This window comes from Pseudorhodoferax sp. Leaf265, assembly GCF_001422365.1.
Taxonomy (GTDB): Bacteria; Pseudomonadota; Gammaproteobacteria; order Burkholderiales; family Burkholderiaceae_C; genus Pseudorhodoferax.
The window spans coordinates 165665-388674 of the sequence record NZ_LMMT01000040.1 but is presented as its reverse complement, the minus strand read 5'-3'; the positions used below and the strand labels follow the sequence as shown (position 1 = coordinate 388674).

General features: G+C 70.6%; 203 protein-coding genes, 3 tRNA genes, 2 pseudogenes and 4 riboswitches (1 of these 212 cut by a window edge). Of the genes and pseudogenes, 82 read left to right on the top strand and 126 right to left on the bottom strand.

All coding sequences use genetic code 11. From position 1 onward, the window contains the following. Positions 1–65 precede the first annotated feature (65 nt). Positions 66–292, top strand: a riboswitch (cobalamin riboswitch). A 126-nt stretch (positions 293–418) separates the two neighbouring features. The 9 genes from ASF45_RS33190 (at position 419) to ASF45_RS33150 (ending at position 14370) form a co-directional block, all read left to right on the top strand. Further along, entirely contained in the window at positions 419–2626 is a 2208-nt protein-coding gene (locus tag ASF45_RS33190) for a TonB-dependent receptor (RefSeq protein WP_056673870.1), read from the top strand. Positions 2627–3454: 828 nt separating this feature from the next. Further along, entirely contained in the window at positions 3455–4357 is a 903-nt protein-coding gene (locus tag ASF45_RS33185) for an ABC transporter substrate-binding protein (protein ID WP_056673867.1), read from the top strand. Continuing rightward, positions 4339–5346, top strand: a complete 1008-nt coding sequence (locus tag ASF45_RS33180) for an iron ABC transporter permease (protein ID WP_056673864.1) — start codon at positions 4339–4341, stop codon at positions 5344–5346. The genes ASF45_RS33185 and ASF45_RS33180 overlap by 19 nt, the downstream gene beginning before the upstream one ends. Further along, positions 5343–6116 (top strand): ABC transporter ATP-binding protein, encoded by a 774-nt coding sequence (locus tag ASF45_RS33175; protein ID WP_056673862.1) that lies wholly within the window; start codon positions 5343–5345, stop codon positions 6114–6116. The genes ASF45_RS33180 and ASF45_RS33175 overlap by 4 nt, the downstream gene beginning before the upstream one ends. Continuing rightward, positions 6106–7110: an LLM class flavin-dependent oxidoreductase gene (locus ASF45_RS33170; RefSeq protein ID WP_056673860.1), complete on the top strand. Its 1005-nt coding sequence runs from the start codon at positions 6106–6108 to the stop codon at positions 7108–7110. The genes ASF45_RS33175 and ASF45_RS33170 overlap by 11 nt, the downstream gene beginning before the upstream one ends. A gap of 25 nt (positions 7111–7135) precedes the next feature. Continuing rightward, a complete protein-coding gene (gene cobW, locus ASF45_RS33165; RefSeq protein WP_056673858.1) occupies positions 7136–8179 on the top strand; it encodes a cobalamin biosynthesis protein CobW in 1044 nt (347 codons plus the stop codon). A 691-nt stretch (positions 8180–8870) separates the two neighbouring features. Continuing rightward, positions 8871–12644, top strand: a complete 3774-nt coding sequence (cobN, locus tag ASF45_RS33160) for a cobaltochelatase subunit CobN (protein ID WP_056673856.1) — start codon at positions 8871–8873, stop codon at positions 12642–12644. Further along, positions 12641–13720: an ATP-binding protein gene (locus ASF45_RS33155; RefSeq protein ID WP_056673854.1), complete on the top strand. Its 1080-nt coding sequence runs from the start codon at positions 12641–12643 to the stop codon at positions 13718–13720. The genes cobN and ASF45_RS33155 overlap by 4 nt, the downstream gene beginning before the upstream one ends. A gap of 41 nt (positions 13721–13761) precedes the next feature. Continuing rightward, entirely contained in the window at positions 13762–14370 is a 609-nt protein-coding gene (locus ASF45_RS33150) for a VWA domain-containing protein (protein ID WP_082551433.1), read from the top strand. Between the two features lie 55 nt (positions 14371–14425). Here the strand turns inward: ASF45_RS33150 and ASF45_RS33145 are convergent, their stop codons facing one another. Further along, the gene (locus ASF45_RS33145; RefSeq protein ID WP_056673851.1) at positions 14426–15115 is read right to left on the bottom strand and encodes an energy-coupling factor ABC transporter permease; all 690 of its coding nucleotides are present in this window, start codon (positions 15113–15115) and stop codon (positions 14426–14428) included. A gap of 120 nt (positions 15116–15235) precedes the next feature. Beyond that, positions 15236–15514, bottom strand: a riboswitch (cobalamin riboswitch). A gap of 87 nt (positions 15515–15601) precedes the next feature. On the opposite strand from ASF45_RS33145, the gene ASF45_RS33140 reads away from it, so the two are divergent. From ASF45_RS33140 to ASF45_RS33110, 7 genes are all read left to right on the top strand, one after another. Continuing rightward, positions 15602–16129, top strand: a complete 528-nt coding sequence (locus ASF45_RS33140) for a GNAT family N-acetyltransferase (protein WP_056673848.1) — start codon at positions 15602–15604, stop codon at positions 16127–16129. 237 nt (positions 16130–16366) lie between these two features. Beyond that, a complete protein-coding gene (locus ASF45_RS33135) occupies positions 16367–16729 on the top strand; it encodes a DUF2946 family protein (protein WP_056673845.1) in 363 nt (120 codons plus the stop codon). 175 nt (positions 16730–16904) lie between these two features. Then, complete coding sequence (locus tag ASF45_RS33130) at positions 16905–17138, top strand: hypothetical protein (RefSeq protein ID WP_056673842.1); 234 nt, start codon at positions 16905–16907, stop codon at positions 17136–17138. 1 nt (position 17139) lies between these two features. Then, entirely contained in the window at positions 17140–18531 is a 1392-nt protein-coding gene (locus tag ASF45_RS33125) for a PepSY domain-containing protein (protein WP_056673839.1), read from the top strand. Further along, on the top strand, positions 18528–20648 hold the full coding sequence (locus tag ASF45_RS33120; RefSeq protein ID WP_056673836.1) for a TonB-dependent siderophore receptor: 2121 nt from the start codon (positions 18528–18530) through the stop codon (positions 20646–20648). The genes ASF45_RS33125 and ASF45_RS33120 overlap by 4 nt, the downstream gene beginning before the upstream one ends. 14 nt (positions 20649–20662) lie before the next feature. Then, complete coding sequence (locus tag ASF45_RS33115) at positions 20663–21250, top strand: SCO family protein (protein ID WP_056673832.1); 588 nt, start codon at positions 20663–20665, stop codon at positions 21248–21250. A gap of 30 nt (positions 21251–21280) precedes the next feature. Continuing rightward, complete coding sequence (locus ASF45_RS33110; protein WP_056673829.1) at positions 21281–21745, top strand: copper chaperone PCu(A)C; 465 nt, start codon at positions 21281–21283, stop codon at positions 21743–21745. Positions 21746–21755: 10 nt separating this feature from the next. Here ASF45_RS33110 and ASF45_RS33105 read toward each other — a convergent pair whose 3' ends face one another. The 3 genes from ASF45_RS33105 to ASF45_RS33095 all read right to left on the bottom strand — a co-directional run bounded on the left by ASF45_RS33105 (position 21756) and on the right by ASF45_RS33095 (position 25024). After that, on the bottom strand, positions 21756–23006 hold the full coding sequence (locus tag ASF45_RS33105) for an EAL domain-containing protein (RefSeq protein ID WP_082551432.1): 1251 nt from the start codon (positions 23004–23006) through the stop codon (positions 21756–21758). Positions 23007–23133: 127 nt separating this feature from the next. Continuing rightward, positions 23134–24057 (bottom strand): LysR family transcriptional regulator, encoded by a 924-nt coding sequence (locus tag ASF45_RS33100; RefSeq protein WP_056673826.1) that lies wholly within the window; start codon positions 24055–24057, stop codon positions 23134–23136. Between the two features lie 61 nt (positions 24058–24118). Next, positions 24119–25024, bottom strand: a complete 906-nt coding sequence (locus ASF45_RS33095) for a LysR family transcriptional regulator (RefSeq protein WP_056674415.1) — start codon at positions 25022–25024, stop codon at positions 24119–24121. A gap of 126 nt (positions 25025–25150) precedes the next feature. On the opposite strand from ASF45_RS33095, the gene ASF45_RS33090 reads away from it, so the two are divergent. Next, on the top strand, positions 25151–26383 hold the full coding sequence (locus ASF45_RS33090) for an MFS transporter (RefSeq protein ID WP_056674412.1): 1233 nt from the start codon (positions 25151–25153) through the stop codon (positions 26381–26383). Here ASF45_RS33090 and ASF45_RS33085 read toward each other — a convergent pair. The 7 genes from ASF45_RS33085 to ASF45_RS33055 form a co-directional block, all read right to left on the bottom strand. After that, positions 26352–27113 carry an amino acid ABC transporter ATP-binding protein gene (locus tag ASF45_RS33085; RefSeq protein WP_056673823.1) on the bottom strand — a complete coding sequence of 254 codons (762 nt, stop codon included), beginning with the start codon at positions 27111–27113 and terminating at the stop codon, positions 26352–26354. The two genes, ASF45_RS33090 and ASF45_RS33085, sit on opposite strands and share 32 nt — an antisense overlap. Beyond that, on the bottom strand, positions 27097–27750 hold the full coding sequence (locus tag ASF45_RS33080) for an amino acid ABC transporter permease (RefSeq protein ID WP_056673820.1): 654 nt from the start codon (positions 27748–27750) through the stop codon (positions 27097–27099). Before ASF45_RS33080 ends, ASF45_RS33085 begins: the two co-directional genes overlap by 17 nt. A 4-nt stretch (positions 27751–27754) precedes the next feature. Beyond that, entirely contained in the window at positions 27755–28417 is a 663-nt protein-coding gene (locus ASF45_RS33075; RefSeq protein WP_056673817.1) for an amino acid ABC transporter permease, read from the bottom strand. 21 nt (positions 28418–28438) lie between these two features. Next, on the bottom strand, positions 28439–29233 hold the full coding sequence (locus ASF45_RS33070) for a transporter substrate-binding domain-containing protein (protein WP_056673815.1): 795 nt from the start codon (positions 29231–29233) through the stop codon (positions 28439–28441). Next, on the bottom strand, positions 29230–30018 hold the full coding sequence (locus ASF45_RS33065) for a GntR family transcriptional regulator (RefSeq protein ID WP_056673812.1): 789 nt from the start codon (positions 30016–30018) through the stop codon (positions 29230–29232). Before ASF45_RS33065 ends, ASF45_RS33070 begins: the two co-directional genes overlap by 4 nt. Positions 30019–30089: 71 nt before the next feature. After that, entirely contained in the window at positions 30090–31133 is a 1044-nt protein-coding gene (locus ASF45_RS33060) for an amino acid ABC transporter substrate-binding protein (RefSeq protein WP_056673809.1), read from the bottom strand. A gap of 9 nt (positions 31134–31142) precedes the next feature. Further along, entirely contained in the window at positions 31143–32189 is a 1047-nt protein-coding gene (locus ASF45_RS33055) for an amino acid ABC transporter substrate-binding protein (protein ID WP_056674411.1), read from the bottom strand. Between the two features lie 198 nt (positions 32190–32387). Between ASF45_RS33055 and ASF45_RS33050 the strand changes: the two genes are divergently transcribed. The 3 genes from ASF45_RS33050 (at position 32388) to ASF45_RS33040 (ending at position 36129) form a co-directional block, all read left to right on the top strand. Then, the gene (locus tag ASF45_RS33050; RefSeq protein WP_156473274.1) at positions 32388–34259 is read left to right on the top strand and encodes a diguanylate cyclase domain-containing protein; all 1872 of its coding nucleotides are present in this window, start codon (positions 32388–32390) and stop codon (positions 34257–34259) included. A gap of 14 nt (positions 34260–34273) precedes the next feature. Then, a complete protein-coding gene (locus ASF45_RS33045) occupies positions 34274–34768 on the top strand; it encodes a cupin domain-containing protein (RefSeq protein ID WP_056673803.1) in 495 nt (164 codons plus the stop codon). A gap of 110 nt (positions 34769–34878) precedes the next feature. Then, on the top strand, positions 34879–36129 hold the full coding sequence (locus tag ASF45_RS33040) for a D-amino acid dehydrogenase (protein WP_056673800.1): 1251 nt from the start codon (positions 34879–34881) through the stop codon (positions 36127–36129). Position 36130: 1 nt separating this feature from the next. Here the strand turns inward: ASF45_RS33040 and ASF45_RS33035 are convergent, their stop codons facing one another. The 19 genes from ASF45_RS33035 to ASF45_RS32945 form a co-directional block, all read right to left on the bottom strand. After that, on the bottom strand, positions 36131–37051 hold the full coding sequence (locus ASF45_RS33035; RefSeq protein WP_056673797.1) for a hypothetical protein: 921 nt from the start codon (positions 37049–37051) through the stop codon (positions 36131–36133). Next, the gene (locus tag ASF45_RS33030; RefSeq protein WP_056673795.1) at positions 37048–38952 is read right to left on the bottom strand and encodes a beta-ketoacyl-ACP synthase III; all 1905 of its coding nucleotides are present in this window, start codon (positions 38950–38952) and stop codon (positions 37048–37050) included. The genes ASF45_RS33035 and ASF45_RS33030 overlap by 4 nt, the downstream gene beginning before the upstream one ends. Before the next feature lie 8 nt (positions 38953–38960). After that, entirely contained in the window at positions 38961–39911 is a 951-nt protein-coding gene (locus ASF45_RS33025; protein ID WP_082551409.1) for a fatty acid desaturase, read from the bottom strand. Beyond that, on the bottom strand, positions 39850–40626 hold the full coding sequence (locus tag ASF45_RS33020) for a sterol desaturase family protein (RefSeq protein WP_056673789.1): 777 nt from the start codon (positions 40624–40626) through the stop codon (positions 39850–39852). The genes ASF45_RS33025 and ASF45_RS33020 overlap by 62 nt, the downstream gene beginning before the upstream one ends. A gap of 43 nt (positions 40627–40669) precedes the next feature. After that, entirely contained in the window at positions 40670–41938 is a 1269-nt protein-coding gene (locus ASF45_RS33015; protein WP_056673786.1) for an aspartate aminotransferase family protein, read from the bottom strand. After that, entirely contained in the window at positions 41931–43022 is a 1092-nt protein-coding gene (locus tag ASF45_RS33010; protein ID WP_056673783.1) for a phosphotransferase, read from the bottom strand. The genes ASF45_RS33015 and ASF45_RS33010 overlap by 8 nt, the downstream gene beginning before the upstream one ends. A 2-nt stretch (positions 43023–43024) precedes the next feature. Continuing rightward, entirely contained in the window at positions 43025–44053 is a 1029-nt protein-coding gene (locus ASF45_RS33005; RefSeq protein WP_056673780.1) for a histone deacetylase family protein, read from the bottom strand. Positions 44054–44062: 9 nt separating this feature from the next. Beyond that, positions 44063–44767: an SDR family oxidoreductase gene (locus ASF45_RS33000; protein WP_056673777.1), complete on the bottom strand. Its 705-nt coding sequence runs from the start codon at positions 44765–44767 to the stop codon at positions 44063–44065. Between the two features lie 711 nt (positions 44768–45478). Next, on the bottom strand, positions 45479–46168 hold the full coding sequence (locus tag ASF45_RS32995; RefSeq protein ID WP_056673774.1) for a GntR family transcriptional regulator: 690 nt from the start codon (positions 46166–46168) through the stop codon (positions 45479–45481). Positions 46169–46198: 30 nt separating this feature from the next. Then, positions 46199–47086, bottom strand: coding sequence for a DMT family transporter (locus ASF45_RS32990; RefSeq protein WP_056673771.1), 888 nt, complete (start codon positions 47084–47086; stop codon positions 46199–46201). Further along, positions 47083–48327 carry a Zn-dependent hydrolase gene (locus tag ASF45_RS32985; protein ID WP_056673768.1) on the bottom strand — a complete coding sequence of 415 codons (1245 nt, stop codon included), beginning with the start codon at positions 48325–48327 and terminating at the stop codon, positions 47083–47085. Before ASF45_RS32985 ends, ASF45_RS32990 begins: the two co-directional genes overlap by 4 nt. Then, complete coding sequence (locus ASF45_RS32980; RefSeq protein ID WP_056673766.1) at positions 48324–49361, bottom strand: histone deacetylase family protein; 1038 nt, start codon at positions 49359–49361, stop codon at positions 48324–48326. Before ASF45_RS32980 ends, ASF45_RS32985 begins: the two co-directional genes overlap by 4 nt. Position 49362: 1 nt before the next feature. Next, on the bottom strand, positions 49363–50742 hold the full coding sequence (locus tag ASF45_RS32975; protein WP_056673763.1) for an aminotransferase: 1380 nt from the start codon (positions 50740–50742) through the stop codon (positions 49363–49365). A 16-nt stretch (positions 50743–50758) separates the two neighbouring features. Next, a complete protein-coding gene (locus ASF45_RS32970) occupies positions 50759–51667 on the bottom strand; it encodes a glyoxylate/hydroxypyruvate reductase A (protein ID WP_056673758.1) in 909 nt (302 codons plus the stop codon). Further along, positions 51664–53298 (bottom strand): ABC transporter ATP-binding protein, encoded by a 1635-nt coding sequence (locus ASF45_RS32965; RefSeq protein WP_082551408.1) that lies wholly within the window; start codon positions 53296–53298, stop codon positions 51664–51666. Before ASF45_RS32965 ends, ASF45_RS32970 begins: the two co-directional genes overlap by 4 nt. Before the next feature lie 2 nt (positions 53299–53300). After that, positions 53301–54143, bottom strand: coding sequence for an ABC transporter permease (locus ASF45_RS32960; RefSeq protein WP_056673755.1), 843 nt, complete (start codon positions 54141–54143; stop codon positions 53301–53303). A 13-nt stretch (positions 54144–54156) separates the two neighbouring features. Continuing rightward, positions 54157–55131: an ABC transporter permease gene (locus tag ASF45_RS32955; protein WP_056673752.1), complete on the bottom strand. Its 975-nt coding sequence runs from the start codon at positions 55129–55131 to the stop codon at positions 54157–54159. Between the two features lie 63 nt (positions 55132–55194). Continuing rightward, positions 55195–56757: an ABC transporter substrate-binding protein gene (locus ASF45_RS32950; protein ID WP_056673749.1), complete on the bottom strand. Its 1563-nt coding sequence runs from the start codon at positions 56755–56757 to the stop codon at positions 55195–55197. A 48-nt stretch (positions 56758–56805) separates the two neighbouring features. Beyond that, positions 56806–57600, bottom strand: coding sequence for a class II aldolase/adducin family protein (locus ASF45_RS32945; RefSeq protein ID WP_255357853.1), 795 nt, complete (start codon positions 57598–57600; stop codon positions 56806–56808). 244 nt (positions 57601–57844) lie between these two features. On the opposite strand from ASF45_RS32945, the gene ylqF reads away from it, so the two are divergent. Next, positions 57845–58786: a ribosome biogenesis GTPase YlqF gene (gene ylqF, locus ASF45_RS32940; protein WP_056673742.1), complete on the top strand. Its 942-nt coding sequence runs from the start codon at positions 57845–57847 to the stop codon at positions 58784–58786. On the opposite strand, the gene ASF45_RS32935 is transcribed toward ylqF, so the two are convergent. Next, positions 58783–59349 (bottom strand): restriction endonuclease, encoded by a 567-nt coding sequence (locus tag ASF45_RS32935; RefSeq protein ID WP_056673740.1) that lies wholly within the window; start codon positions 59347–59349, stop codon positions 58783–58785. The two genes, ylqF and ASF45_RS32935, sit on opposite strands and share 4 nt — an antisense overlap. 338 nt (positions 59350–59687) lie before the next feature. Between ASF45_RS32935 and ASF45_RS37000 the strand changes: the two genes are divergently transcribed. The 3 genes from ASF45_RS37000 to ASF45_RS32920 all read left to right on the top strand — a co-directional run bounded on the left by ASF45_RS37000 (position 59688) and on the right by ASF45_RS32920 (position 66645). Next, the gene (locus ASF45_RS37000; RefSeq protein WP_056673737.1) at positions 59688–61319 is read left to right on the top strand and encodes a methyl-accepting chemotaxis protein; all 1632 of its coding nucleotides are present in this window, start codon (positions 59688–59690) and stop codon (positions 61317–61319) included. A gap of 11 nt (positions 61320–61330) precedes the next feature. After that, positions 61331–62584: an HD-GYP domain-containing protein gene (locus tag ASF45_RS32925; RefSeq protein WP_056673734.1), complete on the top strand. Its 1254-nt coding sequence runs from the start codon at positions 61331–61333 to the stop codon at positions 62582–62584. 131 nt (positions 62585–62715) lie between these two features. Further along, the gene (locus tag ASF45_RS32920; RefSeq protein ID WP_056673731.1) at positions 62716–66645 is read left to right on the top strand and encodes a response regulator; all 3930 of its coding nucleotides are present in this window, start codon (positions 62716–62718) and stop codon (positions 66643–66645) included. Here the strand turns inward: ASF45_RS32920 and ASF45_RS32915 are convergent, their stop codons facing one another. Next, positions 66646–67329 (bottom strand): response regulator transcription factor, encoded by a 684-nt coding sequence (locus ASF45_RS32915; protein WP_056673728.1) that lies wholly within the window; start codon positions 67327–67329, stop codon positions 66646–66648. A gap of 103 nt (positions 67330–67432) precedes the next feature. On the opposite strand from ASF45_RS32915, the gene ASF45_RS32910 reads away from it, so the two are divergent. Then, a complete protein-coding gene (locus tag ASF45_RS32910) occupies positions 67433–67822 on the top strand; it encodes an MAPEG family protein (RefSeq protein WP_056673725.1) in 390 nt (129 codons plus the stop codon). A gap of 3 nt (positions 67823–67825) precedes the next feature. Here ASF45_RS32910 and ASF45_RS36750 read toward each other — a convergent pair whose 3' ends face one another. The 16 genes from ASF45_RS36750 to gcl all read right to left on the bottom strand — a co-directional run bounded on the left by ASF45_RS36750 (position 67826) and on the right by gcl (position 87763). Beyond that, positions 67826–68761 (bottom strand): spore coat protein U domain-containing protein, encoded by a 936-nt coding sequence (locus ASF45_RS36750; RefSeq protein WP_235581112.1) that lies wholly within the window; start codon positions 68759–68761, stop codon positions 67826–67828. Further along, positions 68647–71172 carry a fimbria/pilus outer membrane usher protein gene (locus tag ASF45_RS34895; protein ID WP_082551407.1) on the bottom strand — a complete coding sequence of 842 codons (2526 nt, stop codon included), beginning with the start codon at positions 71170–71172 and terminating at the stop codon, positions 68647–68649. The genes ASF45_RS36750 and ASF45_RS34895 overlap by 115 nt, the downstream gene beginning before the upstream one ends. Positions 71173–71182: 10 nt before the next feature. Further along, complete coding sequence (locus ASF45_RS32900; RefSeq protein WP_056673719.1) at positions 71183–71956, bottom strand: molecular chaperone; 774 nt, start codon at positions 71954–71956, stop codon at positions 71183–71185. 11 nt (positions 71957–71967) lie between these two features. Continuing rightward, positions 71968–72507, bottom strand: a complete 540-nt coding sequence (locus ASF45_RS32895) for a spore coat U domain-containing protein (RefSeq protein WP_056673714.1) — start codon at positions 72505–72507, stop codon at positions 71968–71970. A gap of 86 nt (positions 72508–72593) precedes the next feature. Continuing rightward, positions 72594–73178, bottom strand: a complete 585-nt coding sequence (locus tag ASF45_RS32890; protein WP_063887838.1) for a spore coat protein U domain-containing protein — start codon at positions 73176–73178, stop codon at positions 72594–72596. Positions 73179–73325: 147 nt separating this feature from the next. Then, positions 73326–77156 carry a response regulator gene (locus tag ASF45_RS32885; protein WP_056673711.1) on the bottom strand — a complete coding sequence of 1277 codons (3831 nt, stop codon included), beginning with the start codon at positions 77154–77156 and terminating at the stop codon, positions 73326–73328. A gap of 202 nt (positions 77157–77358) precedes the next feature. Beyond that, positions 77359–77865 (bottom strand): Fur family transcriptional regulator, encoded by a 507-nt coding sequence (locus ASF45_RS32880; protein ID WP_056673707.1) that lies wholly within the window; start codon positions 77863–77865, stop codon positions 77359–77361. 10 nt (positions 77866–77875) lie between these two features. Continuing rightward, positions 77876–78610: a metal ABC transporter permease gene (locus tag ASF45_RS32875; protein ID WP_056673704.1), complete on the bottom strand. Its 735-nt coding sequence runs from the start codon at positions 78608–78610 to the stop codon at positions 77876–77878. Then, positions 78607–79500: a metal ABC transporter solute-binding protein, Zn/Mn family gene (locus ASF45_RS32870; RefSeq protein WP_056674402.1), complete on the bottom strand. Its 894-nt coding sequence runs from the start codon at positions 79498–79500 to the stop codon at positions 78607–78609. The genes ASF45_RS32875 and ASF45_RS32870 overlap by 4 nt, the downstream gene beginning before the upstream one ends. After that, positions 79490–80617 carry a hypothetical protein gene (locus ASF45_RS32865; RefSeq protein WP_056673702.1) on the bottom strand — a complete coding sequence of 376 codons (1128 nt, stop codon included), beginning with the start codon at positions 80615–80617 and terminating at the stop codon, positions 79490–79492. The genes ASF45_RS32870 and ASF45_RS32865 overlap by 11 nt, the downstream gene beginning before the upstream one ends. Next, on the bottom strand, positions 80614–81894 hold the full coding sequence (locus tag ASF45_RS32860; RefSeq protein WP_063887837.1) for a hypothetical protein: 1281 nt from the start codon (positions 81892–81894) through the stop codon (positions 80614–80616). Before ASF45_RS32860 ends, ASF45_RS32865 begins: the two co-directional genes overlap by 4 nt. A gap of 146 nt (positions 81895–82040) precedes the next feature. Then, positions 82041–83519 carry a nucleobase:cation symporter-2 family protein gene (locus ASF45_RS32855; RefSeq protein ID WP_056673699.1) on the bottom strand — a complete coding sequence of 493 codons (1479 nt, stop codon included), beginning with the start codon at positions 83517–83519 and terminating at the stop codon, positions 82041–82043. A gap of 237 nt (positions 83520–83756) precedes the next feature. Beyond that, on the bottom strand, positions 83757–84116 hold the full coding sequence (gene uraH, locus ASF45_RS32850; protein WP_056673696.1) for a hydroxyisourate hydrolase: 360 nt from the start codon (positions 84114–84116) through the stop codon (positions 83757–83759). A gap of 129 nt (positions 84117–84245) precedes the next feature. After that, positions 84246–85163, bottom strand: coding sequence for a 2-hydroxy-3-oxopropionate reductase (locus ASF45_RS32845; protein ID WP_056673692.1), 918 nt, complete (start codon positions 85161–85163; stop codon positions 84246–84248). Positions 85164–85182: 19 nt separating this feature from the next. Further along, positions 85183–85956, bottom strand: coding sequence for a hydroxypyruvate isomerase (gene hyi, locus ASF45_RS32840; protein WP_056673690.1), 774 nt, complete (start codon positions 85954–85956; stop codon positions 85183–85185). 10 nt (positions 85957–85966) lie between these two features. Beyond that, positions 85967–87763: a glyoxylate carboligase gene (gene gcl / locus ASF45_RS32835; RefSeq protein WP_056673687.1), complete on the bottom strand. Its 1797-nt coding sequence runs from the start codon at positions 87761–87763 to the stop codon at positions 85967–85969. Positions 87764–87883: 120 nt separating this feature from the next. On the opposite strand from gcl, the gene ASF45_RS32830 reads away from it, so the two are divergent. The 8 genes from ASF45_RS32830 (at position 87884) to ASF45_RS32795 (ending at position 96562) form a co-directional block, all read left to right on the top strand. Further along, positions 87884–88804 carry a LysR family transcriptional regulator gene (locus ASF45_RS32830; protein WP_056673685.1) on the top strand — a complete coding sequence of 307 codons (921 nt, stop codon included), beginning with the start codon at positions 87884–87886 and terminating at the stop codon, positions 88802–88804. 167 nt (positions 88805–88971) lie between these two features. Next, positions 88972–89697 carry a GntR family transcriptional regulator gene (locus ASF45_RS32825; protein ID WP_056673682.1) on the top strand — a complete coding sequence of 242 codons (726 nt, stop codon included), beginning with the start codon at positions 88972–88974 and terminating at the stop codon, positions 89695–89697. 18 nt (positions 89698–89715) lie between these two features. Continuing rightward, a complete protein-coding gene (gene puuE, locus ASF45_RS32820) occupies positions 89716–90684 on the top strand; it encodes an allantoinase PuuE (protein ID WP_056673679.1) in 969 nt (322 codons plus the stop codon). A gap of 2 nt (positions 90685–90686) precedes the next feature. After that, positions 90687–92465: a 2-oxo-4-hydroxy-4-carboxy-5-ureidoimidazoline decarboxylase gene (gene uraD / locus ASF45_RS32815; RefSeq protein ID WP_056673675.1), complete on the top strand. Its 1779-nt coding sequence runs from the start codon at positions 90687–90689 to the stop codon at positions 92463–92465. Then, entirely contained in the window at positions 92462–93703 is a 1242-nt protein-coding gene (locus tag ASF45_RS32810) for a M20/M25/M40 family metallo-hydrolase (RefSeq protein ID WP_056673673.1), read from the top strand. The genes uraD and ASF45_RS32810 overlap by 4 nt, the downstream gene beginning before the upstream one ends. Before the next feature lie 78 nt (positions 93704–93781). Then, the gene (gene azu / locus ASF45_RS32805) at positions 93782–94240 is read left to right on the top strand and encodes an azurin (RefSeq protein WP_056673671.1); all 459 of its coding nucleotides are present in this window, start codon (positions 93782–93784) and stop codon (positions 94238–94240) included. A gap of 182 nt (positions 94241–94422) precedes the next feature. Continuing rightward, complete coding sequence (locus ASF45_RS32800; RefSeq protein WP_056673668.1) at positions 94423–95019, top strand: malonic semialdehyde reductase; 597 nt, start codon at positions 94423–94425, stop codon at positions 95017–95019. 190 nt (positions 95020–95209) lie between these two features. Continuing rightward, a complete protein-coding gene (locus ASF45_RS32795) occupies positions 95210–96562 on the top strand; it encodes an LLM class flavin-dependent oxidoreductase (RefSeq protein WP_056673665.1) in 1353 nt (450 codons plus the stop codon). Positions 96563–96568: 6 nt separating this feature from the next. Here ASF45_RS32795 and ASF45_RS32790 read toward each other — a convergent pair whose 3' ends face one another. Further along, positions 96569–97465 (bottom strand): LysR substrate-binding domain-containing protein, encoded by an 897-nt coding sequence (locus tag ASF45_RS32790; RefSeq protein WP_235581098.1) that lies wholly within the window; start codon positions 97463–97465, stop codon positions 96569–96571. A 245-nt stretch (positions 97466–97710) separates the two neighbouring features. On the opposite strand from ASF45_RS32790, the gene ASF45_RS32785 reads away from it, so the two are divergent. Genes ASF45_RS32785 through ASF45_RS32775 form a run of 3 tightly spaced genes read left to right on the top strand, consistent with a single transcriptional unit; the run spans position 97711 to position 101542 of the window. Beyond that, entirely contained in the window at positions 97711–98715 is a 1005-nt protein-coding gene (locus ASF45_RS32785; RefSeq protein WP_235581097.1) for a tripartite tricarboxylate transporter substrate binding protein, read from the top strand. Then, positions 98712–100130, top strand: coding sequence for an FAD-binding oxidoreductase (locus tag ASF45_RS32780; protein ID WP_056673661.1), 1419 nt, complete (start codon positions 98712–98714; stop codon positions 100128–100130). Before ASF45_RS32785 ends, ASF45_RS32780 begins: the two co-directional genes overlap by 4 nt. A 29-nt stretch (positions 100131–100159) precedes the next feature. Beyond that, a complete protein-coding gene (locus ASF45_RS32775) occupies positions 100160–101542 on the top strand; it encodes a VOC family protein (RefSeq protein WP_056673658.1) in 1383 nt (460 codons plus the stop codon). Here ASF45_RS32775 and ASF45_RS32770 read toward each other — a convergent pair. Next, a complete protein-coding gene (locus ASF45_RS32770; protein WP_082551406.1) occupies positions 101532–103133 on the bottom strand; it encodes a GGDEF domain-containing protein in 1602 nt (533 codons plus the stop codon). The genes ASF45_RS32775 and ASF45_RS32770 overlap by 11 nt on opposite strands. Before the next feature lie 286 nt (positions 103134–103419). Here ASF45_RS32770 and ASF45_RS32765 point away from each other — a divergent pair, with 286 nt between their 5' ends. Beyond that, positions 103420–103779, top strand: a complete 360-nt coding sequence (locus ASF45_RS32765) for a hypothetical protein (RefSeq protein WP_056673651.1) — start codon at positions 103420–103422, stop codon at positions 103777–103779. Between the two features lie 37 nt (positions 103780–103816). Here the strand turns inward: ASF45_RS32765 and ASF45_RS32760 are convergent, their stop codons facing one another. The 3 genes from ASF45_RS32760 to ASF45_RS32750 form a co-directional block, all read right to left on the bottom strand. Then, positions 103817–104134 carry a hypothetical protein gene (locus ASF45_RS32760; protein WP_056673649.1) on the bottom strand — a complete coding sequence of 106 codons (318 nt, stop codon included), beginning with the start codon at positions 104132–104134 and terminating at the stop codon, positions 103817–103819. Positions 104135–104241: 107 nt separating this feature from the next. Then, complete coding sequence (locus tag ASF45_RS32755; RefSeq protein WP_162244073.1) at positions 104242–105813, bottom strand: ABC transporter substrate-binding protein; 1572 nt, start codon at positions 105811–105813, stop codon at positions 104242–104244. A 148-nt stretch (positions 105814–105961) separates the two neighbouring features. Beyond that, positions 105962–106038: transfer RNA gene (locus ASF45_RS32750), tRNA-Arg, on the bottom strand. Between the two features lie 147 nt (positions 106039–106185). Next, positions 106186–106294, top strand: a riboswitch (TPP riboswitch). A gap of 92 nt (positions 106295–106386) precedes the next feature. Between ASF45_RS32750 and thiC the strand changes: the two genes are divergently transcribed. From thiC to ASF45_RS32720, 6 genes are all read left to right on the top strand, one after another. After that, a complete protein-coding gene (gene thiC / locus ASF45_RS32745; protein ID WP_056673641.1) occupies positions 106387–108237 on the top strand; it encodes a phosphomethylpyrimidine synthase ThiC in 1851 nt (616 codons plus the stop codon). After that, complete coding sequence (locus ASF45_RS32740; RefSeq protein WP_056673638.1) at positions 108237–109280, top strand: FAD-dependent oxidoreductase; 1044 nt, start codon at positions 108237–108239, stop codon at positions 109278–109280. The genes thiC and ASF45_RS32740 overlap by 1 nt, the downstream gene beginning before the upstream one ends. After that, positions 109277–109492, top strand: a complete 216-nt coding sequence (thiS, locus tag ASF45_RS32735; protein ID WP_056673634.1) for a sulfur carrier protein ThiS — start codon at positions 109277–109279, stop codon at positions 109490–109492. Before ASF45_RS32740 ends, thiS begins: the two co-directional genes overlap by 4 nt. A gap of 3 nt (positions 109493–109495) precedes the next feature. Beyond that, positions 109496–110320 carry a thiazole synthase gene (locus ASF45_RS32730; RefSeq protein ID WP_056673630.1) on the top strand — a complete coding sequence of 275 codons (825 nt, stop codon included), beginning with the start codon at positions 109496–109498 and terminating at the stop codon, positions 110318–110320. Then, positions 110317–111909, top strand: a complete 1593-nt coding sequence (locus tag ASF45_RS32725; RefSeq protein WP_056673628.1) for a bifunctional hydroxymethylpyrimidine kinase/phosphomethylpyrimidine kinase — start codon at positions 110317–110319, stop codon at positions 111907–111909. The genes ASF45_RS32730 and ASF45_RS32725 overlap by 4 nt, the downstream gene beginning before the upstream one ends. 302 nt (positions 111910–112211) lie before the next feature. Continuing rightward, positions 112212–113828 carry a methyl-accepting chemotaxis protein gene (locus ASF45_RS32720; RefSeq protein ID WP_063887836.1) on the top strand — a complete coding sequence of 539 codons (1617 nt, stop codon included), beginning with the start codon at positions 112212–112214 and terminating at the stop codon, positions 113826–113828. 27 nt (positions 113829–113855) lie between these two features. Here ASF45_RS32720 and ASF45_RS32715 read toward each other — a convergent pair whose 3' ends face one another. The 6 genes from ASF45_RS32715 to ASF45_RS32690 are packed head-to-tail and all read right to left on the bottom strand — an operon-like array spanning position 113856 to position 120055. Continuing rightward, positions 113856–114548 carry a glutathione S-transferase family protein gene (locus ASF45_RS32715; protein ID WP_056673623.1) on the bottom strand — a complete coding sequence of 231 codons (693 nt, stop codon included), beginning with the start codon at positions 114546–114548 and terminating at the stop codon, positions 113856–113858. A gap of 13 nt (positions 114549–114561) precedes the next feature. Beyond that, positions 114562–115833 carry an acyl-CoA dehydrogenase family protein gene (locus tag ASF45_RS32710; RefSeq protein ID WP_056673620.1) on the bottom strand — a complete coding sequence of 424 codons (1272 nt, stop codon included), beginning with the start codon at positions 115831–115833 and terminating at the stop codon, positions 114562–114564. 23 nt (positions 115834–115856) lie between these two features. Next, positions 115857–116942 carry a phosphotransferase gene (locus ASF45_RS32705; RefSeq protein ID WP_056673617.1) on the bottom strand — a complete coding sequence of 362 codons (1086 nt, stop codon included), beginning with the start codon at positions 116940–116942 and terminating at the stop codon, positions 115857–115859. A 31-nt stretch (positions 116943–116973) separates the two neighbouring features. Beyond that, positions 116974–117693 carry a Crp/Fnr family transcriptional regulator gene (locus ASF45_RS32700; protein WP_056673616.1) on the bottom strand — a complete coding sequence of 240 codons (720 nt, stop codon included), beginning with the start codon at positions 117691–117693 and terminating at the stop codon, positions 116974–116976. 45 nt (positions 117694–117738) lie between these two features. Then, positions 117739–118521, bottom strand: coding sequence for an oxepin-CoA hydrolase, alternative type (locus ASF45_RS32695; RefSeq protein WP_056673613.1), 783 nt, complete (start codon positions 118519–118521; stop codon positions 117739–117741). Positions 118522–118534: 13 nt separating this feature from the next. After that, complete coding sequence (locus ASF45_RS32690) at positions 118535–120055, bottom strand: 3-hydroxyacyl-CoA dehydrogenase (protein ID WP_056673610.1); 1521 nt, start codon at positions 120053–120055, stop codon at positions 118535–118537. A 62-nt stretch (positions 120056–120117) separates the two neighbouring features. On the opposite strand from ASF45_RS32690, the gene ASF45_RS36995 reads away from it, so the two are divergent. Continuing rightward, positions 120118–122316 carry a hypothetical protein gene (locus ASF45_RS36995; RefSeq protein WP_156473272.1) on the top strand — a complete coding sequence of 733 codons (2199 nt, stop codon included), beginning with the start codon at positions 120118–120120 and terminating at the stop codon, positions 122314–122316. A 31-nt stretch (positions 122317–122347) separates the two neighbouring features. Here the strand turns inward: ASF45_RS36995 and ASF45_RS32680 are convergent, their stop codons facing one another. From ASF45_RS32680 to lexA, 3 genes are all read right to left on the bottom strand, one after another. After that, positions 122348–123355, bottom strand: a complete 1008-nt coding sequence (locus tag ASF45_RS32680; RefSeq protein WP_056673603.1) for a D-2-hydroxyacid dehydrogenase family protein — start codon at positions 123353–123355, stop codon at positions 122348–122350. 85 nt (positions 123356–123440) lie between these two features. Further along, positions 123441–123728, bottom strand: a complete 288-nt coding sequence (locus ASF45_RS32675) for a hypothetical protein (protein ID WP_156473271.1) — start codon at positions 123726–123728, stop codon at positions 123441–123443. Between the two features lie 123 nt (positions 123729–123851). Then, positions 123852–124541 (bottom strand): transcriptional repressor LexA, encoded by a 690-nt coding sequence (gene lexA, locus ASF45_RS32670; protein WP_056673597.1) that lies wholly within the window; start codon positions 124539–124541, stop codon positions 123852–123854. A gap of 103 nt (positions 124542–124644) precedes the next feature. Here lexA and ASF45_RS32665 point away from each other — a divergent pair, with 103 nt between their 5' ends. Continuing rightward, positions 124645–125610: an asparaginase gene (locus ASF45_RS32665; RefSeq protein WP_056673593.1), complete on the top strand. Its 966-nt coding sequence runs from the start codon at positions 124645–124647 to the stop codon at positions 125608–125610. 1 nt (position 125611) lies between these two features. Here ASF45_RS32665 and adk read toward each other — a convergent pair whose 3' ends face one another. From adk to ASF45_RS32635, 6 genes are all read right to left on the bottom strand, one after another. Further along, a complete protein-coding gene (gene adk, locus ASF45_RS32660) occupies positions 125612–126268 on the bottom strand; it encodes an adenylate kinase (RefSeq protein ID WP_056673590.1) in 657 nt (218 codons plus the stop codon). A 123-nt stretch (positions 126269–126391) separates the two neighbouring features. Then, a complete protein-coding gene (gene kdsB, locus ASF45_RS32655) occupies positions 126392–127144 on the bottom strand; it encodes a 3-deoxy-manno-octulosonate cytidylyltransferase (protein WP_056673588.1) in 753 nt (250 codons plus the stop codon). Further along, on the bottom strand, positions 127141–127323 hold the full coding sequence (locus ASF45_RS32650; protein ID WP_056673586.1) for a Trm112 family protein: 183 nt from the start codon (positions 127321–127323) through the stop codon (positions 127141–127143). The genes kdsB and ASF45_RS32650 overlap by 4 nt, the downstream gene beginning before the upstream one ends. Before the next feature lie 30 nt (positions 127324–127353). Next, a complete protein-coding gene (lpxK, locus tag ASF45_RS32645) occupies positions 127354–128349 on the bottom strand; it encodes a tetraacyldisaccharide 4'-kinase (RefSeq protein WP_056673582.1) in 996 nt (331 codons plus the stop codon). 13 nt (positions 128350–128362) lie between these two features. Further along, positions 128363–128785: a biopolymer transporter ExbD gene (locus ASF45_RS32640; RefSeq protein ID WP_056673579.1), complete on the bottom strand. Its 423-nt coding sequence runs from the start codon at positions 128783–128785 to the stop codon at positions 128363–128365. Further along, positions 128782–129417, bottom strand: coding sequence for a MotA/TolQ/ExbB proton channel family protein (locus ASF45_RS32635; protein WP_056674396.1), 636 nt, complete (start codon positions 129415–129417; stop codon positions 128782–128784). Before ASF45_RS32635 ends, ASF45_RS32640 begins: the two co-directional genes overlap by 4 nt. Positions 129418–129765: 348 nt before the next feature. Here ASF45_RS32635 and xseA point away from each other — a divergent pair, with 348 nt between their 5' ends. The 5 genes and pseudogenes from xseA to ASF45_RS32620 all read left to right on the top strand — a co-directional run bounded on the left by xseA (position 129766) and on the right by ASF45_RS32620 (position 132642). Then, entirely contained in the window at positions 129766–131067 is a 1302-nt protein-coding gene (gene xseA, locus ASF45_RS32630; RefSeq protein ID WP_056674394.1) for an exodeoxyribonuclease VII large subunit, read from the top strand. Positions 131068–131130: 63 nt separating this feature from the next. Then, positions 131131–131433: pseudogene (locus ASF45_RS36740) on the top strand (superoxide dismutase [Fe]); the annotation flags it as partial. Between the two features lies 1 nt (position 131434). Then, positions 131435–131673: pseudogene (locus ASF45_RS36735) on the top strand (superoxide dismutase); the annotation flags it as partial. 1 nt (position 131674) lies between these two features. Continuing rightward, the coding region (locus ASF45_RS36730; protein ID WP_304440574.1) for a Fe-Mn family superoxide dismutase at positions 131675–131912 on the top strand (238 nt) is incomplete at its 5' end. Between the two features lie 91 nt (positions 131913–132003). Further along, positions 132004–132642 (top strand): FABP family protein, encoded by a 639-nt coding sequence (locus tag ASF45_RS32620; protein ID WP_056673573.1) that lies wholly within the window; start codon positions 132004–132006, stop codon positions 132640–132642. Between the two features lie 4 nt (positions 132643–132646). Here ASF45_RS32620 and ASF45_RS34885 read toward each other — a convergent pair whose 3' ends face one another. Beyond that, positions 132647–132805 (bottom strand): DUF3309 family protein, encoded by a 159-nt coding sequence (locus tag ASF45_RS34885; RefSeq protein WP_082551431.1) that lies wholly within the window; start codon positions 132803–132805, stop codon positions 132647–132649. Between the two features lie 160 nt (positions 132806–132965). On the opposite strand from ASF45_RS34885, the gene ASF45_RS32615 reads away from it, so the two are divergent. After that, positions 132966–133937 (top strand): tripartite tricarboxylate transporter substrate binding protein, encoded by a 972-nt coding sequence (locus ASF45_RS32615; RefSeq protein ID WP_056673569.1) that lies wholly within the window; start codon positions 132966–132968, stop codon positions 133935–133937. On the opposite strand, the gene ASF45_RS32610 is transcribed toward ASF45_RS32615, so the two are convergent. The 5 genes from ASF45_RS32610 to lptF are packed head-to-tail and all read right to left on the bottom strand — an operon-like array spanning position 133938 to position 138674. Next, complete coding sequence (locus tag ASF45_RS32610) at positions 133938–135104, bottom strand: pyridoxal phosphate-dependent aminotransferase (RefSeq protein WP_056673567.1); 1167 nt, start codon at positions 135102–135104, stop codon at positions 133938–133940. Positions 135105–135124: 20 nt separating this feature from the next. Continuing rightward, a complete protein-coding gene (locus tag ASF45_RS32605; RefSeq protein ID WP_056673566.1) occupies positions 135125–136066 on the bottom strand; it encodes a CysB family HTH-type transcriptional regulator in 942 nt (313 codons plus the stop codon). Positions 136067–136108: 42 nt separating this feature from the next. Then, entirely contained in the window at positions 136109–136465 is a 357-nt protein-coding gene (locus ASF45_RS32600; RefSeq protein WP_056673563.1) for a sirohydrochlorin chelatase, read from the bottom strand. Further along, on the bottom strand, positions 136462–137562 hold the full coding sequence (gene lptG / locus ASF45_RS32595) for an LPS export ABC transporter permease LptG (protein WP_056673560.1): 1101 nt from the start codon (positions 137560–137562) through the stop codon (positions 136462–136464). Before lptG ends, ASF45_RS32600 begins: the two co-directional genes overlap by 4 nt. Continuing rightward, positions 137559–138674, bottom strand: a complete 1116-nt coding sequence (gene lptF, locus ASF45_RS32590; protein WP_056673556.1) for an LPS export ABC transporter permease LptF — start codon at positions 138672–138674, stop codon at positions 137559–137561. Before lptF ends, lptG begins: the two co-directional genes overlap by 4 nt. A gap of 24 nt (positions 138675–138698) precedes the next feature. Between lptF and ASF45_RS32585 the strand changes: the two genes are divergently transcribed. The 4 genes from ASF45_RS32585 (at position 138699) to ASF45_RS32570 (ending at position 142289) form a co-directional block, all read left to right on the top strand. Then, positions 138699–140177 carry a leucyl aminopeptidase gene (locus ASF45_RS32585; RefSeq protein ID WP_056673551.1) on the top strand — a complete coding sequence of 493 codons (1479 nt, stop codon included), beginning with the start codon at positions 138699–138701 and terminating at the stop codon, positions 140175–140177. Between the two features lie 29 nt (positions 140178–140206). Continuing rightward, positions 140207–140638 carry a DNA polymerase III subunit chi gene (locus ASF45_RS32580; RefSeq protein ID WP_056673547.1) on the top strand — a complete coding sequence of 144 codons (432 nt, stop codon included), beginning with the start codon at positions 140207–140209 and terminating at the stop codon, positions 140636–140638. Between the two features lie 4 nt (positions 140639–140642). Continuing rightward, complete coding sequence (locus ASF45_RS32575; RefSeq protein ID WP_056673546.1) at positions 140643–140981, top strand: hypothetical protein; 339 nt, start codon at positions 140643–140645, stop codon at positions 140979–140981. 105 nt (positions 140982–141086) lie between these two features. Beyond that, positions 141087–142289 carry a branched-chain amino acid ABC transporter substrate-binding protein gene (locus ASF45_RS32570; RefSeq protein ID WP_056673543.1) on the top strand — a complete coding sequence of 401 codons (1203 nt, stop codon included), beginning with the start codon at positions 141087–141089 and terminating at the stop codon, positions 142287–142289. Positions 142290–142343: 54 nt separating this feature from the next. On the opposite strand, the gene mnmC is transcribed toward ASF45_RS32570, so the two are convergent. The 3 genes from mnmC to ASF45_RS32555 form a co-directional block, all read right to left on the bottom strand. Next, a complete protein-coding gene (mnmC, locus tag ASF45_RS32565) occupies positions 142344–144167 on the bottom strand; it encodes an FAD-dependent 5-carboxymethylaminomethyl-2-thiouridine(34) oxidoreductase MnmC (RefSeq protein ID WP_056673538.1) in 1824 nt (607 codons plus the stop codon). A 6-nt stretch (positions 144168–144173) separates the two neighbouring features. Next, positions 144174–144446, bottom strand: a complete 273-nt coding sequence (locus ASF45_RS32560; protein WP_056673535.1) for an oxidative damage protection protein — start codon at positions 144444–144446, stop codon at positions 144174–144176. A 63-nt stretch (positions 144447–144509) separates the two neighbouring features. Next, positions 144510–145001 carry an EVE domain-containing protein gene (locus ASF45_RS32555; RefSeq protein WP_056673532.1) on the bottom strand — a complete coding sequence of 164 codons (492 nt, stop codon included), beginning with the start codon at positions 144999–145001 and terminating at the stop codon, positions 144510–144512. Positions 145002–145132: 131 nt separating this feature from the next. Here ASF45_RS32555 and ASF45_RS32550 point away from each other — a divergent pair, with 131 nt between their 5' ends. From ASF45_RS32550 to ASF45_RS32530, 5 genes are all read left to right on the top strand, one after another. Then, positions 145133–147319, top strand: coding sequence for an ATP-binding protein (locus ASF45_RS32550; protein ID WP_056673529.1), 2187 nt, complete (start codon positions 145133–145135; stop codon positions 147317–147319). Positions 147320–147333: 14 nt separating this feature from the next. Further along, the gene (locus tag ASF45_RS32545; RefSeq protein WP_056673526.1) at positions 147334–147798 is read left to right on the top strand and encodes a response regulator; all 465 of its coding nucleotides are present in this window, start codon (positions 147334–147336) and stop codon (positions 147796–147798) included. Beyond that, complete coding sequence (locus ASF45_RS32540) at positions 147791–149740, top strand: response regulator (RefSeq protein ID WP_056673523.1); 1950 nt, start codon at positions 147791–147793, stop codon at positions 149738–149740. Before ASF45_RS32545 ends, ASF45_RS32540 begins: the two co-directional genes overlap by 8 nt. A gap of 110 nt (positions 149741–149850) precedes the next feature. Next, positions 149851–150720, top strand: a complete 870-nt coding sequence (locus tag ASF45_RS32535; RefSeq protein ID WP_056673521.1) for a VOC family protein — start codon at positions 149851–149853, stop codon at positions 150718–150720. Positions 150721–150788: 68 nt separating this feature from the next. Then, a complete protein-coding gene (locus ASF45_RS32530; protein WP_056673518.1) occupies positions 150789–152072 on the top strand; it encodes a flavin-dependent oxidoreductase in 1284 nt (427 codons plus the stop codon). Here ASF45_RS32530 and yghU read toward each other — a convergent pair. From yghU to ASF45_RS32460, 14 genes are all read right to left on the bottom strand, one after another. Next, positions 152069–152941 carry a glutathione-dependent disulfide-bond oxidoreductase gene (gene yghU / locus ASF45_RS32525; RefSeq protein WP_056673514.1) on the bottom strand — a complete coding sequence of 291 codons (873 nt, stop codon included), beginning with the start codon at positions 152939–152941 and terminating at the stop codon, positions 152069–152071. The genes ASF45_RS32530 and yghU overlap by 4 nt on opposite strands. Before the next feature lie 18 nt (positions 152942–152959). Then, on the bottom strand, positions 152960–154636 hold the full coding sequence (locus ASF45_RS32520) for an ankyrin repeat domain-containing protein (protein WP_056673511.1): 1677 nt from the start codon (positions 154634–154636) through the stop codon (positions 152960–152962). A 157-nt stretch (positions 154637–154793) separates the two neighbouring features. Beyond that, positions 154794–156854, bottom strand: coding sequence for a caspase family protein (locus tag ASF45_RS32515; protein ID WP_056673508.1), 2061 nt, complete (start codon positions 156852–156854; stop codon positions 154794–154796). Positions 156855–156862: 8 nt separating this feature from the next. Then, entirely contained in the window at positions 156863–157357 is a 495-nt protein-coding gene (locus tag ASF45_RS32510; protein ID WP_156473269.1) for a hypothetical protein, read from the bottom strand. Then, complete coding sequence (locus ASF45_RS32505; RefSeq protein ID WP_056673499.1) at positions 157326–158036, bottom strand: matrixin family metalloprotease; 711 nt, start codon at positions 158034–158036, stop codon at positions 157326–157328. Before ASF45_RS32505 ends, ASF45_RS32510 begins: the two co-directional genes overlap by 32 nt. A gap of 68 nt (positions 158037–158104) precedes the next feature. Continuing rightward, complete coding sequence (locus tag ASF45_RS32500; RefSeq protein ID WP_056673496.1) at positions 158105–159046, bottom strand: 3-hydroxyacyl-CoA dehydrogenase NAD-binding domain-containing protein; 942 nt, start codon at positions 159044–159046, stop codon at positions 158105–158107. Next, positions 159043–159720, bottom strand: coding sequence for a class II aldolase/adducin family protein (locus ASF45_RS32495; protein ID WP_056673493.1), 678 nt, complete (start codon positions 159718–159720; stop codon positions 159043–159045). Before ASF45_RS32495 ends, ASF45_RS32500 begins: the two co-directional genes overlap by 4 nt. 117 nt (positions 159721–159837) lie before the next feature. After that, on the bottom strand, positions 159838–160500 hold the full coding sequence (locus ASF45_RS32490) for a GntR family transcriptional regulator (protein WP_056673490.1): 663 nt from the start codon (positions 160498–160500) through the stop codon (positions 159838–159840). A 2-nt stretch (positions 160501–160502) separates the two neighbouring features. Further along, the gene (locus ASF45_RS32485) at positions 160503–161864 is read right to left on the bottom strand and encodes an aspartate aminotransferase family protein (protein ID WP_056673487.1); all 1362 of its coding nucleotides are present in this window, start codon (positions 161862–161864) and stop codon (positions 160503–160505) included. A gap of 93 nt (positions 161865–161957) precedes the next feature. Continuing rightward, positions 161958–162668, bottom strand: coding sequence for an ABC transporter ATP-binding protein (locus ASF45_RS32480; RefSeq protein ID WP_056673484.1), 711 nt, complete (start codon positions 162666–162668; stop codon positions 161958–161960). Continuing rightward, positions 162665–163411, bottom strand: a complete 747-nt coding sequence (locus tag ASF45_RS32475; RefSeq protein WP_056673481.1) for an ABC transporter ATP-binding protein — start codon at positions 163409–163411, stop codon at positions 162665–162667. The genes ASF45_RS32480 and ASF45_RS32475 overlap by 4 nt, the downstream gene beginning before the upstream one ends. Then, entirely contained in the window at positions 163408–164370 is a 963-nt protein-coding gene (locus ASF45_RS32470) for a branched-chain amino acid ABC transporter permease (RefSeq protein WP_056673478.1), read from the bottom strand. The genes ASF45_RS32475 and ASF45_RS32470 overlap by 4 nt, the downstream gene beginning before the upstream one ends. Positions 164371–164372: 2 nt before the next feature. After that, a complete protein-coding gene (locus ASF45_RS32465; RefSeq protein WP_156473266.1) occupies positions 164373–165290 on the bottom strand; it encodes a branched-chain amino acid ABC transporter permease in 918 nt (305 codons plus the stop codon). A 7-nt stretch (positions 165291–165297) separates the two neighbouring features. Next, positions 165298–166467 (bottom strand): ABC transporter substrate-binding protein, encoded by a 1170-nt coding sequence (locus ASF45_RS32460; protein ID WP_056673475.1) that lies wholly within the window; start codon positions 166465–166467, stop codon positions 165298–165300. Between the two features lie 254 nt (positions 166468–166721). On the opposite strand from ASF45_RS32460, the gene ASF45_RS32455 reads away from it, so the two are divergent. After that, a complete protein-coding gene (locus ASF45_RS32455) occupies positions 166722–167858 on the top strand; it encodes an MFS transporter (protein ID WP_056673472.1) in 1137 nt (378 codons plus the stop codon). Here the strand turns inward: ASF45_RS32455 and ASF45_RS32450 are convergent. Further along, the gene (locus ASF45_RS32450) at positions 167752–168705 is read right to left on the bottom strand and encodes a DMT family transporter (RefSeq protein ID WP_056673470.1); all 954 of its coding nucleotides are present in this window, start codon (positions 168703–168705) and stop codon (positions 167752–167754) included. The genes ASF45_RS32455 and ASF45_RS32450 overlap by 107 nt on opposite strands. Positions 168706–168811: 106 nt before the next feature. On the opposite strand from ASF45_RS32450, the gene ASF45_RS32445 reads away from it, so the two are divergent. Genes ASF45_RS32445 through ASF45_RS32430 form a run of 4 tightly spaced genes read left to right on the top strand, consistent with a single transcriptional unit; the run spans position 168812 to position 171940 of the window. Further along, entirely contained in the window at positions 168812–169864 is a 1053-nt protein-coding gene (locus tag ASF45_RS32445; RefSeq protein WP_056673465.1) for a methionine ABC transporter ATP-binding protein, read from the top strand. Beyond that, a complete protein-coding gene (locus ASF45_RS32440) occupies positions 169857–170528 on the top strand; it encodes a methionine ABC transporter permease (protein ID WP_056673463.1) in 672 nt (223 codons plus the stop codon). The genes ASF45_RS32445 and ASF45_RS32440 overlap by 8 nt, the downstream gene beginning before the upstream one ends. 22 nt (positions 170529–170550) lie before the next feature. Beyond that, positions 170551–171336 carry a MetQ/NlpA family ABC transporter substrate-binding protein gene (locus ASF45_RS32435; protein WP_056673461.1) on the top strand — a complete coding sequence of 262 codons (786 nt, stop codon included), beginning with the start codon at positions 170551–170553 and terminating at the stop codon, positions 171334–171336. Positions 171337–171385: 49 nt separating this feature from the next. Continuing rightward, a complete protein-coding gene (locus ASF45_RS32430; RefSeq protein WP_056673458.1) occupies positions 171386–171940 on the top strand; it encodes an NADPH-dependent FMN reductase in 555 nt (184 codons plus the stop codon). Positions 171941–171944: 4 nt separating this feature from the next. On the opposite strand, the gene ASF45_RS32425 is transcribed toward ASF45_RS32430, so the two are convergent. Further along, on the bottom strand, positions 171945–173345 hold the full coding sequence (locus tag ASF45_RS32425; RefSeq protein ID WP_056673455.1) for an MATE family efflux transporter: 1401 nt from the start codon (positions 173343–173345) through the stop codon (positions 171945–171947). Beyond that, positions 173342–173938 carry a TetR/AcrR family transcriptional regulator gene (locus tag ASF45_RS32420; RefSeq protein WP_056673451.1) on the bottom strand — a complete coding sequence of 199 codons (597 nt, stop codon included), beginning with the start codon at positions 173936–173938 and terminating at the stop codon, positions 173342–173344. Before ASF45_RS32420 ends, ASF45_RS32425 begins: the two co-directional genes overlap by 4 nt. A 183-nt stretch (positions 173939–174121) precedes the next feature. Here ASF45_RS32420 and ASF45_RS32415 point away from each other — a divergent pair, with 183 nt between their 5' ends. The 3 genes from ASF45_RS32415 (at position 174122) to ASF45_RS32405 (ending at position 175831) form a co-directional block, all read left to right on the top strand. Beyond that, complete coding sequence (locus ASF45_RS32415; RefSeq protein ID WP_056673449.1) at positions 174122–174352, top strand: hypothetical protein; 231 nt, start codon at positions 174122–174124, stop codon at positions 174350–174352. 111 nt (positions 174353–174463) lie between these two features. Next, a complete protein-coding gene (locus ASF45_RS32410; protein WP_056673446.1) occupies positions 174464–174970 on the top strand; it encodes a disulfide bond formation protein B in 507 nt (168 codons plus the stop codon). Positions 174971–175126: 156 nt separating this feature from the next. Further along, entirely contained in the window at positions 175127–175831 is a 705-nt protein-coding gene (locus tag ASF45_RS32405) for a hypothetical protein (protein ID WP_156473265.1), read from the top strand. Positions 175832–175903: 72 nt separating this feature from the next. Here ASF45_RS32405 and ASF45_RS32400 read toward each other — a convergent pair whose 3' ends face one another. Next, entirely contained in the window at positions 175904–176536 is a 633-nt protein-coding gene (locus ASF45_RS32400; RefSeq protein WP_056673440.1) for a response regulator transcription factor, read from the bottom strand. 277 nt (positions 176537–176813) lie between these two features. Continuing rightward, the gene (locus ASF45_RS32395) at positions 176814–177824 is read right to left on the bottom strand and encodes an aldo/keto reductase (RefSeq protein WP_056673437.1); all 1011 of its coding nucleotides are present in this window, start codon (positions 177822–177824) and stop codon (positions 176814–176816) included. Between the two features lie 98 nt (positions 177825–177922). On the opposite strand from ASF45_RS32395, the gene ASF45_RS32390 reads away from it, so the two are divergent. Continuing rightward, the gene (locus ASF45_RS32390) at positions 177923–178468 is read left to right on the top strand and encodes a glycine zipper 2TM domain-containing protein (RefSeq protein ID WP_056673434.1); all 546 of its coding nucleotides are present in this window, start codon (positions 177923–177925) and stop codon (positions 178466–178468) included. A 30-nt stretch (positions 178469–178498) separates the two neighbouring features. Here ASF45_RS32390 and ASF45_RS32385 read toward each other — a convergent pair whose 3' ends face one another. From ASF45_RS32385 to gabT, 9 genes are all read right to left on the bottom strand, one after another. Then, the gene (locus ASF45_RS32385) at positions 178499–178732 is read right to left on the bottom strand and encodes a hypothetical protein (protein WP_056673431.1); all 234 of its coding nucleotides are present in this window, start codon (positions 178730–178732) and stop codon (positions 178499–178501) included. Continuing rightward, on the bottom strand, positions 178719–179066 hold the full coding sequence (locus ASF45_RS32380) for a hypothetical protein (RefSeq protein ID WP_082551428.1): 348 nt from the start codon (positions 179064–179066) through the stop codon (positions 178719–178721). The genes ASF45_RS32385 and ASF45_RS32380 overlap by 14 nt, the downstream gene beginning before the upstream one ends. An 89-nt stretch (positions 179067–179155) precedes the next feature. Next, a tRNA-Asn gene (locus ASF45_RS32375) sits at positions 179156–179231 on the bottom strand. Positions 179232–179248: 17 nt separating this feature from the next. After that, a tRNA-Asn gene (locus ASF45_RS32370) sits at positions 179249–179324 on the bottom strand. A gap of 39 nt (positions 179325–179363) precedes the next feature. Further along, a complete protein-coding gene (locus ASF45_RS32365; RefSeq protein WP_056673425.1) occupies positions 179364–181493 on the bottom strand; it encodes a TonB-dependent siderophore receptor in 2130 nt (709 codons plus the stop codon). A gap of 86 nt (positions 181494–181579) precedes the next feature. After that, positions 181580–181686, bottom strand: a riboswitch (TPP riboswitch). Between the two features lie 31 nt (positions 181687–181717). Continuing rightward, complete coding sequence (locus ASF45_RS32360; RefSeq protein ID WP_056673422.1) at positions 181718–182626, bottom strand: amino acid ABC transporter substrate-binding protein; 909 nt, start codon at positions 182624–182626, stop codon at positions 181718–181720. Between the two features lie 10 nt (positions 182627–182636). After that, positions 182637–183944: a dicarboxylate/amino acid:cation symporter gene (locus ASF45_RS32355; RefSeq protein WP_056673419.1), complete on the bottom strand. Its 1308-nt coding sequence runs from the start codon at positions 183942–183944 to the stop codon at positions 182637–182639. A 334-nt stretch (positions 183945–184278) separates the two neighbouring features. Then, a complete protein-coding gene (locus ASF45_RS32350) occupies positions 184279–185739 on the bottom strand; it encodes an NAD-dependent succinate-semialdehyde dehydrogenase (RefSeq protein ID WP_056673415.1) in 1461 nt (486 codons plus the stop codon). Positions 185740–185755: 16 nt separating this feature from the next. Further along, entirely contained in the window at positions 185756–187039 is a 1284-nt protein-coding gene (gabT, locus tag ASF45_RS32345; RefSeq protein WP_056673411.1) for a 4-aminobutyrate--2-oxoglutarate transaminase, read from the bottom strand. Between the two features lie 96 nt (positions 187040–187135). On the opposite strand from gabT, the gene ASF45_RS32340 reads away from it, so the two are divergent. The 3 genes from ASF45_RS32340 to ASF45_RS32330 all read left to right on the top strand — a co-directional run bounded on the left by ASF45_RS32340 (position 187136) and on the right by ASF45_RS32330 (position 191091). Then, positions 187136–188626 carry a PLP-dependent aminotransferase family protein gene (locus tag ASF45_RS32340; RefSeq protein WP_056673408.1) on the top strand — a complete coding sequence of 497 codons (1491 nt, stop codon included), beginning with the start codon at positions 187136–187138 and terminating at the stop codon, positions 188624–188626. Between the two features lie 86 nt (positions 188627–188712). Then, complete coding sequence (aspA, locus tag ASF45_RS32335; protein WP_056673405.1) at positions 188713–190128, top strand: aspartate ammonia-lyase; 1416 nt, start codon at positions 188713–188715, stop codon at positions 190126–190128. Between the two features lie 141 nt (positions 190129–190269). Then, positions 190270–191091, top strand: coding sequence for a hypothetical protein (locus ASF45_RS32330; protein ID WP_056673402.1), 822 nt, complete (start codon positions 190270–190272; stop codon positions 191089–191091). On the opposite strand, the gene ASF45_RS32325 is transcribed toward ASF45_RS32330, so the two are convergent. From ASF45_RS32325 to ASF45_RS32310, 4 genes are read right to left on the bottom strand one after another with little or no spacing between them, the layout of a single operon-like run. Next, positions 191081–192904, bottom strand: coding sequence for a hybrid sensor histidine kinase/response regulator (locus ASF45_RS32325; RefSeq protein ID WP_056673399.1), 1824 nt, complete (start codon positions 192902–192904; stop codon positions 191081–191083). The two genes, ASF45_RS32330 and ASF45_RS32325, sit on opposite strands and share 11 nt — an antisense overlap. After that, a complete protein-coding gene (locus tag ASF45_RS32320) occupies positions 192901–193509 on the bottom strand; it encodes a response regulator transcription factor (protein WP_056673396.1) in 609 nt (202 codons plus the stop codon). Before ASF45_RS32320 ends, ASF45_RS32325 begins: the two co-directional genes overlap by 4 nt. A 13-nt stretch (positions 193510–193522) precedes the next feature. Next, positions 193523–194386, bottom strand: a complete 864-nt coding sequence (locus ASF45_RS32315; protein WP_082551401.1) for a M23 family metallopeptidase — start codon at positions 194384–194386, stop codon at positions 193523–193525. Positions 194387–194418: 32 nt separating this feature from the next. Further along, positions 194419–195105 (bottom strand): GntR family transcriptional regulator, encoded by a 687-nt coding sequence (locus tag ASF45_RS32310; protein ID WP_056673394.1) that lies wholly within the window; start codon positions 195103–195105, stop codon positions 194419–194421. 186 nt (positions 195106–195291) lie between these two features. Between ASF45_RS32310 and ASF45_RS32305 the strand changes: the two genes are divergently transcribed. The 5 genes from ASF45_RS32305 to ASF45_RS32285 are packed head-to-tail and all read left to right on the top strand — an operon-like array spanning position 195292 to position 201002. Further along, complete coding sequence (locus ASF45_RS32305) at positions 195292–196263, top strand: tripartite tricarboxylate transporter substrate binding protein (protein WP_056673392.1); 972 nt, start codon at positions 195292–195294, stop codon at positions 196261–196263. A gap of 23 nt (positions 196264–196286) precedes the next feature. Beyond that, on the top strand, positions 196287–196943 hold the full coding sequence (gene pcp / locus ASF45_RS32300) for a pyroglutamyl-peptidase I (RefSeq protein WP_156473264.1): 657 nt from the start codon (positions 196287–196289) through the stop codon (positions 196941–196943). Positions 196944–196954: 11 nt separating this feature from the next. Next, the gene (locus tag ASF45_RS32295; RefSeq protein ID WP_056673384.1) at positions 196955–197713 is read left to right on the top strand and encodes a LamB/YcsF family protein; all 759 of its coding nucleotides are present in this window, start codon (positions 196955–196957) and stop codon (positions 197711–197713) included. Then, positions 197713–199284 (top strand): 5-oxoprolinase/urea amidolyase family protein, encoded by a 1572-nt coding sequence (locus ASF45_RS32290; RefSeq protein WP_056674384.1) that lies wholly within the window; start codon positions 197713–197715, stop codon positions 199282–199284. The genes ASF45_RS32295 and ASF45_RS32290 overlap by 1 nt, the downstream gene beginning before the upstream one ends. Further along, positions 199281–201002 carry a biotin carboxylase N-terminal domain-containing protein gene (locus ASF45_RS32285; protein WP_056673380.1) on the top strand — a complete coding sequence of 574 codons (1722 nt, stop codon included), beginning with the start codon at positions 199281–199283 and terminating at the stop codon, positions 201000–201002. The genes ASF45_RS32290 and ASF45_RS32285 overlap by 4 nt, the downstream gene beginning before the upstream one ends. A 19-nt stretch (positions 201003–201021) precedes the next feature. On the opposite strand, the gene ASF45_RS32280 is transcribed toward ASF45_RS32285, so the two are convergent. From ASF45_RS32280 to ASF45_RS32265, 4 genes are all read right to left on the bottom strand, one after another. Then, on the bottom strand, positions 201022–202797 hold the full coding sequence (locus ASF45_RS32280; RefSeq protein WP_056673378.1) for a DUF4402 domain-containing protein: 1776 nt from the start codon (positions 202795–202797) through the stop codon (positions 201022–201024). A gap of 159 nt (positions 202798–202956) precedes the next feature. Beyond that, positions 202957–204228 (bottom strand): cyclopropane-fatty-acyl-phospholipid synthase family protein, encoded by a 1272-nt coding sequence (locus tag ASF45_RS32275; protein WP_056673375.1) that lies wholly within the window; start codon positions 204226–204228, stop codon positions 202957–202959. Beyond that, entirely contained in the window at positions 204225–205013 is a 789-nt protein-coding gene (locus ASF45_RS32270; protein ID WP_056673372.1) for a DUF1365 domain-containing protein, read from the bottom strand. The genes ASF45_RS32275 and ASF45_RS32270 overlap by 4 nt, the downstream gene beginning before the upstream one ends. Then, positions 205010–206374 carry an NAD(P)/FAD-dependent oxidoreductase gene (locus ASF45_RS32265; protein WP_056673370.1) on the bottom strand — a complete coding sequence of 455 codons (1365 nt, stop codon included), beginning with the start codon at positions 206372–206374 and terminating at the stop codon, positions 205010–205012. Before ASF45_RS32265 ends, ASF45_RS32270 begins: the two co-directional genes overlap by 4 nt. 119 nt (positions 206375–206493) lie before the next feature. Between ASF45_RS32265 and ASF45_RS32260 the strand changes: the two genes are divergently transcribed. The 3 genes from ASF45_RS32260 to ASF45_RS32250 are packed head-to-tail and all read left to right on the top strand — an operon-like array spanning position 206494 to position 208254. Next, the gene (locus ASF45_RS32260) at positions 206494–207171 is read left to right on the top strand and encodes a sigma-70 family RNA polymerase sigma factor (RefSeq protein WP_082551400.1); all 678 of its coding nucleotides are present in this window, start codon (positions 206494–206496) and stop codon (positions 207169–207171) included. Then, positions 207168–207830, top strand: coding sequence for a ChrR family anti-sigma-E factor (locus tag ASF45_RS32255; protein WP_056673367.1), 663 nt, complete (start codon positions 207168–207170; stop codon positions 207828–207830). Before ASF45_RS32260 ends, ASF45_RS32255 begins: the two co-directional genes overlap by 4 nt. A 28-nt stretch (positions 207831–207858) precedes the next feature. Further along, a complete protein-coding gene (locus ASF45_RS32250) occupies positions 207859–208254 on the top strand; it encodes a tautomerase family protein (RefSeq protein ID WP_063887843.1) in 396 nt (131 codons plus the stop codon). Between the two features lies 1 nt (position 208255). Here the strand turns inward: ASF45_RS32250 and ASF45_RS32245 are convergent, their stop codons facing one another. The 4 genes from ASF45_RS32245 to ASF45_RS32230 form a co-directional block, all read right to left on the bottom strand. After that, complete coding sequence (locus ASF45_RS32245; RefSeq protein WP_369802200.1) at positions 208256–208684, bottom strand: DUF2177 family protein; 429 nt, start codon at positions 208682–208684, stop codon at positions 208256–208258. A 53-nt stretch (positions 208685–208737) separates the two neighbouring features. After that, positions 208738–211455, bottom strand: coding sequence for an Hsp70 family protein (locus ASF45_RS32240; RefSeq protein WP_056673364.1), 2718 nt, complete (start codon positions 211453–211455; stop codon positions 208738–208740). Positions 211456–211459: 4 nt separating this feature from the next. After that, positions 211460–213277, bottom strand: coding sequence for an Hsp70 family protein (locus ASF45_RS32235; RefSeq protein ID WP_056673361.1), 1818 nt, complete (start codon positions 213275–213277; stop codon positions 211460–211462). Positions 213278–213341: 64 nt separating this feature from the next. Continuing rightward, positions 213342–213923: a DUF2760 domain-containing protein gene (locus tag ASF45_RS32230; RefSeq protein ID WP_056673359.1), complete on the bottom strand. Its 582-nt coding sequence runs from the start codon at positions 213921–213923 to the stop codon at positions 213342–213344. A gap of 218 nt (positions 213924–214141) precedes the next feature. Between ASF45_RS32230 and ASF45_RS32225 the strand changes: the two genes are divergently transcribed. Beyond that, positions 214142–214939 (top strand): flagellar brake protein, encoded by a 798-nt coding sequence (locus ASF45_RS32225; protein WP_056673355.1) that lies wholly within the window; start codon positions 214142–214144, stop codon positions 214937–214939. A gap of 188 nt (positions 214940–215127) precedes the next feature. Here the strand turns inward: ASF45_RS32225 and ASF45_RS32220 are convergent, their stop codons facing one another. Together ASF45_RS32220 and ASF45_RS32215 are read right to left on the bottom strand one after the other, a co-directional pair. Then, positions 215128–216369 (bottom strand): serine hydrolase, encoded by a 1242-nt coding sequence (locus tag ASF45_RS32220; RefSeq protein ID WP_056673352.1) that lies wholly within the window; start codon positions 216367–216369, stop codon positions 215128–215130. 120 nt (positions 216370–216489) lie between these two features. Continuing rightward, positions 216490–217254, bottom strand: a complete 765-nt coding sequence (locus ASF45_RS32215) for an SDR family oxidoreductase (RefSeq protein WP_056673349.1) — start codon at positions 217252–217254, stop codon at positions 216490–216492. Between the two features lie 107 nt (positions 217255–217361). Between ASF45_RS32215 and ASF45_RS32210 the strand changes: the two genes are divergently transcribed. After that, positions 217362–218285: a LysR family transcriptional regulator gene (locus ASF45_RS32210; RefSeq protein WP_056673346.1), complete on the top strand. Its 924-nt coding sequence runs from the start codon at positions 217362–217364 to the stop codon at positions 218283–218285. An 89-nt stretch (positions 218286–218374) separates the two neighbouring features. On the opposite strand, the gene ASF45_RS32205 is transcribed toward ASF45_RS32210, so the two are convergent. From ASF45_RS32205 to ASF45_RS32175, 7 genes are all read right to left on the bottom strand, one after another. After that, on the bottom strand, positions 218375–219007 hold the full coding sequence (locus ASF45_RS32205) for a DUF6134 family protein (protein WP_056673343.1): 633 nt from the start codon (positions 219005–219007) through the stop codon (positions 218375–218377). Beyond that, positions 218997–219797, bottom strand: coding sequence for a DUF1295 domain-containing protein (locus tag ASF45_RS32200; RefSeq protein WP_056673342.1), 801 nt, complete (start codon positions 219795–219797; stop codon positions 218997–218999). Before ASF45_RS32200 ends, ASF45_RS32205 begins: the two co-directional genes overlap by 11 nt. Further along, positions 219790–220362 carry a DUF2878 domain-containing protein gene (locus ASF45_RS32195; protein WP_056673339.1) on the bottom strand — a complete coding sequence of 191 codons (573 nt, stop codon included), beginning with the start codon at positions 220360–220362 and terminating at the stop codon, positions 219790–219792. Before ASF45_RS32195 ends, ASF45_RS32200 begins: the two co-directional genes overlap by 8 nt. 34 nt (positions 220363–220396) lie before the next feature. Then, a complete protein-coding gene (locus tag ASF45_RS32190; protein ID WP_056673336.1) occupies positions 220397–221458 on the bottom strand; it encodes a cyclopropane-fatty-acyl-phospholipid synthase family protein in 1062 nt (353 codons plus the stop codon). 45 nt (positions 221459–221503) lie between these two features. Continuing rightward, positions 221504–222514, bottom strand: coding sequence for an NAD(P)/FAD-dependent oxidoreductase (locus ASF45_RS32185; RefSeq protein ID WP_056673333.1), 1011 nt, complete (start codon positions 222512–222514; stop codon positions 221504–221506). A 13-nt stretch (positions 222515–222527) separates the two neighbouring features. Next, positions 222528–222857 (bottom strand): ferredoxin FdxA, encoded by a 330-nt coding sequence (gene fdxA, locus ASF45_RS32180; protein ID WP_056673330.1) that lies wholly within the window; start codon positions 222855–222857, stop codon positions 222528–222530. Positions 222858–222981: 124 nt separating this feature from the next. Continuing rightward, on the bottom strand, positions 222982–223010 hold the end of the coding sequence (locus tag ASF45_RS32175; protein WP_056673328.1) for a sulfate adenylyltransferase subunit 1. The gene runs 1303 nt beyond the window's last position; the window shows 29 of its 1332 coding nt (coding positions 1304–1332); its start codon lies off the right edge, out of view — the gene reads right to left on this strand; its stop codon occupies positions 222982–222984.

Here is a 223010-nt window from a genome sequence, read left to right as displayed (position 1 = left end):
GGCCGGGTGGTGCACGCGGCTGGACGATAATCCGCGCGGGCCGTGGCGCCCCTCCACAGGAGGGCGCCACGCCCCGGTTGCAAGGTGCCGCCGGCCGCAAGGCCGGTGGTCAAACGGGAAGCAGGTGAGATGCCTGCGCTGCCCCCGCAACGGTCAGCGGATCACGACCCCTCATGCCGGCGCTCGCGCCGGCAGCCACTGCGCCCCCAAGGCGTGGGAAGGCGAGGGGCCGGGTGCCTTTCGAGGCACCACTCCGCGAGCCCGGATACCGGCCTTGCAGTCGACTCGGACACCGCGGGCGTGCGCTGCTCCGACGCGGGTGCGCGCCCTGGCGGCGCGGCCCGGGTCGTGCTTGTGCGGCTGCGGTGTGTTCAGCAAATCGGCCTTGCGGGAGAGCGGGGCCTGAACGCAACGACGCATGCACGACCTTCAGCCACCCGGCCGCCCACGCGCGGCCGCGCTCCTCGGAGTCCTTCCCCGTTCCTCCTTCCTGGCCGCCGCACTGGCCCTGTGCGGCACCGCACAGGGCCAGACCCAGCCACCCGCGGCCGGGGCCCTGAACGAAGTCTTCGTCACGGCCACGGCCCGGCCCGAGGACCGCAGCCGCATCGCGGCCACCACGCAGACCATCGATCGCGAAACCATCGAACGCTCGAGCGCGCGCTCGGTCACCGACCTGCTGGCCGAGAACGCGGTGGGCTTCCTGAGCGAGTGGACCGCCGCGCAGACCTCGATGAACATCCGCGGCGCCGCCACCGATGGCCAGGGCCGCGACTTCCGCAGCCAGGTGCTGGTGCTCGTGAACGGCCGGCGCGCCGGCACGGCCAACCTGTCCAAGCTGAGCCCGTCCGACGTGGAGCGCATCGAGATCGTGCGCGGCCCGGGCTCGGTGGTCTACGGCAGCCAGAACATGGGCGGCGTGGTCAACATCCTCATGAAGACCGGCGCGACCCAGCCGGGCTCCAGCGTGGACCTCACGGCCGGCTCCTGGGGCCTGTGGCGCGCCCACGCGCAGACGGCCGGCGCCAGCGACAAGTTCGACTGGTACCTCGGCTTCAGTGGCGGCGAGCGCGACGACTACGACTCCGGCAAGGGCGGCACCACCATGGCCAACACCGGCTGGGAACGCCGCGGCGCCAGCGGCGCGCTGGGCTGGCAGTTGGCCGACCACCACCGCGTGCAGCTGCAGCTGCGCACCGACGGCATCTACAACGCGGGCTTCCGCGGATCCGGCGCCAACATCCACAGCCGCGACAACCGCGACAACCGCTCGCTGGACCTCACCTACGAAGGCGCCACGGCCGACCAGCGCGTGCGCTGGATGGCCCAGGCCTACGACCTCAGCGACGTGGACGAATTCAACTGGGCCTCGCCCGTGGTCCGCTCGGGCACGGCCGCGGTGCCCGGCACCTCGCGCGACTACAACAAGCGCACGCTAGACGTGAGCGGCCTGCGCCTGCAGCCGCGCTTCAAGCTCGGCCAGGGCAACGACCTGCTGCTGGGCCTGGACTGGGAGAAGAGCCGCCTGCGCTCCAACCGCGAGCGTGTGGCCATGCCCGGCGGCCCGAGTGGCCAGGTCGCGCCCTATGACAACAACCAGACCGAAGAGGTGCACGCGCTGTACTTCGAGGACGCGCAGACCCTGCTCGACGACCGGCTCACGCTGCGCGCCGGCTTGCGCAAGACCTGGGGCCAGACGCGCTTCGACGCCACGCCCAACCTGCCGCTGGCCGTGAGCACCACGCGCAAGTACGACACCCACACCTGGTCCACGGGCGCGACCTGGAAGGCCAGCGCGCTGCTGAACCTGCGCGCCGGTGCGTCCACGGGCTTCCGCGCGCCCACCGCCACGGAGCTGGCCTCGGACTTCACGGCCGTGGGCGGCGGCCGCATCTTCGGCAACGCCAACCTCCAGCCCGAGACCAGCCGGCAGGTCGAGGTGGGCGCCACGCTGCAGGCGCCGGGTTGGCGGCTGGACACGGCACTGTTCCAGAACACCATCTCCGACCGCATCGTCACGGTCTCGCGCGGGCCTTCGACCAACACCTCGGATTACGCCAACAACGCGGCCGACATCGTGGCGCGCGGCATCGAGTTCAATGGCAACCTGGACCTGGCGCGCGCGCTGCAGCTGCGCGGCCAGGTGCTCGACGCCTTCGCCAGCGGCTACTACCACTTCGACATGCGCGACAAGGGCGCGGCCGCCACGCTCAACACCGACAAGGTGCAGCGCATGTACCGCTTCGAGGGCTCGGCCGGCGTGCGCTACGGCCAGGGCGGACCGCGCGACGCGGGCGCCTGGACTGTGCAGGTCGCGGCGCTGCTGCGCGGACCGATGTGGTACGACACCGAGGAGAACCTGCTGGTGCCGCAGGGCGAGCCCAGCAGCACGTACATCCACCGCAAGGGCGCGTTCACGGTCTGGAACCTGCGCGCGGACGTCCGCGTGTCGCCGGGCGTCAAGCTCTATGCGGGCGTGAACAACCTGTTCGACCTGAACCGCCACCCGATCTTCATCGCGCTGGACCGCTCGCCCTGCACGGCGAACGCGGCCTTCCAGAACGGTGGCTGCGGCACCTCGATGCCAGGGCGCGAGCTGCTGGTCGGCCTGCACGTCGACTTCTGACATGGAGCGAACCCGGATGCCCGACGGCGGCCGAGCGCAGCGAAGGCCCGAATCCCAGGCCGAGCGCAGCGATGGCCCGAATGGCAACTTCCCCTGTGCCCCTGCCGAGGAGCGCAGTGCCATGGGCTGCGCGGGGAACCTCGCGCTTTGTGAACTGACTCATTGCGCTTGTCCGAGCGCAGTGAACGCAGTGAACGAAGCGAGTTGCGCAATGCAGCCCATGGCGCGAGCACCGCAGGTTGCCCGGAGCGCCAGCGCAGGGACAGGGGCACCGGGGTCGCCTTCTTTTGCTTACTTTTCTTGGCGAAGCAAGAAAAGTCAGTCGTCGTGCGGGGGCGAAAACCCCGCCTCCTCATCTCGATCAGACGTAGTGGTCGCACAAGCACCAGAGGCCGGGATATGCCCCCGGCAGTGCAGTCACTTTCTTTCGTTTCGCCGAAAGAAAGTAACCAAAGAAAGGGCGACCCCGGTCCCCACGTCNAGCACCAGAGGCCGGGATATGCCCCCGGCAGTGCAGTCACTTTCTTTCGTTTCGCCGAAAGAAAGTAACCAAAGAAAGGGCGACCCCGGTCCCCACGTCCCTGCGCTGGCGCTCCGGGCAACCTGCGGTGCTCGTGGCCCGGGCGCATTGCACAACTCGCACCGTTCACTGCGGGAACGAGGCTCGAACAAGTGCAATGGGTCAGATGTTGAAGCGCGAGGTTCCCCGCGCCGCCCAGGCCACTGCGCTCCTCGGCGTGGGCACAGGGGCCCCGGGCGCGGGGGCACATCCGGGCCATCGCTGCGCTCGGCCCCGTCGTTGGGCGCGCAGCGCCATGGGTGACTGAGATGGTCCAGCCCTTGATCGCGCGCCGAACCTTGCTGCGCCATGGCGCAGCAGCCGGCCTCGCGCTGGCCGGCCTGCCCGCGCAGGCCGCGCCCACGGTGCTGCACGACGCACTGGGCCGCCGCGTGGTGCTGCCCGCGCCGCCGCAGCGCATCGTGACCATCTTCTCGTCCAACACCGAGCTCGTGGTGTCGCTCGGCATGCTGGACCGCATCGTGGGCGTGGAGGACTTCACGCGCTTTCCGCCCGAGGTGCAGCGCATCGCCAAGGTGGGCGGGCGGCTCGGCTTCTCGGCCGACGCGGTGGTGGCGCAGCGGCCCGACCTCGTGGTCGTCACGCCCGCGCGCCAGGCCGCACACCAGCTGGTCGCGCCCATGGAGCGCATCGGCGTGCCCATCCTCGTGCTGCTGAGCCGCTCGCTGGACGAGGTGCTGGGCAATGTGCGCCTCATCGCGCAGGCCGGCGGCGTGCCCGAACGTGGCGAGGCGCTGGCCGGCCGGCTGGAGGCCCGGCTGAAGACCGTCGATGCGCGCGTGGCCGGCCGTGCGCTGCCGTCCATGCTCATGCTGACGGGGCGCCTGGGCAACGGCATGCTGCTCGTGGCGCGGGCCGATACCTACACGGGCGAGGCCATGCTGCGCGCCGGCGGCCGCTTCGCGCTGGCCGGGGCCGGCGCCGTGCCCCAGGTCTCGCCCGAGGCCGTGCTGGCGGCCGACCCCGACGTGCTGCTGTTCGCGGGCACGCAGGACGCGCTGCGCGACCTCGTGTCCCAGCCCGGCTGGCGCGACATGCGTGCCGTGCGGGGAGGGCGCGCCGTCACCGTCTCGCGCTCCGAATTCCTGATCCCCGGCCCGCGCACGGTCGACGGCGTGGAGAAGCTGGCCCAATGGCTGCATCCCGCGTGATCCCCTGGCGTGCCTGGGGCGCCGCCTGGGCCCTGCTGGCCGGCTGCCTGCTGCTGGGCGCCTGTGCCGGCCACCAGTGGGCGAGCCCGGCCGACGTCTGGCGCGCCGTGCTCGGCGACGAGGCGCTGCGCAGCCGGCTGCTGCTGGAATGGCGGCTGCCGCGCGTGCTGGCCTCGGCCCTGGTCGGCGCGCTGCTGGGCCTGTCGGGCACGGTGTTCCAGGGCGTGTTCCGCAACCCGCTGGCCGAGCCCTACCTGCTCGGTGCCTCGGGCGGCGCGGCGCTGGGCGCCACCATCGCGCTGCTCGTGCCCTTGGGGATGCCGCAGGCGCTCACGCTGTCGTCGCTGGCCTTCTTCGGCGCCTGGGGCGCGACCATGCTGGTGCTGGGTGTGGCGCGGGTGGCCGGTGCGCTGGATGCCGCGGGCCTGCTGCTGGCCGGCGTGGCGCTGGCGGCGGTGCTGGGCGCCGTGCGTTCCTTCCTGATGCTGGCGCTGTCCGACGAGAGCGTGAGCCTGCAGGTCGTCATGAGCTGGGTGCTGGGCGGCATCCAGACACCGAGCTGGACCGGCCTGGGCCTGCTTGCGCTGATCACCGTGGCCTGTCTCGCGGCCACGCGCGGTATCGCGCGCGGGCTGGACCTGCTGGGCCTCGGCAACCAGGCCGCCCAGGGCTTCGGGCTGGACGTGGCGCGCTTCGTGCCGCGCGCCGTGCTCGTGGGTTCGCTCGTCGTGGCGGCGGCCGTGGCCTACGGCGGCCTCGTGGCCTTCGTGGGCCTGGCGGCGCCGCACATCGCGCGCTGGATGGTCGGGCCGCTGCACAGAAGGCTGTTGCCGGCCTCGGCCCTGGTCGGCGCCATCGTCGTGACCGTGGCCGACGCCATCGCGCGCGCCGCGCTGCCGCCGGCCGAGGTGCCGCTGGGCCTCATCACGGCCGTGGCCGGCGGGCCCTTTTTCATCGTGCTGCTGGCGCGGAGGCTGCGGTCGGCATGACGGGCTCACCTCCACCGCGTCTGCAGGCGCAAGTGCTCACGCTGCGCCGGCGCGGCCGCGCCGTGGTCGATGGCGTGAGCCTCGCGCTGCCCGCGCGCGGCGCCGTGGCCCTGGTCGGCCCCAACGGCGCGGGCAAGTCCACGCTGCTGTCGCTGCTGGCCGGCCTGCTGGCGCCCGATGCGGGCCGCGTGCTGCTGGACGGCGCCGACCTGGCGGCCATGCCCGTGGCGCAGCGTGCCCGGGCCATGGGCTACATGCCCCAGCACTTCGCGCCGCACTGGGACCTGCGCGTGGACGAGCTCGTTGCCATGCGGCTCGAAGGCCAGCAGTCGGTGCAGGACGCCGGCACCGTGCTGGCGCAGGCCGGCCTGTCGGCTTTCGCCGCGCGGCTCTGGTCCACGCTCTCCGGCGGCGAGCAGGCGCGTGCCTTGCTGGCCACGGTGCTGGCGACCGACCCGCCCGTGCTGCTGGCCGACGAACCCGGCGCTGCCCTGGACGTGCGGCACCGGCTCGCGCTCGTGGAGGCGCTGGCCGCGCGCGGACGCGAGCGCCTGGTCGTGGTCGCCATGCACGACCTGGACCTCGCGTTCCAGCACTTCGGGCGCGTCGTCGTGCTGGACCAGGGGCGCGTGGCGCTGGACGGCGGTGCCGCGCTGCTGCAATCGCCTTCTCTCGATGCCGTGTTCGGCGTGCGCTTCGAGCGCGTGGCGGTGCCGCCGCACCACCTGCTGCGCGCACACCGCCTGCAGGAGGCTCCCCATGCGGATTGACTTGGCCGGCTGGACGCGCGAGGCCACCTGCGGCGACCACCGCGGCTTCATCGCGCTGTTCGAGCGCGCCGAGCAGCTCGGCTTCGACGGCGTCTGGTTCAACGAATTCCGCGTACCGGCGCAGCCCTGGCCTTACCCCTCGACGCTGCTGCTGGCCGCCGCGCTGTTCGCGCGCACCGAGCGGCTGCGCGTGGGCACCTCGGTGCTCGTGCTGCCCGTGCACCACCCGCTGATGCTGGCCGAGGAGATCGCGCAGCTGGACTTCCAGAGCGCCGGCCGGCTCGACGTGGGTGTCGGCCGCGGCACCGAACCGGCCGCACTGCAGGCGCTGCAGATCGCGCCCGAGGAAACGCGTGCGCGTTTCGAGCAATCCTGCCGGCTGCTGCGACGGGCCTTGTGCGGCGCGGCGCTGCCGGCCGAGCAGGGCGCCTGGACCATTGCGGCGCGTGGCGCCATGCCAGCGTCGGTGCAGCGTCCCCATCCGCCGCTGTACGTGGCGGGCTCCACGCCCGAGACGCTGGGCTTCGCGCTCGCGCAGGACCTGCCGCTGCTGCTGAGCCTGGAGCCGCCCGAGGCCGCGCAGCTGGCGCAGCTGCAGGCCGCGGCCGCCGCGCAGGGCCGCGACAGCGCGGCCTTGCAGCAGCGCTCCTCGCTGGCCCGCTACGTCTGCATCGGTGCGGATGAGGCCGCCGTCGCTCAGCAGCTCGCCGCGCTGTGGCCGCAGTTGTACCAGCGCCGTATTTACTTCGCCGGCAAACGCGGCGTGCCGCCCGACCAGGTGCCGCCCATCGATGCCGAACGCGTGCTGCGCGAGCAGTTCATCCACGGCACGCCGCAAGCCTGCCATGCGCAGATCGCGGCGCTGCGCGAGCGCACAGGCATCCGCCACCTGCGCTGTGTCTTCAATGCCAACGGCCTGTGGGACAACGCCCAGGCCCTGGACGCCATGGCCTTGTTCGCACGCGAGGTGCTGCCCGCACTGCGCGCCCTCTGACATCCACCTTCTGGAGAATCCACCCATGCAAAAGATCCCCGCCACCATCGTCACGGGCTTCCTGGGCAGCGGCAAGACCACGCTGCTGCGCCACATCCTGGACAACGCCCAGGGCCGGCGCATCGCCGTGATCGTCAACGAGTTCGGCGAACTCGGCATCGACGGCGAGATCCTCAAGGGCTGCGGCATCGGCTGCGACGAGGACGGCCAGGAGCAGCAGGGCGCGCTCTACGAACTGGCCAACGGCTGCATGTGCTGCACCGTGCAGGAGGAGTTCTTCCCCGTCATGCAGGCGCTGGCCGAGCGCCGCGACCGCATCGACGCGGTGCTGATCGAGACCAGCGGCCTGGCACTGCCCAAGCCGCTGGTGCAGGCCTTCCAGTGGCCGGAGATCGCCAACGTGTTCACGGTGGACGCCGTGGTCACCGTGGTCGACACGCCGGCCGCCGACGCGGGCCAGTTCGCGGCCAACCCCGTGGCCGTGGACGCGAAGCGCCGCGCGGACCCCAACCTGGACCACGAGTCGCCGCTGCACGAGCTGTTCGAGGACCAGCTGGCGGCCGCCGACCTCGTGGTGCTCAACAAGACCGACCTCGTCGATGCCGCGGCGGTCGAACGCGTGACGGCCCTGGTGCGCGAGGAATTGCCGCCCTCCGTGAAGATCCTGCAGTCCAGCCAGGGCAAGCTGCCGCTGGACGTGCTGCTGGGCCTGGCGAAGGCGTCAGAGACCACCATCGATGCGCGCGAGAGCCACCACGACCACGAGGAGGACCACGACCACGACGAGTTCGACGCCCATGTGATCGAGCTGCCGGCCGTGGACCGCGAGCGCCTGCTGGCGGCGCTGGCGCGGCTCGTGGAGCAGCAGACCATCCTGCGCGTGAAGGGCTTCGCCGAGATTCCGGGCAAGCCGATGCGCTGGCTGCTGCAGGGCGTGGGCAGGAGGTTCGACCACCATTTCGACCGCGCCTGGCGCGAAGGCGAGCGCCGCGGCACGCGCCTGGTGTTCATCGGCCAGGACCTGGACGAGGCAGCGCTGCGAACGGGCCTGGTGGGCGTAGAGGCCTGATGAAGCAACACACCCCCAGCACTCGCCGCGCGCAGCGCCGGCCGTTCGCGGCCGAGCGCAGCGATGGCCCGTGTGGGACTTCCCCCTGTGCCCCTGCCGAGGAGCGCAGCGCCATGGGCTGCGCAAGGGCACCTTGCGCTTCAACATCTGACCCATTGCGCTTGTTCGAGCTGAGTGAACGCAGTGAACGGTGCGAGTTGCGCAATGCAGCCCATGGCGCGAGCACCGCAGGTTGCCTGGAGCGAAGCGGAAGGACAGGGGCACCGGGGTCGCCTTCTTTTGCTTACTTTTCTTGGCGAGACAAGAAAAGTCAGTCGTCGTGCGGGGGCGAAAACCCCGCCTCCTCACCTCGATCAGACGTAGTGGTTCCTGCTGGCACCAGAGGCCGGGATTGCCCCCGGCAGTGCAGTCACTTTCTTTCGTTTCGCCGAAAGAAAGTAACCAAAGAAAGGGCGACCCCGGTGCCCACGTCCCTCCGCTGGCGCTCCGGGCAACCTGCGGTGCTCGCGGCCTGGGCGCATTGCACAACTCGCACCGTTCACTGCGTTCACTACGCTCGAACAAGTGCAATGGGTCAGATGTTGAAGCGCGAGGTTCCCCGCGCCGCCCAGGCCACTGCGCTCCTCGGCGTGGGCACAGGGGCCCCAACACCACACGGGCCATCGCTGCGCTCGGCCATGGGATCCCACTGATGCACCTTCTCTCCACCCGCCCTGGCGGCTTCGTCGAAGACCCCAGCGTCGTCACGCGGCTCGACCAGCAGCCCGCCGACATCGTCGTGCTGAGCTCGGCCGACACCACGCTGGCCCTGCTGTCCGCCGCTGCGCAGCAGCTCGAAGGCTTCCCCAGCCTGCGCCTGGCCAACCTGCTGTACCTGCGCCAGCCGGCCTCGCTGGACCTCTACGTGGACGAGGTGCTGCAGCACGCGCGCGTGGTGGTCGTGGACCACCTGGGTTCCGAGTCGGCCTGGCCCTATGGTGTGCAACAGATCGCAGCGCTCGCGCGTGCCAAGGGCCAGCGCCTGGCCATCTTTTCCGGTGATCTGCAGGAAGACCCGCACCTGCTCGCGCGCGGCACGCTGCCGCAGGCCGACAGCCGCCAGCTCTGGCAGTACCTGCGCGCAGGCGGACCCGCCAACGCGCGCGCCTTCCTGCAGGCCGTGGCGCACCTGGGTCTGGGGCAGGGCGAGGCCCCGCCGCCGCCGCGCACGCTGCCGCAGGCCGCGCTCTACGTGCCACCCGCGCTGTGCGCGCAGCGCCATGCCGTGCCCGGCATCGACGACCTGCGTGCGGCGTGGCTGCCCGGCGCGCCCGTGGTCGCGCTGGTGTTCTACCGCTCGCATCTGCTGGCCGGCAACACGGCCGCCTTCGACGCGCTGGCCATGGCGCTGCACGCGCGCGGCCTGAACCCGCTGCCGCTGGCGCTGGACTCGCTCAAGGACGGGCTGTGCCTGTCCACCCTGCGCACGCTGTGTGCCGAGCACGCCGTGCAGCTCGTGCTCAACACCACGGCCTTCTCGGCGCTGGAGCCGGGCCAGGCCCTGGCGGGCGACGCGCCCGTGCTGCAGGTCATCACGAGCGGCGGCAACCGCGAAGACTGGCTGGCCGATGCCCAGGGCCTGCGCCCGCGCGACATCGCCATGCAGGTCGTGCTGCCCGAGATGGACGGCCGCATCGTCACGCGCGCGGTCAGCTTCAAGGGGCTGGCGCACCGCTGCCCGGTCACCCAGGCCGACATCGTGGCCTACCAGGCCGAGCCCGACCGCGTGGACTTCGTGGCCGAACTCGCGCAGCGCTGGTGCCGGCTGCGCACGCGCCCCGCGGCCGAGAAGCGGCTCGCGCTCGTGCTGGCCAACTACCCGGGCAGCGAAGGCCGCATCGGCAGCGGCGTGGGGCTGGACACACCGGCCTCGGTGATCGCCATCCTGCAGGCGCTGGCGGCCGAGGGCTACGCATTGGGCGACGCAGCACTGCCGCAAGACGGTGACGCGCTGATGCGCCAGCTGCAGCAGGGCATCGCCAACGACCCCGCCCAATGGCCGCTGCGCCCGGCCTGGCAAAGCTACGCGCTGGCCGACCACAAGACGCGCCTGGCCGCGCTGCCCGATGGCATGGCCGCCGCCATCTCTGCGCGCTGGGGCCCGCCCGAGGCCGACCCGGCATTGCGCCAGGGCCGCTTCATGGTCGCCGGCCTGCGCCTGGGCCAGGTCTTCATCGGCATCCAGCCCGCCCGCGCGCTGAACCAGTCCGGCGCACAGGACTACGCGAGCTACCACGACGCCGAACTGGTGCCGCCGCACCACTACCTGGCCTTCTACTTCTGGCTGCGCGATGTGTTCGCCATCGACGCCATCGTCCACGTGGGCAAGCACGGCAACCTCGAATGGCTGCCCGGCAAGAGCCTGGCGCTGTCCGGCGCGTGCTGGCCCGACGCGATCCTCGGCCCGCTGCCGCACCTGTATCCCTTCATCGTCAACGACCCCGGCGAGGGCGCGCAGGCCAAGCGCCGCAGCCAGGCCGTGATCGTCGACCACCTGATGCCACCGCTCACGCGCGCCGAGAACCACGGCCCGCTGCAGGACCTGGAGCGCCTGGTCGACGAGTACTACGACGCGCTGCTGGTCGACGCGCGCCGCGCCGCGCTGCTGCGCCGCCAGATCGTCGAAGCCGTGCGGCGCCAGCACCTGGCCGGGGAGCTGGCGTTGCCGCCCGGCACCGAGAACGACGAGGACGCACTGCTCGAGCGCATCGACGCCTACCTCTGCGAGCTCAAGGAGACACAGATCCGCGACGGCCTGCACGTGTTCGGCCGCTCACCCGCCGGCCGGCAACGCCGCGATACGCTGCTGGCGCTGGCGCGTTTTCCCTCGGACGGCGATGCCGGGCTGCTGGGCGCGCTGGCGGCCGATCTGCTGCCGGACACCGGCTTCGATCCGCTGCGGCTGGAGCCGGCGCGGCCCTGGGCCGGCCCGCGTCCGGCAGTGCTGCAGGCCCTGAGCGCCGAACCCTGGCGCCACGAAGGTGACACGCGCGAGCGGCTTGAACGGTTGGCCCAGCAGCTGCTGGACGGCGAACAACACGCGGCCGGCTGGCCGCAGACCCAGGCCGTGCTGCAGCGCGTCCACGGTCAGCTGGCCCCGGACCTGGACGCCTGCGGCCCTGAAGAGCTGCGCCAGTTGTCGCGCGGCCTGCGCGGCCTGTTCGTGCCGGCCGGCCCCAGCGGTTCGCCTTCGCGCGGGCGGCCCGACGTGCTGCCCACGGGCCGCAACTTCTACACGCTGGACACGCGTGCCATCCCGACCCAGGCTGCCTGGGAACTCGGCCAGCAGGCCGCGCGCCAGCTGATCGAGCGCTACCTGCAGGAGCACGGCGAGTACCCGCGCGCGCTGGGCCTGTCGGTCTGGGGCACGGCCACCATGCGCACCGGCGGCGACGACCTGGCCCAGGCCTTCGCGCTGATCGGCGTGCGCCCGCGCTGGGCCCCTGGCAGCCAGCGCGTGCAGGACTTCGAGGTGGTGCCGCGCGCCGGCCTGCACCGCCCGCGCGTGGACGTGACGCTGCGCATCTCGGGCTTCTTCCGCGACGCGTTCCCGCTCGCGGTGCAGATGTTCGACGCCGCCGTGCAGGCGGTCGCGGAACTCGAGGAGGACGACGAGGACAACCCCATCCGCGCGCGCGTGCGGGCCGAAGCCCAGGCGTTGCAGGCCCAGGGCGCCAGTGCCGAGCAGGCGCGCCGCCAGGCCGGCTGGCGCGTGTTCGGCGCGCCGCCCGGCCACTACGGCACGGGACTGGACCCGCTGCTGCACAGCGGTGACTGGCAGGACGCCGGCGACCTGGCGCGGGCCTGGATCGGCTGGAGCGCCCACGCCTACGGCCAGGACAGCGAGGGCGAACCCGCTGGCGATGCGCTGCGCCGGCGCCTGGGCGAACTCGACATCGTGGCCCAGAACCAGGACAGCCGCGAGCACGACATCCTGGACTCGTCCGACTACCTGCAGTTCCAGGGCGGCATGGCCGCGGCCGTGCGCGAGGTGTCGGGCAAGACGCCCGCGCTCTACCACGGCGACCACGCCAATCCGCAGCAGCCGCGCGTGCGCACGCTGCACCAGGAGATCGGCCGCGTGGTGCGCGCGCGCGTGACCAACCCGAAATGGATCGCAGGCGCCATGCGCCATGGCTACAAGGGCGCGTTCGAGATGGCGGCCACGGTGGACTATCTGTTCGGCTTCGACGCCACCACGGGCCAGGTCGCCGACCACCACTACGCGCTGGTGGCCGACGCCTACCTGCGCGACGCCGCCGTGCGCGACTTCGTCGCCGAGCACAACCCCGAGGCCCTGCGCGGCATGCTGGAGCGCCTGCTCGAAGCCATGCAGCGCGGCCTGTGGGCGCAACCCGGCGACTACCGCCAGCAGCTCGAAGCCCTGCTGCTGGACCACGAACACCACCAGGAATCAACGCGATGAGCGTCACCGAAGCCCCCGAGCTGCCCCCGCTGTTTCCGTTCGCCGCCATCGCCGGCCAGCCCGCGCTGTGCCAGGCGCTGCTGCTGGCCGCCATCGATCCGCGCATCGGCGGCGTGCTGGTCGAGGGCCCGCGCGGCACGGCCAAGTCCACTGCCGCACGCGCGCTGGCCGAGCTGATCCCGGCGGCGCCCTTCGTCACGCTGCCACTGGGCGCATCGCTCGAGCACGTGGCCGGCACGCTGGACCTGCAGCAGGCCCTGGCCGGCCATGCCGTGCGCTTCGCGCCCGGCCTGCTTGCGCGCGCACACGGCGGCGTGCTCTACGTGGACGAGATCAACCTCCTGCCCGACGCCCTGGTCGACGTGCTGCTGGACGCCGCGGCCAGCGGCGTCAACGTGGTCGAGCGCGACGGCATCTCGCACCGCCATGCCGCTCGCTTCGTGCTCGTGGGCACCATGAACCCGGAGGAGGGCGCGCTGCGCCCGCAGCTGCTGGACCGCCTGGGCCTGTGCGTGCGGCTGGCCAATGTGGCCGACCCGGCGCAGCGCCAGGCCGTCGTGCGCGCGCGGCTGCAGTTCGAGGCCGATCCCGCGGCCTTCCGCGCACGGCATGCCGCCGAGCAGGCCGTACTGGCCGAGCGCCTGGGCGTGGCCCGCGCGCGCGCGTTGGCGCCCGAGGCGCTGCCCTGGTCCGACGCGGTTCTGCAGGCCGCGGGTGGCCTGTGCGTGCAGGCCCAGGTCGACGGCCTGCGCGCCGACCTCGTGCTGCTGCGCGCGGCGCGCGCGTTGGCGGCCTGGCAGGGCGACGCCGAGGTCACGCCCGCGCATGTGCAGGCCGTGGCCGAACTGGCGCTCGTGCACCGGCGCAAGCCCGGCGCGCCGCTATCCGCTGCGGCGCCGGCCACCGCGCCCAAGGCCGAGCAGCCGCAAGCCAAGGGCAGCGACAGTGGGACCCCAGGCCACAGCGATGCCGGCACGGACTGGGGCGCGCTGCCGCCCGAGCCCATGGGCACGGTGCGCCTGGCCGTGCCCGCGCTGCTGGCCTCCGACGCGGGGCCCGCCGCAAAAAAAGCCTGAGCCTTCGTGCCGATGCAGCGCCCGGCCTGGCGGCAGGGCGCATGCCCGGTGCGAAGGCCGACACCGCAAGCCACCTGCAGCGCGGCCCCGCCACGGGTGGCTGGAACTGGCCAGCCACGCTGGCCGCGCGCGGCGCCGCGCCACTCGCACCGCAGCACCTGCGGCGCCGGCCGCAGCCACCCTCCAGCCAGCGGCTGCACTGCTTCGTGCTCGACTGCTCGGGCTCGATGGCCGCCGGCGGCGCGCTTGCGCGCGCCAAGGGCGTGCTGCTCGCGCTCATGGAGCAGGCCTACCGCCGGCGCGAGCGGGTGGCGCTGCTCAGCTTCGCCGGCACGCGCGTGGAGCTGCGCCTGCCGCCACGCAAGGCCGCGGCCTGGAACGACGACTGGGTGAACGCCATCGGCGCGGGCGGCGGCACGCCGCTGGGCCCGGCCATCGCGCAGGCGGCACAGCTGCTGGCCCGGGGCGGCGGCGAGGGCTGGCTCTGGCTGCTGACCGACGGCCGTGCGCGCGACTGGCCCGCGCGTCCTGCCGAGGCTGCGCAGCTGCGCGTGGTCGATTTCGAGCAAGGCCGCCTGCGGCTGGGCCGCGCGCAGGCGCTGGCGCGGGCCTGGGGCGCAGACTGCCTGCGCGCCGAGGACTGGTCCTGAATTCCGGCCGCGCCGGCCGGCGGGAAGCCCTGGCTGCCCTGGGGCAGCAGCGGCTTCAAGCGGCCGCGTGCAGCCGCGCCGTGAACCATTGGCCACGCGTGCGGGCGGCCAGCGTCTTGGCCCCCCACAGCACCGCGAGGTCGACCAGTGGCTCCAGCAGCACCACGGCCAGGTAGGCGGTGCCGAAGCGGCCGATCTCGGCCAACTGGTCCGCGCCCACGCCATGGCCGTACAGCGCCCAGAACGCGACCCACAGCACGATGCCGCCCTGGTAAGTGAGCGACAGCGCCAGCGCCTGGCGGTAGCCGATGTCCACGTAGGCCGTGCGCGCCGGGATGACGCGCTGCGCGATTCGGGCGATGGCGTACAGCGGTACCAGCAACGTGGTCACGTTCATGCCGTACTGCGGCAGGTCGGCCGGCGCGAAGAGCAGGCCCTGGGCCAGCAGGCCCGCCGCCAGCCCGATGGCCGTGGCGCCCGCGCCGAACAGCAGCAGCAGCGTGGAGCCCAGGATCAGGTGCACCTCGGACACGCCCACGGGCGCGTGCGGGAAGACCTCGAAGAAGCAGAACACCGCCAGCGTGGTGAGCAGGCTGCGTGCCGCCAGCGCGGCCCACCCGCCCCGGTGGGCGTCGGCCCGCGCGTCCTGGCGCGCCATGAAGGCGGTGAGGCCGAAGGCGGCGGCGGCCGTGGCGTAGCTCAGGGTGATCTTGGCGGCGTCGACGACGCCGGGTTCGATGTGCATGCGGGTTTCCTTTCGGGGACAGAACCGCGCCGCCTGCTGTGACAGCAGCGCCCGCCGCGACACGCGCGTGCGCAGGCGCCGCTGTCTGCACCCCGCAGACGGCCGGCTTGTGCATGCTGGGCATGCACGAACGCGCCAGGCCGGTCTCCGGGCTCGCAAGGGGCAGAGAAGGCTCTGCCGGCGCCGCGTCTTCCCAGGACCGTCGCGCATCTGCGGTGGCAGACCACGTGCGAACCCAGTGACGGCCCGCCCGGCAGCTGGTGCCAGGGGGCGATCGGCGTTGTCGCTTGCTGACCGTTGCGGGGGCAGCCGGGGCCTGGGCTGCATCGCTGCGCCGTCACCCCGTTCCCGTTTACTCCACATGCAGGGCATGCGGACACCTGTCGCACGGATGCCCGCGGAACGCGGTTCCGAGGGCGGGCGCAGTATAGCCAGGGCCCGTGCGCCACAATCCCGGGGCGTGCAGCATCCGGTGCGCGCGCCCCCATGTCCGCTGTCCCGTTCACCCTGCGCCTTGCCGAGCCCGGCGACTGGCCCCTGTACCGGGCGGTGCGTCTGCGCGCGCTGCAGGACGCGCCGGATGCCTTCGGCAGCAGCTACGCGGCCGAAGCCGGCCGGGCCGATGCGCAGTGGGCAGAGCGTGTCGCCGCGGCCCGCAGCAGCGGCTTCGACCGGCTCGTGCTGGCCGTGCAGGACGGCACGGTCTGCGGCCTGGTCTGGTGCAAGCGCTCGGCGGCGGAGCCGGCCCGCGCCGACCTGTTCCAGATGTGGGTGGACCCTGCCGCGCGCGGGCTCGGCATCGGTGCTGCGCTGCTCGACGATGTGCTGGCCTGGGCGGCGCAAGCAGGCGCGGAACGGGTCTGCCTGGGCGTGACGACCACCAACAGCGCGGCGCTGCGCCTGTACGTGCGCCACGGCTTTCGCGCGGCCGGGCCGACCGCGCTGTTGCGCGAGGGCGCGGACCTGCGGGTGCAGCCCATGGCGCTCCAGTTGGACGTCGGCTGCGCGGGCTGAGCCTGGCGCCGCGCCACCCCCTGTCGGGCGCAACCATGCCGAAGGCTTGGCGCGGGTGGCCGTACGGTCGTGGATGCCGGTGAAGGTGGCCGGCTCGCTGCCGGAGTCCAGGGCGCCGAATGGCTCGCCGGTGGAAGCTGCGCGATGGGCGCGGCAGTGCGACGGTTCGCCCTGGGTCGATTTGCCCCACCGGTGGCCCAGGCCGGCAGCGCGCCGGCCGCCTTATGATCGCCGCCCATGCAATTGCTGCGCCGCTCCACGCTGCTGGCCCGCCTCGTCCTGGCGTGGTTCGTGCTGGCCATGGGCGTGGCGGTCGCCTCGCCCATCGTGCAGCCCCAGGCCATGGAACTGGTCTGCACGGCCAGCGGCGGCGTGAAGCTGGTGGCCTTGGGCGACGGTGGTGCGCAGGACGGTGCCGCCGTGCACCACACCCTGGACTGCCCCCTGTGCCTGGCGGCCACCTTGCCGCCGGCTCCGCAGCGGACCCCCAGCGCCGCGCCGCAGCCGCTGGCCCGTGCACTGCAGAGCCTCGTGGCCGCGCACATCGCGGCGCTGGTCGGCGCGCCGCTGCCGCCTCGCGGCCCTCCCTCCCTGGTCTGACTCTTCGCCGAGATGCGCGGCCGTGAGGCTGTGCGCTCGCGCTTTCGCGCAGGACTGCCGCACAGGCGGACGGCCTGCATGAACAGACCTGTTTGCTTGAGGGTGTGCCGTGTTCCACGCATTCCGACCGTCCCGTCGCCGCACGCCGCGGTTTCTCGCCGGCTGCGCCGCATTCGTGCTGTTGCCCCCGGCCAGCGCCCAGGACGCTGCCGACTCCGCGCTGACGCTGGGCACCGCCACCATCCACGCCAGTGCCGCCGGCCCGCTGCCGGCGCGCAGCGTGTTCAGCTCGCAGGTGGAGAACCTGACGGACCGCCAGTTCGACCACGCCTGGTACGACAGCGGCTCCTCGGGCGACTCGCCCGGCGACGGCCGCAGCGCGTATGCCAGCCTGAACCTGCGCTTCTGACATGGCCACGACCACGGACTCCACGGTGCCGGTGCAGAACGGCATCGGCGCGGGCAGCCTGTACCGCGCGGTCTGGCGCTGGCACTTCTATGCCGGGCTGTTGGTGCTGCCCTTCCTGGCCTGGCTCGCGCTCACGGGCGGCCTCTATGTGTTCAAGGACACCATCGACGACTGGTTCCACGCCGAGCTCAAGCATGTGGCGGCCGCCGCCACACCGGCGCATGCGCACGGCGAACTCGTGGCTGCGGCGCTGGCGGCAGTGCCCGGCACGCTGCGCAAGTACACCCCCGCAGCCACGGCCACCGACGCGGCCGAGGTCGGCATCACCGGCACGGGCGGCGAGCGCCTGTCGGTCTACGTCGACCCCTACCGCGCCCAGGTGCTGGGCCAGCTGCCCGAGGGCGGCAGCGTGGCCGGGACCATCCGCCGCCTGCACAGCCTCAAGTACTTCGGCACCATGGCGCGCGGCGCCATCGAGATCGCGGCCGGCTGGGCCATCCTGCTGGTGGCCACGGGCATTTACCTGTGGTGGCCGCGCGGGCGCCGCGGCGGCGTGGTCTCGGTGCGCGGCAAGCCGGGCCAGCGCCTGTTCTGGCGCGACCTGCATGCGGTGACGGGCGTGTTCGTCGCGGCCGCGCTGGTCTTCCTCGCGCTGACCGGCATGCCCTGGTCGGTGCTGTGGGGCCAGCAGGCCAACCGCTGGGCCAACGGCCACAACTTCGGCTACCCGGCCGGCGTGCGCGTGCAGGTGCCGATGTCGCAGCACAAGCTGCACGACGCCGGGCCCACGGCCTGGTCGCTGGAGCAGGCGCAGCTGCCGCAGTCGCACGATGACGGCCATGCCGCGCACCTGGGCCACGGCGCGGCGCCGGCCGCCATGGCGCACGGCGCGCTGGACCTGGACGCGGCCATGGCGATTGCCGCGCGGCTGGATCTCGCGCCCGGCTACACGCTGGCGCTGCCGCAGGGGCCGACCGGCGTCTACACGGCCTCGGTCTACCCGCACGACCTGGCGCGCCAGCGCGTGGTGCACCTGGACCAGTACAGCGGCGCCGTGCTGCTGGACATGCGCTATGCCGACTACGGCCCGCTGGGCCGCGCGCTGGAGTGGGGCATCAACGTGCACATGGGCCAGGAGTTCGGCCTGGCCAACCAGCTGCTGCTGGTGCTGGCCTGCGCGGCCACGGTGCTGCTGTGCGCCAGCGGCGCCGCCATGTGGTGGAAGCGCCGGCCGGCCGGCGGGCTCGGCGTGCCGCCGCTGCCCTCGGACCGGCGCGCGCTGCGCACGGTGGCCGGCCTGCTGGTGCTGGGCGGCATCGCGTTTCCGCTCGTGGGTGCATCGCTGCTGGTGATGCTGGGACTGGATCGGTTTCTGGTGGGAGCTTCGCAATGAACACGCGCCTCCAACCCCTGGCCTGGGCCATCGCAGCTGCCACCGCACCTGTGGCCTGGGCGCAGGCCGAGCCCGGCAGCGCCTTGCCTGCGGTGGTGGTGCGCGGGTCCGCCGTGCCCGAGATCCTGCGCGCCGGCAGCCTGGCGACGGGCAGCAGCGCCTCGACCATGGACACGCCGTTCTCGGCCTCCAGCCTGCCCGTGGACGTGCTGCGCGCCCAGGGCGGCAGCACACTGCAGGAGGCGCTGCGCAACATCCCCGGCGTGCAGGCCGATTCGGGTTTCAACGGCGCGCACACCCAGTTCTTCACGCTGCGCGGCGCCATCATGGACAGCGCCACCGGCTCCAGCCGCATCCTGCGCGACGGCGTGCGGCTGTCCAACTACCCGTTCGCCGCGGCCTTCGTCGAGTCCATCGAGGTGCTGCGCGGGCCGGGCGCGGCACTGGGCGTGCGCAGCGAACCCGGCGGCACGGTCAACCTCGTGACGAAGCAGCCGCGGCTGGCCAACTTCGGCTCGGTCAGCGCGGGCGTGGGCAGTTCCGGCGCGCTCGAACTGTCGGCGGACGTCAACCGTGTGCTGAACGCGGAGCAGGAGCTGGCCGCCCGCCTGGTGCTGACGCAATCCGATGCCAGCGCATGGCGGCATGTGCCCGACCAACTCGAAGGCCTGAAGCTGGGCATCGCCAAGAGCGACGGCAAGCGCTACCACCTGCGCCTTGGCGCCGAGCTGATCCGCCAGCGCTACCAGCCCGACTACGGCATCCCTTCGCTGGGCGACCGGCCGGTGGCCGTGCCGCGCGACCGCCAGTTCGGCGAGCCAGGGCGGGACTCAACCACGGACACGCGCATCCTCGACCTGCACGGCGATGTGGCGCTGGGCGACGACACGCGGCTGGCCGTGGACCTCACGCACCTGCGGGCGGACTCGACCTCGGTCAAGAGCTTTCTGTTCGGCAATCCGCTCGCGGCCGCGCCGGCCGGCACCTGGGCCCGCAGCGCATCGGTGGAGCCCGGCACCGACCGCCGCATCGATTCTGCGGCCGCCTCGCTGACCCACCGGCTGGCGACGGGTGCGGCCCGGCACCAGCTGTTCTTCGGCCTGGACCACTACCGCGAGACGCTGGACCAGCCGGCGCTGACGGTGCCCGCATCGGCCAGCGTGGCCATCAACGTGTTCGACCCGGTCTACGGCCAGGTCGCCATTCCGGCCTGGGGCCTGCTCGCGGCCGGCGCCTTGACCACGCAGGACCTCAAGACCCTCGCGGCCTCGGTGCAGGACCAGATCGACCTGGGCGCCTGGACCGTCGTGGCCGGCCTGCGCTATACGCAGCAGGACTTTCTCTACGGCACGGCCGGCACGCGCGGGGTGGATGAGGCCGTGTTCTCGCCCAAGCTCGGCCTGCTGCGCCGGCTCTCGGAGAGCGACAGCCTGTACGCCAACTGGGCCCGAGGCATGGCGCCGAACCAGGTGGCGTCGTCGTCGAACCAGTCGCTGCCCTCGCGCCGTTCGCGCCAGGTTGAAGTGGGCTGGAAGTCGCTCTGGCAGGGCGGCGCCCTGGCGTCCGATGTGGCGCTGTTCCAGCTGGACCAGCGCCACATGATCTCGGCCGACCAGAGCACGCCGGCCAACGCCTTCGACTTCACGGTGGACGGCACCGGGCGCTCGCGCGGCCTGGAGGCTTCGCTGACCGGGCAGATCGCCGAGCGGCTCAGCGTGCGGGCGGCCTATGCCTACACGCGTGCGGTGGTGCTGGCCAATTCCCTGCTGGCCGGAAAGACCGCGCCCAATGTGGCGCCGCATGCACTGAGCGTGTGGGGCGAATACCGGTGGGCCAGCAGCTCGGACGCGCAGTGGCGCACCGGCGCCGGCGTCTACGCCCAGAGCGCGCGCTACGCCGACCGCGCCAACACGGTCGTGCTGCCGGGCTATGCGCGCCTGGACCTCACGCAAACCTGGCGGAAGCCGCTGGGCGGTGGCCAGGCCGTGGAAGTGCAGCTGGCGCTGCGCAACCTCACCGACAAGGCCTACTACGTTTCCAGCCATCTGCACGTGGCGCGCTGGGTCGCGCCGGCGCAGGGGCGCAACGTACGGCTGTCGGCGCTTTACACCTTCTGATGCGGAGAAAAGACATGCACCCGATCGACCTCCCACGCCGCCGTCTGCTCGTGGCCGGCAGCGCCGCACTTCTGGCGGCCTGCCAGCCCGCGGCACCTGCCTTCCACGGCATCGACCTCACCGGCGCCGACTACGCCCAGGACTTCCGGCTGCGCGACCCCGCCGGCCGCACGCGCACGCTGGCCGATTTCAAGGGCCAGGCCGTGCTGCTGTTCTTCGGCTTCACGCAATGCCCCGATGTCTGCCCGACCGCGCTGGCCCGTGCGGCCCAGGCCAAGGCCCTGCTCGGCGAACTTGGCGCACGGCTGCAGGTCGTCTTCGTCACGGTGGACCCCGAGCGCGACACACCCCAGGTGCTGCAGGCCTATACCAAGGCCTTCGACGAGAGCTTCCTGGGCCTGTATGGTTCGCTGGACGAGACCGCAGAACTCGCGCGGAATTTCAAGGCCTACTACAAGAAGGTGCCGACCGGCGCCTCCTACACCATGGACCACACGGCGCTGAGCTATGTCTACGACCCCGCGGGCCAGCTGCGCGTGGTGCTGCGGCACGACCAGACGGCCGAGCAGTACGCGCAGGACCTGCGCCGGCTGCTGGCCTGACACTCCCCCCATTGCCAAAGGAAAGCTCCCATGAACAACACATTCCGCATCCTCCTCGCCGCCGCAGCCCTGGCCGCCGGCGCCGCGCAGGCCCAGGTCACCGTGCAGGACGCCTGGGTGCGCGCCACCGTGCCGCAGCAAAAGGGCACGGGTGCCTTCATGCAGCTGCGCTCGGCCAAGGACGTGCGCCTGGTGTCCGCCAGCTCGCTCACCGCGCCCATCGTCGAGGTGCACGAGATGGCGCTGCAGGACAACGTGATGCGCATGCGCCAGGTGCCCAGCCTGGAGCTGCCCGCCGGCAAGACCGTGGAACTCAAGCCCGGCGGCTACCACGTGATGCTGATGGACCTGCCCGCGCAGGTGAAGGCCGGCGACACCGTGCCGCTGACGCTGGTGTTCGAGGGCAAGGACGGCCAGCGCGAATCGGTGCAGGTGCAGGCGCCGGTGCGCGCGGTCAACGCCAGTGCGGCACCGGCCGCGCAGCACAAGCACTGATCCTGGAGGATCAGCCGCAGCGCCCGTGTTCGATGGGCCCGCGGCAGCGCTCCAGGGCCTGCTCGAAGTCCAGCGGCCGGTCCAGGTGGTAGCCCTGGGCGCAGTCCACGCCGAGCCGGGCCAGCGTCAGCAGTTCGGCCCGGGTCTCCACGCCCTCGGCCACGACCAGCGAGCCGATCTCGTGTGCGAAGCTGGTCAGGCCCTTGGCCAGGGCCTTGCGCTTGGGGTCGGCGTCGATGCCGTGCGTGAGGTCCATGTCCAGCTTGATGATGTCGGGCTCCAGGCTCAGGATGTGGCGCATGCTGGAGTAACCCGCGCCGGCGTCGTCCACGGCCAGCGTGACGCCATCGGCACGCAGCGGCTTGAGCGCCTGCGACAGTGCGGCGTAGTCGCGCACCACGGCATGTTCGGTGACCTCCAGCACCACGCGCGAGAGGTCGTGGCCACTGTCGCGCAGCGCCAGCAGCCGGTCCGACAGGATCATCTCGGGCGAGCTGTTGATGTTCATGCAGGGGCCGACCGGCATGCGGCCCAGGTAGGCCAGCGCGTTGCGGATGGCCTGGAACTCCAGCTCCAGGCCCACGCCCGCGTCGTGCGCCGCGGCGAACCAGCGGTCCGGCGTGCGGCGCGGCTCGGCATCGAAGCGCGACAGGCATTCGAAGCCGTGCAGGCGCAGGTCGGGCAGGTGGTAGACCGGCTGGAACACGATGCGTGGCGCGCCCTGCGCCATCACATCGTGCATGGCCGAGGCGATGGTGGCGCGGTTGCGCTCGTTCCGGGCCGAGGCCTCGAAATGCAGCGCGAGGAACTCGGCGCAGGCGCGCAACAGCAGCACGTCGCGCTCGTCCAGGGTCTGGTTGGGCGCGTAGCTGAAACAGCACAGCGTGCCGTAGACATGCTGGTCGGGCAGCACGATGGGCACGCTCAGGTGCGAACCGATCGGGATCTCCGCCGTGGCCGGCAGCTGGCGCGCCACGGCGTCGCGCGAGGTGTCGGGAATGAACTCGGGCAGCTCGCCGCGCACCACCTTGAGGCAATAGCCCTCGCTCAGCGGAATGCTCTGGCCCTGGTGCAGCGGGCCGGCGGATTCGTCGTCCACCAGTTCCAGCAGCCGGTCCTTGTCACGGAAGCGGGACACGAAGGCCACGTCCATGCCCAGGTAGCGCCGCACGATGCGCAGGATGGCTTCCAGGCTTTCGGCATCCTGGCGCGGTGTGGCGTCTGCTTCGGTTTCCTGGGCACGGGCTGACGCTGTCTGCATGCTGTCCATCTCCGGGTCTGGTCCCGCGGGCGGCGCCCGCGGCAAGGTGCCAGGTTCCAGTGATAGCCGATGCGGCGACGGCGCAGCATCGGCTTGGGCCGACCGGCGCTGTAGGCCAGCAGGAGGCTCAGCCGGGGGGCGGGGCAGCCTGCGCCTGCACCTGGGCGCGCAGCCAGCGGCTGGCCGCGCTGGCGTGGCTGCGCTCGTGCCAGAGCTGGTAGAAGCGCATGGGTGGCAGCTCGGCCGGTGCGGGCGCCAACACCAGGGGCAGCCGTGCCGCGTAGTGGTCGGCGAAGCGGCGGGCGGTGGTGTACACCAGGTCGCTGTCCAGCAGCGCGTAGGGCGCCAGGTTGAATTCGGGCACGGTGGCGACGATCTGGCGCTGGTAGCCGGTCTTGGCCAGTTCGCCGTCGATGGGCCCGGTGCGCGGCTGCGATCCGGTGTGCGGCGCCAGGTGGCGCATGCGCAGGTAGCGCGCCAGCGGGATGCGCCGCTCCTGCGCGAGCGGATGGCCGCGGCGCATCAGGCAGACCACCTCGTCGGAGAACAGCACGGCCATGCGCAGGTCCTCGCGCGGGCGCGGGTCGTTGTTGATGACCAGGTCCACGCTGCCGTCGTCCAGCGCCTGGGCCAGGTCGAAGGCCGCGTCGGCCGGCCGGATGTGGGCGGCGATGCGCGGGCCGGCGCCGGCCAGCCGCGCCACGATGCCCGGCAGGAAGTCGGGCGGCAGGCAGTCGGAGCAGACGATGTGGAAGGCGCGCTCGGCCTTGGCCGGATCGAAGCTGCCGCCGGCCTCCAGCCGCGCGGCCTGGGCCATGATCTCGCGCAGAGGTTCGCGCAACGCCTGGGCGCGCTCGGTCAGCACCATGCGCGCGCCGCTGCGCACCAGCAGCGGGTCGGCCAGCACCTCGCGCAGGCGCTGCAGCTTGCGGCTCACGGCCGGCTCGGCCTGGCCGCTGGCCTCGGCCACGCGCGTGATGCTGCGCTCGGCCAGCAGCAGCGCCAGCAGGCGCAGGTCGTGCAGGTTCAGGGAATGCAGGCTGTCGCTCATGGGCGTGGCGGGTGGATGGAGTTGCCGGCCGCGCGGCCGGCCATCGCAGTGTAGGGGCTGCTCAGTCGCCACCCACCACCCCCGCGCACACCTCGCGCACGCAGGCCCGCAGCCACCTGTGCGCCGGGTCGGCGTGCGCCTGAGGGTGCCACAGCAGCGCGATGGCCATGGGGGGCAGGGCCAGCGGCAGCGCAATGGTCTGCAGGCCGGCGCGCAGGCCGGCGGTGTGGCGCTCGGGCACGGTGGCCACGAGGCCGGCGGCGCGCGCCAGGGCCAACGCGGCGGAGAAGCTGTCGACCGTGGTGGCGATGTCGCGCGCAAGGCCGAGCGCACGCAGGGCTTCGTCCACCGGGCCGGCGGCTGCCGCTCGGCGCGCCACATGCACGTGGCGGCAGGCCGCGTAACGTTCGGGTGTGGCCGGCTGCGCTGCCAGCCCATGGCCGGGCGCGACCACGCCGACGAAGCGCTCACTGAACAGCGCTTGGGTGCGCACCTCGGGGCCGGCCGTGCCGTCGACCACGCCGGTGTCCAGGTCCACCGCACCGCTGCGCAGCAGGGCGCTGTCCTTGTCGTGCTTGGCGATGAAGCGCAGGCGCACGCCAGGGGCCTCGGCCGCGATGCGCGCCAGCAGGGCCGGGCCGAAGGTTTCGACAAAGCCTTCGCGGGTGCGCAGCGTGAACTGGCGCTGCAGTTGCCGCAGGTCGGGTGCGGTGCCGGGGCGCAGCAGCGCCTCGCCCTCCTGCACCAGCGGACCGACGCGGGCGCGCAGTTCCAGTGCGCGCGGCGTGGGCACCAGGGCGCGGCCGGCGCGCACCAGCAGCGCGTCGCCGGTGGCGGCGCGCAGCCGGGCCAGCGTGCGGCTCATGGCCGAGGGGCTGAGCCGCAGGCGGCGCGCGGCGCCGGCCACGCTGCCTTCGGTAAGCAGCACGTCCAGCGTGACGAGTAGGTTGAGGTCGGGCCGTGGCACGCGGGGCACCTTAGCACGCAAGACATGGCGTGGCGTGCACGGGTGGCGTGCAGGCGGCGCGCCTTCCGCCGCGGCGCTGCGGCGCCTAGGCTGCTGGCTCTTCTGGACTTCTTCGCCGACCACGCCATGCCCACCACCACGCTCGCTCCCGTCGCTTCGCATTCGCGCTTCGCCCTGGCCGGCCTGGCCACCGCGATGCTGTTGTCCGCGCTCGGCGCGGGAATCGCCAACGTCGGGTTGCCGGCGCTGGCGCATGCCTTCGGCGCGCCGTTCCAGCAGGTGCAGTGGGTGGTGCTGGCCTACCTGCTGGCGGTCACCGCGCTGGTGCTTCCGGCCGGCTGGCTGGGCGACCGGTGGGGACGGCGCAGCGTCCTGCTGGGGGGCATCGCGCTGTTCGGCGTGGCCAGCGGCTTCGGCGCGCTGGCGCCCTCGCTGGGTTGGCTGGTGGCGGCGCGTGCGACGCAGGGCGCGGGAGCGGCCGGTCTGATGGCGCTGACGCTGGCGCTCGTAGCGCAGGCCGTGCCCAGGACGCGCGTGGGCAGCGCCATGGGTCTGCTGGGCACGGTGTCTGCGCTGGGCACCGCGATGGGGCCGGCGCTGGGCGGGGTGCTGTTGGCAGTCTTCGGCTGGCGCGCACTGTTTTGGGCGCCATTGCCGCTGGCCGCCGTGGCGCTGGTGCTGGTGGGACGGCTGCCGGTGGAGTGCGGCGCTGCGGTGCCGGCGCGCTCGGCCAGCCTGGGCCTATTGCGTGGGGCGTCGGGGCTGGCGGGCGGGCTGGCCGTCAGCCTGCTGGTGTCCTGCGTGGTGATGGCCACGCTGGTGGTCGGGCCGTTCCACCTGGCCGGCGCGCTGGGGCTTGACGCCGCGCGCATCGGCGTGGCCATGGCCTGCGGTCCGCTGGTGGCGGCACTGGTCGGGCTGCCGGCGGGCCGCCTGGTCGACCAATGGGGCGCGGGCCGCGTGCTGCGCGCGGGCCTCGCGGCGATGGCCGCCGGTTGCGCCGTGCTGGCCTTGGCGCCGCTGGCCTGGGGTGTCCTGGGCTACGTGCTGCCGCTGGTGTTGATGACCGCCGGCTATGCGCTGGTGCAGGCGGCCAACAACACTGCTGTGCTGGCCGGTGCTGCAGCCGAGCGCCGGGGCCAGGTGTCCGGCCTGCTGGGTCTGTCGCGCAACCTGGGGCTGGTGGCGGGGGCATCGTTGATGGGCGCCGTGTTCCTGCTCGGCTCCGGGGTGGCCGATCCGGCCGTCGCCTCGCCGCAGGCGGTGGCGGCCGGCACGCGGGCGGCGTTCGCACTGGCCACGCTGCTGGCGCTGGCGGCGGGATTCGTCAACCGTGCAGCGAGGACAGGAACTGCTTGAGCTCGGGCGTCTGCGGGTTGGCGAACAGCTCGTTCGGCGGCCCCATCTCGTGCACGCGGCCCTGGTGCATGAAGATCAGCCTGTCGCTGACCTTGCGCGCGAAGTTCATCTCGTGCGTGACCATGAGCAGCGTCATGCCTTCCTCGGCCAGGCTCTCGACCACACGCAGCACCTCGCCCACGAGTTCGGGGTCCAGCGCGCTGGTGATCTCGTCGCACAGCAACACGGCCGGCTCCATGGCCAGCGCGCGCGCGATCGCCACGCGCTGCTGCTGGCCGCCCGAGAGCTGGTCGGGCCAGGCGTCGAACTTCTCGGCCAGGCCCACGCGGGCCAGCAGCTTCTTCGCCTGCTCGGCACCGGCTGCCGGGTCCTTCTTCTTGACCAGCGCAGGCGCCAGCATCACGTTCTTGCCGACGGTCAGGTGCGGGAACAGGTTGAAGCTCTGGAAGATCATGCCCACGCGCTGGCGCAGCGCGCGCATGGCGTTGGCATCGCCGTGCAGCAACGGTTTGCTGTCCACCGTGAGGCTGCCGCTCTGGAATTCTTCCAGCCCGTTGATGCAGCGCAGCAGCGTGCTCTTGCCCGAGCCGCTTTTGCCGATGATGGCGATGACCTCCCCGGGCTGCACCTTGAGGTCGATGCCCTTCAGGACCTCGTTGGCCCCGTAGGACTTGCGCAGGCCGTTGATCTCGACGATGGGCGCAGGCAGGGCCTCAGGCAGGGCGGACATGGAGTTTCCTTTCTAGCGTTTTGGCGTACAGGCTGATCGGGAAGCACAGCACGAAGTACAGCAGGGCCACGCAGCTGTAGACCACGAAGGGCTTGAAGGTGGCGTTGGTGATCATGGTGCCGGCCTTGGTCAGCTCGATGAAGCCGATCACCGAGGCCAGGGCCGTGCCCTTGACCACCTGCACCAGGAAGCCCACGGTGGGCGGCACGGCGATCTTGACGGCCTGCGGCAGCACCACGTGGCGCAGCTTCTCGCCGAAGCTCAGCGCCAGGCTGTCGGCGGCTTCCCACTGGCCCTTGGGGATGGCGGCCACGCAGCCGCGCCAGATCTCCGTGAGGAAGGCGCTGGTGTACAGCGTGAGCGCCACCGAGGCCGCCACCCAGGCCGAGGTCTGGATGCCGAACAGCGCGATGCCGAAATAGGCCAGGAACAGCTGCATGAGCAGCGGCGTGCCCTGGAACAGCTGCACGTAGCCGCCGACAAGGGCGTCCATGCCGCGCCTGCCCGACAGCCGCGCGACCAGCAGGCCGAGGCCCACGAGGCCGCCGCCGACGAAGGCGATCAGCGAGAGCACGACCGTCCAGCGCAGCGCGAGCAGCAGGTTGCGCAGGATGTCCCAAAGAGTGAAGTCGACCATGGGGCTACCTTCCGTAGATGAAGCGCGGGCCGGCCCAGTTCAGCAGCCGGCGCAACGCCATGGCCAGCAGCAGGTACAGCAGCGTGGCGACGATGAAGGCCTCGAACGCGCGGAAGTTGCGGCTCTGGATCAGGTTGGCGGCGTAGCTCAGCTCGGGCGTGGAGATCTGCCCGCACACGGCCGAACCCAGCATCACGATGATGGTCTGGCTGACCAGGGCCGGCCAGACCTTCTTGAGCGCGGGCGGCAGCACCACGCGCGTGAAGGTCTGCATGCGGCTGAGCGCCAGGCTGGCGGCCGCCTCGATCTGGCCCTTGGGCGTGGCGTCGATGCCGGCGCGGATGATCTCGGTGGCGTAGGCCGACAGGTTCACCACCATGGCGATGACCGAGGCGGTCTCGGCATTGAGCTTCACGCCCGCGGCCGGCAGGCCGAAGTAGATGAAGAACAGCTGCACGATGAAGGGGGTGTTGCGGATCAGCTCCACATAGGTGCCGACCACCCACTTGAGCCACGGGGCGCCGTGCGAGCGCACCCAGGCGAACACCACGCCCAGCGCCACGCCCAGCAGCGCGGAGATGGCCGTCAGCGCGATGGTCCAGAGCATCCCCGTGGCCAGCAGCGGCCACTGGGACAGCACGGCCCCGAAGTCGAATTCGATCCGCATGGCGGGTGGTTCTGCGCTGCGTTACTGGGGCAGGTCGCCGGCCGGGCGGCCGAGCCACTTCTGGGCCAGCTTGTCCAGGTCGCCCGAGGCCTTGGCCGCGACCAGGATCTCGTTGACCTTCAGGCGCAGCTTGTCCTCGCCCTTGGCCACGCCGATGAAGTTGGGCGAGTCCTTGAGCAGCAGCTTGTACTCGGTGCCCAGCTGCGGGTTCTTGGCCATCATGTTGCCGGCCACCGAGGCGCCCGTGGCGATCAGCTGCACCTGGCCCGCGACGAAGGAGGAGACCGTGGCGTTGTTGTCCTCGAAGCGCTTGATGTCGGTGCCGGCCGGGGCCAGCTTGGTCAGTTCCTGGTCTTCGATCGCGCCGCGCGTGACGCCAACGCTCTTGCCGGACAGGTCGGCGAAGCTCTTGATGGCCATGGTCTTGGGCGCGAACACGGCCTGGAAGAAGGGCGAGTACGCGGCCGTGAAGTCGATCACCTTCTCGCGCTCGGGGTTCTTGCCCAGCGTGGAGATCACCAGTTCGGCCTTGCCGCTCTGCAGGTAGGGGATGCGGTTGGCGCTGGTCACGGGCGTCAGCTCCACTTTGACGCCGAGCTTGTCGGCGATGTAACGCGCGGTGTCGATGTCCAGGCCCTGGGGCGCCATGTCGGTGCCGACGAAGCCGTAGGGCGGGAAGTCGGTCGGGATGGCGATGGTGATCTTCTTGCTGGCCATGACCTTGTCCAGTGCGTTCTGGGCATGGGCGCCGACGGCCACGCTGGCGAGGAGGGCGGCCGAAGTGGCAAGGGCGAGGCGGCGGGTCAGGTGCTTCATAGCAGGGCTCCGAGGTAGGTGGATGGTTCGTCCGGCGCCTCGCCCGAGGCTGGTGCATCGGAACGGGAGGGCCGGCGTGGCGAGGTTCTTGTACGCAAGACTTGTGCCGCAGGGGCGTCGACCGGCGCCAGTGCATCGCGCAACTGGGCCAGCGGGTCGTTCTCCACGGGCAGGCGCAGGGCGTCGTGCACGGCGCCGATGTGCTGGTGCATCAGCGCCTCGGCGGCGGCAAAGTCGCCGCGCTCCAGGGCCGCGACGATTTGCACGTGGTCCTCGCAGGAGGCCTCGGCGTTGTTCGGCGACTGGTACAGCATGGCGATCAGTGTGGTGCGCGCCGTGTAGTCGCGCAGCGTGTCGGCCAACAACGAATTGCCCAGGCATTCGGCCAGGCAGACATGGAAGTCGCCGAGCAGGAAGCTGCGCGCGCCCACATCGCTGCCCTGCAGTGCGGCCTTTTCGCGCGCCAGGTGGGCCTTGAGCTTTTTCAGTGCGGGCTTGTGCACCGCGGTGAGGCTGCGGATCAGCCCGGTCTCGATCACGCGGCGGGCCGCGAAGGCCTCGCGCGCCTCGTCCTCGGACGGCTCGATCACATACCAGCCGCGCCGCGCGCTGACCGTGACGATGCCGCGCGCCGCCAGCCGCGTGAGCGCTTCGCGCACCACGGTGCGGCTGCAGTCGAACAGCATGGCCAGCGGCTGCTCGCCCAGGCGGGCCCCGGGCGCGAGCTTTTGCGCCATGACGGCCTGGATGATGCGTTCGCTGATCTCGGATGCGGTGCTGGGCATGCACCTGCATCAGCAGGAAGCGTGCCTGCTGGTATGCAAGATGGATGCACCAGACTGGCGCGCGGTGCTGGTCAGCGCACGGGTAAAGCGTAGTGCAGGCCGCCCTTGTTCCACAGGCTGTTCAGCCCGCGGGGCAGGCCCAGGGGCGTGTTGCGGCCCAGGTGGCGCTCGAAGATCTCGCCGTAGTTGCCCGTGGTGCGGATCGCGCGCGCGAGCCAGTCGCGCTCCAGACCCAGCAGCTTGCCCAGGTCGTCGCCGGTGCCCACGATGCGCTGCACGGCCGGCTCCTGGCTGCTGGCACGCAGCTGCTCCAGGTTGGCCTGGGTCACACCGAATTCCTCGGCCTCGATGAGGCCGTAGATGACCCAGCGCACGATGGCGGTCCATTCGGCGTCGCCGCGCCGGACCATGGGCCCCAGCGGCTCCTTGGCGACGATCTCGGGCAGCAGCACATGCAGGTCGGCCGCGGTCGCCAGGCGCGCGCGCAGCGAGGCCAGCTGCGACATGTCGCCGCTGTAGGCATCGCAGCGGCCGGCGAAGTAAGCGGTGTTGACCTCGTCGAAGTCCTCGAAGGCCAGCGTCTTGAGCTCCAGCCGGTGGTTGCGCGAGTACTCGGCCAGGTTGCGCACCGTGGTGGTGGCCTGCTGCACGCAGACGGTCTTGTCCTTGAGCTGGCGCGTCGAGCGGATGCGGCTCCTGGCCGGCACCATGAAGCCCTGGGTGTCGTAGAAGGCCACGGCCGTCATGTGCAGGCCCATGGACGCTTCGCGCGCCAGCGTGATCGTGGTGTTGCGCGACAGCAGGTCGATCGCGCCACTCTGCAGCGCCACGAAGCGCTGCGGCGCCGACAGGCCCACGTACTGCACCTTCTCTGCGTTGCCCAGCACCGCGGCGGCCACGGCACGGCAGAGGTCCACGTCGAAACCCTGCCAGCGGCCCTGTGCATCGGGTGCGGCAAAACCCAGCAGCATGGTGTTGACGCCGCACACCAACTGGCCGCGGGCGCGCACGGCCTCCAGCGTGGGGCCTGCACTGCAGGGGCCGGCCAGGGCCAGCGCGAGCAGCAGCGCCCCGCGGCGCAGCAGGACGGTGGGCCGGTGCAGGCAGCGGGGCATGCCGGTGCTTCAGCGGATCGGCAGCGCGTATTGCAGGCCGCCGTGGTTCCACAGCGCGTTGAGGCCGCGCGGCAGGCCCAGCGGCGAATCGGCGCCGACGTTGCGGGCGAAGATCTCGCCGTAGTTGCCCGTGGCGCGCAGCGCGTTGAGCAGCCAGTCGCGCTCCAGGCCGATCATCTTGCCGGTGTCGCCGCTGCGCCCCAGCATGCGCTGCACCTCGGCGTTCGGGCTGCTGGCGGCCTGCTGGACCACGTTGGCACGCGTCACGCCGTGCTCCTCGGCCGCGATCAGACCCTGGATCACCCAGCTGACGACGCTGGCCCACTCGTCGTCGCCGCGGCGCACCAGCGGGCCCAGCGGCTCCTTGGAGATCAGCTCGGGCAGGATCAGGTGGTCGGCCGGCAGCGGCGTCTGTGTGCGCCGGACCACGGCGAGGCTGGTGGCGTCGGCCGAGATGGCGGCGCAACGGCCGGCCAGGTAGGCCTCGGTGGCCTCCTTGAAGCGCGCAAAGCGCAGCAGCCTGAAGTCCATCTTCTGGGCGTTGGAGTACTCCTGCAGCGTCTGCTCGGAGCTGCCCGTGGTCGTCACGCAGATCGGCTTGCCGCGCAGCTGGCGCGTGTTGCGCAGCTTGCTGGCCGTCCGCACCAGGAAGCCCTGGCCATCGTAGTAGGTGACCACCGTGGCCCGCACGCCCATGCTGGTGTCGCGCGACATGGTGTAGCTGGCGGCGAAGGCGAGGATGTCGAAGCGCCCCTCGCGCAGGGCCGGCAACCGCTCGTCGACCTGCAGGTGCACGAACGTCACCTTGTCGCTGCTGCCCAGCACGGCGGCCGCCACGGCGCGGCAGATGTCCACGTCCATGCCCTCCCAGCTGCCGGGCGCGGTGCCGGGGTGCGAGAAGCCCAGCATGCCGGGGCTGATGCCGCACAGCAGGGCATCGCGCGCGCGCACAGCCTCCAGCGTGGGGCCCGCCTGCGTGGCGCCAGGCGCCAGCGCCAGCATGCCGAGCGCGATGGCCACGCGACGCCACCAGGCCGTCGTCGACTTCGTGCGCATCGCGGTCATATGGCCTGTCGCCGCATTCGTGAAGTGCGCATATCTTGTGCCAATCCTTTCGGGAATTTGGTATTGGGCGCCGGCAAATAGTAGCGCAGCACGGTGCATGCGGTGCGAGAACCTGGGATGGCTTGCATGCCGGCGGTGGGCCGGGCGGCCTCCTAGAATGGCCGTCTCCAGCCGCACGTCACGACCCGCATGAACGCTCCCGAAGCTTCCCGCGCCCGCCTGCCCATGCTGCCGCCCTGGCTGGGCCAGGCCGCTGGCCCCTTGCTGGTCATCGTGCTGGTGCTGGCGCTGGCGGTGTTGGCGATCGCCACCGACCACGCGCGCAGCCGCGAGCGTGCCCTGGTGGGAACACAAAACCTCACGCGGCTGATCGAGGCACAGCTCTCCGACAACTTCGACAAGATCGACGTCTACCTGCAACTGGTGGCATCGCGCCATGGGGCGCTGCTGCAGGGCAGCGCCACGGGCGGGGGTGGGGCGCTGCAGGTGCAGCCGCGCCTGGCGCGGGTCGACCTGCAAGACGTCGCCATCGCCGATGCCGACGGTGCCGTGCGGCTGCACACCGCGGCCTTGCCCGCGTCCATGGCGCAGGTCGGCGCGCAGGCGTTCTTCCGGCGCGCGGTGGCCGAACCGCGCGGCGCGCTGGTGGTGGTGGTCGGGCCGGTTCAGGGCGGGCCGGCCGGCGCGCAGGACGGTGCATCCCGCGTCGTGTTCGCCAGGGCGGTGCGCGATGCTGGCGGCGCACTGCGCGGCGTGGTGTTCGCCGGCATGTCCGGCACCCAGTTCGACCAGTTGTTCGACGGGGTCGATTTCGGCGCGCATGGTGCCGCCTCGCTGCGCACCGAGGATCTGCAGGCCGTGCACTACCACCCGGCGGTGCAGGGCGCGCCCGTCGGCGTATCGGACGGCTTGCGCCAGGCCGTGCGCCTGGCACCGGCGGAAGGCTCGTACGAGGCCGCGGGAACCGTGGACGGCCACCAGCGCCTGAACGCCTACCGGCGCCTGCGCGACCACCCGTTCTATGTGGTGGTGGGGCAGTCCATGCAGGACGCCATGGCCGGCTGGCGTGCCAACACGCTGATGGTGGCGGCGCTGGCGGGCCTGACGATCGTGCTCACGCTGTGGGCCTGGATGGTGCAGGTGCGCTCGTCGCGCCGCCAGCTGCGCGCGCTGCACAACCGCTTCGAGGCCATCGTGGAAACCTCGTCGGACAGCATCGTCAGCAAGACCCTGCAGGGACGCATCACCACCTGGAACCGCGGTGCAGAGCAGATGTTCGGCTACACCGAGGCCGAGATGCTGGGCCAGTCGGCCGCGCGGCTGGCGCCGGCGGGCCGGCGCGCCGAAGACGCCATGCTGATCGCGCGCGTGCAGCGCGGCGAGAGCCTGCAGGCCTACGAGACCCAGCGCATGTGCAAGGACGGCACGGTGATCGATGTGTCGATGGCGGTCTCGCCCGTGCTCGACGCGCGTGGGCGCATCGCCGGCATCTCGGTCATTGCGCGGGACATCAGCCGGCGCAAGGCCATGGAGGCGGAGATCCGCGCCATGGCCTTCAACGACCCGCTCACGCGGCTGCCGAACCGGCGCCTGCTGATGGACCGGCTGCGCCAGGCCCAGCTGTCCAGCAGCCGCCAGCGCAGCTACTTCGGCGTGCTGTTCATCGACCTGGACGGCTTCAAGCGCGTCAACGACAGCTTCGGCCATGAGGTCGGCGACCAGCTGCTGATCGAGATCGGCCGCCGGCTGCAGGCCGCGGTGCGCCAGCACGACACCGTGTCGCGGCTGGGCGGCGACGAGTTCGTGGTGCTGCTCGAAGAGCTCGGCGTGGACGAGAAGACCGCGGCCGACCATGTCAACACCGTGGCCGACAAGATCCTCGACGCGATCGAGCGCAACGACCAGCTGCGCGGCGAGACGCACCGCTGCTCGGCCAGCATCGGCATCCGCCTGCTGGTGGGCAGCCAGGAGAGCCCGGAGCAGGTGCTGATGGACGCCGACGCCGCGATGTACAGCGTCAAGCGCCAGCGCCGCGCGCTCAAGACCTTTGCCTTCGAATAGAACAGGGAGATTGCATGGCACACGAACACCACCACCATGACGACGACGCCACGCGCTGGAAGCACGACGGCGTGCGCGTGGTGCCCGGCAACCAGCTGGACGGCAACACCGCGCAGACGCCCGGCATGGACCGCAAGGCCGCGATCAACTTCGCGCGCGTGGGCGCCAGCAAGCTGTGGGCCGGCACCGTGACCATCCACGCCAACGCCAAGACCGGCGCCCACCACCACGGCCACCTGGAAAGCGTGATCTACGTGGTGCGCGGGCGCGCGCGCATGCGTTGGGGCGAGCAGCTTGAATTCACCGCCGAAGCCGGGCCCGGCGACTTCATCTACGTACCGCCCTATGTGCCGCACCAGGAGATCAACGCCAGCGCCACCGAGGCGCTGGAGTGCGTGCTGTGCCGCAGCGACGGGGAGGCCGTGGCCGTGAACCTGGACATCGCGCCCGTGGAGAAGCCCGACACCGTGCTCTGGGTCGATCCCACGCACCCGCACGGCGGGGTCTGATGTCCGGCGCCGATCAGCGCCGCTAATGGCGGATGTGATCGGCGGCGCGGGCCGCCGCGCCAGGGTCTTCGCTCGCACAATCCCGCCACACAAATCGCGGGAGGGCGGGCATGAAAGTGGTGGTCTTGGGCAGTGGCGTGATCGGCACGACGGCGGCCTTCTATCTGGCGCGCGACGGGCACGAGGTCACGGTGGTCGACCGCCAGCCGGCACCGGCCATGGAGACCAGCTTCGCCAATGCGGGCGAGGTCTCGCCGGGCTACTCCGCACCTTGGGCCGGCCCGGGCGTGCCGGTCAAGGCCATCAAGTGGCTCCTGATGCACCACAGCCCGCTGGTGATCCAGCCGCTGCTGAGCCCGGCCATGTGGCGCTGGAGTGCTTCCATGCTGCGCAACTGCACGGCCGAGCGCTACCGCATCAACAAGGCGCGCATGGTGCGCGTGGCCGAGTACAGCCGCGACTGCCTGCAGGCGCTGCGCGCCGAGACCGGCATCGCCTACGACGAGCGCAGCCAGGGCACCTTGCAGCTGTTCCGCGAGCAAAAGCAGCTCGACGGCACGGCCGGCGACATCGAGGTGCTGAAGCAGTACGGCGTGCCCTACGAGGTGCTGGACATGGATGGCTGCGTGCGCCACGAGCCCGCGCTGCAGGCCGTGCGCCAGAAGTTCGTGGGCGGTATGCGCCTGCCCGGCGACGAGACCGGCGACTGCTTCCTGTTCACCCAACGCCTGGCCCAATTGGCCGAAGGCCTGGGCGTGCAGTTCCGCTACGGGGTCAACATCCAGGGCATGGCCCAGGCCGGCGGCGACATCACGGGTGTGCGCACCGATGCGGGCCTGTTGCAGGCCGATCGCTATCTGGTCGCGCTGGGCAGCTACTCGCCGCTGCTGCTGCAGCCCCTGGGCCTGCACCTGCCGGTCTACCCGGTCAAGGGCTACTCGCTGACGTTGCCGATCACCGACGCCAAGGGCGCGCCCGAATCCACGGTCATGGACGAGACGCACAAGGTGGCCGTCACGCGCCTGGGCGACCGCATCCGCGTGGGCGGCACGGCCGAACTGGGCGGCTTCGACCTGAGCCTGAAACCCGAGCGCCGGCGCACGCTGGACCATGTGGTCAGCGACCTGTTCCCCACGGGCGGTGATCTGTCGCAAGCCAAGTTCTGGTGCGGCCTGCGGCCCATGACGCCGGACGGCACGCCCATCCTGGGCCCCACGCGCTACCCCAAGCTGTGGCTGTCCACGGGCCACGGCACGCTGGGCTGGACCATGGCGGCCGGCACCGGCCGCCTCATGGCCGACTGGCTGGCGGGCCGCCAGCCGGCCATCGACACCGAAGGCCTGAGTCTCGCGCGCTATTGAGCTACCGAGCGGACGCGTCGCCGCTGGTGGTGTGCACCACACCGCCCTCGGCCTGCGCCGCCTTGAAGCGCATCAAGAGCGCGTGCAGCATCTCGGTCGACAGGCCGTGGATGACCAGCCGGTGCCCCGCGCGCAGCGTGGACAGCGGCACCAGCGGGTGCTTGTTGTTGACCAGCACCAGGTGCTCGGGCGCGGCCAGCAGCGTGGCGCAGTAGATGCCGATGGTCTCGTCCAGCTGCAGCGAGTTGGCCGCGCGCCAGAAGTCGTTGTCGGTCAGCAGCAACTGGTAGAGCGGCGTGAACAGCTCGATGGCGCTCTGCAGGTCCAGGAAGTTGAGCCGGCCGCGCGGCATGTCCTCGAGCTGCAGGCCCGGGTCGCGCAGCATCGTGAGGTCCAGGTGCGCGGGCTTGCGCAGCTCCAGGCCCTGGTCGCGCAGCGCCTGGTTCAGCCGGATCACGAAGTTGAACAGGTTCAGGTCGTGCTTCAAGAACAGGTCGTCGCGCAGCGCGTCGATGTCGGCTGGCTCCAGCGGGCTCGTGGGCACCGGCGCGGGCGAGTTGCGCCCGATGAAGGCCAGCACCTGCGAGCCCAGGTGGAAGTGCCGCAGGATCAGCCAGTTCGCCTCGGGTGACACGAAGCGCTTGAGCCCCCAGACCAGCAGCCCGTGCAGCGCGCCCGAGTGCGACCAGTTGCGCGGGAAGAACACCTTGAGCACCTGCAGCAGCACGATGACCGTGCGCGCCAGCGGCCGCAGGAAGGGCAGCAGGTACTGGCGCGAGGCGGAGCTGGAGTCGGCCAGCCAGGCCGTCTTCACGGGGTCGGGCAGGGGCGTGCTCTGGTCCAGCCACAGGGCCAGCCAGGGGCTGGGGTCGCGGTCGTCGTGGGCGCGGGCCAGGAAGTCGGGCAGGAGCTTCTTGCTCATGGCGAAGGGCGCCCTTCGGTGACGTGCTGGAACTGCATCAGGTACAACGCCGCCGTGTGGCGCGCGGTGGCGACGATCTGTTGCGCGGCGCGGCCGCCTTCGTCCAGTGCCATGACCATCTCGACCGCCATGAGCCAGCGCGCCAGGTGGTTCTCGTCGTTGTGGCCGTGGTATTCCAGGAAACGGAAACACGCCGGCGGCAGCGGCAAGGCAGCGCGCAGCAGCGGCAGCAGGGCCGGCACGATGCGCTGGCCCGTGCCCTCGATGATGTAGATCGCACCCAGCAGGCCGAACGGATCGGGCGTGGCGGCCAGGCGGTGCAGGTAGGCGTTGAGCGCCTCGCCGCCCGGGTTGCGGCGCAGCGCGGCGATGTCGCCGGTGGTGCCGCCGGCTTGGCGGTAGTCGTCGAACAGGATCTGGAAGTCGTTCTGCTCCTCGCCGGCATGCACGCCGATCAGTGCGGCCAGGCCCTGGTAGGGCGCGCTCAGCGAAGCCGCCCCCTCGCGCATCCACAGGCTGCCCTCGCGCACCTGGGGCACCCAGTGCTCCATCCAGTTCAGGTAGTCGGGCACGGCGAAGCGGCGTTCGCGGATCTGCCGCACGAGCGGCGTGCGCCAGACCTCCGAGCGGTAGCCGTGCCAGATGGCGGCCAGCTCGGTCAGCAGGTCGCGCAGCGGCGCGGGGGCGGTCGCCGGGTCGTGCGGCGGGGCGATGCTGATTTCGTCCGGCGCTGCCACGCGCGCGGCCGGGCGTGCCGGGACGGGCGCATCGGCCTCCTGGACCTCCAGCAGCATGTAGGCCGCCATGAAGCGGCCCGACTCGGGCACGTAGCAGAACAGCTGCTGGCCGGCCTTGATTTCGCGCGTCTGCAGGAACTCGGCCAGCATCACGAGGATGGAGGCCGCGCCCGTGTTGCCGCGCCAGGCCAGGTTGCTGTACCAGCGCTCGCGCGGGATCGCCAGGCCCGCCTTGTCCATGAGGTCCTCGACCACCGGGATGAACTTCTCCGAGGAGTAGTGGCACAGGAAGTGGTCGACCTTGGACGGATCGAGCCAGCCGCCGTGCACGAGCTGGGCGTACTCGTGGATGCCGATGTCGAACAGGTGCGGCAGCAGCCGGATGTCCTGGCGCAGCGAGAGCGCGCCGGCCGCCTCGGCATCGGTCCAGGAGTCGAAATCCAGGTGGCCGCGCGCGCGGTCTTCGGTCAGGCCCAGCTGCATGCAGACCGGGTAGTCGCCCGAGAACGCGCGCTGGTGGACCCACTTGAGCTGCAGCCGCAGGCCGGGCGCCCGGGGCAGGGCGGCCTGGCTGTCGGAGAGCAGCAGCGCGCCGGCGCCGTCGGACAGCATCCAGCGCAGAAAGTGCGAGTCGAAGTCGGTCTCGTAGCCGCGCGCTGCGAAGCGCGAGCGCTTGAACAGCCGCGAGGGCATCTCCGCCGCCACGGCCAGCGCGGCGCGGTGCGCACCCAACTGCACGCCCTGCGCGGCGGCCTGGATGGCCGAGACACCGGCTGCGCAGATGCCGTGCACCGACAGCGTCTCCATGGGCGGCGCGGCGAGTTCGCCCTGCACCATGTTGGCAAAGCCCGGCATCAGCGTGTCGCCGCCCGAGCTGCCGGTGGCCAGCAGCGAGACGTCGGAAAGCAGGCGGCCTGCGCGCTGCAGGCAGTCGCGCACGGCATGGGCCGCCATCTGGGCGTTGCTGAAGACGGTGCGGCCTTCGGTGTCGATGGCGTAGTAGCGCTGCTGGATGCCGTTCTCGGCCAGGATGCGGCGCTGGATGCGCGAGGACATCCGGTTCAGCGGCGCGATGTAGGCGTCCATCTGCGCATTGGCCACGGGCTCACCGGGCATGAAGTAGCCGGCGCTCTGGACGAAGACACGGTCGAAGGTGACGGGCATGTTGTGGGTCAATGTGTTGTGGCCGGCATCAGCGAGCGGCTGCGGTAGCGCGGCAGCACGCTGCCGAGCACGAACACACGCAGCATATAGGGCACGAGGCCGCCTTCGTTGAGGGCCGGATCGACGCGCGCGCGGTAGTGCGCATGGTGCAGGCCGCGCAGTTCGGACCAATGGGCGTGCGGGTGCTCGTGGTGGGCGGTGTGCAGGCCGATGTTGAACAGCAGCGGATTGAGCCAGCCCTCGAAGTTGCGTGCGTAGTTGAGCCGGCCCTGCGGTTGGCGCCCGCTGGCGCTGCCGTCGGCATGCGCGTGCTGCAGGTAGTTGGTGGCCAGCAGCCAGTGCAGGCCGTGCAGCTGCGGCACGATCACGAACAGCAGCGCCTTGCGCCAATCGAGCGCCAGCAGCAGCGCCCAGGATCCCAGCCACACCGCGTACTGCGCCATGCAGTAGCGGAAGGCGCCGGGCTGGTGCCGATGGAGCCGGGCCAGCCAGCGCAGGAACAGCGGGTACAGCACCCAGGCCGCCTGCAGCGGATGCAGCAGGTAGCCCAGCAGGTGGTTGGTGTCGCCGCCGAAGCGGTAGGTGCGCGCCACGTCCTCGGGCCCGTGCCGGTGGCGGTGGTGGTTGGCCACGTGGGCCGGCCAGAACACGAAGCTCGGATGGCCTTGCAGCAGCGTGATCCAGAGGTCGGTGGCGCGGTTGGTGCGGCGCCCGCGCCACATGCGCAGGTGCGTGTGGTTGTGGTGGATCACGCCGATGCCCAGCGTGAGGAACAGCATCAGCGCGTAGAGCAGCAGGTGGAAACCATGGATCCATTGCCAGGCGGCCAGCGCCGGCAGCGCCACCAGGTAGAGCAGGCTCTGCCAGTCGCTGCGGTGGCGCAGGCGCGGGAGCCGGTCAGCCCTGCGCACGCCGGGCCTGCCTGCGCCGCCAGGCGGCGATCTGCGGATCGGCGGCATCGGCAGGAAGCCGCGTGCCGAACAGGCGATCCATGAACGTGAACTGGAAGCCGTAGTTGCCCGCATGCGCCGCATGGTGCAGGTGGTGGCGCCGGCTGGCCGCGAACCAGTGGCCGTAGGACACCTGGGTGAAGAAGTCGTAGTTGGCGTGGCCGATGTTGTTGAGCACGAGGCTGAACACCGGCACCGAGGCCAGCGCCCAGAAGCTGAAGTCGTGCAGCACCATGGGCAGCAGGATCACGTTGCCCAGCATGGCCGCTTCCACCGGGTGGAAGCTGTAGGTGGACCACGGCGTGCTGACCATGGAGCGGTGGTGCGGGCCGTGGAAGCGCTTGAGCCAGCGCGTGTGCAGCAGGCGGTGGTTGATCCAGAAGTGGATGTCGTTCCAGACCACGAGCACCAGGATCTCCAGCGCGATGCGCCAGCCGCTGGGGTCGACCGCGAAGCGGGCCCAGCCCAGCTGCAGCAGGCCCCAGGGAAAGACCATGCCCAGCCCGAAGACCAGCACCGAGCCGCCTGACTGCAGCAGTTCGCGCCGCAGCTGCTCGGACGTGACCGGCCGGGGGTCGAGCACGCGGCCGATGCCCAGCGCCGGCAGCAGGCGGCGCGTGAGCAGCCAGTTCAGCGCGCCGAAGACGAGGTAGATGCCGCCGAAGAACAGCAGGCCCCAGGCCATGACGGCCGGCATCGAGAGGGATTGGAAGGCTTGGCCCATGGTTGCGGGCCGAAGGATAGCCCAGCGCCATCCCCTCCCGCGCTCAGAGCGTGCCCAGCACCTCGTCCAGCCGCTCGACCAGCAGGTCTGCATGCTCGCGCTGGAACACCAGCGGCGGGCGGATCTTGAGCACGTTGGCATCGGGTCCGGTCGCGCTCAGCAGCACCTGGCGCCGGCGCAGGCCGTTGACGACCTTGGCCGCCTCGGCCGTCGCCGGCGCGCGCGTGGCGCGGTCGCTCACGAGTTCCAGGCCCACGAACAGGCCGGCACCGCGCGCCTCGCCCACGATGGCATGGCGCTGGCCCAGCGCGGCCAGCTTCTCGCGCAGGTAATTGCCCACGTTGAGCGCATTGCGCTGCAGGTCGTTCTGCTGGATCACGTCGAGCACGGCCGAGGCCGCAGCCATCGAGACCGGGTTGCCGCCGAAGGTGTTGAAGTAGCGGCTGGCCTGGCCGAAGGCTTTCATGACCTCGGGGCGTACCGTGAGGCCCGCGACCGGGTGGCCGTTGCCCATGGGCTTGCCCATGGTCACCATGTCGGGCACTACGCCGTGGCGCTCAAAGCCCCAGAAGGCCTCGCCCGTGCGGCCGAAGCCGGGCTGCACTTCGTCGGCGATGAACACGCCGCCGGCCGCGTGGATGGCTTCCACGGCCTCGCGCAGGAAGCCGGCCGGGGCCGTGAACACGCCGTCGCTGGAGAACACGGTGTCCACGAGCAGGGCAGCGGGCTTGAGGCCATGGGCCTGCAGGTCGGCGATGGCGGCGCGCACGCCGTCGGCGAAACGCTTGCCGGTCTCGGCATCGCCGCCCGTGGGCGCATCGACCAGCCGCACGTTGTCGCCGATGCGCACGTACTGGCCCAGCGAGGGCGAGGCGCAGGCAATGGCCGAGGTCACGCCGTGGTAGGCGAAGCGCGTCACGATGAGGCCGGTGCCGCCCGTGTGGGCCGTGGCGATGCGCATGGCCAGGTCGTTGGCCTCGCTGCCCGTGCAGGTGAAGGTGGCATGGCCGAGTTCGGCCGGCATGGTGGCCAGCAGGCGCTCGGCGTAGTCGAGGATGCCTTCGTGCAGATAGCGCGTGTGCGTGTTGAGCACGGAGGCCTGGCGCGCGATGGCTTCGACCACCTCGGGCCGCGCATGGCCCAGCGGCACCACGTTGTTGTAGGCGTCCAGCCAGGGCGTGCCTGCGGCGTCGTAGAGCCACACGCCTTCGCCGCGCACGGGGTGGAAGGGCTCTTCGTAGAACAGCCGGTAGGCCGGACCCAGCAGGCGGGCGCGGCGCGCGAGCAAATCGACGGTCGATGTCTCAGGCATGGGTGGTCTCCTGGGTGCGGCAGGCCGCGTGGATGGCGTCCTGCACCTGTTCGGGCGTCAGGTCGGCGCAGGCCTGCAGCCTGGCCCACGACACGGCGTTGTTGCGCATCAGATAGGGCGCGTTTTCGGGCTGGCGTGCCGCGCGCCACCCACTGATCGCCACCACCATGGACAGGCGTGCGCGCACGAGGTCGAGCAGCGCCATGGTTTCTGCGTCGGTCAAGGGCGAGACCGCGTGGTAGTCGGCCGCGAACTGCGCGATGGTGGCCAGCGCATCGCCCTGCTCGTCGATGTGGTAAGAGGCTGCGACGGCCAGGTCGTCCACGAGCGGCGCGTGCACCATGTCGCCGAAGTCCAGGATGCCGGAGACACGGGCAGGATCGGCCGGGTCGACCAGCAGGTTGTAGAGGTTGAAGTCGTTGTGGATGGGCTGGCGGCGCAGGCCAGCCAGCTTCGGCTTGGTGCGCTGCTCGAAACCGGCCAGCGCGGCCTCGGCCAGTGCGCGGCGGGCCGGGTCGGCCACATGCACGAGCAGCGGGCGAACGCGGTCGGCGCGCTGGATGTCCCAGGGCAGCTCGCGCGCGGCGGCCGGATGCTCCAGGCCGGCCAGCGCACGGTCGAGCCGGGCCAGCATGCGGGCCACGCTGCTGCGCTGCGCGGCCGAGCGCGGCGCCTGCGGCATGGGCAGGCCTTCGAGGTAGCTGAACACGCGGGCCACGCGCGTGCGGCCTTCAGCATCCTGGATCTGCGCTGAGGGTGCGCCGTGCCGATCCGGCAGCAGGCGCTGCACGGGCAGGCCGGGGTCGGTGCGCGCGACATGCAGCAGCGCCTGGGTCTGGAAGTCCGCCACGAGCGGGTCTTCGTCCGGGTGCGAGAGCTTGAGCATGCAGCGCGCGCCGCCGCCGGCCGGCTCCAGCAGGAAGTTGGCATCGCGCTCACCCGTGAGCGGCTTGAGCTGGCCCTGCATGCCGTACAGGCGTTGCAGCAGGTCGGCCGCCCAGTCGGTGGCGACCGGGGCCGGCGGGGCGGTCAGCACGGCGGCCTCGGGCAAGGCCGCGCGGATCGCGGCGTCCAGGTCTTCCATGCTCAGGCCGCCTTCTCGAACCCGCCCAGCGCGCTCGCCAGGTTGGGCCCCAGGTCTTCCGACAGGTAGCCGCCTTCCTGCACCAGCACGGTCGGCAGGCCCAGGCGCGCGATCTCGCCCAGGATGCGGCCGAAGCCGGGCGTGCTGACGGCCAGCATCTGGTAGGGGTCGTGCTCGTGCGCGTCCAGGCCCAGGGCCACGACCAGCGCACCCGGCGCGTAGGCGCGGATGGTGGCCAGGGCCGTGGCCAGCGCCGCCAGGAAGCCTTCGTCCTGCGTGCCGCGGGCCAGTGGCAGGTTCAGGTTGTAGCCCAGGCCTTCGCCTTCGCCGACCTCGTGCGCATGGCCTGTGAAGAAGGGCGTGCAGAAATGCGGGTCGCCGTGCAGCGAGATGGTCAGCACATCCTTGCGGCGCCAGAAGATGCCCTGCGTGCCGTTGCCATGGTGCACGTCGATGTCCAGGATGGCCACGCGGTCGTGCTGCTGGCGCAGGTGCTGGGCCGCGATGGCCGCGTTGTTGAGGTAGGTGAAGCCGTTCGCGCGGTCGGCATAGGCATGGTGGCCTGGAGGGCGGCACAGCGCGTAGGCGGCGCGTTCACCGTCCAACACCAGCTGGGCCGCGTGCGTGGCCACGTGGGCCGACCAGGTCGCGGCATGCCAGGTGTGGCGGCCGATGGAGCAGGCCATGTCGCCCATGTGGTAGCCGGCCTGGCCGACCAGGCTGTCGGGGTAGGTGAAGGGCTGGCCCGGGAAGGGGTGCACGTTGGGCATCACCTCTTCGGACGCGCCTTCGAGCTGCTGCCAGCGCTCCCAGGCGGTCTCCAGGAAGCGCAGGTACTGCGGCGTGTGGATCGCGGCGCGCGGGCCGGGGCCGTGGTCCGCGGGCGCGAGGATCTCATGGCCCTGCGCGCGGGCGGCGTTCAGCAGCAGCGTGCCGCGCTCGGGCTGCTCGTTGCTGCGCTTCATGCGGCCGCGCACGATGAACTGCTGGGGGTCGTGGCCGACGTGCTGGTCGCTGTAGATGACTTTCATGTTGGGCTTTCAGTATTGGGGTTCGACGGTCCAGCTGATGGGGACCTCGGCCACGCTGGCCGAAGCGGGGAGTTCGAGCACGGTGCGCGCGATGTGGGCGATGTCCTCGGGCCGCGTGGCCTGCTGCTGCTGTTCGAGCGGCAGGCCGGCCACCATGTCGGTCGCGACGAAACCGGGGCACAGGGCTGTGCAGCGCACGCGGGCCTCGGCACCGCAATGGCGGATGCCATGCGCCAGCGAGAGCACCGCGGCCTTGCTGAGCGCGTAGAGCGAGGCGTCGGCATGGCGCACGCGCTTGCCCGCGAGCGAGGCCATCACCAGCACCTTGCCTTCGCGCGCGGCCAGCAGGTGAGGCCAGGCCTTGCGCGTGAGGCGTAGCGGCGACTTGACGTTGACCTCGAGCAGGCGGTCGACTTCGTCGTCGTCGGCCGCGACGACCGAGCGCGTGGACAGGATGCCGGCGTTGTGCACCAGCACGTCGATGCCGCCGAAGTCGCGCACGGTGGCGGCCACCCAGTCGGTCTCGCTCTGCTTGTCTTCGGCGTCGAAGCGGTAGACGCGCAGCTGGTCGGTGCTGCAGCCGGCGTAGGCGTCGGTGGCGCTGCGTGCGCCCACGCTCACGCGCCAGCCGTGGGCCAGCAGTTCGCGGGCGATGGCCAGGCCGATGCCGCGGGTGCCGCCGCTGACCATGGCGATGCGGGTGCGGTTGCTCATGTTGTTAGCCTCTCTACTGGCGTGGCCGAGCGTAGCGATGGCCCGCATGTGACCCCGCGCCCACCCCTGTGCCCACGCCGAGGAGCGCAGTGGACTGGGCGGCGCGGGGAACCTCGCGCTTCAACATCTGACTCATTGCACTTGTTCGAGCTGAGTGAACGCAGTGAACGGTGCGAGTTGTGCAATGCGCCCAGGCCGCGAGCACCGCAGGTTGCCCGGAGCGCCAGCGCAGGGACGGGGGCACCGGGGCCGCCTTCTCTTTGGTTACTTTCTCTTGGCGGAGCAAGAGAAAGTGACTGCGCTGCCGGGCGCACATCCCGGCCTCTGGTGTCTGCAAGAAACACCACGTCTGATCGAGGTGAGGAGGCGGGGATTTCGCCCCCGCACGACGACTGACTTTTCTTGTCTCGCCAAGAAAAGTAAGCAAAAGAAGGCGACCCCGGTGCCCCTGTCCCTGCGCTGGCGCTCCGGGCAACCTGCGGTGCTCGCGCCATGGGCTGCATTGCGCAACTCATGCTGTTCACTTCGTTCACTGCATTCGAACAAGCGCAATGAGTCAGTTCACAAAGCGCGAGGTTCCCCGCGCAGCCCATGGCACTGCGCTCCTCGGCAGGTGCACAGGGGGAAGTCCCACACGGGCCATCGCTGCGCTCGGCCTGGCGTTCGGGCCGTCGCTTCGCTCGGCCGATGTTCTTGGCGGGGCTGCGCATCTCAGTTCTTGAACAAGCCACTGGCATGCGCCTTGGCATCTTCGAGGTGGAAGCGCAACGCATGCTGCACCGCATCCACATCCCGCCTGGCCAGCGCATGGGCGATCGGCCGGTGCGTTTCGGCCAGTTCCTTCAGGTCGCCGTAGCTGTCTTCGCTGAGCGCCAGGAACATGCGCACCTCGGTCTGCATGTTGTCGAACAGCCGGTGCAGGTAATGGTTGCCCGAGAGCGCACTGATCGCGAAATGGAAGTCCAGGTCCAGCGCCACGCGCTCCTGCGAGGCCAGGGTCTCGGCGCGCTCCACCATGTCGTTCACGCGCGCATCCATCGCCGCCAGCTCGGCGTCGCTGGCATGCTGGCAGGCCAGCGCGGCGCCCAGCAGTTCGAGCTGGATGCGCACCTCGTAGAGGTCGTTGACCTGCTTGGCCGAGACCGTGCGCACGGCAAAGCCGTGGCGTGGCCGCGAGACCAGCAGGCCCAGGCTCTCGAGCCGGCGCGCGGCCTCGCGCACGGGTGCGCGGCTCACGCCCATCTGCCTGGCGAGCTCGGCCTCGACGATGCGCTCGCCGGGCGCGATGCGGCCCGACAGGATGGCTTCCTGCAACTGTGCCTCGACCACGCCGACCAGATCGGGCACCTGGATCGAGGAGAAGGCGGGCGGTGCGGCGGCCTCAAGCCGGCTGGTGACCATGGTGTGCTCCCTTTGTCTCGTGTGTTGGATCTAGACGGGCCTGCGCGCCCGCGCGAGGTACACCCCCGCGACGCCGATCAACGCCATGCCGACCAGTGCCAGTGCGTCCGGCGGCCGCTGGAACCACAGCGTGCTGATCAGCACGGCCAGCAGCAGCTGCACGTAGTTGAGCGGTGCCAGCGTGGCCGCGCCGACGCGCCGGAACGCGGCCAGCAACAGCAGCTGGGCGCTGCCGCTCACGGCGCCGCCGGCGATCAGCAGCGCCATCTCGGGCCAGGGCGGCAGCGTGACGTGCGGCATGAACAGCACGGGGATGTTGGTGACGATGAGGCAGGCCAGCGCCATGTGGGCGAACTGGACCGGGCCGGGCACCAGGCCCGAGAGCTTGCGCGTGAGCACCTGGAAGATGGCGTAGCAGACAGCCGAGACGGCCATCAGCAGCGTGCCGACCAGCGGCAGGCTACCGCCGGGCCGCACGATGCACAGCATGCCGGCGAAGCCCAGCAGCACGGCCGTCCACTGCGCGCGGCCCACGCGCTCGCCGAGCAGCCAGGGCGAGAGCACGACCATGATCAGCGGGGCCGTGAAGTAGATGGCCGTGGCCTCGGCCAGCGGCATGGTGACCAGCGCCGTCATGAAGCAGGTGGCCACGATGGCCAGCGACACGCTGCGCGCCATGAGCAGCTTCTGGTGCGGCTGGCGCCACAGGCGCAGGTCGCCATGGCGCAGCAGCACCAAAGCCAGCGCGCCGATGGCGGTGTAGCGGCCCAGGTTCACGACGGCCGGCGCGTAGTGCGCGACCATCTGCTTGGCGAAGGCGTCGTAGGCCGCGAACAGCACCAAGGCGCCCAGGAACAGCGCGATGCCGGTGGCCGCGCTGTCGCGTGGCACCGATGTCGAGGCCGGTACGGAACTCATGTCGCTTGAGCGAGCATCGCTCCCAGCAGCACGTTCGCCCCGGCCTCCAGGTGCTTGGGATCGGCGTCCTCCACCTCGTTGTGGCTGATGCCGTCCCTGCAAGGCACGAAGATCATCGCGGTGGGCACGCAGCGCGCCATGTAGACGGCGTCGTGGCCGGCGCCGGTCACGATGTCGCGCTGGCTCAAACCGCGCGCGATGGCCTCGCTGCGCACGCGCTCGACCAGCGTGCGGTCGAAGGGCGTGGGCGGGAATTCCTGCACGAAGGCGATGTCCACCTGCACGGGCGTGCCCGTGGTCTTGCCCGCGGAGAGCGCAGCGGCCGCTGCGCGAAAGCGCTGCTCCATCTGGTCCAGCAGCGCGGCATCTTCATGGCGCAGGTCGACGGTGAACGTGACGCGGCCCGGGATCACGTTGCGCGAGGCCGGGTGCACGTTGACCACGCCCACGGTGCCGCGGCCCAGCGGGGCGAACGCGGGATCGTTGGCGATGTCGACCACGGCCTGCATGAGGTGGGTGGCGGCGTACAGCGCGTCGCGGCGCAGCGCCATGGGCGTGGGGCCGGCATGGGCCTCCATGCCTGTGACCGTCACGTCGTACCAGCGCAGGCCCAGCGAGCCCGTGACCACGCCGATGGTGGTCTCCGCGGCCTCCAGGATCGGGCCCTGCTCGATGTGGGCCTCCAGGTAGCTGGCGGCCTGCACGGTGCCGATGGGCGCGCTGCCCGCGTAGCCAATGGCCACCAGCTCGTCGCGCACGGCCTTGCCGTCCACGTCGGTGGCCGAGAGCGCAGTCTCCAGCGGGAACACGCCGCAGTGCACGCCCGAACCCATCATGACGGGCACGAAGCGTGTGCCTTCCTCGTTGGTCCAGATGGCGAGCGCGAGCGGCGCCTCGGTCTCGATGCCCCCGTCGTTGAGCGTGCGCATGACTTCCAGCCCGGCCATCACGCCGAAGCAGCCGTCGAAGCGGCCGCCCGTGGGCTGGGTGTCGATGTGGCTGCCCGTCATGACCGGCCTGAGCGAAGCGTCGCGGCCCGGCCGCACGCCGAAGATGTTGCCCACTTCGTCGACCGTGATCGCGAGACCGGCCTCGCGCATCCAGCCGACCACGAGGTCGCGGCCCTGGCCGTCCAGGGCGCTCAGCGCGAGCCGGCAGTTGCCGCCCTTGGGCGTGGCGCCGATCTGGGCCAGATCCATGAGGCTCTGCCAGAGCCTCTCGCCGTTGACCGAGACCGTCATGCGTTCAATCCTTCCAGGAAGGCATCGAGTGCGGCACCGATGGCCTCCACCATGTAGCCGCCTTCCTGCACCACCACGGTGGGCAGGCCCAGGGCGCGCACGCGCGCACCGGCCAGGCGGAAGGCTTCCATGTCGAACTTGAGCACGCTGATCGGGTCGTCCTTGTAGGTGTCGAAGCCCAGCGGCAGCACCAGGGCCTGGGGCGCGAAGCGCTCGATGGCGGTCACGGCCTGGTCCAGCGCCTGGGCGAACTCGGCGTTGCCGCTGCCATGGGCCAGCGGCAGGTTCAGGTTGCAGCCTTCGCCGGCACCGGCGCCGCGCTCGTGCGCGTAGCCCGTGTACCAGGGGTAGTAGCCCGCGGGGTCGGCGTGCGTGGAGACGGTCAGCACGTCGCCGCGCTCGTAGAAGATCTGCTGCGTGCCATCGCCGTGGTGGGCGTCGATGTCGAGCACGGCCACGCGCGCATGCGTCTGGCGCAGCGTGGCGGCGGCGATGGCGCTGTTGTTCACGTAGCAGAAGCCACCCGCGCGTGCGTGCTGGGCATGGTGGCCCGAGGGGCGGCACAGCGCGTAGGCCAGGCCGCCGCTGGCGCGCACGGTCTCGGCCGCGGCCTGCGCGGCATGGGCGGAGCGCAGCACCGAGCGCCAGGTGTGCGGGCCGATGGGGCAGGACAGGTCGCCGATGTACCAGCCGGTCTGCGCCACCACCGAGGGCGAGGGGCAGGGTCCGCTGCGCGGGCCGTGCGGCGAGAGGTTGGGCAGCACCTCGGGGCCGGGTTGCAGGCCGAAGGCGCCGGCCTGCTGCCAGCGGGCGTAGGCCGTTTCCAGGTAGTTGAGGTAATCGGTGCTGTGCACCAGCTCCAGCGCGGCACGGCCGGCCTCGGGCGGCGCGGCGACCGTGATGCCGCGCTGGGCCAGCGTGCCCATCAGCGCCTCGGCGCGCGTGGGCAGGTCGGTGGGCTTGCAGATGACACCCAGGCGCATGTACTGCTGCGGGTCGTGCAGCAGCTGGTCGTCGGAGAAGAAGGCCTGCATGTCACATCTCCGCTTCGAAGCGGTCCATGGCGCGCGTCAGCCGTGCGAACAGGTCGGCCAGCTCGGCCGCGGTGATGATGAGCGGCGGGCACAGGCCGATGCTGTCGCCCATGGCGCGCACGATCAGGCCTTCTTCCAGCGCCAGTGCGGCGAAACGGTAGCCTGCCTTCCTGTCGGCCGCGAACGGCGTGCGCGCGGCCTTGTCGGCCATGAGTTCGATGGCGCCGATCAGGCCCACGCCGCGCACGTTGCCGACCCAGCGGCGCTCGGCGAAGCTCTTGAGGCCGGCCTGGAAGGCAGGTGCCAGCGCCTGCACATGGTCGAGCAGCTTTTCGTCCTCGTACACCTGCAGCGTCTCCAGCGCCACGGCGCAGGCGACCGGGTGGCCCGAGTAGGTGTAGCCGTGGCCGAAGCTGCCCAGCTTGCCGCTGTTGGCTGCAATCGCGCTGTGCACCTTGTCGTTGACCATGACGGCCGAGATCGGCACGTAGCCCGAGGACAGCGCCTTGGCGCAGGTCAGGATGTCGGGCCGGATGCCCAGCGTGGTCGAGCCGAACATGTTGCCCGTGCGGCCGAAGCCGCAGATCACCTCGTCGGCGATCATGAGCACGTCGTACTTGCGCAGCACGGCCTGCACCTTCTCGAAGTAGCCGGCCGGCGGCACGAGCACGCCGCCCGCGCCCATCACGGGCTCGGCGATGAAGGCGGCCACGGTCTCGGGGCCTTCGGCCAGGATGCGTTCTTCGAGCTGCTTGGCCAGGCGCGTGGAGAAGTCCTGCTCGGTCTCGCCGTCCTGGGCGTGGCGGTAGTGGTGCGGGCAGTCCACGTGCAGGAAGCGGGCTTCGGGTGCGGTGGCAATCGGCAGGTCGAAGTCGCGGTGGTTGCCGTCCAGGCCGCCTAGGCTGGCCGCGGCCACGGTCACGCCGTGGTAGGCATTGCGGCGCGCGATGATCTTTTTCTTGGCGGGTTGGCCGATGGCGTTGTGGTAGTACCAGACCATCTTGACTGCGCTGTCGTTGGCCTCGGAGCCCGAGTTGGCGAAGAACACGCGGGCCATGGGCACGGGCGCCAGCGCCAGCAGCTTCTCGGCCAGATCGGCCACGGCCACGTTGGTGCGCTGGTTGAACGTGTGGTAGTAGGGCAGGGTGTCCAGGGCCTTGGCGCCGGCTGCGGCCAGGCGCTTGTTGGAAAAGCCCAGCGAGGCGCACCACAGGCCCGACATGCCCTCGACGTAGCGCTTGCCCTGGTCGTCGACGACGTGGATGCCGTCGCCGCCCACGATGACCAGCGGCGGCGTCTGCGGCAGCGCGGCCAGGTTGGTGTAGGAGTGCAGGTGGGTGGCGACGTCTTTGGCGCCGGTGCTCAGCAGGTCTTTGGCCATGGGGCTCCTCTTGGTTTCAAACGCTCACGCGTTTCAGGTTGTCTTCGGTCTGCCGCGCGATGGCCTCGGGGCCGGTGCGCGTGGCGATGTGCGGCGTGACGGTGATGCGCGGGTGCTGCCAGAACGGGTGGGCCTGCGGCAGCGGCTCCTCGACGAAGGCGTCCAGCACGGCCGAGGCGATCTGGCCGCTGTCCAGCGCCGCGAGCAGGTCGTCCTGCACGAGCTGGGCGCCGCGGCCGGCGTTGACCAGGCGCGCACCGCGCGGCAGCTGCGCGAACAGCTCGGCGTTCAGGATGTTCTGCGTGTCCTCGGTCAGCGGCAGCAGGCAGACCAGCGTGTCGCAGCCGGCCAGGAATTCGGCGCGTGCGGCGTCGCCATGGAAGGCCTCGATGCCTTCGGGCAGCCCGCTCTTGGGACTGCGGCTCCAGCCGCGCACGCGGTAGCCGATGGCGGCCAGCGCGCGTGCGGCGGACTGTCCCAGCACGCCCAGGCCCGCGATGCCCACGCGGTGCCGTCCCGGCGGCACGACGGGAGATTCCTCCCACGCTGCGCGGCGCTGGCTCTCGATGTAGCCGTCCATGTGGCGCTGGCCGTGCACCACGGCCCAGGCCACGTAGGCGTTCATGCCGGCGGCCATCTCGGAATCGACGATGCGGCAGATCGGCACATCGGGCAGAGACGTGTCGCGCGTGATGTGGTCGGTGCCGGCGCCGACCGACTGGACCAGGCGCAGCTTCGGCATGCGGGCGAGCAGGCCGATGGGGGGTGACCAGCACACCACTGCGTCGATGTCGGCGAGGGCGTCGAGTTCCTGCACCTCGGTGTCGATGCGGTGGAGCACCGCGTGCGGGAAGCGCGCCGTGAATGCCGGGCGCAGGTAGTCCATGGCGATCTGGTCGGAAACCAGCGCGATGTTCAATGTCATGCCGCTACCGCCTCCACCGCCGCCGCCGACAGGCGCGGCTGCGCCTCGATCAGCGTGCGCGTGTAGGCATGCTGCGGGTTCGCCAGCACCTTGGCCGTTTCGCCGTACTCCACGATCTGCCCGCGCTGCATCACGGCGATGTGGTCGCACATCTCGCCGGCCACGCGCAGGTCGTGCGTGATGAAGACCATGGCCAGCTGGAAGCGCTCGCGCACCTCGGCGAACAGCTTCAAGACCTGGGCCTGCACCGACACGTCGAGCGCGGAGACCGGCTCGTCGGCCACCAGCAGCTGCGGCTCCATGGCCAGCGCGCGCGCGATGCCGATGCGCTGGCGCTGGCCGCCCGAGAACTCGTGCGGGAAGCGGTCGGCCGCGTCGGGCTTGAGGCCCACGAGCTCCAGCAGCTCCATGGCGCGGGCCATGGCCTTCTCCTTGGACAAGCCCTGGGCGATGGGCCCCTGCGCAATCGCCGAGCCCACGCGGTGGCGCGGGTTCAGCGAGGCGTAGGGGTCCTGGAACACCATCTGGATCTTGCCCTGCGTCTGCTGGCGGAACTGCGCGCCCGATTGCAGCGCGCGGCCCTTGAACAGGATGCGTCCGCTGTCGAACGGCGCCAGGCCCACGATGCAACGCCCCACGGTGGACTTGCCTGAACCGGATTCGCCCACCAGGCCCAGCGTCTCGCCGCGGCGCACGTCGAACGACAGGCCCTTGGCCGCCTCGACGCGGCGACCCTTCTTGAACAGGCTGCCGCCCGTGACGTAGGTCTTGCGCAGGTCCTGCACCTGCAGCACATGCTCCACCTCGCGCTCGTCGGCGGTGGTGCGCACCTGGCCGTTCGGGATCGCGGCGATCAGCTTGCGCGTGTAGGCGTGCTGCGGGTGCGCCAGCACGGCGGCGGCAGGGCCGGCCTCGACCACCTGGCCGGTCTGCATCACGACCACCTGGTCGGCGATCTCGGAGACCACGCCGAAGTCGTGCGTGATGAACAGCACGGCCGTGCCCTTGCGTTGCTGCAGTTCGCGGATGAGCTGGAGGATCTGCGCCTGCGTGGTCACGTCCAGCGCGGTCGTGGGTTCGTCGCAGATCAACAGGGCCGGTTCCAGCACGAGCGCGCAGGCGATCATCACGCGCTGACGCTGGCCGCCCGACAGGCGGAAGGGATAGCTGTCGATCAGCACCTCGGGCTCCGGCAGGCCCACGTCGGCCAGCGCCGCGAGGATGCGCTTGCGCTTCTCTGCAGCCGACAGGTTCACGTGCGCATCGAACACCTCGGCGATCTGCTCGCCGATGCGCATGACGGGGTTCAGCGCCGTCATGGGCTCCTGGAACACCATGCCCATGCGCCGGCCGCGCAGCTCGCGCAGCTGGGCTTCGCTGAGTTGCAGCAGGTCCTGGCCGTCGAACAGGATCTTGCCGGCCACCGGCTCCACGTGGGGGCGTGGCAAGAGGCCCATGATGGCGTTGGCGATCATGGACTTGCCCGAGCCGGATTCGCCGACCACGCACAGGGTCTGGCCTGCCAGCAGCTGCAGCGAGGCGCCCTGCACAGCCAATTCACGGTCGGCGCCGCGGGGCAGGCGGATGTCCAGGCCCTGGATGTCCAGCACGGGCAGTTCCATCTTTTCCATTTTCATTTGCCCCTCCCATCGGCGCGTGCGTTGAGTCCGTCGTTCAGGCCTTCCCCGACCAGGTTCAGCGCCAGCACCGTGAGCAGGATGGCGACGCCCGGGAACACCGCCATCCACCAGGCCTGGCGCAGCACCGTGCGGGCCGAGCCGACCATGTAGCCCCAGCTCATCTGGTTCGGATCGCCCAGGCCCAGGAAGCTCAGGCTCGATTCGAGCAGGATGGCCGTGGCCACCATCAGCGAGGCCATGACCACGATGGGCGAGGCCGCGTTGGGCAGGATCTGGGTGAGGATGATGCGCGGCGTGGACTGGCCCGCCAACTGGGCCGCGGCCACGAAGTCGCGCTGGCGCAGCGTGAGGAACTCGCTGCGCACCAGGCGCGCCACGGGCGGCCAGGAGACGACCGCGATGGCCGCCACGATGGAGCCGACCGAGGGCTCGAAGATCGCCACCAGCACGATGGCCAGCGCGAAGCTCGGGATGGCCTGGAACAGCTCGGTGAAGCGCATCAGCGTGGCGTCGACCCAGCCGCCGAAGTAGCCCGAGATGGCACCGATGGACACGCCGATCAACAGCGAGACCACGGTGGAGACCACGCCGATCAACAGCGAGACCCGGGCGCCGGCCACGATGCCCGCGAAGATGTCGCGGCCCATGGTGTCAGAGCCCAGCGGCAGGCCTTGCTCCGCCCAGGGCCGGGCGAAGGGCATGCCGACCATGTCCCAGGGGTTGTTCTGGGCGATGAAGGGGCCCAGCACGGTGACCAGGGCCACCAGCATCAGCACGATGAGGCCGAAGACCGCACCCTTGTTGCGGCAGTAGCGCCGCCAGAAACTGCTTTTCATGGTGTGTTGCTTCTCAGCCCAGTTCGATGCGGGGATCGACCAGGGTGTAGACGAAGTCGGTGATCAGGTTGAACAGCACGGCCATGGCCGCGGTGAACAGGAAGCAGCCCATCAGCAGGTTGTAGTCGCGCTGCAGCAGCGCGTCGAACATCAGGCGGCCGATGCCGGGCCAGGCGAACACGGTCTCGGTCAGCACGGCGCCGCCGATCATGCCGCCGGCCTGGATGCCGGCCAGCGTGACCACCGGCAGCAGCGCGTTGCGCAGGATGTGCTTGCGCTGGATGCGGCCGGGGTGCACGCCTTTGGCGCGGGCGGTCTTGACGAAGTCCATCTGCGCGACCTCGAGCATGGCGGCGCGCGTCATGCGGGCGTAGACCGCCATGTAGAACAGGCCCAGCGTGCCGGCGGGCAGGATCAGGTGCTTGGCGATGTCCAGCCACTTGGCCACGCCGGTGAGATCGGCGCCCACGGTGAAGAAGCCGAAGGCCGGCAGCAGGTCCATCTGCACGGTGAACAGCAGCACGGCCATCATCGCGAGCCAATACAGCGGCGTGGCGTAGAACACCAGCGCCACCACGGTGATGGCGCTGTCGACCCACTTGCCGGCGTGGCGGCTGGCCAGTGCGCCCAGGCCGATGCCCATGGCCAGCGACAGCGCGAAGGCGGTGCCGGTCAGCAGCAGCGTGGCGGGCAGGCGCTCCAGGATCAGGTCGGCCACGGGCTGCTGCTGGCGGTAGGAGTAGCCCAGGTCCAGCTTGACCACATGGCCCAGGTAGTTGGCCAGCTGCGTGGGCAGTGGCTGGTCGAGCCCGAACTGCGCGCGCAGCTGGGCCACGAACTGCGGGTCGGACGCGCCGGCCTCGCCGGCCATGATGGACACCGGGTCGCCCGGCGCGGCGCGCACCAGCATGAAGTTGGCGGTGGCGATGACCAGCAGGGCCAACAGGCCTTGCAGGACACGCACGGACATGAACTGGAGTCGTTTCATCGCAAGCTCTCTTCAGGCATGCAGCGGCCAGACCGGACCGGCCACCGCATGCGGGGAGGGAAATCAGGCCAGCTTGACGCGACCGAGGCTGTCGTTGAGTCCGATGCCGGACGTCACGATGTTCTGGATCTTGTTGCGGTACAGCGTCGGGAAGTTGATCTCGTGCAGCCAGGCCACGGGTACCTCGTCCACGAGCAGCTTCTGGGCTTCCAGGTAGATCGCCTTGCGCTTGGCCGGATCGCCTTCCTTGGCGCCGGCGGCGAACAGCTCGTCGACCTTGGCGTTGGTGTAGCCGGCCACGTTGTTGAACGGCGAGCCCTTGGCGATGTTGTCGCTGGTGTAGTTGCGGCCCACGCCCAGGGCCGGGTCACCGTACTGGTAGACGTAGGTGAAGGCCAGGTCGAAGTCCCACTCGTTGCATCGCTGGTTCCAGCCGGCCACGTCGGTGGCGACCATCTCGATCTTGACGCCGGCCTGCGTGAGGTTCTGGCGCACGATCTCGGCCTGGCGCTGCCAGGATTCGCCGTACGGCAGGGGCAGGAGGCGGATGGTCTCGCCCTTGTAGCCGGACTCGGCCAGCAGCTTCTTGGCCTTGGCCAGGTCGCGCGGGTACTTGGTCACGTCGTCGCTGGCGAAGGCGATGTGGCTGTTGAACGGGCCCGTGGCCGGCTTGGCGAAGCCGTACCAGGCGATCTTGGCCATGGCCTCGCGGTCGATCGCGGTCCAGATGGCCTGGCGGAACTTCACGTTGTCCATCGGCTTGGTGCGGTTGTTGATCCACAGCCAGCTGTGCGGCGCGAAGAACTCCCAGCCCTTGGTGGTGACGGCCGCACCCGGCAGCTTGGACAGGCGGCTCACGTCGAAGTACTCCACCGTGCCGCCCGGCGCGATGTCGACCTTGCCCGATTCGAACGCGGCGGCGCGCGCGGCGGCATCCGGGATCACGTGGAAGTACACGCTCTCGACCGTGACGGCGCCGGCCTGGTGGTAGTTCTCGTTGGCCACCAGGTGGATGTAGGAGCCCTTGGACCATTCCTTGAACTTCAGCGGGCCGGTGCCGATGGGCGTGGCGTTGGCCGGGTTGGTCAGGAAGTCCGTGCCTTCGTAGATGTGCTTGGGCACCATGGGCATGGTGCCGTTCTCGAAGATGCCCAGGAAGGGACCGAAGGGCTGCTTGAGCTTGAACTCCACCGTGAGCGGGTCCAGCGCCTTGATCGACTCCACGTGGGCCAGGCTGGCGCGAAAGCGCGCGTGCGTCTTGCGCAGGAACACGTCGCAGGAGAACACCACGTCGTCGGCCGTGAAGGGCTTGCCGTCGTGCCACTTCACATTCGGCTTGAGCTTGAAGACGTAGGTCTTGCTGTCGGGGCTCACGGTCCACGAGGTCGCCAGCTGCGGCTGGGGCGCGAGCTTCTCGTCGTAGCGCAGCAGGCCTTCGTAGATGTTGCCTGCGATCAGCTGCGTGGGGCCGTTCTGCACGATGCCCATCATCAGGCCCGGCGGTTCGGGCTGGACCAGCACGTTGACGACGCCCTTCTTGGCCTGGGCCAGGCTGTGCAATGGCACCCCGGCGATGGACAGGCCGAGGGCTGCGGGGACGGCTTGGATCAGGTGACGGCGTTTCATCGGTGCGGACCTTTCTGGAGGATGGGGAAGGGCTGGGGAGGCAGGGGATCAGGTGCGGTAGGAGGCGGTGGACGCTGGCTCCAGGCGCTGCAGCAGCGCGCGCCACTCACGGGCGTAGGGGTCGGTGGGTTGCTCTGCGAGGCGGTTGGTGTCGCCGCTTTCGTACTGGCGCGCGGTCAGCTCGCAGACTTCTTCGGGCACCGGGTGGATGGCCTGGCCCGTGCTCTGGATGGCGACCTGCACGCGGCAGGCGCGCTCCAGGTTGTGCATGAGGATGAAGGCCTCGGAGATGGTGCGGCCCAGCGTCACGAGGCCATGGTTGCGCAGGATCAGCGCGCGCGACGTGGGGCCCAGGTCGGCGACGAGGCGCTCGCGCTCGGCATGGTTGAGCGCGATGCCTTCGAATGCGTGGTAGGTCACGCGGTTGTGGAACTGCAGCGCCCACTGGTTGCAAGGCTGCAGGCCGCCGGCCAGCGAGGAGACGGCGACGCCGGCCACGGTGTGGGTGTGCAGCACGCAGGCGGCGTCGTGGCGGGCCGCGTGCACGGCGCTGTGGATCGTGAAGCCGGCCGGGTTCACGTCCCATTCGCTGGGCTCGACGATGTTCCCGTCCAGGTCGATCTTCACGAGCGAGGACGCCGTGATGTCGCGGAACAGCATGCCGAAGGGGTTGATCAGGAACTGGTCCTCGGTGCCGGGCACGCGCGCCGAGATGTGGGTGTAGATGCTGTCGTCCATGCCGTACAGGGCGACGAGCCGGTAGGCGGCGGCGAGGTCCTCGCGGACCTGGCGTTCGGCCGCCGACATGGCGGGGCGGCTGGCGGGGCGTGCGGCCGGGGCGATGCGTTCTGCTGTTTCCACGGATTCTCCGGAAGTGTTGTCTGTCATCTGTCGACAGCTGACATGATGCAGATCCCGTGCCAGGCCATGTATCGGCAAAAACCCGGGAATCGACAGTCCCGATGCGTATCAAGGCCTGGAAATGCACCAGCCGGGTGCATGGCGCGCACGGAGGACGTGCGGCCTGCCGGTTTTCCGAGTTGGCCGACAATCCGGCCCCGCCATCCGCACAGAGAGATCCGCCCGCATGTCCATCCAATGGTTTCCCGGTCACATGCACGCGACGCGCAAGGCGATTGCCGAGCGCCTGCCCGAGATCGACGTGGTGATCGAACTGCTGGATGCGCGCCTGCCGGGCTCCAGCGCCAACCCCTTGATCGCCGAGCTGACGCAGGGCAAGCCGTCGCTCAAGATCCTGACCAAGCAGGACTTGGCCGACCCGGAGCAGACCGCGCGCTGGCTGGCGCACTACCAGTCAGCGGTCGGCACCAATGCCATCGCGCTCGATTCCGGCACACCGGCGCCGATCCGCGCGCTGGCGCCGGCCTGCCGGGCGCTGGCGCCCCACCGCGGCGGCATGGCCAAGCCCATGCGCGTGCTGGTCTGCGGCATTCCCAATGTGGGCAAGTCCACGCTGATCAACAGCCTGCGCGGCCAGCGCAAGGCCAAAACGGGGGACGAGGCCGGTGTCACCAAGACCGAGCAGCGCATCGTGCTGGAAGACGACTTCTACCTGTACGACACGCCCGGCATGCTGTGGCCGCGCATCGCGGTGGCGCAGAGCGGCGAGCTGCTGGCCGCCAGCGGCGCGGTCGGCCGCAACGCCTACGACGATGTCGAAGTGGCGCTGGCCCTGCTCACGCAGATGCTGGGCCGCTATCCGGAGCGGCTGCGCGAGCGCTACAAGCTGAAAGACATGGAAGGCCTGAACGACGAGGCCGTGCTGGCCGAGATCGGGCGCCGGCGCGCGCCCTTGCTGCCGGGCGGGCGGCCCGACCTGCAGAAGGCGGCCGAGATCGCGATCCACGACTTGCGCAGCGGCGCCTGGGGCCGCGTGACGCTGGAGACGCTGGAGGAGTTCGCGGCCTGGCGCGCGCAGGCCGACGTGGCGGATGCCGAGCGCGCGGCCAAGCAGGCGGCGCGCAAGCAGAAGAAGCAGCCGCAGCGCGGCAGCGTCCCGGAACCCTAGGCCGACCGCAGCAACACGGCCAGGTCTGCGCCCTGGATCACGCGGATCGGTGCCTGCCTGGCGAACGCATCCGCGTTCTCGCTGAGCGCGCCGAGCGCCAGGAACACGGCCGCGTCCGCCTCCTTGGCGCGGCGCGCGGCATCGAGCTCGCGCAGCGGCTCCACGCCCTGGCGCGCGGCCTTCCAGCGCTTGGCGCTGACCAGCGTGGTGCGTCCGCCTTTCTCGAGCACGAAGTCGGCGCCGCCCGTGGTCTTGTGCACCGCGTAGCCGGCCTGGCGGTAGGCCGATTCCAGCGCCGCCGCGAACTCGTTCCAGGACATGCCCGCGGCGCGCGCCAGTTGGGCTTCGACCATGCCCGCGCTCGGCGCGCCCCATTGCCGCTTGAGCGCGATGGCGCCGATGACGGCGAAGGGCACGCCGCCCAGCGCCCCGGCCAGCGCGTACTCGCGCGGCAGCAGCGCGGCGCTGACCAGCACGAAGCCGCAGGCGATCGCCAGGCTGACCCACCAGCGCGAGCGCAGCAGGATCGCGAACAGCGAGTTTTCGGCCATCTTCAGTTTCATGCGGGGGCGCCTCGGGCGTCTCGGAATGCGGTTGGAAAAGGCTGGGTTTGTAGCACGTGGCGCGGTGCTGCAAAGCGCCGGGTCATCGAGGCGGTACCAGCGGGGCGGCGCCTGGTCCTCGCTGGAGGCAACGCCACATCGGCCGCGTGCAGAGGTTCTCTGGGGGGCGCCTGCAACAAGCCAGGACCCGCCGGCCCATTCCTGCATTCACAGTGTCGTCACAATCCGGGCGCTCCGTGTCCAGAGAATCCATCGGCTTTCGCGGGTCATCGAACGGCTGGCCGAAAGCGCCGCACTGCAGTGAAATACCTCATGCAGTTCTGCAACTGGAGGCCAAGATGAACAAGAGCTTCGGAATTGTAGGAAGAACATACGCCATTGCAGGGGCGCTGGCTGCTCTCATGGCATTCATTGCCATTTTTGCTCAGCAGCGGCTGAATCAGATCGTGGTGCTCGCCGAGACGACGGAGCAACTGCGTGTGCCCCAACTGCAGCATGTGTCGGCCATGGAGCTGAACGTCACGCGGGTATCGCTGCAGCTTCGACATGCCATTCTTGCGCGCACGCCGCAGGAGCGCGAGACGGCTTTGAAGGACATCGATGTCAAGCGCAAGCTCATCGCCGATGCGTTGAGTGCCTACGCAGCCCATCTGTCCGGCGCAGATGCAGCCAGCCGGGTCGCCGATCTTCGCAAGCAGTCCGACGCGTTCTGGCAGGCTGGCGAGGCCAACTTGCAGCCGATCGTGGAGGGTCGTAAGGAGGAGGCGTTCGCCTTCCTGGTGGACAAGACGATCCCTGCACGCAATGCGTTCCTGGCCGTCCTGGGAGACAACGTCAAGTTCCAGGAGGCCGCCCTGCGCGGAGACATCTCGGAGATCCGCAAGGATTCCGCCGATGTCATGCGCGCGCTGATCCCGTTGGTGATCGGTGCGACGGCGGGCCTCTTTCTGTTTGCCTGGTACCTTGCAAGAACACTTCGTCGGCGTGTTGGGCACTCCAGTGCCGTTGCCGATCGGGTGCGCGACGGCGACCTCACGCAGCCCGTGGTGGACCGCCACCGCGATGAGTTCTCTCCGCTGCTGGCCTCCCTGGCGGACATGCAGGCCTCGTTGACGCAGGTTGTCGACGGCGTGCGTGAACACGCGGACAGCGTGGCCACGGCAAGCTCCGAGATCTCCCAGGGAAATGCCGACTTGAGCACCCGCACCGAACAGCAGGCTTCGGCGGTGCAGCAGACGGCAGCGGCCATGGACGAGCTGACGGCGACCGTGCAGCAGAACGCGGCCAACGCAGCCCAGGCGAATGCGCACGCCACCGCAGCCCGCGCGGTTGCCGAACGCGGCGGCGCCGCTGTCGGGCAGGTCGTGACGACCATGAAGGCCATCAGCGACAGCAGCAAGAAGATTGCCGACATCATCGGCACCATCGACGGGATCGCCTTCCAGACCAACATCCTTGCATTGAACGCCGCGGTCGAAGCGGCACGCGCTGGCGAGCAGGGTCGAGGCTTTGCGGTCGTTGCCGGCGAGGTCCGCACACTGGCAGGCCGGTCGGCGCAGGCGGCGAAGGAAATCAGGGCCCTGATCGGAGAGAGTGTCGGACGCGTCGAGCAAGGCGCTCAGCTTGTCGATACGGCCGGCGCGACGATGCACGAAATCGTCGACTCCATTCGCCGTGTCACGGAAGTCGTGAGCGAGATCGGCAACGCAAGTTCCGAGCAAGGCATGGGCGTTGCGCAGGTGGGCGAGGCCATCACCCACATCGACCAGGCCACCCAGCAGAACGCGGCGCTCGTCGAGGAAAGTGCAGCTGCCGCGCAAAGCCTGAACAAGCAGGCCCAGGAGTTGGTCGAGTCCGTCGCGCTTTTCCGCACCGGCAAGTCCTCGCCGTCAGGTTCTGCCAACGCACGTCCTTCGCCCCAGCCACAGCCGCGGGTTCGCCGTGCTGCCTTGAACTTCAGGTCGGCATAGACGCCGGGGCCATGCTGAAGAAAATTCCGTCAGCGCAGCTGCGGTTGGGCATGTACGTGCACGAGTTCTGTGGCTCGTGGATGGACCATCCGTTCTGGCGCGCGAAGTTCCTGGTCGGGACCGAGGCGCAGCTGTCCAAGGTGCGCAGCAGCGGCGTCCAGGAGCTGTGGATCGACACCGACAAGGGCCTGGACATCGAGACCGGCATTCCCGAAGCGCAGGTCAGGGTCATGGTGGAGCAGGAGCTGGAGCATTTCGCGACCATGCCCGCTCCCCTGATGCCCACGGTGCCGGAGGGTGGCGACGATGTGGGGCAGGCGCTGGAGCTCATCCATCGCTCGCTGCCCAGGATCGCGACGATGTTCTCCGATGCGCGCTTGGGCAAGGCGCTCGATCTGCCGGGATGCGAAGGCATGGTCGATGAGATCTGCGAATCGGTCATGTCCAAGCCGCATGCCCTCATCAGCGTTGCGCGCCTGAAGCGCCACGACGAATACACCTACATGCATTCGGTGGCGGTGTGCGCCCTCATGATCGGCCTGGGGCGCCAGCTTGGCCTGAGCGACAGGCTGCTGCGCAAGGTCGGCCTGGCCGGCATGCTGCACGACGTCGGCAAGGCCGCCATGCCGCTGGACATCCTGAACCGCCCCGGCAAGCTGTCGGACGCGGAGTTTCGCGTCATGCGCAGCCATCCCGTGCGCGGGCACGAACTGCTCACGGAAGGCGGTGCGGCCGGGCCGGTGGTGCTGGACGTCTGCCTGCACCACCACGAGAAGGTCGATGGCACCGGCTACCCCCACGGCCTGGCTGGCGACCAGATCAGCACCGTCGCCAAGATGGGTGCCATTTGCGACGTGTACGACGCCATCACCTCCGACCGGCCCTACAAGCGTGCCTGGAGCCCGGCGGAATCGCTGCGCCAGATGGTGCAGTGGAAGGGCCATTTCGACCCCAAGGTGTTCCAGGCCTTCGTGCGCACGGTGGGCATCTACCCGATTGGCTCCCTGGTGCGGCTGCGCTCGGGAAGGCTTGCCGTGGTCGTGGAGCAGAACCCTGCCAACCTGCTGGCGCCGCGCGTCAAGGCCTTTTTCGACCTGGATTCCAACGTGCGGGTCTACCCGCGTGAGGTCGACCTGGCCGATGCCGCCCTGGGTGACGCCATCGAGCGCTACGAGACGCCATCCGACTGGCGTTTCCACGACCTTGACGAACTTTGCGGCCTGAAGAGGCTGCGGTCCGGCCCGCAAGAAGGGGGCCCACTGTGAAGGCACGGGAACGCGGGCGGCTGCAGGGCCCGGTCAAGTTGGCCAAGGCCAGGCCTTAACACACTTGCGCCACATTTTTGGTGCCGGTCTCGGGCCCAATGTGCCATCCCATCCCTGAAGCCTGAGCGCGCATGCCACATCCCGTCCGCACCGAAGGCCCGTTCCCCGAGTTGGCCGGGGTGCACCCGTCCGCGGCGCCGCGCCGGTTGCTGCGCGCGGCCGTGGCAGGGTGGCTGGTGGCGGCCCTGGCCTCGCTCGGGCTGGCCGCGATGGACCGTTTCCAGGCCGACCACTTCGAACAGCAGATGCGCCCGTTGCGCCAGCTTGCCGTGGTGCGGGCCGCGCTGGTGCCGCGGCTGCAGGCCGGGCCGGCCGAGGGCGGCGCACCGCACGGTGCAGCCGAACGCGCGGCCTGGCTGCATGCGCTGGAGCGCATGAATGTGCTGGGCCAGCGCGTGGCGGGCGGGCCACTCGGCCTGCCCAACACGCTGTCCCAGCAGGCCCAGGCGCTGCATGCCCAGTGGGCCGGCCTGGATCTGGCACGCTCGCCCTGGACCGGCGCGGACGCCGGCCCCAGCCGTTCAGCCCTGGTGGCGCTGTTGCAGGAGGCCGAGCGCGTGGAGACCCAGAGCGAAAACCTCCTGGCGCAGGCGCGCGCCGTGCAGCAGCGGCGCTATGCACTGGCCTGGTCGGCCCTGGCTGCATTGCTGCTGCTGGGCCTGGGTGCGGCCTGGCGCTGGGAGCGGCGCTGGCGCAAGCTCGAGACGGCCCTGCGGACCGATGCCGGCCAACACCGCCAGATGCTGGATCTGCTGCCGCAGCTGGTCTGGATTTGCGACGCCGACGCCCAGTGCGAATACCTCAACGAGCGCTGGGTCCAGTTCAGCGGCAAACCCTTGCGCGAACTGCTGGGCGCCGGCTGGCTGGACCTGATCCATCCGGACGACCGCCCGACCGTGCTGGGCGAATGGCGCGCCCTGCAGGCCAGTGGCACCGATCGCCTGTCCGACTTCCGGCTGCGCCATGCCAATGGCAGCTACCGCTGGTGCAATGTGCGCTTCGGCGCGGTGGGTGGCACAGGCGGCCGGCCCACGCGCTGGTTCGGCACCAACAGCGACGTGCACGATGCGCGCCAGGCCAGCCAGGCGTTGGCGCGCAGCGAAGAGTTCCACCGCTCGCTGCTGGCGTCCCTGAACGAAGGCGTGATCGCCTACGACGCGCGGGGCATGGCCACGGCGGTCAATCCTGCGGCCCAGCGCCTGCTGGACCTGCGCGCCGAAGACATGCTGGGCACGCACCCGGAGGGCTGGGGCTTGGTGCTGCACGACCCCCAGGGCCAGCCGCTGGCGGCCGGCCAGACACCGGTCGGCCGCGTGCTGGCCGACGGCCAGGCCCGCCGCGACGTGCTGGTCGCGCGCACCGACCGCCTGGGCCGGCGCCAGTGGCTGTGCGTGAACGCCGAACCCGTGCACGGCGGCCCTGAAGGTGCGCTCAGCGCCGTGGTCTGCTCGATCACCGACGTCACGGTGCAGCAGCAAAGCCAGCGCCAGGCGCTGGAGCAGCTCGAGCGCGAGGTGCAGTCGCGCACGCGCGAGCTGACCGGCATGCTGCAGGAGCGCACCCAGGCCGAGCAGCGCATGCAGGCCCTCAACGCCCAGTTGCAGGAGGCCGAACGCTTTGCCCACCTGGTGGCCGACAGCGTGCCGGGCCGGCTGGTCTACTGGGACAGCGGGCTGCGTTGCCGCTTCGTCAACCGCACCCAGCGCGAATGGTTCGGCGAAACCACCGAGGGCGTGATCGGCCGCACGCTGGTGGAGGTGCGCGGCGCTGCCTTCGCCGAGCGCGTGGCGCCCCGTGTGGCCGCCGCGCTGGCTGGCGAGCCCCAGGAATTCGAGCAGATCGAGTACAGCGTGCGCGGCGAGCGCGCCGACACGCGCGTGCAGTACATCCCCGACCGGCGCGAGGGCGAAGTCAAGGGCTTTGTGGTGCTGGCCACCAACATCACGCGCGACAAGCAGGCCGAGCTGTTGCTGCACGAGCGCCACGAACAGCTGAAGCAGGCCCGCGACCGCGCCCACGCGGCCAACCAGGCCAAGACCATCTTCCTGGCCAACATGAGCCACGAGATCCGCACGCCGCTCAACGCCATCCTCGGCTTCGCCCATCTGCTGCGCCGCGAGATCGACGACGCGGCCCAACAGCAGCAGCTCGGCCGCATCGTCGGCGCGGCCAGCCAGCTGCTGCATCAGCTCAACGACATCCTGGACCTGTCGCGCATCGAGTCCGGGCAGCTGCGGCTGGACCAGGCCGACTTCTCGCTCGACGCGCTGCTCGCGCGCAGCTGCGCTGCCGTGGTGGACACGGCGCGTCAGAAGGACATCGAGCTGGTGCTGCATGTCGAACCCGTGCCGGACCTGCTGCGCGGCGACGCCGCGCGCTTGCTGCAGGCGCTGCTGAACCTGTTGTTCAACGCCGTGAAGTTCACCGAGCGCGGCCTGGTGATGCTGCGCGTGGAACTGCTGAGCCAGGAAGGCGGCCAGCTGCTGCTGCGCTTTGCCGTGCAGGACACCGGCATCGGCATCGCCGCCGCAGACCTGGGCCGGTTGTTCACCCCCTTCGCCCAGGCCGACGGCACCAGCACGCGGCGCCACGGCGGCACCGGCCTGGGCCTGGCGCTCACGCGCAGCATTGCCGAGCAGATGGGCGGTGAAGTCGGCGCCGAGAGCCAGCCCGGCAGCGGCAGCCGCTTCTGGTTCACGGCGCGCCTGGGCATCGCCCAGGCGGCGCAGGTGCCGCAGCCCGTGCCGCTGCAGGGCCTGCGCGCGCTGGTGGTGGACGACCTGCCCGAGGCACGCGACACGCTGGCCGAGCTGCTGGACGGCCTAGGCATGGTGGCCGACACGGCGCCGGACGGCACCCAGGCGCTGGTCCTGGCGCAGCAGGCCCTGGACGCGGGCCGGCCCTACGAACTGCTGCTGCTGGACGAGGCCATGCCCGGCCTGGACGGCGTGCAGACCGGCACCCGGCTGGCTGCGCTGGCCACGCCGCGCGCCATGGTGCTGCTGGCCACGCGCGACCGCGCATCGCTACACCAGCAGGCGCGCGACGCCGGCTTCGGCGCCGTGCTCGCCAAGCCCGTCACGGCCGGCTTGCTGCGCGACACCTTGCTGCGGCTGGTGGCCGACGCCGGCGCCGTCGACACCCAGGCCCGGCCGCAGACGCTGCTGGCCAGCACGGCCGGCGCTCGCGTGCTGCTGGCCGAGGACAACCTCGTCAACCAGGAGGTGGCCGTGCAGCTGCTGCACGCGGCCGGCGTGCATGTGGACGTGGCTGGCGATGGCATCCAGGCCCTGGACATGGCGCGCAGCCGGCCCTACGACCTGGTGCTGATGGACATGCAGATGCCGCACCTGGACGGTCTGGAGGCGACGCGCCGCATCCGGCAGGAGCCGGCGCTGTCGCAGTTGCCCATCATCGCGATGACCGCCAACGCCTTTCCCGAGGACCGCCAGGCCTGCCTGGACGCCGGCATGAACGAGCACCTGGCCAAGCCCGTGGACCCGCGCGAGCTGCATGCCGCGCTGCTGCGCTGGCTGCCGGCCCGGCTCGGCGAAGGCCGGCCACCGGCGCCGCTGGCCGGGCAGGAGCCCGTACTGCCGGACATGCCGAGCCCTGCGCCGCAGCCGGCCACGCCGGTGGGCTCGGCCGACATCGTCGCGCGCATGGCCTCACTGATCGACCTGCCGCTGGCGCTGGAGTACGCAGCCGGACAGAGCGACATCCTGTTGCGCGTGCTGCAGCAGTTCGTCACCCACTACGCCGCGACCGGCGCCACGCTCATGCGGCTGCTCGAGGAGGGTGACCGCACGGCACTGGCGCGGGCGCTGCACGGCCTGCGCGGCGTGGTCGGCATGATCGGCGCGGGCCGGCTGCGCGAGATGAGCGCGGCCGTGGAGGCGGCGTTGGCCAAGGGCGCGCCGGCGCAGGAGCTGCAGGCCCCGCTGGAAGAACTGCGCAGCGCGCTCGACGCGCTGGTCGCTGCCGTCGCACAGCGGCTCTGATCAAGCCTCCACGCGCTCGAAGCGGTAGCCGAAGCCGTAGACCGAGACCATCTTCCAGCCGTGCGTGCCGTCCAGCTTGAGTTTGCGCCGCAGCCTGCTGACATGGGTGTCGACCGTGCGTGCGTCGACCTCGGTCGACACGCCCCAGACCTTGTCGAGCAGGAAGTCGCGCGAGAGCAGCTTGCCCATGTTCTGGAACAGGCACACCGCCAGGTCGAACTCCTTTTGCGTGAGTTCCATGGGCTGGCCGGCCATGGCCAGGCGCTGGCGCGTGATGTCGATCTCGTACTCGCCCGCGCGCAGCACCGGCAACTGGCCCGGGCGGGCGCGGCGCGAGGCGGCCGTGATGCGCGCCAGCAGTTCCAGCGGCTTGGCCGGCTTGACGATGTAGTCGTCGGCGCCGGCCTCCAGTGCCGCCACGGTCACGGGTTCCTCCTCGCGCGCGGTGATCACGATGCAGGGCAGCTGCCAGCCCAGCGTCTTGCGCACCCACTGCAGCACCTCGCCGCCGTTGCCGTCGGGCAGCATCCAGTCGATCAGCGCCAGGTCGAAGGTCTCGCCCTGCACGCCGGACTGGAACGCGGCGGCCGTCTCGAAGCCCTTGCAGGTGTGGCGGCCCTGCTGCACCAGCAGCGTCAGCAGCTCGCGCTGCACGGGGTCGTCCTCCAGGATGGCGATGTGCATGGCTTCTCCTTCTAAAACATCGAAACGGTGCCGCGGCCGGCGGCGGGGGGTGGCTGGCAATCACAATCGCGGCCCATCTGCCACCCCCGGGAGACCGTCCGCGATGCAAACCCACCACCTGAGCCTGGCCTACTGGTGCCTGCTGGCCGCCGCCTTGCTGCCCTATCTGACCGCCTGGATCGCCAAGGCCGGCGCCTTCAGGCTGGGCGACAACCACGCGCCGCGCGACTGGGCGGCACGCCAGGGTGGCTGGCGCGCCCGGGCGTTGGCGGCGCAGCACAACGGCTTCGAAGGCCTGCCGCTGTTCATGGCCGGCGTGCTGGCGGCCCACCAGTTCGGCGCCACGCAGGCGCGCATCGACGCGCTGGCCGTGGCCTATGTGCTGCTGCGCGTGGTCTATGTGTCGCTCTACATCCGCGACAGAAGCACATTGCGCAGCCTGGTGTGGACCTGCGGCCTGGCCGTCAGCGTGGCCTTGTTCTTCGTGCGCTGACATCTAGAAGCTCACGTCCACGACGACGTTGTCGGTGTAGGTGCCGGGCGCCGGATTGGCCTGGTCCTGGTAGATGCGCGCGCTGTAGGGAATGGTCTGCACGCTGTTGCCCGTGGCCGGCGCCGGGCCGGCCGCGCGGGTGGCGGTGTCGGCGCTGCCCCAGACCGTGTTGTCGGCCTTGAAGATGTCGTAGGCCAGCCGCGAGGTGCCCGAGGCCATGCGGCGGCGCCCGCCGCTGGCGTAGCTGCCGGGCGACAGGCCCACCGTGTAGACCATGTTGCGGCTGCACTGCAGGCTGATGTTCTGCGACACCGTGGGAAAGCCGGCCAGCAGCGGTGCGCTGCCGAAGCTCACCGGCGGCGCGGTGATGGTGCAGTCGTTGCTGACGGTCAGCGAGATCGTCAGGTTCCTGACGGTGGTGCCGGTGTTGGCCACGCCCACGCACAGGCCGAGCGCGCCGATCAGGCCCTCGCAGATGTTGAAGTAGGTCCAGGTCACCTGCAGCGTGTCGGTGTACACGCCCGCCGGGATGTTGGGCCCCGGCGTGGTGGCGATGTAGATCGGCACGTTGGTGCCGCTGCCGGCGGTCAACAGGCCGAGCAGGTTGGCGCCGTTCAGGTCCACCACCAGCGCGCCGCTGGCGTAGCCGGTGCTGTAGCCGGTGTTGCTGTAGATCTGGTAGGGAATCTGCAGCGTGTTGTTGAGCGTGTTCTTGAGCGTGAGGCCGGTGGTGTTGGCCTGCAGCTGGCCCTTGAGCGTGGGCGTGCCGTTGAGCAGGGCCAGCACCACGCCGGCGCAGTTGAAGTTGAAGCTGGCCGAGGTCGTCACCGTGGGGCCACCGGCCACGCGCTGGGTCGCCACGCTGGGCAGCAGGCCGCCGGTCTCGGCCATGGTGCAGGCCTGCGCGCCCAGCGGGGCCAGGCCGGCCAGCGCCAGCAACAGGGGGAGGGTGGGGCTTTGCATGGAGGGGTACACCGGGTTGAGGGCCAGCGGCCGAGCAGCGCGTTGGAAGGCAGGGGGCGGCACAGCAACGGGCCGAGCCGGGCCACGCCCGTGGCCTGTTCGTCCAATGTGAAGCGGACGCGGCAGCTCTCGAAGCCGACCCCGCGCACCAGCAGTTCGTTGTCCGGCGCCAGGCCCTCCAGGTAGACCTGGCCGTCCCAGCCCAGCGTGGCGCTGCGGCCCGAGCCCAGCAGCTGCACCGACAGGCCCACCGGCAGCGGCCGGCCGGCCAGGTCCACCAGCGTGAGGCTGGCCGCACGCACCTTCTGGATGGAAAAGCGCAGCAGCGCACCGCTGCCCGAGCCCAGCAGCACGCGCTGCTCGGACTGGGCCACCTGCATGTCCTCGGGCAGGTCCAGCAGGTCGACCTCGAAGCGCGCCGGGTAGTAGGCGTTGACGCCGGGCACCAGCAGGTGGCCGCGCGTGTTGGTGCGGCCGATCAGCTGGTTCTCGAAGCGCACCGGCACGTCGCCCACGCCGGTGGAGACCAGCGCGAAGGCGTCGTTGATGCGGTTCGCCGCGAACCAGCCGCCGTCCATGGCCACGATGGAGCCGCTGGCGCTGGCCCAGGTGGAGCTGCGCCCGCCCTGGGCGTAGGCACCGCCCTGCAGCTGCAGGGTGTCACCGCGCCAGGTCATGCTGCCCTGGCGGTAGTCGTCCGGGCCGGCGCTGTTGGCGTACGACAGGTTCCAGCCCAGGCCACCGGACGGTGGCGGCGTGCGGCTGTACTGCAGCTGGCGGCCGAAGCCGTTGCGGTCGCGCGTGCCGACCACGCTCATGGCGCCGCGGTCGCCGAGCAGCAGCGTCCATTGCAGCTGCACCAGGTAGTCCTTGCCGCTCACCGCCTTGTTCAGGTTCAGCGACAGGAAGCTGCTGCTGCCCAGCGCCCGCGAGTAGCTGGCCGTGGCGATGCGGCTGCGCGCCCCGTCCAGCGCCTGGGCGTCGAAGTAGCCGATGGCGACGGCACCGATCGCGCCCAGCGACAGGCTGGTCGTGACCTGGGTGTTGCTGCGGCCCACGGTGGCGCCTTCGCGGCGGTCCAGCCCGGCCAGGTCGCGCCAGCCACCGGTGCGCTGGGTGTGCTGCAGCGCCAGGCCGAAGCGCTGGGCGTTGTACTGGTAGCCGGCGGTCCACTGCACGCCGTCGCCGCCGTGGGCCAGCGCGCCGTTGAGCACGCCGTAGCGGCCCAGCGCCACCACCGCGCCGGCGCCGGCCACCTGCAGGCCGCGCGCCAGCTCGCCACGCGCCTCCAGCGTCACCGTGTCGCCGAGACCGTAGCGCCAGCTGCCGCTGGCGACGGCGCGGCCGTAGCCGAAGCTGTCCTGCCCGTAGCCGCGCCGCAGCGCGCCGGCCGACAGCGCGTAGTCGGAGGTCCCGGCTTTGAGCAGCGTGCTGGACACGTAGAACGGCACCGTGGTCAGCACCTGGCGGCCCAGCGCGTCGGTGGTCACCACGGCGGCCTCGCCCGCGCCCGTGATGAAGGGCATGGTGTTCAGCGTGAACGGCCCCGGCTGCACGTTCTCGCGGCCGGCGCGCTGGCCGTTGATGAACAGGTCCACGGCCGAGGGCACGGCGGCCTGGCCCGAGAAGGTGGGCAGCGGGTAGGGCACGAGGTCGGGCCGGATCGCGAAGTTGCGGGCGACCTGGATGCCGCCGATGCGCACCGCGCTGCCCCAGGGCAGCGTGGCCGTGATCAGGTCGCCGGCCGTGACCGAGCGCACGGCGTCGGTGTCCGAGTAGCGCCAGCTGGTGTCGTAGCGCAGGTAGCCCTGGCCACCTGCGATGCCGGCGCCGTCGGTGCCGCTGCTGCGGGTGTGGCGCGCGATGCCGGTGTTGGACAACAGGCCCCAGGCGCCGAACCAGCGCTGCTCGGTCCACAGCGAGGTGCTGGACTCGGCGCGGCCGGGGTTGGTGGCGTAGAGCTCGTAGTTCAGCAGGAAGCCGCGGCCTACCGTGGGGCGCAGCCGGTTGACCGGCGCGCCGCTGCCCAGCTGCTGCTCGGGCAGCCAGGCTGGCGGCAGCATGAGCTCCAGCCGCTGGGCCACGCTGTCGTAGCGCACGCCCAGGCCCTCGATGCGGTCCACCGCCACCAGCTGGGCGCCGGTGGCCGGTGTGCGCACGTGCAGCGCGCGCAGCGTGTCGGCGGCCACGTGGTAGCTGCCGTCCTTCACGAGCACAGGCACCACCTGGCCGGTGGCTTGCTGGTTGACCACCAGCTCCAGGTACAGCGTGGCGCCGGCCAGTGCCGCCGCGGCGCCGGGCTGCGGCGGCGGCGGCAGTCCCTGGGGCTGGGCGCTGGTGCTGGCCATGACTGCCATCAGGACGATGGAGGACGGCAGTGCATGCATCTCACGCCGGCTATTGGGCCGTGAACACGGTCACGGCCTCGGCGTTGTTCACACGCGCCTGTGGCACATGGCCCGGCGGCGGCGGCTGTTCCAGTTTCCAGCGCATCTCGGCTCCGGGCAGCACATAGCCGAGCAGGCCGGGGTTGACGGTCACCAGGTCGTTGCCGCGCGCCCATTGCACGGCCGTGAGCCGCGCATGGGCGCGGCCGTCGTTGCGCACGAACAGGTAGTGGCCGTCCATGCCGCGCTCGGTGCGCCAGCGCAGGTCGGGCTTGGCGGCGGTGGCGGCATCGCGCGGCTTGTCGGCGCGCGGCTTGGTCCAGTGGTCCTTGCCCGAGACGAACAGCGGCACCGAGTAGCGGATCTGCAGCTTGATGCCCATGGCGCTGCCCTGGCGCTGGCTGTCCTCGCCGCTGTCGGCGCTGGGCAGCTCGTCCACGAGGACGCGGTAGGCCACCTCGGTGCCCACGGGCGCCGGGCGGGTGCTCATGAGCCGCACCAGCTGGCGTTGGCCGGCCGGCACCACGGCCATCGGGGGGCTGGCGATGACGGCGTCCTGGTTCGCGTAGCTGTCGGTCCGGTCGCCCTGGCTCCAGGCCAGAACGCGGATCTGCAGCGACATCGGCTGCTGGCCGCGGTTCTCCAGCCACAGCGCGGCGGCGCGCTGGTCGTCCTCGATCACCGGGTCGAGCGGCCAGATCATGAGCGAGGACTGGGCCCACGCCGGGGCGCCGGCCAGGCAGGCGGCCCATGCCAGGGTGTGCAACAGGACGGTGCGCAGCATCGGCTTGTCTCCTACCAGCTGAAGACCACTTGCAGGGTGTCGGTGTAGTTGCCTGCCGGCAGGCCGGCCCCCGGCGCGGTGGCACGGCCATAGACCGGCACCAGCGTGGGGCCGGCGCTGGCGTCCACCGAGACGCCCACACCGGGCGCGACCACGGTGCCGCCGCCGGCCTGGGTGGTCAGCGTGTAGGGCAGGTAGTAGCTGCCGAAGCGCATGCGGCGCTGGCCGCCCTGGGCGTTCTGGCCGCCGTCGATGGTCATGGTCACGGTGGCACCCGGCGTGCATTGCACCTGCGCGGGGCTGGTGGCCAGGCCGATGGCGGCGTCGTAGCTGCCGGCCTGCACGGCCGGGTGGCTACCGAAATCCAGCTTGCCGAAGCCGATGCCGCTGGTCTGCGAGACGTTGCCCACCACCCAGCAGCCGGAGGAGACCGTCGCGCTGACCAGGAAGTTGGCGGTGGTCGGCACCTGCGTGTTGGCGCGCGACAGGCCGCTGCAGGCCAGCGCCAGCACCGTGGCACATCCGAGCGTCGCACACCGCACCATCTGCATGGATCTCCTTCCTTGCAACGCTCAAATTTTGAAACAGTTTTCTAAATTATTTAGCTGGGGATCGCCCGAATAAGGTGTCGTCCTACTTACCAGGTCAGCGTGACCTGCAGCACGTCGGTGTAGGTGCCGGAGGTCAGGGCGGCGGCGCTGGTCTTGTTGATGCGGCCATAGATGGGCAGCGGCAGGGCCACGCCGGTGCCGGGCAGCATGACGCCGACGGCGCTGGCGCTGGTGGGGTAGGCGTTGGTCATGCCGGGCTCGCTGTAGACCTCGTAGGGCAGGTAGCTGAAGGTGCCCAGCTTCATGGCGCGCGAACCGACGCCGACCGAGCCGCCCTGGCCGGCGTTGTTGCCGCCGCTGACGGTGATGGACAGCGAGGTGACATCGGGCGAACACAGGATCTGGGTGGCGCCGGCGCCACCGGCACCGCCGGAGGCGGTGGCGGTCAGGATGCCGGTGAAGGTGGCCGGCTGGGTGCCGAAGTCCAGGGTGCCGAAGTTCACGCCGGTGGAACCTGCGCCGGGGGCGCCGGAGACGATGCAGCCGGCTTGCAGGGTCATCTGGGCGTTGAGCTGGCCGGCCAGTGAGCCGGCCGCCATCACACTGGGCGCTGCCAGCACGGCGGCGGTGGACAGGGCGGACAGGGCGATCTGGGTGACGGTACGGCGCATGGTGGACCTCGTTGCGGTGCGTTGTCGGGGCCGGACCGCTGTGCGATCCGATGGCTTGAATTGTTCAACCCGGGGCCCCTTCAACCGTGGCGCAACGGTGGCGCATTGCGACGCGGCGCGACACAGTTGCGCCACAGTCTCCCGCTGTCAGCCCGGTGGGCCGTGGCCCAGTTCACGCGCCAGGCGGCGCACCAGCTGCACCAGCTCGCGGTGTAGCTGCAGGCCCTGGGCGGACAGCGTGGCGGGCGCGGCGCCATCGGCCAACTGCTGCTCGAAGCCACGCAAGGCCAGCAGCAGGGCGGGCGCACCCACCGTGGTCAGGGCGCCGCGCACCGAGTGGCAGACCTTGCGCCAGCGCGCGCCGAGTTCGGCCGGCGTTCCGCTGGTGTCCAGCAGCTCGGGCAGCCCCTGCGCATAGGTTTCGACGAAGCGGCCCAGCGCGCGCTCCAGGATCGGCATCTGTCCGGCCACGTGGCGCAGCGCCTGCTCCACGTCGAAACCGGGCACGCGCGCCAGCCGTGCCTGCAGCGGCTCGCCGTGCGGCGGTCCGCCGGCCGGCAGCAGCGGCTGCAGGCCCGAGGTGGCGGGTTCGTGCAGCGGCAGCCAGCGCAGCAGCTTGGCGTACAAGGCTTCGGGGTCGACGGGTTTGCCCACGTGGTCGTTCATGCCCGCGTCCAGGCAGGCCTGGCGGTCCTCGGCGAAGGCGTTGGCGGTCATGGCGATGATGGGCGTGCCCTCGCCCTCGCGCTGGCGGATCGCCCGCGTGACCTCGGTGCCGTCCATGACGGGCATCTGCACGTCCATGAGGATCAGGTCGTAGCGGCGCGACAGCGCCATCTCCACGGCGCGGCCACCGTCCCAGGCCGTTTCCACCACCAATCCGACGAGCTGCAGCAGGTCCTGCGCCACCTCGCGGTTCACGGGGTTGTCTTCGGCCAGCAGGATGCGCTGGCCGGCATGGCGCTGCTGCAACAGGCTGGCGGCATCGGAGGCGTGCAGGCCGGCCGCTTCGGCCTCGGCGTCGGTGTCAGCGCTGCGCAGCAACTCGACCAGGCGCTCCTGCAGGGCGCTGGAGGTCAGGGGCTTGAGCATCACGGCATCGAAATGGGCGGCGCGGGCGCGCTGCACCAGTGTCGGTTCGTCGAAGGCCGTCACCAGGATGCTGGGTGGGATGCCGTCGCCCAGCAGCGCGCGCAGCCGCGCCAGCGTCTCGATGCCGTCGGCCGGCTCCATGCGCCAGTCGATCAGCAGCACGTCGTAGGCCTGGCGCGCCGCCATGCGGGTCTCGATGCGGCGCGCCGCCTCGTCGCAGCTGCCGACCGCATCGACCTGCACGCCCAGCAGCTGCAGCTGCTCGCCGATCACGGCCAGGGCTTCGGGCAGGTCGTCGATGACCAGCGCGCGCAGGCCCTGCAGCGCGGGCTGGACGGCGGGCCGGAGCGCCTGCGCCGCGCGGCCCAGCCAGGCCGTGAACCAGAAGCTGCTGCCGGAGCCGGGCGCGCTCTCGACACCGGCGTCGCCGCCCATGGCGCGCGCCAGCTGGCGCGACAGGGCCAGGCCCAGGCCGGTGCCGCCATGGCGGCGCGAGAAGGAGTTGTCGGCCTGCTCGAAGGCGTTGAACAGCGCCGCCTGGCGGTCGCGCGAGATGCCCGGGCCGGTGTCCTGCACCTCCAAGCGCACCAGCTGCCGCTGTGCGTCTTCCTGGACCACCGCGCCGCGCACGCGGACCCAGCCCGTCTCGGTGAACTTGACGGCGTTGGTCAGGAGGTTGATGAGGATCTGCGACAGGCGCGTGGGGTCGCCGCACAGACGGCGCGGCAGATGGTCCTGGTCCAGGATCAGCTCCAGGCCCTTGCTGCGGGCCGGCGCGGCCACCAGCTCGATGGCGCGGGCCAGCACGCCGTCCAGCGAGAACTCGATGTTCTCCAGCGTGAGCTTGCCGGCCTCGATCTTGGAGATGTCCAGGATGTCGTTGATCACCTGCAGCAGGTGCTGGGCAGCGGCGCCCACCTTGTCCAGCCGCTCGCGCTGGGTGCGGTCGCGCGCATCGCGCGCCAGCAGGTGCGTCAGGCCGATGATGGCGTTCATCGGCGTGCGGATCTCGTGGCTCATGTTGGCCAGGAACGCCGACTTGGTGCGGCTGGCGGCATCGGCCTCCTGGCGCGCAGCCACCAGCGCCGCATTGGCCTGCTGCAGGGCCAAGGTGCGCTCCTGCACGCGCTGCTCCAGCGTGGCGGCCATCTGGCGCAGTTCGTCCTCGGCCTGCTTGCGCTTGGTGATGTCGGTGGCCACGCCCAGCAGGATGCGCTGGCGCCCGTCCAGCGACAGGATGGGGCGCTTGATGGTGCTGAACCAGCGCGTGCTGCCGTCGGCGGCGACCAGTCGTTCCTCCTCGATCAGCAGGTCGCGGCCACTCTCGATGACCTGCCGGTCGGAGGCGAAGAAGCGCTGCACCTGCGCATGGTCGGGGTTGAAGTCCAGCTCGCTGCGACCGACCAGGGTCTCCACGTCGGTGCCGTAGGCCTCGGCCAGCGCCTGGTTGGCCAGCACGAAGCGGCCCTCGGCGTCCTTGGCGAAGATCAGGTTGCGGTTCAGGTCGATCACGCGCCGCAGGAACGCCTGCTGGAACTGCAGCTCGCTGGTGCGCTCCTGCACGCGCTGCTCCAGCCCCGCGTTGAGCTGCTGCAGGTGATTCTCGGCCACGGCCCTGGCCCGCACCTCCTGCCGGATGCTGCGGAACAGCAGCACGAACAAGGCCGTCAGCAGCAGCAGCGTGATCAGCAGGGCCGCCAGCGTGGAATCGCGCTGCGACTCGGCACGGCGCAGCCGGGTTTCCAGCAGCGCGGCCTCGGCGGCGTCCATCTCGTGCACGAGTTCGCGCAGTTGCTGCAGGTTCTGGCGCGTGCTCTCGTTGCGCAGCAGATCGCGCGCGGGCGCCTCGCCCTCGCGGATCAGCGCGGAGCCCACGGTCTCGAGCAGGCGCAGGTGGGTCTCGGCCCGCGCGCTCAGGCGCGCATGGCGCGCCAGCTGCTCGGGGTTGTCGCTGACCAGGTCGCGCACGTCGTCCAGCTTGCGACGCGTCGCGACGGCCCAGCTCTCGTAGTCGACAGAGAACTGCTGCTCGCCGGTCAGCATCTGGTTGCGGCGCGCGAGTTCGGCGTCGGCGATCGCACCGTAGACGCCGGCCAGCTCGGCGCGCACCTCCTGCGTGTGCGCGATCAGGCGCGCGGTGTCGGCAAAACGCACGCCCGTCGTGTAGGTCAGCCCACCGCCCATGAGCACGAACAGCGCGGTGGGGATGAAACCCGACAGCACCAGGGTCTCGATGCGGCTGCGCACGCGCGAGCCGGGCTGGGCGTGCAGCGTGGCGGCCAGCAGGTGCGCCGCCGTGCCCGGCAGCACGAAGGCCCAGGCCGTGTGCAAGGCCACCGGTGGCGCGATGCGGTCGGTCACGATGGCGCTGACATTCCACAGGTAGCCGGTGAACGACACGATGCCGATGCCTGCCACCAGGGCGGCCGCGGTGCGGGCCAGCGTCAGCAGGCGCGGGTGCGGCATGGCGGCGATGGCGCCGGCCAGGGCCACCAGCGCGACTGCGCTGTAGGGCGACATGCGGCCGCGCGCGGGGTCGAAGGCGGTGTCGTGGTCGCGGAGCAGTGCCTCGTTCAGCCAGGGATTCCAGTCGAACAGGTATTCGGCCAGCGTCACCAGGCCCAGCAGGGCCACGGCACCGGCCAGGCCCTGGGCCCAGCGGTCGGCCGCTGGGGCGGGCCGGGTGCGCAGCCACAGCGCAGCCGAACAGGCCAGCAGGCCCAGGGCGGTGTTGGCCTTCATCTGCACCGCGCCCGGGATCACGCTGCGCAGCGCGGGCAGGTCGAACGCCCAGCCCACCAGCACCGCCAGAGCCGTGAGCGCCGACAGCGCGCAGGCCAGCTGGGCGAACCTCAGGCGCGGGCTGAGCTGGTCCGTGGGCGGCATGGCAAACCTCCGGGGGGGCTGCTGCAAAACCGCCGAGACTAAGCGCGTCGCCGGCTGGGCCGCGTAGGACAGGGCGACGAGCACGGCCTTTGGCGCGCCAGGCCGGCGTGATCTGCAGCACGTCGGCCCAGGTGCCGTAGCCCGGCAGCGGCATCGGCCTTGTGGCGGCCGTCGACCGGCAGGGGTGATGTCGGTGCGGGGACTAACGCCGCTGCGTATCCAGGGCCTGGCAGCGTGCGCAATCCACGCTGATCTCCATGCCGTGGGCATGCAGGCCCAGGCCGGCGAGCGCCTGCTCGACCTGGCTGCCCAGGGCCGGGTTGTCCCACTCGGTGGCGTCGCCGCAGCGGCCACAGACCAGGAACACCGGGTCGTTGTGCGGATGCGGGCCGTGCTTGCAGACCACGAAGCTGCTGGTGGCGGCGACCTTGTGGACCAGGCCCTGCTCGACCAGGAAATCGAGGGCGCGGTAGACCGTCATCGGCGCCACGCCCGGGTTCAGCGCGCGCATGTCGGCCAGCAGGTCGTAGGCCTTGCCCGCGCCGTCGCGCGCCAGCAGCAGCTCCAGCACCAGCGCGCGCTGCTCGGTCAGCTGCGCGCCCTGGGCGGCGCAGCGTGCCTGGGCGTCGGCCAGTGCCTGCCGGTGCCGCCGCGGCGTGGGCTGCTTGGCGGTCTGCACGGGGGCACGGGAGGCGGTCTTGCGGGGCATGGCCGGAATTCTAGGCCGGCCCCTCCCGGCGCAGCAGGGCCATCAGGCCCAACCCGCACAGCGCCAGGGCCACGCAGGCGCCGCTGGGCCAGTCGCGCGCCCAGGACAGGGCCAGGCCCAGCGCGCAGGCGAGCGCCGCCAAGGCCTGTGCCCCAACCAGGCGCAGGCCGCGCGCAAGCCACAGCGCCGGCGCGATCAGCAGCGCGAACACCAGGTACAAGCCCAGCGCCGGCACGGCGGCGCTGAGCGCGAGCGCGAACACCGGGTAGAACCAGGCGTCGCGCCGGAGCCGGCCGGCGGCCAGCGCGACCAGCAGCGCCGCGCCGGCCAGCAGCGCGGTGGCCGGCCAGGGCGCCCACAGCACGTCGGCGGCCAGCAGGGCCGTCAGCAGCTCGCGGCCGTGCGGTGCCTGGGCGGCCGCCAGCACGGCGATGCTGGCGCCGGCCACGTAGACCAGGCCGATCAGGGCTTCGCGCTGGCGCGGCGCCCGCCGCGCGATGGCCCGCACCGCGGCCGCGCCGGCCAGTGCCGCGGCGCTGGCGGCCAGGGCCGTGGCCCAGGCCGGCGGATGGTCCAGTGCCAGCGCACAGGTCAGCGCGCCGCAGGCCGCCACCTGGGCCACGGCCAGATCGATGAAGACCACGCCGCGCGCCAGCACCTGGGCGCCCAGCGGCACCAGGGCCAGGCAGGCCACGGCCAGCGCCGCCACCGGCGCGGCCAGCCAGACCAGTGCGTCCGGGCTCAACGCGGCTCCAGCAGCTGCGCGATGAGCCCGTCGAACAGCGCGGCCAGGTCCGCCGCCTGCGCGTCCTCGGTCACCGTGGAGGGCAGATGCAGCAAGCGCGTGCTGCCGCCCAGTTGCTGCGCCAGCCATTGCGCCGGCCGCACGTCCTGGTAGAGGGACACGACCACCGCACGCGGCGGCGCGGCGCGCGTGGCCTGCAGCACGCGCTGCAGGTGGCCCGGCGTGGGCGGCATGCCGGGCTGGGGCTCCAGGTCGGCCACCTGCGCCATGCCCAGCCAGTGCCACAGGTACGCGTAGGTGCTGTGCTGGGCCGCGACCTGGGTGCCGCGCAGCGGCGCCGCACGTTCGCGCCAGGCCGCCATGCGCGCACGCCAGTCGGCCTGGAAGGCCTGCCAGCGCAGTGCATGCTCGGCGGCGCGTGCCGGTTCGATCTGTTGCAGGCGCAGCGACAGCGCCTGGGCGATGGCCAGTAGCCGGTCCGGGTCCAGGTGCAAGTGCGGGTTGCCCTCGCTGTGCACGTCGCCGTCGAACGGCGTGCCGGGCGGACGCGGGTCGATCAAGGTGACATGGTCGGCCGCGTAGAACATGCCGGCCGCGCCGTCCTGCACGCGCGCATTGCCGGCGCGCTGCTGCAGCATGGGCAGCCAGCCGGCCTCCAGCGCGGCGCCGGTGCAGACCGCCAGGTCGGCGCGGCGCAGCGCAGCGATCAGGCTGGGGCGGGCCTCGATGTGGTGCGGGTCCTGCCGCGCGTGGGTGGCGCTCGTCACCTGGGCGCCGGGCGCCAGCTGGCGCACCAGCGCCGCCCATTCGGGCTCGCAGGCGAACACGGTCAGGGCCTGGCTGGCGCCTGCCGTGGCACAGAGCAGCAGGGCGGCGAGACTAGAACGCATGCGCAGCATGGGCACCGAAGGAGAGGACGTACTGGAGTTGCAGCGCATGCTTGCCGGTGTCGAAACCGACCGCATCGCGCTGGCGCGTGAACTGCAGGCGCAGGCTCTGCATGTGCGTGGGCTTGTAGGCCAGCATCACGGCGTCCTCGGCCAGCCGGGCGCCGTGGAAGTGGTCGCCATGCGGCTGGCGCACACGCAGCAGGTCGGTGCGCACACCGACTTCCCAGGTCGGCGCGAAGCGCCAGACCGCGCTGAGGTAGTGCGCCCTGTGCCTGTCGCCGTTGCTGGCGTAACGGTTCAGGTCGCGCACCTCGGCGTACTCGTAGGCCAGGCGCAGCTGCTGGCGGCTGTTGTTGCCGTCGGGCGCCCACTTGTAGGCCACATCGAGCAGGTACAGATGCTTGCCGCTGTAGGCCGCGCCGTGGGCATGCGCATGGTCGTGGTCATGCTCGTCGCCGCCGTGGTCGTGCGCGTCCTCCAGCGCGGCCTCGCGCCGGTTGTGCAGCCAGGACAGCCCGGCTTGCCAGCTGTGCGAGCGGCCGATGTCGCCACCCGTGCGCGCCGTCAGCACGAAGGCGCCGGGGCTCTGCGTGCGGCTGGCTTCCTGCACCAGCTGGCGGCCGCGGAACACCTCGGCACCCAGGCGCAGGTAGAGCTCGGTGGGGGCGGTCCAGTTCAGGCGCACGCCATCGTCGTACCAGTGGCCGCCCAGGAAGGCGCGGTACAGCAGCGGGCGCTCGACGAAATCGTCGGCATGCGGGTGCTGCTCGTTGAGGTAGCCCAGCTGCGAGGAGAAGCGGCCGGCGCGCGCCTGCAGGCCGGCCGGCAGGCTGCGCGTCTGCACGAAGGCCTCTTCGAGCTCGGCCTCCAGGTCGTCGTCGTGGCTGTGCACAGCCGTCGTGATCTGGGCCTGCAGCGCGCTGCCGATGGGACCGAACAGGCTGATGTCGCTGTGGCCCAGGCCCAGGCCCTGCACGCGCTGGCCCAGGGCCGGCACGCGCGAGGAGGCGGCCACGTCGAGCACCGCGCCGAATTGCCAGCGCTCGGCCGGTGCCGGGTCTTGCGCCTGGGCGCCGGTGGCAGCTGCCAGGGCCGCAGTCAGTGCAAGCCGCTTCACCGTGCGATCCCCAGCCAGGTGAGGTAGGAGGGCGCAAAGCCCAGCGCCACGCGCTGCTTGACCTGCAGCTGCGCCGTGTCGAGGACCAGCAGTTGCCTGCCGTTCGGGTCGCTCAGGTAGACCTCGTCGCGCGCGCCATTCGCTGCGAAAGCCGGGAAGGGCGCCGCCGCGGGCATGGACGGTACGGCGCCAGGCACCGTGGCGCGCGTGGCCCAGGCGCCGGCGCTGTACTGCAGCGCGTAGAGCGTGCCCAGGTCGTCGAGCACGAACAGCGTGCGGCCCGCGCGGTCGAAGCCGTGGGCGCGGCGCAGCCGGCCTTCGCCCCAGCCGGCGATGGCGATGGCCGTGGCGGCGTGGGTGGCCGGGTCGATGTCGTAGAAGCGCGTGGTCGAGGGCGTGCCGCTGTTGCCGATGCCGACGAAGCGCGCCATGGCGGGATGGCCGGCGATGGTGGAGATGCCCGAGGGCGCGGTGACGCGCGTGGCGCCGAAGTTGCCGCCGGCCGCGGGGCGCACCAGCAGGGCGCCGTCGCTGCAGCCGGCCACCGTGGTCTGGCCCTGGGTGTAGCTGCCGTGCATGCCGGGGCACAGCGCATCCAGCCGCTGCACGAAGCTGTAGGCGCTGCCCTGGCGGCGGTAGATCTCCACCTGCGTCGGCGCGGTGGCGCCGGCCACCAATGCGCTGGTGACCAGGTGCTCGCCGTTGGGTTCGGCGAAGCCATGCATGGGGGCCGTGAGCGCCAGCGTGGCGGCCACCTGGCCAGCGCCGATGCCGGCGTCCGTCAGCAGCAGGGCCGAGGCGTTCTGCGCGCTGGCGGCGCGGCCGTCCATGAACAGCGCGGCTTGGCCGGCGCGGTCGTCGTAGTGCGTGGGCTGGGGGCCGTCCAGGCGCAGCGTCAGCAGCCGCGGCTCCTGCTTGTAGTCGTGGTCGTGGTCGCCATGGTCTTCCTGCCAGATGCCGCCGTCGACGATCTGCGTGGTGTCCTGCGTGCGCTGCAGCGCCAGCGCATAGCGGCCGCCGGGGCTGGCGTAGACCGCGCTGGGGCTGTTGGCCAGGTTGAAGCTGGCGACCACGCTGGCGCTGTCCAGGTCGTGCAGGCGCAGGGTCGGCGAACCGCTCTCGGCGATGGCCAGGCGGCCGGCCGTGTCGATGTCGTGGTGCTCGTGGGCATGGTCGTCGTCGTCGTCGCCACCGCCGCCGCCGCAGGCGGCCAGGGCAAGGGCGGCGGCAAGGCCCAGTGCGAAACGGGTGGGACGGGAAGCGGCGTGGCTCGGCATGGTTCTCCTCTGAAGTGCCTCGTTCATTGAGTTTAGAGTTATAACATAACATGTTATGTAGTCACATCGCATGAGGGCCAGCCGCAAAGGACAAGGGCCGGATGCGCGATGCGCATCCGGCCCCGGTGGGCGGCGAAGAGGGCGGCTCAGTGCGCTTCGGCGGCCTTGGCGGCCTCGATCGCATCGGCCGTGCTGTCTCCCGTGCCGTTGAAGTAGATGTTGAGCAGCACCGCGGCGATGGCCGTCAGCAGGATGCCGGACTCCAGCAGCGGGTGCAAGCCGTGCGCCATCTGCTGCATCCAGCGCGGTGCCACCAGCGGGATCAGGCCGAAGCCGATGGCCAGCGCCACGATGTACAGGTTGTTGCGGTTGCCGCGGAAGTCCACGGCCGACAGGATGCGGATGCCGGTGGCCGCCACCATGCCGAACATCACGAGCCCGGCGCCACCGAGCACGAAGGTGGGCACGCTCTCCACCAGTGCCCCCATCTTGGGCAACAGGCCCAGCACCACCATGATCACGCCGCCGGCCACGCAGACCCAGCGGCTGCGCACGCCGGTCACGCCGACCAGGCCCACGTTCTGGCTGAAGCTGGTGTAGGGGAAGGTGTTGAAGAAGCCGCCGATCACGGTGCCCAGGCCGTCCGTGCGCAGGCCCGCAGCCAGCTCGGCCTGCGTGATCTTCTTGCCCGTGATGTCCGACAGCGCGAGGAACATGCCGGTGGACTCGATCATCACGACGACCATCACCAGCGTCATGGTCAGGATCATCACCGGGTCGAAGGTCGGCATGCCGAAGGCCAGCGGCGTGACGATGTCGAACCAGGCCGCCTCGGCCACCTTGTGGAAGTCCATCTTGCCCATGGCCACGGCCACCGCGCAGCCGGCCACGATGCCCAGCAGCACCGAGATGTTGGCCACGAAACCGCGGCCGAAGCGCACCAGCAGCAGGATGAAGACCAGCACCGCGGCGGCGATGCCCATGGTGTCGAGCGCGCCGTAGCGCGGGTTGTCCATCATCGGGATCGGGCCCAGCAACTGGCCCATGGGCACGCCCTTGGCCTGGGCCGCCGCGCGCGTGGCATCCACCAGCCGGCCCAGGGCCTCGGCATCGACGGTCTGCGCCATCGAGGACGGGCCGCCCATGGCCCAGCCCACGCCCACGCGCATCAGGCTGATGCCGATGACGGCGATGATGGTGCCCGTGACCACGGGCGGGAAGAAGCGCAGCATCTTGCTGATGGCCGGCGCGATCAGCATGGAGATCACGCCCGCGCCGATGATGGCGCCGAAGATCGCGCGCGCGCCTTCCACGCCGGGCATGGCGTTGGCGAAGGCCACCATGGGGCCGACGGCCGCGAAGGTCACGCCCATCATCACGGGCAGCTTGATGCCGAACCAGCGCGTCATGCCGAAGGACTGGATCAGCGTGACGATGCCGCAACAGAACAGGTCGGCGCTGATCAGCATGGCCACCTGGTGCGGCGAGAGCTGCAGCGCGCGGCCCACGATCAGCGGCACCGCCACGGCGCCGGCATAGATCACGAGAACATGTTGCAGGCCCAGCGCGGCCAGGCGGCCGGTGGGCAGGCGTTCGTCCACGGGGTGGACAGCGGGCGTGGTCATCGGAGGTTCTCCAGGGGCTCGGGAAAGGTGCACGCGCGCTGGGCGGCTTTCAGTGGGGGAAGCCGCGGCCAGTGCCGGCCGGTTCTTCCCCCCACCACAGCGGGTTCTGTGAGGAGCTGGGGTCGCAAAACCCCTCGGAAGAGGAGACCCGCGGCGACCTGGATATATGACTTATCGTATACACAATAGAAGGTTTTTGTCTCCGGAGAAACCCTTTGATCGCATACGAAGAAGGGTTCAGGAGCCGCGGTAGGTGCTGTAGCTGTAGGGGCTCACGAGCAGCGGCACGTGGTAGTGGCCCGCCTTGTCGGCGATACCGAAGTCCAGCTGCACGCTGTCGACGAAGGGGTACTCGGGCAGCTCCACGCCGCGTGCGCGGAAGTACGGCGCCACCTCGAACACCAGGCGCCAGCGGCCGGTTTCCATGCTGGCGGCGTCGAGCAGCGGCCCGCCGGCGTTGCGGCCGTCGGCATTCAGCGTAAGGGTCTTGACGGTCTGTGCGCTGCCGTCGGCCTGCACGCGCTGCAACGTGACCCGCATGCCGGCGGCCGGGCAGCCGTGGGCGGTGTCGAGAACGTGCGTGCTGAGGTGTCCCATGTTCGGTTTCCTTGTCAAAGAGGGTTGTCGGGTTTCGGATCGTATACGCGATGCGGCGCCTGCATCCCCTCCGCGTCGCGGAGGGCACGCAAGCGCCGTACCAGAAGGCGATGGAATGGGCGGTCGGAATCAGGCCGGCTTGTCGCCGATCTTGAACTGCGACAGGGTCTCGAGCGCGCGCACCATGCCCGAGTGGTCCCAGGCCGCGCCGCCCTGGGCCACGCAGGCCGAGAACAGCTGCTGCGCGCCGGCCGTGCCCGGCAGCGCCAGGCCGAGCTGGCGCGCGGCGCCCAGGGCGAGGTTCAGGTCCTTCTGGTGCAATGCGATGCGGAAGCCCGGCTCCACCGTGCGCGCCACCATGCGCTCGCCCAGCACCTCGAGGATGCGCGAGCTGGCCAGGCCGCCCAGCAGCGCCTCGCGCACGCGGGCCGGGTCGGCGCCGGCGCGGGCCGCGAACAGCAGGCCCTCGGCCACGGCCTGGATGGTCAGCGCCACCACGATCTGGTTGGCCACCTTGCAGGACTGGCCATCGCCGCTGCCGCCCACCCGCGTGATGTTCTTGCCCATCACGGCCAGCACGGGCCGGGCGCGCTCGAACACCTCGGGCTTGCCGCCGCACATGATGGACAGCGTGGCGTTGCGCGCGCCCACGTCGCCGCCGGAGACGGGCGCGTCCAGGTAGTCGGCGCCCAGCGCTTCGATGCGGCGCGCGAAGTCCTGCGTCTCCACGGGCGAGATCGAGGACATGTCGATCACGAGCTTGCCCTTGCCGCCGTGGGCCAGGCCCGCGGCCACACCGTCCTCGCCGAACAGCACGGCCGCCACGTCGGGCGTGTCAGGCAGCATGGTGATGACGATGTCGGCGCGCTCGGCCACACCGCGGGCCGAGGTGCATTGCGTGGCGCTGGTCTCGGCCAGCGCGGCCGGCACCTTGCCCAGCGTGTGCAGGAACAGCTGGTGGCCGGCGTTGATGAGGTGGCCCGCCATGGGCGTGCCCATGACGCCCAGGCCGATGAAACCGATCTTGAGGGAAGAGGAAGAAGTCATGTCGTGCAGGTCGTCGTTGTCAGTGTTGGGGAATCCAGGCGAGGCCGTCTTCGGTGCGGGCCGCGGGCTTGTATTCGCAGCCGATCCAGCCCTGGTAGCCGATGCGGTCCAGGTGGGCGAACAGGAACGGGTAGTTGATCTCGCCCGTGCCGGGTTCGTTGCGGCCGGGGTTGTCGGCCAGCTGGATGTGGGCGATGCGCGGCAGGTGCCTGGCGATGGTGGCCGCGAGTTCGCCCTCCATGCGCTGCATGTGGTAGATGTCGTACTGCAGGTAGGCGTTGGCCGTGCCGAGTTCGTCGAGCAGGGCCAGCGTCTGGGCACTGCGGTTCAGGTGGAAGCCCGGAATGTCGTAGCTGTTCACGGGTTCCACGAGCAGCTTGATGCCCGCATCGGCCAGCTGCAGCGCGGCATAGCGCAGGTTGTCCACCAGCGTGGCGTGGACCTGGGCCGCATCCACGCCGGCCGGCGTCTTGCCGACCAGGCAGTTGAGCTGGCGTGCGCCGAGCACGCGGGCGTACTCGATGGCCTGGCCCACGCCGGTGCGGAACTCGCGTTCGCGCCCCGGGATGCAGGCGATGCCGCGCTCGCCGGCGTCCCAGTCGCCGGCCGGCAGGTTGTGCAGCACCAGCTGCAGCTGGTGCTCCTGCAGGCGCGCCAGGATGTCGGCCGCCGAGTAGGGGTAGGGGAACATGAACTCGACGGCCTGGAAGCCGGCGTGCGCTGCGCGTTCGAAGCGGTCCAGGAACGGCACCTCGTTGAACAGCATCGTGAGATTGGCGGCGAATTGGGGCATGGGTCCGTCCTCAATCCAGCATGGCGGCCGCGATGGCCGTGGGCACGTCGGACTTGTTCGATGCCAGGTCCTCGAACTCCACCACGTTGTCGATCTCGGTGCCCATGGCGATGTTGGTCACCTGCTCGAGCAGCACCTCCACGACGACGGGCACGCGGTACTCCTCCATCCAGGCCTCGGCCTGGCGCAGGGCCGGCGCGATCTCCTCCTGCCGGTGCACGCGGATGGCTTTGCAGCCCAGGCCCTCGACCACCTTGATGTGGTCCACGCCGTAGCTGCGCACCGCCTCGTCGGCCGGCGTGTTGATGTTGTCGAAGGCCAGCTGCACGCAGTAGTCCATGCCGAAGCCGCGCTGGCTCTGGCGGATCAGGCCCAGGTAGCTGTTGTTCACGACGATGTGCAGGTAGGGCAGCTTGAACTGCGCGCCCACGGCCAGCTCCTCCAGCATGAACTGGAAGTCGTAGTCGCCCGACAGCGCGACGATCTTGCGGCTCGGGTCGGCGGCGCGCACGCCCAGGGCGGCCGGCACGGTCCAGCCCAGCGGGCCGGCCTGGCCGCAGTTGATCCACTGGCGCGGGCCGTAGACATGCAGGAACTGCGCGGCCGCGATCTGCGACAGGCCGATCGTGGAGACGTAGGTCACGTCCTTGCCGAAGGCGTTGTTCATGCACTGGTACACGCGCTGCGGCTTCATGGGCACGCTGTCGTAGTTGGTCTTGCGCAGGTACTGGATATCGCGCTTGCGGTCCTGGCATTCGGCGGCCCAAGCGGAGCGCTCGGGCAGCTTGCGCTGCGCTGCGCGCTCGCGGGCGGCCTGCACGAACAGTTCGAGCGCGGCCTTGGCGTCGGAGACGATGCCGTAGTCCGGCGCGAACACGCGGCCGATCTGCGTGGGCTCGATGTCCACGTGGATGAACTTGCGGCCCTTGCAATACACCTCAGGGCTGCCCGTGTGGCGGTTGGCCCAGCGGTTGCCGATGCCCAGCACGAAGTCCGATGCCAGCATGTTGGCGTTGCCGTAGCGGTGGCTGGTCTGCAGGCCGCACATGCCCGCCATGAGCGGGTGGTCGTCGGGGATCGTGCCCCAGCCCATCAGCGTGGGGATGACCGGGATGCCCGTGAGCTCGGCGAACTCCACCAGCAGCTCGCTCGCGTCGGCATTGATGATGCCGCCGCCGGCCACGATCAGCGGGCGCTCGGCGCTCTGCAGCATGTCCAGCGCCTTGTCGATCTGCGCGCGCGTGGCGGCCGGCTTGTAGACGGGCAGCGGCGCGTAGGTGTCGATGTCGAACTCGATCTCGGCCATCATCACGTCGAAGGGCAGGTCGATCAGCACCGGGCCCGGGCGGCCCGAGCGCATCAGGTGGAAGGCCTGCTGGAAGGCGCGCGGCACCTGGGCCGGCTCCAGCACCGTGGTGGACCACTTGGTCACGGGCTTGACGATGCTGGTGATGTCCACCGCCTGGAAGTCTTCCTTGTGCAGCCGTGCGCGCGGCGCCTGGCCCGTGATGCACAGGATCGGGATGCTGTCGGCGCTGGCCGAGTACAGGCCCGTGACCATGTCGGTGCCGGCCGGGCCCGAGGTGCCGATGCAGACACCGATGTTGCCTGCCTTGGCCCGCGTGTAGCCCTCGGCCATGTGCGAGGCGCCCTCGACGTGGCGCGCCAGCACGTGGCTGATGGTCTGGCGCTCGCGCAGCTGCGCATAGAGCGGGTTGATGGCGGCACCGGGCACGCCGAAGGCCTGGGTGATGCCTTCTTTTTCCATCACGAGCACTGCGGCCATCGCCGCCTTCATCTTCGCCATTGCAAGTCTCCTGGGTTGGTGCAACTGGCGGCAATGGTCGCGAGAGCCTCACCCGGCGTGAACGCCTGCCACCGGATATCAACTATTCCGCGCCGGAATAGACAGGCCTACACTGAATCCATGGACCGACTCATGACCATGCAGGTGTTCGTGCGCGTCGTGGAGACGGGCAGCTTCAGCAAGGCCGCGGCCGAGCTGGCCACCACCCAGCCCACGGCGACCAAGGCCGTGGCCGAGGCCGAGCGCCGGCTGGGCGCGCGCCTGCTGCACCGCAGCACGCGCGGTGTGACGCCGACCGAGGTCGGCCTGCTGTACTACGAGCGCTGCAAGGCCCTGGTGCGCGATGCCGACGAGGCCGACAGCGTGGCCGCGCTGGTGCAGGGCGGTGGCAGCGGCCTGCTGCGCATCAACTGCTCCGTGGCCTTCGGCCGCCGCGTGCTGGTGCCGCTGGTGCTGCGCTACATGCAGGCGCATCCGCAGCTGCAGGTGGAGCTGTCCTTCGACGACCGCTACGTGAACCTGGTGGAGCAGGGCGTGGACCTGGCCGTGCGCATGGGCCGGCTGGCCGATTCGGCGCTGGGCGCGCGCTACCTGGGTCGCAACCCGTGGATGCTGGCCGGCGCGCCCGCGTACCTGGCCGCGCGCGGCACGCCGCAGCAGCCGGCCGACCTCGCGGGCCATGACTGCCTGGTCTACAGCAGCGTGCAGGGCGATGCGCGCTGGCCCTTTGTCACGCCCGCGGGCGAGGAGCTGGCCGTGCCCGTGCGCGCCATGCTCAAGTCCAACAACCTGTCGGCGCTGCTGGCGGCCTGCCGCGCCGGTATGGGCCTGGCGGTGCTGCCCTGGTATGTCGCCAACACCGCGCACGCCGACGGCTCCATCGTGCAGCTGCTGGCAGACCACGCGCTGCCGTCGCAGGAGGTGCATGCGGTGTTTCCCTCGCCCAAGCTGGTGCCCGCCAAGGTCACGGCCTTCATCGCCTGGCTGCAGCAGCAGCTGCAGGGCGAGTGGTGGGGTGTGGATCTCGCGCAGGCCGAGTAGGGCCGTTTTCGCTTCCAGCCTGTATTCAGTTTTTCGCGGTTTTCAGCGCGAACCTGCCTCCAGCCCACCTGGAGGGCTGGCGTCCGGATACCCATCCGGCCCTCCGGGACTTGCGTATCCCCGAATTACTGTACACAATTAACGACATAAATCGTCTTCAATCCATCATGCCCCGCAAGCCCGCTTCTTCCCTGCGCCTGGTGGACCCGGTGCGCACGCCGCGCGATGCGCCCAGCACGACGGACCAGATCGTCGAGTCCATCACGAGCGCCATCGTCGAGCAGCGCCTGATGCCCGGCACCAAGCTCGTGGAGCAGCAGATCGCCGACGTGTTCTCGGTTTCGCGCACGGTGGTGCGCCAGGCGCTGAACCAGCTCAGCCGCAGCCGCCTGGTCACGCTGCTGCCTGCGCGCGGCGCCTTCGTGGCCACCATGTCGGCCGAGGAGGCGCGCCAGGTCTACGAGCTGCGCCGGCTGGTGGAGGGCGGCATGGCGCGCGAGCTGGCCGCCCGCATCACCGACGCGCAGATCGCCCAGCTGCGCGCCCACCTGCAGGACGAGCGCGACGCGGTCAAGCGGTCCGACGTGAGCGGCCGCACGCGCCTGCTGGCCGACTTCCACGTGATCCTGGCGCGGCTGCTCGGCAACGAGGTGCTGGCCGAACTCATCGCCGACCTGCTCTCGCGCTCGCAGCTCATCGCGCTGATGTACCAGAGCGGCCACTCGGCCGAGCACTCGCAATCCGAGCACATCGAGATCGTCGAGGCGCTGGAAAAGCGCGACGGCCGCGCCGCGGCCAAGCTCATGGAGCAGCACATCACGAGCGTGGAGCGCAACCTGCGGCTCGATCCACGCTCCCCCGACCTGGCCGCCGTGCTGCGGCCCAAGCACTGAAAGAGACAAGCCCCGAACATGGCCTCCCCGAATCCATCTTCCCGTGATCCACGCTATCCGCGCGACCTGCGTGGCTACGGCCGCAATCCCCCGCATGCGCAATGGCCGGGCCAGGCCCGTGTGGCCGTGCAGTTCGTGCTGAACTACGAGGAGGGCGGCGAGAACTCCGTGCTGCACGGCGATGCCGGCAGCGAGCAGTTTCTCTCGGAAATGTTCAACCCGGCCGCCTACCCGGACCGCCACCTCTCCATGGAAGGCATCTACGAGTACGGATCGCGCGTGGGCGTGTGGCGGCTGCTGCGCGAGTTCGAGCGCCGCGGCCTGCCGCTCACGGTGTTCGGCGTCTCGATGGCGCTGGAGCGCTGCCCCGAGGTCACGGCCGCCTTCGTCGAGCTGGGCCACGAGATCGCCTGCCACGGCTGGCGCTGGATCCACTACCAGAACCTGGCTCCCTCGGTGGAGCGCGAGCACCTGGAGCGCGGCATGGAGATCATCCAGCGCATCACGGGCAACACGCCGCTGGGCTGGTACACGGGCCGCGACAGCCCCAACACGCGCCGCATCGTCGCCGACCACGGTGGCTTCGAATACGACAGCGACTACTACGGCGACGACCTGCCGTTCTGGCTGCGCGTGAAGAAGACCGATGGCAGCCTCGCGCCGCACCTGGTCGTGCCGTACACGCTGGACTGCAACGACATGCGCTTCGCGCTGCCGCAGGGCTTCAGCCACGGCGACGAGTTCTTCGAGTACCTGCGCGACGCCTTCGACGTGCAGTACGCCGAGGGCGACGAGCGGCCCTCGATGATGAGCATCGGCATGCACTGCCGGCTGCTTGGCCGGCCGGGCCGCATGCGCGCGCTGCAGCGCTTCCTGGACCACGTGCAGTCGCACGACCAGGTCTGGGTCACGCGCCGCATCGACATCGCGCGCCATTGGAAACAGGTGCATCCCTTCGATGCCAACACCGCCTTTGTCTGGGAGTGAACATGCCGCTCACGCTGGAGCAACTCAACGCCGCCACGCAGGCCGACTTCGTCGCCCTGCTGGACGGCACCTACGAACACTCGCCCTGGGTCGCCGAAGGCGCCTGGGCTGCACGGCCCTTCGCCTCGCTGCCTGCGCTGAAAGCGGCGCTGGCCGCATCGGTGCGCCGCGCCGGCCGCGACCAGCAGATGGCGCTGGTGCGTGCCCACCCCGAGCTGGCCGGCAAGGCCATGGCCAGCAACCAGCTCACGGCCGAGTCGACCAATGAGCAGAGCAAGGCGGGCCTGACGAATTGCACGCCCGATGAGCTCGCGCTGATCGGGCGGCTCAACGCGCAGTACAACGCGCGCTTCGGCTTCCCGTTCATCATGCCCGTGCGCGGGCCCCGCGGCATCGGGCTGTCCAAGCAGCAGATCATCGCGACGGTGCAGCGCCGGCTCCATCACCACCCGGACTACGAATTCGCCGAGGCGCTGCGCGCGATCCACCGCATCGCCGAGATCCGGCTGGACGACAAGTTCGGTCAGGCGCCCGTGCTGGGCAACCTGGTCTGGGACTGGGCCGAGCAGCTGGCCCAGCACACCGACCCCGGCTACGCCGAGCGCGGCGAGCTCACCGTCACCTACCTGACCGATGCCCACCGTGCCTGCGCCGCCCAGCTGGCCGCCTGGATGCGCGAGGACTGCGGCTTCGACGAAGTCACGATCGACGCGGTCGGCAACGTGGTCGGCATCTACCACGGCACCGACCGCAGCGCGCCCCGCCTGCTCACGGGCAGCCACTACGACACCGTGCGCAACGGCGGCAAGTACGACGGCCGGCTCGGCATCCTGGTGCCCATGGCCTGCGTGCGCGAGCTGCACCGCGCGGGCAAGCGCCTGCCCTACGGTTTCGAGGTCGTCGGCTTCTCGGAAGAAGAGGGCCAGCGCTACAAGGCCGTGTTCCTGGGCTCGGGCGCGCTGACCGGCGATTTCGACCCGGCCTGGCTGGACCAGCAGGACGCCGACGGCATCACCATGCGCGCGGCCATCCAGCATGCTGGCCTGCGGGCCGAGGACATCGCAGGCCTGAAGCGCGACGCCGCCAACTACCAGGGCTTCGTCGAGGTCCACATCGAGCAAGGCCCCGTGCTCAACGATCTGGACCTGCCGCTGGGCATCGTGACCTCGATCAATGGCAGCGTGCGCTACGTCGGCGAGGTCGTTGGCATGGCCAGCCACGCCGGCACCACGCCCATGGACCGGCGCCGCGATGCGGCCGCGGCCGTGGCCGAGCTTGTGCTGTTCATGGAAAAGCGCGCGGCCGCCGAGCCGCACCTGGTCGCCACCGTGGGCATGCTCGAGGTGCCCAACGGCTCCATCAACGTGGTGCCGGGCCGCTGCAAGTTCAGCCTGGACATCCGCGCCACCACCAACGAAGCACGCGACGCCTGCGAGCGCGACGTGCTGGCCGAACTGCAGGCCATCTGCGAACGCCGCGGCGTGCACCACCAGGTCGAGCAGACCATGCGGGCCTCGGCCGCGCCCAGTGCGCCGGCCTGGCAGCAGCGCTGGGAAGCCGCCGTGCAGGCCCAGGGCCTGCCGCTGTACCGCATGCCCAGCGGGGCCGGCCACGACGCCATGAAGCTGCACGAAATCATGCCCCAGGCCATGTTGTTCGTGCGCGGCGAGAACGCCGGCATCAGCCACAACCCGCTGGAATCGACCACCAACCACGACATGGAACTCAGCGTGCGCGCGTTCCAAACCCTTCTAGCCCAACTCGCGAGCGAACAAGCATGACCACGACGAACACCACCTACGACGCCATCGACCGCTGGGTCGATGCGCACTTCGACGAGCAGGTCCGCTTCCTGCAGGCCCTGGTGCAGGTGCCCACCGACACGCCGCCCGGCAACAACACGCCGCACGCTGTGCGCACGGCCGCATTGCTCAAGGACTTCGGCTTCGAGGCGCAGGCCCACGAGGTGCCGGCCGCGACCGTGAAGGAACACGGCCTGGAGTCCATCACCAACCTCGTGGTGCAGCGCCGCTACGGCAAGGGTGGCCGCGTGGTTGCGCTCAACGCCCACGGTGACGTGGTGCCGCCCGGCGAAGGCTGGACGCAGAAGCCCTACGGCGGCGAGGTCGTCGACGGCAAGCTCTACGGCCGTGCCGCTGCCGTCAGCAAGTGCGATTTCTCGACCTTCAGCTTCGCCACGCGCGCGCTGGAAGCGGCCGGCGTGCCGCTGGCCGGTGGCGTCGACCTGCTGTTCACCTACGACGAGGAATTCGGCGGCGAACTCGGCCCGGCCTGGCTGCTCGAGAAGGGCCTGACCAAGCCCGACCTGGAGATCGCCGCCGGCTTCAGCTACCAGGTGGTGACGGCCCACAACGGCTGCCTGCAGATGGAGGTCACGGTGCACGGCAAGATGGGCCATGCGGCCGTGCCCGAGACCGCGGTGGACGCGCTGCAGGCCGCCAACCGCATCCTGAGCGCGCTGTACGCCGAGAACGGCGAGTTGCGCAAGACCAAGAGCGCGGTGGAAGGCATCAACCACGGCTACATCAATGTGGGCCAGATCCACGGTGGCACCAACACCAACGTGGTGCCCGGCAAGGTCGTGCTCAAGGTCGACCGCCGCATGATCCCCGAGGAAGACCCAGTCGCTGTGGAAGCACGGCTGCGCGGTCTGATCGAGCAGGCGGCTGCGGGCCAGGCCGGCATCAGCGTGGAGATCAAGCGCCTGCTGCTGGCCCACGCCATGAAGCCGCTGGCCGGCAATGCGCCTCTGGTCGAGTCGCTGTGCAGCCATGCCACGGCTTTGTTCGGCGAGCCCGTGAAGGCCTCGGGCACGCCGCTGTACACCGATGCGCGGCTGTTCAGCGAGCGCGGCATCCCGGCCGTGATCTACGGCGCCGGCCCGCGCACCGTGCTGGAGTCGAATGCCAAGCGCGCCGACGAGCACATCGTGCTGGAAGACCTGCGCCGCGCCACCAAGGTGGTGGCGCGCACGCTGTTCGATCTGCTCAAGGCGTGATCCACATCAAGGCCTGGGCGCTGCGTCGGTCTTAGAGTCCGCCCCATACCCTTCCAAAGAAACCCGAGAGGACAAGACATGCGCATTCGACGCGATACCCTGGCGCTGGCGGTTGCCTGCGCGATGGCCGGCCCGGTGCTGGCCGCCGGCCCCTGCGAGGCCGAGATCGACAGCACCGACGCCATGCAGTTCACCAAGGCCACGCTCGCCGTGCCGGCCAGCTGCAAGCAATTCAAGGTGACGCTCAAGCACGTGGGCAAGCTGCCCAAGGCCGCCATGGGCCACAACTGGGTGCTGGCCAAGACGGCAGACATGGCCGGCGTGGCCAGCGACGGCATCGCCGCCGGCCTGCCCAACGATTACCTCAAGCCCGGCGATGCGCGCGTGATCGCAGCCACCAAGGTCATCGGCGGCGGCGAAAGCGCCTCGGTCAGCTTCGACGTGGCCAAGCTCAAGGCCGGCGAGGCCTACAGCTACTTCTGTTCCTTCCCGGGCCACTCGGCCATCATGAAGGGCACGCTGACGCTGGCCAAGTAAGCCCAAGCGTTCCGCGTGCAAGCGGCTGTGGGCTCTGGCCCGCAGCCGCTTTTTTTCTGGCCGCGTGCCAGTGCATAAGCTTGCGCGAAAAGCTTCGTTGGGTTGGTGCGGCCGGCTCCGAACAATGGCCCGCTGCGCGCCCAAGCACCGCCGCCGGCGGTGGCGGCGCGCCAGGAGCCCGCATGTCCGATCTCTCACCGCTGTCCGATGCCGCGCTGGACCGCCTGTTCCGCCAGGCCCGCACGGTGCATGCCTTCCAACCCGTGCCCGTCTCCGACGCCACGCTGCACCAGCTCTACGACCTGCTCAAGTGGGGGCCGACGGCCTTCAACGCCCAGCCCGCGCGCTACGTGTTCGTGCGCAGCGCCGAGGCCAAGGCCCAACTGCTGCCGGCCGTCTCCAAGGGCAACCTCCAGCAGACCGCATCGGCCGCCGTGACCGTGATCGTGGCGCAAGACCGGCGCTTCCAGGACCAGTTGCCCACGCAGTTCCCGGCCTACGACGCCAAGCCGCTTTTCGACGGCAATGCGCAGCTGGCCGACACCACGGCGCTGCGCAACGGCAGCCTGCAGGGCGCCTACCTGATCCTGGCGGCCCGCGCGCTGGGCCTGGACGCCGGCCCGCAGTCGGGCTTCGATGCCAAGGCCGTGGACGCGGCCTTCTTCCCCGACGGCCGCTGGCAGAGCAACTTCCTCGTGAACCTGGGTGTGGCCGACCACGGCGCGACCTTTGCGCGCGGCCCGCGCCTGGCCTTCGACGACGCCGCGAGGATCCTCTGAATGAAACCACCCCGTTTGGCTGGCTCACTGCGTGTAGCCATCCGATACCCCTCCAGGGGCGCCCCCAGCGGCCGGGCAGAGCCCGTTCCGCGGGTGCACCGGCATGGCCTGCTGCGCGGCCACTCGACCAGCGGCTTGCGGGCCGGCTTCGTGTTCTGCCAATCGCGCGCCAGCGCAGTGGAAGGCTGAGATGACACAACGCAAACTGCGCCTGGGCGCCTTCATCATGGCCACGGGCCACCACATCGCCGCCTGGCGGCATCCGGGTTCGCAGATCGACTCGGGCGTCAACATCGACCACTACATCGAGGTGGCGCAGACGGCCGAGCGCGGCCTGTTCGACCAGGTCTTCGTGGCCGACAGCCCCGGCATCGGCTTCCGTGGCGACGAGGAGGCGCTGCGCCGCCAGGGCCGCGTGTCCTACTTCGAGCCCGTCACGCTGTGGGCCGCGCTGTCGGCCGTCACCAAGCACATCGGCTTCGTCGCCACGGCCTCGACGACCTACGAAGACCCCTACCTGCTGGCGCGCAAGTTCGCCTCGCTGGACCACATCAGCAAGGGCCGTGCGGCCTGGAACGTGGTGACCACGAGCGCCGACAACGTGCATGGCAACTTCGGCCTCGACGCGCACCCGGACCCGGCCCTGCGCTACGAGCGCGCGCACGAGTTCGTGCAGGTGGTCAAGGGCCTGTGGGACAGCTTCGAGGACGACGCCTTCGTGCGCGACGCGGGCTCGGGCGTCTACTTCGACCCGGCCAAGCTGCATGCGCTGAACCACGTGGGCAAGCACTTCAAGGTCAAGGGCCCGCTGAACCTGGAGCGCCCGCCGCAGGGCTACCCCGTGATCGTGCAGGCCGGCTCGTCCGAGGACGGCAAGGAACTGGCCGCCGCCACGGCCGAGGCCATCTTCACGGCCTGGACCAGCCTGGCCGAAGCCCAGGCCTTCTACCGCGACGTCAAGGGCCGCATGGCCAGGTACGGCCGCCGGCCCGAGCAACTGCTGGTGCTGCCCGGCATCTCGCCCGTGATCGGTCGCACCGAGGAGGAGGCGCAGGCCAAGTGGGCCGAGCTGCAATCGCTGATCCATCCGGCCGTGGGCCTGGCCGCGATCGCGCCGTTCTGGCCCGGCGAGGACCTGAGCCGTTGGGACCTGGACGCACCTCCGCCCTACATCCCCGATGCGCCCAAGGGCATCCAGAGCCGGGCCCACGTGGTGCTGGAACTGGCGCGGCGCGAGCGCTTCACGGTCCGCCAGCTCTACGAGTACCTGGCCGGCGCGCGCGGCCACTGGGTCGTGGTGGGCACGCCAGCGCAGATTGCCGACCGCATGCAGGAGTGGTTCGAGAACGGTGCGGCCGATGGCTTCAACGTGATGCCGCCGGTGCTGCCGGCCTCGCTCAACGAGTTCGTCGACCTCGTGGTGCCGGAGTTGCAGCGGCGCGGCCTGTTCCGCACCGCCTACGAAGGCCGCACGCTGCGCGAGAACCTGGGGCTGGAGCGGCCGGCCAACGCGTTCGCGCAGGCGCAGCGCGCCGCGGCCTGAGTAAGTTCAGGCGGTGATGTCCGCCGCCTGCGTGCGGATCCAGCGCCGGAACGCGGTCAGCGGCGGGTACCAGGCCCGGTTCGCGGCGCAGGCCAGGTAGTAACGGCCGGCGCTGCGGCTGCGCACGTCGACGGCCGACACGAGTTCGCCGCGCGCCAGCTCCTGCTGGAACAGGAACTCGGGCAGCAGAGCTACGCCCAGGCCGGCCGCGGCGGCCTGCATGGCGGTGGCGAACTGGTCGGTGCTCATGCCGGTGCCGCCGCCGAACACCAGGCCCTGGGCGCCGAACCAGTCGGCCCAGGCCTGTGGCCGCGATGCCAGGTGCAGCAGCGGCGCGGCCAGCAGGTCCGCCGGCGTCGCGAAGCCGTGCTGTGCCTTGAGCGCACGCGAGCAGGCCGGCACCACGGTCTCTTCGAACAGGAAGTCGAGTTCGGCGCGCGGCCATTCGGGCGTGCCGTAGTGCAGGGCGGCGTCCACGCCGTCTGTCTCCATGTTGAAGGGCTCCAGCCGCGTCACGAGGTTCAGCGTCACGCCGGGGTTCTTCTGCGTGAAGTCGGGCAGCAGGGGCGCCAGCCAGCGCGTGCCCATGGTCGGCAGGATGGCCAGCGTGAGCGTGCCGGCGCCGGGGCTGGCCTTGAGCCGCAGCGTCGCGTGCGAGATGGCGCGCAGGGCCTGGCGCAACTCCTCGGCATAGGCCTCGCCGGCGGGGGTCAGGCGCACGGTCTGGCGTTCGCGCGCGAACAGTTCCACGCCGACGATGTCCTCCAGCGCACGGATCTGCCGGCTCACGGCGCTCTGGGTCAGGCTCAGCTCCTCGGCGGCAGCCGTGAACTTCTGCAAGCGCGCGCAGGCCTCGAAGGCCACCAGCAGGCCCATGGAGGGGAGGTATTTCCGTGCATGCATGAACTCGTGGGCGGTGGGAGCACCCGCCGGAGCCCGGGACTGCGTGGCTTCTGGGAGAGAAAAACTCTCGCGGTGCGCGTGATTCTAACGATGCCCAGCCTACGTGTTTCCCGCAATGATTCATTCCATATACGAATGAACTTCTTCCGAAACATTGATTGCTCTCAAGACCGCTTGTCGGAAACATCCGTGTCTTCGCGGCGTGCTCCCCGGGGCCACGCCACCCATTCCCGAGACCCTTGCCGATGACCCGTTCCCTCCTGACCAAGACCTCCACGCGCAAGCAGTTCCTCGCCACGCTGGCACTGCTGGCCACCGGCCTCGCCACCCCGGCCTTCGCCCAGGGCGATTACCCGAACAAGCCCATCAAGCTGGTCGTGCCGTTCTCGCCGGGCGGCAACACCGACCTCATCGCGCGCATGCTGGCCCAGGGTCTGGGCGAGCAACTGGGCCAGCCCGTGATCGTGGAGAACCTGGCGGGCGCCAACGGCTCCATCGGTGCCAGCCGCGTCGCGGGCTCGCCGAACGACGGCTACACGCTGCTGTTCGGCACGGCCGGCACCCAGGCCATCAACCAGAGCCTGTACCGCAACCTGGGCGAGAAGAACCTCTCGGACTACGAGTACATCGCGCTCGTGACCAGCATCCCCAACGTGCTGGTCGTCAACGAGAGCAAGACACCCGTGCGCACGGTGGCCGATTTCGTGGCGGCCGAGCGCAAGCGCGGCGCTGGCCTGAGCTACGGCTCGCCGGGCACGGGCTCGACCGTGCACCTGTCGGGCGAGCTGTTCAAGACCGCCACCAAGCTGGATCTGCTGCACGTGCCCTACAAGGGCAGCGCACCGGCACTGACCGACCTGATGGGTGGGCAGATCGACTTCATCTTCGAGAACGTGACGCCGGCCCTGCCGTTCGTGCAGTCGGGCAAGCTGCGCGCGCTGGCCGTGACCTCGGCCGAGCGCCTGCCGGCCCTGCCCAATGTGCCGACCATGAAGGAGAGCGGCTACCCCGACTTCGTGACCGCCACCTGGAACGGCGTGCTGGCGCCCAAGGGCACGGCGCCGGCCGTGCAGAAGAAGCTGCAGGACGCCGTCCTCAAGGTGGCCGGCAGCCCCGACTTCAAGACGCGCGTGGGGGCGCTGGGCGGCGAGGTGCGCCTGATGGACACCAACGCCTTCCGCAGCTTTGCGCATGCGGAGTACCAGCACTGGGGAACCATCATCAAGAACGCCGGCGTGACAGTGCAATGAGCACGGTGATCGAGACGCTGGCCGGCATCGTCGGCGCGGCCCATGTGCTGACCGGCGAGGATGCGTCGGGCTACGAGCAGGACTGGCGCCGCCGCGCCCAGGGCCGGGCGCTGTGCGTGGTGCGGCCCGGCTCCACGCGGGAGGTCGCCGCCGTGGTGCAGGCCTGCGCCGCCGCGCGCGTGTCCATCGTGCCGCAGGGTGGCAACACGGGCCTGGTGGCCGGCTCCGTGCCCGACGATACCGGTACGCAGGTGGTGCTGAGCCTGCGCCGCATGGCGGCCGTGCGCGCCGTCGACGCGCACAACATGACCATCACGGTCGAGGCCGGCTGCATCCTGCAGACGCTGCAGGAGGCGGCCGATGCGGCCGGCTTCCTGTTCCCGCTGAGCCTGGGCGCCGAAGGCAGCTGCACCATCGGCGGCAACCTCGCGACCAATGCCGGCGGCACCCAGGTGGTGCGCTACGGCAATGCGCGCGAGCTGTGCCTGGGCGTGGAGGTCGTCACGGCCCGGGGCCAGGTCTGGGACGGCCTGGCCGGCCTGCGCAAGGACAACACGGGCTACGACCTGCGCGACCTGTTCGTGGGCAGCGAGGGCACGCTGGGCATCATCACGGCCGCCACGCTGCGCCTGTACCCCAAGCCGGCGGCGCAGCTGACGGCCTGGGCGGCCGTGCCCTCGCTGGAGGACGCCAACCGCCTGCTGGGGCTGGCGCACCAGCAGTTGGCGGCCGGCCTCACGGGTTTCGAACTCATGAACCGGTTTTCGCTGGGCCTGGTGGACCAGCACTACCCGCAGCTGCGCGTGCCGATGTGGCGTGACACCGCCTGGTGCGTGCTGCTGGAGGTCTCGGACCACGAATCGGAGGCGCATGCGCGCGGCTTGTTCGAGCGCCTGCTGGAATCCGCATTCGAGCAGGGCATCGTGGCCGACGCCATCGTCGCCGAGAGCATGAAGCAGGCGCACGACCTCTGGCACATCCGCGAGAGCATCACGCTGGCCCAGGTCGAGGAGGGCTTCAACATCAAGCACGACATCTCGATCCCGGTCTCGCGCATTCCCGACTTCGTGCGCGCGGCCGATGCCGCACTGCTGGCGGCCGTGCCGGGCGTGCGCTTCGTCAACTTCGGCCACCTGGGCGACGGCAACCTGCACTACAACATCCAGGCCCCGGCCGGCGGCGACTCCAGGGCCTTCGTGCAGCAGCACGAGGCGCAGATCACGGGCATCGTCTACGACACCGTGAGCGCGTTCGGCGGCTCGATCTCGGCCGAGCACGGCATCGGCGAGCTCAAGCGCCACAAGCTGCCGCTGCACAAGTCGCCCGTGGCGCTGGACCTCATGCGCGCGGTCAAGACCGCCTTCGATCCGCTGGACATCCTGAACCCGGGCCGCGTGCTGGCGCGCCAGGACTGAGCCCTTCCCACTCTTCTCTTTCCCTCTTCATGCCAACGTTTGCCCATGCGGACCAGATCCGCGACCAGTTCTCCCGGTCCATGTCGGCCATGTACAAGACCGAGGTGCCGCAGTACGGCACCTTGCTCGACCTGGTGGCGGACATCAATCGCACGACGCTCGCGCAGGACGCCGCCCTGCGCGGCGCGCTGGAAGCCGCCGACGAGCTGCGCCGCCTGGACGTGGAGCACCACGGCGCGATCCGCCTGGGCACGGCCCGGGAACTGGCCGACATGCGGCGCATCTTCCGTGTCATGGGCATGTTCCCGGTCGGCTACTACGACCTCTCGGTGGCCGGCGTGCCCGTGCATGCCACGGCATTCCGCCCGGTCAGCGACGACGCCCTGCGCAGCAACCCCTTCCGTGTGTTCACCTCGCTGCTGCGGCTGGAGCTGATCGCCGATGCGGCGCTGCGCGCGCAGGCCGAGGCCATCCTGGCCCGGCGCGCCATCTTCACGCCGCGCGCGCTCGAACTGACTGCGCTGGCCGAGGAAGCCGGCGGTCTGACCGAGGCCCAGGCCGCAGAGTTCGTCCAGGAGGTGACGCAGACCTTCCGCTGGCACAGCGAGGCCACCGTGCCCCATGCGACCTACCGCCAGCTGCACGGCGCCCACCGTCTGGTGGCCGACGTGGTCTCGTTCAAGGGTCCGCACATCAACCACCTGACGCCGCGCACGCTGGACATCGACGCGGCCCAGGCCGAGATGCCGCGCCGGGGCATCGCCGCCAAGGAGGTGGTGGAAGGCCCGCCGCGGCGCAAGCACGCCATCTTGTTGCGCCAGACCAGCTTCAAGGCGCTGGAAGAGCCCATCGTCTTCGCCGAGGACGGCGCCGACGGCTCGCACACCGCGCGCTTCGGCGAGATCGAGCAGCGCGGCATGGCGCTCACGCGCGCCGGCCGCGCGCTGTACGACCAGCTGCTGGCCGGCGTGCGCTCGATGCAGGGCGCGGGCAGCGCCTCGGCCGACTACGGCGAGCGCCTGGCCGCCGCATTCCAGCAGTTCCCCGACGACCTGGACGAGCTGCTGGAACGTGGCCTGGCCTTCTTCCGCTGGCGCGTGCTGGATGCCGACGGCCTGGCCCGCGTGGCCGCGAGTGGCGCCGCGTTCGACCTGCAGGCGCTGCGCGCGCAGCGCCTGGTGGCGGCCAGCCCCATCGTCTACGAGGACTTCCTGCCCGTCAGCGCGGCCGGCATCTTCCAGTCCAACCTGGGCGGGGCCGAGCAGAAGAGCTACGCCGCCAACGCCGCCCAGGAGGCCTTCGAGGCCGCGCTGGGTGCGCCGGTGGCCGATGAGATCGCGCTGTACGAACAGAGTCAACAGGCCTCGATCGACGCCGTGCGCGCGCAATACCAGGCCGTGCTCAGCCGCTGATGGCGACCTGGTTGCGGCCCTTGCGCTTGGCCTCGTAGAGTGCGGCATCGGCGGCCTTGAGCAAGGCCGGCTCGGTGTCCTGCTGGCCGGGCACCATGGCGGCCACCCCCAGGCTGATGGTGACCTTGCCGGCCACCACGGCCGCGTGCGGAATGTCCATGGCGGCCACCGCCATGCGCGCCGCTTCGGCCACCATGGTGGCGCCCAGCTGATCGGTCTGCGGCAGCAGCAGCACCATCTCCTCGCCACCGTAGCGCGCGACGAAGTCCTCGGGCCGCTGCACGGTGGCGCGCAGCGCCGCGGCCACGCGGCGCAGGCATTCGTCGCCCTCCACATGGCCGTAGTGGTCGTTGTACTTCTTGAAGTCGTCCACGTCCACCATGACCACGGCCAGCGGGCTGCCGTCGCGCTGGGCCTGGCGGAACACGCGCGCGAAGCGCCGGTCGAAATAGCGCCGGTTGGGCAATCGGGTCAGATCGTCGATGCGGGCCAGGGCCGCCAACTGCTCGTTGGCCTGGGTCAGTGCATCGCGTGCATCGCGCAGGCCGGCCTCGGCCCGCAGGCGTTGTTCCATGGTGCGGCGCGTGTAGGCGCCGGCGCGCTGCAGCAGCAGGCACAGGAACGCGACCCAGACCGTCTGCAGCGCCGAGTTGATGCGCCAGTTGGCCAGCACCTGGCTCTTGCTGGCTGCCACCGTGACCTGCAGGGGGTAGTTGCGTGCATGTTCGAAGCTGATGAGCCGCACCACGCCGTCCAGCGGCGAGCGCGCATCGACCGTGCCGGAGCGGTGCGTCGCCAGGAAGGTGGTCACGTCCGAGGGCGGGAGCGGCTTGCCGATGTCGGCATCGATGGAGGGGTTGCGCGCCACCATGCGGCCCGCCGCGGTGAGCAGGATCGCGCCTTCGCCCACGTCGAAGCGCTCCAGCACACTGCGCAGATGCGGCACGCTCAGCGTGGCCAGCGCCACGCCGGCGAATTCGCCGTCGATGCCGTTGAGCCGGCGCGAGACCGGCACGATCCACTCGCCGGACGAGCGGCTCAGGATCGGCGGGCTGATCAGCGTCGACGCGCTCGGGTTGTCCCGGTGGTGGATGAAGTAGGCGCGGTCGGCGTTGCTCCAGCCCGGATCCCATTGCGGCACCGATGTGGCGACCCAGCCGCCCCGCGCGTTGTAGACGAACAAGCCCTTGAGTTGCTCCGTGCGCGCCACGTGGTTGACGAGCAGCGGCTGCATGGGCTCTAGCGCGGTCGCAGAGAGGTCCGTGCGCTCGAGCTCGTAGACCAGGCCGTCCAGGATGTGGTCGGCCTCGGAGACCGCCGCTTCCATGCGCTCCGTCACGGCGCGCGCGAGGTTGGTGCTGGCCAGTTGCGCCTGGGCGATGGCGTGGGCGCGCGCATCGATGATGAGCCAGACGTTGGTGGCCAGCAGTGCCAGGCAGACGAAGACCACCATCCAGCGCGCACGCCGGATCGGGTCGCGTGCCGGCGCAGGGGCGTCCGGTGGCCGGCCCAGGGGGGCAAGGTCGCTGAAGCCCGATGGCGGGCCCGCGTGGACTTGCGACGGTGGCTGAACGCCTGGTGGGGTGGACATGTCCAGTGCTGCGCAAGGGAGGCACCAACGGCCGAGGGCGTAGAAGATGGCCGCCGAGGTCGGATTCGCTCAATCAGCGCGCGCTGGTTGGCATGTTATCGCACAAAAAATGTAGCAAGTGAGTGGGGTGATTCCGCGCCGACCCCTGGCGTTGGGGTGGGCGAGCGCCATTCGTCCGGCGAACGGCGCCACCTGTTCACGGATTCGCCTGCTCTTCGCAATGCGCAGATATGTCCGTGGAATAGTTGGCTTTCGTTCGGAAGGTGCAACCAGATACTGCGCGCCCATGGACATCGCGCCCGGAATCATGGCGGTCATCGCCCGCAGCAGCCACGAAGCCAATGTGGGTGTGCTGGTGCACGTGCTGCGTCGCTACCAGGCGCAGGTGCCACTGCCGCCGGGACAGGCCTCGGGCTGGTGGGTGATCACCTCGCGCACGCCGTTGATCGCGTTCACGGCCGACCTGCCCGAATTTGCGCTGTGGTCGCCCGACGGGAAGGATGTGCTGGCGCGCAGCGACGACCTGCTGGCACTGCGCGGCCACGACGGCGAGCCCATGCGCTGGCGCCGTGCCCGGCCCAGCGACAGCGATCCGTCCAAGCTGCGCAAGCCGGCGTTGCGCGGTGGCTCCAGGCTCGGGCGCTAGCCTGGGCTGCGCGGGTGCCGCGCTGGGCGACGCGGCTTCAGGCCTGCAAGGGGTCGTACCGGGAGACGACCCAGGGACGTCCTGAAAATTCCTTGGGTTCCCTGTGTCCCTCGGCCTGGGCCTGGGCGCTGGCGATCTCGGCCAGCGGCGCCAGCACAGGCGCCAGGGCCTCGACCTCCTCGAACGCCTTCATTCCCAGCAGCAGGAAGGCCGGCGTCAGGCGGTTCGCGTCGTGCAACTGGAGCAGGTGGGCGATCAGGTCGGACGCCAGGTCGTCCAGTTCGGCTGGCACGGCGATGGTGCCGAGCAGGCTTTGACAATGTTCAAGGCGGGCGCGGATGTCGGGACTCTGCATGTGGCCAGTGAATGTAGGTGCCGGCGCGCCGGGTCGTCCGGGCCGGGGCCGCCTGCGGTCGCCCGGATGCCACCGTTGGGCGAGGCATGCCGTCCGCAGGACCGTCTTCAGCGCAGCCGGACCCAGCGCAGCTCGACCATGTCGCTGGGCCACTGCACCGCATGCACCTTCCTGGCCAGCGCCCAGTTCAGCGTGCGCCGGTAGAGCGGCACCAGCGGCAGTTCCTCGTGCACCAGCCGCAACGCGGTGGCCACGAGCGTGCGGCGGTGCTCCGGGTCGGGTTCGACGCGGATCTGGTCGATCAGCGCATCGAGCTTCGGGTTGCTGTAGCGGCCGGCGTTGAAGCTGCCCAGGCCGCTCGGGTCGTGGCTGCGCAGCAGGGCGTTCAGCGACAGGTAGGGGTCCATGCCGGGCGTCCAGCCGAACTCCATGAAGCTGGCCTGGCCCTGGCTCAACTTGGGGAAGAAGACGGTCGAGACGCTGCTGCGCAGCCGGGTGCGGATGCCCACCTGCGTGAGCATCGCCGCCATGGCTTGGCAGACGTTCTCGCGCCAGGCCACGTTGACGCAGTCCAGCGTGACGGCGAAGCCATCGGGGTAGCCGGCCTCGGCCAGCCGCTGTCGCGCCAGCGCCGGGTCGTAGGGCAGGCGCCGGTCCAGTTCGGCCGGCACGCCGTCCAGCAGCGGCGACAGGAAGGCGCCGGTGGCCTGGGCCTGGCCGCGCAGCACCTTGTCGACGATCAGCGGCACGTTCAGCGCGTGGTAGACGGCCTGGCGCACGCGCAGGTCCTTGAAGGGGTTGCGGCCCTGGACGTCGCTGTCCTGCAGCTCGTCACGCGCCTGGTCGAAGGCCAGGTACTGCTGGCCCAGGTCGGCGATGCTGAGCACAGTCAGACGCGCGTCGTTCCTGAGCCGCGCAATGTCCTGGTAAGGCGGGTCCAGCACGGCGTCGACCTCGCCCGAGGTCAGCGCCGCCAGCCGCGTGGCGTCGGACTTGATCACCACGAACTGCGCCTGCTGCACGTTGCCGCTGCGGCTGTCCTGCCAGCCCCAGTAGCCGTCGAAGCGCTCCAGCGTCGTGCGGGCATCGGGCTCGTAGCGCAGCAGCCGGAACGGGCCGGTGCCGTTGGTGTTGCGGGTGGCGAAGGTCTCCTGCCTGGCGTTGAAGTCCTGCGCCGTCGTCACGCCGTGCTGCTCGCTCCAGGCCTTGTTCATCATGGCCACGCCGAACAGCTTCTCTGGCAGCAAGGCGTCGGGCGCGTCCAGTTCGATCTCGATGGCGAGCGGGTCCAGCACGCGCACGGCGCGCACGCCGCGCAACTGGAAGCTGCGCAGCGAAGGCGGTGCCATGGCACGTTCGAGCGAGAACTTGGCGTCGACGGCCGTGAACGCGCTGCCGTCGTGGAAGCGCACACCGGGCCGCAGCCGGAACTGCCAGCGTGTGGCTGCGGCGGCCCGCCAGGACAACGCCAGCGCCGGCTCCAGCCGGTAGCGCGCGTCGCGGTGGACCAGCGCGTCGTAGATCTGGGTGCTCACGCGTGCGTGGTACAGCAGCGCCAGCGCATGCGGGTCCATGGTCTGCGGGTCGAAGGCCGAAGCCACGCGCAGCGTCGCCGCCGGGGCGGTGCCCATGCACAGCAGCGTGCACAGGGCCAGCAGCCAGGTGCGCAGCCGCTGCATCCCCGGTCCGCCTTGGCGCGTGCGGTGGCCGCCTTCGAACGCCGAGGGCATGCCGACGCGGTGTCGCATCCGTGTGCGGGCCGCGCCAGACACCCGTCCGGCGCCTCGCCGGAAACCTTGCAAGTGCATGTTGAAAAGGCCTGTCTGGTGGCCTGCCCGGAGGGGATCGAACCCCCGACCCACAGCTTAGAAGGCTGTTGCTCTATCCAACTGAGCTACGGGCAGTGCTGAACATGCGCCATTCCTTGCTGCAGTTTGGTGCTGCGCTTGCGGAGCGCTGCGCAAATGGCGTTGGTGCGAAGGCCGCGATGATAGCGAAGTCGCTGGCGCGCGGCTGCGCATTGACACCCGGCGCGCCGCGCCGCTAGACTCGCCCCCGCTCCGGGGTGCACGTATGGCGTGCTGAGATGGCGAACCTGATCGCCGGAACCGCGAACTTGATCTGGGTCATACCAGCGTAAGAAGAGCTGCAGTGCTTGGGTGCCTGCGCACGTCCTCACGGTGTTCCGTGGCGTGCGTGCGTGCATTCCGGCCGATGCGGAGCAATCCATCCAACCCAAGGAGATTGCCCGCATGAACGCCCCCGACCGCCACGCCGTTCCCCTTGCCGAGCGGCTTGCGCTCACACGCGAACCGTTTCCCGGTTCGCGCAAGGTCTACCTCGAAAGTTCGCGCCCCGATCTCCAGGTGCCGCTGCGCGAAGTGCTGCTGACCAACGGCGAGTGCATCCACCTGTACGACACCTCGGGCCCCTACACCGACCCGGCGGCGGCCATCGACGTGCGCAGCGGCCTGCCGGCCCTGCGCGCGCCCTGGCTGGCCAGCCGCGCCGACACCGAGGTCTACGAGGGCCGCATCCGCCAGGCCCTGGACGATGGCGGCAAGGACGATACGCGGCTGGCCCAGCTGCGGGCGGAGGCCGCGGCCCTGCAGCGCCAGCCGCGCCGCGCCAAGTCTGGTGGCAACGTCACCCAGATGCACTACGCACGCCGCGGCATCGTCACGCCCGAGATGGAGTACGTGGCGCTGCGCGAGAACGGCCGGCGCGAATGGATGGCCGAATACCAGCGCGATGCGGGCCGCGAGCGCCGCCTGGCCGGCAACCCGCTCGGCGCGGCGCTGCCCAAGGGTCCGATCACGCCGGAGTTCGTGCGCGACGAGGTTGCACGCGGCCGCGCCATCATCCCGGCCAACATCAACCACCCCGAGGTCGAGCCCATGGCCATCGGGCGCAACTTCCTGGTCAAGATCAACGCCAACATCGGCAACTCGGCCGTCACCTCCAGCATCGAGGAGGAGGTCGACAAGCTGGTCTGGGCGATCCGCTGGGGCGCCGACAACGTGATGGACCTCAGCACGGGCCGCAACATCCACACCACGCGCGACTGGATCGTGCGCAACAGCCCGGTGCCGATCGGCACGGTGCCGATCTACCAGGCGCTGGAGAAGGTCGGCGGCGTGGCCGAAGACCTCACCTGGGCCATCTTCCGCGACACGCTGATCGAGCAGGCCGAGCAGGGCGTGGACTACTTCACCATCCACGCCGGCCTGCGCCTGCCCTTCATCCACCTCACGGCGGACCGCATGACGGGCATCGTCTCGCGCGGTGGCTCCATCATGGCCAAGTGGTGCATCGCCCACCACCAGGAGAGCTTCCTCTACACGCACTTCGAAGAGATCTGCGAGATCATGAAGGCCTACGACGTGAGCTTCTCGCTCGGCGACGGCCTGCGCCCCGGCTGCGCGGCCGACGCCAACGACGAGGCCCAGTTCGCCGAGCTGCGCACGCTGGGCGAGCTCACGACGCTTGCCTGGAAGCACGACGTGCAGACCATGATCGAAGGCCCGGGCCATGTGCCCATGCACCTGGTGCAGGCCAACATGGACGAGCAGCTCAAGCACTGCCACGAGGCGCCGTTCTACACGCTGGGCCCGTTGACCATCGACATCGCGCCGGGCTACGACCACATCGCCAGCGCCATCGGCGCGGCCATGATCGGCTGGATGGGCACGGCCATGCTGTGCTACGTGACGCCCAAGGAGCATCTGGGCCTGCCCGACCGCGAGGACGTCAAGCAGGGGATCATTGCCTACAAGATCGCCGCGCACGCGGCCGACGTGGCCAAGGGCCATCCCGGTGCGCGTGCGCGCGACGACGCGCTCAGCAAGGCGCGCTTCGAGTTCCGCTGGACCGACCAGTTCAACCTGGGCCTGGACCCCGACACCGCGCGCGAATTCCACGACGAGACCCTGCCCAAGGACGCCAGCAAGGTCGCGCATTTCTGCTCCATGTGCGGCCCCAAGTTCTGCTCGATGAAGATCACGCAGGAGGTGCGCGACTACGCGTCCAGCGGCATGGCCCAGAAGTCGGCCGAGTTCAAGGCCGGCGGTGGCGCGTTCTACATCCCGGTCGAGCGCAGTTGATGAAGCGCTTCGGCATTGCCGGCGCGGGCCTGTTGGGCCGGCTGCTGGCCTGGCGGCTGGCGCGCGCGGGTGCGCAGGTGCAGGTGTTCGACGCCGCGGCCGGCCCTGCGCCGGCCTTCGACGCGCAGGGCCCGGCCGCGTTCAGCGCGGCCGGCATGCTCTGTCCGCTGGCCGAGCGCGACCATGCGGACGCGCGCGTGGCCGCGCTGGGCTGGCGATCGATTGCGCTGTGGCGCGGCATCGTCGCGGCGCTGCCCGCGCCGCGGCCATTCTTCGCGGAGCGCGGCAGCCTGCTCGTGGCGCACCGCAGCGACCTGGCCAGCGCGCAGCGCGTGCTGGCGCGGCTGGCCGAGGAGACGCATGCCGCACCCGAAGCGCTGGACGCGGCCGCGCTCGTGCGGCTGGAGCCCGCGCTGCCGCCACCGGCCCATGCCTGGCTGCTGCCGAGCGAGGCGCAGATCGATCCGCTGGCGACCCTGGCCGCGCTGCATGCGGCGGCCGAGGGCGTCGTCTGGCATTGGCAGCGACCTGTGGCGCAGGCGCTGCCGGGGCGGCTGCAGTTTGCCGATGGCGGCCATGCCGACTTCGACTGCGTCATCGACGTGCGCGGGCTCGGCGCCGCGCCGAGCCTGCCGCTCCGCGGCGTGCGCGGCGAGACGGTCTGGCTGCACGCGCCCGGCCACGGCCTCACGCGGCCCCTGCGCCTTGTGCACCCGCGCCACCGTGTCTACCTTGTGCCGCGTCCCGACGATCTGCTGTTCCTGGGCGCGACCGAGATCGAGAGCGAGGACCGCTCGCCGGCCTCGCTCAAAAGCGCCGTGGAGCTCATGAGCGCGGCGCACAGCGTGCTGCCCATGCTGGCCGAGGCAAGAATCCTGCGGCTGGACCGGCACCTGCGGCCGGCGCTGCCGGACCACCTGCCGCGCACCGAGCACGAAGAAGGGCTGCTGCGCATCAATGGCCTGTTCCGCCACGGCTGGCTCATGGCGCCAGCGCTTGTCGACGATGCGCTGGCGCTGCTGCGCCAAGGGGCGGCCGGATGACGACGAACACCGTCTCCATCGTGCTGGACGGCCAGCCGCATGCGCTGGCCGCGGGCAGCACGCTGGCCGCGCTGGTCGACGCGCTCGGCCACCGGCCCGAGGCCGTGGGCACGGCCGTCAACGGCGTCTTCGTCGCCCGCGGCCACCGCCACGACGTCGCGCTGCATGCTGGCGATGCCGTCGTGCTGTTCCAACCCATCACCGGAGGATGAGCCATGCCTGACGCTGGAGCACCGAACGATGACCGCTGGCAGGTTGCCGGCACTTCTCTCACGAGCCGCTTCCTGCTCGGCACGGCCGGTTACCCCTCGCCCCACGTCTTGGGCGAGGCCATCGCGGCCGCGGGCGCCGAGGTCGTCACCGTGGGCCTCAAGCGCGCACTCGCGGCCGGCGGCGACAACGGTTTCGTCGCCATCGTGCGCGCGGCCGTGCAGGAACAGGGCGCGCGGCTGCTGCCGAACACAGCGGGCTGCCGCACGGCACGCGAGGCTGTGCAACTGGCGCAGATGGCACGCGAGCTCTACGACACGCCCTGGCTCAAGCTCGAGGTGGTGGGCGACGAACACACGCTGCAGCCCGACCCCTTCGAGCTGCTGCAGGCCGCGCAGCAGCTCGTGCGCGATGGCTTCGTGGTCTGGCCCTACTGCACGGACGACCTGGTGCTGTGTCGCCGCCTGCTCGACGTGGGCTGCCCCGTGCTCATGCCCTGGGGGGCGCCGATCGGTTCGGGCCAGGGCCTGTTGAATCCGTTCGCGCTGCGCACGCTGCGCGAGCGCTTGCCGGACGCCACGCTGATCGTCGATGCGGGCATCGGCGCGCCTTCGCAAGCGGCGCAGGCGCTGGAACTGGGTTTCGACGCCGTGCTGCTGAACTCGGCCGTGGCGCAGGCGCGCGACCCGGTGCGCATGGCCTGTGCTTTTCGCGCGGCCGTGCAGGCGGGCAGGGGGGCCTGGCAGGCCGGCGTGATGGCGCGCCAGGACTTCGCCGTGCCCAGCACGCCGGTGGGCGGCGCGCCGCTGCTGCTCGGAGGCGCAGCATGAAGCGCGTCTGGAGCATCGCCGGCACCGACAGCAGCGGCGGCGCTGGCCTCGCCGCCGACCAGCGTGCGCTGGATGCCTGGCCCGACACGCACTACTGCGGCGTGGTGGCCGCCGTCACGGCGCAGAACTCGCAGGCCGTGACGCGCGTGGAGGCGGTCAGCCCGCAGCTGCTGGACGCGCAACTGGCCGCGCTGGAGGCCGACATGCCGCCGGCGGCGCTCAAGACCGGGCTGCTCGCGGACGCCGCCCAGATGCGCAGTGTGGCCGTCTGGGCCGACCGCCTGCGCGAGGCGGCTCCCGGGCTGCCTCTCGTGGTCGACCCCGTGCTGGGCGCGAGCAGCGGTGCCAACTTCGCCGACGACAGAGCGGTGGCCGCCTACCGTGCGCACCTGCTGCCGCGCGCGACGCTGATCACGCCGAACCGGCGCGAGGCCGCGCGGCTGCTGGGGCGGCCCAGCCTGCGCCGCGACGAGGTGCCTGCAGCCGCCGCCGCCCTGCGTGCGCTGGGCGTGCAATCCGTCTGCATCACGGGCGGCGATCCGGCCGATGCCGGGCACGTGCCCGACGACGCCGCACCGGAGGAAGCCGGCCTGGCGCTGGACTGGCTGGACAGCCCGCAGGCCAGCGGCTGGCTCGCGCTGCCGCGCATCGGCACGGGCAACACCCATGCCACGGGCTGCACGTTCGCCAGCAGCGCCGCGGCGGCGCTGGCGCATGGCTTCGTTGCGGCCGATGCCGTGGTGCTGGCCAAGATGGCGGCCACGCACGCGCTGCGCCACGGCCATGCGGCCGGGCGTGGCCCCGGCCAGGTGCTGGCGCAGGCTGGTTTCCATGCCGATCCGGGCCTGCTGCCCACCATGGGCTGGGGCGCGGAGCCGGCCTGGGCGCCGCCAGCGGCCGTCCGCGCGGCGCCATTGGGCCTGTACGCCATCGTCGACAGCGCGGCCCGCGTGCAGGCGGTGCTGGCCAGCGGCGTGCGCAGTGTGCAGTTGCGCATCAAGCAGCCCGAGGCCGCCACGCCCGCCTGGTGGGATGCGCTCCACGCCCAGGTGGCCGAGGCCGCGGCGGCCTGCCGGTCGGTGGGCGCACGCCTGTTCGTCAACGACCACTGGCAGCTGGCTTCGCGGCATGGCGCGCACGGCGTGCACCTGGGCCAGGAAGATCTGCTGGCGCTGGAGCCGGACCAGCGCGCCGCGCTGCGTGCCAGCGGCCTGGCCTTGGGCGTCAGTTCCCACAGCCTGTGGGAGCTGGCCCGGGCACGCAGCCTGGCGCCAGCCTACATCGCCTGCGGCCCGGTCTGGCCCACGCTGACCAAGGCCATGCCCTGGCAGCCCCAGGGCCTGGGCAACCTGGCCTGGTGGTGCGCGATGGCCGGCACGCCGGTGGTGGCCATCGGCGGCGTCCTCGCGCCTGTGCAGATCAGCGCGGCGGCCGGGGCCGGGGCCGACGGCGTCTGCGTCGTGCGCATGCTCGGCGAGGACCCGGCCGTCACAGTGCCGGCCATGCGCGCCGCGCTGGCCGGCCACTGGCCCGCCACGCCACCGGCAGGCAGCACCGTGCCCTGGCCACAGCCGACCTTGAGGGCTTGAGCATCGTCAAACTGTTTCTCTGATTCAACAAATTGATCGCTTTATTTGCTTCATATTTGTTGCACTGTTAGACTTTTCGACTGCAGCGCAAGGAGCGTGCGCACGCAGAGCCACAGGGACCCCTTTCAGCGCGGATGCGCGGGATCGGGCGACTGGGTTGCATCCCGCAGGAGGCACCGGACATGGACAGCGTGTGCGCAGTCTTGCGTTGCCACGCCGAACCATCTTCCAACCTGCAGGGATTCCATGCACGAACTTGCTTCTTCCCCCGCGCGCCGCACCGCGTGCCCGGAGTGCCGACCATGAGCGGCCTGCGCAAGCTGCGCATTGGCGCCAGGCTGGGGCTGGCGTTCGGCGTGATCCTGTTGATCGTGGCCGCCAGCGCGGCCATGGGGGTCTGGCGGCTGGAGCAGTCCGACGCGGCGACCCAGCGGCTGGGCACGGTGGACAAGGAGCGCCAGGAGGTCGCGATCCGCTGGCGCCAGACCATCGACCTGAACTGGGTGCGCACCGAGGCCGCACTGCTGGATTCGGACACCAGCCGCATCCCGCGCTGGCAGGCCGACATGGACAAGACCTCGCAGATCACGGTGGCCTCGCGCGAGCGGCTGCACGCATTGGTGAACACCGACGTGGGCAAGCGCATGCTGCAGGACATCGACGCACGCCGCGAGGCCTACCGCACGCCGCGCGCGGCCCTGCTCAAGCGCCGCCAGGCTGGCGAGGACGTGTCGGCCGAACTCGAGCGCACGCTGCGCCCGCTGGCCACGGCTTACAGCGACAGCATCCTGACGCTGGAGAAGCGGCAGCAGGAGCTGTACGGGGACTCGCTGCGCAGTGCCGAAAGCGCTGCGGCGCAGGGGCAGACCATGCTGATCGTCAGCGGCATTGCTGCCGTGCTGCTGGGCGCGCTGTTCGCCTGGGCCATCTCGCGTTCGATCACGCAGCCGCTGGCCGAGGCCGGCGCGGTGGCACGCCGCATCGCCGATGGCGACCTCACGCAACCCGTGCAGGTCGAAGGCCAAGACGAGGCGGCCGCCTTGGCCGCTGCGCTGCGCGACATGCAGCAGCAGCTGGCCAGCGTGGTGGCCGGCGTGCGCCGCAATGCCGATGGCGTGGCCACGGCCAGTGCCGAGATCGCACACGGCAACAACGACCTGTCCGCCCGCACCGAGCAGCAGGCTTCGGCGCTCGAGGAGACGGCCGCGTCGATGGAGCAGCTCAGCTCCACCGTGCGGCAGAACGCCGACAACGCGCGTCAGGCCAAGAGCCTGGCCGAGAACGCCTCCAGCGTGGCCGGCCGTGGCGGCGAGGTGGTGGCGCGCGTGATCGACACCATGAAGGGCATCGACGAGAGCTCGGGCAAGATCGCCAGCATCATCGGCACGATCGATTCCATCGCCTTCCAGACCAACATCCTGGCGCTCAATGCGGCCGTGGAGGCCGCGCGCGCGGGCGACCAGGGCCGCGGCTTCGCCGTGGTGGCGACCGAGGTGCGCAGCCTGGCCGGCCGTTCGGCCGAAGCGGCGCGCGAGATCAAGGCCCTGATCGGCACCAGCGTGGAGCGTGTGCAGCAGGGCACGGTGCTGGTCGGCGAGGCCGGCAGCACCATGCAGGAGGTGGTCGGCGCCATCCAACGTGTGAGCGACCTGGTGGGCGAGATCAGCGCGGCCAGCAGCGAGCAAAGCGCAGGCGTCTCGCAGGTGGGCGAGGCGGTCACGCAGATGGACCAGGCCACGCAGCAGAACGCCGCGCTGGTGGAGGAATCGGCCGCGGCGGCCGACAGCCTGCGCAGCCAGGCCGAGCAGTTGGTGCAGGCCATGGCAGTGTTCAAGGTGCGCGCCGGTGGGGCGCACGGGGCCAACGTGGAGCCTTCCCTCGGGTACACGGGTCAGCCGGCCCTGCTGGGCGCGGCTTGAGCGCGCGGCGGCGCCGCACCGGCGGCTTCAGCGCCGCTGGTACTGCGTGGCGCCGAACAGGTTCTCGCGCGCCTTCTCGTCCGTGATGGGCTTGCGCCGGTCGGCCAGCACGGCCACGCCGCGCTGCACGGCCGGGCGCGCGGCGATGCGGTCGAACCAGGTCTTCAGGTTCGGATAGTCGGCCCAATCGATGCCCTGGTTCTGCCAGTTGCGCAGCCAGGGGAAGATGGCGATGTCGGCGATGCTGTACTCGGGCCCGGCGATGTGGGCGCTGTCGGCCAGTTGGCGGTCCATCACGCCGTACAGGCGGCGCGCTTCGTCGGTGTAGCGCTGGATCGGATAGGCGAGCTTCTCGGGCGCATAGAGCCGGAAGTGGTGGTTCTGGCCGAGCATGGGGCCGACGCCGCCCATCTGGAACATCAGCCACTGCAGCACGGCATAGCGCGCGCGGTCGCCCTCGGGCAGCAGCATGCCGGTCTTGCCGGCCAGGTACAGCAAGATGGCACCGGACTCGAACAGCGTGACCGGCTGGCCGTCCGGCCCTTCGTCGTCCACGATGGCCGGGATCTTGTTGTTCGGGCTGACGCGCAGGAATTCAGGCCGGAACTGTTCGCCCGCACCGATGTCCACCGGCACCACCTCGTAGGGCAGGCCGCACTCCTCGAGCATGATGTGGACCTTGTGGCCGTTCGGCGTGGCCCAGCTGTGGACGGTGATCATGCGCTCAGCCCTCTCAGAAGCGGGTCACGGGCATGTCGTGCTGCTGCGGCCGGTCCGAGTACCTGCCCAGCTCCATCTTGGCGATGGCGTTGCGGTGCACCTCGTCCGGGCCGTCGGCAAAGCGCAGCGTGCGCGCATGGGTGTAGGCGAAGGCCAGCGGGAAGTCGTCGCACATGCCGCCGCCGCCATGCACCTGCATGGCCCAGTCGATGACCTGGCAGGCCATGCTGGGGGCCACGACCTTGATCATCGCGATCTCGTTCTTGGCGACCTTGTTGCCGGCCTTGTCCATGAGCCAGGCGGTCTTGAGCGTGAGCAGCCGCGCCATGTCGATCTTGCAGCGCGCCTCGGCGATGCGCTCCTGCGTGACGGTCTGTTGTGCCACGGTCTTGCCGAAGGCCACGCGCGAGGCGGCGCGCCTGCACATGAGCTCCAGTGCGCGTTCGGCCAGGCCGATCAGGCGCATGCAGTGGTGGATGCGGCCCGGGCCCAGGCGCCCCTGGGCGATCTCGAAGCCGCGGCCCTGGCCCAGCAGCATGTTGGAGGCCGGCACGCGAACGTTCTCGAACACCATCTCCATGTGGCCGTGCGGCGCGTCGTCGTAGCCCATCACGTTGAGCGGGCGCAGGACCTTGATGCCGGGCGTGTCGGCCGGCACCAGGACCATGCTCTGCTGCTGGTGGCGGGCCGCGTCGGGGTCGCTCTTGCCCATGGTGATGTAGACCGCGCAGCGCGGGTCGCCCGCGCCCGAGATCCACCACTTGCGGCCGTTGATCACGTAGTCGTCGCCGTCGCGCTCGATGCGGGTGGCGATGTTGGTCGCGTCGCTGGAGGCCACGTCGGGCTCGGTCATCGCGAAGGCCGAACGGATCTGGCCTTCGAGCAGGGGCTGGAGCCAGCGCGCACGGTGCTCGTCGCTGCCGTAGCGCGCAATCGTCTCCATGTTGCCGGTGTCGGGCGCCGAGCAGTTGAAGACCTCGGAGGCGAAGGGCACGCGGCCCATGATCTCGGCCAGCGGCGCGTACTCCTCGTTGGTCAGGCCGGCGCCCTTGAAGCCGGACAACTCGGCCGTGTCTTCGGGCAGGAACAGGTTCCACAGGTCCTGCGCGCGGGCCTTGGCCTTGAGGTCTTCGATGATCTGCAGCGGTGTCCAGCGCCTGCCGGCTGCGGTGTTGGCCTGCAGTTCGGCGTGGTAGGCGGCTTCGGCCGGGTAGATGTGCTCGTCCATGAAGCGCAGCACGCGCTGGCGCAGGGCTTCGGTCTTGGGGGAGTAGTCGAAATCCATGGCGTGTCTCCTTGCGTGGACGCTCAGGCCTGCTGCGCGAACTTCCAGGCCAGTTGGGCCAGCGGCCGCGCGCCGGCGCCCGAGGTGGCGGCGCGGTCGCTGGAGGCCGTGCCGGCTTCGGCGCGCTTGGCGATGCCCTGCAGGATCGCGGCCAGGCGGAACATGTTGTAGGCCAGGTAGAAGTTCCAGTCGCGCTGCAGGTCTTGCGGCGTGGCGAAGCCGGTGCGTTCGCAGTAGCGCGCAATGTAGTCGGCCTCGGCGGGAATGCCCAGGGCCTTGAGGTCCAGCCCCGCGATGCCGCGGAACTGGCCTGGGCTGATGTGCCAGGACATGCAGTGGTAGCTGAAGTCCGCCAGCGGGTGGCCCAGCGTGGAGAGCTCCCAGTCCAGCACCGCGATGATGCGCGGCTCGCTGGCGTGGAACATGGTGTTGTCCAGCCGGTAGTCGCCGTGCACGATGCTCGTGAAGCGCTCGTCGCGCGCGCTGGCGGGCATGTTGCGCGGCAGCCAGTCGATCAGCTGGTCCATCTCGGGGATGGGCTGGGTGATGGAGGCGACGTACTGCTTGCTCCAGCGGCCGATCTGGCGCTCGAAGTAGTTGCCGGGCTTGCCGTAGTTGGCCAGGCCGCGCGTGGCGAAGTCCACGCTGTGCAGCGCGGCGATCACGCGGTTCATCTCGTCGTAGATGGCGGCGCGGCCGGCAGGGTCCATGCCGGGCAGGCCCTGATCCCACAGCACGCGGCCTTCCTTGAACTCCATGATGTAGAAGGCGCGGCCGATCACCGATTCGTCCTCGCACAGGCACAGCATGGCCGGCACGGGCACGTCGGTGCCGGCCAGGCCGCCCATCACCGCGAACTCGCGCTCGATGGCGTGGGCGGAGGGCAGCAGCTTGGCCACCGGGCCGGGCTTGGAGCGCATCACGTAGCGCTGCGTGGGCGTGGTGAGCTTGTAGGTGGGGTTGGACTGGCCGCCCTTGAACAGCGCGACCTCCAGCGGGCCGGCGAAGCCGGGCAACTGCGCGGCCAGCCAGTCGGTCAAGCGCTGGACATCGAAGGCGTGCTGGCCGCTGACTTCCTTGGTGCCTTCGAAATGGTCGAATTCGCTCATGCGGGTTGTCTCCCTGTGTCGGTGTTGTGGTTCAGCGGTCGGTCTCGACGATGCGCATCAGCGCGTCGCGGTCGCGCACGATGAGGCCGGTCGCTTCGATGCGGATGGCTTCCTCGCGCTCCATGGTCTTGAGTTCCTGGTTCACGCGCTGGCGCGAGGCCCCCAGCAATTGGGCCAGCTCTTCCTGCGCCAGCTGCAGGCTGATGCGGACCTCGTTGCCGTCTTCCAGACTGGGCACGCCGTAGCTGCGCACCAGATGCAGCAACTGCTTGGCCAGGCGTGCGCGCAGGGGCAGGGTGTTGAGGTCTTCCACCAGGCCGAACAGCAGCCGGATGCGGCGCGACTGCAGCCACATCAGCGCTTCGTAGAGCTCGCTGTGCGCGGCCAGGATCTTCTTGAAGTCGGCCCGCGCCACGCAGACGATGGTGGTCGCGCCATGTGCGTAGACGTCGTGGGTGCGGCGGTCGCTGTCGAAGAAGGCCACATCGCCGAACCAGATGCCGGGCTCCACGTAGGTCAGCGTGATCTGCTTGCCCGTGATCGAGGTGGAGCTCACGCGGGCCGCGCCCTTGGCGCAGGCGATCCACTCTTCCGCGATGTCGCCGCGGGCGGCGATCAGTTCGCCGTTCTTGTAGCGTCGAACGTAGGCGCATCGAAGAATGTCGTGCCGCAGCGAAGGGGAGAGGGATGAGAACCAGCGCCCGGCGTTGATCGCTTCGCGCTCGGCGATGTTAAGAATGGGTTCGTCCATGGTCTGTCTTTTGGGTGACTGTGGCCGGGCGGCCGGGGGCGCGGATCAAACGAGCGGTAGGGTGCCGCGCTGTTCGCGGAACGCGGCGATGGCCGTCCCGGTGCCTGCGTGGTGCAGGTTGGTGACGAAGCGGTCGCGTTCGTGCGCCAGTTGTTCGGGCAGCGTGGCGCCGGCGGCCAGGGCCAGCAGCTCCTTGCCGCTGGCGACCGCATGCGGCACGCGCGCATTGATCTGCACGGCCAGCGCCAGGGCTTCGCTGAGCGCCGTGCCCGGGCCGCAGATGCGGTTGACCACGCCCAGCGCATGCAGCCGCTCGGCGTTCATGCGCGTGCCCAGCATCAGCAGTTCGCCAGCCAGCTGGCGCGGCAGCGCGCGCGCCAGGCTCCAGCTGGCGCCCGCGTCGGGCGACAGGCCCAGTGCGCTGGCGGCCAGCGCGAACTGCGCATTGCGTGCGGCGACGATGAAGTCGCAGGCCAGCGCGAGCGCGAAGCCGGCATCGGCGGCCGCACCCTCGACCGCGGCGACCACGGGCTTGGGAAAGGCGCGGATGGCCTCGATCCAGCTGTGCAGGCCCTCGGTCAGCGCAACCTGGTGCGCGGCGCTCTCGCGCCGGCTGGCCTGCAACTGCTCCAGGTCGTGGCCCACACTGAACAGGGCGCCAGCGCCGGTGATGACGACGCTGGCCACCTCGGCGTTGGACTCGGCCACGTTCAAGGCCTCGACGCCGGCGGCCCAGAGATCCGGCCCCAGCGCGTTGTGGCGCTCCGGGTACGACAGGGTGAGCACCATGGTCGCGCCATGGCGGGTGCTGAGCAGGGCGGCGGGCATGGGGCGGGCGGATTCAGGTTTCTTCGTGCAGCAGGGACAGGCCGATGGCACCGCGGCGGCGCAGCCAGGGGCTGGGACGGTAGCGTGGGTCGCCGTAGACGGTCTGCAGGTTGAACAGCACCTCCAGCACGTTGGTCGGGCCGCAACGGTCGCCCAGGGCCAGCGGGCCGGCCGGGTAGCCCAGGCCCAGCGTGACGGCCAGTTCGAGGTCGCGCGGGCTGCAGATGGACTGTTGGCAGATGTCGGCCGCGATGTTCACGATGGTGGCCACCACGCGCTGGGTGACGAATCCACCGCTGTCGCGGATCACGCTGACGGCCTTTCCGTCGCGCGCAAACAACGCGTGCGCGGCGTCGCGCATGTCGACGCGCGTGGCCGGGTTTGTCGCAAGCACGCGACGCTTGGTCGCGGCATCGTCGAACAGCATGTCGATGCCGATGGTGCGCGCGGGGTCCAGCCGCTCGACCACGGCGACGGTGGTGATGTCGAAGCCGAGCGGCGCCACCAGGGTCAGCGCTTCCATCGAGGGTGACTGGCCGGTTTCGATGCGGGCGCCCAGGTCTTTGAGCAGCTGGAACAGTTCGGCGCGGCGCGCGGCGCGCGGCGACACCCAGACCGGCGGGATCTGGTCGACCTGTGGCACAGGGGGCTCGGCCGGCACCTGTGCGGTGCCGTCGACATAGCGGTAGAAGCCTTCCCCGGCCTTGCGGCCGACCACGCCACCGGCCACGCGCTGGGCGGCCAGCGCGCTGGGGCGGTAGCGCGGCTCCTCGTAGTACTGGCGGTAGATCGATTCCATGACCGGGTGCGACACGTCCAGTCCGGTCAGATCCATGAGCTCGAACGGCCCCAGCTTGAAGCCGGCCTGGTCCTTGAGGATGCGGTCGATGGTGGCGAAATCGGCCACCGATTCGCCAACGATGCGCAGCGCTTCCGTGCCGTAGCCGCGCCCGGCGTGGTTGACGATGAAGCCAGGCGTGTCGGCCGCCTGGACGGGCGTGTGCCCCATGGCGCGCGCGTACCGGGTCAGGCCCTGGCAGACGGCGGCATCGGTCTTGAGGCCGGCGATGACCTCGACCACTTTCATGAGCGGCACAGGGTTGAAGAAGTGGTAGCCGGCGAAGCGCCCGGGGTGCTGGAGCGCCGAGGCGATGGCGGTGATCGACAGCGAAGAGGTGTTGCTGGCCAGCACCGCGTCCGGACGGACGATTGTTTCGAGTTCCGCAAACAGGCCTTGCTTGACGTCCAACCGCTCCACGACCGCCTCGATGACCAGGTCGCAGTCGGCGAGGTCGGCCAGCGTCGCCGCTTCGACCAGCGCCGCGCGCTGCGACTGGAGTGTTTGTGTGTCCAATCTGCCTTTTTCGTGCAGCTTGGCCCACTGTGCATACACCGCATCCCTGGCCTTGGCGGCAGCGCCGGGGGCCACGTCGAAGAGTTTGACGGTACTACCTGCTTGTGCTGCAATTTGACCGATTCCGCGGCCCATTGCGCCGGCGCCGACCACGCCGACAACGCGATATGCTGTATCCATCGAGCAATTATGACGCGCCGACCTGCGTGGTAAGGTGCGCGAAAGACGCATAAGCACTCACTGTGAAACTACAACACAAGCTGGTGGGGCTGGGGCTGCTGGGGGTGGCGGTCGGCAGTTCGGCATTGAGTCTTGGGCGGGCACGCGGCAACGTGGTTCTCGGCCAGCCGCTGAGCCTGGCGGTGGAGGTGCGAGTCGACCAGCCTGAAGATGCCACGGCGCAGTGTTTTCGCATCGAGGTGTTCCACGGCGACACGCTGGTGGAGTCGTCTCGGGTGCGCCTCGTGGTGCAGGCGCCGGCCGCCGGCTCCCAGGAAGCCGTGCTGCGTATCCGTTCCAACGCCGTCATCGACGAGCCTGTCGTGGGCCTGGTGCTGCATGCGTTGTGCGGCCAGGGCGGCGTACGGCGCTATGACTTTCTGCCTGAATTTCCGGCGGAGCTGAAGACGGCCGCCGGGCCGGTGGATCTGGCGAGCCCGGTTCCCGCGGTGGCTCCTGCGCCGCCTCCTGTTGCGGCCACGCCACTGCCCCCGGCCGAATCGGTGCGGCCGGCACCCGCGCCTGCACCCCGTACAGCGGCCGCGCCAGCGCCGCGCCCGGCGCAGCGCCCGGCCCGACCGCCCGCACCTGCGCGTGCACCGGCCCAGGCCTCCGCGCCGAAATCCACCCCCGCGCCGCGGCCAGCCCCCGCCAAGGCCCAGACAGTGGCTTCGGCGCCAGCCACGGGCGTGCCGCGCCTGACGCTGGATGCACCGGCCACGCCCGTGGCCGGCATGCAGCCCAGTCCGGCGCTGAGCTCGCAACTCATCGACGACGCCGCGCAGCGTGAGGCCGTAGCCGCCATCTGGCGCGCACTGCGCACCACGCCGGAAGAGATCGTGCGCGACAAGCAGCGCCTCGAAGCGCTGGAGGCGCAACAGGCCGTGCAGCGCAAGCAGGCGGCCGAGCCGAGCGCGGCCGAGCGCGAGCTCCGTGCCCGGCTGGAGCGTGCGGAGCGGCGGCTCGACGAGGCCGAGAGTGGCCGCATCGACATCCTGTTCGTCTACGGGCTGCTGGCATTGCTGGCCTTCATGGTCGGCCTGGCGGCGTACTTCTGGCAACGCGCCCGCCAGGCCGCGCTGGCTGCGGCGCATTGGAGCGGTGAGGCCGCCCCGCGCGCCACCGCAGGCGTGCCGGTGCCCGCCGCTGTCCCGCCGCCCGTGACGCGGCCACCCGTCGTGTCCCGGCCATCGCTGGCCGATGAATTCCTGGACAGCGAGCCAGCCTCTGCGCTCGGCGTCGGGCGGCCGTCGACGGTGGACACGGGTGCCGTGGCAGCGGCGGTCTTTGCGCACGACCGGGTGCAGCCGGTGGACGCATCGCGGCCCGTGCGTCCGGACGAATTCGTCGACGTGCAGCAACATGCCGATTTCTTCGTCTCGTTGGGCCAGTACGAGCAAGCCATCGAAGTGCTGCAGCAGCACCTGGAGGAGCACCAGGACATGAGTCCGCTGGCCTTCCTGGAACTGTTCGGCATCTACCACCAGCAGGGCCGCAAGGACGACTTCAACGCCCTGCGTGCACGCTTCGAGCGGCGCTTCAACGCCCATGTGCCCAACTTCGCCGCCTTTGCCGACGAAGGCCTGGGGCTGGAGGACTATCCGGCGACGCTGCTCAGCATCGAGACAGCCTGGGGCCACGTGCGCGTGCTGGACACGATCGAGGCCAACCTGCTGCGCCATCCGGACGACACCGGTCGTCCGCTCGACCTGGCCGCCTACCGGGATCTGCTGATGCTGTATGGCGTGGCGCAGGACGTGTTCGTGCCCGCTGGCGGCACGCGCTCGCCTTCCGGCTTCGGGGTGATCGCTCCGCCCGCACCGGCGGTGGGGGGGCAGCGTGGACTGGGAACTGGGCTGCAGACCGGTGCGCCGCTCATGGCCAGCGCCGCCACGGATTCGATGCTGGATCTCGTGCCGGATTCCGGGCAGGCTCCGCTGCCAACGGTGCACGACGGCACCGGGCTGGAGCTGGACATCGACCTGTCGACGAGCACGGGCGAAGTCGCGGCGCTTCCGGAGTTGTCGCTGGTCGACATCGACCTGCCCCTGCTGGACGATGACGCGTTCGCCGAGGCACCGGCATCGGCGCCCACCCCGATGGCGCCGGCCGCCGGCACGCCGGCCAGGTCCGACAAGCCCGAGATCGACAGCGGCCTGATCGACTTCGACCTGTTCGATCCGAACACCGAGGCGCGCATCGCGCCCAAGTCCACGCGCTGAGGTGCCGGGGGCTGCCGCCCCCCCCAGACCTTCAGCGGCGTACCTGCAGCGAGCCCGGGTTGACGATGTTGGTGGGCGTGCCGCGGATGTAGTTCAGCACGTTGTCGAACGCTGCGTTGAAGTACATCTCGTAGCTCTGCAGTTCCACATAGCCGATGTGCGGTGTGCAGATGCAGTTCTCCAAACGCAGCAGCGCATGCCCCTGCAGGATGGGCTCGCTTTCGAACACATCGACGGCGGCCATGCCGGGGCGGCCGCGGTTCAGGCCGGCCAGCAGTGCATCGGGCTCGATGAGTTCGGCACGCGAGGTGTTGACCAGCAGCGAGGTCGGCTTCATGCGCGCCAGGTCGTCGAGCTTGACGATGCCGCGCGTCTCCTCGTTGAGGCGCAGGTGCAGCGACAGCACGTCGCTGTTGGCGAACAGCTCCTCCTGGCTGGCCGCGATCTGGTGGCCGTCGGCCAGTGCGCGCTCGCAGGAGCCGGCCCGCCCCCAGACCAGCACGCGCATGCCGAAGGCGCGCGCATAGGTGCTGACGATCTGGCCGATGCGGCCGTAGCCGAAGATGCCCATGGTGCGCTCGCGCAGCACCGTGCCCAACCCGAAGTTGGGCGGCATGGAGGCGGTCTTCATGCCCGACTGCTGCCAGGCCCCGTGCTTGAGGTTGCCGATGTACTGCGGCAGGCGGCGCGTGGCCGCCATGATCAAGGCCCAGGTCAGTTCGGCGGGTGCCACGGGCGAGCCCACGCCTTCGGCCACGGCCACGCCGCGTTCGGTGCAGGCGGCGACATCGATGTGCGGGCCGACGCGCCCGGTCTGCGCGATCAGCTTGAGGCGCGGAAGTTTCTCGATCAGCGCCCGGTTCAGGTGGGTGCGCTCGCGGATCAGCACGAGGATGTCCGCGTCGCGCAGTCGGACCGACAACTGTCCCAGGCCCTTGACGGTGTTGGTGTAGACCTTGGCCGCATAGGGTTCGAGCTTGACTGCGCATTCGAGCTTGCGCACCGCATCCTGGTAGTCGTCGAGGATCACAATGTTCATGCGGCCATTGTGCCTCGCGCACCCAAGGCGCCAGGGCGCCAGCGGGTATGGCGCCCGTGCTGGGCGCTGCCCTTATGCCGCGCTGTCAGTGCCGGGCGGACGCCGATTCCACTGCGGCCAAGCGGTCCAGTTCGGCGCACACATCGGCCATGCGGCCGGAGATGACCATGCGGCCTGCCGCCGTGCGGGGTTGGTGCGGCTCCAGCACGCGCAACACGCGCAGGGCCGGGGTGGGGCGGGCCACGGCAGGCACCGCCTGCAAGGACCGGCGGCGCAGCCGCTGCTGCAGGCGGCCCGCCAGCCGCGGACCGAACTCCTCAAACCACTGCGGCAACCGGGCCACGCGCACGGCAGTCAGCATTGCGATTCCCATGTCAAACTCCTTCCGTCCATCGGGCGGATTGGGGCAGGATTGGATGAAAGGCACAGCACCAGGGTTGCCGCGCGCTGCGCGGCGGACGCCCGCCACCTGGCACTGTGCGAACAGGCTTGCGGCCTACATCAGCATGGTGTTGCGGATCAGCCCCACGGCGAGGCCTTCGATCTCGAAGGGATCGCCGGGCTCCACGAAGATGGTGGGGTAGTCAGGGTTTTCGGGGTGCAATTCGATGCTCTCGGCGGTGCGCTTGTAGCGCTTGACGGTGACGTCGTCGCCCAGCCGGGCCACGACGATCTGTCCGTTCTTGGCATCCTTGGTGGCGCGCACGGCGAGCAGGTCGCCATCCATGATGCCGGCGTCGCGCATGGACATGCCACGCACACGCAGCAGGTAGTCGGGCTTGTGCTGGAACAGGCTGCTTTCCACATAGTAGGTCTGGTCCACGTGCTCCTGCGCGAGGATGGGCGAGCCCGCTGCCACGCGGCCGATCAGCGGCAGGGCCAGTTGCGCCAATTCCTGCAAGGGCAGCGTGAACTGCTTGCTGCGGCGTTCGTTGACCGAGCGCAGCATGTCGCTGCGCAGGCGGATGCCGCGCGAGGTGCCGCTCACGAGTTCGATGACGCCCTTGCGCGCCAGGGCCTGCAGGTGTTCTTCTGCGGCGTTGGCGGATTTGAAGCCCAGTTCGGCAGCAATCTCTGCACGCGTGGGCGGGGCGCCAGTGTTCGCGATGGCGGCCTGGATCAGTTCCAGGATCTGTTGCTGGCGTGCCGTGAGCTTGGCCGGAAATGCAGAAGAGGCGTCTGGCATGGCAGTTCCTTGTGCGACGTGGTACAGCTACCCTGTAGGCTGGAGCGACACAGTGGTCTGTGTAAATTTCCAGTACCTGTATTTTCAATCAGTTTCTACAAGCATGCAAGCACCAGACGTATTTCCAGGGGCATCCCCGCGCACGCTGCTCGTCCTGGGCTCGGGCGGAACCATCGCGGGCCTGGCGCCGCGTGCGGGCGACACGCTGGGCTACCAGGCGGCCCAGGTCGGCGTCGCGCAGCTGTTGGCGGGCTTCGATGCGCCACCCGGCTGTGTGCTGCAGGTCGAGCAGGTGGCGCAGATCGACAGCAAGGACATGGATGCCGCGGTGTGGCTGCAGCTGGCGCAGCGCTGCGCCGAGGCACTCGCGCGCGACGATGTGCAGGGCATCGTGATCACGCACGGCACCGACACGCTGGAGGAAACGGCCTACTTCCTGCAGGCGGTGCTGGCGCCGGCGAAGCCGGTGGTGCTGGCCTGCGCGATGCGGCCTGCCAACGCGGCCATGCCGGACGGGCCGCAGAACCTGCGCGACGCGCTCGCCGTGGCGGCGCAGCCGGGTGCGCACGGCGTGGTGGCCGTCTGTGCCGGCGTGGTGCATGCGGCGTTCGACGTGCGCAAGGTGCACGGCTATCGGCTGGACGCCTTCGGCTCGGGGGACGCCGGCCCGCTGGGCTATGTGGAGGCGGGTGCCTTGCGCCGGTTGCGGGACTGGCCGCAGACCGTGCCCACGGCCGGACTGCTGGCACGGCTGCCGGCAGTGCCGCAGGCCTGGCCGCGGGTGGAAATCGTGTTCAGCCACGCGGGCGCGAGCGGCGCCGGCGTCGATGCGCTGGTGCGCGACGGCGCGCGCGGCATCGTGGTCGCCGCGACCGGCAATGGCAGCGTGCACAAGGCATTGGAAGCGGCTTTGCTGCGCGCGCAGGCAACCGGCGTACGCGTTCTGCGCGCCAGCCGCTGCGAGCAGGGGCGGGTGATGGGAGGAGAGGGCGACGCGCTGCCCGGAGCCGGGGCGCTGTCGCCGGTCAAGGCGCGGATCCAGCTGCAGCTGGACCTGCTGGGCGCCTGACTCAGGCGGCCAGGGCGGCGAGTGCGCGCGCGGTGATCTCGTCCACGCTGCCGGTGCCGTCGATCTTGCGGTACTTGGGCGCGTGGGCCGGGTCGTCCTTGGACCACTGGGTGTAGTAGTCGATCAGCGGGCGCGTCTGCGCGCTGTAGACGTCCAGGCGCTTGGTCACGGTGGCCTCGCTGTCGTCCTCGCGCTGCACCAGCGCCTCGCCCGTCACGTCGTCCCGGCCTTCGACCTTGGGCGGGTTGAAGCGCACGTGGTAGACGCGGCCCGATGCCGGGTGCGAGCGGCGGCCGCTCATGCGTTCGATGATGGCGTCGAAGGGCACGTCGATCTCGAGCACGAAGTCCAGCTTGACGCCGGCCGCCTTCATGGCGTCGGCCTGGGGGATGGTGCGCGGGAAGCCGTCGAACAGGAAGCCCTTGGCGCAGTCGGGCTGGGCGATGCGCTCCTTGACCAGACCGATGATGATGTCGTCGCTGACCAACGCGCCCGAATCCATGACCGACTTGGCCTGCAGGCCCAGTGGCGTGCCGGCCTTGACGGCGGCGCGCAGCATGTCGCCTGTGGAAATCTGGGGAATCCCGAACTGCTTGCAGATGAACGTGGCTTGCGTGCCTTTGCCTGCGCCTGGCGCGCCCAACAGAATCAGTCTCATGGATGTCCTCGGATTGCTTGTAGATGTTGACGGCAGCGCTGACAGCGCGCAGGCTGTCGCAGTGCTTCTCCGTCAAAGGATAGCATGCACCTCGGGGCCGTCAGTCCCCGGCGCAACAGTTCGTCAAAACAGCTGGCGAACCCGTTCCAGGTCTTGTGCCGTGTCCACGCCCGGGCCGGGCGCGTGCTCGGTGACGTGCACGGCGATCTGGTGGCCGTGCCACATGGCACGCAGCTGTTCGAGCGCCTCGGTCTGCTCGATCGGTGCCTGGGCCAGCATCGGGAAGCTGCGCAGGAAGCCGGCGCGGTAGCCGTAGATGCCCACGTGGCGCAGCGGCGCCGGCTGGGGCAGGGAGTTGATGCCTTCGGCGAAACCGTCGCGCCACCACGGGATCGGGGCGCGGCTGAAGTACAGAGCCCGGCCGCGCGCATCGCACACGACCTTGACCACGTTGGGATTGCGCAGGTCTTCCACGCTGTCGATGGCGTGACCGGCCGTGCTCATGCTGGCCTCGGGATGCTGGTCCAGCAGCGCGGCAACGGCGTCGATCAGCGGCGGTGCGATCAGCGGTTCGTCGCCCTGCACGTTGACGACCAAATCGTCGCCGTCCAGGCCCAGCAGCGCGCAGGCCTCGGCCAGGCGGTCGCTGCCGGAAGCGTGGTCGTCGCGCGTCAAGATGGCTTCCACGCCGTGGGCGGCGCAGGCCTGCATGATCTTGTCGCTGTCACAGGCGACCACGGTGCGGGCGGCCTGCGAGCGCATCGCGCGCTGCGCCACACGCACCACCATGGGCGCGTCGCCCAGCGCCGCGAGCGGCTTGTTCGGCAGGCGCGTGGAGGCCAGGCGCGCCGGGATCAGCACCGTAAAACGGGTCACAGCCCCAGTTCCTCGTCGCTCAGCGTGCGGGCTTCGTTCTCCAGCAGGATGGGAATGCCGTCGCGCACGGGGTAGGCCAGCCGCGCACTGCGCGACACCAGTTCCTGGCGTTCGCGTTCGTACTGCAGCGGGCCCTTGGTGACGGGGCAGACGAGCAGTTCCAGTAGCTTGCTGTCCATGGGATCGAAGAGAGGGGTGTCGAAAGGGCGCTATGGTACCCGGGGCGGCCGCAGCGCCGCGAGCCGTGCATCCAGCGTCTGCCAGGCGCCGGCATCGAGTTCCACCTGCAGCGGCACGGCCCAGGCGCCCGGATGGCGCCCCCACAGCTTGACGGCGTCCTTCTCGGTGCAGAGCCAGACGGCCGGCGCATCGGCAGGCGGCTGCCAGCCTGCGAAGTCCTGGTGGTCGGCCAGCGGCAACTCCTGCAGCCGGCGCAGGCCGGCGGCGCGCAGCATGGCGAAGAAGCGCTCGGGCCGGGCGATGCCGGCCAGTGCCAGCACGGGCGTATCGGCCAGGTCGGCCAGGGCCAGGCGCTGGCCATCGGCCCGCAGCGCCTGCGCGGCCAGGCTGCGGCGTGCGCACCAGCCCGCGAAGGCCGGCCGCTCGCCGCTGTGCAGCACGAGGTCGGCGGCGCGCGGCCAGGGCTCGCGCAACGGCCCCGCCGGCAACAGCCAGCCGTTGCCGACGCCGCGGTCGTCGAACACGCAGACCTCCAGGTCGCGCGCCAGCGCCAGGTGCTGCAGGCCGTCGTCGCAGAGCAGCAGATCGGTTCCGGGATGCCGGGCCAGCAGCGCCTGGCCGGCCTCGGCCCGGCGCGCCGCCACGAACACGGGCACGCCGCAGTGCCGCCGGATCAGCGCGGGTTCGTCGCCGACCTCCCGCGCCGGGCTGTCGGGCAGCACCTCGCGGCAGTCGCGCGTGCTGCGGCCATAGCCGCGCGAGAGCACGCCCACGCGCCAGCCCTGCGATTGCAGGCGCTGCACCAACGCCATAGTCACCGGCGTCTTGCCCGAGCCGCCGGCCACCACGTTGCCGACCACCAGCACCGGTACCGGCAGCCGGGTGCTGCGCCGCAGCCCTGTGCGGTAGAGCAGGCGACGCAGGCCGGTCACTGCCGCGTAGAGCAGCGACAGGGGCCACAGGGGCCAGGCCAGGGCGCGGGACAGCCACAGCCGCGGCAGCAACGCAGAGAGCCAGCCACGCATGTGCGAGCCGGCTTCAGCGTCCGCTGGCGGAACGCTGCGTGGCGAAGGTGAGTTGCTGCAGGCCGGCGCGGCGGGCCGCGTCCATGGCCGTGATCACAGCCTGGTGCGGCGTGCTGGCATCGGCGCTGATGACGACGAGGGGCTCCTGCACGCCCTTGGTGGCACCCAGCAGCGCCTGCACCAGCAGCTCCACGCTGCGGCCGTCCAGCGGCTGGCGGTCGACGGCGTAGCGGCCGTCGGCAGCGATGGACACCACCACCTCGCGCGGACGCTCGCGCTGCGCCTCGGCATTGGCCAGGGGCAGGCGAACCTGCAGTTCGGCGTACTTGCTGTAGGTCGTGGACAGCATCAGGAAGATCAGCACGACCAGCAACACGTCGATGAACGGGATCAGGTTGATCTCGGGCTCTTCCGTCCCGCGGCGGCGGAAGTTCATGCGCTCTTGCGCAGGCCGTTCAGGTGCCGTGCGAAGCGCTCGCCCGACAATTCCAGCGTCAGCAGGTAGCCGTCGACGCGGGCGCGGAAGTAGCGCCAGAAGATCAGCGAGGGGATCGCCACGATCAGCCCGAAGGCCGTGTTGTACAGCGCGATCGAAATGCCCTGCGCCAGTTGGGCCGGGTTGCCGGCAGCACCCGCGGCGGCGCCAGGCTGGGAGCCGAAGATCTCGATCATGCCGATCACCGTGCCCAACAGGCCCAGCAGCGGCGCTGCCGAGGCGATGGTGGCCAGCGCCGTCAGGTACTTCTCCAGCCGGTGCGCCACGGCACGGCCGGTGTTCTCGATGGTGGCGCGCAAGTCGTCCTCGGTGCAGCGTGGATTGCTGTGCAGCGCACGCAGCCCGCTGGCCAACACCTCGCCCAGCGCCGAGTTCTGTGCCAGCTGCGTCACGATGCCCGGCTCGGGCACGGACTTCTGCGACACCGTGATGGCCTCGTCCAGCAGCTTGGGCGGGACGATGCGGCGGGCATCGAGGTTGATGAACCGTTCGATGACGAGGGCCAAGGCCAGTACCGAGCACGCGATCAGAGGCCAGATGGGCCAACCGGCGGCTTGTATGATCGAAAACAAGAGCAAATCTCCCCTGGCAATGGAACGCCGCGCGGATTATGGCGCAGTGTTTTTCGGGCGCCATGCGCAGCCGCCCACGCCAGCCTTGTCTGTCGGCGTCCGTCGGACAGTACCCACAGGAGATGTGGATAACTTTGTGAAGAACTCTGTTCCGTGCGGCTGAAACCCAGCACTGGCGCGGTTCTTTGACAGTTTGATTAAAACGCAGGCACAAAAAATTCCAATGAAATCAAGGCGCTTCCACATGAGTGCTGGGCGTATCGGGTGCCTTAAGGGGGCTGCGGCACCCACAGGCGGCGCTGTGGAGTATTCGTCCGCCGAATGCTGTACTGCAGCAAAGGCCAGCCCATGCACGCGCCGCTGAATCCAGCAACGGCGCCGCTTGTCTGGCAGGTTGGGGCGCTGTGCCGCGCCATTGCTGGAGCCTTGGAGCAGAAGTTCAATCCCGTCGCGGTCCGCGGCGAGATTTCGGGCTTCTCGCGCGCATCCAGCGGGCATTGCTACTTCCAGATCAAGGATGGTCAAGGCCAGATCCGCTGCGCAATGTTCCGCCGTGCCGCCGCGCTGGTCGATTTTTCGCCGCGCGATGGTGACCTGGTGGAATTGCGTGGCCGGCTGTCGGTCTACGAGGCGCGTGGCGACCTGCAACTGGTCGTCGAGAGCCTGCAGCGCGCCGGCGCTGGCGCGCTCATGGAGCAGTTCCTGCGCCTGAAGACCCGGCTGGAGGCCGAAGGCCTGTTCGACGCGGCGCGCAAGCGGCCACTGCCGGCCCTGCCGCGCGGCATCGGCCTCGTGACTTCCCCAGGCGCGGCGGCCCTGCACGACGTGGTCACGGCGTTGCGGCGGCGCCTGCCGCATGTGCCCGTACTGCTGGCACCGGCCCTGGTGCAGGGCGCCGACGCGCCGGCCGATCTGGTGCGCGCGCTGCAGCGGCTCTACGTGCATGCGCGCGCCGGCGAGGGCCAGCCGATCGACTTGATCCTGCTGGTGCGCGGCGGTGGCTCGGTCGAAGACCTCTGGGCCTTCAACGACGAGGCGCTGGCGCGCTGCATCGTGCAGAGCCCGGTGCCGCTGGTCAGCGGCGTAGGCCACGAGACCGACTTCAGCATCGCCGACTTCGTGGCCGACCTGCGCGCGCCCACGCCCACGGCGGCCGCGGAACTGGCGGCGCAGCCACGCGAGGTCTGGCTGGCGGTGCTGGACGGCATGGCCACGCGCCTGCACGACGCCGCCATGCGCCAGCTGGACCAGCGCGCACAGCGGCTCGACCAGGCCGCGGCCCGGCTCGGCCGCCCATCCCAGGGGGCGGGCCGCCAGCGCCTGCACCTGGCCCAGCTCGAACAACGCCTGCAGCACGGCCTGGCCACGCAGCTGGCGCAGCGGCGCCACCGCCTCGATGTGCAGCAGCCGCGGCTGCAGGCCGCCGTGCAGGGCCGCACGCAGCAGGCGCGCCAGGCCCTGGCCCATGCGGCCCGCGGGCTGGAGTTGCTGGACCCGCGCGTGGTGCTGCAGCGCGGCTACGCCTGGCTCACGGACGCCGGCGGCAGCACCGTCACCAGCGTGGTGCAGCTGCCCGCAGGCGCAGCCGTGCGCGCTACCCTGGCCGACGGCGAGGCCGATCTGCAAGTGACGAAGACCACTCGCGTTTAATTCCTACAATGCCGCGTCCCACCAGACCCCATCATTTCTCCAACCCACCCACGAGGAAAAAACATGGAACACAAGCTGCCTGAACTGCCGTACGCGATCGACGCGTTGGCCCCCCATTACTCCAAGGAGACCCTGGAGTTCCACCACGGCAAGCACCACAACGCCTACGTGGTGAACCTGAACAACCTGCAGAAAGGCACGGAGTTCGAGAACCTGACGCTGGAAGAGATCGTCAAGAAGTCCAGCGGCGGCATCTACAACAACGCGGCCCAGATCTGGAACCACACCTTCTTCTGGAACTGCATGAAGCCCGCCGGCGGTGGCGAGCCCAGCGGCAAGCTGGCCGATGCCATCAACGCCAAGTGGNGCCCAGATCTGGAACCACACCTTCTTCTGGAACTGCATGAAGCCCGCCGGCGGTGGCGAGCCCAGCGGCAAGCTGGCCGATGCCATCAACGCCAAGTGGGGCAGCTACGCCGCGTTCAAGGAAGCCTTCGTCAAGTCCGCCGTGGGCAACTTCGGTTCGGGCTGGACCTGGCTGGTCAAGAAGGCCGACGGCTCGGTCGACATCGTCAACACCGGCGCTGCCGGCACGCCGCTGACCACNCGTGGGCAACTTCGGTTCGGGCTGGACCTGGCTGGTCAAGAAGGCCGACGGCTCGGTCGACATCGTCAACACCGGCGCTGCCGGCACGCCGCTGACCACSGCCGACAAGGCGCTGCTGACGGTCGACGTCTGGGARCACGCCTACTACATCGACTACCGCAACCTGCGTCCGAAGTTCGTCGAGACCTTCCTCGACAAGCTCGTGAACTGGGAGTTCGCGCAGGCCAACTTCGCCTGAGCGCCCAGCCCACCCGGCACGCACAGAAGCCCCGCTCAGCGGGGCTTCTTTTTTGCTTGCGTGCAGCCATCCCAGCCACCAGCGTTTCACCATGAGCGAACTGCAACCCGCCGACATCTACACCGAACCCCATCCGGTCGACCTCGACACACTCGCCAACCTGGGCCCGCTGCGCGCCATGGCCGGCGTCTGGGAGGGAGCGCGCGGCCTGGACGTCAAGCCCAAGGCCGAAGGTCCGAAGAAGCAGGCCTACGTCGAGCACATCAGCCTGCAGCCGATCGACCCTGTGACCAACGGGCCGCAGCTTCTGTATGGGCTGCGCTACCACACGCACATCACCAAGCCCGACCAGGTCAAGACCTACCACGAGCAGGTCGGCTACTGGCTGTGGGAACCGGCCACCGGGGCCGTGGTGCACACGCTCACGATCCCTCGCGGACAGACCGCCATGGCGGCCGGCACCGCAGCGCCCGACGCCACCCGCTTCACGCTGCAGTCCACGCAGGGGCACGAACATTGGGGCATCTGCTCGACGCCCTTCCTGGAGAACAACTTCCGCACCGTGGGGTTCACGATCACGGTGCAGGTCCACGAGGACGGCAGCTGGGGCTACGAGGAGGACACGGTGCTCATGATCCGCGGCCAGGACCAGCCCTTCCACCACACCGACCGCAACCTGCTGCGCCGCGTGGCCGCCGCCACGCCGAACCCGCTCGTGCGGCCGGCGTGAAACACTAGATCCTGCCCATCAGCAGCAGGATCACGACGACCAGCACCACCAGGCCCAGGCCGCCGCTCGGGACGTAGCCCCAGTTGCGGCTGTGCGGCCACGAGGGCAGCGCACCGATCAGGAGCAGGATCAACACGATCAGGAGAATCGTCGATAACGTCATGGCCATCCCTCAGGCTTGTTGTGATGGCGCCATCGTCCATGCAGCGACGCGCGGCGTCGGCAGGTGCCGGGCGCGACAGGCGGTGAGGGTTTTCCTACGGTGGGTGCAGCCTCTTCTTCCCTAGAGTGCGGCGACTTCCACTGCCCGACGAGGAGAGCCCATGACCGACCGCCGCCTGTTCCTGGCCCGCTCCGCGGGCGCCCTGGCCGCCGTGGCTGCACCGGCCCTGGTGCGTGCCCAGGCTTATCCGGCCCGGCCGATCCGCTACATCTGCCCGTGGCCCGCGGGCGGCTCCACCGACGCCGTGATCCGCTCGCTCGCCGAGAGTGCCGGCCGCACCCTGGGCACCAGCATCATCGTGGACAACAAGCCCGGCGCCGGCGGCACGATCGGCGCGATCGAACTGGCCAATGCCAAACCCGATGGCTACGTGGTGTCGCAGTTGCCGCATGGCGTGTTCCGCATCCCTCACATGCAGAAGGTCTCGTTCGACGTGCTCAAGGACTTCACCTGGATCGCCTGCCTGACGGGCTACACCTTCGGCCTCGTGGTGCCGTCCACGTCGCCGATCAAGAGCATCCAGGACTACGTGGCCTACGCCAAGGCCAACCCCGGCAAGCTGACCTACGGCCACACCGGCGCCGGCACCAGCCCGCACCTGGCGATGGAGGAGTTCGCGCAGCGCGCCGGCATCCAGCTCGTGAACGTGCCGTTCAAGGGCAACGCCGACAACATGCAGGCCGTGCTCGGCGAGCACGTGATGTCGGCCAGCGATGCCACGGGCTGGGGTCCGCATGTGGAGGCCGGCAAGCTGCGCCTCCTGGCCACCTACGGCAGCCAGCGCACCAAGCGCTGGCCCCACGTGCCCACGCTGGACGAGCTCGGCTACAAGACGGTGTCGGACTCGCCCTTCGGTGTCTGCGGCCCCAGGGGCATGGACCCGGCCGTCGTGCGCGTGCTGCACGACGCCTTCCGCAAGACGCTGGACGACCCGGCCGTGCTCGCCACTTTCGACAAGTTCGATCAGACCGTCATCTACAAGAACACCGAGGACTACACGCGCTTCGCGCGCGAGAGCTTTGCCTCGGAGAAGGCCACCATCGAGCGGCTCGGCCTCGCGGCCAAGAGCTGATCAGAGCTTGGCCAGCCGGTCCAGCGCCGTGCGCAGCGTGGCGTCTTCCTTGGCGTAGCAAAAGCGCACCACGCGCTGGTCGAAGTTGTCGGCGTAGAAGGCCGACAGCGGGATCGCGGCCACGCCGATCTCGGTGGTCAGCCACTGGCAGAACTCGGCCTCGGGCAGGTCGCTCACAGCCGAGATGTCCACGCACTGGAAGAAGCTGCCCTCGCTGGGCAGCAGCTGGAAGCGGGTCTTGGCCTGCAGCCCCGCGCGGAACAGGTCGCGCTTGGCCTGGTAGAAGGCCGGCAGTGCCAGGTAGCGTTGCGCATCGGCCATGTAGCGTGCCAGGCCATGCTGCACCGGCGTGTTGACCGTGAACACGTTGAACTGGTGCACCTTGCGGAACTCCGCCGTCAGCGCCGCGGGCGCGGCCACCACGCCGACCTTCCAGCCCGTCACGTGGTAGGTCTTGCCGAAGCTGGAGACCACGAAGGCGCGCGCCGCCAGGCCCGGGAAGCGCGCCGCGCTCTCATGGGCGCGGCCGTCGTAGACCATGTGCTCGTAGACCTCGTCGCTGATCAGGAACACGTCGGTCGGCGCCAGCAGCTCCTCGAGCTTGCGCATGTCGTCTGCCGACCAGATCGTTGCGCTCGGGTTGTGCGGCGAATTGACAAGGATGGCGCGCGTGCGCGGCGTGATCGCGGCGGCGATCTTGTCGAAGTCGGGCCGGAACGTTCCCGGTACCAGCGGCACGCGCACGACCGTGCCGCCCGCCAGCTCGATGTTCGGGATATAGCTGTCGTAGCAGGGCTCCAGCACGATGACCTCGTCGCCGGGCCGCACGATGGCCAGGATGGCGGTCAGGATCGCCTGGGTGGCGCCGGCCGTGATGGTGATCTCATCCAACGCGCTGTAGCGCTTGCCGTGCAGCGCTTCGATCTTGCCGGCCACGGCCTCGCGCAGCGGCAGTACGCCGGCCATGGGCGGGTACTGGTTCAGGCCTTCGCGCATGGCCTGGTCCACGGCATCCACCAGCAGCGGGTCGCAGGCGAAGTCGGGAAAGCCCTGGCCCAGGTTCACGGCGTTCTTCTCGGTCGCCAACGCGGACATGACGGTGAAGATGGTGGTGCCGACCTTGGGCAGCTTGCTCTGGATCGTGGGGGTACGGGGTGCGATCGACATGGGGGTGGACAGAAGAAGGGTCAAAGCTCGTAGTCGTTGGCCTGGCCGGTCATGGCTCTTGCGACCAGGTTGCGGTCCAGCCGGTCGCTCAGCAGTTCGGCGAAGCGGTAGACGAAGTTGCGCAGGTAGGCGCCACGCTTGAAGGCCACGCGCGCCACGTTCATGCCGAACAGCTGGCCCATGGGGCGCGACACGAGTTCGCTGCCGGGGTCGTCGCGCACGGCCATCTCGGCCACGATCCCGAGGCCCAGGCCCAGGCGCACATAGGTCTTGATGACGTCCGAGTCGATCGCCTCCAGCGCGATGCGCGGCGTCAGGTGGCGCTGCGCGAAGGCGTGGTCCACGCGCGTGCGGCCCGTGAACGAGGGGTGGTAGGTGATGATGGGCTCGGCCGCGATGTCTTCCAGCGTCAGGCGCTCCTTGGTCGCCAGCGGGTGGTCCTTGGGCAGCACCAGCACGTGCTGCCATTCGTAGCAGGGCAGGGTGAGCAGCTCGGTGTAGTTGGACAGCGATTCGGTGGCGATGCCGATCTCGGCAACCTCGTCGATCAGCATGCGCGCCACCTGGTCGGGCGCGCCCTGGTGCAGGCTCACGTTGACCTTGGGGTAGGCCTCGCGCAGCCTGGCCACGGGCACAGGCAACACATAGCGGGCCTGGGTGTGGGTGGTGGCGATCGACAGCGTGCCGCTGTCCTCGGCGCTGAACTGCTCGCCGATGCGCTTCAAGTTGCCGACCTCGCGCATGATCAGCTCGATGCTGCGCAGCACATGCTGGCCGGGCTCGGTGATGCGCTTGAGGCGTTTGCCGTGGCGCGCGAAGATCTCGATGCCCAGTTCCTCTTCCAGTTCGATGATGGCCTTGGACACCCCTGGCTGCGAGGTGTGCAGGGCCTTGGCCGCCTCCGTGAGGTTGAGGTTGCGGCGCGCGGCCTCCTGGACAAAGCGGAACTGGTGCAAATTCATAATGATTTCGCCTAACGACGAAGATCATTATGTCGCAATCGTCTAAAGGCTCGCCAACTGGGCGAACAGGTCCAGCGCGCTGGGATGCTCTCCCACGGGCGGAAGCAGCTGAATGCTGAGATGGGGGCAGCGTTTCTGCAGTGCGTGCACCAAAGCGGGGAGATCCTCGCGCGCATGGCGCCCCATGCCCAGGAACATGGGCAGCACGCGCAACTCGGTCACGCCCAGCGCCACGAGCTCTGCACTGGCCGTGGCGAAATCGGGCGTGCACAGCTCCAGGTAGGCGCAACGCACTGCGGGGGCATCGGCTTGCGCCGTGATGCGCGCGGCCACCGCCTCCATGGGGGCGCGCCAGGCCGCGTCGCGCGAGCCATGGCCGAACAGCACGATGCCCTTCATCGCCGCAGCACCAGCCAACCGAAGGCCCCGAGCGAGATCGCGCTGTAGATCAGCCCCGGTGCCGCCGCCGTCAGCCAGGGCTGCCAGTTCTGCAGGTTGCCGATGTAGCCGAACACGTTGTTGAGCAGGAAGAAGCTGATGCCGGCCATCACACCGCCGAATACGTAGCCCGCGATGCCGGTGTTGCGAAAGTGCAGGTACGCGAAGGGCAGGGCCAGCACCACCATCACCACGCAGCTGATCGGGTAGAACACCTTGCGCCAGAACTCGATCTCGAAGCGCTGGGCCGACTGCTGGTTGGCGTTCAGGTGCTGGATGTACTGGAACAGGTCGATGGTGCGCATGCGGTCGGGCTTGAGCAGCGCGGTGGTGACCATCTCGTAGGTGATGCCGGTGGGCCATTGCACGGTGGGCAGACGCTCGCGCTGCACGCTGGCCTCGTCGCCGGCGTGGCGGTAGATCGTGCGCTGCACGCCGTCCAGCTCCCAGCCGCCGCTGGCGAAGCGGGCACCATTGGCCTGCAGGGCCGAGCGCAGTGTGTTGCGGCCGTCGAACTCGAAGATGCGCACGCCCTGCATCTGCCCGTCCGGCGTCAGCGCCGCGACGTTGACGGCGTAGGAGTGCTCGCGCTGCCCCTCCTTGAGCCAGGCGCCGGTCTGGCCGATCGTGATGCGGCCCTGGTAGCGGGCCTTGAGCAGCTGCGCCATGCGGTCGGAGGCCGGGGCCACGTAGTCGCCCACGGCGAAGGTCAGCAGCACGAAGCCCAGGCCCAGCGTCACCAGCGTGCCCAGCGCCCGCCACGGACCCAGGCCGCTGGTGCGCAGGATGGTGTATTCGGAGCTCTGGGCGAAGCGCGCCATCACGAAGATGGTGCCGATCAGCAGCGTGATGGGCAGCAGCTCGTAAAGGTGGTTGGGCACCAGCAGCGTCACGTACAGCAGCGCGTGCGTGAGCTGGTAGCCGGCGGCGCCGTACTTGCCGATGTCCGACAGCTCGTCGACGAAGTCGAAGAAGAAGAACAGCGCCAGGAAGCCCAGCGTGACGAAGCCCACGGCCGTCAGCTGCTCGCGGTAGATCAGGCGGCGGATGGTTTTCATGTGGCTTGCGCGGAGTCGGGCAGGGCGCGGCCGCGGCGCAGCCAGGCACGCAGGCTGAAGCGGTGGTGGCGCTGCGCCAGCGCCAGCAGCGCCAGCAGCAGCACGCCGCCATGCACCAGCACGACAAAGGCCGCGAAGCCGACGCGGCCGCTGGCGATCCAGCTCTGCCCCAGGTTGATCAGGTTGTAGTAGACGACGAAGGCGAACAGCGACAGCACCAGGTTGCCGCTGCGCGCCGAGCGCGGGTTGCCGCTGGCCAGCGCCAGCGAGAGCAACAGGAAATTGAATGCCGCGATCGCGAAGCCGATGCGCCAGGACAGCTCGGCCTGGTTCACGGGCGTGGGTTCGGCCAGCAGTGCCATGGTCGACAGCGTGCGCGGGTTCACGCGCTGCGCACCACCGGCGTTGCTGTCGCCGATGCGCGTGCCGTACTCCTGGAACTCGGTGATGCGCAGCGACTCCTTGCCGGCGATGGTCTCCAGCCGCTGGCCATCGGTCAGCAGCACGAAGCGGTCGTCACCGCGGATCTCGGTGCGGGCCGCACGTGCCGAGGTGACCGACTCCTTGCCCGCGTCCTGGGCCGACATGAACACGTTGTTCACGTTCATCGCGTCCGGCGAATCCTTGTCGACGAAGAACACGCGGCTGCCGTCGGCCGATTCCTGGAACTGGCCCGGCGTCACGCGCTCCACGTCGCTGCGCTGCTCGAAGCGCGAGCGCAGCTCCTGGATCTGCTGGTTCGACCATGGCCAGACCACCAGCGCCATGCTGGCCACCACCAGCAGCATCGGCCAGGCGAAGCGCAGCAGCGGCACGAACAGCCGCGCCGGCCCCTGGCCCGCGGTGAACCAGATCACCATCTCGCTGTCGCGGTACATGCGCGAGAGCGTGGCCACGCAGGCCACGAACAGGCTCAGCGTGAGGATGGTGGGCAGGTGGCCCAGGATGGTGTAGCCCAGCACCTGCAGCACGTCCGAGGGATTGACGCGCCCGCGCGAGGCGAGCCGCAAGGTGCTGATCAGCAGCATGGTCATCACGATGGTGATGAGGGCGACGAAGGTCGCGCCAAAGCCCCTGGCCAGCTCCTTGCGTAGGGAGGAATGGAATAACATGGCCGGCCAAAAAAAGGCTGGATTATGAACTTCGAACTCAAGTCCCTCGACGCGGCAGGCTGTGCCAGCGCCAGGTGCGATGCTCTGCTGGTACTGGTGCCCGAAACCGCGGCAACGGGCAAGGACGCACTGTCCGGCTGGATCGCGCAGGCGCGCAAATCCGGCGATCTCGACGGCAAGGCCGGCAAGACGCTGGCGCTGTACCAGCCGCAGGGCGTGGCGGCCACGCGGGTGGTGCTGGCCGGCAGCGGCGACGGCAGCGCGCGCACCGTGCGCCAGGCCGTGCTGGCCGGCATGGGCACGCTGCGCCAGGCCAAGCGCCTGGTGCTGTGCTGCGCCGGGACCTGGACCGAGTCCGCGCTGCACGCCGCCATCGCCGCCGTGGCCGATGCCAGCTATGTCTACACCGCCACCAAGTCCAAGGCCGAGCCGCGCAAGCTGGCCCAAGTCGTCGTTGCCGTGGCCGAGGTTGCCAAGGCCCGCGCCGCGTTCGACCAGGCCGTGGGCCTGGTGGCCGGCGTGGAGTTCGCCAAGGAATGGGGCAACCGGCCTGGCAACCATGCCACGCCCACGCTGATCGCCAACGCCGCCAAGTCGCTGGCCCGCCATCCCGGCATCAGCTGCGAGGTGCTGGGCCCGCGCGAGGTCGCCAAGCTCGGCATGGGTGCCTTCATGGCCGTGGCCCAAGGTTCCGAGGAGCCGCTGCGCTTCGCCGTGCTGCGCTACAACGGCGCGGCGCGCGGTGTGGCGCCCACGGTGCTGGTCGGCAAGGGCATCAGCTTCGACACCGGCGGCATCTCCATCAAGCCCGCCGGCGAAATGGACGAGATGAAGTTCGACATGTGCGGCGCCGCCAGCGTGCTGGGCGTGTTCCGCGCGCTGGCCGAGATCCGGCCCGCCATCAACGTGGTCGGGTTGATTGCCAGCTGCGAGAACATGCCCGACGGCCGCGCCATCAAGCCCGGCGACGTGGTCACGAGCATGAGCGGACAGACCATCGAGATTCTCAACACCGATGCCGAGGGCCGGCTGATCCTGTGCGATGCACTGACCTACGCCGAGCGCTTCAAGCCCGCGGCCGTCGTCGACATCGCCACCTTGACGGGCGCCTGCGTGGTCGCGCTCGGCGGCGTGCGCAGCGGCCTGTTCTCCAACGACGAGGCGCTGGCCACCGCGCTGCTGGCGGCCGGCGAGAGCGCGCTCGATCCCTGCTGGCGCCTTCCGCTGGACGACGATTACGCCGACGGCCTGAAGACCAACTTCGCCGACGTGGCCAACGTGGCGGGCCGCGCGGGCGGTGCGGTCACGGCCGCCAAGTTCCTGCAGCGCTTCGTCGGCACGCGCGCCTGGGCGCACCTGGACATCGCCGGCACGGCCTGGAAGGGCGGTGCCGCCAAGGGCTCGACCGGTCGCCCGGTCGGCCTGCTGTTGGCCTACCTGCTGGGCCAGGCGGCCGCCGCTGCGCCCAAGGCTGCCGCCCGCAAGCGCAGCGTCAAGACCTGACAGGCCGTGAGCGGGAGCCATCCGCGGGCATGACCGAGATCGCGTTCCACTTCAACGCCCCGGACAAACTGGCCTACGCCTGCCGGCTGCTGCGCAAGGCCGTGGCGGGTGGCGCGCGCGCCGTCGTGAGCGGCCCGGACGACATGCTGGCCCGGCTCGACCAGCAGTTGTGGACCTTCTCGCCGCTGGACTTCGTGCCGCACGCCATGCTGGGCAGCAGCCCGGAGCGCGTGCTGGCCGCCTCGCCCGTGGTGCTGGCGGTGGACGTGCTGCAGGCACCGGCGCTGCCCGTGCTCGTGAACCTGGGCGGCCTGGTGCCGGCCGGCTTCGAACGCTTCGAGCGCCTGATCGAGGTGGTCAGCAACGACGAGGAAGACCGCTCGCTCGCGCGCGGGCGCTGGAAGCACTACGTGGCGCGCGGCTACGACATCGTGCGGCACGACCTGGAACTCAAGGAGTGATCCCATGAGCGAGCTGCCCCGCGTGCCGCCGCGTTACGTGCCGGTGCTGACCGAGGTGGTCGGCGCCGCGGCGCGCGTGGAGCCCGTGCCGCCGCCCTTGGCGCCACCCACTCCGGTGGCAGCGCCGCGCGATGCGCAGGCGATCGAAGACCAGCTGCTGCACCGTGTCATGCAGCGTGTGGACCTGGCGCTCGAACAGCAACTGCACGACGCCGTCGCCAGCATGGTGCTGCAGCACACGCACGCGCTGGTGCCGCGCCTGCGCGAGGAGATCGAGTTCGTCGTGCGCCAGGCCGTGGCCGAGGCCGTCGCGGCCGAACTGGCCCAGCGTCCACCTGCGTGAAACCCCTAGTGGCGTTTGTGCCGATCGGCGCAGCCGGGCCCGCAAATTGCATACCGGCAGATGTATAAACCTGATCTCTCGTTTTTCCCTGTCTGGAGGATTCTTATGCAGTTGAAATGGACCGCTGTCGCCCTGGCCGCCATGGTGCTCGTTGCGTGCGGCAAGAAGGAAGAACCGGCGCCAGCGCCCGCATCTGCGCCCGCCGCTGCCGCCCCCGCCGCGGCCCCCGCTGGCGAGACGGTCACCGTCCGCATCGGCCACGTCGGCCCCACCAGCGGCCCGATCGCCCACCTGGGCAAGGACAACGAACTCGGTGCCCGCATGGCCATCGAGGAACTCAATGCCGCTGGCTTCAAGATCGGCGACAAGACCGCCAAGTTCGAGCTGCTGGCCGAAGACGATGCTGCCGATCCGAAGCAGGGCACCTCGGTCGCCCAGAAGCTCGTGGACAGCAAGGTCCACGGCGTGGTCGGCCACCTGAACTCGGGCACCACCATCCCCGCCTCCAAGATCTACAGCGACGCCGGCATTCCGCAGATCTCGCCGTCCGCCACCAACCCCAAGTACACGCGCCAGGGCTTCAAGACCGCCTTCCGCGTGGTGGCCGATGACGTGCACCTGGGCAGCACGCTGGGCAAGTACGCCGTGGGCGAGCTGGCCGGCAAGTCGGTCGCCGTGATCGACGACCGCACGGCCTACGGCCAGGGTGTGGCCGAGGAGTTCGAGAAGGCCGTCAAGGCCGCCAACGGCAACCTGATCGGCCATGAGTTCACGACCGACAAGTCGACCGACTTCAACGCCATCCTGACCAAGCTCAAGGCCGGCAAGCCCGACGTGCTGTTCTACGGCGGCATGGACGCCGTGGCCGGCCCGATGCTGCGCCAGGCCAAGCAGCTGGGCCTGACGGTCAAGTTCATGGGTGGCGATGGCATCTGCACGAACGAGCTGTCCAAGCTGGCCGGCGACGCCATGGCCGACAGCCAGGTCGTGTGCGCCGAAGCGGGTGGCGTGGACGGCGACCTGAAGCCAGGCCTGGACAAGTTCAAGGCCGACTTCCAGACCAAGTACAACGTCGACGTGAAGCTGTACGCCCCCTACGTCTACGACGCGGTGAAGGTGCTGGCCACGGCCATGCAGAAGGCCGGTTCGCCCGAGCCCGAGAAGTACCTGCCCGAGCTCGCCAAGATCGAATACAAGGGCATCACCGGCAACATCGCCTTCGACGAGAAGGGCGACATCAAGAACGGCGCGCTGACGCTGTACACCTACAAGGGGGGCCAGCGCGAACAACTCGCCGTCGTGCGTTGAGTCTTTCCGCGGCATGAGCGACAAGGGGCCTTCGGGCCCCTTGTCTTTTGGAGGCTAGGCGGCGGGCCGCAACCGGCGCGGATCGAGCGCCGCGACGAGCCGCGCGGGCAGCGGCAACGGTTCGCCATGCAGGCGTGCGGCGATGAGCTCGGCGGCCAGTGGCGCCAGCGTGAGGCCGCGCGCCCCCAGGGCCGTCAGTACCCACAGGCCGGTGGCCCAGGGGCCGGCCAGCGGCAGCCGGTCCGGCGAGGTGCAGCGCACACCGGCCCAGCCCTCGGGCGCAGGCCCCTGGGCGATGGCCTGGCCGGTGGCTGGCAGCAGCGTCTGCAGCCGTTCGAGGTTGTAGCGCTGCTCTGCCTCGCGCAGGTCGGTGGCCGTGTCGCCGCGCTCGAAGCTCGAGCCGCTGAGCCAGACCGAGCCCTGTGCGCCAGGCACGCCGGGGATGAAGTGGCCATGGCCGTTGACCGGCGTGGCCGGCACCGGCAGCGTGGGCGGGCAGGGTCCCATGCTGACCTGGCCGCGCACGTTCTGCAGCCCCTGCATCTGCAGCAGGGCCGCGCTGCCGATGCCGGCCGTCACCACCAGCAGCGGCGTGGCGTGCAGTTCACGGTCGTCGGCATCGCGCAACGACCAGCCCTGGGGCGTGGCCTGCACCCTGGTGGTGCGGCAGCCGCCCTGGAAGCGGATCGCGGGATGGGCGAGCAGGGCCTCGACGAGCCGGGCCGGGCGCACCCAGCCAGCCAGCGCATGCCATTGCGCGGGCGGGTCCGCGGGCAGGCCCGCGGCCCGCAGCTGCTCGGCATCGGCGGCCGCGCTGAACGCATCGCCTGGCGTGGCCAGCGGGCGCGCGCCGCGCAGGCGCCGCTCCAGCACGCCGGTCAGCGCGTAGTCCTCGCCTGCGCGCAGCAGTGCCTGCAGCAACTGTGCGGTGCAGCGCGCACCCGCACGCGAGAGCTGCGTGGGCAAGGTGTCGCTGGCGGCGTCGTGCGGCGAGAACAGGCCCGCGGGCAGGCCGGAAGCGCCGGCGGCCGGCGCCGCGCCGGCGTCCAGCACCCGCACCTGCCAGCCGCGCTCGGCCAGCTGGCGCGCCACGCAGGCGCCGGCCAGGCCGGCGCCCAGCACGGTGCAGTGGCCGGGCTGGGCGGGCGGGCCGTCGTCCTGCCAGGGCTGCTGGCGCAGCCGGGGCGTCCAGGCTGGCGCATAGGTGGCCTCCAGCCGGTCGCGCTTGGGCGGTACGCCGGCCACGCGCTGCACCGTGAAGCCGCACGGCGCGAGGTTGTCGCGCACGGCGCGTGCGATGGTCCAGGTGGCCAGCCGGGTGCCGTTGCGGCAGCAGCGCGACACGGCCTTGAGCGTGTCCAGGCTCCAGATGTCGGGGTTGCGGGCCGGGCTGAAGCCGTCCAGGAACACGGCGTCGGCCTGGCACACGAGTTCGCGCAGCATGGGCTGGGCCTCGCCGATGGCCAGCGTCAGCAGCACGCGGCCCTGGTCCAGCCGCAGGCGGTGCACGCCGGGCCGCAGGCCCCAGCACTGCGCGGTCAGTTCGTCGGCCAGCGGCCGCAGTTCGGGGAAGGCCTGCGTGCTGCGGCGCAGGTCCTCGGCCGACGCGGGGTAGGCCTCGACTGAGACGAAGTGCAGCCGCGCGGGGCGCTCCGGGTCGGCGCGCCAGGCGGCCCAGGCCACCAGGAAATTCAGGCCCAGGCCGAAGCCGGTCTCCAGGATGGTCCAGTGCGGCTGTCCGGCCCAGGCCTGCGGCAGGCCGCAGCCGTGCAGGAACACGCCGCGGGCCTGCGCCAGCGCGGCTTCGGAGCGGTAGCGGTCACCGAAGCGCGGGTTGTAGGGAGCGCCATCGGCCAGCCATTCGATGGGCTCGGCCACCGGTGCTCAGGCGGCAGGCGGCACGTAGCCCTGGACGGCGTCGGCACCAGCGCCGAAGAAGTGGTTCTCCATCTGGCGCGTGAGGTACTGGCGCGCGCGCTGGTCGGCCATGTTGAGCTTGTTCTCGTTGATCAGCATGGTCTGCTGCTTGAGCCAGGCGGCCCAGGCTTCCTTGCTGACGCTCTGCCAGATGCGCTTGCCCAGCTCGCCCGGGTAGGGCGGCAGGTCCAGGCCTTCGGCTTCGCGGCCCAGTTTGATGCAGTTCACCATGCGTGCCATGTCGGTCTTCCTTGAGGGTGCGGGCCGTGGGCGGCCTCGTGGGATGCGGATTGCGGGCGCGGATTATCGGCCGCCCAGCAAGCCATCGACGATCAGGGCCCAATGCGTGGGTTCCACCGGCGTGATCGACAGCCGGCTGCCACGCTGCAGCACCACCATCGCGGCCAGGTCCGGATGCGCGCGCAGCGCGGCCAGCGGCAGCAGCCGGGTCTTGCGCAGCGCTTGCACGTCGCGCAGCAGCCAGCGCGGCGCCTCGGGCCTGGACGCCGGGTCGTGGTAGGGCGAGGCCGGGTCGAACTGCGTCGGGTCGGGCCGCACTTCGGAGGCCACGCGCGCGATGCCGGCGATGCCGGGCTCCGGGCAGCTGGAGTGGTAGAACAGCACGCCATCGCCGACCTGCATGCCATCGCGCATGAAGTTGCGCGCCTGGTAGTTGCGCACGCCGGTCCAGGGCACGGTCTGCCCGGGCGCGGCCAGCGCGTCGTCGATCGAGCATTCGTCGGGCTCGGACTTCATGAGCCAGTAGTGGGGCGCGCGGGCGGTGGCTGCGTTCATGGTGGAAGTGGGGGTGAAAGGCCGCACGAGGATGCCACAGCGGGCCGCGCCGTTCTCCTACAGGCCCGGCCGGCGCACGGTGGCACAATTTTCCCGCCAAAACGTTTGCTTCCCAGCCCATACACCCGCTCATGACAGCGGACGCACTTCCCTCCGACCTTGCCGCCTGCGATCTCGAACCGATCCGCTGGCCCGGCGCGATCCAGCCGCATGGCCGCATGCTGGTGCTGGACGCCCAGACGCTGCAACCCGTGGCCGCCAGTGCGGGCTGGCCTGCGTCCGAACGCGCGGCCATGTTGGCAGCGCTCGACCGCACGGCGCTGTCCTCATTGCCGGCCGCGGGCGTCGGTACGTCGCCGATCGGTCTGGGCCGGCTGCAGTTGCCGGGCGGGGGCGCGCAGGAAGTGTCGGCGCACCGCACGCCCACCCACGTGATCGTCGAGTGCGAGGACGCCTGCGCGATGGACCACGGCCCGGCACCCTTCTACGCGTTGGCGCGCAACTTCCTGGCGCGGCTGAACGAGGCGCGCGACCTGCCGGCGCTGTGCCTGCTCGCAGCCGAGGAGATGCGCCGGGTGAGCGGCTTCGGCCGCGCCCTGGTCTACCGCTTCGACGAAGACGGCCACGGCGAGGTGCTCGCCGAATCGCTGGAGCCGGACTACGACAGCTATCTCGGCCACCACTTCCCGGCCTCCGACATTCCGCGCCAGGCGCGCGCGCTGTACCTGCTGAACCACTTCCGGCTGATCCCCGATGCACGCTATGCGCCGGTGCCGCTGCTGGGCCTGGGGGGCTGCGCTGCGTCGGAGATCGACCTGTCCCAGGCCCTGTTGCGCAGCGTCTCGCCCGTGCACCTGGAGTACATGCGCAACATGGGCACGCTGGCCTCGATGTCGGTGTCCATCGTCGTCGACGGCCAGCTCTGGGGCCTGGTGTCCTGCCACAACCATGCGCCGCGCACACTGGCGTCCAACGCACGCGCAGCCTGCGAACACCTGGGCCAGTTGCTGTCGCTGCAGATCGGCGCCCTGCAGGCCGCCGAGGAGGCGGCCGCGCGGCTGGAACTGCGCCAGCTCACGCTGTCCCTCGTGGCACAGCTGGCCGAAAGCGACGGCACGCTGAGCCGCCTGGTGGACACCAGCGGCCTGCTGCGGCTGGCACGCGCCAGCGGCGCGGCCGTGGTGCTGGACGAAGCGGTCTGGACTGTCGGTATCACCCCGCCTGCGGACGCGATCGGGGCCCTGGCGCGCTGGGTTGTCGGCCGCGGCGAGGAGGTCTACGCCAGCGACGAACTGGCGCGCGACTTCGACGGCCACCCGGCGCTGCGCGAGAGCGCCGCCGGCGTGCTGGCGGTGTCGATCTCGCAAGTCCACCGCCACGTCATCCTGTGGTTCAGGCCCGAGGTCGTGCGCACCGTGCGCTGGGCCGGCAACCCGCGCAAGACGGTGGACGAGGCCGGCCGCATCCATCCGCGCAAGAGCTTCGACAGCTGGGTCGAGCACCTGGGCGGACGCTCGGCGCGCTGGCTGCCGTCCGAACTGGCCGCGGTGCGCGAGTTGCGTGACGCGCTGATCGGCATCGTGCTGCGCCGCGCCCAGGAGATGGCCGACGCCGCCACGGCGCTGGGCCGCGTCAACAAGGAACTGGAAGCCTTCTCCTACACGGTCTCGCACGACCTGCGCGCGCCCATGCGGCACATCGCCGGCTACGCCGACCTGGTGCTGGAGATGGACGGCGCGCATGTCAGCGAGCGCGGCCGACGCTACCTCGGCCATGTGAAGGAGGCCGCGGCATACGCCGGCCAGCTGGTCGATGCGTTGCTGGACTTCTCGCGCCTGGGCCGTGCCGCGCTCAAGCCGCGCAGCGTGGACACCGCCGCCATGGTGGCGGACCTCGTGCGCGAACTGCAGCGCGAGGACCCTGGCCGCCGCGTGCACTGGGAAGTGGCACCCGACCTGCCGGCGCTCTACGGCGACCCCTTGCTGCTGCAGGTGGCCACGCGCAACCTGCTGGCCAACGCGCAGAAGTACACGCGCCGGCAGGCCGCTCCGCACATCGCCGTGCGCGCCGTCGTGCGTGCCGCAGGCACCGGCCTGGAGGTCGAGGACAACGGCGTGGGCTTCGAGATGAAGTACGCCGACAAGCTGTTCGGCGTGTTCCAGCGCCTGCATGCGGCCGAGGAATTCGAAGGCACGGGCATCGGCCTGGCCAACGTCAAGCGCATTGTCGAACGCCACGGCGGCGAGGTCTGGGCCCGCGGCGTGCCGCAGCAGGGCGCGGCCTTCGGTTTCCTGCTGCCGGGCGCCCTTACCGATTGAACTGCAACACCACCATGCTCAAGCCCATCCTGCTCGTCGAGGACGACACCCGCGACCTCGAGCTCACCCTGCTGGCGCTCGAGCGCAGCCAACTGGCCAACGACGTCGTCGTGCTGCGCGACGGTGCCCAGGCGCTGTCCTACCTGCGCCGCGAGGACGCGTATGCCGACCGCCGCGAAGGCAACCCCACCGTGATCCTGCTGGACTTGAAGCTGCCCAAGGTCAACGGACTGGAGGTGTTGCAGGCCGTGCGCGCCGACCCCGGACTGCGCAGCATCCCGGTGGTCATGCTGACCTCCTCGGAGCAGGAGACCGACGTGGTCCGCAGCTACGAGTTGGGCGTGAACGCCTACGTGGTCAAACCCGTGGAGTTCAAGCAGTTCGTCGCGGCCATCGCCGACCTGGGCATCTTCTGGGCGGTCCTCAACGAGCCGCCGCCGGGCTCGCTCAAGGTCAGCAGGCGCTACGCGCATGACTGAACCGCTGGCGCTGCTGCTGCTGGAGGATTCCACGTTCGACGCGGAACTGGTGCAGGAAGCTGTCCGCGTCAGCCATCCCCAGGCCCAGTGCACGCTGGTGCGCGACGAAGCCGGCTTCGTGCAGGCCCTGGCCTCGCAGCGCTTCGACGCGGTGTTGTCCGACTACCAGCTGCCCGGCTTCGGCGGCGACCACGCCCTGGCCATCACCCGGGGCAGGGCGCCGCAGCTGCCGTTCATCTTCGTATCCGGCGTGATCGGCGAGGACAACGCGGTCGAGCTGCTCAAGCGTGGCGCGACCGACTACGTCAGCAAGGGTCGGCTGGAACGGCTGCCGCTGGTGCTGGAGCGCGCGCTGCGCGAGGTGCGCGAGCGCGCCGCGCGCGACGCGGCCGAGACACGCTTGCGCGAAGCCGACAGCCTGTACGCCCACATCGTCGAATCCCTGCGCGACTACGCCGTGCTGCTGCTCGATGCCGAGCAGCGCATCACCAACTGGAACCGCGGCGCCCAGGCCATCTTCGGCTTCGAGCGGGCCGAGGCCGTGGGCCACAACGCCACGCTGCTGCTGCCAGAGGGCGAGGACGCACGCGAGGCCTGGCGCCGCGACCTGCGCCTGGCCGCCACCGCACAGCGCGCCGCCACCCAGCGCTGGATGCGCCGGCGCGATGGTTCGCTCCTGTGGGCCGAAGGCGTGCTGATGCCGCTGCATGGCGCGGATGGCGCCGTGGTCGGCTGGTGCAGCATCGCGCGCGACACCACGGCCGAGCACCTGGCGGCGCAGGCCCTGCGCGAGGCCAAGGAGCAGGCCGAGGCCGCGCGGCGCGAGGCCGAGCGTGCCAGCCAGGCCAAGGACCGCTTCATCGCCATGCTCTCGCACGAGCTGCGCGCGCCGCTGTCGGCCGTCTCGGCGGCCGTGCACCTGCTGGAGCGCCACGCCAGCGTGCCGGCGACGCACAAGGACCTGGTGCCGCTGGTGCGCCGCAACGTGGCCGTGGAGACGCGGCTGATCGACGACCTGCTCGACATCTCCGCCATCTCCAGCGGCAAGCTGGGCATCAAGCCCGAGATGGTGGACATGCACGTCGTCCTGCGCGAGGCGTTGGCCATGCTGGCCGACGCCATCGCCGAGCGCGGCATGCGCGTGGAGCTGGCCCTGGCCGAGCGGCCGGCCTGGGTGCATGCCGACCCGGTGCGCATGCAGCAGGTGATGGCCAACCTCGTGCGCAACGCCATCAAGTTCAGTGAACCCGGAGGCGCCGTGCAGTTGCAGACGGCGCTGGAGGCCGGTGCGTTTGTCTTCTCGTGCTGCGACCAGGGCATCGGCATCGCGCCCGATGCGCTGGAACGCATCTTCACGGCCTTCGAGCAGGCCGACCGCGACACCGCGCGCGAGCGCGGCGGCCTGGGGCTGGGCCTGGCCATCGCGCGCCACCTGGTCCTGGCCCACGGCGGCGTGCTGCTCGCCGACAGCCCGGGCCTGGGCAAGGGCGCGCGCTTCACGCTGCGCATGCCGCTGCGCGAGGGCGTCGTGCCGCCACCGCCGCCACCGTCGCAGCTGGTGGCCGAGCCGGCGCAGGCCCAGCATGCGCGCGTGCTGATGGTGGAAGACCACCCGGGCGCGGCGATGGCGCTGCGCATGTGCCTGGAGGAGTACGGCTACGCCGTCGAGCACGCCGCCAGCGTGGCCGAGGCACTGCAGCTGGCGCAGACCCACGCCTTCGACATCGTGCTGACCGACCTGGGCCTGCCCGATGGCAGCGGCGTGGACATCGGCCGCGCGCTCGGCACCCGCCTGCCGGTGCTCGCCCTGAGCGGCTACGGCGCCGAGAGCGACCTGCGCAGCACCGCTGCCGCGGGCTTCGCCGGCCATCTGGTCAAGCCCGTCGACCCGCCGCAGGTGCACGCGGTGCTGCAAAAGCTGCTGGCACGGCCGGCGGCGTGACGCTGGCGCAGGCGGGATGCGGCGGCGGGCGGCTTCCGTAGTGCGCGTTCGGTGTCTAGACTCGGCGCACCACCACGATGGCGCCGTCCGAGCGCTGGAGCGAGACAACCATGATCGATCTGCACGACATCCGCTACGTGCGCCTGGGCACGCGCGACCTGGAGGGCGCCGTGCGTTACGCCCACGACATCCTGGGCCTGGCCGAAGGCGGGCGCAGCGGCAATGCCAAGAACGGCCAGGCCGTCTACCTGCGCAGCGATGCACGCGACCACACGCTGGTCTACTTCGACGGCGACCCGCGCGACCACACGGTCGGATTCGACCTGCGCGCAGGCGTGGCGCTGGACACCGCCGCGGCCGAACTGGAACGCCTGGGCCATCCGGTGCACTGCGGCAGCGGTGCTGAGTGCGCGCAGCGCCGCGTGGAGGCCTTCATCCAGTTCCGCGACCCGAGCGGCAACCGCATCGAGCTGCTGGCGCCCACGGCGCAGGCCGGCCGGCCCTTCACACCGACGCGGCCCGTGGCCAACACCGGCTTCTCGCACGTGGGCCTGCGCAGCACCGACCCCGCGCGCGACGAGGCCTTCTGGACCGGCGTGCTGTCGGCCAAGGTCAGCGACCGCATCGGCGCCGCGCCCTTGCTGCGCATCGACACGGTGCACCACAAGATCGCGCTGTTCCCCTCGGCCTTCGCCGGCGTGCAGCACATCAACCACCAGGTGGCGTCCATCGACGACATCATGCAGTCGTGGTACTTCCTGCAGCAGCGCGGGGTGCGCACCGTGTTCGGGCCGGGCCGGCACCCGACCTCCGGCGCGATGTTCCTGTACTTCGAGGGCCCGGACGGCATGGTCTACGAGTACTCCAGCGGGGTCAGCCAGATCAGCGATCCGGCGCACCAGCCGCGCCAGTTCCCGTTCGAGCCGGCCTCGTTCTGCATGTGGGGCGCGCGGCCGGACATTGCCGAATTCCGCAACTGACCGCGGACCGCGTCGCGCGACGGGGCGGCCGCGTGGTGGGCCCTGGCCTTGCCGCACAATCCGGCCCCATGTTGGAGACGAAGACACCTTCTGCGGCCCCCGTCCTGATCGCCGGCGGCGGCATCGGCGGCATGGCCATGGCGCTCACGCTGCACCAGATCGGCGTGCCCTGCGTGGTCTACGAGGCCGTGCCGGAGCTGCAACCGCTGGGCGTGGGCATCAACCTGCAGCCCAATGCCGTGCGCGAGCTGTACGAGCTGGGGCTCGACGACCGCGTGCTCGACCGCATCGGCATCCAGGCGCGCGAGTGGGCGCTGGTCGGCCGCAACGGACGCGAAATCTATGCCGAGCCGCGCGGCCTGGCAGCCGGCTACCGCTGGCCGCAGTATGCGGTGCACCGTGGCGAACTGCAGATGCTGCTGTACCGCGCGGTGCTGGAGCGCCTGGGCCCCGGTGCGGTGCAACTGGGCCAGCGCGTGACGGGTTACCGCAACGGCGAGGATGGCGTCACGGCGCAGATCGAGACGCGCGATGGCCAGCGGCGCGAAGTGCAGGGCGCCCTGCTGGTCGCCGCCGATGGCCTGCACTCGGCCGTGCGCGCACAGATGCACCCGCAGCAGCCGCCGATCCACTGGGGCGGCGCCATCATGTGGCGCGGCACCACCCCGGGCGTGCCGATCCGCACGGGCGCGTCCTTCGTCGGCCTGGGCAGCCTCAAGCACCGTGTGGTCTGCTACCCGATCTCCAAGCCGGACCCTGCCACGGGCCTGGCTACCATCAACTGGATCGCCGAGATCACGGTCGACAACTCCCAGGGCTGGACCCAGGGGGACTGGAACCGGCGTGTGGCGATCGACGAATTCATCCACCGCTTCGCAGGCTGGGACTACGGCTGGATCGACGTGCCGGCCCTGCTGCGCGGCGCCAGCCAGGTGTACGAGTACCCCATGATCGACCGCGACCCGGTGCCGACCTGGGTCGATGGCCGGGTGGCCTTGCTGGGCGATGCCGCGCACGTGATGTACCCGGTGGGCTCCAACGGCGCGAGCCAGGCCATCGTGGACGCGCGCGTGCTGGGCGCTGCGCTGCAGGACCACGGCCTGGGCGTCGCCGCGCTGCGCGCCTACGACGACAAGCTCTGCGCCGACATCTCGGCGCTGGTGCTGCGCAACCGCGGCGCCGGCCCGTTCGGCCTGCTGGGCCTGGTGGACGAGCGCTGCAGTGGTGTCTTCGACGACATCGACCAGGTGGTGCCCAAGACCGAGCGCGAAGCCTTCATGGCGCGCTACAAGGCGGCCGCGGGCTTCGCGATCGAGACGCTCAACGCGGCGCCGCCGACGGTGCGCGTTTAACCCCCCAGCTTGTCGAGCGTCTTCGTGTCGAAGTCGCTCGCATCGTGGCGTTCGCGCAGCTGGCTCTCGGGCTTGCCCTGCACGCGGTTGACCATGCGGCCGCGGCGCGCGCCGGGGCGCTGGGCGATCTCCTCGGTCCAGCGCTGCACGTGGGTGTACTCCTGCACCTGCAGGAAGGTGCCCGACTCGCCGTAGAGCTGGCCCTTGGCCAGCGCACCGTACCAGGGCCAGATCGCCATGTCGGCGATGGTGTAGTCGTCGCCGGCGACGAAGCGGCTTTCGGCCAGGCGCCGGTTCAGCACGTCGAGCTGGCGCTTGACCTCCATCGCGTAGCGGTCGATCGCGTACTCGATCTTGCTCGGCGCATAGGCGTAGAAGTGGCCGAAGCCGCCGCCGAGGAAAGGCGCGCTGCCCATCTGCCAGAACAGCCAGGACAGGCACTCGGCGCGCGCCGCGCCGCCGCTGGGCAGGAAAGCGCCGAACTTCTCGGCCAGGTACAGCAGGATGGCGCCGGACTCGAACACGCGCACGGGCTCCGCGCCGCTGCGGTCCACCAGCGCCGGGATCTTGGAGTTGGGGTTGACGGCCACGAAGCCGCTGCCGAACTGGTCGCCCTCGCCGATGTTGATGAGCCAGGCGTCGTACTCCGCGCCGCTGTGGCCCAGGGCCAGCAGTTCCTCCAGCATCACCGTGACCTTGACGCCGTTCGGCGTGCCCAGCGAGTACAGCTGCAGCGGATGCTTGCCGACCGGCAGTTCCTTGTCGTGCGTGGCGCCAGCCACGGGGCGGTTGATGTTGGCGAAGCGGCCGCCGCTGGCCTTGTTCCAGGTCCAGACGGCGGGTGGGGTGTAGTTGGGTTCGTCAGGCATCGATCCAGTCTATCGGGATCAGCCAGGCGATGCAGAGCTTGCCTGGGCGGCCCCGACCTCGAGCAGGAATTCGGTGACCTCGTCGGAGAAGCGCGCGCGCTGGCCCTGGATGAGCACGCTGTCCGGGTCCTGCGGATCGGGCCGCGCCCCGGGCATGCCGTGCGCCACCAGGGCCTGGGCGCAGCCCAGCCAGTCGCCTTCGGCGGCATCGGGCTGGTTGCTCGAAGCCCACTGCAGCGTGCCGCAGCAGTTGTCGCCGTAACCGTGGCGCTCGGTCCATTGCGCGCCATGGTCCAGCAGCAGGCGCGCCATGGCCGCGTCGCCGCGGAACACGGCCTGGTTCAGCGCCGAGGCGTCCCAGTCGCCGCCGCGCACGGCCACCGGCCAGCCCAGCTGCAGCATGCATTGCACGGCCGGCAGCAGGCCCTGGGCCGCCAGTTCGGGCAGCAGGCGCAGGTGCTCGGCAGGCAGTTCCGCGGGCCAGCCGGGCTGCTGCAACTGCCGCGCCGCGGCCTCGTCGCCGCGTGCGCAGGCGGCCAGGAAGCGCTCCAACGGCGCGGCCGGCGCGGGCACGCCGGCCGCGACCAGCAGCGCGGCGACCTCGGGCAGGCCGTAGCGCAGCGCGAGCGTGGCGGCGTCGGTGCCGTCCGGCATGCGCGCCTGCGGATCGGCACCGGCCTGCAGCAGCGCCTGGGCATGCTCGGCCGAGCGGCGCCGGCGGATCGCCCACAGCAAGGGTCGCCCCCAGCTGACCGTGGGTGCGCCGGGCGCGGGCTCGTTCGGATCGGCCCCGTGCGCCAGCAGCAGGCGCAGCTGCGGCAGGGCATCGAGGTCGAGCACGCGGTACAGCGCGTTGCTGCCCGTCACGCGCGCGCCGGCCTGCAGCAGCAGCCGGGTGCATTCCACGCTCTCCAGCGCGTGGTAGAGCGATTCGCCGTTGTCGGGGTCCGCGCCCGCGGCCAGCAGCCATCGCGTGAGTTCCGGGTCGCGGTTCTGGCCGGCCGCGCCGTACAGCGCGGACAGCCGCTCGTTGCTGGAAGGCGACTGCAGCGAGGCCGGCGGCCAGCGGTTGCCGACGGACTGGTTCGCATCGGCCCCGGCGTCCAGCAACAGCCGCGCGCAGGCCAGCAGTCCGGGACGGTGGGCCGGCAGCTGCCACAGGCTGGAGTGGGCCACGGCGACGAGCGGCGGCAGCTGCAGCGCACCGCCGGGCCGGTGCAGCCAGGCCGGGTCGCGCGCGAGGGCCGCGCGCAGCCGCGCCACGTCGCCGGTGGCACAGGCCATGGTCAGGTCGTCACCCGCCAGTGCGGGCTGCTCGGCCAGCAGGCGCGCGGCCACGGCCGGCTGGGCGCGGCTGGTGCCGCCCGCCACGTCGCCGGCATAGGCCAGCTGCAGCCAGCGCAGGCGCGCGCGGGCCGGGTCGGCGATGGCCTCGGCATGGGCGAGGCGCGCGGCCACGAAGCCCATGAGTTCGGACCAGGAGACGAAACCGTGTTCGCGCGCGATGCAGGATTGCGCGTCGTGCAGCCGCAGGTCCATGGCCGCGATCGCCGCATCGCTGGCACCCCGCGCTGCTGGCAGGGCGGCGCGCATGCGGCCAAAGGCCTCGGCCGCGCCGGCGCGCAGGGCGGCCAGCAACTGTTTGGCCTGCTTCTTCAGGTGGGCGGCGTCGGGCCGCGTGGGGACGTGCTTCAAGGAAACCTCCGTGCGTGGAAGGCCGGGGACCCGCAGCATCGGCCGCACAAAGGTGGAGACAAACCTCGGGCGCACGCGTGGCCGCGTGCGTGGGGCAAGTGGGTTCAACCCTTCCCGCGGGTCCGGGCGCGGCTTGCTCCGCGGCCGGCATGTTAGCTCAGCGCCGGAGCAGCAGGGCGCGCATCTCGGCGACGGTGAGGGGCCCCTGGCCCGGCAGGGCTGCGGGCCGCGGCAGGCCGGCCAGCACGGGAAACTGCCCGTCGGGCTGCGCCACCTCGTACAACTGCGCAATGGCGTGTTGCACGGCGCGCAGCGGCGCGTCCTGGCCGGCCTTCAGCGGCCCGCGCAGCGCCTGGCGCAGCAGGCGCTCGGCCAGCTCCAGGCTGTCGGCGAAGTAGGGCAGGCCGCGCTGCTGCAGGCTGGCCAGCGCCGCCACGCACGCGGCCTGCGGGGCGGACTCGCCGAAGGGCTTCTTCTTGCCGTGGTCCAGCGCATGGCGCAGCGAGGCGGCCCAGAGCACGGCCGCATCGGGCGACTCCGGCACGCGCAGCAGCAGGCTGCGCGGGAAGGCCTGCAGCTGGTCGACGTGGCCGGTGCGGGCCTGCAGCAGCAGGCCGGCTGTGAGCGCGACCTGGCCGTTGGGTTCATCCTGCGCGGCGGCGCGCAGGCGCTCGGGGTCGATGCGTTCGGCGGCCTTGCGCGGGCTGCCGAGTTCGGCCTCGCGCAGCAGCTGCCAGGCGCACTGGTAGTGCGGGTTGTGCGCGGATGGTCCCAGGCGCGCCTGCAGCTTGAGCAGCCGCGGCGGCTCCCCGGGCAGGGCGGAGCCGAACTGGAGCGACAGGCGGATCGGCACCGGCCCGCCGGCATCGGTCGGCAGCGCCACGGCCAGGCGCTCGCGCTGCACGTACTGCGTGCCCTCGAACACCAAGAGCACGCCGCCCGCGCGGGCGGGCAGTTCCAGGTCGACCTGCACCTGGCTGCTCGGGTCGTCGCGCTCGACAGCCTGCAGCACCAGCCCCGCGCCGAGCGGGCGGCCGTCGTCCAGGCCGAAGGCGTGCACGCCTTCGCGCCACAGGTGCGAGGTGTATTCGTGGCCCATGCGGCGGTGGATCTCGCCGAAGTCCTGCGTCAGCAGCTCGAAGGCGATGGCGTCGTGCACCGCGAGCGCGGGGTCGAAGCGTTCGGCGCTCGCGCGCAGCGCCTCGGTCAGCGCGTCGGGGCGGGGGCGGCCAGCGCCCACGCGCGGCAATCCACCCGGCACTGGCGGCGGCATGGCGCCGGCCAGCAGCTCGGTGACGACGAGCGCATCGTCACCCTCCACGCGCGGCCGCACGGCCTGCTCCAGCTGCCCTTGGCTGGCGGCCCTGAGCAGCGCGTTCACGTCCTTGCGCACGGCCACCACGAGCTCGCGGAACTCCAGCCGTGCATCGCCGCCGCCGTCGCCGCGCACGGCGTTGAGCACGGCCTGGCCGAACAGCGTGTGCGGCTGGCCCGGCACCTGGTAGGCCTGCGTGCCGGGCGAGGTGGCGGCCAGCGAGGCGGCCGTGCGCGGCACCTGGGTGCCGGCCTGCAACAGCGGAAAGCAGGTGTTGGCCGTGGCCCCGCGCGAGGCCAGCGGCGAGAACTCGTTGCGGCAGGCGTCGATCAGCGCGAGATGCTCGGCCACGGGGCTTTGCTCCATCCAATCCTGCAGCTCACGCGTGCTGATGCAGTTCTGCAGCTGCGGCGCGCCGGGGTCCGGGTCCAGGTAGTCGCTGGGCAGCAGCAGCGCGCGCCAGTTCGATTGCACGCCGTGGCCGCTGAAGAAGAACAGCGTGCGGCTCTGGCGCGCGGCCGCCGGCGCGCTGGGCACCTGGCCGGTCCAGCGCTGGATGGCCTTGACCAGCGTGGCATGGTCGGCCGGCGCGTAGTGCACGAGGCCGCGCGTGGCGAAGCCGGCCTTCTCCTCGGGCGTGGGCGACAGCAGCAGCTGGCACCAGACCAGCGGCAGGCCGTCGTGGCGGAAGTCGGCACGCAGCCACTCGAACAGGCTGGCCGCGGTGTTGGCCGAGGCGCCCAGCTGGCCCAGGCCGAAGGCATCGGGCGCGGGCGCGCTGCCGCCTTCCAGGTGTGGATAGGCGCTCACGCCGGCCAGCAGCGCGTACAGGCCCGGCATGCCGGCCTGCCACTGCGGGTCGCGCCACAGGCCGGGCGTGTTGGCGACGGGTTCCAGGGCCATGGCGTCTCCTAGCCGTAGCGGGGTGGAGGAGGGGGCGGGCCGCCCAAGGCAGCAGGTGCGGCGCGGCCAGCAGCCTGCGCCCATTCGCGCGGCGGCTGCAGCTGCAGCATGAGCAGGCAGCGTGCACCGCCCGTGGACAGCGCGAGTTCGTAGTGCGCCGCTGGTGGCGCGATCGGCTGCGCCGCACCGTCGGCACTGCGCAGCGCGGTGAGCTGGAAGTCGGGCGGCAGCACGATGCGGGCAGCGCTTGCGCGCGCGCGATCGTGCAGCTCCACCGTGGCGCCGGGGCCGTCCTCTTCGTCCTGCCAGAAGCCCAGCCACAGGGCCTCGTGCGCGCCACAGGGCACCAGCAACTGCTCGCCACTGCGGTGCAGTGGCGCGACGCCCCAGCTGCGCAGCCGCGCGCCGGGCCGCCAGTGGGCCAGCCCGATGCGGTGCACGCGCATGCGCAGGCCCTGGAAGGCCAGCAGATCAGGCGTAGAGCTTGCGGATGGTGGCGGCATCGCCGGCCGACAGCTTCCACGAGGGCATGAAGCTCTTGCCGTTGGTGGTCCAGTGGGCCGGGATGGTGTAGATCATGACCGAGGCGCTGTCGAAGTCGGTCGTGATCGTGGTCGACGCGTCGAACTTGGCGAACACGTTGTGGGAGATGGTCGCGTCGTCCCAGAAGTTGGGCGAGCCACCCAGGTCGGCCTTGACAGCGGCCTTGTCCCACTGCACGAGCGCGCCGGGGTGGTTGTGCTCGTGCAGCAGGCCCAGCGCATGGCCGAACTCGTGGATCACCACGCTGGAGAAGTCCTGCTCGGGCGTGTCCAGCGCAGCCCAGCCCAGGTTCATGGTGGCCTGCGAACTGCGGATGCCTTTGGCGTCCGTGCCCACGTAGGACCAGGAACCGGCGGCAGGGTCGAAGCTGATGCGGATGTCGCCGGCCTCGTTGGGTTGGGCCTGTTCCAGCTTGAGGTGCACGCCGTCCAGCATCCAGGCCTGTGCGGTCTTCAGCGTGCGTTCGTGCAGCGCGGCGCTGCCCTGCAGGAAGCGCACCCTGAGCACCTTGTCGCGCGGCCAGAGCTTGTTCCTGGCCGCCACGCCCATGGGCGTGAGCTGCATGGGGTTGCCCGCCACGCGCTGGCCGCCGTCGATGTCGACGGCCGTGCAGATCCATTGCTTGCGTTCTTCGCTCATCGTGGGCTCCTTGCACGGCATCGGTGGCCGTGCCGCGATTGTGCGGCGCCCACGCGCGAGCGCAATCCTCAGGTCGGTGGAGGATTGCCCTGCAGCAGCCGCATCACGCGCAGCATGTGGGCGTCGCGCTGCCCGGCCATGGCCTCGGTGCTGCGGCCGGCAGCGGCCTCCTGCATCTGCGCGACGAGCTTGGCGCGCGTGTCCGCGTCCAGGCTGGGCTGGCCCAGGTCGGCCCACCAGCTTTCCACGGCCGGGCCCAGCCGCTCCAGGAAGGCTTCCATGCCGCGCGGGCCGCCCGAAAGGTGGAAGATCGTGTGCGGGCCGCAGACGGTCCAGCGCGCGCCCAGGCCCTCGGTCACGGCGCGGTCCACGTCGGCCACGCTGGCGTAGCCGCCGGCGACCAGGTGCACGGCCTCGCGCCACAGCGCGGCCTGCAGGCGGTTGACGAGGTGGCCCGTGGCCTCGCGCTGCAGGCGCACGGTCTGTTTGCCCAGCGCGCGGTAGAAGGCCTCGGCCCGGTCCATGGCCTCGGCGCTGGTGGCCTGGCCGCCGACCAGTTCCACCAGCGGCATCAGGTAGGCCGGGTTGCAGGGATGGGCGACCAGCAGGCGCTCCGGATGCGCCAGGCCCTGCTGCAGCAACGTGGGCATCAGGCCCGAGGAACTGGACATCAGCAAGGCATCTGCCGGCGCCGCAGCCTCCACGGCGCAGTAGGCGGCGCGCTTGAGCTCCAGCTGTTCCGGCAGGGCCTCCTGGATGGCACCGACGCCTTGCACGGCCTCCTCGATGCCGGCGCACAGGCGCGGCAGCGTGGGTTGGTCGTGCAGCAGGCCCAGCGCCTGCATGGCGGGGCGGGCGCGCGCGAGCATGTCGTCCAGGCGCTGCTGTGCGTCGGGTGCGGGGTCGGCCACGCGCACCGTACGGCCGGCCAGCGCGAAGAAGGCCGCCCAGGCGGCGCCGATGACGCCTGCGCCGAGCACGGCGATGGGGGTTGGGTCTGTGGTGTTCAAACTTCGGGATCTCCGTGCGAAAGGTGGTCCCACATGCGTTCGAAGATGCGGCCGGCGCGCGTGGCGCGGCGCGTGGCTTCGTCGGCGGTGAGCTCGACAGGCGTGCCGCCTGCGGCAGCGCAGTCCAGTTCGATGCGGGCGGCGTCCTCCAGGTACCAGGTCAGCACCACGGCGTCGGGCAGGCTGGGGCCGGCCACCACCACGCCATTGCCGCGCATGACGACGGCCGGTGCATTGCCCATCTGCGTCACCAGGGCCTCGGCCTGGGCGTCCGAGCGCAGCAGCTGCACGTCGTCCCAGAGCGGTGTGCCGGGATGGAAGTAGCTGCCCATGCCGTGCAGCACGCGCGGCGTGCGTCGCAGCGTGGACAGCGACATGGTCTTGGGCGGCATGGCGCGCACCACGCCGCCGATGTCGGGTCGGCGGCGGTAGATGGCGCGGTGGATGCGCACCTCGCCCAGCAGGTCGTCGGGGAACTCGCCGGCCAGCGGCACCACCGTGCCCGGCACGCCGAAACCGATGGTGCCAGGCGGCTGGCTGGCGCAGACCAGGAAGTGGTCGGCATCGAGCCGCATGCTGCAGTGGCCGTAGGCGTGCAGCAGGCCGTGCCGGGCCAGCGCGCGGCCGGCGCGGCGCACCAGCAGTTGCGCGGATTCGAGCGCGTCGGGTTCCATGGTGTTTCCTTCGGAAGATTCGTGGGTGCGTCGTGCGTTACGACAGCGTCAGAACCGGGCTCGTCTCCAGAGGTTCCGAAGGCCGCGGAGCAGGCCACGCCAGGGGTGGGCTCATGTCTAGCGGATGGCGCGCAGGCGCCGGCGGATGAACTGGCTGGCGATGAACAGGTCGCGCTCCACGGCCAGGCGCACGCCCACGGGGTCGTGGCGCGCCAGCGCGGCGAGCGTGGGCTCGTGCGCGTCCTTGAGCGCCACGGCGGCTTCGGGCGCCTCGAACAGGCGATTGGACACCGGGCCGGCCTTGAGCCACAGCGTCTCGATGAGGTCGAACAGCAGCGGCGAGCCGGCGGCGCGGTACAGCCGCACCTGGAAATCCTCGTTGGCGGCCAGGTAGCCGGCCGCGTTGTTCTGCGCCAGCGCCTCGCGCATGCTTGCGCCCAGCGCCACGAGCGCGGCGCGGCCGGGCTCGTCGATGCGCAGCGCGCCGCGCTCGGCGGCCTCGCCCTCCAGCAGCATGCGCATCTGCACGAGGTCGTCGAACTCGGCCGGCGAGAGCTTGGGCACGACCACGCCGGCATTGGGCACGTTGCGCAGCGCGCCTTCGGCCGCCAGGCGCTGCAGCGCAGCGCGCACCGGCATGAGGCCGCAGCCCAGGCGCTCGGCCAGCTCGCGGATCTTGAGCCGCTCGCCGGGCTGGAAGCGGCCGACCGTGACCCATTGGCGCAGCTGCGCGTAGATGGTGTCCTGCTGGGTGGCGGGGGCAGCGGGCTCTGGGGGCATCGTCAGGGGGCGATGAGTTCGGCCAGCACGGCGTCGAAGGCCTCGACGAGGCGCGCGACGTCGGCTGTGCTGGTCTCGGGGCAGACCAGCATCATGTTGTGGAAGGGCGTGATCAGCACGCCGCGGTTCAATAGCGCCAGGTGCAGCAGGTGTTCGAGCGCGTCGTCCATGGCGGCTGCGGCTTCGCTGCCGTTGCGCGGCGGCCGGGCGCAGAACTGGAATTCGGCACGCGCACCGACCTGGCTCACGCACCAGGGCAGGCCGTGCCGTGCGATGGCGCCGCGCAGGCCTTGCGCCAGTTCGCCGGCCAGCGCCAGCATGGGTTGGTAGACGGCGTCCGTCATCAGCGTGGACAGCGTGGCGCGCATCGCGGCCATGGCCAGCAGGTTGGCCGTGAGCGTGGTGCCGATGCCCGAGTGGCCGGGCGGCGCGGCGCGCTTGGCAGCCTCGCAGCGCGCCGCCAGTTCGGCCGTGAAGCCATAGGCCGCGCAGGGCATGCCGCCGCCCAGCGGCTTGCCGAGCACCAGCGCGTCGGGCGCCAGGCCGTGGGCACGCGCGTAGCCGCCGGGGCCGCTGCTGATGGTGTGGGTCTCGTCCAGCACCAGCAGGCTGCCGTGGCGGCGGACCAGTTCGGCCGCAGCCGGCCAGAAGCCGGGCTCGGGCAGCACCATGCCGATGTTGGTCATGACGGGCTCGGCCAGCACGCAGGCCACGTCGCCGGGCGCGAGCGCCGCCTCCAGTGCGGCCAGGTCGTTGAACTCGACCACGCGCGTGGTCTGCGTGAGATCGTGCACCTGGCCGAGCAGGCTTGCGCGTTGCACCGGTTGGCCGTCCACGAGGTCGACGAAGACGTCGTCCACGGTGCCGTGGTAGCAGCCGTTGAACACCAGCAGCACGGAGCGGCCGGTCACGGCGCGCAGCCAGCGCAGCAGGAAGCGGTTGGCATCGGTGGCCGTCATCGCGAACTGCCAGCGCGGCAGGCCGAAGCGCGTGGCCAGCAGCTCGCCGACGGCGGCCGCGTCTTCGCTGGCCAGCATGGCCGTCAGGCCGCGCGCGGCCTGGGCCTGCAGCGCCGTGACCACGGGCGCCGGGGAATGGCCGAACATGGCGCCGGTGTCGCCCAGGCAGAAGTCCACGAGCCGGTGGCCATCCACGTCGGTCAGCTGCGCGCCGCGGGCCTCGGCCACGTGCAAAGCGAAGGGCGTGCCCCAGTCGCTCATCCAGTGCAGCGGCACGCCGAACAGCAGGTGCTCGGCGTTGCGCGCGGCGAGCGCGGCGCTGCGCGGGCGCGCGGCGGCGAAGCGCGCGCGCTCGCGGGCCGTGAGTTGGGCGATGCGGTCGGGGGAAATGGCGCTGCTGGACATGCTAATGAGTGACGAGGTGGCAGTGCTTTTGATCATAAGCAGCTGTTCACCCCTATGGTGCTAATGTTACATGCGCCATTGTGATCAAGCGACTCAGATGCCCAGGTGGCCCTGGACGGTGGCGCGGTCCGCCTGCAGCGCGGCGCCGTCGCCCTGCCAGACGATGCGGCCCTTTTCCAGCACCACATGCTGGTCGGCCAGCGCCAGCAGCGCGCCCAGGTTCTTGTCCACCACCAGCATGGCCATGCCGGTGGCGCGCAGCGCGGCCAGCACGCGCCAGATCTCGGCGCGCACCAGCGGTGCCAGGCCTTCGGTGGCCTCGTCCAGGATCAGCAGCCGGGGGTTGGTCATCAGCGCGCGGCCGATGGCGAGCATCTGCTGCTCGCCGCCCGAGAGCTGGTTGCCCAGGTTGCCGGCGCGCTCGGCCAGGCGCGGAAAGAAATCGTAGACGCGCTGCAAGGTGAAGGGCTCGGCCGCGCCATGCCGGTTGGCGGCCGTGGCCACGAGGTTCTCCTGCACCGTGAGCGTGGGGAAGACCTGGCGGCCTTCGGGCACCCAGCCCAGCCCCAGGCGCGCGGCCTCGAAGGCGGCCATGCGCGTGGTGTCGCGCCCGGCGAACTGCACGCTGCCGGCCTGCTTGGGCACGAGGCCCATCACGCTCTTGAGCGTGGTGGTCTTGCCCATGCCGTTCTTGCCCAGCAGCGTGACGATGCACCCGTCGCCGACGGTGAGGTCGATGCCGTGCAGCACGCGGCTGGCGCCGTAACCGGCCTGCAGGCCCTGGACTTGGAGCAGCGCCATCAATCGTCCCCGAGGTAGGCCTGGCGCACCGCCGGATCGGCCTGCACCTCGCCCGGCGTACCGCAGGCGATGGCGCGGCCGTAGACCAGCACGCTCACGCGGTCGGCGAGGCTGAACACGGCCTGCATGTCGTGCTCCACGAGCAGCATGGTGTAGCGGCCCTTGAGGCCTTGCAGCAGTGCGACCATGCGGGCCGACTCGCCCTGGCTCATGCCGGCCAGCGGTTCGTCCAGCAGCAGCAGGCGCGGCTGCATGGCCAGGGCCATGGCCAGTTCCAGCTGACGGTGCTCGCCATGGGCCAAGGCCATCACGTCGTCCTGCGCGCGCTCGGCCAGGCCGGCCTGGGCCAGGGCCTGCAGGGCGGGTTCGGTCAGCGCGCGCTGGCGGCGCACGGGCGTCCAGGCGCCGAAGGAATGGCCGCTGCGGGCCTGCACCACGAGCATCACGTTCTCCAGGACCGAGAAGCCGTGCAGCAGCTGCGTGATCTGGTAGCTGCGCGCGATGCCGGCCAGCGCGCGCCGGGGCACGGGCCAGCGCGTGATGTCCTGGCCGTCGTAGAGCACGCGGCCGGCGTCGGGCAGCAGCTCGCCGGTCAGCTGGCCCATGACCGTGGTCTTGCCGGCGCCGTTCGGGCCGATCAGCGCATGGGTCTCGCCCGGCGCCAGGGACAGCGCCAGCCGGTCGGTCGCGGTGAGGCCGCCGAAGCGCTTGACCAGGCCTTCCACGCGCAGCAGCGGCGTGCTCATGCGCGCTTCTCCCACTGCATGACCACGCCCCAGATGCCGCGCCGCGACACCAGCGCGACGAGCAGGATCAACGGTCCCAGGATGGCCATCCAGTGCTGCGTCCAACCCGACAACATCTCTTCGAGGACCAGCAGCACCACGGCGCCGACCAGCGGCCCCATGACCGTGCCCATCCCGCCCAGCACCACGATCAGGATCAGCTCGCCCGAGGCCTGCCAGGACAGGTAGGAGGGCGAGGCGAAGGCCGTGAGGTTGCCCTGCAGCACGCCGGCCAGCGTGCAGACCAGGGCCGACAGCACATAGGCCGTGAGCTGGTAGCGCAGCCGCGGATGGCCGGCCGCCAGCATGCGCCGCTCGTTGGCATGGAAGCCGCGCAGCACCATGCCGAAGCGGCTGTGCACGGCGCGCCAGACCAGCAGCATCACCGTGAACAGCACGGCCAGTGCGAGGTAGTACAGCGCCACCTTGCCGTCCAGCGCGGGCAGCGGCGTGAGCTGGCTGCGCTCGGCGAGCGGCAGGCCGTCGTCGCCGCCGTAGGGCTTGAGGCTCACGGCCAGGAAATAGAACATCTGGCCGAAGGCCAGCGTGATCATGATGAAGCCGATGCCGCGCGTGCGCAGCGACACCAGGCCGGTGATGGCCGCCACGCCGGCCGCCAGCACCAGCGCGATGCCGAGCTGAGCCCAGCCGTTCGCAAGCCCATGGAAGGCCGCGATGCCGACCACGTAGGCGCCCAGGCCCACGTACAGCGCATGGCCCAGGCTGACCATGCCGCCATAACCCAGCACCAGGTTGAGCCCGCTGGCCGCAATGGCGAACACCACGATGCGCGTGGCGAAGCCGAGGTAGAAGCTGGAGCCGGCCCATTGCGCGAACAGCGGCACGAGCAGCATCAGCAGCACGATGGCGCAGGCCAGCCAGGCGCGTGGCGAGCGCCACGACAGGTTTTCGGGAAACATCGTCAACGCTTCACCGGGAACAGGCCGGTCGGCTTGACGGCGAGGATCAGCGCCATGAACAGGTAGATCAGCATGGAGGCCAACGCCGGCCCGGCCGCATCGGCCACGCTGCGCTCGAAGAACTGCCGCGTGATCTGCGGCATGTACGCCCGGCCCATGGTGTCGACCAGGCCCACCAGCAGCGCCGCATGGAAGGCGCCGCGGATGGAGCCGATGCCGCCGATCACGATGACCACCAGCGCGAGGATCAGCACGTTGTCGCCCATGCCCGACTGCACCGACACGATGGGACCGACCAGCCAGCCGGCCAGCGCCGCCAGGCCCGCGCCGACCGAAAACAGCAAGGTGTTGAGCAGCCGCGCGTTGACGCCCAGCGCGGCCACGGTATCGGGGTGCGTGGAACTGGCGCGCACCAGCATGCCCACGCGCGTGCGGTGGATCAGCAGGTGGATGCCGGCCGCCACCAGCAGCCCGGCCACGATGATCATGAGCCGGTAGGCCGGGTAGCTGAAGTCGCCGAACTGCAGCGAGCCGTTGAGCCAGGCCGGTTGCGCCGTGAACACGGGCTGCGAGCCCCAGACCATGCGCACCACCTCGTTGAAGAACATGATCAGGCCCAGCGTGGCCAGCACCTGGTCCAGGTGGTCGCGCGTGTAGAGCCGGCGCAGCGCCAGCCGCTCGATCGCGAAGGCGAGCGCCATGGCGCCGCCGATGCCGGCCAGGCCGGCAAGGAGGAACGAATCCGTGCGCGCCAGCGCAGCCGCCGCGAAGTAGGCGCCCAGCATGTAGAACGAGCCGTGCGCGAGGTTGATGAAGTTCATGATGCCGAACACCAGCGTGAGGCCGGCCGACAGCAGGAACAACAGCATCCCGAGCTGCACCCCGTTCAGCAGCTGGGAGAAGAACAGGCTCCAGATCAAGCCCGGCTCACTTCATGGGGCATTCGCCGACATAGGCATCCTTGTGCGCCGTGAGCTGCTTGCTGACCGTCTTGAGGTTGGCGTTGCCCTTGGCGTCCTTGGCCACCTCGAAGACGTAGAAATCCTGCACCGGGAAGTTGTTGGCGCCGAAGCTGAAAGTGCCGCGCACGGACTTGAAGTCCGCGGCCTTGAGCGCCGTCTGCAGCGTGGCCTTGTCGGTGCTGCCCTTGGTCTTGCGCAGGGCCGAGTCGATCAAGAGTGCGGCGTCGTAGGACTGGGCGGCGTACTCGGACGGCGTGCGCTTGTACTTGGCTTCGAAGTCGGCCACGAACTTCTGGTTGGCCGGCGTCGGCAAGTCCGGGCCCCAGGCGGAGGCCGACATCACGCCCAGCGCGCTGTCCTTGAGCGCGGGCAGCGTGGTGCCGTCGGCCGTGGACACGGTCAGCAGCGGGATCTTGGCTGTCAGCCCGGCCTGCTGGTAGGCGCGCACGAAGGCCACGCCCAGGCCGCCGGGATAGAAGGCGTAGACCGCGTCGGGCTTCTCGGCCGCGATGCGCGAAAGCTCGGCCGAAAAGTCGAGCTGGTTCAGCGGGGTGTAAATCTCGTCGGCCAGCGCGGTCTTGTAGACGCGCTTGAAGCCGGCCACGTAGTCCTTGCCGGCCTGGTAGTTGGGCGTCATCGCGATGATGCGCTTGTAGCCCTTGTCGGTGGCGTACTTGCCCATGGCCTCGGCGAACTGGTCGTTCTGCTTGGAGACGACGAACAGGTTGGCCGCGCACTGCGCGCCGGCCAGCGGCGCCGGTCCGGCGTTGCCGCCGACCACGATGACGCCGGCCGAGGTCAGCTTCTTGCTGACGGCCATCATGATGTTGGAGAAGGTGATGCCGGCCACGATGGGCACCTTCTCCTTCTCGATGAGTTCGTCGGCGATCTGGTTGGCGACCTCGGGCTTGAGCTGGCTGTCGCGGCGCAGCACGTTGACGGGCACATCGCCGAGCTTGCCGCCGTTCTGCTCCACGACCAGCATGAAGGCGTCCAGCATGTCCTGCCCCAGCGCGGCCTGCGGACCCGACAGCTCCGCCATGAAGCCGATCTTGACCGGGGTCTGGGCCTGGGCAGGGGCCGACAGGCCGAAGGCGAGGGCCGCGAGCGCGCTGGCGAGAAGCGTTGGTTTCAAGTCGATCTCCTAGTCGTTGGTCTGGCCGACGGACTGGAGCACCCAGCGCGCCATCGGCGGGCCGCATTGTTCACCAAAAGAGTGCAGCCACCTTGGTGGCTAACCCGGAGGGGCACCATGGTTGCTGCGTTCACAAATGCGCGCGACGCGGCCCTGCGCGATCAGGCTTGGAGCGCTGGGTCTCTGTGGCCGGCGCCCCGTGGTGGCAGGGTTCGGGCCGGGGCCGGTCATGCCGCTCGGCTATCGTCGGCGCCATGACTTCCTCGACTGTGCGCGCGCACTGGGCTGCGCGTTTTTTGTTTTTCGCGGCCGGTTTCATGTTCGCGACCTGGGGTGTGCAGATCCCCACGGTGAAGACCGTCTACGGACTGGGCGTGGGCGCCATCGGCGGCCTGGTGCTGGCGGCCGGCGTGGGCTCGGTGCTGGGGCTCACCCAGGCCGGCTGGCTGATCGCGCGGCACGGTGCGCGCCGCGTGGCCTGGTGGGGCGCGCTGCTGTCGGCCGTGGCCCTGGTGCTGCTGCTGCACATGCCGCACCCTGTGCTGTTGTGGGGCCTGCTGGGCCTGTTCGGACTGGCGACGGGCCTGCTGGACGTGGCCATGAACGCCGATGCCTCGGAGCTCGAACGCCACGCCGGCCGGCCGCTCATGAGCGCCTTCCATGGCATGTTCAGCCTGGGCGGCATGGTGGGGGCGGGCGTGGGCGGGCTGCTGTTCACGGCCGGCGTGGCGCCGAAGCTGCAGCTGCTCGCAGTGGCCGTCTTCAGCATGCTGCTGGTGGGCTGGAGCGTGCGGCAGATGGCGCCGGCGCCGGTTGCGGCCGAGGAAGCACACGGGCGTTTCGTGCTGCCGCGCGGGCGGCTGGCGCTGCTGGGCCTGCTGGCGGCGCTGGGCTTCGTGGTCGAGGGCGCGATCTACGACTGGAGCGTGCTGTTCCTGGCCAGCGAGCGCGGCGCGCCGCAGCAGCAGGCCGCGCTGGCCTATGCCAGCTTCTCGGCCGCGATGGCGGCCACGCGCTTCGTGGGCGACCGGCTGCGCGCGCGCTGGTCGGCTGTGGGCCTGCTGCGCGCCAGCGCCTGCCTGGCGGCCGTGGCGCTGGCGCTCGTGCTGTTGTCGCCCAATGTGCCACTCGCACTGGCGGGCTTCGCACTGGTCGGTGTGGGCCTGGCCAACGTGGTGCCGGTGCTGTTCAGTGCCGCCGCCCAGGTGCCGGGCGTGGCGCCGGCGCACGGCATCTCGGCCGTGGCTTCCGTGGGCTACTGCGGTTTCATGGTCGGGCCGTCCATCATCGGCTTCGTGGCCCATGGGAGTTCGCTGACGGCGGCATTGGCGCTGGTCGTGGGCTGCGCACTGCTGCAGGCGGCACTGGCGCGGCGCGCATTGCGCGATTGAGCCGGCGCTCGACCAGCGCCACGGCGATGCCGGCACCGCAGATGCAGGCGATGCCCAGGGCCGTTGTGGCGTCGGGCAGCTGGCCGAAGACCGCCCAGCCGAGCGCCACTGCACTCAGGATCTGCAGGTAGCTGTAAGGCGCGAGCAGTGTGGCCGGCGTGCGTGCATAGGCAGCAGACTGCAGGCCGTGGCCGATCGCACCCGTGACGCCGGTGGACAACAGCAGCAGCCACTGCCCCGTGCCGAGCGCGGGCAGCTCCCAGACCCAGGGCAGCAGCGGCGTCAACGCCACGGTGCCCACCAGGCCGCCGTAATAGTTGGTCGTCAGCGGATCGTCGCCGGCCAGCCGGCGCGTGGCGATCTGGAAGGCCGCGAAGGTCAGGGCCGTGGCCAGGCCCAGCAGCACGCCCACGGTGTCCAGCCCCGCGCCCGGCCGGACCACGAGCAGCATGCCGGCAAAGCCGAGCGCCACGCCCAGCCAGCGGTGCAGCCGGTGCGGTTCGTGGAGCAGCCAGGGCGCCAGCGCGAGCAGGAAGACCGGCGCCATGAAGTTCATGGCCGTGGCTTCGGCCAGCGGCACGCGCTTGAGAACGGAGAAGAACAGCAGCGTCGACGCGATCATGAGCACGCCGCGCAGCAGCTGCCCGCGCAGCGAATGCGTGCGCAGCAGCGCGCGGCCGCGGCGCGGCAGCAGGATGGCGCTGGACAGCGCCGTGTGCACGGCATAGCGCACCCAGGCCACGAGCAGCACCGGCACACCCACCAGCGCCAGGTACTTGCCGCTCGCATCCAGCCCCGACAGCACCCACAGACCGACCACGTGGAGCAGGATCCCGTTTGCCTTCATATAAGCAATGAACTTTATATTCTTATGAGTTTTATGAAAAAGAGCGTAGATTCCCGCCCCTTGCATTGAATAAGGGTTTCCCCGATGGCGGAGCCCATGGTGAGCAATGATCGAGTTGAGGGGTATCACCCAAACCTACCAGGGTAGCAGCGGACCGGTACAGGCGCTGCGCGGCATCGACCTGCAGGTGGCGGCCGGCGAGGTGTTCGGCATCATCGGCCGCAGCGGCGCGGGCAAAAGCTCGCTGGTGCGCGTGATCAACCTGTTGAACCGGCCCACGTCGGGGCAGGTGCTGGTCGACGGCCGCGAGATGACGGCACTGGACGATGCGGCGCTGCGCATCGCGCGGCGCGACATCGGCATCGTGTTCCAGCATTTCAATGTGCTGAGCTCGCGCACGGTCTACGACAACGTGGCCTTGCCGCTGGAGATCGCCGGTCTGTCCGACGGCGAGATCAAGAAGCGTGTGGAGCCGCTGCTGGACCTGGTCGGCCTGTCGGCACTGGCCAGGCGCCATCCCTCGCAGATCAGCGGCGGGCAGAAGCAGCGCGTGGGCATTGCCCGGGCGCTGGCCAACCGGCCCAAGGTGCTGCTGTCCGACGAGGCGACCTCGGCGCTGGATCCGGAGACGACGCGCTCCATCCTGGGTCTGTTGCGCCAGATCAACCAGGAGTTCGGCCTGACCATCGTGCTGATCACGCACCAGATGCAGGTCATCAAGCAGGTGGCCGAGCGCGTGGCCGTGATCGACGCAGGCCGCATCGTCGAGCAGGGCCGCGTGATCGACGTGTTCTCCCACCCGCAGCACGCCACCACGCGCAGCCTGATCGAGGAGATCGTGCCGCAGGAATTGCCGGACTCCGTGCTGGCGCGCTTGCGCACGCTGATGGGCGCGAGCCCGGCGGGCCAGGGGCAGGGGCTGCGCCTGGCCTTCGCCGGCGATGGTGCCGACCAGCCGCTGCTGACCGAGCTGGTGCGCCGGTTCGGCCTGGACCTGTCCATCCTGCACGGCCAGATCGACGAGGTGCAGGGCCAGCCTTTCGGCCAGCTGGCGGTGTTCGCTCGCGGCGCGGCCGACCAGCTGCAGGCCGGCATCGCGCACCTGCGCCAGGCCGGTGTGCGTGTCCAACCCCTGGTGCCGGAGGCCGCCCATGTTTGATTTCCTCGAGACCTTCAACGGCCCGCTGCTGGACCTGTTCGCCACCTCGCTGTGGGAGACGATGGTGATGGTCGGCATCTCGGGCCTGGCCGGTGCGCTGATCGGCGTGCCGCTGGGCGTGCTGCTGCGCCTGACCGACCGCGGTGGCGTGCGCGAGAACGCGCCCGTCAACCGCATCGTGGGCGGCATCGTCAACGCCGTGCGTTCCACGCCCTTCATCATCCTGCTGGTGGCCATCATCCCGTTCACGCGCTTCGTGACGGGCTCGTCCATCGGCACGGCCGCGGCCGTGGTGCCGCTCACGCTGGCGGCCGCGCCCTTCGTGGCAAGGCTCGTGGAGACGGCGCTGCGCGAGGTCGACCATGGCCTCGTGGAAGCGGCCCAGGCCATGGGCGCCACCACGTCGCAGATCGTCTGGAAGGTCCTGCTGCCCGAGGCGCTGCCCGGCATCGTGGCCGCGCTCACGATCACGCTGGTGAGCCTGACGGGCTTCTCGGCCATGGCCGGCGCCATCGGCGGCGGCGGCCTGGGCGACCTGGGCATCCGCTACGGCTACCAGCGCTTCCTGCCCGAGGTCATGGCCGCCGTGGTCCTCGTGCTGATTGTTTTCGTGCAGCTGGTGCAGAGCGCCGGCGACTGGCTGGTGCGCCGCATCCGCCGTTGATTGTTTTCTTCAGGAGTTCCTCATGCAAAAACGTACATTCATTTCCACCATCGCGCTGGCCCTGCTGGCCTCCACCGCCATCGCCCAGGACAAGCCGCTCAAGATCGGCGTCACGGCTGGCCCGCACGCGCAGATCTTCGAGCAGGTCAAGCGCATCGCCGAGAAGGACGGTCTGAAGATCCAGATCGTCGAGTTCAGCGACTACATCCAGCCCAATGCCGCGCTGGCCGCCGGCGACCTGGACGCCAACAGCTACCAGCACCAGCCCTTCCTGGACCTGCAGGTCAAGGACCGCGGCTACAAGCTGGTCTCGGTCGCGCAGACGGTCAACTATCCGATCGGCCTGTACTCCAAGAAGGTCAAGGACCTGAAGGACCTCAAGGAGGGCGCGCGCTTCGGCATCCCGAACGACCCGACCAACGGCGGCCGCGTGCTGCTGGTGTTGCAGGACAAGGGCCTGATCAAGATCAAGCCGTCCGCGGGCCTCAAAGCCACACCGCTGGACGTGGTGGAGAACCCCAAGAAGCTGAAGTTCGTCGAACTCGAGGCTGCGCAACTGGCGCGTTCGCTGGACGACCTGGATGCCGCGGCCGTCAACACCAACTTCGCGCTGTCGGCCGGGCTGAACCCCGGCAAGGACGCCATCGCGCAGGAAAGCGCCAAGTCGCCCTACGTGAACGTGCTGGTCGTGCGCGAGCAGGACAAGGCCCAACCCTGGGTCGGCAAGCTGGTGAAGGCCTACCACTCCGACGAGGTCCGCAAGTTCATCCAGACCGAGTTCAAGGGCGCGGTGCTGGCGGGTTTCTGAATCTGGGCTAAGGTGGGCGCCCCTTCACCACTTCTGAAAGGACAGCCCCATGGCCCAGACCAAGATCGCCGTCATCGTCGGCAGCCTGCGCAAGGACTCGTTCAACCGCAAGCTGGCCGTCGCGCTGGCCAAGCTCGCGCCCGCCGATGTGACGTTCGAGCAGCTGCGCATCGACGACCTGCCGCTGTACAACCAGGACGACGACGGCAGCCCCGCCGCCAGCGTCACGCGGCTGAAGGCGGAGATCCAGTCGGCGCAGGGCCTGCTGTTCGTGACGCCCGAGTACAACCGCTCGATCCCGGGCGTGCTCAAGAACGCGCTGGACCACGGTTCGCGGCCTCATGGCAAAAGCGCGTTTCCGGGCAAGCCCGCAGGCGTGATCGGCGTGTCGGTGGGTGCCATCGGCACGGCGCTGGCGCAGCAGCACCTGCGCAATGTGCTGGCCTACCTGGACGTGCCCACGTTGGGCCAGCCCGAGGCCTTCGTGCAGGCCAAGGACGGCCTGTTCAATGCCGACGGCAGCATCGGCGAGGCCAGCCGCGCCTTCCTGCAGGGCTGGCTCGACAAGTACCTGGCCTGGGTGCGGCTGCACGCCGCGGCCTGAGCCATCAGCCGCGCGGCCGGTCCTGCGGACGCGCAAACCAGGGCCAGGCGTTCAGCAGCGCATAGAACGCCAGTGCCGCGACCATGATCGCCAGCAGCGTGGGCAGGCCTGCCCCCAGCCGCAGCGCCAGATGGCCCGCCAGGTAGACCACCAGCAGCCGCGCCGCGCCGGCCACGATGCTCCAGCCCATGCGCCGCGCGCCTTGCGAGGCGAAATAAAGCGACAAGCCCAGTCCGAACAGCCCGTAGGCAGGCCCTACCGCGCGCAGGTACTGCGTGCCGACGCGGATCGCCTCCTGGTCGTGCGTGAACAGCCCGAGCCAGGCGGCGGGGAACAGCGCCGCAGCCAAGCCCACGAATGAGGTGACGGCGGCGGCGAGCAGCGCCCCGGTCCAGGCGACGCGACGTGCGCGCACGAGCTGGCCGGCGCCGGTGTTCATGCCGACCATGGCGACCATGGCAGCGCCAAAGCCGAACACGATGGGAATCTGCAGGTACTCGAGTCGGATGCCGAGGCCGAAGCCTGCCAACGCTTCGCTTCCCAGAGGACTGACCAGGGCCGTGGCCGTCAGCACCGAGAGGTTCAACGTGATGTTGTTGACGATGGCCGGCGCGCCCACGCCCAAGATGTCGCGGAACAGCGGCCAGCGCAGCGTGTGGTTCAGGCGCAGCTGCACGCCGCCGTTGCCACGCCACACCGACACCAGCATCACCGCGGCCGCGGCGACGTAGTAGACGACCAGGGCCAGCCCCGCGCCCGTGATGCCCAGGGCCGGCACCGGGCCCCAGCCGAAGATCAGCACGGGCGAGGCGAGCAGCAGGAGCAGCACGCCGCCGGACAGCACCATCGCCGGCAGCGCCATGTTGCCGCTGCCGCGCAACACGCTGGCCATGCCGTTGGCCAGCCACAGGAACACGGCGCCGACGAAGATCGCGTTGGAGTAGGCGAGGGCGGCCTCTTGCACAGCCGGCGTGGCGCCCATGGCGCGGTACAGCAGCGGCCCGCCCAGCAACCCGCCCAGCATGCAGGCCATGCCGAACGCCAGCGCGATGACCAGCGCGTGCAGCGCCAGCGCCTGCGCCTTGTGCGTGTCGCCAGCGCCGATGGCGCGCGCAATGGCCGAGGAGATGCCCCCGCCCATGCCGCCGGCCGACATGGTCTGCATCAGCATGACCAGCGGGAACACCAGCGCCGCGCCGGCCAGTGCGTCCACGCCGAGCAGGCCGACGAAGTAGCTCTCCAGGAAGTTGGCGGCGGCCTGCGCCAGCATCACGACGAGGTTGGGCGCGGCCAGCAGCAGCAAGGTGGCCAGCACCGGGCCGTGCAGCAGGCGCTGGGAGCGGGCCTGGGCGGCGACTGCGGCCTTGCCGGGTGCGGCTGCCGGGGTGGTGGGAACGGCGCTCATGGCTGCGCGCCTTCCTGCAGCAGGCGCGTGCGTGCGCTGGACAGCAGCGCTTCGGAGATCGGGTCGCCCTTGGTGGCGCGCGACAACAGCAGCGCGCCGACCAGCGTGGCCACGTCGGCCAGCGCGCGCTGCTCGGCTTCGGACGTGCCGGCGTCGGGCTGCAGGCTGGCCAGGCGCGCGGCCATGGATTTCACGCCGTCCAGGTAGGCCGCGCGCACGGGCGCGTCGGCACCGGCGCGCGCCACGTCGCCGGCCAGCGCGGCGGCCGTGCAGCTGTTGCCGGGGCGGTCGCGTGTGGCCGTGGACAGATAGCCTTCGACATAAGCCTGGCGGCGGTCCTTGCGCTCGGGCAGTTCGGCGAAATGCTGGTCCCAGCGCGCACCGGAATGCTCGAAGGCCTTGGCGCACGCCACGGCGGCCAAGCCTTCCTTGGAGGAGAAATGGCCATAGAAGCCGCCATGCGTGAGGCCGGCCGCGGCCATCACCTCGGCGACGCTGACGCCGTGCAGGCCCTTTTCGCGGAACAGGCGCGCGGAGGCCTTCTCGATGGCGATGCGGTTCTGGTCGGTCTGTTGCTGGGATACGCGTGGCATGCGACGCTCCATTTCCGATAAATGACAGGCATCATAAATCGAACAGGAAAATAGATGTTGGCCATCATGTTTTTGGGCGAACGCGCGGCTACCGCTCTTTACAGAACTTCATGCGCTGGATGTCGGCCGGGCGGGCGCCGGGCCGTTGAATGCGCATCTCGTTCCGCTCTGTTGGAGATCCGCATGAAACGTCTGTCCCTGCTTGCCGTGCTGGCCGCTGCCGCGCTGAGCGGCTGCGTGGTGGCGCCCGTTGGCCCGGGCTACTACGGCCATCGCCGCCCGGTGGTGGTGGCGCCCCCCGTGGTCGGGCCGCCGGTCGTGATCGTGCGCCCGGGCTACGAGGGCCGGCCCCGCTACGACGACGACCGCGGCTACGGCTACCGCGACGGTCGGCGCTGGCGCCGCGACGATTGAAGCCCGGGCCGGGAACCAAAGCCTGGCCGCCGCAATCCCATCGCCGACAATACCGTGATGCCCTCCGCCGGAGGGCGCGCGCCACAAGAAGCGTCGCAAGAAAGGGTGGGAATGCTGCTGCGAATGTTGGACCAGGCACCGCGTACCGTGCTGGCCCTGGTGAGTCTGTTCTGTATCGCCTTGCTGGGCTTTGGCCTGTACCTGCAGCATGGCCTGGGCCTGGAGCCCTGTCCCATGTGCATTGTGCAACGGTACGCACTCGTGCTCGTGGCCGTCGTGGCGGGGCTCACCGCCATGCTGCGTTCGCGCGGCGCCCACCTGGCCGGCGGCCTGCTGACCTTGCTGATCGCCGGTTTCGGCGCCTTCGTCGCAGCGCGGCAGACCTGGCTGCAGTGGTATCCGCCAGAGATCGCGAGCTGTGGCCGCGACTTCTACGGCATGATCGAAACCTTCCCCCTCAAGCGCGCCGTGCCCATGATCTTCGCTGGCGGCGGCGATTGCGCGGCGGTCGACTGGACTTTCCTGGGCGGCTCGATCGCCAATTGGTCTTTCCTGTGCTTTGTCGCCATCGGCGTGGCGATGCTGGCACTCCTGTGGCGCCGTAGCGTGGCCCGCTGAACCTCCACATCTGTTGCAAGAGGTGTCGGCGTCGGCCTACAGAGGCTCGTGCCCAAACCTGACCGCAACTGCCGGGTCATGCGCTACCGTAGCCGCATCGATTCAAATGGGGAGTGTTGGTTCATGTCATCAGCCGCGTTGCATGCTCTCGAAGCCGTGCCACCAGTCAGCCTGGCGGACGACAACGCGCTGTCCATGGCCCAGGAAGCAGCCCGCTACGCAGTGCTGCGCCGGATGGGTTCGGCCATCCGGCACCAGATCGCAGGATCGCTGCAGCCGGTCAGCATGATCGCTTCTCTGGTGGAGCGGCGCGTGCAGGCGCCGGCGCCCAACCTGGAAGCCCTGCGGCGCAATTGCAGCGAGATGAACACGCTGGCCCGCTCGGCCAGCAGCGAATGCGTGGCCTTGATGGGCTGGCTGGCGCCGCACGAGGGCGAGCAGGTGGCATTGAACGAAGGTGTCGCCGACTGCCTGCACCTGCTGACCACCGAGTTGTCGTTCCGCGGCTTCACGGTGGTGGACGCGACCCAGGCCGAGAACGCGCGTGTTGCGCGCCTGGGCCTGCGCACGCTGGTGCCAGCTTGCCTGATGGCGCTGACGGACGCCGCGGCCACGCCAGCCCAGGTGCGCATCGAGGCCGGCATCGACGGCACGGTGGCGAATCTCTCGATGTCGCTGCAGCCCACGCCCGATGCCGAAGACCCGGTACAACCCGCCAAGGCCTACCGGCCGCTGACCTGGTCGGATGTGAAGGCGCTGGCGCAAGCTGAGGGCGTGCGCTTGCAATGGGGTCCGCAGACCGTGCGCTTGCAGTTCGACGTGCAGCCGGCCGCACAGGACGCTGACGTGCGCTGGGGCTGAGCCTGCGGTTCGCCGTGGCATGAAAAAAGGGGCTCGGTGTACGAGCCCCTTCTTCTTTGGCGTGGTCGCCGATCAATCGATCAGCTTGTTCTTGAGCGCGTAGTAGGTCAGGTCGCTGTTGGAACTCAGGTTGAGCTTTTCCATCAGCCGCGTGCGGTAGGTGCTGACCGTCTTCACGCTCAGCGACAGGGTCTTGGCGATGTCGCCCGCGGTCTCGCCCTTGGCCAACTTCAGGAACACCTGGAACTCGCGTTCGGACAGCTGCTCGTGCGGCGCCTCGTCGCCCTTGCGGTTGATCTGTTGGGCCAGCAGTTCGGCCACGGCAGGGGTGATGTAGCGCCGCCCCATGGCGACCGTGCGGATCGCATTGACGATCTCCATCGGATCGCATTCCTTGTTCAGGTAGCCACTGGCGCCCTGGCGGATCAGGTTCATCGCGTAGTGTTCCTCCGGATAACCCGAGAGGATCAGGATGCCGAGGTCCGGCGCCTTGGCGCGGATCATGGCGAGCACGTCGATGCCGGTTTGTCCGGGCATGGACAGGTCCATCAGCAGCACATCCATCTCTGTGTTGCGGACCAGGTCGATGGCTTCGCGACCGCTGGCAGCTTCGCCGACCACGCGCAGATCCACGTGGTCCGAGAAGAACTGCCGCAGACCTGAACGCACGATGGCGTGGTCATCCACGATGCCGACTTTGATCATCTGGCTCCTTCCGGTGAAGCGTGTTGTTGCTATGGAGGGAGTTGTACTTTGGCCGCCCTGGGGCGTCTGTAGGACAGCGGCCAAATCAGGGCTGCGCAGGGGTGCGCAGCGGAATCTGGCGACGGCGTCGGCACGTTGGACTGCCAATCTGTCTGGTGCGGGCACTGGCCGCACCGCCGTCGCCGTGAATGTAGGCCGCGCCCATGGCAGCCACAAGACATCGCGCTGCAATCCGTCGGGCCAGACGTGACATTTGTCGTGTTCGCCCGCGCCGTTCTCAGCCTGCCCGGGCCTGCCTGCCGACCACGGGATAGGACGGGTCGGTGTAGCCTGGCGTGGAGGGGTGACCGGGTGGAACGAGCCGGTTGACGATGGCCTCGTCCTCGGCAGTAAGCGCATAGTCCAGGGCGGGCAGGTAGTCCTTCCACTGAGCCAGCGTGCGCGGTCCGGCGATGACCGAGGACACTGTGCCACTGCCCAGCACCCAGGCCGTCGCAAACTGCGCGAGCGTGATGCCGCGGTCCTGCACATGGGCTTGCAGCGTCTGCGCGACCTGCAGCGATTCATCGCGGAACTCGGTTTCCATCACACGCTTTTCGCCGCGGCCCACGCGGCTGTCCGCAGCCGGCGCGGTGCCCGGCAGGTACTTGCCCGACAGGATGCCGCGCGCGATCGGGCTGTAGGGCACGACGCCGAGCCCGTGCTGGCGGCAGGCCGGCAGGATCTCGACCTCGGGCATGCGGTTGAGCAGGTTGTAGTAGGGTTGGCAGACGGCGGGGCCGGGCATGTTCAGGCGTTGCGCGAGGTGCGTGGCTTCGGCGATGCGCCAGCCGCGGAAGTTCGACAGGCCCCAGTACCGGATCTTGCCGGCGCGCAGCAGGGTGTCGATGGCGCGCAGCGGCTCTTCCAGGTCCAGCCCGTCGAAGTCGCGGTGCAGGTAGTAAATGTCGATGTGGTCGGTGCACAGCCGGCGCAGGCTGTTCTCCACCTCGGTCAGCACCCAGTGACGCGAGTAGTGGCTGTGGTTGGGCGCATCGGCCATCTTGTTGCCGAGCTTGGTCGCCACGATCCACTGGTGACGCCGGCCCGCCAGGACCTGGCCCAGCATCTCTTCGGACGCACCCTGCTTGTAGACATCGGCCGTGTCGAGGAAGTTGACGCCATGCTCCTGGGCGTGCGCGACGATGTCGCTGGCCTCGGCCAGTGCCGTCTGGTCGCCGAACATCATCGTGCCGAGGCACAGGGTGGAAACGCGCAGGGGACTCTTGCCGAGGGGGCGGTAGTGCATGGGTGCTCCGGTATCACGCAGGGGGAATGGCGCATGCTCGCCGGGCCGTCACCATAATGACGCTTCCGTTCCGAGGGCCTGGCCCTGGAGTTGCCGCGATGAACAAGCGTTGGATCTGCATGGTACTGGGGGCTTCGGTCGGGCCGGCCGCGCCCGCCATCGCACAGGAGCAGGCCCGGGTGCTGTCGGCCGTGCCCGTGGTGCAGCAGCGCACCGTCGCGCAGCAGGTATGCCAAGTCGCGCAGGAGGTCGCGCCGCAAGCCGACACCGGCGGCGGTGCCTTGCTGGGTTCGGTGGCAGGCGGTGTCGTCGGCAACCGCTTCGGCAGTGGCGAGGGGCGCGCGCTGGCGACCCTGTTCGGCGTGGTGCTCGGTGCTCTGTGGGGCGAGCGCATCGAAGGCCGGCCCGCGCCACAGATGCAGCAGGTGCGGCACTGCACGCTGCAGGGCGTGCTGCAGCCGCAGGTGGTCGCCTACGACGTGCATTACGCCTACGCCGGCAGGTCATACCGCGTTCAGTTGCCGCAGGATCCCGGGCCGACGCTGGCAGTGCAGGTCGTGCCCACGCCACTACAGCCCGGCATCACCATGCAGGCGCAGCCAAGCCCGCCACCAAAGGGTGGCGAAGGTCATTTCGAACATTGAAACGAACAAGCGGCGCGGGCGCCGCCGGGCTCAACGGGCGAGCAGTTCGTCCAGTTCCTTGCAGGACGGTGCGCAGACGGCTTGCGACTTGCCGATCACCTTGCGCGTGCCCAGTTGGGAACGCAGGCGGTGCTTGCCGCACAGAAAGCACGACATCGTGGAGCCGCCCATCGACGTACCTGCGGTGAAGGGCGAACCGGAGACCTTGGTCTTGTAGCGTAACCCGTCAGCCAAGATTGCGGTTTTCACTTCAGCTTTGGCCATTGGCGGAACTCTCCCTGGGTATTTGCATTGCGCGCTGGATCACGGTCCTGGCCTGCTGTTCGGCCGCCACAGATGACTCCAGTGGCGAGCGGCACAGTCCAGCGACCTCGTAATGCGCATTTTCGTACAACTCTGAGGCTGCTGGATGTTCGGCCAGCAAATCCCGCAGTGCATCGCTCGGTTTCACCGTGCGCAACGCTGCATCCAACCGTGCCACCACGGCCTGGTACTGGGCTGCATCGACGGGAATGGCGCTGTGTTCGAGCCGCTCCAGCAATGCAGCCAGGACGCGGACCGGTGCGAGTTCGGAAAGGGTGGAGTGCGTGGTCTTCATGTTCTGGTACATGGGGCCGGACACTGCCGATGCAAGCATTGCAGCAAAGCGAAAGGCCCCGCATCCTGCGACGCGGGGCCTTGGCCTTCTGGCTCCTCAACCTGGGCTCGAACCAGGGACCTACGGATTAACAGTCCGGCGCTCTACCAACTGAGCTATTGAGGAAAAGATCGGTGAATTTTTGGCTCCTCAACCTGGGCTCGAACCAGGGACCTACGGATTAACAGTCCGGCGCTCTACCAACTGAGCTATTGAGGAACGGTAGCCCACGATTATAGCGTCTTTTTTGGGACTTTCTTAGAAGTCAGCCTGCACTGCCAGGCGCGCCGTACGTGGTGTGCCCGTGAACAGGTAGACATGGCCGAACTGGGTAGGGGATTCCTTGTAGTAGCTGCGGTCGAGCAGGTTCTCGACACCCAGCGTCCAGCGCGTGGCCACGCCACCGACCTTGGTCGCATAGCGCAGCGCGGCGTCGAAACGAGTCCACGAGGCCAGTTCGATCGAGGCATCGGGCAGCACGGAGCGGCGGCCTTCGTGCACCACCGTGCCGTCCAGCGTGAGGCCGGGGATGCTGGCGACGTTGTGCGAGGCCCGGCCGCGCAGCACCAGCTTGGGCACGTTGACGGGGCGCGTGCCGTTGAGCGAAGCATCTGCGCTGCCGCGGCGCTTGGCGTCGAGCACGGTGGCGCCGCCGTCCAGCTGCAACGGACCACCGCGCCAGCCCAGCGTGCCTTCCAGGCCCTGGTGGACGGCTTCGCCGTCGTAGGAGCCAGTGCAACTGGTGCCACAGGCGTCGATGTTCGTCATCGGTCGCACGATGCGAAACCAAGCCAATTGCCAGTTCCAAGCGTTGTCGCCGCCCTTGGCACCGATTTCCTGTTGGCGCGATTTGCGCACCGGCAGCACATCTCCACCGTTGCCGTACTCCGGCCGGTTCGGCACTTGCACCGATTCAACGCCTTGACCGTAGCTGGCGTAGAGCAGAGGGCCTTGGACGATCTGGTAACCCAACCCGAGCCAGGGGGTCGTGATGCTGCTGTCGTATGGGGGAGGACCTGAGCCGTCGGTGCCAATACTTTTCCTGTGCAAGCGCGTATGGCGCATGCCCAGCCAAGTCGTCCATTGCGACGTCCACCGAATCGTGTCCTGCAGCGACAACTCCAAGGCGCGTTCGTCGCGGTTGGTATTGGCGTAGAGTGCCTCCGGGTTGGCTTGCGTGATGGCCGTGCCGTCCACGTTGCCGATGCCCACCCCGTTGTAGGTCTGGCCCTCGAAACGATTGCGCACGCGCGAGGAGAGCAGGCCGACCGACAGGTCGTGCGCAACACCGCCCGTCGTGAGCTTGCCCTTGAGCTTTAGTTGCGCAGCGGTCAAGCGGCGTCGCTCGTTCTCGCTGCGGAAGTCGTACATGTCGTAGGTACCGTCACTGCAGTAACGATAGGGCGGTCCGATGGACTCCGCGCTGCAGCCGAAGGCATACGCCAGCCGGTCATCCGTCTTCAAGCGCTGCTGCCCCAGCTGCGCCGACCAGCGCCAGTCCGCATTCAGCGCCTGCTCGATGCGCAGCGTGCCCGTCAATGCGCCGAACACCGAAGGCTGCGACCACGGCTGGTTGTTCAGGTTCAGGTGCGGGCTGGGCACGGGCGCCAGCCGGTTGCCCAGCAGGCTGTAGCCGGCCTGGCTGGGCTGCGACTTGTGGCTCCATTCCAGCTCTGCCTCGACCAGCGTGTCGCGGCCCACGCGCCAATCGGTCGCGAGCGCCACCAGGCTGCGTTCACCCTTCAGGTCGTCGATGCGCGGGCGCAGCGTCTCGTGCGCCACATTGAAGCGGTAGCCGAACACGCGGTCCACGCCGAAGCGGCCGCCCAGGTCGATGGCGCCCAGCACGCCGCCGCGGCCGGAGACTTCCACGGTGGCGCTGCGCAGATCCTTCTCGGTTGGCCGCTTGACCACGTAGTTCACGAGTCCGCCTGGCGCGCTGGTGCCGGCCTGGATGCCGCTCGTGCCCCTGAGGATCTCGACGCGCTCCTTGTTGTCCAGCGGAATCGAGGTCTCCGCGCTGATCGGCAGGCCTTCGCGCCGGTAGTTGAAGCGGTTGTCCAGCGTGAAGCCGCGGATGCTCAGGTAGTCCCAGTAGCCGGGCGAGTTGTAGCTGTCGGTGACCGAGGCGTCGAACTGCGTCAGGTCGGCCAGCCTGCGTGCGCCGCTGGCCTGCAGCAGTTGCGCATCGACCACCGTGGCCGAAATCGGCAGTTCCTTGAGCGGCTGGTCGCCGAAGCCCGTCACGTCGGCCTGGGGCGCCTGCTTGCTGGCGTCCACGCGCACGGTGGGCAGCGTGGGCGCGGTGGTCTGTGCGCCCGTCGCCGAGGCGAACAGCACCGCCACGGCGCCCGCCAGGGCATGCGGTCTGAAGGAAAAACGGTTCATTGCCACAACGCTTTCGACGTCATAGCAGGTCGGCCTGCCGGATCTTCTGGCGGCCGTGCGAGAAGCCACTTTGGCGGTGGCGCGGCCCAATCTGGTCAATGCTTCCCTGCGCGAGGATTACCTCAATCAGGTTCAAAGGGACTTTCTCAGTCACACGCTGCATTTGCAGCGCACGACACCCCTAGCGAGGCGCCCCTGCGGGCGCGGGCCGGATTCTAGGTCAGCTATTTCGGTTTGGTGACGGCCATGGTTTCCAGGATGGCCTCGAGCTGCGGGCTCATCGGCAGGTTGATGCTGGTGCCCGAGGGCAGGCGGCGCAGGAACCAGCGCGTGTACTGGCGTTCGATCTCGCCGTCCTCGGCCAGCCGCTGAAAACTGTCCTGGACGACGCGGGCCAGCTGCGGATCGTCCTTGCGGAACATGATGCCGTAGGGGTCGTAGGAGAGGAATTCGCCGACCACCTGGTACTTGCCCCCACTACCTTGTCCGGCCTGGTCCGCGATCAGGCCGTAGAGCAGCACGTCGTCGGTGGCGAAGGCATCGACCGCGCCGCTGGCCACCTGGGCGAAGCTGGCGGCATGGTCGGGCTGCACGACGACCTGCGTGTCGAGCTTGAACCTTTGCACGAGGTCGCGCAGCGTTTTCTCGTTCGTGGTGCCGGCCGTGACGGCGACCTTGCGACCCGCCAGGTCGCGGAACGAGCGCACGGGCGAGCCTGCCTTGACCATGAGCTTGGTGCCCGAGACGAAGATGATGGGCGAGAAGGCCACGCGCTGCTGGCGCTCCAGGTTGCTCGTGGTCGAGCCGCATTCCAGGTCGGCCTGGCCGCTCACGATCGCATCGAAGCGCGATGCCGAAGTCACGGGCACCCAGGTGATCGTGAGCGTACGGTTCACGGCATCGGCGATGGAGTCCACGAGCGCCTTGCACAGCTCGACCGAGTAGCCGATGGGCTCCTTGCGTGCATTGAGGTAGGAGAAGGGCACGGAGGATTCGCGGTGCGCGAGCGCGATGGTCCCGCTGGCGCGCACCTTGGCCAGCGTGCCGCTCAGCTGCACTTCCTGCGCGAGCGCGCTGCCTGTCAGGGCGATGCACAGCCAGGCCGCATGCCATCCCGTTCTTGCGGTGTGCATGTGCCTGGCCTCAGGCATGCGCGGGCTGGGCCAACGTGGCGGCGGCTTCGCGGTCCAGCGCCTTCGCATTGGCTTCGGCCTCCGCCTCGGGCAGCAGTTCGCCTTCCCACTTGGCGACAACGGCCGTGGCGATCGAGTTGCCCACGGCATTGGTGGCCGAGCGGCCCATGTCCAGGAAGGTGTCCACGCCCAGGATCAGCAGCAGGCCGGCCTCGGGAATGTTGAATTGGTTCAGCGTGGCGGCGATCACGACGAGCGAGGCGCGCGGCACGCCGGCCATGCCCTTGGAGGTCAGCATCAGGATCAGCAGCATCGTGATCTGCGTGCCCAGCGACAGCTCGATGCTGTAGGCCTGGGCGATGAACAGCACGGCGAAGGTGCAGTACATCATCGAGCCGTCCAGGTTGAACGAGTAGCCCATGGGCATCACGAAGCTGGAGATCTTGCGCTTGACGCCGAAGCGGTCCAGCGCGTCGAGGATCTTGGGATAGGCCGCCTCGGAACTCGCCGTGGCGAAGGACAGCAGGAAGGCTTCCTTGATCAGCACCAGCAGCTTGCGCACGCGTGGCCCCAGGAACACGAAGCCCGCGAAGACCAGGACGGCCCACAGCACGAACAGCCCCAGGTAGAAGTCGCGCATGAACACCGCGAACTTGAGCAGGATCTCCAGCCCGTTCACGGCCACGGTGGCAGCCATGGCCGCCATCACTGCCAGCGGCGCGAGCTTCATCACGTAGCCCGTGATCTTGAGCATGGCGTGCGAGAGCTCGTCGATCGCGGCCACCAGCGTCTTGCCCTTCTCCCCGAGTGCGGCCAGGGCCACACCGAAGAACATCGAGAACACCACGATCTGCAGGATCTCGTTGTGGGCCATGGCCTCGGCGAAGGACTTGGGCACGAGGTGGCTCACGAAGTCCTTGAGCGTGAACTTGGACGTGGCCAGGTTGGCCGAGGCGCCGATGTCCGGCAGCGGCAGGCCCAGGTTCACGCCCGGCTTGAGCAGGTTGGCCATGATGAGGCCCAGCACCAGCGAGACCAGCGAGGCCGTGACGAACCAGCCCAGCGCCTTGCCGAACACGCGGCCGACGGACGATGCGTCGCCCATGTGGGCGATGCCCACGACCAAGGTGGAAAACACCAGCGGGCCAATCAGCATCTTGATGAGCCGCAGGAACACGTCCGACATGATGGAGATGTAGCCGGCGATCTCGGCGGCGGACTTCTTGTCGGGGAAGTTGGTGAACACCATGTAGCCAAGGACGATGCCGATCACCATGGCGATCAGGATCCAGACGGCGGGAGGGAGTCTCTTCTTCATGGAAAGCCTTCGTGCAAGTTGTGTTGGTTCTTTGCTGCGCGATGCGGGTGGCGGCCCCGCAGGACTTGGTGGCGTGGAGAAGGTGTCGTCGTGGCTGGTGCGTGCTCCCGGTGTGTTGGACAGGAGCGCTACCGCGACGCCGTGCGGGCGGTGCGGAGTTGAGGCGAGGGCGCGCGAAGGCACATGGTGGACAGGCGGGCCCGCACAGGGGATGAACGGTGGGCCGCAGCGTAGTCTGCGCGACTTCGGGGCTGTCGCGCAAGCCCGGTAGCAATCGGAGACACGGCCCGTCGCCGCCCCGCGCATCGCGCGCGCGGCGGCGTGGTTTGCGAACTTACTTGTCGAGCCCGCCGAGGCAGACGTACTTGGTCTCGAGGAACTCCTCGATGCCGTACTTGGAGCCCTCGCGGCCCAGGCCGGATTGCTTGACGCCGCCGAAGGGCGCCTCCGCAGTGGAGATCAGCCCGGTGTTCACGCCCACCATGCCCGACTCCAGCCGTTCGGCCACGCGCATGATGCGGCCGATGTCGCGGCTGTAGAAGTAGGCGGCCAGGCCGAACTCGGTGTCGTTGGCCTGGGCGATGACCTCCTCCTCGCTGTCGAAGGCGAAGATCGGCGCCAGCGGGCCGAAGGTCTCTTCCTTGGCGAACAGCATCTCGGCCGTGGCATTGCCGACCACGGTGGGTTCGTAGAACTGGCCACCCAGCGCATGGCGCTTGCCACCGGTCAGCACCCGACCACCCTTGGCCACGGCATCGGCCACGTGCTCCTCGATCTTGGCCACGGCCTTGGCGTCGATCAGCGGGCCTTGGGTCACGCCAGCTTCCAGGCCGTTGCCGACCTTCAGCGCCTGCACCTTGGCCACGAGCTTCTGCGTGAACTGCTCCAGCACGCCGCGCTGCACGTACAGGCGGTTGGCGCAGACGCAGGTCTGGCCGGTGTTGCGGTACTTGGAGACCATCGCGCCCTCGACAGCGGCGTCGATGTCGGCATCGTCGAACACGATGAAGGGCGCATTGCCGCCCAGCTCCAGCGAGAGCTTCTTGATGGTGTCGGCCGACTGGCGCATCAGCGTGCGGCCCACCTCGGTCGAGCCCGTGAAGGTCAGCTTGCGCACCACCGGGCTGCGCGTCATCTCGCCGCCGATCTCGGACGCCGAGCCGGTCAGCACCGACAGCAAGCCCTTGGGCACACCGGCGCGCGCCGCCAGTTCGGCGAAGGCCAGCGCCGAGTAGGGCGTCTGCGTGGCCGGCTTGACCACCATGGAGCAGCCAGCCGCCAGCGCCGGACCGGCCTTGCGCGTGAGCATGGCGGTCGGGAAGTTCCAGGGCGTGATGGCGGCCGTGACACCGATGGGCTGCTTGAGCGCGAGGATGCGCTTGTCGCCGCTGGTGGCCGGGATGGTGTCGCCATAGACACGGCGTGCCTCTTCGGCGAACCAGTCGATGAACGAGGCCGCATAGACGATCTCGCCCTTGGCCTCGGCCAGCGGCTTGCCCTGCTCGGTGGTCATGATCTGCGCCAGGTCGTCCTGGTTGGCCAGCATGAGGTCGTTGAGCCTGCGCAACACGGCGGCGCGCTCCTTGGCCGGCACCTCGCGCCAGGCGCGCTGGGCCACCGCCGCAACGGCGATCGCGCGCTCGGTCTCGGCCGTGCCGCACATGGGGATGGTGCCGATGGTCTTGCCGTTGGCGGGGTTGACCACCGGCGTGGTCTTGCCGCTGTCGGCGTCCTTCCATTCTCCGGCGATGAAGGCCTGCTGGCGCAGCAGGCTGGGGTCTTTGAGCTGCAGCATGGTCGCGTCCTTTGCGTCAGGCCTTCAGGGCCGCGGCCAGGATGTCCAGGCCTTCGTCCAGCAGCGCATCTTCGATGGTGAGCGGGAACAGGAAGCGGATCACGTTGGCGTGCACGCCGCAGGTCAGCAGCAGCAAGCCGGCATCGCGGGCACGCTCCTGCACCTGCTTGGTGAAGGCTGCATCGGGCGTGCCGTCGGGCTGCGCGAACTCCATGGCCACCATGGCGCCCAGGCCGCGCACGTCGCTGATCTGCGGCACGGTCTTGCGCAGGGCGTTCAGGCGTGACTTCAGATGCTGGCCCAGGCGCTCGGCGCGGGCACTGAGCTGCTCGTCGGCGATCACGTCCAGCACGGCATGGGCCGCCGCGATGGCCAGCGCATTGCCGGCGTAGGTGCCGCCCAGGCCGCCGGGGGCCGGCGTGTCCATGATCTCGGCACGGCCGACCACGCCCGACAGCGGCAGGCCGCCAGCCAGGCTCTTGGCCACGGTCATGAGGTCCGGCAGCACGTCGTAGTGTTCCATCGCGAACAGCTTGCCGGTGCGGCCGAAGCCGGTCTGGATCTCGTCGGCGATCAGCACGATGCCGTGGCGGTCGCAGACCTCGCGCAGCGCCCGCATGAATTCGGGCGGCTGCACGTAGAAGCCGCCTTCGCCCTGCACCGGCTCCACGATGATGGCGGCCACCTGCTCGGGATCGATGTCGGCCTTGAACAGTTGCGCCAGCGCGGCCAGCGACTGCTTGACCGTGGTGCCGTGCAGTGCAACGGGCGCCGGCACGTGGTAGATGCTGCCCGGGAAGGGGCCGAAGCCGGTCTTGTAGGGCACGACCTTGCCGGTCAGTGCCATGCCCATGAAGGTGCGGCCATGGAAGGCGCCGCTCAAGGCGATGACGCCGGGGCGGCGCGTGTGGGCGCGCGCGATCTTGATGGCGTTCTCCACGGCTTCGGCGCCGGTGGTGAAGAAGGCCGTCTTCTTGGCGTGCTGGCCTGGCGTCAGCGCGTTCAGGCGTTCCGCGAGCGCGACCGAACTCTCGTATGGCACGACCTGGTAGGCCGTGTGCGTGAAATGCTCGAGCTGGTCCTTCACGGCCTGCATCACGCGCGGATGGCGGTGGCCGGTGTTGAGCACCGCGATGCCGGAACCGAAGTCGATGTAGCGGCGGCCCTCCACATCCCAGATCTGCGCGTTCTCGGCGCGTTCGGCGTAGATCTGGAAGCCGATGCCCACGCCGCGCGGCGTGGCGGCGACGCGGCGCGCGTCGATCTGCTGGTTGGTGCTGGTTTCAAGGGCGGTGGTCATGACGGGATGCTGGCCTGCAAGGCCCGGGTTGGCTGGACACGGGCGCAGTCTACGAATACATTGATTCCAACAAAAGAACCAATTTATTCATATCCGATGGAGCCAATTTCAGGCCAGGAGGCGCAGGCGCTGCCAGACTTCGTGCTGCAGCAGTTCGCGCCCGGCAACGGCGAGTACAACCACCAGCAGCTGTACCGCATCCTGCAGGGCGGCATCCGGCAGTCCACGCTGCCCGCCGGGCACAAGCTGCCGCCCACGCGGGCCATGGCCGAGGCCCTGGGCATTGCGCGCAACACCGTCGTGCAGGTCTACGAGCAGCTCGTGCTGGAAGGCCTGGCGCAGGCCGGCGTGGGCCGCGGCACCTATGTGGCCGAGGCCGCGCCAGGCTTCGTCGGCCGTGTGCGCGCCGCGCCGCGCGGCGGCGGTGTCGCCGCCTCGCCGCTCTCGCAGCGCGGTGCCGACCTGGTGCAGGGCGCGCTGGCCAGCCCCATGCAATGGGGCGCGTTCACGCCCGGTGTGCCCGAGGTGCGCATGTTCCCCGCCAAGGTCTGGAGCCGCCTGCAGAGCCAGGCCTGGCGCGAGGTGCAGCCGGCCCACCTGAGCTACGCCACGGGCGCCGGCCACCCGGCCCTGCGCGAGGCCATCGCCGACTACCTGGGCGGCACGCGCGGCGTGGCCTGCGATGCCACGCAGGTGGTGGTGACCAGCGGCACGCAGCAGGCGCTGCACCTCGTGGCCCATCTGCTGGCCGACAACGGCGACCGGGTCTGGCTCGAAGACCCGGGCTACTGGGGCGCGCGCGCCATGTTCCGCGCGGCCGGGCTGGCGCTGGAGCCCGTGGACCTGGATGCCGAGGGCCTGGCGCCGAGCGCGCAGCAGCTGGAGAAGCCGCCGCGGCTGATGTTCGTCTCGCCGGCCCACCAGTACCCCACCGGCGTGCTCATGAGCCACGGCCGGCGCCGCCAGCTGCTGGACTACGCGGCGCGCCACCGTGTCTGGATCGTCGAAGACGACTACGACAGCGAGTTCCGCTTCGCCGCCCGGCCGCTGCCGGCGCTGCAGGGCCTGGACGAGCAGGGCCGCGTGCTCTACCTGGGCACCTTCTCCAAGACGCTGTATCCCTCGCTGCGGCTGGCCTACCTGGTGCTGCCGCGCGACCTGGTGGAGAGCTTCTCGCGGGCCCTCAACGAGCTCTACCGCGAGGGCCAGACGCTGCAGCAGGTGGTGTTGGCGCGCTTCCTGCGCGAAGGCCACTACGCGCGCCACATCCGGCGCATGCGCGGCGTCTATGCAGCGCGCCGGGCCGCGTTGATCGAGGCCGTCACGGCGCGCTTCGGAACGCGTTTGCCCTTGCTGGGCAGCGATGCCGGGCTCCACCTGGTGCTGGGCCTGCCCGACGCGGCCGATGACGCCGCCGTGGCGGACGAAGCCCTGGCCGCTGGCGTGATGACGCGGCCGCTGTCGATGTACAGCCTGCACCGCCCCGCAGCCCACAAGGGCCTGGTGCTGGGTTACGGCGCCGTGACCGAACCCGAGATCCGCGCCGGCTTTGACCGGCTCGCGGCCGTGCTCGAGCGGCATGCCTGAGGCCGGCAGGTCGGCATGCAAACTCGGCATGCCATGGCCGTAGGCGCTCTCCTACACTGCCGCCACCACCACCCAAGGAGACCCAGATGAGCAGCCCCGCCTTCCGCATCGAGCACGACCTGTTGGGCGATCGTGAGGTGCCGGCCGAGGTCTACTACGGCGTGCACACGCTGCGCGCCGTCGAGAACTTCCCGATCACCGGAACCGCGATCTCCATCTATCCCGAACTCATCAAGGCCCTGGCCTGTGTCAAGCAGGCCGCCGCCCATGCCAACCACGAACTGGGCCTGCTCGACGAGAAGCGCTGCAATGCCATCTCGGCCGCCTGCGACGAGCTGCTGGCCGGCAAGCTGCACGAGCAGTTCGTCGTCGACGTGATCCAGGGCGGTGCCGGCACCTCGACCAACATGAACGCCAACGAGGTCATCGCCAACCGCGCGCTGGAGCTGCTGGGCCATGCCAAGGGCCAATACCAGCACCTGCACCCGAACGAGCAGGTCAACATCGGCCAGAGCACCAACGACGTCTACCCCTCGTCGCTCAAGATCGCCACCTGGTTCGGCATCGCCGGGCTGGTCGATGCCATGGAGGTGCTGCGCCAGTCCTTCGCGCGCAAGGCCGACGAGTTCAAGGACATCCTCAAGATGGGCCGCACCCAGTTGCAGGACGCCGTGCCCATGACGCTGGGCCAGGAGTTCGGCACCTATGCGGTGATGCTCGAGGAAGACCAGCAGCGCCTGCGCGAGGCCGTGCTGCTGATCTGCGAGATCAACATGGGCGCCACCGCCATCGGCACCGGCATCACGGCGCACCCCGACTACGCGCCGCTGGTCTTGAAGCACCTGCAGCGCATCACGGGCATCCCGCTGGTCACCGCGCCCAACCTGATCGAGGCCACGCAGGACTGCGGCGCCTTCGTGCAGCTGTCGGGCGTGCTCAAGCGCGTGGCGGTCAAGCTGTCCAAGATCTGCAACGACCTGCGCCTCCTGTCCAGCGGGCCGCGCGCCGGCTTCAACGAGATCAACCTGCCGCCCATGCAGGCCGGCTCCAGCATCATGCCGGGCAAGGTCAACCCGGTGATCCCGGAGGTGGTGAACCAGGTCGCGTTCGAGGTGATCGGCAACGACATCACGGTCAGCTTCGCGGCCGAGGCCGGTCAGCTGCAGCTCAACGCTTTTGAACCCATCATCGCGCACAGCCTGTTCAAGAGCGTGGCGCACCTGCGCAGCGCCTGCCTCACGCTGTCCTCGCGCTGCGTGGACGGCATCACGGCCAATGCCGAGCACCTGCGCGGTCTGGTCGCCAACTCCATCGGCATCGTCACCGCACTGAACCCCTACATCGGCTACGCCAACGCCACGGCCGTGGCGCAGGAGGCGCACGCCACGGGCGGCAGCGTCTACGCCATCGTGCTGGCCAAGGGGCTGCTGACCAAGCAGCAGCTCGACGAGATCCTGCGGCCCGAGGTGCTGACGCAGCCGACACCCTTGAGCCGGCCCTGACGCGGTCCTGAGGAAAGAGGCGGGCAGGGTGTGCGGCGCCACACCTGCCCGAAGGTGCTGTTCCCGCACGGAGCGCACCAGGCCACCATGCCGGTAGCAATTGCGACATCTCAACTCCGCATCTACCGACAGGAACATTCCATGGCCCGCCTCCCGCATCCGCCCGTGCATTCCGCACGCCTTCTCGCACACTTTTCCGCACGCCGCTCCTGCCTGCTGCTTGCCGCGTTGCCGCTCGTGCTGGCCGCTTGCGGCGGCGGCGGCGACGACGACGATCCCGCCGGCGCGGCCGGGTTCAAGATCTCCGCCACCGTCACGGGCCTGGACAGCGGCAAGACGCTGGTGCTGCAGAACAACGGCGGCGACGATCTCAGCGTGGGCGCCAACGGCAGCCTGGTGTTCGCAACGGCCGTGGGCGCGGGTGCGGCCTATGCCGTCACGGTCAAGACCCCGCCCGCAGGCCAGCAATGCGCCGTCGCCAATGGCAGCGGTACGGCGTCTGCGGATGTCAGCGATGTCACCGTCACCTGCAGCGCGGCCCTGGCCGGCGGCGTGCAGGCGCTGGCCGGCGACTGGGAACTGCGCCGCTGCACGCGGCTCGGGGCGGCCAGCTCGGCACGCACGCTGGTGCGCGTGACGCCGACCTCCGACACCGGCTTCACCTGGGGCAGCGGCCTGGTGCAGTACGGCTCGGCCGATTGCACGGGCACGGGCGCACCGTTGCCGCCCACCACCATCGGCCAGGGCGAGATCACGTCCGCGCAGTCGGCCGCCGGTATCGCGGCGCACTGGACCCGCATGGCGCTGGTCACCGGCATCGTGAACCACATGGTCTGGTCGAAGACCAGCGCCACCGAGCTGTGCGTGATCGGCGACCAGAACCCGAGCCTGTTCGCCAACGCCGGCGCAGTGCTGCAGTCGATCAATGTGACGCCCGACGGCGTCTGCTACGTCAAGCGCTGACCGCTGCCTGGCCGGTCCCGTCCGCGAAGGCCTGGCCCAGGAAGGCGCGCAGCTGCACCGGGCGCACCGGCTTGACGCAGACCTGCAGGCCCGCCGCCCGCGCGCGCTCCAGATGCTCGCTGCCGGCATCGCCGGTCACGATGAGCGCAGGCAGCAGCCGGCCGGCGGTGGCCCGCAGGGCCTGTACGGCGTCGATGCCGCTGGCGCCTTCGGCCAGGCGCAGGTCGACCACCAGGGCATCGGGCATGAAACCTTCAGCCAGCATGCCGGCACCATCTGGCGCGCTGGCCGCGCCGCGCGCTGCGCAGGCCCACGAGGCCAACAGGTGGACCATGGCGTCGCGTGAATCCGCGTCGTCGTCCACCACCAGCACGCGCCGTCCGCGCAGCAGCGATGGCGCGTCCGCACTGGCGACGCCGCCGCTGTCTTCCGTCTCCGAGGCGGCCAGCGACAGCGTCAGCGCGAAGACGCTGCCCTGGTCCGGCTGCGAGCGCACGGCCAGGTCCAGCGACAGCAGCGCACCGATGCGCTGCACCGTCGACAGGCCCAGCCCGAGGCCGAGTCGGCGGTCCCGGCCAGGATTGCCGACCTGGTAGAACGCATCGAAGATCCTGGGAAGGTGCTCCGGCGCGATGCCGATGCCGGTGTCTTCCACCGCCAGGCGCACCTGTCCGCCGTCCACCCGCGTCACCACGCGCACCGCGCCCGTGTGGGTGTAGCGGATGGCATTGGAGACCAGGTTGGCCAGCAACCGCGCCAGCAGCACGCGGTCGCTGCGCACGCTCACCGGCACGGTCTCGGTGGTGAACGCCAGGCCCTGGGCCTGCGCCACGATGCGCAGCGGCGCGCAGCATTCGCGCACCAGTTCGTCGAGCGCGAACACCGACCACTGCGGCGCCATCTCGCCCGCGTCCATGCGGCTCATGTCGAGCAGGCCATCGATCACCAGCGTCATGCCGTCCACGCAGTCGGCCAGGCGCCCGGCCATGTCGGGCAGCGGCGCGGCGCCCGTGTTCGGCGTGCGCAGTGTGTGCACCAACAGGCCCATGGCGTGCAGCGGCTGGCGCAGGTCATGGTTGGCGGCGGCGAAGAAGCGCGTCTTGGCTTCGCCGGCCTGCACCACCTGCTGGTGCGCCGCGGCGCTGCGTTCGGCTTCCTGGCGCAGTTGCTCCACCAGCTCGGCGTTGCGCTTGCGCTGGGTTTGCACCTCGCGCAGCGCGCGCGAGATGCTGGCGCAATTGAGCAGGCCGTAGACGCCGATCAGGAACAGCAGAAGGGCCATCAGCCAGTGGTAGCCGCCCCCGATCAGCAGGTCGCGCACCACCGTGGGCCCGAGGATCAGCACCACATAGCCGAACAGCGCGCGGTCGAAGCAGGCCATGCGCGCGGTGCCGCCCAGCGCCACGCAGGCCAGTGTGATGTGCAGGATGGCCTCGGCCTGCGGGCTGCCCTGCACGTCCAGCAGGATGCACAGCATCCCCCAGAGCGCACCCATGGCCAGCGTGGTGGCCAGCGCCGGCAACACCCAGAAGGCGATCTGCGTGCGCCGGTGCATCCAGGCGGCCCAGAGCGTCAGGCGCACCGCCACCAGCACCGCGTAGGCTGCGAACCACCAGCGCACGGCGCCGCCCGCGGGGTGGTCGGCGTACTGCAGGTAGCAGATCAGCGCGGCCATGGTGCTCAGCAGCCAGGACCTCGGCGTGGTGCGGACCATGCGTTCGAGCTGCTCGGCCTCGACCTCGGTGGGAACGAGCTGCAGCGACAGGCTGCGCCAGCGCGGCAGCAGCGGCGTCAGCGGGGCGCTGGTGCTCACAGCAATCCGCGCTCGCGCGCCAGCACCAGCAGGTGGGTGCGGTTGTGGGCGCCAAAGCTGTCCAGCAGCGCCGTCACGTGCAGCTTGACGGTGCGCTCGGCGATGCCCAGCGCGTCTGCGATCTGCTTGTTCTGCTGGCCGGTGGCGACCAGGGCCAGCACCTCCAGCTGGCGGGCGGTGGGCGCCCCCGGTCCCGCGATGTCGGCGAACGCCGCCAGCGCACGGGGGCCGAACCACTCCTGGCCGGCGCACACGGTGTCCAGCGCGTGCAGGATCTGGTCGATGGCCAGCGACTTGCCGATGAAGCCCGCTGCACCGGCCGCCCGCGCACGCGCGGCCAGGGCCGTGGTCTCGTCACCGGAGATCAGCACGCGCGCCACCAGCGGGTGGGCCGCGCCGAAGCGGCGCAGGCCCTCCAGCCCGTCGATGGCGGCCAGCCGGTAGTCGATCAGGGCGATGTCCAGCTCGGCGCATCCGCCGGCCAGCGCCAGGCCGTCCTCGACACCGGCCGCCGTCAGCACCTGGACGCCCGCGCGGGCGTGCGACAGCGCATGCGCGAAGCCGACGCTGAACAGCGGGTGGTCGTCGATCAGCAGCAGCTTCATCGGGGGGACGCGGTCAGGCGGCAATGAACAGCGCAGGGTCCACCATGGCCCGGTTCAGCATCACCGACCAGTGCAGGTGCGGCCCGGTCACGCGGCCCGTCGCGCCCACCTTGCAGAACGCCTCGCCCGCGCGCAGCTGGTCGCCCGGCTTCACGTCCATCGCGCTCAGGTGGCAGTACATGCTGAGCAATCCCGCGCCATGGTCCAGCCAGACCGTGCCGCCGTTGAAGAAGTAGTCGCCGACATCGACCACGCGGCCGTCCAGCGGCGCCCGCACGCGCGTGCCGGTGGCGGCCGCGATGTCCATGCCGCTGTGCGGGTTGCGCGCCTGGCCGTTGAACACGCGGCGCAGGCCGAAGGAACTGGAGCGCCGGCCCGGCGCGGGCACCTGCATCTGCAGCCGCGGCGGCACCGCCGGGCTGAAGGTGGCCATCACCCCGGCCAGGTGCTCGCGCTCGCGTTCGTAGCGGGCCTGGTCTTCGGGAGAGAGATCCACGGTGCGCGGCGAGACCGTCAGCCGCTGCTCCTGGTACTTCTTGGGCAGGACCCGGTAAGGCACACGGCGCGGCACCTCGCCCGGCGCGGTGACGGTGATCGTGGCGTCGCCGGGCCGGGCCGCCAGCGCGATGCCGACCAGGGCAGTCCATTCGATGGCGTCGCCCACGACCAGCAGGGGCACCTCGCCGGCATGGGCCTGCGGGCGGGTGGCGGCCGGGCCGAGCGACAGGCGGGCCACGCCGCCGGGGACGACCGCTGCCCGCGGCCAGACATCGGGCGGCGGCGGGAGCTTCTTGGCGGGTGCGGCCTGCAGGCGCGGCAGGGCGAGCAGGCTGGCGGTGCAGAGCAGGGCGGTTCGGCGGGAGGGGCAGGAAGGCATGGGTCGATTGTGGCCGCCGTGCCCATCCCCTCTCAGCCCGGGGTGCCGGTTTCCGCCAGCCGCCGTGCGTAGACCGCCAGCACGATGCGCTCGGAGTGCACCAGGTAGTCCTGCAGGGCCGCGGCCGCCTCCGCGTAGCGGCCAGCTTCGGTCAGCTCCAGGATCTTCACGTTCATGTCCACATAGGGCGCGTGCAGGAACTCGGCGTCCTGCAACATGCCGAAGGCCAGCCGCAGTTCGGCCAGGATGGGCGTGAACATGCCATTCAGGCGCTCGCTGTCGGCCAGCTCGACCACCGCCATGTGGAAGTCCATGTTGGCCGTGCCGACGCCGGACCAGTCGGCCGCAGTGCGCCGGGCCAGCGCCGTTTCCACCGCCGCGCGCATGCGCTTCTTGGCCGGATGCCGCGGATAGGCCTGGGCCAGGGCCTGGCATTCGATGAGCCGGCGCACGCGGTAGATGTCGATGATGGTCGCGATGCTCGGCACGGCCACGCAGACGCCGCGGTTGGGCGCGTGCGTGACCAGGCCGTCGTGCGTGAGCATCCGGAAGGCCTCGCGCAGCGTGTTGCGCGAGACGCCCAGGCTCTCGCTCAGGCTTTGCTCGGGCAGGCGTTGGCCGGGGGCGAGCTCACCTGCGGCGATCTGCTGGCGCAGCCGGGCCGCCAGGCGTTCGGCAAGGTTCGGCTCGGAAGAGGAGGCGAGGGCAGGTGTCGGCATAGGCAGGCCTTTTAGCAGAAACCACAACCAGCCAGCATGTGGAACACCCCAGGGCATTTTTTGGGGATGAAGCTTGATTTGTGTGACCAGGCAAATTACGATTGTTCAACAATTAGTTTGCATGTGTTCCATCATTTGCCGCGATTGTTGCCACCATCCCAGTCCCTGTTCTGCCCGGAGCCACCGATGTTCAACCGCCGTCCCTTGCTTGCCGCCGCTGCCTTGCTGGCCTGGTTGCCCCTGTCCGCCAGTGCGGCCGACTATCCCGCCAAGCCGATCCGCATCGTCGTGCCCTATGCGGCGGGTGGATCCACCGACACGCTGGCCCGGCTGGTGGCCGAGCGGCTGGGCAAGCAGCTGGGCCAGCCGGTGGTGGTGGACAACCGACCCGGCGCCAGCGAGCAGATCGCGATCACGCACGTGGCCAAGTCGGCACCGGACGGCTACACGCTGCTGCTGTCCACGCTGAGCGGCCTGGCCGTGAACCCGGGCCTGTACCCCAAGCTGCCCTACGACGTGCAGAAGGACCTGGTGCCCATCGTGCTGGCGGCCACGGTGCCCAGCGTGGTGGTGGTGAATGCCTCGGTGCCCGTGAAGACCATGGCCGAGCTGGGCAGCTACCTCAAGAGCAAGCCCGGCAGCGTGAGCTACGCCTCGGCCGGTGCCGGCACGCCCAGCCACCTGGGCATGGAGTACTACAAGCGCGCCAACGGCGTCGACCCGGTGCACGTGCCCTACAAGGGCGGTGCGCCGGCGCTGCAGGAGGTCATGGGCGGGCAGGTGCAGCTGATGATCGCGCTGGTGCCCGAGGCCATGCCCATGGTCAAGGGTGGCCGCCTGCGCGCGCTGGCGGTCACGAGCAACAAGCGCCTGGCCAGCTACCCCGACCTGCCCACCGTGGCCGAGTCCGGCGGGCAGGACCTGGACGTGACCTTCTGGTACGGCTTCGTCGCGCCCACGGGCACGCCGCCAGCCATCGTCACGAAGCTGAACCAGGTCATCAACCAGATCCTGGTCGAGAAGGACGTGCAGGCCAAGCTCGCCGAGATGAACCTCGATGTGGTGGGCGGCGCACCCGCACAATTGGCCGCCCTGATCAAGTCCGATGCGGCCCGGTGGAAGAAGGTGATCGACGACGCCGGCATCAAGGTCGACTGATCGCCAACCTGCCGAGGATGCCGATGCCCATTGCCCCCTCCCACGTGCTCGTCACCGGCTTCGAGCCGTTCGACAACGACCCGGTCAACCCGTCCTGGGAAGTGGCGCGCGCACTCGAAGGCTGGGACTGCGGCGGCGCCACCGTGCGGGCCGTGCAGCTGCCCTGCGTCTTCGGCCAGGCCGCCGCGCGGCTCGACGCCGCACTGGCCCAGTGGCGACCCCGGCTGGTCGTCGGCCTGGGCCTGGCCGGCGGGCGCACCGAGTGGCAGCCCGAGCGCGTGGCAATCAATTGCGACGATGCGCGCATCCCCGACAACGCCGGCCGCCAGCCTGTGGACACCGCGGTGGTACCAGGCGGGCCGGCCGCCTACTTCTCCACGCTGCCGATCAAGGCCATCGTGCGGGAGCTGCGTGCCGCGGGCCTGCCGGCCTCGGTCTCCAACACCGCCGGCACCTTCGTCTGCAACCATGTCTTCTATGCGCTGATGCACCGGCTCGCGGGCCTGCCCGGCGTGCGCGGCGGCTTCGTGCACGTGCCGGCCCTGCCCGAGCAGGCCGCCCGCCACCCGGGCCTGCCCAGCATGGCCCTGGCGGCGCAGGTGGAGGCGCTGCGCGTGACGCTGCGCACGGCGTTGGCCGTCCAGACCGACATCGTCGCCGCTGGCGGCCAACTGCATTGAAAGGAACCCCCATGCACATCGACCTCAACAGCGACCTCGGCGAGAGCCTGGGTGCATGGACCATGGGCGACGACGCCGCCATGCTGTCCATCGTCTCCAGCGCCAACGTGGCCTGCGGCTTCCATGCGGGCGACGCGGCTGGCATCCTGCAGACGCTGCGTGCGGCGGCCGAGCGCGGCGTGGCCGTGGGCGCGCACGTGGCCTACCCCGACCTGGCCGGCTTCGGCCGGCGCAACATGGATGTGGCAAGCAGCGACCTGCAGGCCGACGTGGTCTACCAGATCGGCGCACTGCAGGGCCTGGCCAAGGTGGCCGGTACGCGGGTGCGCTACGTCAAGCCGCATGGCGCGCTGTACAACACCATCGCCCACGACCGGCGCCAGGCCGGCGACGTGATCGCCGCCATCCGCGCCATCGACCCCACGCTGGTGCTGGTCGCACTGGCCGGCGCGCCGCTGGTGGACTGGGCCCGCGAGGCCGGGCTCACGGTGGTGGCCGAGGCCTTCGCCGACCGGGCCTACACGCCCGAGGGCACGCTGGTCTCGCGCCGCGAGAAGGGCGCCGTGCTGCACGACCCCGATGCCGTGGCTGCACGCATGCTGCGGCTGGCGCAGGAGGGCGTGGTCCAGGCCATCGACGGCAGCACGGTGCGCGTGCAGGCCGATTCCATCTGCGTGCACGGCGACAGCCCCGGCGCCGTGGCCATGGCGCGCCAGGTGCGCCAGGTGCTGGAGCAGGCCGGCGTGGCGGTGCAGGCGTTCGCCGCATGATGCGTTTCCTGCCCGTCAACCTGGACGCGCTGCTGGTCGAGCTCGAAGACCTGCCGCAGACGCTGGCGCTGCTGGCCGCGTTGCAGGCCGAGCCTGTGCCGGGTGTGGAAGAACTGGTGCCGGCCGCGCGCACGCTGCTGGTCCGCTACCGGCCCAGCGCGGTCACGCAGCAGGCGCTGGTGGCGGCCATCGCTGGCCGCACGCTGGACCGCAGCGTCGAGCGCGCCGGCACGCTGGTCGAGATCGAAGTCGACTACCGCGGCGAAGACCTGGACGAGGTCGCCAGGCTGCTGGGCGCCACGCGTGAGCAGGTCATCGCCTGGCACACCGGCAGCGAGTACCAGGTGGCCTTCACCGGCTTCGCGCCGGGCTTCGCCTACCTCAGCGGTGGCGACCCGCGCCTCGTGGTGCCGCGCCGCAAGACGCCGCGGACCCAGGTGCCGGCCGGTTCGGTGGCGCTGGCGGGCGACTTCAGCGCGGTCTATCCGCAGCAGAGCCCGGGCGGCTGGCAATTGATCGGGATCACGCAGACGCCGATGTGGGACCTGGCGCGGCCCGTGCCGGCGCTGCTGCAGCCGGGCTTTCGCGTGCGCTTCGTCGATGCGACGGGGTGGCCGGCACGCCCGCGCGCCGTTGCGTCCGCACCTGCACCCGTAGAGGCGCACAGCGGCCCGGCCCTGGAGATCCTGCGCCCCGGCTTGCAGACGCTGTTCCAGGACCTCGGCCGCCATGGCCAGGCCGGGCAGGGCGTCTCGGCTTCCGGCGCGCTCGACCAGGGCGCCCTGCGCGCGGCCAACCGCCTGGCCGGCAATGCGGCGTGCACCGCAGCGCTGGAGATCGTGGACGGCGGCTTCGCGCTGCGCAGCCAGGGCGACACGGTGCTGGCCGTCACGGGCGCGGCAGGCCCGCTGACCCTGGTCGATGCCCGTGGCCAACGCTGGCCGCAGGCGCGTGGACAGGCGCTCGCGCTGGCGGACGGCGAGTGCCTGGAGATCGGCGCGCCCGAGGCCGGCCTGCGCTCCTACCTGGCCGTGCGCGGCGGTTTCGCCATCGCGCCGGTGCTGGGCAGCTGTGCCACCGACACGCTGGCCAAGGTCGGCCCGGAACCCTTGCGCGCCGGTGACCGCCTCGCCGTTCGCCCCACGTCGCACGGTGTGGTCGGCGCACCCGAACTGCCCGCGACCTTGCCGACGCTGCACGAGACCGTGGTGCTCGACGTGGTCCCCGGCCCGCGCACCGACTGGTTCACCGAAGAAGCCGTCGCCCTGTTCGCCGCGCAGACCTGGACCGTCACGCCCCAGTCCAACCGCGTGGGCCTGCGCCTGGCTGGCGCGCAGCCGCTCGCGCGCAGCCGCCACGACGAGCTGCCCAGCGAAGGCACGGCCCTGGGCGCGGTCCAGGTGCCGGCCAGCGGCCAGCCCGTGCTGTTCCTGGCCGACCATCCGCTCACCGGTGGCTACCCCGTCATCGCGGCCGTGGCGCCGCACCACCTCGACCTGGCCGGGCAGATTCCGATCGGTGCCCGCATCCGCTTCAACCCCATCCGCGCGTTCGCGCCCATCGAGCCATGAAAAAAGTCCTGATCGCCAACAGAGGTGAGATCGCCGTGCGCATCGCCCGTGCCTGCGCCGACTATGGCGTGCAGTCCGTCGCCGTCTACGCAGACCCGGATCTGGACGCCTTGCACACCCGCGTGGCCGACGAGGCCTGGGGCCTTTCGGGCAGCCGCCCGGCCGACACCTACCTGTCGATCGCCAAGCTGCTGGACATCGCCAAGAAGAGCGGCGCCGACGCCGTCCACCCCGGCTACGGTTTTCTGTCCGAGAACGCCGGCTTCGCCCAGGCCGTGCTCGACGCCGGCCTGACCTGGATCGGCCCGCCGCCCGCCGCCATCGCCGCGCTGGGCGACAAGGTGCAGGCGCGCAAGCTGGCGCTGGAGGTCGGCGCGCCGCTGGTGGCCGGCACGCCCGGCCCGGTGCAGGGCGCCGACGAGGTGCTGGCCTTCGCCGAGCAGCATGGCCTGCCGATCGCGATCAAGGCGGCCTACGGCGGCGGCGGCCGCGGCATCAAGGTGGCCCGGCGCATGGACGAGGTGGCCGACCTGTACGCCTCGGCCGTGCGCGAAGCCGTGGCCGCGTTCGGCCGCGGCGAATGCTTCGTCGAGCAGTTCCTGGACAAGCCGCGCCACGTCGAGGCCCAGGTCATCGCCGACACGCACGGCAACGTCGTCGTGCTGGGCACGCGCGACTGCTCGCTGCAGCGGCGCAACCAGAAGCTGGTCGAGGAAGCCCCGGCCCCCTTCCTCAGCGACGCGCAGCGCGCCCGCATCCACCAATCGGCCAAGGACGTCTGCGCGCGTGCCGGCTACGTGAGCGCCGGCACGGTGGAGTTCCTGCTCAGCGCCACCGGCGCGATCTCGTTCCTGGAGGTCAACACGCGGCTGCAGGTCGAGCACCCGGTGACCGAGGAGACGGCCGGCATCGACCTCGTGGTCGAGCAGCTGCGGGTGGCCGATGGCCTGCCCTTGTCCATCACCGAAACGCCGGAGCCCCGGTGCCACGCCGTCGAGTTCCGCATCAACGCCGAGGACGTGGGCCGCGGCTTCCTGCCAGCCCCGGGCCCGGTGACGGTGTTCGAGGCACCCGGCGGACCCGGCGTGCGCGTGGACACGGGCGTGGTCGCCGGCTCGGTCGTGCCGGGCAGCTTCGACTCGCTGATGGCCAAGCTCATCGTGACCGGCGCCACGCGGGCCGAGGCCATCGCGCGGGCGCGGCGCGCGCTCAAGGAGTTCCGCATCGAGGGCCTGGCCTCGGTGCTGCCGTTCCACCGGGCCGTGATGGCGCATGCGGACTTCACGGGCGAGCAGGGCTTCGCGGTGCATACCCGCTGGATCGAGACCGACTTCGCGAACGACCTGGCGGCGGCGCTGCACGCGGCACCGCAGGCCGACCAGGCACTGCTGCGCACGGCCATCGAGATCGACGGCCGGCGCGTGCAACTGGGCCTGCCGGCGGCGCTGCTGGGCGGGCTGCGGGCCGCGCCGGCCGCGTCGGCCAGCACCGAGCCGGTGGCCGACGCCGCGGTGGTCGCCGCGCCGGTGGCCGGCACCGTGGCCGCCTGGAAGGCCGAGGAGGGCAGCACCGTGGCCGCGGGCGACCTGCTGGCCGTGATGGAGGCGATGAAGATGGAGACCCAGGTCCTGGCGCACCGGGCCGGCCGCCTGGCACGGGCGGTGGAGCCGGGCGCCTACGTCGCCGCGGGCAGCGCGATCGCGCGCATCGTGGACTGATCCCGGGCCGGCGCCGGGTTCAGGGCGCCGGCTTGTGGAACAGCACGAGCTGCGTGTTCACGGTCACGTTCTCGCTCGCGTCGGGATCGCTGCGCGTGGTGAACTCCTTGGTGGCCATCACGTCGCCGCCGACGATGCGCCAGTTGCGGATCGCCATCGCCAGCGTGGGATCGGCAAACGGTTCGATCCAGGTCGGGTAGCCCGCGGTGACCCAGCTTTCGTAGTCGGTCGAGGTGGAAGGCTGGTCGCAGCCGCTGGGGTTGCGCGGCGAGCGCAGCGTCACGCTGTAGCCCGATCCCAGGCCGGTGGGCGCCACCGCAGGCGTCAGGTAGAAATCCGCCACTTCGGCGCGTTGCGCCACGCCACCCTGGCGTGCGGTGAAGCCCAGCGCGCCCCACACGGTGGCATCGGCCGGCGCCGTGCTGTTGACCGAGGCACAGGTGTGCGGGTAGGCCACGCTGTAGCCGCTGGAGGTCAGCGGTACGGCGGCCGGTGAGGTCGCCACGTAGGAGCCACCGCTCTCGTAGAAGGCGATGCCCAGATTGAACGGCAGCAGCACGCGCGCGCTGACGTTCTCGCGCACGGTGTGCGCATCCACGTCCGCACCCTCGTTCAGCACCATCTGCGAATCGATCTGCAGCTCGAAGTTCAGGCACTTGGCCGTGGCCGCCTCGGCGTCCTGCAGCCAGACCGGGTCGGCCACGCCGGGGCTGCCGGCCAGGCCCAGCAGCTGGGCCTGGCGCGTCAGGCCCAGGTAGTAGGGCAGCATGCGCGTGATGATGTGCTCGTCGCGGCACAGCGCGTACTCCTCGCGCGTGCAGGCGGCCGTGGTCTGGACCATGATGTCGCCGTACAGCGCGCTCTGGCTGTAGGCGTCGTCGGGGTAGCCCAGCAGCTGGCGCTGGCGGCTGCGGCCCAGCACGGTCTGGATCGCGAGCCGGCCGGCCGCGCAGCTGCTGCCGGCGGCCGCGATGCGCGGCTTGAGCACCTCCTCGTCGTAGGCCGCGAAGATGTCGTCCAGGTTGGCCTGGGCCTGCGTCTGGCCCAGCAGCTGGCGCTGGCGCTCCTGCAGCAGCCGCTCGGCCGTCAGGCTCTGCAGCCGGGCCTCGGCATCGCCGCCCAGGCGGTGGCGGGCGGGCTCCAGCGTGGCATTGGTGCCCTGGCGCGCCAGCAGCAGCGCGTAGCCGCTGAAGTGCAGCAGCTTGAGATTGGCCTCGCGCGTGTTCGGGTCGAGTGCGGCCAGGGCCACGGTGTTGTCCGTGCCGCTCCAGCCGATCGGCAGCTGGCGCTCGAGCGGCACGCTGGCGCCGGGCGGTGGCGTGATGGTCAGCGTCACGTAGTTGCTGAACTGCGCACCCTCGGGGCCGAGCTGCACGCCGTAGGCCGCATCGCTGGCCAGGCCATCCACCGCCAGGTTGCTCAGGGGTGTGAGGCTGATCTCGGTGGGTTCCGTGAGCGCGTTGTTCGGCACCGTGAGCGTGTAGACCGCACCGTCGGCGCCGATGGCCGAGAGCGTGCCGCCGCCCAGCGGCACGGTTTGCGTGACGGTGCGTGCGCTGTCGGCGGTCAGCGTGGCGCGCAGCGGGCTGGCGTCGACGGCGATGGCGGCCGAGCCGGTGCCCGTGCCCGTTCCGGGGCCTGTCCCAGGGCCTTCTGCCGAGGAACCATCGTCTGCATCGTCGCCACCGCCGCCGCAGGCCACCAGCACGGCCACGGCGAGGCCCAGCGTGGCGCGGCGCAGCCAGCGCCGGTGGTGGGTGGAACAGGTGCGGTCGTCATCGAGGGGCGGGCGCATGGAACCTCCGTGTTGCAACGGCCGGCAAAGACCGGGCGGACGCAGGTTAGGCAGGACGCCGCCGCACTGGCAGTGTCCCGGGTCATGCCAGGCGCCCGGCTCGGCCTGCGCATTTGTAAGAAGGCATGACGCCGCGCCCGTGGCGGCGCCGTCACCCCATCAACGGGGGGGCGGCGTGCGCTGGCCGGGGGACGCGTCCGCGTGCCGCAGCGTGTACAGGCCCACGTCCACGCGCCCGCTGCGAAAGCCGGCCTCGCAGTAGCACAGGTAGTACTCCCACAGCCGCTTGAAGCGCAGGTCGAAGCCCTGGGCGGCGATGGCCGGCCAGGCCGCCAGGAAGCGCCGGCGCCACTCGACCAGCGTGGCGGCGTAGCTGTCGCCGAACAGCAGCTCCTCCTGCAGCACCAGGCCGGCGCGCGCCGCCTGCTCGCGCAGCGCAGTCGGCGAGGGCAGCATGCCGCCCGGGAAGATGCAGCGCTGGATGAAGTCGGCGCCGCGCCGGTAGCCCTCGAAATGCGCGTCGGCGATCGTGATGGCCTGCAGCACCGCATGGCCGCCCGGGGCCAGACGCTCGCGCAGCGTGGCGAAGTAGGTCGGCCACCAGGCTTCGCCCACGGCTTCGACCATCTCGATGGAGACGATGCGCGCGTACTGGCCCTGCACGTCGCGGTAGTCCTGCAGGCGCAGGTCCAGCTGCTGCGCACAGCCCTCGGCCAGCGCGCGCTGGCGCGCGAAGGCCAGTTGCTCGGTCGACAGCGTGAGCCCGGTCACCTGCGCGCCGCGGCGCTGTGCCAGCGCCAGCGCCAGCGCGCCCCAGCCGCAGCCGATCTCCAGCACCTCACCACCCTGTGGCGCATCGACCAGCGCCACGATGCGGTCCAGCCGCTCGGCCTGGGCTTCTTCCAGCGTGGCTTCGGGCCGCCGGTACAGCGCGCTGGAGTACAGCATGCTGGCGTCCAGCCACTGCGCGTAGAAGGCATTGCCCAGGTCGTAGTGGAAGGCGATGTTGTTGCGGCTGCCGCGCCGGGTGTTGGCGCGGCGCAGATGCGCCAGCCGGGCCAGGCCGCGCCACCACGACTTGCCCTGCAGCTGCTGCCCGGCCTGCTGGTCGTTGGCGGCGCCGAACTGCAGCAGCGCCACCAGGTCGGGCGTGGACCAGTCGCCATCGCGGTAGGACAGCGCCAGGCCCAGGTCGCCCTGGGCCGCCAGGCGCAGCAACGGGCGCCAGCGGTGCAGCACCAGCTGGGCGTGCGGGCCGGGCGCGGTGCCGCGCACCAGCAGCCGCTCGCCATGCGGCAGCACCACCGTCAGTTCGCCGCAGGAAAGGTCGGCCAGCTGGCTGCGCAGGGCCTGGCGCAGCAGGCGTTGCAGCAGGTTCGCGGGTGGGGTGGGCGCGGCGGCCGGGGCCAGCAGGTCGGTGGCAGGTTTCATGGGGTGTTGTCGGGCGAAGGGCGGGTGACGAAGGTGACGGGCTCGGCCGGCGCGGGCGGGCGCGGGTGCAGCCGCGCACCCTTGCACCACAGCTTGAGCGCCTCCCAGTGGATGGCGGCGATGACCTTGAGCGTGAGCAGCGGATGCGTGCAGAAGGCGCGCAGCAGCGCGCCGTCGGTGAGCGGGCGGCGTTGCGCGTCCAGCCGCGCCAGCAGCACGGCGCCCTGGGCGTCGTGCGTCTGCACGCCGATGGACAGCTGCTCGCCCGGCGGCCGCACGCGGAAGCGGTAGTGCATGTCCAGCGGCAGGAAGGGGCTGACGTGCATGCGCTTGTCGCAGCGCTGCTCGACCCAGCCCGCATCGGCCTGCGGGGTGGTGGGCAGCAGGTAGCTGTGGCGCTCGCCGAAGGTGTTGTTGACCTCGTAGAGGATGGCCTGCAGGCCGCCGGCCGGCGCATGGCAGAAGTACACGGCCAGCGGGTTGAAGGCGTAGCCCAGGATGCGCGGCATGGCCAGCAGCTCGATGGCGCCGCCCCCGGGCAGGCCGGCGGTGCGCAGCTGGCGCTCCACATGGGCGCGTGGGCCGCCGGGCTCGCCAGCGCCATGGTCGGCCGGGTGGAAGCTGAACAGGTTGAAGCGCCCCAGCGAGAACAGCCGCAGCCGCGCCGACAGCGCCGGCAGCTCGTCCAGGTCCAGCAGCAGCGAGAACACGCGGTAGCGCAGGCGGTGCCTGAGCGGGCGCAGCCGCTGGTGCACCACGCTGCCGGTGTAGAGGGCGCTGCTCATGCCAGGACCGCCGCGGCCGGCAGCACGATGCGGCCCGATTCGTTGGCCACCGTCCACGGCCGGCGCACGCCGCCCAGGGCCTCTGCCACGGCCAGGCCGGCCTGCAGCCCGTCCTCGTGGAAACCGGCGCCGAAATAAGCGCCGCAGAACCAGCTGCGCCGCTGGCCCTGCAGCGACCACAGCCGGGCCTGGGCACGCAGCGCCTCGGCGTCGAACAGCGGATGCTCGTAGACCTCCGTGCGCACCAGGTGTTCGGCCCGCGGCGCTTGGGGCGGGTTCAGCGTGACGAACAGCGGCCGGTCTTCGGCGATGCCCTGCAGCCGGTTCATCCAGTAGCTCACGCACAGCGCGTCGGGGCGCGCACGGTCGGCCAGGTAGTTCCAGGCCGACCAGACCGCGCGGCGCTGCGGCATCAGGGCCGGGTCGCTGTGCAGCACGGCCAGGTTGCGGCTGTAGTGGAAGGCGCCGAGCAGGCGCAACTCCTCGTCGCTGGCATCGGGCAACAGACGCAGGGCCTGGTCGGCATGGCAGGCCAGCACCACCTGGTCGAACACCGCGGGGTGCCAGCCCTGCCGCGTGCGCAGGCGCACGCCCGCATCGCCGCGCTGCACCTCCAGCACGGCGCTGTCCAGGTGCAGGCCATCGCCCATCCCCCGCGTGAGCGCGCGTACGTAGCTGCGGCTGCCACCCTGCACGGTGCGCCAGCGTGGCCGGCCGCTCACGCGCAGCAGGCCGTGGTTCTCGCAGAAACGCACGAAGGCGGCAGTGGGGTAGCGGCCGACCTGCGCGGCCGGGGTGGACCAGATCGCCGCGGCCATGGGGTACAGGTGGTCCTCGCGCAGAGCGCGGCCGTAGCCGTGCTGGTCCAGGTAGGCGTCCAGCGGCTGCAGTCCGGCTTCGGCGGCATCGCGTGGCGCCTCGCGGTAAAAGCGCAGCAACTCGCCCAGCATGCGCCAAAAGCGCGGTCGCAGCAGGTTGCTGCGCTGGGCGAACAGGCCGTTGAGGTCGGTGCCCGCGTACTCGAGCGCGCCGCCGTCCAGGCTCACGCCGAAGGACATGTCAGTCGCCTGCGTGGCCACGCCCAGGTGGGCGAACAGCGCGGTGAGGTTGGGGTAGGCCGGCTCGTTGTAGACGATGAAGCCGGTGTCCACGGGCACGGTTCCGCCCGGGCCCGGTGCATCGACCGTGTGGCTGTGCCCGCCCGGCCGGCGGTCGGCCTCGAACACATGGACCTCGTGGCGCTGGCCCAGCAGCCAGGCCGCCGACAGGCCGGCGATGCCGCTGCCAACCACGGCCACGCGCAGGGGCTGGGCGCCGGCCCTGGCGGACGGTGGCTGGGACAAGGTGTGTTCTGGCTGCATGCGCAAGATCCTTGGAGGCCTTCGGGCCATGTTGTGCGGCTTCTACGCGGCTGCGGCCCGTTTGGATCTGCGCAGGGTCCACAGTGATCCGATGGCGGGCCTGCTGCGTAAGATCGACCATGCACCCGCAGCAGCCCCCTCCATCCGCGCCGACGGAATCCGTCGTCGCCGTGCTGCGCCCCAGCCATCTGTCCATCGTGCCCCCTCCCGGTCCCCGCAGCGCAGCGCCCAGCCCCGAAGACCTGGCCGCCTGGGTGCGCGCTGTCGCGCAGGCGGGCGACCGCCAGGCGTTCGGCCAGCTGTTCGCCCATTTCGCGCCGCGCATCAAGAGCTACCTGCTGCGCGCCGGCACCGACGATGCGCTGGCCGAAGACCTGGCACAGGAGACCATGGTGCAGCTGTGGCGCAAGGCCGCGCAGTTCGATGCGGCCCACGCCGGCGCCGCCACCTGGGTCTTCACGATCGCGCGCAACCTGCGCGTGGACCGCTTCCGTCGCCAGGGCGGTGCTGCCGCGCTGCAGCAGGACGATGTCGACCTCGACGCCCTGGCGCATGCCGCGCCCGAGCCCGCGGCCCAGCTGCACACCCTGCGCATGGAACGCCAGGTGCAGGCCGCGCTGCGCCAGTTGCCGGCCGAGCAGGCGCTGGTGCTGCAGCTGTCCTATTACGAAGACCAGCCGCACGCGCGCATCGCCGAGCGGCTGGGCATCCCCCTGGGCACGGTGAAGTCGCGCGTGCGGCTGGCCGTGAACCATTTGCGCCGCCTGCTGGCAGCGTTCGAAGACCCCACGCCATGAGTTCCGCGCGCATCCAACACCACCCCGGCGACGACCTGTTGCTGGCCCTGGCGGCTGGGCAGTTGCCCACCGCGCCCGCGCTGGTGCTCACCGCCCATGTGGACGGCTGTGCCCAGTGCCAGGAGCAGCTGCGCGTGCTCGAGGCCGCCGGCGGCGCGCTGCTGCAGGATTTGGCGCCGGCCGCGCTGCGCGGCGATGCGCTGGCGCGCACACTGGCCGCCATCGATGCGCCGCAAACGGTGCCTGCTGCCGTGCCCGTGCAAGGTCTGCCGCCGCTGCCGGCCGGCGCCCACTGGCCGGCCGCGCTGGCGGGCTGCCGGATCACGCGCTGGCGCTGGATGGCACCCGGCATGCGCTATGCCCGGGTGCGCGTGCCGCGCGATCCTGCGGCCAATGTGGTGCTGCTGCGCATCGCAGCCGGCATGTACCTGGCCCAGCACACGCACAGCGAGCGCGAGTTCACGCAGGTGCTGCACGGCAGCTTCCACGACGGCCGGGCGCAGTTCAGTGCGGGCGACTTCGATGCGGCCGACACCCAGGTGCACCACCAGCCCGTGGTGCAGGCCGGCAGCGAATGCATCTGCCTGGCCTCGATCGAGGGACGGCTGGAGTTCGATGGCTGGTTCGCGCGCACGCTGGGCGCGCTGGTCGGGATGTAGCGGGCGCGGGCTGGCTACCATGCCGGCCATGCCCAGCGCCATCGTCGACATCCGGACCACCTACGCACCCGAGGTGGAAGTGCAGCTGCTGGAGACCGTCCACGCGGCGATCGTGCAGGCCTTCCGGGTGTCACCGGTCCACCGCAACGTGACGCTGGTCGTGCATGCGCCGCACCGCTTCCTGGGACGCACCGACTGCCCCGACCCCGAGCGCCTGACCAACATCAGCATCTTCGTGCTGCCGGGCCGCTCCCTGGCGGCCAAGCGCAGGCTCTACCGGCTGCTCGTCGACGGGCTGGCGCTGCTGGGCATCCCGGGCGCCTGTGTGCTGATCCGGCTGCACGAGTTGCCTGCGGAAAACATCGGCGTGCGCGGCGGTCTGCCGGTCTGCGACGTCGAGCTGGGCTATCCGGTCGACGTCTAGTTCAGCTCTTGGCGAACAGCCCGTGCAGCCACGGTGCGGCCGCCGTGCCGCCCGCCGCTGCGACCGCCGTGACGAAGCTGCCCCAGGCCAGGTCGGCCAGCGTCACATGCCAGGGCCAGTCCTTGAGCACGGCCTGGTTGGTCAGGTCGAAGGTGCCGTAGGCCAGCAGGCCCAGCAGCGCGCCATGGCCCAAGGCCGTGAACAGCGGCCGGCGTGCTTCCAGCGCTGGCGCGATGGCGAAGAACACGATGCCGCCCACATAGAGCACATAGAACAGCGCAGCTGGCCCGATGGCGAAGCGCTCGGCCATCAGGTGGCCGATGGCGGGCCGGTACAGGCGCTCGGCCATGCTGCCCAGCCAGACGGCGTCCAGTGCCAGGAAGGTGAGGGCGGCGGCGACGTAGGCGATGGCGATCTGGGGCAGCGGCATGGACGGACTCCGGCAGGGGATGGCCGGGAGTACGCGGCCACCGCGGTTTCGGATCACCCGCGCAGCAGCACCAGGCCGGGCGGCAGCGCCTCGCCGAACACGCGGCGCTGGTCGGCCTCGTCCAGCACCGTGGGCGCGCGCACCATCGCGGCCCAGCTCGGCGCGGCGTGGGCGGCCTCCAGCTGTTCGGCGATCTGCAGGCGCAGGGCCTCGGGCAGGTCGCGTGCGCGGTCGCCCGTGGCCTGCGCGATCTGGGCCACCGCAAAGGCAGGCGCCTCATGGCGGGCCCAGTCCGGCGCGATGGCGGCGATCTGCGCGAGCCAGTCCTGCGCGGTGGCGGGCGGCAGCACATGGTGCAGGCTGGCGTACAGCGGCTGGCGCGCGCCCAGGCGACCCAGCGCCCACCAGAGTTCGGCCGTCGCGCCGTGCCGCAGCCGCTGCAGCAGCCAGCCGCCGAACTGGGTCTTGTCGGCCGGCTCGATGCGCTCGAACGAGGCCGCCATGCGCAGCAGCTCGTCGAGCGCCTGCATGGGCGGTCCCTCGGGCGTGGCGATGTCGTTGCCGCCGGGCGGCTGCAGGTAGTAGGCGATGACCTCGTAGACCATCTGCTGCTGCTCGGCGTCCAGCCCGCCCGCGATGCGGCGCCACAGCGTCCACCACTCCGACCATTGCTGGGCATCGTGGCTGTGCGCGATGCCGGGGCCGAACAATTCCCACATCTGCTCCATGCGCCAGCCGTCCAGCGGGTCGCCGAAGCCGGGGCGCAGCGTGAAGCCGACCAGGTTGAACCAGCTGCGCTCGTGCTGCAGCGAGCGGCGCCGACGCTTCGCGCCCTGCAGCAGCGCGCCGAACAGCGTGCGCAGCAGCGCGGCATGCCAGGTGGCGCGCTCGCCGAGCAGGCGCTCCAGCGTGGCGCGGAGTTGGCGGACCTCCTTGGCGTCCACGCCCTGCTTCTTGTCGCCGTAGACGCGGGCAATGGCGGCCAGGGCTTCGGGCAGGCGCGGATGGGCGACGACGGGTGTGTCCACATCGTGCGCGGCCGCCTCGCCACGCAGTTGGAACTCCAGCTTCCAGCGCTGGCGCGGCGCATCGGCAGCAACGCAGTGCATCTCCAACGTGCCGAGCTCGGTGACCTGGGCATCGAGCAGCACCTGCACCTCGCCGGCCGCGCCGGCCTTGGGTTGCAGCACGGTGGCGATGGGTGGCAGTCGCTGCAGGCCGTCCTGCAGCGCGACCAGGTCGCCGGCCCGGTGCCGCAGGTCGACGGCGCTGGTGGCCAGGTTGAAGCGCACCGGGCGGCCCAGGCGCAGGCTGAAGCGCTGGGCTTTCAACTGCACGGCCTCGCCCTCGGGCGTGCCATGCGGCAGCACGCAGACGCCCTGGCCGTCTTCGAGCGCGAGGTAGTAGGCCCGTGCCGCGCCGCTGCGGATGCGTGGCGCGCTGCCAGCGCGGGCCATGGCATAGGCGACGGCGCCGCGCGCGACGGCGGCGTCGAGTTGCGGCGCGTCGAGCAGGCGCATCGGCGGGGCACCGGCCGGCTGCCAGCCGCGCAGCGTGGCCATCAGGCGCTCGCGCAGCACCTGCGCATGGAACACGCCACCGTTGAGCAGCACGGTGTCGGGCAGGGCACCGCCCTGGCGCTGCAGGAACGCGGCGATGTGGCGTGTGATGGCCGCGTCGCTGGCATAGGTAAGGCCGAACTCGACGAGGGCGCTGCGGGCGCGCTGTGGCTGGGCATCCGCCCCCACCTGCGGGAAGAAACCCTCGACCAACAGGCGGTCCAGGTCGGCGCGCGTGAGCGTGGCCGAGCGTGCGCCGCCGATCAGCCGGCTGCCGCCGCCCTGCAGCGTGACCGTGGTCTCCACCGGGCCGTTCGGGGCGAGCAGGCGCTCCTTGGCGCTGCGGCAGCGCTGCGTGAGCTGGGCCAGCTGGACCGCGCTGAGCCGCACACCCGGCTGGCCGCCGGACAGGCGCGGCTCGATCCAGCGCGCCAGCGCGAGGTCCATGTTGTCGCCACCCAGCACCAGGTGGTCGCCCACGCCGGTGCGCGCGAGCTGCGGCTGGCCCGTGGCGTCCAGCGTGACCTCGATCAGCGTGAGGTCGGTGGTGCCGCCGCCCACGTCCACCACGAGCAGGCGGCGCGTGCCAGCCAACTGGCCGGCCAGGTCGGCCCGGTGGGCGAACACCCAGTCGTAGAACGCGGCCTGCGGTTCCTCGATCAGGTGGACCGTGCCCAGGCCGGCCAACCCGGCGGCCTGCAGCGTGAGCTGGCGCGCGCCGTCGTCGAATGAGGCAGGCACGGTGAGCACCGTGGGCTGCTGCGCCAACGGCGCCTCGGGGTGGGCCTGGTCCCAGGCCTGGCGCAGGTGGCGCAGGTAGCTCGCGCTGGCCTGGAGCGGCGAGACCTTGGCCACCTCGTCCGGTGCGCCCCAGGGCAGGATGGGGGCCGTGCGGTCCACCGAGGGGTGGGACAGCCAGCTCTTGGCGCTGGCCACGAGCCGGCCCGGCGTCTGCTGGCCCAGTTCGCGCGCGAAGGCACCGAGGATGGCTGGCTCCTCCGAGGGCCAGGGCAGGGGCAGGTCGGCCGCCGCCAGCGCGCCTTGCGCCGCATGGAAGCGCAGCGAGGGCAGCAGGGGCCGCGCCGCGACCTCGCCGGCCGCGATGCTCTGCGGGACCGGGAAGACCTGGATGCCGTCCCCACCGATCGGCGCGAAGGCCAGCACCGTGTGGGTCGTGCCCAGGTCGATGCCGATGCGGAAGGCGGCCGTCATCGACTCAATGGTCGTCGCGGACGTCGAATTCCACCTTCCACTGCGCGCCGCCGGCCGCCTCGGCCAGCAGCTCCAGCGTGCCGATCTCGGTCACGCGCGCGCGCAACTGCACGGGCACGACCTCGCCGACGGCGCGGCCTTCGGCCGGCAGCGTGGCTTCGATCTGCGCGAGCTCCTGCAGCTCCTCGGGCGACCAGAAGTCCAGCAAGGTGCCGGGCTGGTCATCGCGCCGCATGGACGAACCGAAGAAGCGGAAGCGCACCGATTCGCCCACCACCAACCCCAGCTGCTGCGGCGGCAGCGGCGCCTCCGAGCCTTCCTCCATGCCGAAGGGCGCCACGCACAGCGCCTGCACGGGCGGCTCCAGTCCCGGCACGGCCGGCATGCTGGACTCGATGCCCACGTAGTAGGCCTGGGCCGTGCCGCCGCGGATGCGGATGCCCTGGCCGCGCCGCACCTGCCCGTAGTAGGCCGCGCCGCGCGCCACGGCGTGGTCCATGTCGGCGCCCTGCAGCAAGCGCGCGGCGGGCGCGCCGTCGGCGGCCAGCCAGGCGTTCAGCGTGTCCAGCACGCGCGCCACCAGCAGCTCGGACTTGAACACGCCGCCATTGAACAGCACGGCCGTGGGGTGCAGGAAGCTGGCGCCTTCGGCCTGCGCAAAGCCTGCCAGCTGCGCCGTGGCGCCGAGCTGGCGGCCCAGCAGCGCGGCCAGGTGGCGCGTGACAGCAGCATCCTGCGCATAGGGCAGGCCGATCTGCGTGAGGCCGGCGCGCGGGCGGCTGACGGGCCGGGCGCTGCTCTCCACGGCCGGGAAGAAGCCTTCGAGCAGGATGGTGGTGAGCAGCTCGCGCTGCAGTTCGGTCTTGATCGAGCCGCCGATGAGCTTGGAGCCGCGGCTGGGCACGACCAGCGGCACGCTCTGCAACTGGTGGTCGCTGAGCAACTGCTCCTTGGCCAGGCGGCAGGCGTAGGTCAGCGCGCGCATCTGCCAGGGGTCCAGCTGCTTGCCCTCGGCGGCCAGGCCGCGCGCCACGCCATGGGCCAGCGCGAGGTCCATGTTGTCGCCACCCAGCAGGATGTGCTCGCCCACGGCCACGCGGTTCAGCTGCAGGTTGCCGGCGTCCTCGGTCACGGCGATCAGCGAGAAGTCGCTGGTGCCGCCGCCCACGTCGACCACCAGGATCACGTCGCCCACCTGCACCTGCTTGCGCCAGTCGCCCGCGCTGCCGGCGATCCAGCTGTACAGCGCGGCCTGCGGCTCCTCCAGCAGCGTGATGGCGTGCATGCCGGCCGCCTGGGCGGCCTCGGCCGTCAGCTCGCGCGCGGCCGGGTCGAACGAGGCCGGGATCGTGACGGTGACCGCCTGCTGCTCGAACGGCGCCTCGGGATGGCGGTGGTTCCAGGCGTCGCGCAGGTGCTGCAGGTAGTGCGTGCTGGCGGCCAGTGGCGAGATGCGTTCGACCTCGGCCGGCGCATCGGCCGGCAGGATGCCGGCGCGCCGGTCCACGCCGGCATGGCCGAGCCAGCTCTTGGCGCTGGACACCAGGCGGATCGGCGTCAGCGCGCCGTGGCTGCGCGCCCATTCTCCGGTGATGCGCGCGGGCGCGGCGTTCCAGGGCAGCGCCAGGTCGCCGGCGGCGAATTCGCTCGCGTTCGGCATGTACAGGAAGGACGGGAGCAGGGCGAAGTCCTGTACGGCGCCGGGGCCGCTCTGCTGGGCGATCTGCAGGATCTCGGGCGCCGCGCCCTCGGCCTGCAGGTCGACCCAGGACAGTGCGCTGTGGGTGGTGCCCAGGTCGATGCCGATGGCGTACTGCGTCATGCCGACACCTCCGCGCTGCGCGCTGCGGTGCCCGCCCCCCTCGGGGCGGCTGGACGGCGGCGGCTCAAAGCTCCACCTCCGCCGGCGCGATCACGCGCGTGTCATGGCCGTCGGTCAGCGCCGGCAGCCGCACGGCCGTGGCGCGCCAGCCCTTGTGCTGCAGCGTGCCCGTGAACGGCGGCTGGCCGACCACGTTGCCAGTCACGCGCACGGCGGCGGCGTCGAAGCCGGCGGGCAGCGTCAGGCGGCTGCCTTCGGCCTCGGGGCGCACGGCTTCGAGGTCGAAGCTCTCCTTCAGCACCTTGCGCGCGCCGCCGTGCAGCAGGCGCGCGGCGCCGCCGACGTCGGCGTCGGAGTAGGCGGCGATGTCTTCCTGCAGGAAGTCGACGAAGCGCGATTCGCGCTGCAGCAGGGCCAGCAGCTGCAGCGCGGCGTCCACATTGGCCGTGGCGCGCACGGGTGCGGGCGGTGGCGGGGGCGGCGGGGCCTGCACGGGGGGCGGCGCCGGCACTTCGCTGGCCAGCGGCGCGCCGTCGCGCAGAGACTGCACGCGCGCGGCCAGGCGGCCGTCACCCAGCAGCGCAAAGAAGCTGCCGATGGCCAGGGACAGGCGGGAGAAGAAGGGGAGGGCTTGTGGTTCTGTCATGGAAGAAGGGGCGCAACGGGGCGGATGGCCCGGTCGAACGCCGGGCCCTGCGGCCGCTATTGTCTTGGATGCGGCGATGCCGCCCCGCGCCACGGGAAATGCCGCAGTGCCGGGCGCGCTGCGCTCCACAGCCGACGGGCGGCGGCCGGCGGCCCGGTCCAGCCGGCCGGAGGTGATACAACCGGATACTTTCCGCCCGCCATTACCGCTGTCTCCGCATGATCTGGCCCTCGTTCTTCAGCCGCAACCCTGCTCCCGAAGCCGATCCGGCACTTCCGCTGATCGCGCCGATCGGCGAGGCGCTGGTGCCCACGGCGCTGCAGGTGGACGATCCGCGCCGCGTGCTGGCCGTGCTGCGGGACCTGGCCATGCGGGCCGAGCCCGTCACGCTGTACCCGGACGACGGCGGCACGCCGCAATGCGGCCGGCTGGTGCAGGTGGTCGAGCCGGGCGGGCGCGTCGTGCTCCATGTGCGTGCGCCCCAGGCGCCCGCGGCAGGCGGTGCGCTGGTGGTGGCCGCACCCGAGGGGCTGCGGTTGCAGTTTCAGGGCGACTTCGCCTGGCAGCAGCAGGCCGGCGACCTGCTGGCCGCCCACGCGCTGCTGCCGGCCAGCCTGCTGCAGCTGCAGCGGCGCCGCTTCACGCGGCAGGAAACGCCGCTGGGGCCGACGCTGCGCGCGGTGTTCCAGGCCAAGGGCAAGCGGCGCGTACTGACCGTGGACGACCTGTCGATGGGCGGCGTGGGCCTGCGCGGGCCGCTGGCCGAGCACCGCGACCTGGTGGCCGGCCTGCGGCTGGACCGGGTGCGGCTGGAACTCGGCTCCGTGGTGCTGATGGACCTGCGGCTGGACCTCTGCTCGCGCCGGTCCTACAAGTCCTTCCTCGCGGGCGAGCAGCTGCACTTCGGCTGCGAGTTCGTCGACCTGGGCGAAGCCAGCCAGCAGGCCGTGCAGAAGGTGCTGGCGCGCATGGGCCCAGGCGCGGGCGCGGGCGCGTTCCAGGACACGGCGCTGTAGGCCCCAGTCCCCACCGGCGCGGCACTCGCAGCGCATGAAGCCGGCCCGCAAGCAGCGGTGCAGAAGGTCGCGGAGCGGACCATGCCAGCAGCCGCCGCGCAACGGGCTCTGCCCGGGCGCTGGCGGCGCCCCCTTGAGGGGGATGGGACTTCTACACGCAGTGAGAAGTCCAAACGGGGGTGGTCACTTCACGACACCGCGCCGTACACCAGGTTCTTGTAGAGCATCCGCGTGTGGATGCGGTTGGACGGGCACTGTGCCATCAGCACGCCGGCCAGCCGCTCGCGCGGGTCGATCCAGAAGCTCGTGCCCCAGGCGCCGGCCCACATCGCGTCGCCCACGCTGCCGGGCGTCCAGCCCACGCCGTCGTACAGGCGCACGCCCCAGCCCAGGCCGAAACCGTAGCCAGGGCCGGTGGTGGCATTGGGCACGCCGGCCTTGCCGACCAGGTGGTCGGACAGCATGAACTCGGTGGTCTTGCGCGAGAGGTAGCGCGTGCGGCCGTCGGTGCCGCCGTTGAGCACCATCTGCGCGAACTTGAGGTAGTCGGCGCCCGTGCCGGTCAGCCCGGCGCCCCCCTTGAGGTACTGGCGCGGGGCCGGGTCGCTGTCCTGCCGGTAGGCACGCGTCATGGCGGCCTTGAGCGGGTCGCTGTCCAGCGTCTCGGCCAGGCGGGCGCGCTTGGCGGGCGGCACCCACCAGGCCGTGTCCGTCATGCCCAGCGGGCCCAGCAGCAGCTCCTGCGTCAGCGCGTCGAGCCGCTTGCCCGACACGCGCTCGAGCAGCAGGCCCAGCACGTCCGTGGCGATCGAATAGAACCAGGTGGTGCCGGGCTGGTAGAGCAGCGGGATGGTGCCCAGGCGCTTGAGCATCTCGTCGCCCGTGATGTCGGTCTCCAGCGACTCGATGTTGAGATCGGCGTACATCTTCCCGATGCGCGGCGAGGGGCTGGCCGGGCCATAGACCAGGCCGGCCGTGTGCATGAGCAGGTCCTGCACGGTGATGGGCCGGGCCAGCGCCACGTCGCCCTGCGGCGTCTCGACCTTGAGGTTCTTGAGCTCGGGCAGCCAGTTGGTCACCGGGTCGTTGATCTTGAGCTGGCCCTGCTCGGCCAGCATCATGGTCGCCACCGAGGTGATGGGCTTGGTCATGGAGGCCAGGCGGAAGATCGCGTCGCGCGGCATCGGCCGGGTCTTGGCGGCGTCCAGGAAGCCCACGGCCTCGTGCTGCACGATCTTGCCGTCCTGCGCCACGAGCGAGACCGCGCCGGCGAAGGTGCCGATGCGCACCTGGGCGTCCAGCGCCGGTGCGATGCGGCCCAGCCGGTCGGTCGACACGATGGTGCGCGGCACGGCCGGCGGGCTGGCGCAACCGGCCAGGAAGGTGCTGCCCAGGGCGGAAAAAGCGAGCTGGCGCCGCGTGATGGTCATGCCTTGTCTCCCGATTCGTTGTTGAAGCGCGCAGATTCTTTCGATCTTTGGCTTCATAGGATGAACGGGTAAACCCCTGGATGCAGGGCGCAGCGCCTGCGCAATTGTGTCAATCGGCAATCAGGCTGCGAATCCGCCGTCGATCAGCAGGCTGCCGCCGGTGACCATGCCGGCCTCCGGACCGACCAGGTAGGCCACCATGCCGGCGATCTCGTCCGGGTGGGCGTGGCGGTCCACGGCCATCAGGCCGTGCATGCCCGCCGCCATGGGGCCGTCGGCCGGGTTCATGTCGGTGTTCACCGGGCCGGGCTGCACGTTGTTGATGGTGATGCCGCGCGGCCCCAGGTCGCGGGCCAGGCCGCGCGTGAGGCCGACGATGGCCGCCTTGCTCATGGCGTAGACGGCCCCGCCGGCCCAGGGCATGCGCTCGGCGTTGGTGCTGCCGATGTTGACGATGCGCCCGCCCTGGCCCATGTGGCGTGCGGCCGCCTGCACGGCGACGAAGACGGCGCGCACGTTGACGTTGAGCGTGCGGTCCAGGTCTTCCAGGCGGAAGCTGTCCAATTCGCCCATCACGGCCACGCCGGCGTTGTTGACGAGGATGTCGAGCCGGCCGAAGTGCGCGGCGGCCCGGTCGATGGCGGCGCGCAGCGCGTCGGCGTCGGCGCTGTCGGCCTGCACCGCCAGCGCGCGGCCGCCGGTGGACTCGATCTCGGCGGCCAGGGCGCGCGCCGCGGCTTCGGAACCGGCGTAGCTGAAGGCCACGGCCGCGCCGTCGCGCGCCAGGCGGCGCACGATGGCCGCGCCGATGCCGCGGGAGCCGCCCGTGACGAAAGCGGCCTTGCCGGCCAGGATCGGGGAAGAGGAAGTGGTGGATGCGGTCATGGAGAACTCCTGTGGGTGGTTGGTGAAGGGAGTGTCGGGACGACGGGTTGATCGCGGTAGCCATGAATGGGATAGATCAATTTCAACCGCTGGTTGAAAATAGCGGTATGCCTGCCCTGAGCCACCTGGACTGCTTCGTCAAATCCGCCGAGCGCGGCAGCTTCTCGGCCGCTGCGCGGCTGCTGGAACTCACGCCGGCCGCGGTCAGCAAGAACATCGCGCGGCTCGAGGCCGAGCTCGGCGTGCGCCTGTTCCAGCGCAGCACGCGCCAGCTGAGCCTGACCGAGGGCGGCGAGCGCCTGCTGGCCCAGGTCGGCGGCCCGCTGGCCGCGCTGGCCGATGCGGTCGGCCATGCCGCCGAGCAGGACCGTCAACCCGCCGGCACGCTGCGCGTGAGCATGGGCCAGGCCTTCGGCCGCGCCTACCTGGTGCCCTTGCTCGACGAGTTCCTGCGGCGCTATCCGGCCGTGGTGCCCGACTGGCGCTTCGAAAACCGCCAGGTGGACCTGATCGGCGAGGGCTTCGACGCCGGCATCGGCGGCGGGCTGGAGCTCAAGCCGGGCATGGTGGCGCGCACGCTGGGCCGCATCCACATCGTGGCGGTGGCGGCACCGGGCTACCTGTCGGGACGGAAGGGGCCGCGCCACCCGTCCGAACTGGCTGCGCTGGACGGCATCGTGCGCCGCTCCAGCCAGAACGGCCGCATCTACCAGTACACGCTGCGCCGTGCCGACGGCGAGGTGGCGGCGGCCGCGCTGCGCACACGCGTGGTGTTCGACGACCCCGAAGCCATGTGCCAGGCGGCCATGCTGGGCCTGGGCGTGGCCCTGCTGCCCATGCCGTTCGCCGCGCCCTGGCTGCACAGTGGGGCGCTGGTGCGCCTGCTGCCGGGCTGGTCGGCCGAGGCCGGGCCGATCTCGCTGTACTACCCCGCCAAGAAGCTGCTGCCGGCGCGCACGCGGGTGTTCGTGGATTTCGTGCTGGAGCAGTTCCGCGCGCGCGGCTTCGAGCGGCTGGTGGAGGACATCTGAGCGTCAGCGCCGGGCCGCCCCAGGCAGGCTCGCTCGCTCCTCGGGCGAAAGCGGGCCACGCACATCGGGAAGCGTGGGGCGACAGGCCTTCAGCGCAGCCGGTAACGCAGCTGGCGGCCACCGGCCACGGTGGAGTCCAGCCCGACCCAGTCGCCGGCGGGCGTGTACCAGACATCGAGAGGATGCTCCGGTCCTTCGATGCGCCAGCGCTCGGCCGCCTGCGGCTGGCCGCGCACCGCGACCGTGCCGCCGCCGATGCGCTGCACGCGAACGGCCTCGTAGCGGCCGGTTTGGGCGTTGAGCAGTTGCGTCTGCGTGCGCATGGTCGGGTGCCAGTAGGCAAAGCTCATCACGCATGCCGGCAACTGCAGCACGCCGGCGGGGCCGGCGACCTCCAGCGCTGCGCCGGCAGACTGGGCCACCACCTTGCCGGTCTTGCCGTCGTCGTCGGTCTCGGCCTGCAGGCCTGCCAGGCAGTCGCCGCGCCATTGCTCGCTGGCCTCGTGGCGGTAGCGGTAAACCGTCAGCCCGAGCAGCTTGACGGCGAAGGCGGCCTCGCTGCGCACGGTGCGCGCCTGCGCTGTGCCGCCGAGCGTGAAGCGGTGCGCGCCGATGGGCTTGTCGTCCAGCGTGACCTCGAATTCCAGCGTCCGGCTCAGGCCCGGCACGGCGGCCAGCGACAGGGCGGCCAGGCAGGCCAGGCGCTTGCGGTCAGTCCGCATGGGAGCGCACCGGCCCGGGAAAGAACGCGTTGGTGCGTGCGACGTAGTCGCGGTACGCCGGTCGGCGCGCGGCGATGTCCTGCTCCAGCAGGCGCACGCCGGACACCCTCAGCAGCAACACCGTCATCAGCAGCGGCGCCACGATGCTCCAGGCCGCGGCCCCACCACCGGCCAGCGCCGTGAGCCACAGGCCCCACCACACACAGAACTCGCCGAAGTAGTTCGGGTGGCGCGAATAGCGCCACAGGCCTTGGTCCATCACGCGGCCGTGGTGTGTGGCCGTGGCCTTGAAGCGCGCCAGCTGCAGGTCGGCCACAGCCTCGAAGACGAGTCCGAACGCGGCCAGCAGCAGGCCCGGCGCGTCGAGCCCATGCAGCGGTTTGCCAGCCACCATCCCGGCCAGCAACGGCGCCGACACCCACCAGGCCAGCACGGCCTGCAGCGCGAACACCAGGTACAGGCTCTTGAACGCGAAGCCCGGCTGGTTGCGCGCACGGATGGCCTGGTAGCGCCGGTCTTCGCCATGGCCCCAGTTGCGCCAGGTGATGAACGCCGCCAGCCGCAGCGCCCATAAGCTGGCCAGCAGCAGCATGGCCAGTCCGCGCTCGGATGGCGCCGGCAGCAGTGCCCAGTAGACCCAACCCGCGCCCACGATCAGCGGTGCCCAGAAGCGGTCGACCAGGCTCACATCGCGGCGCACCACGCTGGCCAGCCAGGCCAGCACGGCGCCCGCCAGCGTGAAGGCGAGGCCGGCGAGCGCCGTGGCCCATAGCGGCGTGGCCTCATGCATGCGACGGCTCTGGTTCGGCCACGCCATCGAGGCGCACCGACAGCCACACCAGCAGTGGCAGCGCCGCCGCCCACACCAGCGCCAGCGTGGCCAGTGCGGCACCGGGCTGCAGGAACTGCGCACCGCCCAGGCGCACGCCGGCGGAGAACGCCATGGGCCCGACCACGGCCCCCAACCCGGCCGCGAGCCACAGGCGCCCGCGCAGCCAGCGCATCGTGACGTTCAGCGCGATGGCCAGCAGGCCCCACAGGGCCACCATCCAGTAGGGCGGCAGTTGCGCGAACGGCTGGCCCGAGGGGTAGACCACGTGGCCTTGCAGCACGATCCCTGTCTCGGCCACCGCGCCCACCAGGCAGGCCCAGAGCACCAAGCCAGCTTCGCGGGCTGGGCGCGCCGACACCGCCACGTGCCAGCCGATGGCCGCCAGAACGCACAGCGTGCCAGGCAGAGGCTGGTGGTGGGCGGCTCCCAGCACGGCGGCGAACCAGGCCGCCTGGGACACGGTGAAGTTCGCCAGCTGCATCGCACGCGTGGGCCTGGCGCCAGCGGGCAAGGCCGCGGACATGGGTTGTGGCCAGCAGCTTGCCATCAGGAACCAGTCAGCCCGGGCGGCGCTCGAACAGGTAGTGGCTGACCCACCACTGCTGCCCGTCGGCATGGCCGAACAGTTCTTCCACGGCCATGAAGAACAGGCGCCAGCGCTGCCACCAGATGCCGGCCTGGTCCGCGCCATAGGTGGCGGCCAGCAGCGGCATCAGCGTGGCCTGGCCGGCGTCCATGTTGGCCAGCCAGGCGGCAGCCGTGCGCTGGTAGTGGCGGCCGTCCCACCGCCAGCGCTGCAGCAGCCGCAGATCGTCCTGGCACTGCAGGGCCAGGTCGTCGCTGGGCATCATGCCGCCGGAAAAGAAATGGCGGCCCATCCAGTCGCTCTCGTCACGCACCTCGAAGGCGTAAGGTGCCTCGCGGTGGGCGAACACGTGCATGAAGAACCGGCCGCCGGGCTGGAGCCAGCGCGCCACCTGGGCGAACGCGCGCGGCCAGTTGCGCAGGTGCTCGAACATCTCGACCGAGACCACGCGGTCGAAGCGCTCGTCGGTGTCGAAGCGGTTGATGTCGCGGGTCAGCACGCGCAGGTTGCACAGGCCGCGCGCCAGGGCCTGGGCCTCGATGTACGCGCGCTGCGACTGTGAATTCGACAGCGCGGTGATCCAGCTGTTCGGGTAGCGCTCGGCCATCCAGAGCGAGAGCGAGCCCCAGCCACAGCCCAGCTCCAGCACGCGCTGGCCGTCCTGCAGCCCGGCGCGGTCGCAGGTGCTGGCGAGGGCGGCGGCCTCGGCTTCGGCGAGCGTGTCCACGCCGGGTGGCCAATGGCAGCTGCTGTACTTGCGGTGCGGGCCCAGCACCTGGGCGAAGAAGGCGGCCGGCACCTCGTAGTGCTGTTCGTTGGCCTTCTCGGACAGCGGCGCCAGTTCGGCGGCGCGCATCTGCGCGAAGAACTCCTGCGTGATCCGGGCGCCGGCCTCGGCATCGCCGCTGTGCAGTTCCGCGAGGCGCTGGCGCAGCAGATGCCGGATGCCGCTGCGCACCACGCGGTCGGGCAGCCGGCCCTGCTCGGCCCAGCGCAGGGCGATGGCGGAGGAAACGTCGGGGTTGCGCGTCATGTCGCTGGTACGCAGCAGGACGGCCGGCGGATCACACGGGTGGATTCAAGTGCCCAGCAGGCCGTGCAGCCGCGTCGAGGTGGTCGTGTACTCCACGACCACCTTGCGCCCGCTGACCAATCGCTCCGCCGCGTGGTAAGCCGCCAGTGTGGCCTCGTGGAAGCCGCACAGGATCAGCTTCTTCTTGCCCGGGTAGTGGTTGATGTCGCCCACGGCATAGACGCCCGGCAGGCTGGTCGCGCAGCTGGCAGGGTCGACCGCCAGCTGCTTGCGCTCCATGGCCAGGCCCCAGTCGGCGATAGCGCCGAGTCGTGGCGACAGGCCTTGCTGGACCAGCAGCAGCTCCAGCGGCAGATGCGTGTCTGCACCCTCGGCATGGCTCAGCACCAGCGCTGCGAGGCCAGCCGTGAAAGCCGTCGGCTGGCCCGTCACGACCTGGATGCGGCCGGACGCGCGCAGCCGCTGTAGCTCGGCCAGTTGGGCCGGCTCGGCCTCGAAGACGTCGCGCCGGTGCAGCAGGGTCAGCGAGGCAGGGGCGGCCTGCGCGAAGGCCAGGGCGCTCGCCACAGCTTCCTCGCCACCGCCCGCGACCACGAGGTGGCGGCCGGCCACGGCCGCTGCGTCGGGTGCGTGGTAGTGCAGCGCACCACCCTCGAAGGCTTCGATGCCCTCGATGCGCAGGCGCCGCGGCTGGAAGGCGCCGATGCCTGCCGCGATGAACAGCGCACGCGCTGTGAACTGCGTGCCGGCACTGGTACGCAGCTGCAGCCGGCCATCGGGCAGGGTGCTGAACGCCGTGACTTCCTGCCCCAGATGCAGCTGCGGCGCGAACGGCGCGACCTGCTGCTGCAGCGAGGCGACGAGCTCGCGCCCCTTGCACACCGGCACACCCGGAATGTCGTAGATGGGCTTGTCGGCGTACAGCGCGGCGCACTGGCCGCCCACGTAGGGCAGCACGTCGACGATGTGGGCCCGGATCTCCTGCAGGCCCAGCTGGAAGGCCTGGAACAGGCCGGCGGGGCCGGCGCCGAGGATGAGCGCGTCGGTGTCGATCACGCGCGCCGGGCCGTCACTTCACCAGTTCGGCGATCTTGTTCGGCTTGTCTTTCCACTCGTCGGCATCGGCCAGCGGCGCCTTGCGCTTGGTGATGCTCTTCCAGCCATCGGCCAGCGCCAGCTCGGCATTGAGTTTGATGAAAGCCAGTTGGTCCGCGGGCAGGTCTTCCTCGGCGAAGATGGCATTGGCCGGGCACTCGGGGATGCAGACCGCGCAGTCGATGCACTCGTCCGGGTCGATCACCAGCATGTTCGGGCCTTCGCGGAAGCAGTCCACGGGACACACATCGACGCAGTCGGTGTATTTGCAGCGGATACAGTTTTCGGAGACGACGTGGGTCATGGTGTTGGTGGGTGCGGGCGGGCAGGGCCGCTGGGGAAAACCCGGGATTTTAGGGACATTTGCACCACACCCTGTGCGCAGCCCTGTGGCTGGCATGGGTGAGGTGGGCACAAGCGGTGCGCGTTCAGCGCACCAGCACGGCGGCGGCGGTCT

Excerpts from the sequence above, each read along its gene's own strand:
- ASF45_RS32960 (WP_056673755.1), bottom strand. The coding sequence starts at position 54,143 with ATGAAAAGCAGTTTCTGGCGGCGCTACTGCCGCAACAAGGGTGCGGTC.
- ASF45_RS32380 (WP_082551428.1), bottom strand. The coding sequence starts at position 179,066 with ATGAAGACCACGCACTCCACCCTTTCCGAACTCGCACCGGTCCGCGTC.
- ASF45_RS32915 (WP_056673728.1), bottom strand. The coding sequence starts at position 67,329 with ATGCACATCGCCATCCTGGAGGACGACCCCGTGCAGCGCGAGCTGCTG.
- ASF45_RS32440 (WP_056673463.1), top strand. The coding sequence starts at position 169,857 with ATGTTTGATTTCCTCGAGACCTTCAACGGCCCGCTGCTGGACCTGTTC.
- ASF45_RS32420 (WP_056673451.1), bottom strand. The coding sequence starts at position 173,938 with ATGCCACGCGTATCCCAGCAACAGACCGACCAGAACCGCATCGCCATC.
- ASF45_RS32310 (WP_056673394.1), bottom strand. The coding sequence starts at position 195,105 with ATGCCGACACCTGCCCTCGCCTCCTCTTCCGAGCCGAACCTTGCCGAA.
- ASF45_RS33000 (WP_056673777.1), bottom strand. The coding sequence starts at position 44,767 with ATGAGCAACCGCACCCGCATCGCCATGGTCAGCGGCGGCACCCGCGGC.
- yghU (WP_056673514.1), bottom strand. The coding sequence starts at position 152,941 with ATGCCTGACGAACCCAACTACACCCCACCCGCCGTCTGGACCTGGAAC.
- ASF45_RS32280 (WP_056673378.1), bottom strand. The coding sequence starts at position 202,797 with ATGCGCCCGCCCCTCGATGACGACCGCACCTGTTCCACCCACCACCGG.
- ASF45_RS32505 (WP_056673499.1), bottom strand. The coding sequence starts at position 158,036 with ATGAGCGAAGAACGCAAGCAATGGATCTGCACGGCCGTCGACATCGAC.
- ASF45_RS32795 (WP_056673665.1), top strand. The coding sequence starts at position 95,210 with ATGACACAACGCAAACTGCGCCTGGGCGCCTTCATCATGGCCACGGGC.
- ASF45_RS32970 (WP_056673758.1), bottom strand. The coding sequence starts at position 51,667 with ATGACATTGAACATCGCGCTGGTTTCCGACCAGATCGCCATGGACTAC.
- ASF45_RS32515 (WP_056673508.1), bottom strand. The coding sequence starts at position 156,854 with ATGGCCCTGGAACCCGTCGCCAACACGCCCGGCCTGTGGCGCGACCCG.
- gabT (WP_056673411.1), bottom strand. The coding sequence starts at position 187,039 with ATGACCACCGCCCTTGAAACCAGCACCAACCAGCAGATCGACGCGCGC.
- ASF45_RS34885 (WP_082551431.1), bottom strand. The coding sequence starts at position 132,805 with ATGACGTTATCGACGATTCTCCTGATCGTGTTGATCCTGCTCCTGATC.
- ASF45_RS32690 (WP_056673610.1), bottom strand. The coding sequence starts at position 120,055 with ATGGATACAGCATATCGCGTTGTCGGCGTGGTCGGCGCCGGCGCAATG.
- ASF45_RS32365 (WP_056673425.1), bottom strand. The coding sequence starts at position 181,493 with ATGAACCGTTTTTCCTTCAGACCGCATGCCCTGGCGGGCGCCGTGGCG.
- ASF45_RS32785 (WP_235581097.1), top strand. The coding sequence starts at position 97,711 with ATGACCCGTTCCCTCCTGACCAAGACCTCCACGCGCAAGCAGTTCCTC.
- ASF45_RS32780 (WP_056673661.1), top strand. The coding sequence starts at position 98,712 with ATGAGCACGGTGATCGAGACGCTGGCCGGCATCGTCGGCGCGGCCCAT.
- ASF45_RS32935 (WP_056673740.1), bottom strand. The coding sequence starts at position 59,349 with ATGAAACTGAAGATGGCCGAAAACTCGCTGTTCGCGATCCTGCTGCGC.
- ASF45_RS32490 (WP_056673490.1), bottom strand. The coding sequence starts at position 160,500 with ATGCCCCCAGAGCCCGCTGCCCCCGCCACCCAGCAGGACACCATCTAC.
- ASF45_RS33080 (WP_056673820.1), bottom strand. The coding sequence starts at position 27,750 with ATGGTCGACTTCACTCTTTGGGACATCCTGCGCAACCTGCTGCTCGCG.
- ASF45_RS32245 (WP_369802200.1), bottom strand. The coding sequence starts at position 208,684 with ATGCCGCTGCCCCAGATCGCCATCGCCTACGTCGCCGCCGCCCTCACC.
- ASF45_RS33110 (WP_056673829.1), top strand. The coding sequence starts at position 21,281 with ATGAACAACACATTCCGCATCCTCCTCGCCGCCGCAGCCCTGGCCGCC.
- ASF45_RS33085 (WP_056673823.1), bottom strand. The coding sequence starts at position 27,113 with ATGTCCGCCCTGCCTGAGGCCCTGCCTGCGCCCATCGTCGAGATCAAC.
- ASF45_RS33040 (WP_056673800.1), top strand. The coding sequence starts at position 34,879 with ATGAAAGTGGTGGTCTTGGGCAGTGGCGTGATCGGCACGACGGCGGCC.
- uraH (WP_056673696.1), bottom strand. The coding sequence starts at position 84,116 with ATGGGACACCTCAGCACGCACGTTCTCGACACCGCCCACGGCTGCCCG.
- ASF45_RS32870 (WP_056674402.1), bottom strand. The coding sequence starts at position 79,500 with ATGCGTTCTAGTCTCGCCGCCCTGCTGCTCTGTGCCACGGCAGGCGCC.
- ASF45_RS32430 (WP_056673458.1), top strand. The coding sequence starts at position 171,386 with ATGGCCCAGACCAAGATCGCCGTCATCGTCGGCAGCCTGCGCAAGGAC.
- ASF45_RS32950 (WP_056673749.1), bottom strand. The coding sequence starts at position 56,757 with ATGAAACGCCGTCACCTGATCCAAGCCGTCCCCGCAGCCCTCGGCCTG.
- ASF45_RS32610 (WP_056673567.1), bottom strand. The coding sequence starts at position 135,104 with ATGTCGATCGCACCCCGTACCCCCACGATCCAGAGCAAGCTGCCCAAG.
- pcp (WP_156473264.1), top strand. The coding sequence starts at position 196,287 with ATGCCCATTGCCCCCTCCCACGTGCTCGTCACCGGCTTCGAGCCGTTC.
- ASF45_RS33175 (WP_056673862.1), top strand. The coding sequence starts at position 5,343 with ATGACGGGCTCACCTCCACCGCGTCTGCAGGCGCAAGTGCTCACGCTG.
- ASF45_RS33020 (WP_056673789.1), bottom strand. The coding sequence starts at position 40,626 with ATGGGCCAAGCCTTCCAATCCCTCTCGATGCCGGCCGTCATGGCCTGG.
- ASF45_RS32600 (WP_056673563.1), bottom strand. The coding sequence starts at position 136,465 with ATGAAGGGCATCGTGCTGTTCGGCCATGGCTCGCGCGACGCGGCCTGG.
- aspA (WP_056673405.1), top strand. The coding sequence starts at position 188,713 with ATGAGCAGCCCCGCCTTCCGCATCGAGCACGACCTGTTGGGCGATCGT.
- ASF45_RS32740 (WP_056673638.1), top strand. The coding sequence starts at position 108,237 with ATGAAGCGCTTCGGCATTGCCGGCGCGGGCCTGTTGGGCCGGCTGCTG.
- ASF45_RS32265 (WP_056673370.1), bottom strand. The coding sequence starts at position 206,374 with ATGCAGCCAGAACACACCTTGTCCCAGCCACCGTCCGCCAGGGCCGGC.
- ASF45_RS32675 (WP_156473271.1), bottom strand. The coding sequence starts at position 123,728 with ATGGGAATCGCAATGCTGACTGCCGTGCGCGTGGCCCGGTTGCCGCAG.
- ASF45_RS32760 (WP_056673649.1), bottom strand. The coding sequence starts at position 104,134 with ATGCAGAGTCCCGACATCCGCGCCCGCCTTGAACATTGTCAAAGCCTG.
- thiS (WP_056673634.1), top strand. The coding sequence starts at position 109,277 with ATGACGACGAACACCGTCTCCATCGTGCTGGACGGCCAGCCGCATGCG.
- cobW (WP_056673858.1), top strand. The coding sequence starts at position 7,136 with ATGCAAAAGATCCCCGCCACCATCGTCACGGGCTTCCTGGGCAGCGGC.
- ASF45_RS32720 (WP_063887836.1), top strand. The coding sequence starts at position 112,212 with ATGAGCGGCCTGCGCAAGCTGCGCATTGGCGCCAGGCTGGGGCTGGCG.
- ASF45_RS32555 (WP_056673532.1), bottom strand. The coding sequence starts at position 145,001 with ATGAACGCAGCCACCGCCCGCGCGCCCCACTACTGGCTCATGAAGTCC.
- ASF45_RS32260 (WP_082551400.1), top strand. The coding sequence starts at position 206,494 with ATGCACCCGCAGCAGCCCCCTCCATCCGCGCCGACGGAATCCGTCGTC.
- ASF45_RS33190 (WP_056673870.1), top strand. The coding sequence starts at position 419 with ATGCACGACCTTCAGCCACCCGGCCGCCCACGCGCGGCCGCGCTCCTC.
- ASF45_RS32530 (WP_056673518.1), top strand. The coding sequence starts at position 150,789 with ATGTTGGAGACGAAGACACCTTCTGCGGCCCCCGTCCTGATCGCCGGC.
- ASF45_RS32390 (WP_056673434.1), top strand. The coding sequence starts at position 177,923 with ATGAACAAGCGTTGGATCTGCATGGTACTGGGGGCTTCGGTCGGGCCG.
- ASF45_RS32605 (WP_056673566.1), bottom strand. The coding sequence starts at position 136,066 with ATGAATTTGCACCAGTTCCGCTTTGTCCAGGAGGCCGCGCGCCGCAAC.
- ASF45_RS32755 (WP_162244073.1), bottom strand. The coding sequence starts at position 105,813 with ATGCAGCGGCTGCGCACCTGGCTGCTGGCCCTGTGCACGCTGCTGTGC.
- ASF45_RS32395 (WP_056673437.1), bottom strand. The coding sequence starts at position 177,824 with ATGCACTACCGCCCCCTCGGCAAGAGTCCCCTGCGCGTTTCCACCCTG.
- thiC (WP_056673641.1), top strand. The coding sequence starts at position 106,387 with ATGAACGCCCCCGACCGCCACGCCGTTCCCCTTGCCGAGCGGCTTGCG.
- ASF45_RS32305 (WP_056673392.1), top strand. The coding sequence starts at position 195,292 with ATGTTCAACCGCCGTCCCTTGCTTGCCGCCGCTGCCTTGCTGGCCTGG.
- ASF45_RS32680 (WP_056673603.1), bottom strand. The coding sequence starts at position 123,355 with ATGAACATTGTGATCCTCGACGACTACCAGGATGCGGTGCGCAAGCTC.
- ASF45_RS32560 (WP_056673535.1), bottom strand. The coding sequence starts at position 144,446 with ATGGCACGCATGGTGAACTGCATCAAACTGGGCCGCGAAGCCGAAGGC.
- ASF45_RS32545 (WP_056673526.1), top strand. The coding sequence starts at position 147,334 with ATGCTCAAGCCCATCCTGCTCGTCGAGGACGACACCCGCGACCTCGAG.
- gcl (WP_056673687.1), bottom strand. The coding sequence starts at position 87,763 with ATGGCGAAGATGAAGGCGGCGATGGCCGCAGTGCTCGTGATGGAAAAA.
- ASF45_RS33115 (WP_056673832.1), top strand. The coding sequence starts at position 20,663 with ATGCACCCGATCGACCTCCCACGCCGCCGTCTGCTCGTGGCCGGCAGC.
- ASF45_RS33010 (WP_056673783.1), bottom strand. The coding sequence starts at position 43,022 with ATGGAAGACCTGGACGCCGCGATCCGCGCGGCCTTGCCCGAGGCCGCC.
- ASF45_RS32200 (WP_056673342.1), bottom strand. The coding sequence starts at position 219,797 with ATGCATGAGGCCACGCCGCTATGGGCCACGGCGCTCGCCGGCCTCGCC.
- ASF45_RS32275 (WP_056673375.1), bottom strand. The coding sequence starts at position 204,228 with ATGAAACCTGCCACCGACCTGCTGGCCCCGGCCGCCGCGCCCACCCCA.
- ASF45_RS32615 (WP_056673569.1), top strand. The coding sequence starts at position 132,966 with ATGACCGACCGCCGCCTGTTCCTGGCCCGCTCCGCGGGCGCCCTGGCC.
- hyi (WP_056673690.1), bottom strand. The coding sequence starts at position 85,956 with ATGCCCCAATTCGCCGCCAATCTCACGATGCTGTTCAACGAGGTGCCG.
- ASF45_RS32810 (WP_056673673.1), top strand. The coding sequence starts at position 92,462 with ATGACCACGACGAACACCACCTACGACGCCATCGACCGCTGGGTCGAT.
- uraD (WP_056673675.1), top strand. The coding sequence starts at position 90,687 with ATGCCGCTCACGCTGGAGCAACTCAACGCCGCCACGCAGGCCGACTTC.
- ASF45_RS32910 (WP_056673725.1), top strand. The coding sequence starts at position 67,433 with ATGCAAACCCACCACCTGAGCCTGGCCTACTGGTGCCTGCTGGCCGCC.
- ASF45_RS33140 (WP_056673848.1), top strand. The coding sequence starts at position 15,602 with ATGTCCGCTGTCCCGTTCACCCTGCGCCTTGCCGAGCCCGGCGACTGG.
- ASF45_RS32435 (WP_056673461.1), top strand. The coding sequence starts at position 170,551 with ATGCAAAAACGTACATTCATTTCCACCATCGCGCTGGCCCTGCTGGCC.
- ASF45_RS32350 (WP_056673415.1), bottom strand. The coding sequence starts at position 185,739 with ATGCTGCAGCTCAAAGACCCCAGCCTGCTGCGCCAGCAGGCCTTCATC.
- ASF45_RS32470 (WP_056673478.1), bottom strand. The coding sequence starts at position 164,370 with ATGTTTCCCGAAAACCTGTCGTGGCGCTCGCCACGCGCCTGGCTGGCC.
- ASF45_RS32580 (WP_056673547.1), top strand. The coding sequence starts at position 140,207 with ATGACCGAGATCGCGTTCCACTTCAACGCCCCGGACAAACTGGCCTAC.
- ASF45_RS32705 (WP_056673617.1), bottom strand. The coding sequence starts at position 116,942 with ATGAGCGAATTCGACCATTTCGAAGGCACCAAGGAAGTCAGCGGCCAG.
- ASF45_RS32770 (WP_082551406.1), bottom strand. The coding sequence starts at position 103,133 with ATGTCCACCCCACCAGGCGTTCAGCCACCGTCGCAAGTCCACGCGGGC.
- ASF45_RS32725 (WP_056673628.1), top strand. The coding sequence starts at position 110,317 with ATGAAGCGCGTCTGGAGCATCGCCGGCACCGACAGCAGCGGCGGCGCT.
- ASF45_RS32925 (WP_056673734.1), top strand. The coding sequence starts at position 61,331 with ATGCTGAAGAAAATTCCGTCAGCGCAGCTGCGGTTGGGCATGTACGTG.
- ASF45_RS33135 (WP_056673845.1), top strand. The coding sequence starts at position 16,367 with ATGCAATTGCTGCGCCGCTCCACGCTGCTGGCCCGCCTCGTCCTGGCG.
- ASF45_RS32830 (WP_056673685.1), top strand. The coding sequence starts at position 87,884 with ATGGACCGACTCATGACCATGCAGGTGTTCGTGCGCGTCGTGGAGACG.
- ASF45_RS32410 (WP_056673446.1), top strand. The coding sequence starts at position 174,464 with ATGCTGCTGCGAATGTTGGACCAGGCACCGCGTACCGTGCTGGCCCTG.
- ASF45_RS33005 (WP_056673780.1), bottom strand. The coding sequence starts at position 44,053 with ATGAAAGTCATCTACAGCGACCAGCACGTCGGCCACGACCCCCAGCAG.
- adk (WP_056673590.1), bottom strand. The coding sequence starts at position 126,268 with ATGAGACTGATTCTGTTGGGCGCGCCAGGCGCAGGCAAAGGCACGCAA.
- puuE (WP_056673679.1), top strand. The coding sequence starts at position 89,716 with ATGGCCTCCCCGAATCCATCTTCCCGTGATCCACGCTATCCGCGCGAC.
- ASF45_RS32290 (WP_056674384.1), top strand. The coding sequence starts at position 197,713 with ATGCGTTTCCTGCCCGTCAACCTGGACGCGCTGCTGGTCGAGCTCGAA.
- ASF45_RS32730 (WP_056673630.1), top strand. The coding sequence starts at position 109,496 with ATGCCTGACGCTGGAGCACCGAACGATGACCGCTGGCAGGTTGCCGGC.
- ASF45_RS32550 (WP_056673529.1), top strand. The coding sequence starts at position 145,133 with ATGACAGCGGACGCACTTCCCTCCGACCTTGCCGCCTGCGATCTCGAA.
- ASF45_RS33015 (WP_056673786.1), bottom strand. The coding sequence starts at position 41,938 with ATGCCTGAGACATCGACCGTCGATTTGCTCGCGCGCCGCGCCCGCCTG.
- ASF45_RS32535 (WP_056673521.1), top strand. The coding sequence starts at position 149,851 with ATGATCGATCTGCACGACATCCGCTACGTGCGCCTGGGCACGCGCGAC.
- ASF45_RS33060 (WP_056673809.1), bottom strand. The coding sequence starts at position 31,133 with ATGCCCCGCTGCCTGCACCGGCCCACCGTCCTGCTGCGCCGCGGGGCG.
- ASF45_RS32540 (WP_056673523.1), top strand. The coding sequence starts at position 147,791 with ATGACTGAACCGCTGGCGCTGCTGCTGCTGGAGGATTCCACGTTCGAC.
- ASF45_RS32825 (WP_056673682.1), top strand. The coding sequence starts at position 88,972 with ATGCCCCGCAAGCCCGCTTCTTCCCTGCGCCTGGTGGACCCGGTGCGC.
- ASF45_RS33025 (WP_082551409.1), bottom strand. The coding sequence starts at position 39,911 with ATGCCGCCGATCCGCAGATCGCCGCCTGGCGGCGCAGGCAGGCCCGGC.
- ASF45_RS32220 (WP_056673352.1), bottom strand. The coding sequence starts at position 216,369 with ATGACCATCACGCGGCGCCAGCTCGCTTTTTCCGCCCTGGGCAGCACC.
- ASF45_RS33050 (WP_156473274.1), top strand. The coding sequence starts at position 32,388 with ATGAACGCTCCCGAAGCTTCCCGCGCCCGCCTGCCCATGCTGCCGCCC.
- ASF45_RS32235 (WP_056673361.1), bottom strand. The coding sequence starts at position 213,277 with ATGACGCAGTACGCCATCGGCATCGACCTGGGCACCACCCACAGCGCA.
- ASF45_RS32855 (WP_056673699.1), bottom strand. The coding sequence starts at position 83,519 with ATGACCACGCCCGCTGTCCACCCCGTGGACGAACGCCTGCCCACCGGC.
- ASF45_RS32400 (WP_056673440.1), bottom strand. The coding sequence starts at position 176,536 with ATGATCAAAGTCGGCATCGTGGATGACCACGCCATCGTGCGTTCAGGT.
- ASF45_RS32320 (WP_056673396.1), bottom strand. The coding sequence starts at position 193,509 with ATGAAGCTGCTGCTGATCGACGACCACCCGCTGTTCAGCGTCGGCTTC.
- ylqF (WP_056673742.1), top strand. The coding sequence starts at position 57,845 with ATGTCCATCCAATGGTTTCCCGGTCACATGCACGCGACGCGCAAGGCG.
- ASF45_RS32195 (WP_056673339.1), bottom strand. The coding sequence starts at position 220,362 with ATGTCCGCGGCCTTGCCCGCTGGCGCCAGGCCCACGCGTGCGATGCAG.
- ASF45_RS32575 (WP_056673546.1), top strand. The coding sequence starts at position 140,643 with ATGAGCGAGCTGCCCCGCGTGCCGCCGCGTTACGTGCCGGTGCTGACC.
- ASF45_RS32775 (WP_056673658.1), top strand. The coding sequence starts at position 100,160 with ATGCCAACGTTTGCCCATGCGGACCAGATCCGCGACCAGTTCTCCCGG.
- ASF45_RS33105 (WP_082551432.1), bottom strand. The coding sequence starts at position 23,006 with ATGCAGACAGCGTCAGCCCGTGCCCAGGAAACCGAAGCAGACGCCACA.
- ASF45_RS32695 (WP_056673613.1), bottom strand. The coding sequence starts at position 118,521 with ATGCCCGCCGCCCTGCTCAGCACCCGCCATGGCGCGACCATGGTGCTC.
- ASF45_RS37000 (WP_056673737.1), top strand. The coding sequence starts at position 59,688 with ATGAACAAGAGCTTCGGAATTGTAGGAAGAACATACGCCATTGCAGGG.
- ASF45_RS33065 (WP_056673812.1), bottom strand. The coding sequence starts at position 30,018 with ATGCCCAGCACCGCATCCGAGATCAGCGAACGCATCATCCAGGCCGTC.
- lexA (WP_056673597.1), bottom strand. The coding sequence starts at position 124,541 with ATGCCAGACGCCTCTTCTGCATTTCCGGCCAAGCTCACGGCACGCCAG.
- ASF45_RS33100 (WP_056673826.1), bottom strand. The coding sequence starts at position 24,057 with ATGAGCGACAGCCTGCATTCCCTGAACCTGCACGACCTGCGCCTGCTG.
- ASF45_RS33145 (WP_056673851.1), bottom strand. The coding sequence starts at position 15,115 with ATGCACATCGAACCCGGCGTCGTCGACGCCGCCAAGATCACCCTGAGC.
- ASF45_RS32650 (WP_056673586.1), bottom strand. The coding sequence starts at position 127,323 with ATGGACAGCAAGCTACTGGAACTGCTCGTCTGCCCCGTCACCAAGGGC.
- ASF45_RS33055 (WP_056674411.1), bottom strand. The coding sequence starts at position 32,189 with ATGCGCACGAAGTCGACGACGGCCTGGTGGCGTCGCGTGGCCATCGCG.
- ASF45_RS32920 (WP_056673731.1), top strand. The coding sequence starts at position 62,716 with ATGCCACATCCCGTCCGCACCGAAGGCCCGTTCCCCGAGTTGGCCGGG.
- ASF45_RS32800 (WP_056673668.1), top strand. The coding sequence starts at position 94,423 with ATGTCCGATCTCTCACCGCTGTCCGATGCCGCGCTGGACCGCCTGTTC.
- fdxA (WP_056673330.1), bottom strand. The coding sequence starts at position 222,857 with ATGACCCACGTCGTCTCCGAAAACTGTATCCGCTGCAAATACACCGAC.
- ASF45_RS32495 (WP_056673493.1), bottom strand. The coding sequence starts at position 159,720 with ATGGAACCCGACGCGCTCGAATCCGCGCAACTGCTGGTGCGCCGCGCC.
- ASF45_RS32965 (WP_082551408.1), bottom strand. The coding sequence starts at position 53,298 with ATGGAAAAGATGGAACTGCCCGTGCTGGACATCCAGGGCCTGGACATC.
- ASF45_RS32665 (WP_056673593.1), top strand. The coding sequence starts at position 124,645 with ATGCAAGCACCAGACGTATTTCCAGGGGCATCCCCGCGCACGCTGCTC.
- ASF45_RS32450 (WP_056673470.1), bottom strand. The coding sequence starts at position 168,705 with ATGAAGGCAAACGGGATCCTGCTCCACGTGGTCGGTCTGTGGGTGCTG.
- ASF45_RS32995 (WP_056673774.1), bottom strand. The coding sequence starts at position 46,168 with ATGGTCACCAGCCGGCTTGAGGCCGCCGCACCGCCCGCCTTCTCCTCG.
- ASF45_RS32360 (WP_056673422.1), bottom strand. The coding sequence starts at position 182,626 with ATGCACACCGCAAGAACGGGATGGCATGCGGCCTGGCTGTGCATCGCC.
- azu (WP_056673671.1), top strand. The coding sequence starts at position 93,782 with ATGCGCATTCGACGCGATACCCTGGCGCTGGCGGTTGCCTGCGCGATG.
- ASF45_RS33170 (WP_056673860.1), top strand. The coding sequence starts at position 6,106 with ATGCGGATTGACTTGGCCGGCTGGACGCGCGAGGCCACCTGCGGCGAC.
- ASF45_RS32295 (WP_056673384.1), top strand. The coding sequence starts at position 196,955 with ATGCACATCGACCTCAACAGCGACCTCGGCGAGAGCCTGGGTGCATGG.
- ASF45_RS32385 (WP_056673431.1), bottom strand. The coding sequence starts at position 178,732 with ATGGCCAAAGCTGAAGTGAAAACCGCAATCTTGGCTGACGGGTTACGC.
- ASF45_RS32570 (WP_056673543.1), top strand. The coding sequence starts at position 141,087 with ATGCAGTTGAAATGGACCGCTGTCGCCCTGGCCGCCATGGTGCTCGTT.
- ASF45_RS32510 (WP_156473269.1), bottom strand. The coding sequence starts at position 157,357 with ATGCCGCCACCATCCGCAAGCTCTACGCCTGATCTGCTGGCCTTCCAG.
- ASF45_RS32980 (WP_056673766.1), bottom strand. The coding sequence starts at position 49,361 with ATGCAGGCCTTCTTCTCCGACGACCAGCTGCTGCACGACCCGCAGCAG.
- ASF45_RS32230 (WP_056673359.1), bottom strand. The coding sequence starts at position 213,923 with ATGACAGAACCACAAGCCCTCCCCTTCTTCTCCCGCCTGTCCCTGGCC.
- ASF45_RS32765 (WP_056673651.1), top strand. The coding sequence starts at position 103,420 with ATGGACATCGCGCCCGGAATCATGGCGGTCATCGCCCGCAGCAGCCAC.
- ASF45_RS32880 (WP_056673707.1), bottom strand. The coding sequence starts at position 77,865 with ATGCCCCGCAAGACCGCCTCCCGTGCCCCCGTGCAGACCGCCAAGCAG.
- ASF45_RS32640 (WP_056673579.1), bottom strand. The coding sequence starts at position 128,785 with ATGAACTTCCGCCGCCGCGGGACGGAAGAGCCCGAGATCAACCTGATC.
- ASF45_RS32585 (WP_056673551.1), top strand. The coding sequence starts at position 138,699 with ATGAACTTCGAACTCAAGTCCCTCGACGCGGCAGGCTGTGCCAGCGCC.
- ASF45_RS32315 (WP_082551401.1), bottom strand. The coding sequence starts at position 194,386 with ATGCCTTCCTGCCCCTCCCGCCGAACCGCCCTGCTCTGCACCGCCAGC.
- ASF45_RS32885 (WP_056673711.1), bottom strand. The coding sequence starts at position 77,156 with ATGCCGCCCACGGACCAGCTCAGCCCGCGCCTGAGGTTCGCCCAGCTG.
- ASF45_RS32225 (WP_056673355.1), top strand. The coding sequence starts at position 214,142 with ATGATCTGGCCCTCGTTCTTCAGCCGCAACCCTGCTCCCGAAGCCGAT.
- ASF45_RS33150 (WP_082551433.1), top strand. The coding sequence starts at position 13,762 with ATGCCCGGTGCGAAGGCCGACACCGCAAGCCACCTGCAGCGCGGCCCC.
- ASF45_RS32895 (WP_056673714.1), bottom strand. The coding sequence starts at position 72,507 with ATGCAGATGGTGCGGTGTGCGACGCTCGGATGTGCCACGGTGCTGGCG.
- ASF45_RS32900 (WP_056673719.1), bottom strand. The coding sequence starts at position 71,956 with ATGCTGCGCACCGTCCTGTTGCACACCCTGGCATGGGCCGCCTGCCTG.
- ASF45_RS32425 (WP_056673455.1), bottom strand. The coding sequence starts at position 173,345 with ATGAGCGCCGTTCCCACCACCCCGGCAGCCGCACCCGGCAAGGCCGCA.
- ASF45_RS32790 (WP_235581098.1), bottom strand. The coding sequence starts at position 97,465 with ATGCATGCACGGAAATACCTCCCCTCCATGGGCCTGCTGGTGGCCTTC.
- ASF45_RS33120 (WP_056673836.1), top strand. The coding sequence starts at position 18,528 with ATGAACACGCGCCTCCAACCCCTGGCCTGGGCCATCGCAGCTGCCACC.
- lpxK (WP_056673582.1), bottom strand. The coding sequence starts at position 128,349 with ATGCGTGGCTGGCTCTCTGCGTTGCTGCCGCGGCTGTGGCTGTCCCGC.
- lptG (WP_056673560.1), bottom strand. The coding sequence starts at position 137,562 with ATGAAAACCATCCGCCGCCTGATCTACCGCGAGCAGCTGACGGCCGTG.
- xseA (WP_056674394.1), top strand. The coding sequence starts at position 129,766 with ATGCACGCGCCGCTGAATCCAGCAACGGCGCCGCTTGTCTGGCAGGTT.
- ASF45_RS32475 (WP_056673481.1), bottom strand. The coding sequence starts at position 163,411 with ATGAGCACGCCGCTGCTGCGCGTGGAAGGCCTGGTCAAGCGCTTCGGC.
- ASF45_RS32270 (WP_056673372.1), bottom strand. The coding sequence starts at position 205,013 with ATGAGCAGCGCCCTCTACACCGGCAGCGTGGTGCACCAGCGGCTGCGC.
- ASF45_RS32710 (WP_056673620.1), bottom strand. The coding sequence starts at position 115,833 with ATGGATTTCGACTACTCCCCCAAGACCGAAGCCCTGCGCCAGCGCGTG.
- ASF45_RS32330 (WP_056673402.1), top strand. The coding sequence starts at position 190,270 with ATGGCCCGCCTCCCGCATCCGCCCGTGCATTCCGCACGCCTTCTCGCA.
- ASF45_RS32845 (WP_056673692.1), bottom strand. The coding sequence starts at position 85,163 with ATGACTTCTTCCTCTTCCCTCAAGATCGGTTTCATCGGCCTGGGCGTC.
- ASF45_RS32340 (WP_056673408.1), top strand. The coding sequence starts at position 187,136 with ATGGAGCCAATTTCAGGCCAGGAGGCGCAGGCGCTGCCAGACTTCGTG.
- ASF45_RS32210 (WP_056673346.1), top strand. The coding sequence starts at position 217,362 with ATGCCTGCCCTGAGCCACCTGGACTGCTTCGTCAAATCCGCCGAGCGC.
- ASF45_RS33030 (WP_056673795.1), bottom strand. The coding sequence starts at position 38,952 with ATGCCCGTCACCTTCGACCGTGTCTTCGTCCAGAGCGCCGGCTACTTC.
- ASF45_RS32205 (WP_056673343.1), bottom strand. The coding sequence starts at position 219,007 with ATGCGGACTGACCGCAAGCGCCTGGCCTGCCTGGCCGCCCTGTCGCTG.
- ASF45_RS32955 (WP_056673752.1), bottom strand. The coding sequence starts at position 55,131 with ATGAAACGACTCCAGTTCATGTCCGTGCGTGTCCTGCAAGGCCTGTTG.
- ASF45_RS33090 (WP_056674412.1), top strand. The coding sequence starts at position 25,151 with ATGCCCACCACCACGCTCGCTCCCGTCGCTTCGCATTCGCGCTTCGCC.
- ASF45_RS33075 (WP_056673817.1), bottom strand. The coding sequence starts at position 28,417 with ATGCGGATCGAATTCGACTTCGGGGCCGTGCTGTCCCAGTGGCCGCTG.
- lptF (WP_056673556.1), bottom strand. The coding sequence starts at position 138,674 with ATGTTATTCCATTCCTCCCTACGCAAGGAGCTGGCCAGGGGCTTTGGC.
- ASF45_RS32285 (WP_056673380.1), top strand. The coding sequence starts at position 199,281 with ATGAAAAAAGTCCTGATCGCCAACAGAGGTGAGATCGCCGTGCGCATC.
- ASF45_RS32985 (WP_056673768.1), bottom strand. The coding sequence starts at position 48,327 with ATGACGGTCTCGGTCAACGGCGAGAGGCTCTGGCAGAGCCTCATGGAT.
- ASF45_RS32240 (WP_056673364.1), bottom strand. The coding sequence starts at position 211,455 with ATGACGGCCGCCTTCCGCATCGGCATCGACCTGGGCACGACCCACACG.
- ASF45_RS32990 (WP_056673771.1), bottom strand. The coding sequence starts at position 47,086 with ATGAGTTCCGTACCGGCCTCGACATCGGTGCCACGCGACAGCGCGGCC.
- ASF45_RS32890 (WP_063887838.1), bottom strand. The coding sequence starts at position 73,178 with ATGCGCCGTACCGTCACCCAGATCGCCCTGTCCGCCCTGTCCACCGCC.
- ASF45_RS32445 (WP_056673465.1), top strand. The coding sequence starts at position 168,812 with ATGATCGAGTTGAGGGGTATCACCCAAACCTACCAGGGTAGCAGCGGA.
- ASF45_RS33070 (WP_056673815.1), bottom strand. The coding sequence starts at position 29,233 with ATGAAGCACCTGACCCGCCGCCTCGCCCTTGCCACTTCGGCCGCCCTC.
- ASF45_RS32215 (WP_056673349.1), bottom strand. The coding sequence starts at position 217,254 with ATGACCGCATCCACCACTTCCTCTTCCCCGATCCTGGCCGGCAAGGCC.
- ASF45_RS32355 (WP_056673419.1), bottom strand. The coding sequence starts at position 183,944 with ATGAAGAAGAGACTCCCTCCCGCCGTCTGGATCCTGATCGCCATGGTG.
- ASF45_RS32190 (WP_056673336.1), bottom strand. The coding sequence starts at position 221,458 with ATGACGCGCAACCCCGACGTTTCCTCCGCCATCGCCCTGCGCTGGGCC.
- ASF45_RS32860 (WP_063887837.1), bottom strand. The coding sequence starts at position 81,894 with ATGCCGAGCCACGCCGCTTCCCGTCCCACCCGTTTCGCACTGGGCCTT.
- ASF45_RS33185 (WP_056673867.1), top strand. The coding sequence starts at position 3,455 with ATGGTCCAGCCCTTGATCGCGCGCCGAACCTTGCTGCGCCATGGCGCA.
- ASF45_RS33125 (WP_056673839.1), top strand. The coding sequence starts at position 17,140 with ATGGCCACGACCACGGACTCCACGGTGCCGGTGCAGAACGGCATCGGC.
- ASF45_RS34895 (WP_082551407.1), bottom strand. The coding sequence starts at position 71,172 with ATGCATGCACTGCCGTCCTCCATCGTCCTGATGGCAGTCATGGCCAGC.
- ASF45_RS33035 (WP_056673797.1), bottom strand. The coding sequence starts at position 37,051 with ATGAGCAAGAAGCTCCTGCCCGACTTCCTGGCCCGCGCCCACGACGAC.
- ASF45_RS32250 (WP_063887843.1), top strand. The coding sequence starts at position 207,859 with ATGCCCAGCGCCATCGTCGACATCCGGACCACCTACGCACCCGAGGTG.
- ASF45_RS32255 (WP_056673367.1), top strand. The coding sequence starts at position 207,168 with ATGAGTTCCGCGCGCATCCAACACCACCCCGGCGACGACCTGTTGCTG.
- ASF45_RS32620 (WP_056673573.1), top strand. The coding sequence starts at position 132,004 with ATGAGCGAACTGCAACCCGCCGACATCTACACCGAACCCCATCCGGTC.
- ASF45_RS32455 (WP_056673472.1), top strand. The coding sequence starts at position 166,722 with ATGACTTCCTCGACTGTGCGCGCGCACTGGGCTGCGCGTTTTTTGTTT.
- ASF45_RS32485 (WP_056673487.1), bottom strand. The coding sequence starts at position 161,864 with ATGTCCAGCAGCGCCATTTCCCCCGACCGCATCGCCCAACTCACGGCC.
- ASF45_RS33045 (WP_056673803.1), top strand. The coding sequence starts at position 34,274 with ATGGCACACGAACACCACCACCATGACGACGACGCCACGCGCTGGAAG.
- ASF45_RS32700 (WP_056673616.1), bottom strand. The coding sequence starts at position 117,693 with ATGGACGAACCCATTCTTAACATCGCCGAGCGCGAAGCGATCAACGCC.
- ASF45_RS32415 (WP_056673449.1), top strand. The coding sequence starts at position 174,122 with ATGAAACGTCTGTCCCTGCTTGCCGTGCTGGCCGCTGCCGCGCTGAGC.
- ASF45_RS32715 (WP_056673623.1), bottom strand. The coding sequence starts at position 114,548 with ATGATCACCGTCCACAGCTGGGCCACGCCGAACGGCCACAAGGTCCAC.
- ASF45_RS33180 (WP_056673864.1), top strand. The coding sequence starts at position 4,339 with ATGGCTGCATCCCGCGTGATCCCCTGGCGTGCCTGGGGCGCCGCCTGG.
- ASF45_RS33155 (WP_056673854.1), top strand. The coding sequence starts at position 12,641 with ATGAGCGTCACCGAAGCCCCCGAGCTGCCCCCGCTGTTTCCGTTCGCC.
- cobN (WP_056673856.1), top strand. The coding sequence starts at position 8,871 with ATGCACCTTCTCTCCACCCGCCCTGGCGGCTTCGTCGAAGACCCCAGC.
- ASF45_RS32975 (WP_056673763.1), bottom strand. The coding sequence starts at position 50,742 with ATGGCCAAAGACCTGCTGAGCACCGGCGCCAAAGACGTCGCCACCCAC.